195 protein-coding genes, 2 tRNA genes and 2 pseudogenes (2 of these 199 running past the window's edge) are annotated in these 230,686 nt (G+C 60.4%); 95 read left to right on the forward strand and 104 right to left on the reverse strand.

Annotated elements, in window-relative coordinates; genetic code table 11:
* On the forward strand, positions 1-2,022 hold the 3' portion of the coding sequence (locus VCK47_RS06360) for a ligase-associated DNA damage response DEXH box helicase (protein ID WP_322889869.1). 396 nt of this gene lie to the left of the window's left edge; only the last 2,022 of its 2,418 coding nucleotides appear in the window; its start codon lies beyond the left edge, outside the window; it ends in the stop codon at positions 2,020-2,022.
* A gap of 38 nt (positions 2,023-2,060) precedes the next feature.
* On the forward strand, positions 2,061-2,705 hold the full coding sequence (pdeM, locus tag VCK47_RS06365) for a ligase-associated DNA damage response endonuclease PdeM (RefSeq protein WP_322889870.1): 645 nt from the start codon (positions 2,061-2,063) through the stop codon (positions 2,703-2,705).
* 61 nt (positions 2,706-2,766) lie between these two features.
* On the opposite strand, the gene folD is transcribed toward pdeM, so the two are convergent.
* From folD to ruvC, 17 genes are all read right to left on the reverse strand, one after another.
* Positions 2,767-3,660, reverse strand: a complete 894-nt coding sequence (gene folD, locus VCK47_RS06370; RefSeq protein WP_322889871.1) for a bifunctional methylenetetrahydrofolate dehydrogenase/methenyltetrahydrofolate cyclohydrolase FolD — start codon at positions 3,658-3,660, stop codon at positions 2,767-2,769.
* Positions 3,657-3,974: a chorismate mutase gene (locus VCK47_RS06375; RefSeq protein ID WP_322889872.1), complete on the reverse strand. Its 318-nt coding sequence runs from the start codon at positions 3,972-3,974 to the stop codon at positions 3,657-3,659. Before VCK47_RS06375 ends, folD begins: the two co-directional genes overlap by 4 nt.
* A gap of 74 nt (positions 3,975-4,048) precedes the next feature.
* Entirely contained in the window at positions 4,049-5,725 is a 1,677-nt protein-coding gene (locus VCK47_RS06380) for a formate--tetrahydrofolate ligase (RefSeq protein WP_322889873.1), read from the reverse strand.
* 99 nt (positions 5,726-5,824) lie between these two features.
* Positions 5,825-6,403: an MOSC domain-containing protein gene (locus VCK47_RS06385; RefSeq protein ID WP_322889874.1), complete on the reverse strand. Its 579-nt coding sequence runs from the start codon at positions 6,401-6,403 to the stop codon at positions 5,825-5,827.
* A gap of 130 nt (positions 6,404-6,533) precedes the next feature.
* On the reverse strand, positions 6,534-8,429 hold the full coding sequence (ftsH, locus tag VCK47_RS06390; protein ID WP_322890038.1) for an ATP-dependent zinc metalloprotease FtsH: 1,896 nt from the start codon (positions 8,427-8,429) through the stop codon (positions 6,534-6,536).
* 126 nt (positions 8,430-8,555) lie between these two features.
* Positions 8,556-9,758, reverse strand: a complete 1,203-nt coding sequence (gene tilS, locus VCK47_RS06395; RefSeq protein ID WP_322889875.1) for a tRNA lysidine(34) synthetase TilS — start codon at positions 9,756-9,758, stop codon at positions 8,556-8,558.
* Complete coding sequence (ybgF, locus tag VCK47_RS06400) at positions 9,749-10,570, reverse strand: tol-pal system protein YbgF (protein WP_322889876.1); 822 nt, start codon at positions 10,568-10,570, stop codon at positions 9,749-9,751. Before ybgF ends, tilS begins: the two co-directional genes overlap by 10 nt.
* A 16-nt stretch (positions 10,571-10,586) precedes the next feature.
* The gene (gene pal / locus VCK47_RS06405; protein WP_322889877.1) at positions 10,587-11,129 is read right to left on the reverse strand and encodes a peptidoglycan-associated lipoprotein Pal; all 543 of its coding nucleotides are present in this window, start codon (positions 11,127-11,129) and stop codon (positions 10,587-10,589) included.
* 78 nt (positions 11,130-11,207) lie between these two features.
* Complete coding sequence (gene tolB, locus VCK47_RS06410; protein ID WP_322889878.1) at positions 11,208-12,521, reverse strand: Tol-Pal system beta propeller repeat protein TolB; 1,314 nt, start codon at positions 12,519-12,521, stop codon at positions 11,208-11,210.
* Positions 12,522-12,624: 103 nt separating this feature from the next.
* On the reverse strand, positions 12,625-13,755 hold the full coding sequence (locus VCK47_RS06415; protein WP_322889879.1) for an energy transducer TonB: 1,131 nt from the start codon (positions 13,753-13,755) through the stop codon (positions 12,625-12,627).
* A gap of 1 nt (position 13,756) precedes the next feature.
* Positions 13,757-14,236, reverse strand: a complete 480-nt coding sequence (locus VCK47_RS06420; RefSeq protein WP_322889880.1) for an ExbD/TolR family protein — start codon at positions 14,234-14,236, stop codon at positions 13,757-13,759.
* Position 14,237: 1 nt separating this feature from the next.
* Complete coding sequence (tolQ, locus tag VCK47_RS06425; protein ID WP_322889881.1) at positions 14,238-14,912, reverse strand: protein TolQ; 675 nt, start codon at positions 14,910-14,912, stop codon at positions 14,238-14,240.
* A gap of 111 nt (positions 14,913-15,023) precedes the next feature.
* Positions 15,024-15,407: a tol-pal system-associated acyl-CoA thioesterase gene (gene ybgC / locus VCK47_RS06430; RefSeq protein ID WP_416236650.1), complete on the reverse strand. Its 384-nt coding sequence runs from the start codon at positions 15,405-15,407 to the stop codon at positions 15,024-15,026.
* A complete protein-coding gene (locus VCK47_RS06435) occupies positions 15,407-16,024 on the reverse strand; it encodes a hypothetical protein (protein WP_322889882.1) in 618 nt (205 codons plus the stop codon). Before VCK47_RS06435 ends, ybgC begins: the two co-directional genes overlap by 1 nt.
* The gene (gene ruvB, locus VCK47_RS06440) at positions 16,025-17,044 is read right to left on the reverse strand and encodes a Holliday junction branch migration DNA helicase RuvB (RefSeq protein WP_322889883.1); all 1,020 of its coding nucleotides are present in this window, start codon (positions 17,042-17,044) and stop codon (positions 16,025-16,027) included.
* An 8-nt stretch (positions 17,045-17,052) separates the two neighbouring features.
* A complete protein-coding gene (gene ruvA, locus VCK47_RS06445) occupies positions 17,053-17,709 on the reverse strand; it encodes a Holliday junction branch migration protein RuvA (protein WP_322889884.1) in 657 nt (218 codons plus the stop codon).
* Entirely contained in the window at positions 17,706-18,212 is a 507-nt protein-coding gene (gene ruvC, locus VCK47_RS06450; protein WP_322889885.1) for a crossover junction endodeoxyribonuclease RuvC, read from the reverse strand. Before ruvC ends, ruvA begins: the two co-directional genes overlap by 4 nt.
* A gap of 283 nt (positions 18,213-18,495) precedes the next feature.
* Between ruvC and VCK47_RS06455 the strand changes: the two genes are divergently transcribed.
* Positions 18,496-18,705, forward strand: a complete 210-nt coding sequence (locus VCK47_RS06455) for a DUF1127 domain-containing protein (protein WP_322889886.1) — start codon at positions 18,496-18,498, stop codon at positions 18,703-18,705.
* Between the two features lie 68 nt (positions 18,706-18,773).
* Here VCK47_RS06455 and VCK47_RS06460 read toward each other — a convergent pair whose 3' ends face one another.
* The 4 genes from VCK47_RS06460 to VCK47_RS06475 all read right to left on the reverse strand — a co-directional run bounded on the left by VCK47_RS06460 (position 18,774) and on the right by VCK47_RS06475 (position 22,077).
* Entirely contained in the window at positions 18,774-19,118 is a 345-nt protein-coding gene (locus tag VCK47_RS06460; protein WP_322889887.1) for a hypothetical protein, read from the reverse strand.
* Positions 19,119-19,216: 98 nt separating this feature from the next.
* Positions 19,217-20,095 carry a 50S ribosomal protein L11 methyltransferase gene (locus VCK47_RS06465; protein ID WP_322889888.1) on the reverse strand — a complete coding sequence of 293 codons (879 nt, stop codon included), beginning with the start codon at positions 20,093-20,095 and terminating at the stop codon, positions 19,217-19,219.
* A gap of 52 nt (positions 20,096-20,147) precedes the next feature.
* Positions 20,148-20,798 carry a peptide-methionine (S)-S-oxide reductase MsrA gene (gene msrA / locus VCK47_RS06470; protein ID WP_322889889.1) on the reverse strand — a complete coding sequence of 217 codons (651 nt, stop codon included), beginning with the start codon at positions 20,796-20,798 and terminating at the stop codon, positions 20,148-20,150.
* A 49-nt stretch (positions 20,799-20,847) separates the two neighbouring features.
* Entirely contained in the window at positions 20,848-22,077 is a 1,230-nt protein-coding gene (locus tag VCK47_RS06475) for an MFS transporter (RefSeq protein ID WP_322889890.1), read from the reverse strand.
* Between the two features lie 123 nt (positions 22,078-22,200).
* Here VCK47_RS06475 and ccoG point away from each other — a divergent pair, with 123 nt between their 5' ends.
* From ccoG to ccoS, 4 genes are read left to right on the forward strand one after another with little or no spacing between them, the layout of a single operon-like run.
* Positions 22,201-23,616 (forward strand): cytochrome c oxidase accessory protein CcoG, encoded by a 1,416-nt coding sequence (gene ccoG, locus VCK47_RS06480; RefSeq protein WP_322889891.1) that lies wholly within the window; start codon positions 22,201-22,203, stop codon positions 23,614-23,616.
* Positions 23,613-24,083 (forward strand): FixH family protein, encoded by a 471-nt coding sequence (locus VCK47_RS06485; RefSeq protein WP_322889892.1) that lies wholly within the window; start codon positions 23,613-23,615, stop codon positions 24,081-24,083. Before ccoG ends, VCK47_RS06485 begins: the two co-directional genes overlap by 4 nt.
* The gene (locus VCK47_RS06490) at positions 24,080-26,227 is read left to right on the forward strand and encodes a heavy metal translocating P-type ATPase (protein WP_322889893.1); all 2,148 of its coding nucleotides are present in this window, start codon (positions 24,080-24,082) and stop codon (positions 26,225-26,227) included. Before VCK47_RS06485 ends, VCK47_RS06490 begins: the two co-directional genes overlap by 4 nt.
* Positions 26,224-26,379 (forward strand): cbb3-type cytochrome oxidase assembly protein CcoS, encoded by a 156-nt coding sequence (gene ccoS, locus VCK47_RS06495; protein WP_322889894.1) that lies wholly within the window; start codon positions 26,224-26,226, stop codon positions 26,377-26,379. The genes VCK47_RS06490 and ccoS overlap by 4 nt, the downstream gene beginning before the upstream one ends.
* A 2-nt stretch (positions 26,380-26,381) precedes the next feature.
* Here the strand turns inward: ccoS and VCK47_RS06500 are convergent, their stop codons facing one another.
* Both VCK47_RS06500 and hmgA read right to left on the reverse strand, forming a co-directional pair.
* On the reverse strand, positions 26,382-27,338 hold the full coding sequence (locus VCK47_RS06500; protein ID WP_322889895.1) for a fumarylacetoacetate hydrolase family protein: 957 nt from the start codon (positions 27,336-27,338) through the stop codon (positions 26,382-26,384).
* Positions 27,335-28,675, reverse strand: coding sequence for a homogentisate 1,2-dioxygenase (gene hmgA, locus VCK47_RS06505; protein WP_416236663.1), 1,341 nt, complete (start codon positions 28,673-28,675; stop codon positions 27,335-27,337). The genes VCK47_RS06500 and hmgA overlap by 4 nt, the downstream gene beginning before the upstream one ends.
* 40 nt (positions 28,676-28,715) lie before the next feature.
* Here hmgA and VCK47_RS06510 point away from each other — a divergent pair, with 40 nt between their 5' ends.
* The 5 genes from VCK47_RS06510 to VCK47_RS06530 all read left to right on the forward strand — a co-directional run bounded on the left by VCK47_RS06510 (position 28,716) and on the right by VCK47_RS06530 (position 33,053).
* On the forward strand, positions 28,716-29,150 hold the full coding sequence (locus VCK47_RS06510) for a MarR family winged helix-turn-helix transcriptional regulator (RefSeq protein WP_322889897.1): 435 nt from the start codon (positions 28,716-28,718) through the stop codon (positions 29,148-29,150).
* A 131-nt stretch (positions 29,151-29,281) separates the two neighbouring features.
* Positions 29,282-29,566, forward strand: a complete 285-nt coding sequence (locus VCK47_RS06515) for a co-chaperone GroES (protein WP_322889898.1) — start codon at positions 29,282-29,284, stop codon at positions 29,564-29,566.
* A gap of 51 nt (positions 29,567-29,617) precedes the next feature.
* On the forward strand, positions 29,618-31,267 hold the full coding sequence (gene groL / locus VCK47_RS06520; RefSeq protein ID WP_322889899.1) for a chaperonin GroEL: 1,650 nt from the start codon (positions 29,618-29,620) through the stop codon (positions 31,265-31,267).
* Between the two features lie 139 nt (positions 31,268-31,406).
* Positions 31,407-32,321, forward strand: coding sequence for a DMT family transporter (locus VCK47_RS06525; RefSeq protein ID WP_322889900.1), 915 nt, complete (start codon positions 31,407-31,409; stop codon positions 32,319-32,321).
* A gap of 6 nt (positions 32,322-32,327) precedes the next feature.
* Entirely contained in the window at positions 32,328-33,053 is a 726-nt protein-coding gene (locus VCK47_RS06530) for an alpha/beta fold hydrolase (RefSeq protein WP_322889901.1), read from the forward strand.
* Between the two features lie 44 nt (positions 33,054-33,097).
* On the opposite strand, the gene VCK47_RS06535 is transcribed toward VCK47_RS06530, so the two are convergent.
* The 3 genes from VCK47_RS06535 to VCK47_RS06545 all read right to left on the reverse strand — a co-directional run bounded on the left by VCK47_RS06535 (position 33,098) and on the right by VCK47_RS06545 (position 34,932).
* Positions 33,098-34,165 carry a 5-(carboxyamino)imidazole ribonucleotide synthase gene (locus VCK47_RS06535; RefSeq protein ID WP_322889902.1) on the reverse strand — a complete coding sequence of 356 codons (1,068 nt, stop codon included), beginning with the start codon at positions 34,163-34,165 and terminating at the stop codon, positions 33,098-33,100.
* Positions 34,158-34,646, reverse strand: a complete 489-nt coding sequence (gene purE, locus VCK47_RS06540; RefSeq protein ID WP_322889903.1) for a 5-(carboxyamino)imidazole ribonucleotide mutase — start codon at positions 34,644-34,646, stop codon at positions 34,158-34,160. The genes VCK47_RS06535 and purE overlap by 8 nt, the downstream gene beginning before the upstream one ends.
* A 67-nt stretch (positions 34,647-34,713) precedes the next feature.
* On the reverse strand, positions 34,714-34,932 hold the full coding sequence (locus VCK47_RS06545; RefSeq protein ID WP_322889904.1) for a YdcH family protein: 219 nt from the start codon (positions 34,930-34,932) through the stop codon (positions 34,714-34,716).
* 159 nt (positions 34,933-35,091) lie between these two features.
* Between VCK47_RS06545 and VCK47_RS06550 the strand changes: the two genes are divergently transcribed.
* Positions 35,092-35,505, forward strand: coding sequence for an Hsp20 family protein (locus tag VCK47_RS06550; protein ID WP_213395162.1), 414 nt, complete (start codon positions 35,092-35,094; stop codon positions 35,503-35,505).
* Between the two features lie 3 nt (positions 35,506-35,508).
* Positions 35,509-35,733 (forward strand): DUF1150 family protein, encoded by a 225-nt coding sequence (locus VCK47_RS06555; RefSeq protein ID WP_007205693.1) that lies wholly within the window; start codon positions 35,509-35,511, stop codon positions 35,731-35,733.
* Here VCK47_RS06555 and VCK47_RS06560 read toward each other — a convergent pair.
* The 3 genes from VCK47_RS06560 to trxB form a co-directional block, all read right to left on the reverse strand.
* On the reverse strand, positions 35,730-36,557 hold the full coding sequence (locus VCK47_RS06560; protein WP_322889905.1) for a glycosyltransferase family A protein: 828 nt from the start codon (positions 36,555-36,557) through the stop codon (positions 35,730-35,732). The two genes, VCK47_RS06555 and VCK47_RS06560, sit on opposite strands and share 4 nt — an antisense overlap.
* A 6-nt stretch (positions 36,558-36,563) precedes the next feature.
* Positions 36,564-38,288: a bifunctional sulfate adenylyltransferase/adenylylsulfate kinase gene (locus VCK47_RS06565; protein ID WP_322889906.1), complete on the reverse strand. Its 1,725-nt coding sequence runs from the start codon at positions 38,286-38,288 to the stop codon at positions 36,564-36,566.
* Between the two features lie 139 nt (positions 38,289-38,427).
* Positions 38,428-39,396: a thioredoxin-disulfide reductase gene (trxB, locus tag VCK47_RS06570; protein ID WP_322890040.1), complete on the reverse strand. Its 969-nt coding sequence runs from the start codon at positions 39,394-39,396 to the stop codon at positions 38,428-38,430.
* A 153-nt stretch (positions 39,397-39,549) separates the two neighbouring features.
* Here trxB and VCK47_RS06575 point away from each other — a divergent pair, with 153 nt between their 5' ends.
* Entirely contained in the window at positions 39,550-40,050 is a 501-nt protein-coding gene (locus VCK47_RS06575; RefSeq protein WP_026352364.1) for an Lrp/AsnC family transcriptional regulator, read from the forward strand.
* A 141-nt stretch (positions 40,051-40,191) separates the two neighbouring features.
* Here the strand turns inward: VCK47_RS06575 and ccoP are convergent, their stop codons facing one another.
* From ccoP to ccoN, 4 genes are read right to left on the reverse strand one after another with little or no spacing between them, the layout of a single operon-like run.
* Positions 40,192-41,064 carry a cytochrome-c oxidase, cbb3-type subunit III gene (gene ccoP / locus VCK47_RS06580; protein WP_322889907.1) on the reverse strand — a complete coding sequence of 291 codons (873 nt, stop codon included), beginning with the start codon at positions 41,062-41,064 and terminating at the stop codon, positions 40,192-40,194.
* The gene (locus VCK47_RS06585) at positions 41,061-41,276 is read right to left on the reverse strand and encodes a cbb3-type cytochrome c oxidase subunit 3 (protein ID WP_322889908.1); all 216 of its coding nucleotides are present in this window, start codon (positions 41,274-41,276) and stop codon (positions 41,061-41,063) included. Before VCK47_RS06585 ends, ccoP begins: the two co-directional genes overlap by 4 nt.
* A gap of 11 nt (positions 41,277-41,287) precedes the next feature.
* Complete coding sequence (ccoO, locus tag VCK47_RS06590) at positions 41,288-42,055, reverse strand: cytochrome-c oxidase, cbb3-type subunit II (RefSeq protein WP_322889909.1); 768 nt, start codon at positions 42,053-42,055, stop codon at positions 41,288-41,290.
* Between the two features lie 12 nt (positions 42,056-42,067).
* Positions 42,068-43,663: a cytochrome-c oxidase, cbb3-type subunit I gene (ccoN, locus tag VCK47_RS06595; protein WP_322889910.1), complete on the reverse strand. Its 1,596-nt coding sequence runs from the start codon at positions 43,661-43,663 to the stop codon at positions 42,068-42,070.
* A gap of 217 nt (positions 43,664-43,880) precedes the next feature.
* Between ccoN and VCK47_RS06600 the strand changes: the two genes are divergently transcribed.
* On the forward strand, positions 43,881-44,714 hold the full coding sequence (locus tag VCK47_RS06600) for a universal stress protein (RefSeq protein WP_322889911.1): 834 nt from the start codon (positions 43,881-43,883) through the stop codon (positions 44,712-44,714).
* Between the two features lie 62 nt (positions 44,715-44,776).
* Here VCK47_RS06600 and fnrL read toward each other — a convergent pair whose 3' ends face one another.
* From fnrL to VCK47_RS06615, 3 genes are all read right to left on the reverse strand, one after another.
* Positions 44,777-45,502, reverse strand: a complete 726-nt coding sequence (gene fnrL / locus VCK47_RS06605) for a transcriptional regulator FnrL (protein WP_322889912.1) — start codon at positions 45,500-45,502, stop codon at positions 44,777-44,779.
* A 112-nt stretch (positions 45,503-45,614) separates the two neighbouring features.
* Positions 45,615-46,496, reverse strand: a complete 882-nt coding sequence (locus VCK47_RS06610) for a lysophospholipid acyltransferase family protein (RefSeq protein ID WP_322889913.1) — start codon at positions 46,494-46,496, stop codon at positions 45,615-45,617.
* A gap of 87 nt (positions 46,497-46,583) precedes the next feature.
* A complete protein-coding gene (locus VCK47_RS06615) occupies positions 46,584-46,967 on the reverse strand; it encodes a rhodanese-like domain-containing protein (protein ID WP_322890041.1) in 384 nt (127 codons plus the stop codon).
* Positions 46,968-47,375: 408 nt separating this feature from the next.
* Here VCK47_RS06615 and VCK47_RS06620 point away from each other — a divergent pair, with 408 nt between their 5' ends.
* Together VCK47_RS06620 and VCK47_RS06625 are read left to right on the forward strand one after the other, a co-directional pair.
* Positions 47,376-48,095 (forward strand): hypothetical protein, encoded by a 720-nt coding sequence (locus VCK47_RS06620; RefSeq protein WP_322889914.1) that lies wholly within the window; start codon positions 47,376-47,378, stop codon positions 48,093-48,095.
* 349 nt (positions 48,096-48,444) lie between these two features.
* A complete protein-coding gene (locus tag VCK47_RS06625; protein WP_322889915.1) occupies positions 48,445-48,831 on the forward strand; it encodes a hypothetical protein in 387 nt (128 codons plus the stop codon).
* A gap of 67 nt (positions 48,832-48,898) precedes the next feature.
* Here the strand turns inward: VCK47_RS06625 and VCK47_RS06630 are convergent, their stop codons facing one another.
* From VCK47_RS06630 to VCK47_RS06645, 4 genes are all read right to left on the reverse strand, one after another.
* A complete protein-coding gene (locus VCK47_RS06630; RefSeq protein ID WP_322889916.1) occupies positions 48,899-49,861 on the reverse strand; it encodes an ATP-binding protein in 963 nt (320 codons plus the stop codon).
* A complete protein-coding gene (locus VCK47_RS06635; RefSeq protein ID WP_322889917.1) occupies positions 49,858-52,020 on the reverse strand; it encodes a transposase family protein in 2,163 nt (720 codons plus the stop codon). The genes VCK47_RS06630 and VCK47_RS06635 overlap by 4 nt, the downstream gene beginning before the upstream one ends.
* Positions 52,017-52,754: a hypothetical protein gene (locus tag VCK47_RS06640; protein WP_322889918.1), complete on the reverse strand. Its 738-nt coding sequence runs from the start codon at positions 52,752-52,754 to the stop codon at positions 52,017-52,019. Before VCK47_RS06640 ends, VCK47_RS06635 begins: the two co-directional genes overlap by 4 nt.
* Positions 52,755-53,750: 996 nt before the next feature.
* Entirely contained in the window at positions 53,751-54,758 is a 1,008-nt protein-coding gene (locus VCK47_RS06645; RefSeq protein ID WP_322889919.1) for a hypothetical protein, read from the reverse strand.
* 717 nt (positions 54,759-55,475) lie between these two features.
* On the opposite strand from VCK47_RS06645, the gene VCK47_RS06650 reads away from it, so the two are divergent.
* Positions 55,476-55,886 carry a hypothetical protein gene (locus VCK47_RS06650; RefSeq protein WP_322889920.1) on the forward strand — a complete coding sequence of 137 codons (411 nt, stop codon included), beginning with the start codon at positions 55,476-55,478 and terminating at the stop codon, positions 55,884-55,886.
* A 375-nt stretch (positions 55,887-56,261) separates the two neighbouring features.
* Here the strand turns inward: VCK47_RS06650 and VCK47_RS06655 are convergent, their stop codons facing one another.
* The 8 genes from VCK47_RS06655 to VCK47_RS06690 form a co-directional block, all read right to left on the reverse strand.
* On the reverse strand, positions 56,262-57,020 hold the full coding sequence (locus tag VCK47_RS06655) for an SDR family oxidoreductase (protein ID WP_322889921.1): 759 nt from the start codon (positions 57,018-57,020) through the stop codon (positions 56,262-56,264).
* Positions 57,017-58,045 carry a zinc-dependent alcohol dehydrogenase gene (locus VCK47_RS06660; RefSeq protein ID WP_322889922.1) on the reverse strand — a complete coding sequence of 343 codons (1,029 nt, stop codon included), beginning with the start codon at positions 58,043-58,045 and terminating at the stop codon, positions 57,017-57,019. Before VCK47_RS06660 ends, VCK47_RS06655 begins: the two co-directional genes overlap by 4 nt.
* A 12-nt stretch (positions 58,046-58,057) precedes the next feature.
* Positions 58,058-59,152 carry a mandelate racemase/muconate lactonizing enzyme family protein gene (locus VCK47_RS06665; protein WP_322889923.1) on the reverse strand — a complete coding sequence of 365 codons (1,095 nt, stop codon included), beginning with the start codon at positions 59,150-59,152 and terminating at the stop codon, positions 58,058-58,060.
* 3 nt (positions 59,153-59,155) lie between these two features.
* The gene (locus VCK47_RS06670) at positions 59,156-60,121 is read right to left on the reverse strand and encodes an ABC transporter permease (RefSeq protein ID WP_322889924.1); all 966 of its coding nucleotides are present in this window, start codon (positions 60,119-60,121) and stop codon (positions 59,156-59,158) included.
* A complete protein-coding gene (locus tag VCK47_RS06675; RefSeq protein WP_322889925.1) occupies positions 60,121-61,071 on the reverse strand; it encodes an ABC transporter permease in 951 nt (316 codons plus the stop codon). The genes VCK47_RS06670 and VCK47_RS06675 overlap by 1 nt, the downstream gene beginning before the upstream one ends.
* Positions 61,068-62,588, reverse strand: coding sequence for a sugar ABC transporter ATP-binding protein (locus tag VCK47_RS06680; protein WP_322889926.1), 1,521 nt, complete (start codon positions 62,586-62,588; stop codon positions 61,068-61,070). The genes VCK47_RS06675 and VCK47_RS06680 overlap by 4 nt, the downstream gene beginning before the upstream one ends.
* Positions 62,589-62,669: 81 nt before the next feature.
* Entirely contained in the window at positions 62,670-63,644 is a 975-nt protein-coding gene (locus VCK47_RS06685; protein WP_322889927.1) for an ABC transporter substrate-binding protein, read from the reverse strand.
* A gap of 53 nt (positions 63,645-63,697) precedes the next feature.
* A complete protein-coding gene (locus VCK47_RS06690; RefSeq protein WP_322889928.1) occupies positions 63,698-65,155 on the reverse strand; it encodes an aldehyde dehydrogenase family protein in 1,458 nt (485 codons plus the stop codon).
* Positions 65,156-65,406: 251 nt separating this feature from the next.
* Here VCK47_RS06690 and VCK47_RS06695 point away from each other — a divergent pair, with 251 nt between their 5' ends.
* Genes VCK47_RS06695 through VCK47_RS06705 form a run of 3 tightly spaced genes read left to right on the forward strand, consistent with a single transcriptional unit; the run spans position 65,407 to position 68,737 of the window.
* A complete protein-coding gene (locus VCK47_RS06695) occupies positions 65,407-66,126 on the forward strand; it encodes an FCD domain-containing protein (protein WP_322889929.1) in 720 nt (239 codons plus the stop codon).
* A 53-nt stretch (positions 66,127-66,179) separates the two neighbouring features.
* The gene (locus tag VCK47_RS06700; protein ID WP_322889930.1) at positions 66,180-67,805 is read left to right on the forward strand and encodes a GMC family oxidoreductase; all 1,626 of its coding nucleotides are present in this window, start codon (positions 66,180-66,182) and stop codon (positions 67,803-67,805) included.
* Positions 67,802-68,737 (forward strand): sugar kinase, encoded by a 936-nt coding sequence (locus tag VCK47_RS06705; protein ID WP_322889931.1) that lies wholly within the window; start codon positions 67,802-67,804, stop codon positions 68,735-68,737. The genes VCK47_RS06700 and VCK47_RS06705 overlap by 4 nt, the downstream gene beginning before the upstream one ends.
* A gap of 197 nt (positions 68,738-68,934) precedes the next feature.
* Here the strand turns inward: VCK47_RS06705 and VCK47_RS06710 are convergent, their stop codons facing one another.
* The 7 genes from VCK47_RS06710 to VCK47_RS06735 all read right to left on the reverse strand — a co-directional run bounded on the left by VCK47_RS06710 (position 68,935) and on the right by VCK47_RS06735 (position 88,116).
* Positions 68,935-70,065, reverse strand: coding sequence for a hypothetical protein (locus VCK47_RS06710; RefSeq protein WP_322889932.1), 1,131 nt, complete (start codon positions 70,063-70,065; stop codon positions 68,935-68,937).
* A gap of 125 nt (positions 70,066-70,190) precedes the next feature.
* Positions 70,191-70,895, reverse strand: coding sequence for a transposase (locus VCK47_RS17980; protein WP_416236652.1), 705 nt, complete (start codon positions 70,893-70,895; stop codon positions 70,191-70,193).
* Positions 70,847-73,030: a UvrD-helicase domain-containing protein gene (locus VCK47_RS06715; RefSeq protein WP_322889933.1), complete on the reverse strand. Its 2,184-nt coding sequence runs from the start codon at positions 73,028-73,030 to the stop codon at positions 70,847-70,849. Before VCK47_RS06715 ends, VCK47_RS17980 begins: the two co-directional genes overlap by 49 nt.
* Positions 73,027-79,428, reverse strand: a complete 6,402-nt coding sequence (locus VCK47_RS06720; RefSeq protein WP_322889934.1) for a DEAD/DEAH box helicase — start codon at positions 79,426-79,428, stop codon at positions 73,027-73,029. The genes VCK47_RS06715 and VCK47_RS06720 overlap by 4 nt, the downstream gene beginning before the upstream one ends.
* Positions 79,429-79,449: 21 nt before the next feature.
* A complete protein-coding gene (locus VCK47_RS06725) occupies positions 79,450-80,307 on the reverse strand; it encodes a hypothetical protein (protein WP_322889935.1) in 858 nt (285 codons plus the stop codon).
* The gene (locus VCK47_RS06730; RefSeq protein ID WP_322889936.1) at positions 80,304-85,268 is read right to left on the reverse strand and encodes an Eco57I restriction-modification methylase domain-containing protein; all 4,965 of its coding nucleotides are present in this window, start codon (positions 85,266-85,268) and stop codon (positions 80,304-80,306) included. Before VCK47_RS06730 ends, VCK47_RS06725 begins: the two co-directional genes overlap by 4 nt.
* Before the next feature lie 4 nt (positions 85,269-85,272).
* Positions 85,273-88,116, reverse strand: coding sequence for a DEAD/DEAH box helicase (locus VCK47_RS06735; protein WP_322889937.1), 2,844 nt, complete (start codon positions 88,114-88,116; stop codon positions 85,273-85,275).
* Between the two features lie 455 nt (positions 88,117-88,571).
* Between VCK47_RS06735 and VCK47_RS06740 the strand changes: the two genes are divergently transcribed.
* Positions 88,572-90,419, forward strand: a complete 1,848-nt coding sequence (locus VCK47_RS06740) for a TniQ family protein (RefSeq protein WP_322889938.1) — start codon at positions 88,572-88,574, stop codon at positions 90,417-90,419.
* Positions 90,420-90,611: 192 nt separating this feature from the next.
* On the opposite strand, the gene VCK47_RS06745 is transcribed toward VCK47_RS06740, so the two are convergent.
* On the reverse strand, positions 90,612-94,217 hold the full coding sequence (locus tag VCK47_RS06745) for an ATP-binding protein (RefSeq protein WP_322889939.1): 3,606 nt from the start codon (positions 94,215-94,217) through the stop codon (positions 90,612-90,614).
* A gap of 433 nt (positions 94,218-94,650) precedes the next feature.
* The gene (locus VCK47_RS06750) at positions 94,651-96,960 is read right to left on the reverse strand and encodes an adenosylcobalamin-dependent ribonucleoside-diphosphate reductase (protein WP_322889940.1); all 2,310 of its coding nucleotides are present in this window, start codon (positions 96,958-96,960) and stop codon (positions 94,651-94,653) included.
* Positions 96,961-97,154: 194 nt separating this feature from the next.
* Here VCK47_RS06750 and VCK47_RS06755 point away from each other — a divergent pair, with 194 nt between their 5' ends.
* The 3 genes from VCK47_RS06755 (at position 97,155) to VCK47_RS06765 (ending at position 100,524) form a co-directional block, all read left to right on the forward strand.
* Entirely contained in the window at positions 97,155-97,586 is a 432-nt protein-coding gene (locus VCK47_RS06755; protein ID WP_322889941.1) for a DUF1489 domain-containing protein, read from the forward strand.
* Between the two features lie 74 nt (positions 97,587-97,660).
* A complete protein-coding gene (locus tag VCK47_RS06760; RefSeq protein WP_322889942.1) occupies positions 97,661-99,199 on the forward strand; it encodes an AMP-binding protein in 1,539 nt (512 codons plus the stop codon).
* Positions 99,200-99,303: 104 nt separating this feature from the next.
* On the forward strand, positions 99,304-100,524 hold the full coding sequence (locus VCK47_RS06765; RefSeq protein ID WP_322889943.1) for an MFS transporter: 1,221 nt from the start codon (positions 99,304-99,306) through the stop codon (positions 100,522-100,524).
* Here VCK47_RS06765 and hisG read toward each other — a convergent pair whose 3' ends face one another.
* Genes hisG through VCK47_RS06785 form a run of 4 tightly spaced genes read right to left on the reverse strand, consistent with a single transcriptional unit; the run spans position 100,525 to position 104,266 of the window.
* Positions 100,525-101,214, reverse strand: a complete 690-nt coding sequence (hisG, locus tag VCK47_RS06770) for an ATP phosphoribosyltransferase (protein ID WP_322889944.1) — start codon at positions 101,212-101,214, stop codon at positions 100,525-100,527.
* Complete coding sequence (locus VCK47_RS06775; protein WP_322889945.1) at positions 101,208-102,287, reverse strand: ATP phosphoribosyltransferase regulatory subunit; 1,080 nt, start codon at positions 102,285-102,287, stop codon at positions 101,208-101,210. The genes hisG and VCK47_RS06775 overlap by 7 nt, the downstream gene beginning before the upstream one ends.
* Positions 102,287-103,765 carry a histidine--tRNA ligase gene (hisS, locus tag VCK47_RS06780; protein ID WP_322889946.1) on the reverse strand — a complete coding sequence of 493 codons (1,479 nt, stop codon included), beginning with the start codon at positions 103,763-103,765 and terminating at the stop codon, positions 102,287-102,289. The genes VCK47_RS06775 and hisS overlap by 1 nt, the downstream gene beginning before the upstream one ends.
* A 42-nt stretch (positions 103,766-103,807) precedes the next feature.
* Complete coding sequence (locus tag VCK47_RS06785) at positions 103,808-104,266, reverse strand: Lrp/AsnC family transcriptional regulator (protein WP_322889947.1); 459 nt, start codon at positions 104,264-104,266, stop codon at positions 103,808-103,810.
* 107 nt (positions 104,267-104,373) lie between these two features.
* On the opposite strand from VCK47_RS06785, the gene phhA reads away from it, so the two are divergent.
* From phhA to VCK47_RS06805, 3 genes are all read left to right on the forward strand, one after another.
* A complete protein-coding gene (phhA, locus tag VCK47_RS06790; RefSeq protein WP_322889948.1) occupies positions 104,374-105,165 on the forward strand; it encodes a phenylalanine 4-monooxygenase in 792 nt (263 codons plus the stop codon).
* A 9-nt stretch (positions 105,166-105,174) separates the two neighbouring features.
* Positions 105,175-105,378, forward strand: a complete 204-nt coding sequence (locus VCK47_RS06795) for a SlyX family protein (protein ID WP_322889949.1) — start codon at positions 105,175-105,177, stop codon at positions 105,376-105,378.
* A 416-nt stretch (positions 105,379-105,794) separates the two neighbouring features.
* On the forward strand, positions 105,795-106,337 hold the full coding sequence (locus VCK47_RS06805) for a hypothetical protein (RefSeq protein WP_322889950.1): 543 nt from the start codon (positions 105,795-105,797) through the stop codon (positions 106,335-106,337).
* Positions 106,338-106,591: 254 nt separating this feature from the next.
* Here VCK47_RS06805 and dnaE read toward each other — a convergent pair whose 3' ends face one another.
* Positions 106,592-110,161 carry a DNA polymerase III subunit alpha gene (gene dnaE, locus VCK47_RS06810; protein ID WP_322889951.1) on the reverse strand — a complete coding sequence of 1,190 codons (3,570 nt, stop codon included), beginning with the start codon at positions 110,159-110,161 and terminating at the stop codon, positions 106,592-106,594.
* A 36-nt stretch (positions 110,162-110,197) separates the two neighbouring features.
* Between dnaE and VCK47_RS06815 the strand changes: the two genes are divergently transcribed.
* The 9 genes from VCK47_RS06815 (at position 110,198) to VCK47_RS06855 (ending at position 120,774) form a co-directional block, all read left to right on the forward strand.
* Positions 110,198-111,157 carry a glycoside hydrolase family 5 protein gene (locus VCK47_RS06815; RefSeq protein WP_322889952.1) on the forward strand — a complete coding sequence of 320 codons (960 nt, stop codon included), beginning with the start codon at positions 110,198-110,200 and terminating at the stop codon, positions 111,155-111,157.
* 31 nt (positions 111,158-111,188) lie between these two features.
* The gene (locus tag VCK47_RS06820) at positions 111,189-111,485 is read left to right on the forward strand and encodes a metalloregulator ArsR/SmtB family transcription factor (RefSeq protein ID WP_322889953.1); all 297 of its coding nucleotides are present in this window, start codon (positions 111,189-111,191) and stop codon (positions 111,483-111,485) included.
* Between the two features lie 166 nt (positions 111,486-111,651).
* Positions 111,652-113,007: a xanthine dehydrogenase small subunit gene (locus VCK47_RS06825; RefSeq protein ID WP_322889954.1), complete on the forward strand. Its 1,356-nt coding sequence runs from the start codon at positions 111,652-111,654 to the stop codon at positions 113,005-113,007.
* Complete coding sequence (gene xdhB / locus VCK47_RS06830; protein ID WP_322889955.1) at positions 113,004-115,376, forward strand: xanthine dehydrogenase molybdopterin binding subunit; 2,373 nt, start codon at positions 113,004-113,006, stop codon at positions 115,374-115,376. Before VCK47_RS06825 ends, xdhB begins: the two co-directional genes overlap by 4 nt.
* Entirely contained in the window at positions 115,373-116,110 is a 738-nt protein-coding gene (gene xdhC, locus VCK47_RS06835; protein WP_322889956.1) for a xanthine dehydrogenase accessory protein XdhC, read from the forward strand. Before xdhB ends, xdhC begins: the two co-directional genes overlap by 4 nt.
* On the forward strand, positions 116,107-117,630 hold the full coding sequence (locus VCK47_RS06840) for an ABC transporter ATP-binding protein (protein WP_322889957.1): 1,524 nt from the start codon (positions 116,107-116,109) through the stop codon (positions 117,628-117,630). The genes xdhC and VCK47_RS06840 overlap by 4 nt, the downstream gene beginning before the upstream one ends.
* A 51-nt stretch (positions 117,631-117,681) precedes the next feature.
* Complete coding sequence (locus VCK47_RS06845) at positions 117,682-118,761, forward strand: ABC transporter permease (RefSeq protein ID WP_322889958.1); 1,080 nt, start codon at positions 117,682-117,684, stop codon at positions 118,759-118,761.
* On the forward strand, positions 118,761-119,675 hold the full coding sequence (locus VCK47_RS06850) for an ABC transporter permease (RefSeq protein ID WP_322890042.1): 915 nt from the start codon (positions 118,761-118,763) through the stop codon (positions 119,673-119,675). Before VCK47_RS06845 ends, VCK47_RS06850 begins: the two co-directional genes overlap by 1 nt.
* 25 nt (positions 119,676-119,700) lie before the next feature.
* On the forward strand, positions 119,701-120,774 hold the full coding sequence (locus tag VCK47_RS06855) for a BMP family ABC transporter substrate-binding protein (protein ID WP_322889959.1): 1,074 nt from the start codon (positions 119,701-119,703) through the stop codon (positions 120,772-120,774).
* Positions 120,775-120,823: 49 nt separating this feature from the next.
* Here the strand turns inward: VCK47_RS06855 and VCK47_RS06860 are convergent, their stop codons facing one another.
* Complete coding sequence (locus VCK47_RS06860; protein WP_322889960.1) at positions 120,824-122,389, reverse strand: alanine/glycine:cation symporter family protein; 1,566 nt, start codon at positions 122,387-122,389, stop codon at positions 120,824-120,826.
* Entirely contained in the window at positions 122,386-122,826 is a 441-nt protein-coding gene (locus VCK47_RS06865; protein ID WP_322889961.1) for a universal stress protein, read from the reverse strand. The genes VCK47_RS06860 and VCK47_RS06865 overlap by 4 nt, the downstream gene beginning before the upstream one ends.
* A gap of 316 nt (positions 122,827-123,142) precedes the next feature.
* Here VCK47_RS06865 and ettA point away from each other — a divergent pair, with 316 nt between their 5' ends.
* The 5 genes from ettA to VCK47_RS06890 all read left to right on the forward strand — a co-directional run bounded on the left by ettA (position 123,143) and on the right by VCK47_RS06890 (position 126,987).
* Positions 123,143-124,798, forward strand: a complete 1,656-nt coding sequence (ettA, locus tag VCK47_RS06870) for an energy-dependent translational throttle protein EttA (RefSeq protein ID WP_322889962.1) — start codon at positions 123,143-123,145, stop codon at positions 124,796-124,798.
* 83 nt (positions 124,799-124,881) lie between these two features.
* The gene (locus tag VCK47_RS06875) at positions 124,882-125,424 is read left to right on the forward strand and encodes a DUF7002 family protein (protein WP_322889963.1); all 543 of its coding nucleotides are present in this window, start codon (positions 124,882-124,884) and stop codon (positions 125,422-125,424) included.
* Positions 125,414-126,076, forward strand: coding sequence for a DarT1-associated NADAR antitoxin family protein (locus tag VCK47_RS06880; RefSeq protein WP_322889964.1), 663 nt, complete (start codon positions 125,414-125,416; stop codon positions 126,074-126,076). Before VCK47_RS06875 ends, VCK47_RS06880 begins: the two co-directional genes overlap by 11 nt.
* Positions 126,077-126,338: 262 nt before the next feature.
* Positions 126,339-126,545, forward strand: a complete 207-nt coding sequence (locus tag VCK47_RS06885; protein WP_007205742.1) for a cold-shock protein — start codon at positions 126,339-126,341, stop codon at positions 126,543-126,545.
* A gap of 232 nt (positions 126,546-126,777) precedes the next feature.
* On the forward strand, positions 126,778-126,987 hold the full coding sequence (locus tag VCK47_RS06890; RefSeq protein WP_026352368.1) for a cold-shock protein: 210 nt from the start codon (positions 126,778-126,780) through the stop codon (positions 126,985-126,987).
* 54 nt (positions 126,988-127,041) lie between these two features.
* Here VCK47_RS06890 and VCK47_RS06895 read toward each other — a convergent pair whose 3' ends face one another.
* On the reverse strand, positions 127,042-127,728 hold the full coding sequence (locus VCK47_RS06895; protein ID WP_322889965.1) for an arylesterase: 687 nt from the start codon (positions 127,726-127,728) through the stop codon (positions 127,042-127,044).
* Here VCK47_RS06895 and VCK47_RS06900 point away from each other — a divergent pair.
* Together VCK47_RS06900 and VCK47_RS06905 are read left to right on the forward strand one after the other, a co-directional pair.
* Positions 127,727-128,416 carry an ABC transporter ATP-binding protein gene (locus tag VCK47_RS06900; protein WP_322889966.1) on the forward strand — a complete coding sequence of 230 codons (690 nt, stop codon included), beginning with the start codon at positions 127,727-127,729 and terminating at the stop codon, positions 128,414-128,416. The genes VCK47_RS06895 and VCK47_RS06900 overlap by 2 nt on opposite strands.
* The gene (locus tag VCK47_RS06905; protein ID WP_322889967.1) at positions 128,413-130,929 is read left to right on the forward strand and encodes an ABC transporter permease; all 2,517 of its coding nucleotides are present in this window, start codon (positions 128,413-128,415) and stop codon (positions 130,927-130,929) included. Before VCK47_RS06900 ends, VCK47_RS06905 begins: the two co-directional genes overlap by 4 nt.
* 2 nt (positions 130,930-130,931) lie before the next feature.
* Here the strand turns inward: VCK47_RS06905 and gltX are convergent, their stop codons facing one another.
* Entirely contained in the window at positions 130,932-132,251 is a 1,320-nt protein-coding gene (gene gltX / locus VCK47_RS06910) for a glutamate--tRNA ligase (protein ID WP_322889968.1), read from the reverse strand.
* A gap of 141 nt (positions 132,252-132,392) precedes the next feature.
* Between gltX and VCK47_RS06915 the strand changes: the two genes are divergently transcribed.
* A complete protein-coding gene (locus VCK47_RS06915; protein WP_322889969.1) occupies positions 132,393-133,304 on the forward strand; it encodes an MBL fold metallo-hydrolase in 912 nt (303 codons plus the stop codon).
* On the opposite strand, the gene VCK47_RS06920 is transcribed toward VCK47_RS06915, so the two are convergent.
* Entirely contained in the window at positions 133,305-134,966 is a 1,662-nt protein-coding gene (locus tag VCK47_RS06920; RefSeq protein WP_322889970.1) for an NAD+ synthase, read from the reverse strand.
* Positions 134,967-135,142: 176 nt separating this feature from the next.
* Here VCK47_RS06920 and VCK47_RS06925 point away from each other — a divergent pair, with 176 nt between their 5' ends.
* Entirely contained in the window at positions 135,143-136,522 is a 1,380-nt protein-coding gene (locus VCK47_RS06925) for a 2-isopropylmalate synthase (RefSeq protein ID WP_322890043.1), read from the forward strand.
* Positions 136,523-136,736: 214 nt separating this feature from the next.
* On the forward strand, positions 136,737-137,147 hold the full coding sequence (locus tag VCK47_RS06930; RefSeq protein ID WP_322889971.1) for a hypothetical protein: 411 nt from the start codon (positions 136,737-136,739) through the stop codon (positions 137,145-137,147).
* Positions 137,148-137,277: 130 nt separating this feature from the next.
* Here VCK47_RS06930 and VCK47_RS06935 read toward each other — a convergent pair whose 3' ends face one another.
* Both VCK47_RS06935 and VCK47_RS06940 read right to left on the reverse strand, forming a co-directional pair.
* Positions 137,278-138,801, reverse strand: a complete 1,524-nt coding sequence (locus VCK47_RS06935) for a cryptochrome/photolyase family protein (protein ID WP_322889972.1) — start codon at positions 138,799-138,801, stop codon at positions 137,278-137,280.
* Positions 138,798-139,463 carry an SDR family NAD(P)-dependent oxidoreductase gene (locus VCK47_RS06940; protein WP_322889973.1) on the reverse strand — a complete coding sequence of 222 codons (666 nt, stop codon included), beginning with the start codon at positions 139,461-139,463 and terminating at the stop codon, positions 138,798-138,800. Before VCK47_RS06940 ends, VCK47_RS06935 begins: the two co-directional genes overlap by 4 nt.
* 234 nt (positions 139,464-139,697) lie before the next feature.
* Between VCK47_RS06940 and VCK47_RS06945 the strand changes: the two genes are divergently transcribed.
* The 7 genes from VCK47_RS06945 (at position 139,698) to VCK47_RS06975 (ending at position 148,076) form a co-directional block, all read left to right on the forward strand.
* The gene (locus VCK47_RS06945; RefSeq protein ID WP_322889974.1) at positions 139,698-141,254 is read left to right on the forward strand and encodes a 2-isopropylmalate synthase; all 1,557 of its coding nucleotides are present in this window, start codon (positions 139,698-139,700) and stop codon (positions 141,252-141,254) included.
* Between the two features lie 290 nt (positions 141,255-141,544).
* Positions 141,545-142,582 carry a rod shape-determining protein gene (locus VCK47_RS06950; protein WP_019954858.1) on the forward strand — a complete coding sequence of 346 codons (1,038 nt, stop codon included), beginning with the start codon at positions 141,545-141,547 and terminating at the stop codon, positions 142,580-142,582.
* 24 nt (positions 142,583-142,606) lie between these two features.
* The gene (gene mreC / locus VCK47_RS06955; RefSeq protein WP_322889975.1) at positions 142,607-143,539 is read left to right on the forward strand and encodes a rod shape-determining protein MreC; all 933 of its coding nucleotides are present in this window, start codon (positions 142,607-142,609) and stop codon (positions 143,537-143,539) included.
* Entirely contained in the window at positions 143,532-144,071 is a 540-nt protein-coding gene (locus VCK47_RS06960; protein WP_322889976.1) for a rod shape-determining protein MreD, read from the forward strand. Before mreC ends, VCK47_RS06960 begins: the two co-directional genes overlap by 8 nt.
* Entirely contained in the window at positions 144,068-146,008 is a 1,941-nt protein-coding gene (mrdA, locus tag VCK47_RS06965; protein WP_322889977.1) for a penicillin-binding protein 2, read from the forward strand. Before VCK47_RS06960 ends, mrdA begins: the two co-directional genes overlap by 4 nt.
* A complete protein-coding gene (rodA, locus tag VCK47_RS06970) occupies positions 146,005-147,144 on the forward strand; it encodes a rod shape-determining protein RodA (protein WP_322889978.1) in 1,140 nt (379 codons plus the stop codon). The genes mrdA and rodA overlap by 4 nt, the downstream gene beginning before the upstream one ends.
* On the forward strand, positions 147,144-148,076 hold the full coding sequence (locus tag VCK47_RS06975; protein ID WP_322889979.1) for a glyoxylate/hydroxypyruvate reductase A: 933 nt from the start codon (positions 147,144-147,146) through the stop codon (positions 148,074-148,076). The genes rodA and VCK47_RS06975 overlap by 1 nt, the downstream gene beginning before the upstream one ends.
* 65 nt (positions 148,077-148,141) lie before the next feature.
* On the opposite strand, the gene VCK47_RS06980 is transcribed toward VCK47_RS06975, so the two are convergent.
* Entirely contained in the window at positions 148,142-148,924 is a 783-nt protein-coding gene (locus VCK47_RS06980; RefSeq protein ID WP_322889980.1) for an SseB family protein, read from the reverse strand.
* A gap of 4 nt (positions 148,925-148,928) precedes the next feature.
* Positions 148,929-149,798 carry an NAD(P)-dependent oxidoreductase gene (locus VCK47_RS06985; protein ID WP_322889981.1) on the reverse strand — a complete coding sequence of 290 codons (870 nt, stop codon included), beginning with the start codon at positions 149,796-149,798 and terminating at the stop codon, positions 148,929-148,931.
* A 273-nt stretch (positions 149,799-150,071) separates the two neighbouring features.
* Here VCK47_RS06985 and VCK47_RS06990 point away from each other — a divergent pair, with 273 nt between their 5' ends.
* The 5 genes from VCK47_RS06990 (at position 150,072) to VCK47_RS07010 (ending at position 154,564) form a co-directional block, all read left to right on the forward strand.
* Complete coding sequence (locus tag VCK47_RS06990; RefSeq protein WP_322889982.1) at positions 150,072-150,725, forward strand: ABC transporter ATP-binding protein; 654 nt, start codon at positions 150,072-150,074, stop codon at positions 150,723-150,725.
* Complete coding sequence (locus tag VCK47_RS06995; protein ID WP_322889983.1) at positions 150,709-152,244, forward strand: capsule biosynthesis protein; 1,536 nt, start codon at positions 150,709-150,711, stop codon at positions 152,242-152,244. The genes VCK47_RS06990 and VCK47_RS06995 overlap by 17 nt, the downstream gene beginning before the upstream one ends.
* Complete coding sequence (kdsA, locus tag VCK47_RS07000) at positions 152,244-153,077, forward strand: 3-deoxy-8-phosphooctulonate synthase (protein ID WP_322889984.1); 834 nt, start codon at positions 152,244-152,246, stop codon at positions 153,075-153,077. The genes VCK47_RS06995 and kdsA overlap by 1 nt, the downstream gene beginning before the upstream one ends.
* A gap of 61 nt (positions 153,078-153,138) precedes the next feature.
* Positions 153,139-154,425, forward strand: coding sequence for a mechanosensitive ion channel domain-containing protein (locus tag VCK47_RS07005; protein WP_322892272.1), 1,287 nt, complete (start codon positions 153,139-153,141; stop codon positions 154,423-154,425).
* A gap of 64 nt (positions 154,426-154,489) precedes the next feature.
* Positions 154,490-154,564 (forward strand) — tRNA-Gln (locus tag VCK47_RS07010).
* Between the two features lie 128 nt (positions 154,565-154,692).
* Here the strand turns inward: VCK47_RS07010 and VCK47_RS07015 are convergent.
* The 3 genes from VCK47_RS07015 to VCK47_RS07025 all read right to left on the reverse strand — a co-directional run bounded on the left by VCK47_RS07015 (position 154,693) and on the right by VCK47_RS07025 (position 157,547).
* On the reverse strand, positions 154,693-154,881 hold the full coding sequence (locus VCK47_RS07015) for a hypothetical protein (RefSeq protein ID WP_322889986.1): 189 nt from the start codon (positions 154,879-154,881) through the stop codon (positions 154,693-154,695).
* 439 nt (positions 154,882-155,320) lie between these two features.
* Positions 155,321-156,244 (reverse strand): DUF4435 domain-containing protein, encoded by a 924-nt coding sequence (locus VCK47_RS07020; protein WP_322889987.1) that lies wholly within the window; start codon positions 156,242-156,244, stop codon positions 155,321-155,323.
* A gap of 10 nt (positions 156,245-156,254) precedes the next feature.
* On the reverse strand, positions 156,255-157,547 hold the full coding sequence (locus VCK47_RS07025) for an AAA family ATPase (RefSeq protein ID WP_322889988.1): 1,293 nt from the start codon (positions 157,545-157,547) through the stop codon (positions 156,255-156,257).
* Between the two features lie 437 nt (positions 157,548-157,984).
* Here VCK47_RS07025 and VCK47_RS07030 point away from each other — a divergent pair, with 437 nt between their 5' ends.
* From VCK47_RS07030 to VCK47_RS07040, 3 genes are all read left to right on the forward strand, one after another.
* The gene (locus VCK47_RS07030) at positions 157,985-159,481 is read left to right on the forward strand and encodes an RNA-directed DNA polymerase (RefSeq protein ID WP_322889989.1); all 1,497 of its coding nucleotides are present in this window, start codon (positions 157,985-157,987) and stop codon (positions 159,479-159,481) included.
* 357 nt (positions 159,482-159,838) lie between these two features.
* Positions 159,839-161,209, forward strand: coding sequence for a primase-helicase family protein (locus VCK47_RS07035; protein ID WP_322889990.1), 1,371 nt, complete (start codon positions 159,839-159,841; stop codon positions 161,207-161,209).
* The gene (locus VCK47_RS07040) at positions 161,209-161,580 is read left to right on the forward strand and encodes an HNH endonuclease (RefSeq protein ID WP_322889991.1); all 372 of its coding nucleotides are present in this window, start codon (positions 161,209-161,211) and stop codon (positions 161,578-161,580) included. Before VCK47_RS07035 ends, VCK47_RS07040 begins: the two co-directional genes overlap by 1 nt.
* A gap of 280 nt (positions 161,581-161,860) precedes the next feature.
* Here VCK47_RS07040 and VCK47_RS07045 read toward each other — a convergent pair whose 3' ends face one another.
* The 7 genes from VCK47_RS07045 to VCK47_RS07075 all read right to left on the reverse strand — a co-directional run bounded on the left by VCK47_RS07045 (position 161,861) and on the right by VCK47_RS07075 (position 166,908).
* Positions 161,861-162,571 (reverse strand): hypothetical protein, encoded by a 711-nt coding sequence (locus tag VCK47_RS07045; RefSeq protein ID WP_322889992.1) that lies wholly within the window; start codon positions 162,569-162,571, stop codon positions 161,861-161,863.
* A 302-nt stretch (positions 162,572-162,873) separates the two neighbouring features.
* Complete coding sequence (locus VCK47_RS07050; RefSeq protein ID WP_322889993.1) at positions 162,874-163,047, reverse strand: hypothetical protein; 174 nt, start codon at positions 163,045-163,047, stop codon at positions 162,874-162,876.
* Complete coding sequence (locus tag VCK47_RS07055; RefSeq protein WP_322889994.1) at positions 163,041-164,246, reverse strand: DUF6538 domain-containing protein; 1,206 nt, start codon at positions 164,244-164,246, stop codon at positions 163,041-163,043. Before VCK47_RS07055 ends, VCK47_RS07050 begins: the two co-directional genes overlap by 7 nt.
* 60 nt (positions 164,247-164,306) lie before the next feature.
* Positions 164,307-164,504, reverse strand: coding sequence for a hypothetical protein (locus VCK47_RS07060; RefSeq protein ID WP_322889995.1), 198 nt, complete (start codon positions 164,502-164,504; stop codon positions 164,307-164,309).
* 308 nt (positions 164,505-164,812) lie between these two features.
* A complete protein-coding gene (locus VCK47_RS07065; RefSeq protein WP_322889996.1) occupies positions 164,813-165,355 on the reverse strand; it encodes a hypothetical protein in 543 nt (180 codons plus the stop codon).
* Positions 165,312-165,800 carry a hypothetical protein gene (locus tag VCK47_RS07070; protein WP_322889997.1) on the reverse strand — a complete coding sequence of 163 codons (489 nt, stop codon included), beginning with the start codon at positions 165,798-165,800 and terminating at the stop codon, positions 165,312-165,314. The genes VCK47_RS07065 and VCK47_RS07070 overlap by 44 nt, the downstream gene beginning before the upstream one ends.
* Before the next feature lie 151 nt (positions 165,801-165,951).
* Entirely contained in the window at positions 165,952-166,908 is a 957-nt protein-coding gene (locus VCK47_RS07075; RefSeq protein ID WP_322889998.1) for a hypothetical protein, read from the reverse strand.
* 248 nt (positions 166,909-167,156) lie between these two features.
* On the opposite strand from VCK47_RS07075, the gene VCK47_RS07080 reads away from it, so the two are divergent.
* The 3 genes from VCK47_RS07080 to VCK47_RS07090 all read left to right on the forward strand — a co-directional run bounded on the left by VCK47_RS07080 (position 167,157) and on the right by VCK47_RS07090 (position 171,887).
* A tRNA-Gln gene (locus tag VCK47_RS07080) sits at positions 167,157-167,231 on the forward strand.
* Between the two features lie 398 nt (positions 167,232-167,629).
* Entirely contained in the window at positions 167,630-168,412 is a 783-nt protein-coding gene (locus VCK47_RS07085; protein ID WP_322891707.1) for a transglutaminase family protein, read from the forward strand.
* Between the two features lie 1,168 nt (positions 168,413-169,580).
* Complete coding sequence (locus tag VCK47_RS07090; protein ID WP_322891708.1) at positions 169,581-171,887, forward strand: Ig-like domain-containing protein; 2,307 nt, start codon at positions 169,581-169,583, stop codon at positions 171,885-171,887.
* A gap of 21 nt (positions 171,888-171,908) precedes the next feature.
* Here VCK47_RS07090 and VCK47_RS07095 read toward each other — a convergent pair whose 3' ends face one another.
* The 8 genes from VCK47_RS07095 to VCK47_RS07130 form a co-directional block, all read right to left on the reverse strand.
* Positions 171,909-172,199 (reverse strand): helix-turn-helix domain-containing protein, encoded by a 291-nt coding sequence (locus VCK47_RS07095; RefSeq protein ID WP_322891709.1) that lies wholly within the window; start codon positions 172,197-172,199, stop codon positions 171,909-171,911.
* A gap of 302 nt (positions 172,200-172,501) precedes the next feature.
* Positions 172,502-173,647 carry an iron-containing alcohol dehydrogenase gene (locus tag VCK47_RS07100; RefSeq protein WP_322891710.1) on the reverse strand — a complete coding sequence of 382 codons (1,146 nt, stop codon included), beginning with the start codon at positions 173,645-173,647 and terminating at the stop codon, positions 172,502-172,504.
* Positions 173,648-173,650: 3 nt separating this feature from the next.
* Positions 173,651-175,030 (reverse strand): aldehyde dehydrogenase family protein, encoded by a 1,380-nt coding sequence (locus VCK47_RS07105; protein ID WP_416236653.1) that lies wholly within the window; start codon positions 175,028-175,030, stop codon positions 173,651-173,653.
* Positions 175,031-175,059: 29 nt separating this feature from the next.
* Positions 175,060-176,427 carry a glutamine synthetase family protein gene (locus VCK47_RS07110; protein ID WP_322891712.1) on the reverse strand — a complete coding sequence of 456 codons (1,368 nt, stop codon included), beginning with the start codon at positions 176,425-176,427 and terminating at the stop codon, positions 175,060-175,062.
* 67 nt (positions 176,428-176,494) lie between these two features.
* Complete coding sequence (locus VCK47_RS07115) at positions 176,495-177,532, reverse strand: TRAP transporter substrate-binding protein (RefSeq protein ID WP_322891713.1); 1,038 nt, start codon at positions 177,530-177,532, stop codon at positions 176,495-176,497.
* Positions 177,533-177,589: 57 nt separating this feature from the next.
* Entirely contained in the window at positions 177,590-178,915 is a 1,326-nt protein-coding gene (locus VCK47_RS07120; RefSeq protein ID WP_322891714.1) for a TRAP transporter large permease, read from the reverse strand.
* Positions 178,905-179,435, reverse strand: coding sequence for a TRAP transporter small permease subunit (locus VCK47_RS07125; RefSeq protein WP_322891715.1), 531 nt, complete (start codon positions 179,433-179,435; stop codon positions 178,905-178,907). Before VCK47_RS07125 ends, VCK47_RS07120 begins: the two co-directional genes overlap by 11 nt.
* Entirely contained in the window at positions 179,420-180,286 is an 867-nt protein-coding gene (locus VCK47_RS07130; protein WP_322891716.1) for an N-formylglutamate amidohydrolase, read from the reverse strand. The genes VCK47_RS07125 and VCK47_RS07130 overlap by 16 nt, the downstream gene beginning before the upstream one ends.
* A 65-nt stretch (positions 180,287-180,351) precedes the next feature.
* Here VCK47_RS07130 and VCK47_RS07135 point away from each other — a divergent pair, with 65 nt between their 5' ends.
* On the forward strand, positions 180,352-181,221 hold the full coding sequence (locus tag VCK47_RS07135) for a MurR/RpiR family transcriptional regulator (RefSeq protein ID WP_322891717.1): 870 nt from the start codon (positions 180,352-180,354) through the stop codon (positions 181,219-181,221).
* Between the two features lie 420 nt (positions 181,222-181,641).
* Entirely contained in the window at positions 181,642-183,147 is a 1,506-nt protein-coding gene (locus VCK47_RS07140) for a cation:proton antiporter (protein ID WP_322891718.1), read from the forward strand.
* 179 nt (positions 183,148-183,326) lie between these two features.
* On the opposite strand, the gene VCK47_RS07145 is transcribed toward VCK47_RS07140, so the two are convergent.
* Entirely contained in the window at positions 183,327-183,641 is a 315-nt protein-coding gene (locus tag VCK47_RS07145; protein WP_322891719.1) for a hypothetical protein, read from the reverse strand.
* Positions 183,642-183,814: 173 nt separating this feature from the next.
* Here VCK47_RS07145 and VCK47_RS07150 point away from each other — a divergent pair, with 173 nt between their 5' ends.
* On the forward strand, positions 183,815-184,477 hold the full coding sequence (locus VCK47_RS07150) for a TrkA family potassium uptake protein (protein ID WP_322891720.1): 663 nt from the start codon (positions 183,815-183,817) through the stop codon (positions 184,475-184,477).
* An 18-nt stretch (positions 184,478-184,495) separates the two neighbouring features.
* A pseudogene (locus tag VCK47_RS07155) lies at positions 184,496-185,839 on the forward strand (TrkH family potassium uptake protein).
* An 88-nt stretch (positions 185,840-185,927) separates the two neighbouring features.
* On the opposite strand, the pseudogene VCK47_RS07160 reads toward VCK47_RS07155, so the two are convergent.
* The 3 genes and pseudogenes from VCK47_RS07160 to VCK47_RS07170 form a co-directional block, all read right to left on the reverse strand.
* Positions 185,928-186,495: pseudogene (locus VCK47_RS07160) on the reverse strand (IS5 family transposase).
* A 26-nt stretch (positions 186,496-186,521) separates the two neighbouring features.
* Complete coding sequence (locus VCK47_RS07165) at positions 186,522-189,212, reverse strand: HAD-IC family P-type ATPase (protein ID WP_322891721.1); 2,691 nt, start codon at positions 189,210-189,212, stop codon at positions 186,522-186,524.
* Positions 189,209-189,961 (reverse strand): glucose 1-dehydrogenase, encoded by a 753-nt coding sequence (locus VCK47_RS07170; protein WP_322891722.1) that lies wholly within the window; start codon positions 189,959-189,961, stop codon positions 189,209-189,211. The genes VCK47_RS07165 and VCK47_RS07170 overlap by 4 nt, the downstream gene beginning before the upstream one ends.
* 527 nt (positions 189,962-190,488) lie before the next feature.
* On the opposite strand from VCK47_RS07170, the gene VCK47_RS07175 reads away from it, so the two are divergent.
* Positions 190,489-192,207, forward strand: coding sequence for a cation:proton antiporter (locus tag VCK47_RS07175; RefSeq protein ID WP_322891723.1), 1,719 nt, complete (start codon positions 190,489-190,491; stop codon positions 192,205-192,207).
* A 105-nt stretch (positions 192,208-192,312) separates the two neighbouring features.
* Here the strand turns inward: VCK47_RS07175 and VCK47_RS07180 are convergent, their stop codons facing one another.
* Positions 192,313-194,196: a heavy metal translocating P-type ATPase gene (locus tag VCK47_RS07180; protein ID WP_322892017.1), complete on the reverse strand. Its 1,884-nt coding sequence runs from the start codon at positions 194,194-194,196 to the stop codon at positions 192,313-192,315.
* Positions 194,197-194,512: 316 nt separating this feature from the next.
* Between VCK47_RS07180 and VCK47_RS07185 the strand changes: the two genes are divergently transcribed.
* Positions 194,513-196,876 carry a choice-of-anchor F family protein gene (locus tag VCK47_RS07185; RefSeq protein WP_322891724.1) on the forward strand — a complete coding sequence of 788 codons (2,364 nt, stop codon included), beginning with the start codon at positions 194,513-194,515 and terminating at the stop codon, positions 196,874-196,876.
* A 113-nt stretch (positions 196,877-196,989) separates the two neighbouring features.
* Here VCK47_RS07185 and VCK47_RS07190 read toward each other — a convergent pair whose 3' ends face one another.
* The gene (locus tag VCK47_RS07190) at positions 196,990-197,625 is read right to left on the reverse strand and encodes an SOS response-associated peptidase (protein ID WP_322891725.1); all 636 of its coding nucleotides are present in this window, start codon (positions 197,623-197,625) and stop codon (positions 196,990-196,992) included.
* A 311-nt stretch (positions 197,626-197,936) separates the two neighbouring features.
* On the opposite strand from VCK47_RS07190, the gene VCK47_RS07195 reads away from it, so the two are divergent.
* Positions 197,937-199,043, forward strand: coding sequence for an AI-2E family transporter (locus tag VCK47_RS07195; protein ID WP_322891726.1), 1,107 nt, complete (start codon positions 197,937-197,939; stop codon positions 199,041-199,043).
* A gap of 15 nt (positions 199,044-199,058) precedes the next feature.
* On the forward strand, positions 199,059-199,631 hold the full coding sequence (locus VCK47_RS07200; RefSeq protein WP_322891727.1) for a DNA-3-methyladenine glycosylase: 573 nt from the start codon (positions 199,059-199,061) through the stop codon (positions 199,629-199,631).
* On the opposite strand, the gene VCK47_RS07205 is transcribed toward VCK47_RS07200, so the two are convergent.
* Together VCK47_RS07205 and VCK47_RS07210 are read right to left on the reverse strand one after the other, a co-directional pair.
* Complete coding sequence (locus tag VCK47_RS07205) at positions 199,600-201,999, reverse strand: DUF2309 domain-containing protein (RefSeq protein ID WP_322891728.1); 2,400 nt, start codon at positions 201,997-201,999, stop codon at positions 199,600-199,602. The genes VCK47_RS07200 and VCK47_RS07205 overlap by 32 nt on opposite strands.
* Before the next feature lie 19 nt (positions 202,000-202,018).
* Positions 202,019-203,572 (reverse strand): proton-conducting transporter membrane subunit, encoded by a 1,554-nt coding sequence (locus VCK47_RS07210; protein WP_322891729.1) that lies wholly within the window; start codon positions 203,570-203,572, stop codon positions 202,019-202,021.
* A 98-nt stretch (positions 203,573-203,670) separates the two neighbouring features.
* Here VCK47_RS07210 and VCK47_RS07215 point away from each other — a divergent pair, with 98 nt between their 5' ends.
* The 10 genes from VCK47_RS07215 to VCK47_RS07260 all read left to right on the forward strand — a co-directional run bounded on the left by VCK47_RS07215 (position 203,671) and on the right by VCK47_RS07260 (position 212,812).
* Positions 203,671-204,564: a LysR family transcriptional regulator gene (locus tag VCK47_RS07215; RefSeq protein ID WP_322891730.1), complete on the forward strand. Its 894-nt coding sequence runs from the start codon at positions 203,671-203,673 to the stop codon at positions 204,562-204,564.
* Between the two features lie 120 nt (positions 204,565-204,684).
* Positions 204,685-205,668 (forward strand): TAXI family TRAP transporter solute-binding subunit, encoded by a 984-nt coding sequence (locus VCK47_RS07220; RefSeq protein ID WP_322891731.1) that lies wholly within the window; start codon positions 204,685-204,687, stop codon positions 205,666-205,668.
* Entirely contained in the window at positions 205,665-206,141 is a 477-nt protein-coding gene (locus tag VCK47_RS07225) for a DUF1850 domain-containing protein (RefSeq protein ID WP_322891732.1), read from the forward strand. Before VCK47_RS07220 ends, VCK47_RS07225 begins: the two co-directional genes overlap by 4 nt.
* Positions 206,142-206,171: 30 nt before the next feature.
* Positions 206,172-208,220, forward strand: a complete 2,049-nt coding sequence (locus VCK47_RS07230; protein WP_322891733.1) for a TRAP transporter permease — start codon at positions 206,172-206,174, stop codon at positions 208,218-208,220.
* 85 nt (positions 208,221-208,305) lie between these two features.
* Positions 208,306-208,848, forward strand: a complete 543-nt coding sequence (locus VCK47_RS07235; RefSeq protein WP_322891734.1) for a sigma-70 family RNA polymerase sigma factor — start codon at positions 208,306-208,308, stop codon at positions 208,846-208,848.
* Positions 208,845-209,531 carry an anti-sigma factor domain-containing protein gene (locus tag VCK47_RS07240; protein ID WP_322891735.1) on the forward strand — a complete coding sequence of 229 codons (687 nt, stop codon included), beginning with the start codon at positions 208,845-208,847 and terminating at the stop codon, positions 209,529-209,531. The genes VCK47_RS07235 and VCK47_RS07240 overlap by 4 nt, the downstream gene beginning before the upstream one ends.
* Positions 209,532-209,673: 142 nt before the next feature.
* Positions 209,674-210,234, forward strand: a complete 561-nt coding sequence (locus VCK47_RS07245; RefSeq protein ID WP_322891736.1) for a fasciclin domain-containing protein — start codon at positions 209,674-209,676, stop codon at positions 210,232-210,234.
* Positions 210,235-210,428: 194 nt separating this feature from the next.
* Positions 210,429-211,280 carry a hypothetical protein gene (locus tag VCK47_RS07250; protein ID WP_322891737.1) on the forward strand — a complete coding sequence of 284 codons (852 nt, stop codon included), beginning with the start codon at positions 210,429-210,431 and terminating at the stop codon, positions 211,278-211,280.
* A 30-nt stretch (positions 211,281-211,310) separates the two neighbouring features.
* Positions 211,311-211,745, forward strand: a complete 435-nt coding sequence (locus tag VCK47_RS07255) for an OmpA family protein (RefSeq protein ID WP_322891738.1) — start codon at positions 211,311-211,313, stop codon at positions 211,743-211,745.
* Positions 211,745-212,812, forward strand: a complete 1,068-nt coding sequence (locus tag VCK47_RS07260; RefSeq protein WP_322891739.1) for a tetratricopeptide repeat protein — start codon at positions 211,745-211,747, stop codon at positions 212,810-212,812. Before VCK47_RS07255 ends, VCK47_RS07260 begins: the two co-directional genes overlap by 1 nt.
* Here VCK47_RS07260 and doeB read toward each other — a convergent pair.
* Both doeB and VCK47_RS07270 read right to left on the reverse strand, forming a co-directional pair.
* Positions 212,790-213,782 carry a N(2)-acetyl-L-2,4-diaminobutanoate deacetylase DoeB gene (gene doeB, locus VCK47_RS07265; protein ID WP_322891740.1) on the reverse strand — a complete coding sequence of 331 codons (993 nt, stop codon included), beginning with the start codon at positions 213,780-213,782 and terminating at the stop codon, positions 212,790-212,792. The genes VCK47_RS07260 and doeB overlap by 23 nt on opposite strands.
* Positions 213,779-214,963: a M24 family metallopeptidase gene (locus VCK47_RS07270; RefSeq protein WP_322891741.1), complete on the reverse strand. Its 1,185-nt coding sequence runs from the start codon at positions 214,961-214,963 to the stop codon at positions 213,779-213,781. The genes doeB and VCK47_RS07270 overlap by 4 nt, the downstream gene beginning before the upstream one ends.
* A 168-nt stretch (positions 214,964-215,131) precedes the next feature.
* Between VCK47_RS07270 and VCK47_RS07275 the strand changes: the two genes are divergently transcribed.
* Complete coding sequence (locus VCK47_RS07275) at positions 215,132-216,511, forward strand: aspartate aminotransferase family protein (RefSeq protein WP_322891742.1); 1,380 nt, start codon at positions 215,132-215,134, stop codon at positions 216,509-216,511.
* A 90-nt stretch (positions 216,512-216,601) separates the two neighbouring features.
* On the forward strand, positions 216,602-217,915 hold the full coding sequence (gene gabT / locus VCK47_RS07280; RefSeq protein WP_322892018.1) for a 4-aminobutyrate--2-oxoglutarate transaminase: 1,314 nt from the start codon (positions 216,602-216,604) through the stop codon (positions 217,913-217,915).
* Positions 217,916-217,942: 27 nt separating this feature from the next.
* Here the strand turns inward: gabT and VCK47_RS07285 are convergent, their stop codons facing one another.
* The 3 genes from VCK47_RS07285 to VCK47_RS07295 all read right to left on the reverse strand — a co-directional run bounded on the left by VCK47_RS07285 (position 217,943) and on the right by VCK47_RS07295 (position 223,091).
* On the reverse strand, positions 217,943-220,234 hold the full coding sequence (locus VCK47_RS07285) for an arginine/lysine/ornithine decarboxylase (protein ID WP_322891743.1): 2,292 nt from the start codon (positions 220,232-220,234) through the stop codon (positions 217,943-217,945).
* A gap of 150 nt (positions 220,235-220,384) precedes the next feature.
* A complete protein-coding gene (gene cueR, locus VCK47_RS07290; protein WP_322891744.1) occupies positions 220,385-220,780 on the reverse strand; it encodes a Cu(I)-responsive transcriptional regulator in 396 nt (131 codons plus the stop codon).
* Positions 220,781-220,790: 10 nt separating this feature from the next.
* Complete coding sequence (locus VCK47_RS07295; RefSeq protein ID WP_322891745.1) at positions 220,791-223,091, reverse strand: heavy metal translocating P-type ATPase; 2,301 nt, start codon at positions 223,089-223,091, stop codon at positions 220,791-220,793.
* A gap of 141 nt (positions 223,092-223,232) precedes the next feature.
* Here VCK47_RS07295 and VCK47_RS07300 point away from each other — a divergent pair, with 141 nt between their 5' ends.
* Positions 223,233-223,427 (forward strand): heavy-metal-associated domain-containing protein, encoded by a 195-nt coding sequence (locus VCK47_RS07300; RefSeq protein ID WP_322891746.1) that lies wholly within the window; start codon positions 223,233-223,235, stop codon positions 223,425-223,427.
* Between the two features lie 4 nt (positions 223,428-223,431).
* On the opposite strand, the gene VCK47_RS07305 is transcribed toward VCK47_RS07300, so the two are convergent.
* Positions 223,432-224,157: a DsbA family protein gene (locus VCK47_RS07305; RefSeq protein ID WP_322891747.1), complete on the reverse strand. Its 726-nt coding sequence runs from the start codon at positions 224,155-224,157 to the stop codon at positions 223,432-223,434.
* A 34-nt stretch (positions 224,158-224,191) separates the two neighbouring features.
* Positions 224,192-224,764, reverse strand: a complete 573-nt coding sequence (locus VCK47_RS07310; protein WP_322891748.1) for a L,D-transpeptidase — start codon at positions 224,762-224,764, stop codon at positions 224,192-224,194.
* Positions 224,765-224,992: 228 nt separating this feature from the next.
* Here VCK47_RS07310 and VCK47_RS07315 point away from each other — a divergent pair, with 228 nt between their 5' ends.
* The 8 genes from VCK47_RS07315 to VCK47_RS07350 form a co-directional block, all read left to right on the forward strand.
* Positions 224,993-225,277, forward strand: coding sequence for a hypothetical protein (locus tag VCK47_RS07315; RefSeq protein WP_322891749.1), 285 nt, complete (start codon positions 224,993-224,995; stop codon positions 225,275-225,277).
* Positions 225,277-225,651, forward strand: coding sequence for a response regulator (locus tag VCK47_RS07320; protein WP_322891750.1), 375 nt, complete (start codon positions 225,277-225,279; stop codon positions 225,649-225,651). The genes VCK47_RS07315 and VCK47_RS07320 overlap by 1 nt, the downstream gene beginning before the upstream one ends.
* Before the next feature lie 14 nt (positions 225,652-225,665).
* Positions 225,666-227,744: a chemotaxis protein CheA gene (locus VCK47_RS07325; RefSeq protein ID WP_322892019.1), complete on the forward strand. Its 2,079-nt coding sequence runs from the start codon at positions 225,666-225,668 to the stop codon at positions 227,742-227,744.
* The gene (locus VCK47_RS07330; RefSeq protein ID WP_322891751.1) at positions 227,728-228,195 is read left to right on the forward strand and encodes a chemotaxis protein CheW; all 468 of its coding nucleotides are present in this window, start codon (positions 227,728-227,730) and stop codon (positions 228,193-228,195) included. The genes VCK47_RS07325 and VCK47_RS07330 overlap by 17 nt, the downstream gene beginning before the upstream one ends.
* A complete protein-coding gene (locus VCK47_RS07335; RefSeq protein ID WP_322891752.1) occupies positions 228,192-229,094 on the forward strand; it encodes a protein-glutamate O-methyltransferase in 903 nt (300 codons plus the stop codon). The genes VCK47_RS07330 and VCK47_RS07335 overlap by 4 nt, the downstream gene beginning before the upstream one ends.
* A gap of 3 nt (positions 229,095-229,097) precedes the next feature.
* Complete coding sequence (locus VCK47_RS07340; RefSeq protein WP_322891753.1) at positions 229,098-229,484, forward strand: response regulator; 387 nt, start codon at positions 229,098-229,100, stop codon at positions 229,482-229,484.
* 32 nt (positions 229,485-229,516) lie between these two features.
* On the forward strand, positions 229,517-229,840 hold the full coding sequence (locus VCK47_RS07345; protein WP_322891754.1) for a chemotaxis protein: 324 nt from the start codon (positions 229,517-229,519) through the stop codon (positions 229,838-229,840).
* A 127-nt stretch (positions 229,841-229,967) separates the two neighbouring features.
* On the forward strand, positions 229,968-230,686 hold the 5' portion of the coding sequence (locus VCK47_RS07350) for a CheB methylesterase domain-containing protein (RefSeq protein ID WP_322891755.1). Its footprint extends 268 nt past the window's final position; 719 of the gene's 987 nt are visible here — the first part of the coding sequence; it begins with the start codon at positions 229,968-229,970; its stop codon lies off the right edge, out of view.

Here is a 230,686-nt window from a genome sequence, read left to right on the forward strand (position 1 = left end):
CTGCTCATCAGCTACGAGGATGCGCCGCGCATATTTGCCGGGTTGCAGCGTGTGATCGTCGATGAAATCCACGCACTCGCCGAAAGCAAACGGGGCGATCAGCTGATGCTGGCGCTAAGCCGCTTGCAAACCCTTGCCCCCGGCCTGCGTCGTGTCGGTCTGTCCGCCACGGTCGAGGACCCGCCCGCCATCGCCCGCATGTTGGCGCGCCACCCCGACCCCTGTCCGATCCTGCTGGCCGATCCCGGCCCTGCCCCCGATATCGCCATGCTGCAAACCGATGCGCCACCACCGTGGGCGGGCGGCGGTGCCACCTACGCCATCCCCGCCGTGCTGGAGGCCGTGAAACAGCACAAAACCACGCTGATCTTTCACAACACCCGCGCGCAGGCCGAGATTTTCTTTCACAACCTGTGGCTCGCCAATACCGATGATCTGCCGATCGGCATCCACCACGGCAGCCTTGCCCGCGAACAGCGCGAACGCGTGGAATCCGCGATGGTTGCAGGCCAGCTGCGCGCCATCGTCTGCACCGGCAGTCTGGACCTTGGCATCGACTGGGGCGATGTCGATCTGGTCATTCAGGTCGGCGCGCCCAAGAACGTCAAACGTCTGGTGCAGCGGATCGGGCGGGCCAACCACCGCTACAACGCGCCGTCCAAGGCTCTGCTGGTGCCCGCCAACCGGTTCGAGGTGGTCGAATGTGTCGCGGCATTGGAGGCCGTGCAAGCCCACGACCTTGACGGCGACCCCAAAGGTGCTGGCCCGCGCGACGTGCTCTGCCAGCATATCCTGATCAGGGCCTGCGCAGGGCCGTTCCACGCCGATGACCTGTTCGCCGAAGTATGCAGCGTGGGGGCCTATGCCGGGCTGACCCGGGCTGATTTCGACGCCTGCCTCGATTTCTGCGCCACGGGCGGCTATGCCCTGCGCGCCAATGACCGCTGGAAACGCCTGCTGCAGACCGCGGACGGCAAATGGCAGTTGCGCGACCCGCGCGCTGCCCTGCGCATCCGCATGAACATCGGCACGATACAGGACACCGACACGCTGAAAGTCAGGCTAAAGGGCAATTTCAAACCCTTGGGCGAGGTCGAGGAAGCCTTTGCCGCCACCCTGACCCAAGGCGACACCTTCCTGATCGGCGGCCAGATCGTGCGCTATGACGGGTTGCGCGAGATGACAGTCGAAGTGACGCGCGATGCCAGCAAGACCCCCAAGATCGCGACCTTCATGGGCACGAAATTCGCCAATTCCACGCAACTGTCGCAACGCATCCTGCGGATGTTCACCCAAGACGACTGGCCGCAACTGCCCGCCCACACCGCCGCGTGGCTGGGCCTGCAACGGCAGGTGTCCAAACTGCCCGAGGCGGACCGGATACTCGTCGAAAGTTTCCCCCATGACGGCCGCCAGCATATCTGCGTCTACGGCTTTGCGGGGCGCAACGCGATGCAGACGCTGGGCATGCTGCTGACCCAGCGGATGGAGGAACTGGATCTGCACCCTTTGGGTTTCGTCGCCACCGATTACGCGGTGCTGATCTGGGGGCTTGATGCCGTGACTGACGCAGAACCCTTGTTCCGCGCCCCTGATCTGCGGGCAGGGTTCGAGGATTGGCTGTCCGGCAATGCCGTCATGAAACGCACGTTCCGGGGGGCCGCGACCATCGCGGGCCTGATCGAACGCAACCTGCCGCAGGCCCGTAAATCGGGGCGGCAGGCGACGTTTTCGTCCGACATCCTCTATGACACGCTGGCGAAATACGACCCCGACCACCTGATGCTGCAGATCACCCGTGAAGAGGCTTTGCGCGGTCTGGTCGATTTCGGCCGGATCGAGGAGATGCTCGCCCGCACCGCAGGCCGCGTCGATCATGTCGTGCTCGACCGTGTCACACCGCTGGCGATGCCGCTTTTCCTTGAACAGGGGCGCATCGCGCTGGCCGGTGCCGGCCGCGAACGGCTGATGGAGGATCAGGCCGCAGCCCTGATGGCCAAGGTCGGATTGCCAGCGGATTGAACCTTGCGCAGACAGGGTAAATCGGCAAAGAACATTGCATGAACAGCTATACTTTCACCTTTTGCGGCACGCTTTGTCGGGCCCTGCCCACCGGCGCGCTCTGGCTGCCCGAGGCTGGCACGCTCTGCGTCTCCGACCTGCACTTAGGCAAATCCGACCGGATCGCGCGGCGCAGCGGCGTGATGTTGCCACCCTACGAGGTGCAGGAAACGCTGGACAAGCTGGCAGGCGATATCGGTGCAACCGCTCCGGCACAGGTCATCTGCCTTGGCGACAGTTTCGACGATCTGGCCGCGGTGGACAGTCTGGACGATGCGATGCGCCTGCGCCTGACCAGCCTGCAGGCGGGGCGCAAATGGGTCTGGATCGAAGGCAACCATGACCCCGGCCCCGTCGATCTGGGCGGCAGCCATCTGGCGCAATTGCAGGTGGGCGCGCTGACCTTCCGCCATATCGCAACCAGCGCCGCTGCCGAGGTGTCAGGCCATTACCACCCCAAGCACCGGCTGGCAGGGCGCAGCCGTCCCGCCTTTGTCGTCGATGCCGCGCGGCTCGTCATGCCCGCCTACGGCGCCTATACCGGCGGGCTTGATTGCATGTCGCCCGTGATCCGCCAGTTGTTCGGCCCGCGCGCCTTTGCGATCCTGACAGGCCACAAGGCACTGGCCGTCCCATTGGCATGACCATCCCCATCGTTCGAGCCCAAATATCCCCGCCGGAGGCTCCGTCTGCGCAGCAGGCGGATCAGACGGTCAGCCCCTCAGGCTCAGCCAGCCCGTTGGCACGGCAACAGGCGGTGACCGTATTGGCCAGCAGACAGGCAATCGTCATCGGCCCCACCCCGCCCGGCACCGGCGTGATCGCCCCGGCCACGGCGGCGCAAGCCGCGTAATCCACATCACCTACCAACCGCGTGCCACCATCATCACTAGCAATCCGGTTGATGCCCACGTCGATCACCGTCGCCCCCGGCTTGATCCAATCGCCCTGCACCATACGCGCGCGGCCCACAGCGGCCACGACGATATCCGCCTGCCGGACCATCGCGGGCAGGTCAGCCGTGCGGCTATGCGCGATCGTAACGGTGCAGCTGTCGCCCAGCAGCAACTGCGCCATCGGCTTGCCCACGATATTGGACCGCCCGATCACCACCGCATGTTTGCCCGAAAGCGACCCGTGATGATCGCGCAGCAACATCAGGCAGCCCAAAGGCGTGCAAGGCACCATCGCCTTTTGCCCCGTGCCCAACAGCCCCACGTTCGAGATATGGAACCCGTCCACATCCTTGGCCGGATCGATGCTGTTGATGACCAAATCGCTGTTCAGATGCTTGGGCAACGGCAGTTGCACAAGGATACCATGCACCGCCGGATCAGCGTTCAGCTTGGCGATCAGCGCCAGCAGATCGGCCTCAGACGTGGTGTCAGGCAGGCGGTGCTCAAAGCTGCGCATCCCCACCTCGACCGTCATCTTGCCTTTACTGCGGACATAGACCTGACTTGCGGGATCTTCGCCCACCAGTACAACGGCCAGCCCCGGCACGATGCCATGACCCTCTTTCAAGCCCGCTACGTGACCCGCGATAGTCACCCGCAGCTTGGCCGCAAAAGCCTTGCCGTCCAGAACTTGTGCCGTCATTGGATATCTTTCCTGTCGCTGTCCGGCCCAAGCCGGGTTTCCTCGCGCGCGATCGACCAGTCGATCAACTGCCGCCAAAGCACCTCAACCAGATCAGGCGACAGGCCCTGCGCCGCCGCATGACCGCGCACATTGGCCACCACCTCTTCCACGCGGGGGGTGATCCGGGCGGGCAGACCTGCCACAGCCTTGATCGCCGCCGCGCGGTCGATATAGGCAGCGCGTTCGGCCAGTATCCGCACGAGGTCGGCGTCGATCCGGTCGATTTCGGCCCGGATATCGGCCATATCGTTGCAATCCTGCGGTATCTTCACATCCGGTCCTTTTTGCTTGGGGCCGCTTGCCGGATACGCCCTCGGGCGCGCGATGACAACAGCGACAAGCCGCCTCAGAACAACCCTTCGATCTGACCGTCCGCATTGAGCATGATGGTTTCTGCCGATGGCACGCGCGGCAGGCCCGGCATGGTCATGATCTCGCCGCAGATGGCGACGATGAAACCGGCACCGGCACTCAGCCTTACCTCGCGCACAGGAATGGTGAACCCCGTAGGCGCGCCGCGACGTTCGGGATCTGTGGTAAAGCTGTATTGTGTCTTTGCCATACAGACCGGCAGATGGCCGTATCCCTGATCTTCCCATTGCTTGAGTTGGTCGCGGATCTTGCCATCCACGATCACCCCGTCCGCGCGATAGATCTTTTGGGCAATGGTCTCTATCTTCTCGAACAGGCCCATCTCGTCAGGATAGATCGGGGCAAAGTTCGCCGCATCCTTATCCGCGATATCGGCAACCAGCGTCGCAAGATCGGCGATCCCTGCCGACCCATGCGCCCAATGCTTGCACAAGACGGCTTGCGAGCCTTGCGTGGCGACATAGGCCTTTACAGCATCCACCTCTGCATTGGTGTCCGTCACAAAATGGTTGATCGCGACGACAACCGGCACGCCAAAGGATTTCACGTTCTCGATATGGCGACCCAGATTGGCGCAACCGGCCTGCACGGCATCGACATTCTCGGCCCCGAGATCGGCTTTGGCCACGCCGCCGTTCATCTTCATCGCGCGCACCGTGGCCACGACGACAACGCAGGACGGCGCAATGCCCGCCTTGCGGCATTTGATATTCATGAACTTTTCGGCGCCCAGATCGGCGCCGAAACCGGCCTCGGTCACGACATAATCAGCCAGCTTCAGCGCGGTCGTCGTCGCCGTCACCGAATTGCACCCATGCGCGATATTGGCAAAGGGGCCACCATGCACAAAGGCGGGGTTGTTTTCCAGCGTTTGCACAAGGTTCGGCTGCAGCGCATCCTTGAGCAGGACCGTCATCGCGCCATCCGCCTTGAGATCGCGGCAATAGACGGGCGATTTGTCGCGGCGATAGGCGACGATGATATCGCCCAGCCGCTTTTGCAGATCGGCCAGATTGCGGGCCAGACACAGGATCGCCATGACCTCGGAGGCGACAGTGATATCGAACCCCGCCTCGCGCGGGTAACCGTTGGCCACCCCGCCCAGTGACGCGGTGATCTGGCGCAAGGCGCGGTCGTTCATATCCATGACCCGCCGCCAGACGACACGGCGGATGTCGATATCGAGGCTGTTGCCCCAATAGACATGGTTGTCGATCATCGCGGCCAGCAGATTGTGGGCAGATGTGATGGCATGGAAATCGCCGGTGAAATGCAGGTTCATATCCTCCATCGGGATCACCTGCGCATAGCCGCCGCCTGCCGCACCGCCTTTCATCCCGAAACAGGGCCCGAGCGAGGCTTCGCGGATACAGACCACCGCCTTCTTGCCGATGGCGTTCAACCCGTCCCCAAGACCCACGGTCGTCGTGGTCTTGCCTTCGCCCGCTGGCGTGGGGTTGATCGCGGTCACAAGGATCAGCTTGCCATCGGGGCGATCCTGCACGGCGTCGATCAGGCGCTGGCTGACCTTGGCCTTGTCATGGCCGTAAGGCACGAGGTCGTCGACCTGAATGCCGAGCTTTGCGCCGATCTCTTGAATGGGGCGCTTGGTCGCGGCGCGGGCGATCTCGATATCGGATTTAATTGCCATGTGATCTTTCCTGTGTCTGGCCATGTCCTCTTTTCTAAAGAGGCGCTTGCACCCGCCGTCCCTTGATTGCGACGCAATCCGCCCCGCCAGCGGCGGGGGTCAGGCGCGCCAAGCCCGCTGGCCCGGCACATGCAGCGTCACGGCATCGCCCACACGCACATGGCCTTCGCGTTCGACCCATGCGGTGACGCCGCGCTTGTCCTTGGCCGCCGCCTTGAACCGGTCGCCCGCGCCCGGATGGTCGGCGTTGATCGCCTTGGCGGGCAGATGGCAGGGCTGGTTTTCCATATCGACGACAATGGCCGACCCGTCGGGAAACTGGAGCCGCGACGAGGGCGGCAGATGCGTGAAATCCGGAATGCCGCGCACCACCAGCGACGCGCCCGCATAGGCCGGATCAAGATCGTCCAGCCCGCAATCGGCGGCGATCTGCGCCAGTTCCTCGGCGGACATCACGCAAAGCTGGCGCACGTTGCGGATTTCCGTGCCGCGCGGATGCTGGCTGACCACACGCGAACAGGACGGGCGTGTCAGGCCGCCATGCGCCTCGCCGGGAATGCCCGCATAGGTCAGCTGCGCCTCTTGCACCGCGACCGAGGTCAGCGCGGCCTCACGGTCGGGCACCAGACCCAACCAGACAACTTCGCCGATGATCTCTGTCTTCTTCAACGCGGGCATGGCCGACCTCCTGCTACTGCGCGCAACATTGGCCGCGCGCGGCGCAAAAAGACAAGTCATCTTCCGAGAAAAAAAGTCCGCACCGGAGCTGCAACGCAAAACGCCGCCCCGCGGGGCGGCGTTTGATCGGTCAGACCGAAGGTTCCGGCTCCAGCCCGCCATCGGGCGCGCGGGGCTTTTTGGGCTTGGTCTTGGGGATCGCCGTCACCGAAGACCCCGCAGACGGCGGCGTGCCGCCCTTGTCGTCAGTCGCATGGGGCAGCTCTCCCGCAATCACGCGCTTGATCTCGTCACCTGTCAGGGTTTCGTATTCCAGAAGACCCTGCGCCAGACGTTCGAACTCTTCCTTCTTTTCGGTGATGATCTTGTAAGCAAGCTCATAGCCGTCCTGAATGAAGCGGCGGACCTCTTCCTCGATCATGACCTTGGTATCGGCGGACACCGACAGACCGGCGGTGTTGCCCTGATAGCCTTCATGCGCTTCGGCATAGTCGATATTGCCGATCTTGTCGGACATCCCCCAACGCAGCACCATCGCACGGGCCAGCTGGCTGGCCTGCTGGATGTCACCCGCAGGGCCGTTGCTGACGGAATCGGGGCCGTATTTGATGATCTCGGCAGCCTTGCCCGCCATCGTCATCGCAAGACGCTGGTGGCATTCGTCCTTGAACATGTTCAGACGGTCGATTTCCGGCAGGCTCATCACCATGCCCAATGCACCGCCGCGCGGAATGATCGTCGCCTTATAGACGGGGTCGCACTTGGGCAGCGTGATGCCGACGATTGCGTGCCCAGCCTCGTGATAGGCGGTCATTTCCTTTTGCTCGGCGGTCATCACCATCGACCGGCGTTCAGCGCCCATCATCACCTTGTCCTTGGCCGATTCGAAATCGACCATGGTCACGAAACGGCGTCCCACACGGGCAGCCATCAGAGCGGCCTCGTTCACAAGGTTCGCCAGATCTGCCCCCGAAAACCCGGGCGAGCCGCGTGCGATGATCCGCAGATCGACATCGGGACCCAATGGAACCTTGCGCGCATGCACGCCCAAAATCTTTTCGCGGCCCTTGATATCGGGGTTGGGCACGGTGACCTGACGGTCAAAACGACCGGGGCGCAGCAAGGCGGGGTCCAGCACGTCGCGCCGGTTGGTGGCCGCAACGATGATGACGCCTTCGTTGGCTTCGAACCCGTCCATTTCGACCAGAAGCTGGTTCAGCGTCTGTTCGCGTTCGTCATTGCCACCGCCCATGCCGACACCACGCGCACGGCCCACGGCGTCGATTTCGTCGATAAACACGATACAGGGCGCGTTCTTTTTGGCCTGTTCGAACATGTCGCGCACACGGGATGCACCCACACCGACAAACATTTCCACAAAGTCAGAGCCCGAGATGGTAAAGAACGGCACGCCCGCCTCGCCCGCGATGGCACGCGCCAGCAAAGTCTTACCAGTCCCGGGAGGGCCGACAAGCAGCGCGCCTTTGGGGATTTTACCACCAAGACGGCTGAATTTCTGCGGGTTGCGCAGGAATTCGACGATCTCTTCCAGTTCTTCCTTGGCCTCGTCGATGCCCGCGACATCGTCAAACGTCACGCGACCCGATTTCTCGGTCAACAGCTTGGCCTTGGATTTGCCGAACCCCATCGCCCCGCCTTTGCCGCCGCCTTGCATCCGGTTCATGAAATAGATCCAGACGCCGATCAGCAGAAGGAACGGCAGCAAGCTGACAAGGAACGACTGGAACACCGACGTTTCCTGGCTGCGCGCCTCGAACGGGACATTGGCCCCGATCAGCAGATTGGTGATCTCGGCATCTGACGGCGCGATGGTCGTGTAGTTCCGCCCGCCTTCGGAATAGCGGACACGTTCGCCGTCGATCACAGCATCGGTCACGCGGCCGGATTGCACGGCTTCGACAAATGTCGAAAAGCTGCGCGCATCGCCGCCGGTCGTGCTGGCGGGGCTGCTGAACAGGTTGAATAAGGCCAGGACCATCAAGAACATGACGACCCAAAAGACCATGTTGCGTGCGTTACCCAAGGGGGACTCCTATCACATCGTCATACAGGCGACAGACTCGTGCCTGTGTGGTTGTTATTAGAATAGGGACAAACCGCCGATCTTCAATGCGCAAAGCCGTGCGCAGGGCTATTCCGCGACAATCTGCGCGGACCAATCTGCACCAAATCCTGCCAAAGGTGCGGAAACCAGCATATCTCCGCGCCAGACCGCGGGTGTTGCCTGCAAGGACCGGCGCGGCAACCCGCTGTGCCGCCAGTCGGGGCAAAGGTCGATCCCCGCGCCAAGCGCCCGCACGGCAAGGTCAGCGGCATGCGGCCCCGACAGCCGCCAGCGCCCGTCCCATAGCGCGGTCGTCGGCGCCTTGAGGTCCGCGACAGCCTTGGGTTCGCGGCCCACGCGCAGCACCGGCCCTTCGAAGCTCATCAGGCACCCGCCCAGCGTCGCCCCTTGCCCGTCAAACAAGGATTGCATCAGGCGCAACTGTTCGTCGCGGCGGGGCGCAGCCAGATGCCGGTTCACCTGCCCCATTGCAGCCAGCACCAGACGGCGGGCCTGTTCCTGCGACAGCGTCCGCAACGGCAGCGTGACCAGCACATCGCCTTTCTGGTGCAGCAGACAGGCGCGGGCCAGATCGACAGTCTGGTCGTCCAGCGCCGCCGCAGCAGCAGCCATGTTCTGGGCAACCTGCCCCAAAGCTTGCGGCGTCAGCCCCAGTTCCGCGAGCAGACCCGCCGCCTGCCTGATCCTGATCCGCGTATAAGCCGGGTCATCATTGGACGGATCTTCGTACCAGACGTGCCCCCGCGTGCTCAGGTCGTCGCGCAGCGCGGATCGCGTGACGTGCAGCAAAGGCCGGTGATACCGCAGGCCGTCGCGCAGAGTGACAGGGGCCATACCAGCCAAGCCGTCCACCCCCGCGCCGCGCGCCAGCGCCATGATGATCGTTTCCACCTGATCGTCAGCAGTATGGCCAAGCGCGATATCAGTAATCCTTTGAGCCTGCGCCCAACCAGCCAAGAGATGATATCGCGCCTGACGCGCCTGATCCTGCAGGTTGCCCCGCCCGTCCCAGCCCGTCCATTTCAGGGTCTGGTGCGCAAAGCCATAGCCCCTGCAAATACCCGCAACCATCGCACATTCTATAGCACTTTCAGGCCGCAGGCCGTGATCGACAGATGCAACACTGATCCTGCCACCATACGCAGCGGCCAGATGCAGCAGTGCAAGGGAATCTCCCCCGCCGGAAACGGCAAAACCGACGGGACAGCCGCTTTGCAACAGCGCGATGAAGGCGGGCGCAAGTCGCGGTGGCTGCGAGGTTACTGGCATCCCAGGTTTTGCATCGCCATCCGCGCATCATTCACCGCGGGGCTGCCGGGAAAACGCACGTTGACCTCAGCCAAGGTCAGACAGGCATCCTGTGTCTGCCCGATGGCACCCAAGGCTGCGCCAAGCCGGAACAGCGATTGCGGGGCGCGCTGGCCCACGGGATCTGCGGAAAAGGATTCCAGAAAGGCGCGGGCGGCACTGGTATTCTCGCCCAGCCCTTCCAGCGCCTGACCGCGGATGAACGCTGCCTCGGGCGCTAGCGGGCTTCCCGGATAGGTCGTGGCAAAGGCCGATAGCTGGTCCACGGCGCCGCGAAAGTCACCCGAGGCGAGCGCCTCCTGCGCCCGCCGGATGTCGTCTTGTTCGCCGATTGCTACTGCAGGGCCGCCGGTCACTGGCGGCAGGTTGGCGACGGGCACGCCCGCCGAATTATCGACACCGCCCAAGGACGGCGTGTCCCCAAGGTTCGCGATATCGCAGTTTGGTTCCAGTTCGCACAGGCGGAATTCCAGATCACCGATCCGGTTTGTCCCGTCTACGGTGATGCGGTTGACGCGGAATTCCAGTTCTTCCGCTTTGGAGGTCAGCCGCTGCAGTTCCGCCTCGATCGCGTTGAGCCGGTCAAGCGGCGTCGCCCCAGCAATACCCGTGGACAAAGCGCCAGTCGTGGAAAGTTCCGAGCGCAGCCGCTGCACATCGACATAAAGCGCGGTCAGCTGCTGGCGGATGTCCGCCAGCGTCTGATCCTGTGCTGCGGCGGGCAAAGGGGCCAACAGAACGGCACAAACGGCAAGAATACGGTGCAGCATCATTGGCCCCCGGTCTGGATCAGCTGGTCATCGCCGAGAAGGACAAGACCGTCACGGCCCTGCGGTTCTTGGAATAGCAGGCCTCGTTGGAGCAGATCTCCACCGGGCGTTCCTTGCCATAGCTCGTGACTTCCAGACGCGACGACGGCACACCGCGCGACACAAGGTATTCGCGCACCGCATTGGCGCGGCGGAACCCGAGAGCGAGGTTGTATTCGCGTGTGCCCTGTTCGTCGGCATGGCCTTCGATGACAGCGCGGTAATCGGTGTTGGTCAACAGCCACTGGGCCTGTCCGTCAAGAATGGTCCGTCCTTCAGGGGTGATCGTGGACTGGTCAACCGCGAACAAGACGCGGTCACCGATGGTCTGGTTGAAGAACATCGGGCTGCGCGGATCGCTGGCCGAGCCCGCCATACCGGCATTCATGCCGAACCCGTCAGCACCACCGGCACCACCGGCACCGCCTGCGCCACCGGCACCCGCGCCAAAACGGTTTGGATTGGTACAGGCCGCAGTGGCCAGCACCAAAAGCAAGACTGTCGCCTTTGTCATCATTTTCATGGGTTGATCCTGTTTATCTGCTCATTTTCATCAGTATAGCATGGCAATCGGGGTCTGGGAACGGCTTGTGCCGCCCGGTCAGGGCTGCAATGGCCCCCAGGACGCATCCGAGGCGGCACCTTGGATCGGGACAGCCCGCAGGTTGCGCCCCGAAATATCGACCGAGTAGAGCGCGCTGGCCCCGTCGGCACCTTGGGTTTCGCGGGTGAACATGATCACGCGGCCATTGGGCGACCAAGTCGGGCCTTCATCAAGGAAGGACGATGTCAGCAACCGCTCCTCGGACCCGTCGGTGCGCATCACGCCGATATGGAAACGCCCCGCGTTCATCTTGGTAAAGGCCACGAGATCACCGCGCGGCGACCAAACGGGGGTGGAATAGCGCCCTTCGCCAAAGGAAATCCGGCGCGCGTCCCCGCCCGAGGATGACATGATATACAGCTGTTGGCTGCCCGAACGGTCGCTTTCAAACACAATCTGCGATCCGTCGGGCGACAGGCTGGGTGCCGTGTCGATCGACGGCGTCGCCGTCAGCCGCACATGCTGGCCCGTGTCCAGATCGGTGCGGTAGATATCGGTGGTGCCACCGTTGGACAGGCTGTAGATCACCTGCCGCCCGTCACGCGAAAACCGCGGGCTGAACGACATCTCGCCGGGGGCTGTGGCGATCTGGCGGCGGCCGACGTTGGAGACATCCAGCAGGTTGATCCGCGGGAAACCGGACTCAAAGCTGGTATAAAGCACCTGATCTCCGCGTGGCGAGAAACGCGGCGCCAGCACAATGCTGCTGCTATCGGTCAGGAACTGGACGTTGGCACCATCGTAATCCATGATCGCCAAACGCTTCAGCCGGTTGTCCTTGGGGCCGCTTTCAGCCACGAACACCACGCGGCTGTCGAAATAGCCGCCCTCGCCCGTGATCCGGCTATAGACGGCATCGGACACCTTATGCCCCATGCGCCGCCAGCCAGCGGTGGTTCCGGCAAACTGCAGCCCGCTGCCCAGTTCCTGCCCCGAGAAGATATCGAACAGACGGAATTTGACATTGACCTGATCGCCGTTGACGCTGACCGCACCCACAACAAGCGCCTGTGCGTTCACCGCCCGCCAGTCAGCGAAAGCCACCGGCTGCGCGAAAGAATTGACCTGAGAGATGAAGGCATTGGCGGGCACTTCGCGGAAAAGGCCCGTGCCGGACAGGTTCTGTGCGACAAGCCGTGTCAGTTCGTTGGCAAGCTGGCCCGCCTGCGGATTTTCCGCCTCGAAGGTCGGCACCGCAAAGGTGATCGGTTCGATCACACCATCCGTGATCGTCAGACGCAAGGGCCCGCCCTGCGCCAAGGCAGGACCGGCCAGCATCAATGCGATCAACAAGGTCAAAATTCTTTTCATCTTCTCTGCCTCATGCGCTGCGGGGCATCGGCCCTGTCAGCATCGTTTTTGCGTCATTGCGGGGCCTATACACGCAGGGCGGCCCGGCTGCACCTGTCTTTCTTTATCTCAATCGCATACCGCTGGGGTCAAATGTAATCACAACTTCGCGCCACTGGTCATATTTGTCAGCCGGTAGCTGATATCCGCCACGTTGGCAGCGCAGGATCGCGCGGCGGGCCGCCTCGAATGCCGTGTTGATGGCCGATTGGTCGCCGCTAGACGATAACAAGCGCGGTTCGCCGTCCACTGTTCCGTCGCGGTTCAGGGTAAACCCGACCTCGACCGTCACGCGCGCGGCCACCGATCCGGGGTCCACGTTCCAGCAGCTGTTGACCGCGATGCGGAAACTGTCGCGTTCGGACCCAGTCATAGGCGGGCCGGCCGGCACGGCGGGGGCGGAACTGCTTGCGACAGCGGCGGCAAGCGCGTCGGCCACGGCATCGCTGGTATCAGGGACGGGGACGGGTGTCGGCGCAGGTGTCGGCGTAGGTTCTGCGGTTGCGGTCTCTTGTTGCGGCGCGGGCACAGGCGGGACAGGTCGCGCAGGCCGCGCGACCGGGCGCAGCGAGGTGTCGACGGCACCGCGCGGGCGTTCGTCGGCGATCACGATCTCGGTCGCGGTCTGTTCGGGGGCGGTCGCCTGCTGTTCGGGAACGACAACCTCGGCCGAGGTGCTTTCGTCGGGCACAACAGCCTCGCGCGCGATGTCGGAAATCTGCGCATCCTGCGGCGGCGGTGCCGTCGGGGTCGAGGCGACCCGGTTCGCAGGCGCCTCGGTCGGATCATCGCTTGGCGGCAGGTCGGGCGCAGGCGCCGGAGCAGCAGGTGGTTCCGGGGCAACAGGAGCCGTATCGGGCACATCGGCGGGCGGCGTTTCCGGCACAGGCGGCGGTGGCGTCTCGACCACGGGCGGCTCTACCGGCGCAGGCTGCGGCGCGGGTTCCGGCGGGGTTTCCACGACCGGCGGCGGCGGCGTTTCTTCGATAACAGGCTGAACCGGGGCGGTTGGCGGTGCATCCCCCGGCTCTGGCGTGCGGGCCGCCATCATCTGTTCGAATTCTTCACCCGACATGATGGACACATCCATGACTTGCACAGGCAGGGGCGTCGACTGCATGCCCCACCCAAGCAGAAGCCAGCCGATCAACCCCACATGGCCGACCGCAGAGATATACGTGCCCGGCGTCTGCATATTATCCGTCGGCACCATCAAAGGTGGGGCCGCCAATATCCGTCACAAGGCCGATGTCGGAAAATCCGCCCGCGTTCAGCGCGCCCATCACCTCGGCCACGCGGTTCCATGCGTTGGTTCCATCGGCGCGCAGGAAGATCTTGTTGCTCGTGCGTTCGGCCGCAATCGCGCGCAGGCGCGTGACCAGCTCGGACGGCGGCACTTCGGTTTCTTGGATCATCACGACGCCTTGGGCGGTGATCGTCACCGTCAATGGTTCCTCTTCATCGCCAGACAGCGCTGTCGCCGCGGTGCGCGGCAATTCCACCGGCACACCGACAACTGACAAGGGCGCGGCCACCATGAAGATGATCAGCAGCACCATCATCACATCGACAAAAGGTGTGACGTTGATTTCCGACATCGGCGGCTGGCCGCCGCGGGTGCTTCTGCGGCCTCTGCCGCCGCCACCACCGCGCGATTTCATGACCCCGGCGCCCATGTCAGCTGTCCAACTGGCGGCTGAGGATCGTCGCGAATTCGTCGGCAAAAGCCTCGTAGCCGGCGACGATCCGGTCGCTGTCGGCGGACAACTTGTTGTAGTAGATCACCGCCGGAATAGCAGCCAGAAGGCCAAGACCGGTGGCCAAAAGCGCCTCGGCGATCCCCGGTGCCACAACGGCAAGGCTGGTGTTCTGCTGTTCGGCGATTTCGATAAAGGCGTTCATGATGCCCCAGACCGTGCCGAACAGACCCACAAACGGCGTCACCGCGCCGACAGTGGCAAGGATGGGCAGGCTTTTCTGCAGATGCGCGGCTTCCTTGGCAATGGCCACATCCATCGACCGGTCGATACGGGCAGCGGCCCCTGCAATCAGCCCGCCATCCTGCCGGTGCGACCGGCGCCATTCGTTCATGCCAGCGGCAAAGACCTTTTCGGACGCGCCTTCGGGATCGGGGCCGATTTGTTCGAACAACTGATCCAAGGGTTCTCCCGACCAGAAGGCGCGGTCAAAGATGTCCGCTTCTGCCCGCGCGGCGCGGAACTGGCGCGACTTGTCGATGATGATCGCCCAGCACCAGACCGATGCGAGGATCAGCATGATCATCACCAGCTGGACGACGATCGTGGCGCGCGCGAACAACGCCCACATTGTGAATTCGTGTGCTACTTCCATGTGCCTGCTCTGCCTGAAGGCCCTGTTCGGGCTCAATTGCGCCCATCATTAGCGCAAAGCATAAGGCAAATCCAACCAATCCGGCATCACAAAGCCGAATTTGGCGCGATTTTATCGCGCAGCTTGGCGGATCGCCGCCGGTAGACGCACAATCGCACCATCGGTGGTCATGCAGATAATGGTCACGGTGGCCGAAAACAGCGTCGCGTCGCCGCGTTTTACATCCTGTTGCATCACCAGCCGTGCTCCCGACCCCGGCAGCATTACCGTCTCGACCCGCAGCACATCGTCATAGCGCGCGGGCGACAGGTAATCCGCCTCGACCCTGCGGACGGCAAAGACCAGCCCTTCGGCCTTCATCTGCGTCTGGTCGATGCCAAGATCGCGCACCCATTCGCTGCGCGCACGTTCGATGAATTTGAGGTAATTGGCGTAATAGACGATCCCCGCCAGATCAGTGTCTTCATAATAGACGCGCAGGTTGAACACATGCATCAGCTTGGCCTTTGTACTCGGGCGGCAAGCCGCAGCGCATGGGACGGATCGCGCGTGGCCACCGGCATGACCCTGTCGTAGGCCGCGCGGATCACATCTGCCACCTCGGGCCGCAGCACCGCCTTGCCCTCGATCAGCGCAAGCGGCGGGGTGTCGGCGAACGCAAGGTCGGACCACAGCAGGATCACCTGCACCGCTTGGCTCAGCGCCAGGGTATCGGCAGGCACCTGTTCCAGATGCGCGTCCAGCCGCAGAAAAATGAAGGCTGCCTTGATCCCGCCTGCGTCATCAAAGCGGAAGATACGGTACTGGTTGGCATCCGCCTGCTGCAAACGCGCCACCAGCGGCGCAAGGTCGGGCACCAGCCGGTCGAGATGCGGGACTTCGGTCAGTTCCGCCCAGTCGCGGCAGAAGAACACCATCAGGTTCGCACCCAGTTCGGTATCGACCCCATCCATCTTGTGGTTCGCCAGCACAACCACCGCCTCGATCGCGCCTTTGAAAACCGCAAGCGTCGCATCATCGACACCAAAGACCACCGGCACGATGGGCCGCCCCCAGCGGGCAAAGACATAGGCACCATCGGAACGGGTAAAATAAGGGGCAAGGTCCGTCATCTATCCAAACAAATCCGATTGCGGCCGTGGCGCGTCCAGCCCCAGATGGGTCCATGCCGCCTGCGCCAGCATCCGCCCGCGCGGGGTGCGCTGGATCAGGCCCTTTTGCAGCAGGTAGGGTTCGATCACATCTTCCAGACTGTCGCGGCTTTCGGACAGGGCGGCGGACAGGGTCTCGATCCCCACAGGCCCGCCCGCATAGCTTTCCGCGATCAGCCGCAGATAGCGCCGGTCGGCCTGATCCAGCCCCAGATCATCGACGCCCAGCCGGTTCAACGCCATATCTGCGATTTCCTGCGTGACGGTGCCGTCGCCTTCGACGATGGCGAAATCGACGACACGGCGCAGCAGCCGTCCCGCGATCCGCGGCGTGCCGCGCGCGCGGCGGGCGATCTCGCGCGCGCCCTCGTCAGCAGCGGGGGCACCCAGCAGGCGGGCGGCGCGGGTGACGATCAGGTGCAATTCGTCCTGCGTGTAGAATTCCAGCCGTGTCGGGATGCCGAACCGGTCGCGCAAAGGCGTGGTCAGCAGGCCCATGCGAGTGGTCGCGCCCACAAGGGTGAAAGGCTGTAGTTCGATCCGCACGGTGCGCGCGGCGGGGCCTTCGCCGATCACCAGATCAAGCGCGAAATCTTCCAGCGCGGGATACAGCACCTCTTCCACGGCGGGGTTCAGCCGGTGGATTTCGTCGATGAACAGCACATCGCGCGCTTCCAGATTGGTCAGGATCGCAGCCAGATCGCCCGCCTTGGCCAGCACCGGTCCCGATGTCATGCGGAACCCTACACCCAGTTCGCGCGCCATGATCTGCGCCAGCGTCGTCTTGCCCAGACCGGGGGGGCCATGAAACAGCGTGTGATCCATCGCCTCGCCCCGACGACGTGCGCTTTCGATAAAGACCTTGAGGTTCGCGCGCGCCTCGCGCTGGCCGATGAATTCGTCCAGCGTCTGCGGCCGCAGGGCGCGGTCGGTATCCTCGGGCTGGCGTTCAGGGCGCAGGGTGGGGTCGGGCTGGGTCATCCGCCCATCTAGCCTTTCGGAGCCAAGAGCTTCAAGGCAGCGCGGATCAGCGCACCGGCATCCGCCTGCGGATCAGCACCCAGCGCCTGCGCCACCGCACTGGCGGCATCACCCGGCGCATAGCCAAGGTTCGCCAGCGCCGACATCGCATCGGCCTGCGCGGTGCTGGCAGGTTGCGGGGTGGCGCGCGGTGCGGGGGATGGGTCGGCCTCGATCACCTCGTCGCCCGTTGCGGCGGTCAGGCCCGCGCCCAGCGCCATGATGCCGGGGGCTTTGTCTTTCAGTTCGATGATCACGCGCTGCGCGGTTTTCGGCCCCACGCCCTTGGCCTTGGCAACGGCGTTCCAGTCACCGAGCGCGATGGCACGGCTGACGCCATCCGCCCCCAGCGCGCCAAGAATGGCAAGCGAGGCTTTCGCCCCAATCCCCTGCACTGACATCAACAGGCGGTGCCATTCCTTTTCCACCAACGTCGTGAAACCGAAAAGCTGCATCAGGTCTTCCCGCACGAGCAGGTCAGTATAAAGCGCTACCGCCTCGCCGTTGCGGGGCAGGCTGGCCATGACACGGTCGGACACATAGACCAGATACCCAACCCCGCGCACGTCGATCAGCACATGGTCGGTGCTGCGATATTCCAGCCGTCCAGCGATTTTCCCGATCATGCGCTGGCCTTTGCGAGGGCGGCATTCAGCCGATTGGCCGATTGCAGATGGTGGGCATGGCAAATCGCGATGGCGAGCGCATCGGCGGCGTCAGGCCCCGCCAGTTTCACACCGGGCAGTTGCAGTTTGACCATATGCGCGATCTGCACCTTGTCGGCATGGCCCACGCCAACAACAGCCTTTTTCACTGCATTTGGCGCATATTCTCCGATAGTCAGCCCCGCCTGCGCCGTCACCAACAGCGCAATCCCCCGCGCCTGCCCCAGTTTCAGCGTGCCGACACCGTCCTTGTTGACAAAGGTCTGTTCCACCGCAGCCTCGGTGGGACCATGCAGCGCAATCATCGCGGTCAGCTGGTCATGCAATGACAACAGCCGCATCGCCAGATCGTCACCCGTCGAATGGGCGATGCCATTGGCGACATGGGTGATCCGCGACCCGACCACATCGATCAGCCCCCAGCCCATGTTCCGCAGGCCCGGATCTATCCCCAATACGCGCATTGCTCGCCCCGTTGTTCTTTGTTGGAAGGACGCTAGCACAAAAGGCGAACAAAGACCAAGCGGCTTTGCGGGGACACAGCCAGCGGGCGGCGCTTTGCACGCTGAAAGCGACACCGCGAAGCCCAATGATTAAAGGGGTGTTAGGAAAGTGTTGCACAAATATTAGTCATTCTGAAAACGCATATGACCCATGCAAAAACAACTCTGGTGCGATCGGGCAAAGGCTCCTACATGCCGCCTATCAGTTTTTCGCTGCACAGCAGCATATTCAAGGATCACGGCTATGGCCACTTACGCAACCAATCGCACGACTGCCGGCATGTCTGCCGGACGCATCTCCGGATTATTCGTTTCCATCATTGGCTCTTTCGCCGCATGGAACGACGCCCGTATCACCCGCAACGCGCTGTCCAAGCTGTCGGCACGCGAACTTGACGACATCGGCCTTTGCTATGGTGATATCGACGTGATCGCGACACGCGGCGCGCGCTAACCAGCGCAGACCCAAAAACAAAAGCCGCGCTGGCGACAGCGCGGCTTTTTGCGTTCAGCCCGTCTGTTTTAATTCAGGTAAGGCGACAGGAAATTTGCGATGATCATCGTGGCAGGGTCAATTTGCATGACCCATGCACCTGCCTTGTCCATCACGCTGCCCTGCGACAAGGCGGCGACACGTTCGCCGTAAGCGACCTCGCCCACAGTCGCAAGAAACAGGCCCTTGAACAAAAAGCCCACAACCACAAGCAGTATCATGCCGCGCAACGGGAACTTTGGCCGATAGACGCGCGGCTTGACGACGATCAGGCCATCCGGCGTAACCGTCCGCACGCCGCCCTTTGCAAGCCGCTCGTGCTTGCGCACGATCTGCTTGAGACGTTTGTCGAAAGGAACATTGGCCTGCGCCATGAAGAAGCCACCCAAAGATGAACAAGTTTAACAACGCCAAGATCGCCAAAAACGGCTTCAAAAACAAGCTTTTTGTGATAGGAGCGCGCGCAGAAGGATCATTTTTGGTCGTTTCTCTGCACAATGAGCGTCGCCCAATCACTAATTCGTGATATTTTGCACAAATCGAACCCGTTTCGGGAATAAATCGTGACGACCTCCTCGGCCTGCTCGTTCAGGATACCCGAGAGAATCAGATAACCGCCCGGTTGTGTGTTGGCGCTGATTTCCGGTGCGAGGCTGATCAGCGGACCCTTCAGGATATTCGCGAAAATCAGATCAAACGGTCCGGCCATACGGGCATCGCCGCCACCAAAACCCGCGGCGACAAGGCAATCGACATGCCCGTTCAGGTTGTTCGCCGCCACATTGGCGCGGGCGACTTCGACCGCGGTCGGGTCGATGTCGCTGGCCAGCACCGGACCACCCAGAACCTTGGCTGCGGCCATCGCAAGCACCGCCGTACCGCAGCCAAGGTCGAGAATGCGCCCGCCAGTGAACCCCATGCCCAGTACATCCTCGAAGGCCAGCAAACAGCCCAGCGTCGTGCCGTGGTGGCCGGTGCCAAAGGCCATCGCTGCCTCGATCAGCAGCGGAATGCTGCCGTCTGGCACCTTGTCCGCGTCATGCGATCCGTAAACGAAAAACCGCCCCGCAGGGACAGGTGCCAGATCGCGCTGGACCTTGGACACCCAGTCCTGATCGGGCACTTCGGAAATCATGAAAGGCTTGGCGCCGTGCAGCGCCGCGAGCACGGCGAGCGCTCCAGCATCGGGGTGGGCCTCGGTGTAGGCCGCAACTTCCCACAGGCCCGATCCGTCCTCGATCTCGAACACGCCGGTCCCGATAGGTTCGGGGTCCAACTGTTCCAGCGCTTCGCACAGCGCATAGGCCGCGTCTTCGCCGGGCATGGTGGTCAGGGCGGTATAGGTCGTCATGGCTGTCGCTTTCGCTTAGGATGGTGCGGCTTAGGTCCGCACCACCGCGCCGTCAAGCACCGACACCGATAGGACAGGTCACCCCCGTGCCGCCAATCCCGCAATAGCCGCCGGGGTTCTTGGCCAGATACTGCTGGTGATACTCCTCGGCGAAATAGAAGGTCGGGGCATCCACGATCTCCGTCGTGATTGCGCCATAGCCAGCCTGCGTCAGTCGCGGGGCAAAGGCGTCGCGCGAAGCTTCGGCCGCCTGTTTCTGCGCCGCGTTGAACGCGTAGATGCCGGACCTGTACTGCGTGCCACGGTCATTGCCCTGACGCATGCCTTGGGTCGGGTCGTGGCCTTCCCAGAACACCTGCAGCAGCTTGTCATAGCTGATCACGCTTGGGTCATAGACCACGCGCACCACCTCGTTATGGCCGGTTTTGCCGGTGCAGACCTCTTCATAGGTGGCATTGGGGGTATAGCCGCCCGCATAGCCGACCATCGTCGATTGCACGCCGTCCAGCTTCCAGAACATGCGTTCCACGCCCCAGAAACAGCCCATGCCGAACATGGCGACCTCCATCCCCGCAGGGACATCCGCGCTGATCGGCGTGCCATAGACAAAATGCGTCGCCGCTGTGGGGATGGCATGCGCACGCCCCGGCAAGGCAGCGTCGGGGGAAACCATTTCGATTTTGGCGCTTTTCATGAAAAACATAGCGGGCTCCTGTGTTGTGCCCTGGATATAGGGGCACAATGGATGATTTCTACTCTGCAGCGACCAGCAGACGGCTTTGGAACACTGTCTCGTGACCGGGGCCGGGGTGGCGGGGGATCAGCAGCGACAGACCCAGCGACACCAGCGCCATGCCAGCCGCCAGCATGAACACATAGGCAGGCGAGGTCAGCCAGACATAGCCCAGCAGCGCGGGCAGGAACACCGCCGCGATATGATTGATGGTAAAGGCGACCGCCGCCGTAGGCGCGATATCGGCAGGGTCCGCGATTTTCTGGAAATAGGTCTTCATCGCCAGCGCGAGGCTGAAGAAGATGTGGTTGATAACATAGAGAAACATCGCCAGCGCCACGCCCCAGCCGAAATAGTAAAGCCCGCCATAGGCAAAGAACACAAGGCTCAGCCCGACATATTCAATCACCATCGCGCGCCGTTCCCCGAACACCTGCACCAAGCGCCCCAGAAACGGAGCCGCGAACATATTGACCAACAGCGTCACCATGAACAATCCGGTGATATCGGCCACGGTAAAGCCGAACTTTTCCACCATCATGAAGCCCGCAAAGACGACGAAGATCTGCCGCCGCGCGCCCGACATGAATTGCAGCGCATAATAAAGCCAATAGCGCTGGCGCAGCACCATGCGCTTGTTCTGCGGATGGGGCGATTCAAACTGCGGATAGGCCAGCAGGCAAAAGATCGCGACGGCCGCCGTGAACCCGCCGGACAGCCAGTAGACAAGGCTGAAGCTCAGGCCCAGCCGGTCCCATGTCAGCACGATCAGCAGATAGACGACCAGCGTCGCGGCTGACCCCGCCGACAACAACCAGCCCAGCGTCTGCGGCGCTTTCTTCTTGTCGATCCATTGCAGTTGCAGCGACTGGTTGACGGTCTCGTAGTAATGAAACCCGATGGACGACAGCGTCGTCACCGTCAGGATGCCCGCCATCGACGGAAACTGCGCAGTCACCGCCGTGGCCACGCCCAGCATGACAAGCGCCACCAGCCCCAGCACCTGTTCGCGGATGAACATGATGAGCGCGATCACTCCGATGGCAAAGAAACCCGGAATCTCGCGCACCGAATGCAGCCAGCCGATGTCCGACCCGTCGAACTGCGCCACCTCGATCACGAAATTGTTCAAAAGTGCGGACCATGTCGCAAAAGCCACCGGCATCGCCATCGCCATCACGAACAAAAGCGCGATAGGCCTGCGCCAGAGCGGAAGGGACGGGGTGTTTTCAAGGCGGACAATCTGCATGGACTCTGACTTACGCCCGTTCAAAACCAAAAGCGAGCGGGATGCTTGATCCACATCAAGGATGTTTGCGCCCCAGTCTCTAGAACGGAAGCTGCGAACAGACCCGTTTTGACAAGGTGCCTTATGTCCTCCCAAGAAAGCCAACCGCTTTACGCGCCGCGCGAACCCATATTTCCGCGCCGCGTGAAAGGCTATTACCGCAACCTCAAATGGTGGGTGATGGCGGTGACGCTTGGCATCTATTACCTGACCCCGTGGATCAGATGGGACCGTGGTCCCAACCTGCCCGATCAGGCGGTGCTGATCGACATGGCGCACCGCCGGTTCTATTTCTTCTGGATCGAGATCTGGTCGCATGAATTCTATTTCGTGGCCGGATTGCTCATCATGGCGGGGCTGGGGTTGTTCCTGTTCACCTCCGCTCTGGGGCGCGTCTGGTGCGGTTATACCTGCCCGCAGACGGTCTGGACCGATCTGTTCATCCTTGTCGAGCGCTGGATCGAAGGCGACCGGAACGCCCGTGTCCGGCTGTGGAACGCCAAATGGGACGCGCGCAAGATCCGATTGCGGACCACCAAATGGATTGTCTGGCTGCTGATTGCCGTTGCCACGGGTGGCGCATGGGTTTTCTATTTCGCCGATGCGCCAACGCTGGCGCGGGATCTGGTGACGTTTGACGCGCCATTTGTCGCTTGGGCCACGATCGGAGTGCTGACCGCCACGACATTTGTCTTTGGCGGGTTCATGCGCGAACAGGTCTGCAATTACATGTGCCCCTGGCCGCGCATTCAGGCCGCGATGATGGACCCCGAAACGCTGACCGTCGCCTATCGCGACTGGCGGGGCGAGCCTCGCGGCAAGCAGCGCGTCGAAGGGGCGGGCGATTGCATCGACTGCATGGCCTGCGTCAACGTCTGCCCTGCGGGGATCGACATCCGCGATGGCCAGCAGATGGAATGCATCACCTGCGCGCTTTGTATCGACGCCTGCGACGACGTGATGGACAAGATCGGCAAGCCGCGTGGATTGATCGACTATCTCGCCCTGTCCGACCAAGAGGCCGAAGCGAACGGCAAACCTGCCAAACCGCTCTGGGCGCATGTCCTGCGGTTCCGCACCATGCTCTATACGGTGCTCTGGGCGCTGATTGGCGTGGGGCTGGTCTTTGCGATGTTCATCCGCGCCGATCTGGAAATGACCGTGTCACCGGTGCGCAACCCGACATTCGTCGTGCTCAGCGACGGGACGGTGCGCAATATCTATGACATCCGCCTGCTGAACAAGCTGGGCGAGGATCGGGCCTTCACGCTGTCGCTGGTGTCAGAGGCGGCATTGGACATCACGCTGGAAGGCGCTGAACTGGACATCGTCACCGTGCCTGCGAACGAGACCATGTTGCAGCGCGTCTATGTCTCTGCCGCACCCGGCACACCTGCCGCCAGCGCCGACCGCACCGACCTGCGGTTCTGGGTCGAAGATGCGATCACAGGTGAACGGGCATTCACTGACACCATATTCAACGGAAGGGCCGCGCAATGACCGCAGACATCCAAAAACCCCGTGAATTCACGGGCAAACACATGCTGGCCGTCATGGTCGGCGGGTTCGGGATCATCATCACTGTCAATCTGGGCATGGCTTATATGGCGGTGTCCACCTTCCCCGGCGTCGAGGCGCGCAGCCCCTATGTTGCCAGCCAGACCTTCGAGGTAAACCGCGACGCTCAGGACGCTTTGGGCTGGGATGTGGTGGCGACGCTGGATGACGGGTTGCTGACGCTGGCGATCCGCGACGCGGATGGCGTGGCGGTGCAGCCCGAGGTGCTCAAAGCGATCTTTGGCCGTGCCACCCATACGGGCGAGGATCACACGCCCGATTTCGCATGGAACGGCACAGCGCTAACCGCGGTGGTCCCGTCGCGCGACGGATACTGGAACCTGAGACTGGAGCTGGAAGCAGCGGACGGCACGATTTTCCGCCGCCGTATCCAGTTGCGTGACCGATGAGCGATACAGCCGCCTGCCCCGCCTGCATTGGCATCCCCGAAGGAGCGCTGAAAAAAGCGGCTTCGCGCGGGGTCGAACAGATCATGCTGTCCTTGCCAGCGATCCACTGCGTCGCCTGCATCACCGGCGTCGAACGCGCGCTGGAACGGCTTGACGGTGTTGCAAGCGCCCGCGTCAACCTGTCGATGAAACGCGTGACGGTCGGTCTGGCACGGCCTGTCGCACCCGAAACGCTGATCGACGCGCTGGAACTCGCGGGGTTCGAGGCGCGCAGTCTGGATTCCAGCCTTCTGAGCGCGGAAAAAGACCCTGTCGGCAGCGCCCTGATGACGCGCATCGCGGTGTCAGGCTTTGCCATGATGAACGTGATGCTGATGTCCGTGGCGATCTGGTCGGGGGCTGTGGGGGCGACCCAGCACATGTTCCACCTGATCAGCGCCGCGATTTCCATCCCTGCCGTCGCCTATGCGGGCCAGCCGTTCTTTCAGCATGCATGGTCGGCCTTGCGCGTGCGGCGGCTGAACATGGATGTGCCGATCTCGCTGGCGCTGATCCTGACCACGGGGATGTCGCTGTTCGAAACCGTCTATGGCGGCGAACACGCCTATTTCGAGGCGGCGGTGTCGCTGGTGTTCTTCCTGCTGATCGGCCGCTATCTGGACCACCGCAGCCGCAAGGCCGCCGCATCCGCTGCCGCGCAATTGGCCGCGCTCGAAGTGCCGCGCGTCATGCGCCTGCGTGACGGTGCGCGCGAGATGGTGGATTTTGCCGATCTTGCGGTTGGTGATCTGGTGCTGGTCCTTCCGGGCGGGCGTATCCCTGTGGACGGGACTGTGACCGAAGGTGCCAGCCAGATCGACCGGTCCATGCTGACCGGCGAAAGCCGCCTGCACCATGCCGCCAGCGGCGCGCATGTCACAGCAGGCGAGGTCAACATGACCGGCCCGCTGACGATCCGTGCGGCGACTGTGGGCATGGACACGACCCTGCGCAAGATGGTCACGATGGTCGATGCGGCCGAGGCCGTGCGCAACAAATACACCGCCATCGCCGACCGCGCGGCGGCATTCTATTCGCCGATGGTGCATCTGTTGGCGCTGGTCACCTGCACCGGCTGGATCATCGCAACGGGCGATGTGCGCCTGTCGATCAATATCGCGGTGGCGGTTCTCATCATCACCTGCCCCTGTGCTTTGGGACTGGCCGTGCCTGCGGTGTCGACCATCGCGGCAGGGCGTCTTTTCCGCGCAGGGTTGCTCGTCAAGGACGGCACGGCGCTGGAACGTCTGGCCGAGGTGGATACGGTCGTATTCGACAAGACCGGCACGCTGACGATGCCTGTCGCCGCGCGTGACACGCTGACGGCTAATGAACAGGCCATCGCCCTTGCCATGACGCAGGACGCGACGCATCCGGTCTCGCAGGCCATCGCCGCCGCGTTGGACGGGGTGACACCTGCGCAACTGACCGACCAGAAAGAACATTCGGGCAAAGGGCTAAGTGCGGTCTGGAACGGCCAGACCGTGCGGCTGGGGTCCGGCGCATGGCTCGGGGCGGGTGTCGGCACCTATCTGCAGATCGGCCACAATGCGCCGCGCAAGATCAAGCTGCATGCCGGCCTGCGCGACGGCGCGCAGGAACTGGTTGCCGCTTGGCAGAAACAGGGGTTGGTCGTGCATCTGGTGTCCGGCGACGACCGGAGCGAGACGTCCCGCGTCGCCCGCATGCTGGGCATCGACCGCTGGCAGGCCGAAACCCAGCCCGAGGACAAGATCCACTACATCAACGCCTTGTCCGAGGCTGGCGCCAAGGTGCTGATGGTGGGCGACGGGCTGAACGATACCGGCGCGCTGAGTGCGGCCTATGCATCGCTGTCGCCCGCGACAGCCGCCGATGCATCGCGCGCGGCATCCGATATCGTGTTGCTGAACGACAGCCTTGTGCCGCTGATCGAACTGCCACTGGTCGCGCGTGCGGCCAAGAAACGGATCGTGGAAAACTTCGCGATTTCGGCGGCCTATAACGTCGTCGCCATCCCGATTGCGGTTGCAGGTTTTGCCACACCGCTGCTGGCGGCGATTGCCATGTCCACCTCGTCGATCACCGTTCTGGTGAACGCATTGCGCCTGAAAGGACGGGTATGAACGTTCTTGTGATCCTGATCCCCGTGTCGCTGGTGCTGGGGGCCTTGGGCCTTGTTGCCTTCCTGTGGAGTCTGCGGGCCAACCAATATGAGGACCTCGAAGGCGACGCATGGCGCATCCTGTCGGATGACGACACCCGCCCGCCGGAGTGATCTTAAAGGGCCGCGACCTGCTGGTCGATCATGCCAAAGATCGACTGGCCGTCCGCATCCTCCATCCAGATCTGCACGCGGTCACCCGGTTGCAGGAACGGCGTGACCGGCGCGCCAGTGTCGATCACTTCGATCATACGCTGCTCGGCGATGCAGGCATAGCCCGCGCCAGCTTGGGCCACGGGCTTGCCCGGCCCGCCGCCCAGCTTGTTGGACACGGTGCCTGACCCGATGATCGTGCCGGCGGCGAGAGTGCGCGTCTTGGCCGCATGCACGATCAGGTCGCCAAAATCGAAGGTCATGTCCTGCCCCGCCTCGACCCGCCCGAAAGGCTGGCCGTTGAGGTCGATGTTCAACGTGCCGTGCAGCTTGCCATCCCGCCAGCCGGACAAGGCATCGGGCGTCACCGCGACAGGCGAAAAGGCGCAGGCGGGTTTGGATTGCACAAAGCCGAACCCTTTGGCGAGTTCGGCGGGGATCAGGTGGCGCAGGGATATGTCGTTGCACAGCATCACCAACCGGATCGCGGCCAGTGCCGTGGCGCGGTCCGCCCCCATCGGCACGGGTCCGGTGACGACCGCAACCTCACCCTCGAAATCCATGCCCCAACCGGGGTCGCCTGTGATCGGGGCTGTGGGGGCCAAAAAGCTGTCCGACCCGCCCTGATACATCAGCGGATCGGTCCAGAACGTCGCAGGCATATCCGCCCCCCGCGCGCGGCGCACCAGTTCGACGTGGTTCACATAGGCGGAGCCGTCCAAAAACTGGTAGGCGCGCGGTAAGGGGGACAGGCATTTCGCAGGATCGAAAGGGCCGTAGATATCGGGCTTGGTCGTGGGCTGGCCGTCCAGATAGGCCTGCAGATTTGCAGGGCCTGCGGGGCACATATGCGCCAGATCGTCCGACACCCCGACCAATTCGCCATCAGCTGTCCCGTTCGCAATCGTTGCAAATTTCATTTCACCCCCGGCGTCCCGTCGAACTTCTTGTCGAGATCCGCCCAGCAGTCGATGTAGTCGTCCTGCAACGGCGCCTCGCGCGCGGCAAAGGCGGTCAGGTGCTGGGGAAAGCGGGTTTCGAACATGAAAGACATGGTATCGGCGAGCTTTTCAGGGCGCAGGTCAGCGTTGCTGGCCCCTTCAAAGGCGTTGCGGTCGGGGCCGTGCGGCAGCATCATGTTGTGCAGGCTCATCCCGCCGGGGACAAACCCCTTGGGCTTGGCGTCATAGATGCCGTGGATATTGCCCATCAGTTCGGACATGACGTTCTTGTGGTACCACGGCGGGCGAAAGGTGTTTTCCGCCACCATCCAGCGGTCGCGAAACAGCACAAAGTCGATATTGGCCGTGCCTTCGACGCCGCTGGGGGCCGTCAGAACCGTAAAAATCGACGGATCGGGATGGTCGAACAGCAGCGCGCCCACAGGGCAATAGGTGCGCAGGTCGTATTTGCAGGGCGCGTAATTGCCGTGCCATGCGACCACGTCCAAGGGGCTGTGGCCGATGCGGGTTTCGTGGAACTGGCCCGCCCATTTGATGGTGACGGTCGATGGCGCATCGCGGTCCTCGAAGGCAGCGACGGGTGTCTTGAAATCGCGCCGGTTCGCCATGCAATTGGCCCCGATCGGCCCCCTGCCCGGCAAGTCGAATTTCTGCCCGTAGTTTTCGCAGACAAAACCGCGCGCTGGCCCCTCGACCACCTCGACGCGGTAGACCAATCCGCGCGGCAGGATGGCGATTTCCTGCGGTTCCAGATCAATGACCCCAAGTTCGGTGCAGAACCGCAAGCGGCCTTCCTGTGGCACCACCAGCAATTCGCTGTCGGCGGAATAGAAATAGCTGTCCACCATCGACGCCGTGACCAGATAGATATGCGCGGCCATGCCGACCTGCGTGTTCACATCGCCCGCCGTCGTCATTGTGCGCATGCCCGTCAGCCACGTCAGCGGTGTGTCGGCATGCGGGACAGGGTCCCAGCGGTATTGACCCAAAGACACCACATCAGGGTCGATATGCGGCGCGGATTTCCAGTACGGCAGGTCGATCTTGGTGAAGCGGTGCGTGTGTTTCACCGATGGCCTGATCCGGTAACACCATGTGCGTTCATTCTGGTGGCTGGGCGCGGTAAAGGCGGTCCCGCTGAGCTGTTCACCATAAAGGCCATAGTTGCATTTCTGCGGGCTGTTCATGCCCTGCGGCAAAGCACCGGGCAGCGCCTCGGTTTCGAAATCATTGCCGAAACCGGACATATAGAGTGGCTGGTTGGTCATCTGGTCATCCTCCGATGCATCCGGCATATTGGTTGAAAATGTAACCAACAAGCCCAGAGCCTGCCCGATGGCCGATGATTTCGATATCCAGACCTTTCTGCCCTACCTTCTCAACCGGGCGGCGGAAACGGCGGGTCAGGCGTTCCAGCAGCATTACAAGGCGCGGTATGGCATGTTGCGCACCGAATGGCGGGTACTGTTCCATCTGGGCCGCTATGGTGCGCTGACCGCCACGGACATCGGCACGCGGGCAGGTATCCACAAGACCAAGATTAGCCGCGCAGTCGCGGCGCTGGCCGCCAAACGCTATCTTGTGCGCGTCACCCGCGACAGCGACCGCAGGCAGGAAGAACTGCGCCTGACGCCCGCAGGCAAGGCGGTGTTCGACGATCTGTGCAAGGCCGCTGCCGCCTTTGATGCGAAACTCGCAGCGCGGTTTTCACCCGAAGATACCGCCACCCTGCGCCGTTGCCTGAGCGTGATTGCAGCACCTGTGGAATAAGGCCGGAAATCTGTGGGGCAATCGCTACGCGACTGTTGACAGCGCCGTGATCGGTTCATATCTACCCGGTGTTGGCACTCGGGGTCGCTGAGTGCTAACACCAAGGATAACCGAACTGGAGAAGTTCTGAAATGGCATTTAAACCACTTCACGACCGCGTATTGGTCCGCCGTATCGAAAGCGATACGAAGACCAAAGGCGGTCTGCTGATTCCCGACACCGCCAAGGAAAAGCCCGCAGAGGGTGAGATCGTCAGCGTGGGCGAAGGCGCGCGCAAGGACAGCGGCGAGCTGATCCCGATGGCCGTCAAGGCAGGCGACAAAGTGCTGTTTGGCAAATGGTCCGGCACCGAAGTCCGCATCGACGGCGAAGAGCTGTTGATCATGAAGGAAAGCGACATCCTCGGGATCATGTGATCCCGGCGACAGCGCCTTTCCCCTTTCAAATAATTCAAGGAGCACATGAAAATGGCTGCTAAAGAAGTCAAGTTCAGCACCGACGCGCGCAACCGGATGCTCAAGGGTGTGAACATCCTTGCCGACGCCGTCAAAGTGACCCTCGGCCCCAAAGGCCGCAACGTGGTCATCGACAAGTCCTTTGGCGCACCGCGCATCACAAAGGACGGTGTGTCTGTCGCCAAGGAAATCGAACTGGAAGACAAGTTCGAGAACATGGGCGCGCAGATGGTCAAAGAAGTGGCCAACCGCACCAATGACGAAGCCGGTGACGGCACCACGACTGCGACCGTTCTGGCACAGGCGATTGTCCGCGAAGGCATGAAATCGGTCGCCGCCGGCATGAACCCGATGGACCTCAAGCGCGGCATCGACCTCGCGACCTCCAAAGTCGTCGAAGCGATCAAGGCTGCTGCCCGTCCCGTGAACGACAGCGACGAAGTCGCACAGGTCGGCACGATTTCTGCCAACGGCGAATCCGAAATCGGCCGCCAGATCGCTGACGCGATGCAGAAAGTCGGCAACGAAGGCGTGATCACTGTCGAAGAAAACAAAGGTCTGGAAACAGAAACCGTTGTCGTCGAAGGCATGCAGTTCGACCGCGGCTACCTGTCGCCATACTTTGTGACCAACCCAGAGAAAATGACAGTCGAGCTGGAGGATGCGATCATCCTGCTGCACGAAAAGAAACTGTCCTCGCTGCAGCCAATGGTGCCTCTGCTGGAATCCGTCATCCAGTCCGGCAAGCCATTGCTGATCATCTCTGAAGATGTCGAAGGCGAAGCACTGGCGACACTCGTCGTCAACAAGCTGCGCGGCGGTCTGAAGATCGCAGCGGTCAAGGCCCCCGGCTTTGGCGATCGTCGCAAGGCGATGCTGCAGGATATCGCCATTCTGACCGGTGGTCAGGTTATCTCCGAAGACCTCGGCATGAAGCTGGAAAACGTCACCATCGACATGCTGGGTTCGGCCAAGCGTATCTCGATCACCAAGGACGAAACCACCATCGTCGACGGTGCTGGCGACAAGTCCGAGATCGAAGCGCGCGTCGCCCAGATCCGTGGCCAGATCGAGGATACATCCTCTGACTACGACCGCGAAAAGCTGCAGGAACGTGTGGCGAAGCTCGCTGGCGGTGTGGCCGTCATCCGCGTCGGCGGCATGTCCGAAGTCGAAGTGAAAGAGCGCAAAGACCGCGTTGACGATGCGCTGAACGCGACACGTGCCGCTGTTCAGGAAGGCGTCGTCGTCGGTGGCGGTGTTGCCCTGATCCAGGCCGGCAAGGTTCTGGAAGGTCTCAAGGGTGCAAACTCTGACCAGGACGTGGGTATCGCGATCATCCGCAAGGCGATCGAGGCACCTCTGCGCCAGATCGCGGAAAACTCGGGCGTCGACGGTTCGGTCGTGGCTGGCAAGATCCGCGAAAGCAACGACAAAAACTACGGCTTCAACGCGCAGACCGAAGAATATGGCGACATGTTCAAGTTCGGCGTCATTGACCCCGCCAAGGTTGTCCGCACAGCCCTGCAGGACGCGGCATCCGTCGCCGGTCTGCTGATCACCACCGAAGCCATGATCGCCGACAAGCCGTCGAAAGACAGCGGCAATGGCGGCGGCATGGGTGACATGGGCGGCATGGGCGGTATGGGCGGCATGATGTAAGTCAAATCCGCAAGGATTTGACTGGCAGGTGACAGGTGTTTGCCTGCAAACACCGAGAACCTGCTGAGTGCTGCGACAATGCTACGAAGGGCGGTCCCACAGGGGCCGCCCTTTTCTTTTGTGCCAATCCGGTATCAAGATGGCCCGTCATCTGGAAAGGCCGCACGTGTTCAAGATTTCCCTATTGCTGGCCCTGACGATGGCCGCCTTTGCCGCCAATTCGGTCCTGAACCGGCTGGGTGTCGCGCGCTACGGCATGGACCCGATGGATTTTGCCGCGATCCGCGTGGCGGCGGGGGGCCTGATGCTCTGGGCGCTTGTCATGCTGCGCGGGGCGGCGCGCCCGCCGCTATTGTCCGCGCGTAGGATCGGCGGGGCGGTTGCGCTGACGGGCTATATGGTCGGATTTTCTTGGGCTTACCTCAGCCTTGATGCAGGGATCGGTGCACTGATCCTGTTCGGTGTCATTCAGGTTGCAATATTCGGCTGGTCCGTCGCCGAACGGCAGGTGATTCTGCCACGACGCTGGCTTGGGGCGGCGGTCGCCTTTGGCGGGCTTTGCGTATTGCTCTGGCCGACGGGGGCACAGGCTCTGCCCTTGGGCGGGGCGCTTGCCATGACCGTCGCGGGCATCGCTTGGGCAAGTTACACCCTGCTGGGGCGCGGCGAGCCTGATGCGCTGGGGTCGAGTGCCGCGAATTTCCTGCTGTGCCTGCCGCTGGTGCTGTTGGCCTTGCCGTTCTCCAACGCGGGCCATGTGTCCGCCCCGGGTGTCGTGACGGCGGCCATCGCGGGGGCAATCACTTCGGGCCTTGGCTACGCCTTGTGGTATCGCATCCTGCCGCAGATTGCCTCGACCACGGCAGGCGTCGCGCAACTGAGCGTGCCGGTCCTGACCGTCGCCGCTGGTGTCCTGCTGCTGGCAGAGCCTTTGTCGGCGCGTTTGATCGTGGCCGGGGTGCTGGTTCTGGGGGGCATCGCGATCGCCCTGCCCGCACGACGTCAGGTTCCGGTCCGTTTTGGGGTTCCCCACCGGCCGGACGATGCTACTTAACAGGTCATGAAAAACTTTGTCGCTTCCCTGATACTGGCCACGACGGCCGCCCCCGCAGTCGCGCAGGAATGTGTCGTCATGCTGCACGGCCTTGCCCGGACCGAGATTTCGATGACGGCGATGGCGCTTGTCCTCGAAGGCGAAGGCTATACCGTCATCAACCGTGGTTATCCGTCGACCGAAAGCACGATCCCGAACCTTGTCGCGGATTACGTGGCCGAGGATGTGGCCGCTTGCGGCGACAGGCGGGTCAATTTCGTAACCCATTCGATGGGCGGTATCCTTGTGCGGGCCTGGCTGACCAACAACCGGCCCGAGGACATGGGCCGCGTCGTCATGCTGGGGCCCCCGAACGGCGGGTCGGAGCTGGTGGACATTTTCGGCGATTTCGAGCCGTTCCAATGGGTCAACGGACCTGCGGGTCTTCAGCTTGGTACGGAAGCTGACAGTTTTCCCAACACGCTTGACTATCTGCCGTTCGAGATTGGCGTGATCGCGGGCAACCGGACCCTGAACCCTGTCTATTCGACGCTGATCGAAGGCCCCGATGACGGTAAGGTCTCGGTTGCGTCCACGCGGCTGGACGGGATGACCGACCATATTATTCTGCCGGTCACACATACGTTCATGATGAACAATCCGGTGGTGATCAGCCAGGTCATCGAATTCCTGCGCAATGGCCGGTTCGACCCCGACCTGACGATGACGGATGTGATCCTCGGGACAGAGTGAGGTTTTGCCGCCCCTGCGGGGCGACAAGCCTCCGGCGGGGATATTTAGGCTCGAACGATGCGGTTGATATGGCCCATCTTGCGGCCCGGTTTCACCTCGGCCTTGCCGTAAAGGTGGATGGCCGCATCGGTTTTCGCGTAATCCGCCAGTTTGTCCATGTCGTCACCGATCAGGTTTTCCATGGTGACATCCGAATGGCGTGACCCGTCGCCCAAGGGCCAGCCCGCCACGGCGCGGATATGCTGTTCGAACTGGCAAATGGTGCAGCCGTTCTGGGTCCAGTGGCCGGAATTATGCACGCGCGGAGCGATTTCGTTCACGATCAATCCTTGTGGCGTGACGAACAGCTCCACCCCCATGACGCCCACATAATCCAGCGCGTTCAGGATGCGCGCCGCGATCAGCACGGCATCGGTGCGCTGGCTGGCGGTCAGTCTGGCGGGAACAGTCGTGGTGCGCAGGATGCCATCCTCGTGCACATTCTCGCCCGGATCGTAGCAGGCGACCGACCCGTCCTGCCCGCGCGCGCCGATCACCGACACCTCGTGGCTGAAGTCGACGAAGCCTTCAAGGATCGCGGGCGCGCCTGCCATCTCGGCGAAAGCACGCGGCGCATCGTCGGCCGTCCTGATCCGCGCCTGCCCTTTGCCGTCATAGCCCATGCGCCGCGTCTTGAGGATCGCGGGCGCGCCGATGGTCGCAAGCGCGGCCTCCAGTGCTGCCATATCGGGCACATCCGCAAAGGGGGCGGTCTGCAGCCCCAGCCCTTGCAGAAAGGTCTTTTCGGTCAGTCGGTCCTGGCTGGTCGCCAGCGCCTGCCGTCCGGGGTGGATCGGGGCCAGCGTTTCCAGAAGGTCGAGCGCCGCCGTGGGGATGTTTTCGAACTCATAGGTGATGACATCGACGGACTGGCCGAAGGCGGTCAGTGCGGCATGGTCGTCATAGCTGGCTGTCGTCACGCTGTGTGCTACGTCGCCAGCGGGCGGGTTCGCGCCCGGCTCGAAGATATGGACCTTCAACCCTAGCCGCGATGCCGCCACCGCCAGCATCCGCCCCAATTGCCCGCCACCGAGGATTCCGATGGTGGCCCCGACAGGCAAGGCATTATTCATCGACAGGTTCTTCCGGGATCGAGGCAGACAGGGCGTCACGCCATGCATCCAGACGTGCGGCAAGGGCTGCATCCTGCAGGGCAAGAATACCGGCGGCCATCAGCCCCGCATTCGCCGCCCCTGCGGCACCGATGGCCATCGTCGCCACGGGAAAGCCGCGCGGCATTTGCAGGATGGAATAAAGGCTGTCCACGCCGCCCAGCGCCTTGGTCTGGACCGGCACGCCGATCACCGGCACGCGGGTTTTCGACGCCATCATGCCGGGCAGATGTGCCGCGCCTCCTGCCCCTGCGATGATGACCTGCAAACCGCGCTGCGCGGCGGTTTTGCCATAATCCCACAGCCGGTCGGGTGTCCGGTGGGCGGAAACGATGCGTTTTTCATAGACCACGCCAAGCTGGTCAAGCATCTCTGCCGCCTCGCGCATGGTGGGCCAGTCGGACTGGCTGCCCATGATGATCCCGACCAAAGGCTGTGTCATATCCTGCGTCCCGTGAAAAATCCTGAAGCGGCACTATAGCCAAGCGCGAGGGCACCGCAACGGGCGATCAGGCGATGATATCGGGGTGAATGCGGTCTTCGAGCACGACGATCTGGTCCTTCAGTGCCAGTTTCTGCTTTTTCAGCCGCTTGATCGTCAGCATGTCGGTCGAGGCGCGGTCGTGCAGGGCCTCGATCGCGGAATCAAGGTCGCGGTGCTGGCTCTTGAGCATTTCCAGCTTGACGCGCAGCACGTCGATTTCATCCATTTTGGCAAAGGTCGTCATTGGTCCGCATTATCCCGCAGCTGATCCGCCATAGATAAACAATGTCGCGCCAACATCCTAATACTTCCTCTTGATCGGGGGCGGTTTGGCACCCATATTTTGATCAGGCCGCCGCGAACGGGGCCGCACCGACAGTCGCTTGAACGAAGGGCATGTCTTATGACGAAAATGGCTTTGGGAACCCATCCGTTCCTTTTGGGGTTCGAACAGCTTGAACGGCTGGTCGAACGCACCGCGAAGACCGGCAATGACGGTTATCCGCCCTATAACATCGAACAGACCTCTGCCACGTCCTACCGGATCACGCTGGCCGTCGCCGGTTTCGCCGAAAGCGATCTGGCCATCACGGTCGAGGATAATTCGCTCGTGATCCGCGGCCGCCAGCGCGACGACAGCGAAGGGCGCATCTACCTGCACCGCGGGATCGCCGCGCGGCAGTTCCAGCGGTCATTCGTGCTGGCCGACGGAGTCGATGTCGGCGAAGCGGTAATGGAAAACGGCCTGCTGCATGTCGATCTGACACGGTCGGTCCCCGACCGCGTGGTGCAGACGATCAAGATCAGGAAAGGGTAAGCCATGAACATGAAATACGATCTCAAGACGCTGGGGCAGGACATCGTCTATGTCAAACCCGTGTTGACAGCCGACCTGCCCGACGAGGTGCGCGCCGAAATCGGTGATCTGCGCGAGGTGTTCGCCGTCCACAACACCAAGGGCGAGCAACTGGCGCTGGTCGCGGACCGCAAGCTTGCTTTCCATCTGGCGCGCGAAAACCACATGCATCCGGTGACGGTACACTAACGCCAGATGCCGTAGGTATCCTGCATGTAGCGCACGCAGGCGCGATTGGCGTCATGCCGCCCCAAGCCCTCGATCACGGCGAGGTAGAGGGGTTCGACATCATTCGCGCCGTCATGCTGCGGCACAACGAAGTTGGCGGGTGTCCAGATCGGAACGCCCATCCGCTCCATCTGGCCGGAAAGCCAGATATCGTCCACCGTCCAGACGACTGGGGGGATGTTGAACGTGTCATCGCCCAGATAGTCCGGCCGGATCAACACCGCGCCGCAGCCCTCGGCAAAGGCGGCATATCCGCCAGCTATGAATCTGTGCCGGAAGGGCTTGGCAAGCGCGCGGCCCGTGACAAGCGACCGCAATTGCTGTTTGACCCGACGAAACCTGTATTCCAGATCCTTGCGCGACCGGCGCACACGCGGTTGGCGCAAGGACGGCGTGGGCAGGCCCATGTCGGCAAACTCGAGGCTGAGCGGGGCGATACAATGCCCCGGACGTTGCAGGCTTTCCGCGATCATCCGGGCAAACCGATCCGGTTCGTAAATCCGGTCGTCGTCGCAGTAGATGATCGTCGTATCGGTCCCCCGCAGGTCATCGACCGCGAAAAGCACCTTGCTGGCGGGACCGAGATCATCAGAAGGCCGGATGATCCGGACGCCCTCGGGGACGTCCGGCAAGCTGCCGTCGTAATCGGGAAATCGGCGATATTTGCGCGGAATATAGAGCCGGATCTCGTCGATCGGCGCTGTCTGCGCAATCAGTGAAGCAAGGGTTGCCCCGATATGGGCAAAGCGGGGCGGGATCGTCGACAGTGAAACAACCAGCCCCAATTCAAGTCAGCCCTTGATCAGCCCGAGGCTTTCGAGCTTCAGGATCACCTGATGCGCGCAAGCGTCAACGCTTTGGTTTTCGGTATCAAGCCGCAGTTCGGGATGTTCGGGCACATCGTAAGGGTCCGAAATCCCCGTGAATTCCGCGATCTTGCCCGCGCGTGCAAGCTTGTACAGACCCTTGCGGTCACGGCGTTCGCATTCCTCGATGGATGTGGCGACATGAACTTCGACGAAGGCCCCGAATTGTTCGACATCCTCGCGCACCGCGCGCCGTGTCGTGGCGTAGGGGGCAATGGGCGCGCAGATGGCGATGCCGCCGTTCTTGGTGATCTCGGAGGCGACATAGCCGATGCGCCGAATGTTCAGATCGCGGTGTTCCTTGCTGAACCCCAGTTCCGACGACAGGTTCTTGCGCACGATATCCCCGTCAAGCAAGGTCACAGGCCGCCCGCCCATTTCCATCAGCTTGACCATCAGCGCATTGGCGATGGTGGATTTGCCCGACCCCGAAAAGCCGGTGAAGAACACGGTGAAACCCTGTTTCGCCCGCGCGGGGCGGCTTTTGCGCAGCTCTTCCACGACCTGCGGAAAGCTGAACCATTCGGGGATTTCCAGACCTTCGGCCAGACGGCGGCGCAGTTCGGTGCCGGAGATATCGAGGATCGTCACCTTGTCTTTGTCGGTGATCTCGTCCGCAGGTTCGTATTGGGCGCGGTCCTGCACATAGACCATCTGTTTGAAATCGACCATTTCGATGCCCATTTCCGCCTGATGTTCGCGGAACAGGTCCTGCGCGTCATAGGGGCCATAGAAATCCTGACCGGCGGAATTCTTGCCCGGCCCGGCATGGTCGCGGCCGACGATGAAATGGGTGCAGCCATGGTTTTTGCGGATCAGTCCGTGCCAGACTGCTTCACGCGGGCCAGCCATGCGCATGGCAAGGTTCAGCAGGCTCATCGTGGTGGTGGCAGAGGGGTACTGGTCCAGCACCGCCTCGTAACAGCGCACGCGGGTGAAATGGTCGATGTCACCCGGTTTGGTCATGCCGACGACAGGATGGATCAGCAGGTTTGCCTGTGCTTCACGCGCGGCGCGGAAGGTCAGTTCCTGATGCGCGCGGTGCAAGGGGTTGCGGGTCTGAAAGGCCACGACCTTGCGCCAGCCCAGTTTGCGGAACAGCGCACGCAATTCGTTGGGCGTGTCGCGGCGACCGCGGAAATCGTAATGCACGGGCTGCTGGATGCCGGTGACAGGGCCGCCCAGATACACGCTGCCTGCCGTGTTGTGCAGATAGTTCACCGCCGGATGCGCGCTATCGTCGGCACCATAGACCTTTTCGGCCTCGTGCGCTTTGTTCGGCACCCATTTGTCGGTGACGGTCATCGTGGCAAGGATCACGCCTTCCTGATCGCGCAGCGCGATGTCCTGCCCGACGGTGACCTTGTCGGCAAAGCCTTCGCTGACATCCAGCGTGATCGGCATCGGCCAGAGCGCACCATCGGCAAGGCGCATGTTGTCCACGACGCTGTTGTAATCGGCCTCGGACAGAAACCCTTTCAACGGGTTGAACCCGCCGTTCATCAAGAGTTCCAGATCGCAGATCTGGCGCGGCGTCAGGTCGTGGCTGACCAGATCGCCCGCCTCTGCCTTCAGTTTCTGGGCGCTCTCGTAAGAGACGTAGAGTTCCGGGATCGGGGCCAAGTCCTGAGGCATGATTTTCACTGACATCTATGGTTGCGTTGGCAGAGCCATAGCCCCCAGCCTGCGCGCTTGTCCAGCACGCAGCCGCAAAAAGAACAGGGCCTTGGCGCGCAGCACTATCGTGGAACAGGTATTCCCCAAAAGGGGGCGACCCGCGCGCGCTGTCCTATTCCGCCGCCTTGACGACCTGCTGATCGTGCTGTGCCGCCAGAAAGCGTTCCGCGTCCAGCGCCGCCATGCAGCCCATGCCCGCACTTGTGACCGCTTGGCGGTAGACATGGTCGGTCAGATCGCCCGCAGCAAAGACACCGGGGATCGCGGTGCGCGTGGTGCCGGGTTCGACCACGACATAACCGCCGTTGTGCAGTTCAAGCTGGCCTTGCACCAATTCGGACGCGGGCGCATGGCCGATGGCGATGAACACGCCTTTGGCCGCGATTTCGGTCACAGCGCCACTGCGCACGTCACGCACACGGATGCCCTCGACGCCCAAGGGGCTGTCGGTGCCGAACACCTCTTCGACCTCGTGGAACCAGAGCGTTTCGATCTTGGGGTTGTTCTGCAATCGCTGCTGCAGGATCTTTTCGGCGCGCAATTCGTCGCGGCGGTGGATCAGCGTCACCTTGGAGGCGAAATTGGTCAGGAACAGCGCCTCTTCCACGGCGGTATTGCCGCCGCCGACGACGACGATCTCCTGCCCGCGATAAAAGAACCCGTCACAAGTCGCACAGGCGCTGACGCCGAAACCCTTGAACTTGTCCTCGGTCGGCAGGCCCAGCCATTTGGCGCGCGCGCCTGTGGACAGGATCACAGCATCGGCGGTATAGACCGTGCCGCTGTCGGACATGGCGGTAAACGGGCGGTTTTGCAGATCAAGCGATGTGATGATGTCCTGCACGATCTCGCAGCCCATGGCGCGCGCATGGGCTTCCATGCGCAGCATCAGGTCGGGGCCCTGCACTTCGGTGTCGCCGGGCCAGTTTTCGACCTCGGTCGTGGTGGTCAATTGCCCGCCCGGTTCCATGCCCTGCACCAGGAGGGGTTCAAGCATTGCGCGCGCGGCATAGACGCCAGCGGTATAGCCCGCAGGGCCGGAACCAATGATCAGAACGCGGGTGTGGCGGGTATCGGGCATAACGGACCTCATCAGGAATACATTCCCGATATAACCCTCGAAGGCATCGGTTGGAAGGGTTAGACACTACGTTAGATTGTTGCGGAAATGTGAAACAATATTGCGTATCCGCCGCGGAAAACGTAGTATTCGGAAAAACAGATGGGGAACCCGATGCCAGGCACGAAACTCGACGAAATTGACCGGATGATTCTGGCCGAACTGCAGGCCGATGGCCGCATGACCAATGTCGAACTTGCCAGCCGCGTCGGCATATCCGCGCCCCCTTGCCTGCGCCGCGTGCGCACGTTGGAGGAGCAAGGCTTCATCACGGGATATCATGCGGATGTCAACGCCCGCGAATTGGGGTTCGAGGTGCAGGTTTTCGCCATGGTCGGGCTGGTCAGTCAGGCCGAGGCGGACCTGTCCGCGTTCGAGCGCAAATGCATCAGCTGGCCGCTTGTGCGCGAATGCCACATGCTGAACGGCGAGGTGGATTTCATTCTCAAATGCGTGGCCCCTGATCTGCGCACGTTCCAGCGCTTCCTGACCGAAGAACTGACCAGCGCCGACAATGTGGCCTCGGTCAAAACATCGCTGGTCATCCGGGGAGCCAAGGATGAACCCGGCGTACCGTTCGACGTGCTGGAGGCGCGACTGGCCCAGCAGGCCTGACAGACAGCGCGACATTTTGTGCCATGTGCGCGGGTGTCGCTTGTGGTCAAGATGAAAGAAAGGCGCCCGGATAACCGGACGCCCTTCCCTTCACGGTGGGTTTCGCCGATGCGCGAACAGGTGGCGAAACCCGGGTGAACCTTATTCGCCGCCGCCCAGTTGGTGGACATAGGCGGTGACGGCACGGATTTCCGCTTCTGACAAACGAGTGCCCCACGGCGGCATGACACCAAAGCGCGCATAGCGGATGGTTTCTTCGAGCGTTGCCGCATCACCACCGTAAAGCCACAGGTTGTTGGCCAGATTGGGGGCGCCGAGATCGCGGTTGCCCAGACCTTCGTCACCATGACAGGCGGCACAATTGTCCAGATAGATTTCGGACCCCGCCAGTGCCAGCGTCGCATCATGCGTCTGGCCGGAGATGGCCAGCACATGCTGCACCACCGCATCGATTTCGCCGTTCGACAGGATATCGTCAAAGGCAGTCATGACGGAATAGCGCGCGTCCCAGTCTTCTTCGTTGCGGATACCGTGGCGGATCGTATAGGCGATGTTTTCGAAATCACCGCCCCACAGCCAGTCGTCGTCCAGAAGGTTGGGATAGCCCACCGCACCTGCGGCACCGGACCCGTGGCACTGCGAACAATTGTTGCGGAAAACCGCCGCCCCTGCCGATGTCGCAAAGCGCATCAGTTCGGGGTTCTGGTCCAGCGTCTCCAGATCGGCGACGGCAAGCTCGGCCATGATATCTGCATTGGCATCCTGAAAGCGGGCGATTTCTTGCGCGACTTCACCGCGCGTCGAATAGCCCAGCAGACCCGAGGTGGCGCTGCTGACCAGCGGCCAGGCGGGATAGGCGATGGTATAGCCGATCCCCCAGACGATGGTGATATAGAACGTCCACAGCCACCAGCGCGGCAACGGGTTGTTCAACTCCTTGATGCCGTCCCAGACATGGCCCGTTGTGTCGGTGCCAGTGACATCATCAATGTCTTTCTTGTCCTTGCTGCTCATGATTGCAGCTCCTTGGCTTTCAGGGCCTTGTCGGTGTCGTCGCGGACACCGGCTGGCTTGTCCTCGTTACGGAAAGGGATGTTGGCTGTATCGGCATATTGTTTGCGGCTACCCGGGCGCATGACCCAGAGGATCACCAGCAAAAAGAACGTGCCCATCCAGACCAGCAGCCAGTTGTCGGCGATCTGCTGCCAAAGCGATTGGATTTCCATTATCGGTCTCCTCAGCGGCTGGCGTCGGGTGTGAAGGTCGAGAAATCGACCGTCGTTCCGAGCATTTGCAGATAGGCGATCAGCGCATCCATTTCCGACACACCGGGGCGGCCGTCGAAATTGCGGATCTGTGCGCCCGGATAGCGTTCGAGCAGATCGTCATAGGCGTCGGTATCAGGGTCTGCCTGCGCCAGCACATCGGCGGCCGCGACCGCGATCATCTCTTCGGTATAGGGCACGCCCACGATGCGATGCGTGCGCACCAGATCGGCGGTGTGGCTGGCGTTGACATAGCTGTCCAGCAGAAAGGCGTAGCCCGGCATGATCGATTCCGGCACGACGGATTGTGGCGCGATCAGGTGATCCAGATGCCAGGCATCCGAATACTTGCCGCCCACCCGCGCCAGATCGGGGCCGGTACGTTTCGACCCCCACTGGAACGGATGGTCATACATCGATTCCGCCGCCAGCGAATAATGGCCATAGCGTTCGACCTCGTCGCGCATCGGGCGGATCATCTGGCTGTGGCAGACATAGCAGCCTTCGCGGATATAGATGTCGCGCCCCGCCAGTTCGAGCGGTGAATAGGGCCGCACCCCGTCCACCTTTTCGATCGTGTTCTCGAGGTAGAACAGAGGCACGATTTCCACCAGCCCGCCGACCGCCACCACCACAAGGGAGGTGACAAGCAGCAATGTGGGCGAGCGTTCGAGGATCGCATGTTTCGACAGGAAACCCTTGGCGGGTGCCGGTGCGGATGTGTTTGGTGTCTCGGTCATTTCTTAGGCCTCCTATTCAGCCGGCACGCCGACCGGGGCGGTGACTTTGACGCCACCCCGGATCGTCATGAAGATGTTCCAGGCCATGATGATCCCACCTGCGAGGTACAGAACCCCGCCCAGACCGCGGACCACATACATCGGGAACTTGGCGGACACGGTGTCGGCAAAGCTGTTCACGAGGAACCCGTTGGCATCGACTTCGCGCCACATCAGGCCTTCCATGATGCCGGTGACCCACATCGAGGCGGCGTAGAGGATGATGCCGATCGTGGCCAACCAGAAGTGCCAGTTGATCGCGGACATGGAATACATCTGCGCACGCCCCCAGAGTTTCGGTGTCAGGAAGTAGAGAGCGGCAAAGGTAATCATGCCGTTCCAGCCAAGCGCGCCGGAATGCACATGCCCGATGGTCCAGTCGGTGTAATGCGACAGGCTGTTGACCGCACGGATCGACATCATCGGCCCCTCGAATGTGGACATGCCGTAGAAGGCAAGGCTGATGACCATCATGCGGATGATCGGATCGGTGCGCAGCTTGTCCCATGCCCCTTGCAGGGTCATCAGACCGTTGATCATGCCACCCCAGCTTGGCATCCACAGGATGATCGAGAACACCATGCCCAGCGTCGAGGCCCAGTCAGGCAGCGCGGTGTAGTGCAAATGGTGCGGACCCGCCCAGATATAAAGAAAGATCAGCGCCCAGAAGTGGATGATCGACAGTTTGTAGCTGAACACCGGACGGCCGGCCTGTTTGGGGACGAAGTAATACATCATCCCCAGGAACCCGGCGGTCAGGAAAAAGCCCACGGCGTTGTGGCCATACCACCACTGCACCATCGCATCCTGCACACCCGAGAAGATCTGCACGGATTTGCTGCCCCAGATGCTGACGGGGATGCTCAGGTTGTTGACGATATGCAGCATCGCCACGGTGACGATGAAGGCCAGCAGGAACCAGTTGGCGACATAGATGTGCCGCTCCTGCCGTTTGAACAACGTGCCAAGGAAAACAGCCAGAAACGCGACCCAGACCACGGTCAGCCAGATATCGACGTACCATTCAGGCTCTGCATATTCCTTGGACTGTGTCGCGCCGAGCAGATAGCCGGTCGCCGCCAGAACGATGAACAGGTTGTAGCCCCAGAACACGAACCACCCAAGGTTCCCGCCCCAAAGCCGCGCGCCGCAGGTGCGTTGCACGATATAGAAGGACGACATGATCAGAGCATTGCCGCCAAATGCGAAAATCACCGCAGAGGTGTGCAGCGGGCGCAGGCGGCCGAAGTTGGCATAGGGTTGCAGCACTTCGAAATTGAGCTGCGGAAAGGCGAGCTGGAACGCGATGACGACGCCCACCAGAAAGCCCACGACGCCCCAGAATGTCGTGGCGATGACCCCGGCGCGGACAACATCGTCCATGTAGCCCGTGGGCGTGGCCATGGCCGGCTGTTCCATCTGGCGAAGCACGCGGATGAACATGAAACCGGATACGCCCAGAATGATGATGGCATGGACAATATAGGCGGTATCACGCCCCCAATTGGCCGCCATTGCTGCAAAAAGGGCAGTCACCCCCAATGCCGCGAGCTTGAAATAATTCCCCATGGAATTCCCCTTATCCATCGCGCCACAACACGGCCCGATCCTTTGTCGATGATGGGGTTATGCGGTTGTCCGCCGATGCGGTCGTTGATGTGGATCAACCGGTCGCTTGACATGGATCAATACAAACGCCCGCGCCACGCGGCATAGAGAGAGTGAGGAGCGGTTTGCGCGAACGATCGCCCCCTGACAATGCTTGTGACGGGGAAGGGCCAGAGTAATGGCATACAAGATCATTTCGACCGTTTTGACGGATAGCGACGCATCAACCGAAGGGCTCGACGCCGCGATCACGCTGGCCGCGCGGATGGATACGCATCTGGAAATCTTCGTGGTCACCATCTGCCACAGCGAAACGAACAGCTACTACATGGGCGGCGAGGCGCTGACCATCGAACGCCAGACACGCGACGCCATGGCGGAACGTGAAAAGCTGGACGCTTGGGTCAATCAGCGGATGCAGGGCGAACCCGTCCGCTGGGCGCTGCAATCGGCGACCGTGCAAGGGCCTGCGCTGACGGCCTATCTGGCACGCAAGCTGCGGTTTTGCGATCTGGTGGTGCTGCCGCGCCCCTATCAGGACAATCCCGATGCCGCCGTTCTGGTCGAAGCCTGCCTTTTCGCCGCCGAACGCCCCGTGTTGATGATTCCCAAAGGCTGCAAGGCCCCCGAAGCGGGCGGGCATATCCTGATGGGCTGGAACGACGGGGCCGAAGCGTTGGCTGCCGCGCGTGCCGCCCTGCCCTTGCTGCAACAGGCCGATGTCGCCGATATCTGCATCATCGACCCGCCGATGCATGCCGCTGACCGCTCCGATCCGGGTGGTGCGATGGCGCAATATCTGATGCGCCACGGCACGCGGTCCGAGGTCGCAGTGCTCGCCAAGACCGAACCGCATGTGGGTGACATCCTGCTACGCCGCGCACGCGAGGTCGGCGCACATCTGATCGTCAGCGGCGCCTACGGCCATTCCCGCCTGCGCGAAGCGGTCTTTGGCGGGGCGACCCGCAGCCTGCTGGAACAGGCAGACCGCCCGATCCTGATGTCACGGTAAGGCGGGGTTCACCCTGTCGCCTCTCATGGCTAAGAAGGTCGAGAAAACCCCGACCTACGGAGTTACGAATACACATCCTCGCCGGTTTCGGCTTTCAGCGCGTCGAGGTCGGGCACCTTGATGTCGCGGCGGTCGTCGAAGGCGATGATGCCGTCTTTCTTGAGCGCGGTCATCTGGCGGCTGACGGTCTCGATCGTCAGGCCAAGGTAATTCGCCATCGTCTCGCGCGTGATGGGCAGGATAAACGAGATTTTCTCGGTCGCGCCGGGCTTGAGCTTCACCATCCGGGTGGCGATCATATAGAGCAGCGAGGCGATCTTTTCGCGCGCGGTCTTGCGGCCAAGGACCAGCATCCATTCGCGCGCGGCGTCCAGTTCGTCCAGCGTCATTTCCAAGAGGCGCTGGCCGACATGCGGGGTCTGTTCGATCAGTTTCTCGAATGGCTTGCGCCGGAAACAGCACAGCATCAGGTCGGTTTCGGCAACGATGTCGTTGTCGATGGTATCGCGGTTGGGGCGACCCATGAAATCTGCTGGCAACAGCAGGCCCACCATCTGCACCCGTCCGTCGGGCATGGTGCGCGTCAGGCTGGCGACACCCGACACGATCGATCCGACAAATTCCAGCGGATCGCCTGCAAAGAATACGGTCTGCCCCGCAGCATAGGACCGATAATACTTGATCTGTTCCAAGAGGTCGATTTCATCGGGTTCGCATTTGGAACAGACCGCGTTGTACCGGATCGGGCAATCCGTACATGATTTCATGTTCGGGACGGCGAGCGTCATTTTATAAGTTCCTGGTCGGTCTGGCTGGGGGGATGATGCATGAAAAACGCAGGTTTAGCCATGATCAATTTGAAGATGCGCATATGACCGGTCGCGCTGCCCCAAAGCAGCGCTATCCGCGCGGTACATCCCACCGGCGCAGCATCCAGTACCATTGGTCCGGATGGGCGAGGATTCGCGCCGACAGGCTGTCGTTGAACGCCTGCGTCATCGTCACCGGATCGCTGTGCGCGATAGGCTCTTCGAAGATCACATCGAAACTTTCGCCATCCGCGCGGCGCAAACCGTAAGCAGGCACCATTGGCAAATCATATTTGAGCGCAAGCTCTGCCGCCGCAAGCGAGGTCATCGCCGGATGCCCCAGAAACGGTAGCGGCGTGCCATCGGCATGTTTCTCATCGAGCAGGATCGCCATGAACCCACCGGTACGCAGATGCCGGATCAGAGATTTTGTGCCCGCACGTCCGGTTTCAAGGATCGGCATGCCGCCCGCTTCGATCCCTGCGCGCAGGCGGCGCTGGTAGTGCGGGTTGGGCTGGCGGCGGTAAATCGCGCCGGTTTCCATCCCGCGCGATTTCAACACCGCGCGCACGGCTTCCCATTGCCCGAAATGGCCCGAGACAATAAGCGCGCCCTTGCCCGCATCGCGCGCCGCGACAAGGGCTGCAAGGCCCGGGCCTTCGGGGTGAAACTTGTCCTGACGCGACTGGAATTCGGCACAATGGTAAATCTCGAACAGGGTCTGTCCCATCGCATGGCCCATCGCCTGCCCAAGCTGCGCGCGCGCCTTGCGGTCCATGGTTGGAAACACCCGCAGCACCTGACGGTCGAACCGCCAGCGGGCGGGCGGAAACCAGCGCATCACAAAACCGATGGCCGCACCCAGCGCATGAGAGCGTTTGTCGAACCGGCGCGCACGCGACCACGTCAGAACGGACAGCAACGGCACATAGCGGAACTGGTTCCACGCGTATCGGAAAGGGCGATGCATCATGGCTGTCGTTTGACCGCTTGGGCCGGTCTTGCCAAGTGGCAAACCGCAACGGGCGCGGCAACTGGCCGACACCGTGGCAGCGCTGCGTCAGCAGATGGTGCAGCCTTGTGCTGCCGTGGGGGTAACAGGCGTGTAGCCTTCGCCCAGAACCCGTAGCATCCCGCCCGCGATATCGATGACCGGCACGTCACTGATTGCGGCGATCTGCCGCGCCGCACGCGAGGTGCGGTTACCGGACCGACAGATCAGCGCGATGCTTTGCCCGTCCTGCAACAGCGGGCCGACTGTGGCAAGGAAACTGTCCGCATCACGGTAACTGACCAGCAGCGCGCCTGCGATGACGCCGGTTTGCTGCCATTCCTCGGGTTCGCGGATATCGACCAGCAGGACATTCGGATCGCTGGCCAGAACCTGCCCCGACGGTGCCGCGGTGAACAGGTTGTCCTGTGCCGCCGCCGGACCCTGCGCCAGCGCTGCGGCAAGGACCGAGAGAAACCATAATAGTACGCAAACTGTATTGGCGCGATCCGAATCGAGAAAAAAATCTGAAGCGCATCAGTGCCTTAAAGGTTCGTTCAGCGAGGAGGAAAGCGTAAGCCTACGCACAACAGCATAAGCGTGCGCAAAGTTGTCTCTGGGCCGCGATCTATGTGATAACCTGCTGAAAGACTGAAAAAAACCGCGCAGCAGCCGGGTTCGTTCTGGTAAATGATTTAAACGAGCGAAACTGAGGCTCGGTGCTCAACATCCGCTCTAAGCCCGACGTCCCTGATGCTGCATCGGCCTCAGTTGTCTGTTATCACCAAGGCAAAACGAGGGTGCGTCGAACAAGTTGCGTAGCCTAAATAGAGTTTGATCGGATTAAGAGGGGCGAGACAAGTGCTACACCAAGACACCCTTACCGCTTTCATGAATACTTTTATGGGATATGGTGATTTCGACGCTGAGACTTGGTTCATAGGAATGGAGGAAGCAGGCGGCAACACCCTCCAAGATGTCCAGATCCGAATTGGCACATGGGAGGAACGTGGTCGACGTACTCTTGAAGACTGCGCCGAATATCATCAAGCGATTGGTGTCGCTCATTTGTTCACCTCTCCGGTGCGGGCCGCGCAGCCCACATGGGATTGGCTTATGCGAGCACAACTCAAATCCGAGGGCAAGGCGCATGACAAGACCGCGTCAAAAGCAATGCAGGTTCAGCGTTGGTTGCGCAGCGGTTCCAGAACCTGCGCAATTGAACTGTTGCCGCTTCCGTCACCTGATGCGACCATCTGGCATTATGATCGGTTCTCGAACGATCCCATCTTGCGGAATAGATCCACTTATAGTGAATCGATGCTACCAACGCGGATCACAGCTATCAAGAATGCTATTAACAAACACAAGCCGCGTAATATAGTTTTTTATAGCAAAAAATATCTAGCGCACTGGCAAAATATTTCAGGTGTGAGTTTTGTTGAAGTCGACGGCCTTCATATTGCTCAGGTAGGCGACACGTCCTTTATATGCACCATTCATCCAACAATGAGGATAAAAGGTGAGGGCAGAAAGCTCGCTTACTGGGAAAACGTTGGTGCGCAGTTGGCGAACAAATAATTTTAAGTTTGTTTCCGTAGATGGCTTTCAAACCTACGTTTTCCTGAACGGTACGCCAAACCGGACTTTTGCGCATCCGCAGCGAGTTGCAGAAAAGTCCGCACAGCAGACGTCCAATTTTCAGAGGGCTCGAAGATTTCTTCAGCGTCTTTGTTTGACATGACCTCAGGGCGCAAAATGCTTGCACACAAGTGTGCTCTATTTCACACGAAGCGTTCGTTCTGGAGCCCCTTGAAGTCGCGGTATATATACCTCGCTCCGACCTTTTCCACGCCACTTAACCACATCATATGTCATAATTCTTCCACAATGTGCTGACAGAGCAGCTATAAACAAAAAAGGAGTTACAATGCTGAAGAGATCATTTCTGACGCTCTGGATTATGATTTCTGTGATCAAACCTGGACTCACACAAGCTGATGAACCGTTTATGCCCTATATGAATCCTGAGGGCCCAGCCCCTCGAGAAATTCAATGCCGTATCGCGGACAATGGTACCATCTACCACAATGGTGCATGCTACTTTCAAGCAGATGTCGATGGTTCCTTCACGGTTGTAACCGGGAACGCCAAATACGCGGCAGCGGTATGGATGATAGGTGACGGCCACGCAGAGGGCATGTGGACTGAAGAGGCTTATGCAAGCCATATGCATGGCCAACCTCATAATTTAAGTCGTTCTACCCAAGACTCGGCCTGCTGGGAAAACGACGAGCTTTCGATTTGCGCTTGGTGAGTTGCAGTCTTTCCAGGACGTGGCTACCGGAGACCGATTGTGTGTCTAGAACTGGTTGATCAGAGCGTCACGAGATGAACGCCTGAAACGGTTTGTCTGGGCGGAACATGGTCTCGTAACCAACATAAGTGAAAGGCGTCGCCACGACGTTCACGTTGGCCTTTGCTGCCCAGAAGTTGACGTAGTGCTCGCGGGTCAAGATCGTCGAGCCTGAGTCTCGCGCACCTGCGATAGATGCGATCGTCATCTTGATAAGTGTGCCCCACCTCATGGCAGACGCGACCGCGAGGCGGCGGTAAAAATCCTCGACCATGAGGTCCTCGTCGACGTCCAAGCCGTTTTTGAGCGCGAAGCTCCCGACGATTTCGTGGATTACCTCCATATCCACAGACAGGTCGATCCCTTCGAAATGGACATGGGTTCCCTTGGTTTGGGTCTGGTCGAGAGACCGCACATGACCCGCGAGTTCAGGAACGCCGGACATGATCAACATTAAGGGCCATCCCCGTGTTTTGATAAGGCCCTTAAAGTTGTCGAGGATCATCTCGCGGTCATTCTCGGACTTCCCGGCGAAAATATGCTGGGCCTCATCGAAATGAATCCCGATGATGCCCTGTGCTTGAGCCTGATGGGCGACCCGCGCCCAGATTTCGGTTTGGGTCAGGCGCGCATTATCAGAAATGTGGTAATCCATCGCCTTCAAGGTTCTCCGTCCCAGATCTTTCCACCCCCCTACCCGGCTCAAGTCGCACTGGACGATGCGCGCTGCGGCACCGTTGGACAGCAGGACCTGTTCTGCGTGGAGCAGCTTCAGGACCTCGTTTGTTTCGCGGGTCTTGCCGGACTCGCTCAGACCAGTGACCAGAAGCACTTCCCCTTCGAACCACTGTCCGCTCTTCAGGTTTCCCATGTGGCGGCTGAAAACTTCGCTGAACGCAGTCCGAAGCTTTTCGCCGCGAGCAAGTGGGAAATATCGGCCGATATTCTGGGCCGCCGTATCGGCGATCTCTTCATTATAAATGGATTTCATAGTTTGCTATCCTTGATGGGTGAGAAGGTCTTTCCAGGAGGCCGAGGTTTTTGGTCGGTCGTCGGCAATGTCGCGGCAGCGTCGACGGAACGCTTCTGAACCTTGAACACCGCAGTGCCGCCACTGCGGTCCGTGACGTGAGCTGGCCGCGCGGTCGGACCGGTCACACCCGCCGGGCGCACTGAAACCTCTGCGAGCCGCTCTGCTCGCTTCATGAGATCGTTCATGTTCCGGTAGTTGGACGGGTCGCGCGTATCGGGCAAATACCCGGATTCCCGGGCCCGACGCGCCCGTACTTCTTTCAGGTGGGCGTCATGAAGTTCCTGCGCCTTTGGGTCGCGCCGAGACGCCTCCTCCATCAAGCTGATTGCCTCTTCCAAGGTCAGGTCGGAGAAGGCCGTCATAGACAGGTGAACCTCGATTACATCGTCGTGTCCCCGCGCCGTCACGTAGGCTTTCCGTAGATCATCCGGATCCAGGTGGATGTCTACATTGCATGAAGCACCGCCGGCGAACATCTGAAGCGCAGTCGAGTTAAAGGGTATATTGAAGGCCTTTACGCCTTCCGATGTCGTACTTGCGTTCGCTTTGACACCAAGATGCAGGCAACGGTCCCGTTGCGAGGGCGGCTCGATCGCACGGTAGGTTGTCACGACCTCCTGCAGCTTTTCCCAAGGCGTTGCCTTCGACATGCCGGTCCCCCGGTGGGGTTTATGCGAGTATTCGTCAACGAGGTATCTGGTGATGGTTCCATAAATCTGGTCGTGAGTGAGCTCAGCAGAGCCCTTTGGATCATAATCCTTCAGCTCCCCCGGGGCGCTTCCTGTGTAGCCAGGCAGGAAATTCAGAACGTCCCACTGCATGGTCCCAAACAGAGTCTCAATGTGCGGCTTGTCTGCCGCGTGATAGGCGCGCCCCGGTATGACGGTCATCCCCAAACCGAGTTGTGAGGCGTATGTCGGTCCGTTCTTGGTAGCCCCGCCGTTATCGGCCTCAAACTTTCTGATCCGGACGGGAGGCGCCGGGTCCTTCTTGCATTCGTAGCGCACCTTCTCATAAACCTTATCGCGCGTGGCCATCCGCAGGAGGGCAGCCGTGTGATCGCCATCGGCGGATGCAGCAATAATCCAGGCAAGCGGAAGTCGCGTCGCGACATCAATCATGACGTGGAGCCACAAGCGACGGATTTCTTGCTGCTCCAGTTCCTTGGGCACGGACTTGGGGTCAATGCGTTTCGCCCGGATTACGCCGTTGGTGTCCACGAAAATCGACAGGTAGACCTGATCGACCATTCCGTCCTCACCATAATCGATCGCACGGAGGTCGGTGGATCCAGCGCCCTTGCGGTTTCGGGCATGGATCCACCCATTGCGCCCGCCCTCCTTGACGAAGTCCGACAGCACCTTGATCCGTGTCCGGATAGTGGTGATCGATGGAAACTTGAAACCGGCTGCGATTTCGTGCGGCGGGACATGGAACTCAGCTTCGGCCAGTCTGAGGAACGGCGCCAACTTTGGTTTTCGTCTATCGTGCCAGACAGTTATTACATGGTCGGTATAGATCTCCTCGAAAGCGCTCATCCGAAGCGACCGGTTTCCTTTCATATGATCACGGTCCATCAGAACGATGGGGTTGTCACCGAATTCATGAAAGGTGGCCTGATAATTGGCGAGGGTCTTCCCCTGGGGTACATTGAAGGTGAGTTTAACCCGTCCTCCTCGCGAGGGGCCAGAGAAGTCTCCTCCCTTGTGAATTTCCGCGGCCCTCCTCAGCAGAGTGCTCCGATACGCGCCACCTGTGTTGATTTTCCGATGGGTGATCTTCATGCCTTCCGCCTCCATAGCATCCATCGCGAGTACGATGGAGAGACGGAAGCGAATGGTATTTCGCTGTTCCTCGGACAACTGCTCAAGCAGCTCCCGGCCGCCAGTATAGCGAAGTAGCATGGCCCGCTTTTCCGCGTCCTTGGGCTTGATCACCTCACAGCTTCGCTCCTTGATCGCCCGATCGACGCGTTCAAACGTAAGCGACAGGCAATCACCGGTTTCGACCCCCTCTACGGCATAGCCGCGTTCCTCCCGCGCCGTGACCAGCCAGTCGCACCCGTCGAGGACGAGGCGCGATCCAGTCGGAACACTGTAGAGGGGGGCGGTATTCATTCTGGGAGCGTCACTCGTGAATGCATCCAGATGACCGAGTACCAGTCGACAGCGATGCCGCCGCGACCCATCATGCGCAGGGCAGCACCAAACGCCCTTGGAGACGGAAGGTTCGTGTGCTGGATCAGGTCTTTGAGAAACCAATAATTTTTTGTAAACGCTGCCTTCTCTATCGCTTCGTCAGCCTCGATGTCGGTGGTCTGACAGGCCTCGTAGACACGAAAGAGGTTGTCACGATACTGACGCGTGTACTGGTCTCCGTTCACGACCACAGCCTCGTCGGCGAAATCTTCCGGGATCGCGTCGAAAATGGCATCGATCTCATCCTGGGTTTTGCGCTTTTTCAGGCTTGACCCGTTCCGAACGAAGACCGCGCGGCGGAGCCCATCCTCGAAGGTGATACGCAAGTCGAAATGATGCGCACGCAGTTTCGTCCGGGTACCGCAACGATACATAACCGGGGGAAGCTGGACCTCAATGCCGTAGACGGTGGGGTCCAGAAGCACGTCGAGTGTGGTGGCGTATTCGGCGAGGCTCTCGAAGTGGTATACCTCAGGGATGCAGCTCGTAGCCCGTAGTGCGAAAGTGGTGGAAACGCGGCGGGCGATCTGACTGCGGGTCAAGGGATTCCGGTGGCCGGAATAGGGCCGGACTCCGAAAATCTCCGGAATCTTCAGCGCAGGCTGCTTGCCCGTCGGACTGCGCCCGAATTCTTCTTCAATGAAAATCGACATAACTTTCTCCTGTCCGGAAAGCTGTGCTTTCCAGAGTGTTTGTGTTTCGTTCAGGAGCCTTATGATCGCTCTTGCCTGGACCATTGATGGTCTCTACTCTGACAAGTGTATCGGGCCGATCAGGCTCCCACTTTATCGGGCGCGCCTATGGCGCGCCCTTTTTTCAGGTCTGTCTGTTTCGCGTGGCATCCCTTCTGTCGCCGATCTTCAAATTATTCGTCACCGCGTCACTCATGACCAGCAACTCGACGGAACTATCCGCTCGAACGAAAAAGAGTCAACATATTGTTTTTGTTGAAAAAATATCATTTTTGTTTTTTCGCATCCTCCTCGAATTGGGAACAACACAGACTTTTCGTAAACACCACCGATCCAACAAATCTATGCCGGAAACCGGCTTCGGGGAACGGCTGCACGGCTGATAGTCGTGGACAACCTGTATCGTTAAGTCATCAAGCGTTCATCAGGTGGCCTTGAATGAATGAAAGGCTTATGTGGATTCCACGGATCAACCTTGTAAACGGGTGTATGGACGCAGGATCGACGTGCCGGTGGCATCGGAAGTTTCCTGAAGCTGATGTTCCTGCCGTCCAGCGCGTGCAAACGAAGATTTCATGGTGACGCAGGACAAACATCCGGATGATGCCCATAACGTTAACGTCCATGACACTGGGAAGGAATCAAGTCATTCGTGGTGAATGATACAATTTGCAGGGCCTGGATTTTCGGTGAAGGATTCTAAAATGCGAAAACCTCACGGATAAATCTTCGGCACCTTCATCACGAGATGCATCGAACCATGTGCGAGACGCACGACTACCTTGACTGCTATGCCTTCAATAGCCGCAACCAACCCAAGGCGGACCCATGTCTGGCAACTTGCCGCGCCCGATGTCTCCTACACATCGGGCGGAGTGCAGACCCTCGAGGCATCGCATCAGGTTGCTGCGATAAGCACAAAGTGGACATTATTAAGTGCTGATGGTTGCACGAACTTTAACGTTCAAAATATCGTCGCCAAACCGAAGAAATAAAGCCAATAACACTGCGCCCTTCAGATGAAGTTTCATGCTCATCTACTCCACGAGCGCTTACGTATTTTCCTAACGGTTCCTTCGGTAAAGCGTTCTCACCCCGCTCAGCGACTGTTCCATCTGAATGACGCGACACTACTCGCCATGACATAGCAAGTGTCCCACCGTCAGTAAGCGTTCCGTCTATAGACATTCTCATAAACTCAGCAGCAACGGTTTGATTGCGCAATGAATAGACTTCCATTGCGCATTCAGCGTAACGCTTCGCTACAGGCTTCAAAATCAACAAATGATCCAAGCCAAGCATTCCCTCCCACTCCACTTGTTGTGCTTGCACATTTAATTCATTTGCACGCGCACGCAAAACTTTAAGGACATTATCGAAGTCCTCAATAAACCCAGTGATATCAGAGGCGCACACTGCTTCCTCATGGGTTATGTTGGGTTTAATAATTTCGGGAGTTGGATTATAGAAAACCGACTTTTTATACCCATGATCAGACGCCTGAAGTATTTGAAAGTAAAACTCAAAAATCGGCTTCCTGAGGTCATCTTTCCATGCCAAATATGCGACGTGTTGATCTTGCTTCTCCAGGTTACGCTTTAGCATTGCCCTTAGATTGTTCATGAGCGTGCTTAAATAGTCTTGCCGAGACTCTTGAAGTTCCCGAAGGTGTCGAATGGCTTCGATCTTTGTCGCAGCCTGCAAAGCTTCACTCTGAATAATATTAGCTCTTTTTGTTTCTTCAATATCTTTTCGCTGAGCAGATAGTTCCCGCTGTTGGGTTACTGCTGAAAGCACAAGCCAGATTACAGCAATGGCAGATACTACCCCTGCAACAAGATCTCCAAATTCGTTAAGCTTCAGGTTTTCTGTTTCAAAAATGTCAAAATATACTACAGCGATAATTGAAAAAAAAACGAGTGCGGATAGAAAAATTGCAAGGCGTATCATGAAATTCTCACGCATTCTTAATGATGTCAGTTGTAGCGACGACTACTGGGAGTAGACGAGCTTGACTGCATGTAATGAAAATCCAATGCGTGTAAAGCAAATCATCGCTTGGCGCTGAGATCTGAGTTGGTCAGCAATTTTTGACTGCACCGCGAACGGCTGTTTCGAAGACACCGCACCGTAGCGGCCGGATCATAGCTGACAGACAGCAGATGGCCGGTTGCGACTTGAAGGGTGAGTACTGTTCGAAGTTGCAAACAGGCCCGCACCGTCGACTGCTTATCCGAGCAGCGGATTGGGGTCCCTTGCTTGACTGTTGTCGAAATAAAATGCAATTGCCCCGGTGCGAAAAATTCGCTCGAAATCAGGTAACCCCTGAAATCCATACAGGAATTCCGCAATTACGCCCTTGCGAAAAACAGAAAATAAAACTGTTTGTTTTCAGATGTTTAGGGATTTACACGCATACCATCGATAGCTACATTTTGAGCAACAATCCGAACAATACTGCAACGACACGCCGTAACCATACATGCACAACAATCCACGCGTGATCCCTTTCCCAGACACTGCGATCGCTGCAGCCGTCATAGCGATTCCAGAACACCGAAGACGCCAGCTTTCGCCGCGGTGCTGATAAGGTGATCTGCATCCTCATCCCAGTAGGCCAACAGATCATGGGATCAGTGGCTTGAACCATGATTTCCAAACAAGAGGCAGAAGGAGCACGACATGAGGGATCGGGAAAACTCTATCGACGCTGAAGCGATGGATATCATGAAACGCTATCCTGACATCTTCAGGACAGTCAGTGCGCCCATGCGCGACGGTTTCTTGTGCGGCCCGGGCTGGTATCCACTCCTTGATCGGCTGTTCAGCGATATCGACACCATCCGTCGCGGAGACGCCCTGACTGGCATCAGAGTTTCACAGGTCAAGCAGAAGCTCGGTGAGCTTCGGGTGTATGTGCAGGGCGGAAATGACCTGGTCACCGATCGGATCCGGCAGGCAGAAGCAGAGGCTGCTGCGTCATGCGAAGGCTGCGGTGGGCCATCACCCGGGATCCGGAGTATTGGCGGGTACGTCACAAACGCCTGTGATCTCTGCCTCGACAAGAGAAAGAGGGATTTGTTGGCACGGTAGTATGCGATTTGGTGATCACTATCCAATACGCGGGGAGTGATCGTCCAGCCGCTATCGTCGAAACCGACATTTCCTTCAAAGATTGTCGCGATAGGGTATGCACCGACCTTTTTAGCTTGGCGGCGTCCCATATATGCCGCGGTGCAGCTTCCCTGAATTGGTCACTCGTGGATCGCCCAGCATTTTTTGCTACCGACTTTCAATGAGGCGGGACCTTTCTGCCGTTTGCTGCATCTACGAAAAAACCGTTCGCTATCGCAGTATCATATACACCGAGGGTGGAATAACGACTGTTACCTTGCGGCTTTGCTTTTGCAGCATCCCACGAAAGCTATACTGTGGTGCTACAAAAAACCTTCCAATGTGGTCTACAAGTCACCGGCCCATCCAGCCACCGTCCACGGTCAGGATCGTTCCTGAGACATAGTCTGAAGCTGCGCTTGCCAAGAAGATAATTGGCCCCCCGAAATCATCGGGCTGCCCCCATCTTCCAGCGGGAATGCGATCGAGGATTGCCGAGGCGCGGTTTGGATCGTTTCGCAAGGTTTCGGTGTTGTCGGTCGCGATATAGCCGGGTGCGATGGCGTTGACCTGAATCCCCTTTGCAGCCCATTCATTCGCGAAGGCCATAGTCAGTTGGCCGATTCCGCCTTTGGACGCCGCATAGCCCGGAACATTCACGCCTCCCTGAAACGTCAGCAGCGAAGCGGTAAAGATGATCTTACCCTTTTGCTGCCGCGCGATCATCCCGCGTCCGACGCGTTGCGTCAGGAGGAACTGTGCGGACAGATTGGTCTCGATCACCTCGTCCCACCAGTCTTCAGGGTGGTCGGCGGCGGGCGTGCGTTTAATCGTACCGGCGTTGTTGACCAAGATGTCGATGGGGGCCTTTTCCATCTCTGCCGCGAAGATCTTGAGTGCCGGGCGGTCGGAAAAATCGACTGCGTGGCCTTTGAAGGTCCGCCCCAAGGCATGGATTTGTGCGCCGATATCGCCGCCGTCAGGCGTCATCTGGGCAGAAACGCCAATGATGTCGGCTCCGGCCTCTGCCAGAGCAAGCGCCATCCCCGCGCCGATCCCGCGTCGGGCACCAGTCACAAGGGCAGTCTTGCCAGAAAGATCAAAGCGGTTCATGTGTTGCCTCCAATTTCGATGAGTGATTTCATCGCGCTTTGGTTGCCGTCAAGCGCATCAAAGGCCGCTTGCACCTCGGACAGGGGATGACGGTCGGTGATCAGTTTCACGACGGGCAGACCTTCGGCGATCATGCTGATGGCTCGGTCATAATCCTCGGGTTCGTAGACGCGTGCGCCCAGCATCTCGATCTCGCGCCAGAAAAAGCGAAACAGGTCCACCTGCTGCTTTTGCGCATGGATGGCGACCATCACAATGCGCCCGCGCGCCCGTACGACTTCCGTCATCAGATCAACGCCGGGCTGGGTTCCTGACACCTCAAACACCACATCCGCCCCTGCACCGCCGGTGCGCGCCATCACGGCCTCGGTCACGTTCTGCGTCTTGGGATTGACGACCTCGAACCCCATCGCCGTGGCCATCGCAAGGCGGTTTTCGTTTATTTCGGACAGGATCACATGCGCCCCTTGCGCATGTGCAACCATCGCAATCAGCATCCCGATGGGTCCGCCGCCGATCACCAGCGCGGTTTCCCCTGCCTGAAGTCTTGCGCGACGCACGTCGTGGACTGCAACGGCCAAAGGTTCGACCAAGGCGGCACTGTCCAGCCCCACATCCTGCGGCAGCTGGTGAAGTGTGAACGCCGGCACGATCCAGCGGCCCTGCATCGCACCGTCGGTATCGAGGCCTAGGAATTTCAGGTTGTAGCAGATGTGCGACAATCCGGCTGCGCAAGCCGGGCATGCCCCGCAAGGATGCAGCGGACGTACCACGACACGGTCTCCTGCGGCAAAGTTGGCTACATCGGGGCCAACGTTGCTGACAAGCCCGGACATCTCGTGTCCAATGATCCGGTTCAGCCCGACGCGGGCGTCCATATTGCCGTGGAAAACATGAAGATCAGTCCCGCAGATCCCAACGTAGGCGACATCGACGGCGACCTCTCCGGGACCGGGTTCGCGGACGGGGACCGCTTCGACAGCAAACGCTTTGCCGCCGCGATAGAATGCAGCAAGATGAGTCATGATTTCAGCCTTTCAGGAATGGACGGCAAAGGGGGCAAGACGCGCCCAGTCGAATTCAACCCCGGTGCCGGGGATATCGGGTGCAACGCAGTGCGAGCCTTCAAGGACCAGGGGGCGCGTCGTATATTGATCGATCGGAAAGGAATGCACCTCGACCCAACCGGCACAGGGTTGTGCGCCGACAAGGCTGACATGCAGTTCCTGCATTCCGTGCGAACAGACGGGGATGTTTCTGGCGGCACAAAGCTCTGCCACTCGCAACCAGCCCGTGATGCCGCCGCAGTTAGACGCATCGGGTTGCAGATATGAACAGGATGACTGTGCCAGCGCATATTCGAATTCGTGGATTGTATGCAGGTTCTCACCCATGGCGAGCGGCATCCCAGTGGCTTCGTGGATACGGGCGTAGCCGTCATAGTCGTCGGGGATCGTCGGCTCTTCGAACCACAAAAGGTCCAGTGGTTTAAACCCCTTGGCCGCGACGATTGCCTGATCCACGGACCAACTGTAGTTCGCATCCACCATAAAATCCCTGTCGGGGCCCAGCAGCGCGCGCACAGCCTCGGCACGGCGGAAATCGTCGTCCATGTTGGGCTGGCCGACCTTGATCTTCACCGCGGTATAACCCTCGTCGATGAACCCCTGCACGTTGGCAAGCAGGCGTTCGAGCGAAAGATTGAGATCAATCGCCCCACGATAGGCCCGGCTGCGATTAGACTCCCCGCCCGCCATACGCCATAGCGGTTGTTCCTCGCGGCGACCCCGCAAGTCCCAAAGCGCGATATCGATGGCTGAAATGGCGAAGGACGCGACGCCGCCGCGCGCGACATAGTGGACGTGCCACTGCATCTTTTCGTTCAGGGCTTCGACTTGCGTTGCATCCTTGGCCAGCAGGATGGTGCGCAGATCGTGTTGGATCATGGCGACAATCGCCCTACCCCCGACACCGCCCGTATAGGTATATCCGGTGCCGGAAAGGCCATCATCGGTCGTGATCGTCACCGTCACGAGTTCGAAATGCGTATGATCTCCGTGCTTGGCATCCGACATCACCTCTGGAAGAGGGACGCGGAACAGCCGGACCTGCAGGTCAGTGATACGGGACATTGATTATCGCCTCATGTTCGCCGGCCTCGCGAGCCGGGCTTGGAGAAGGATGACGATGAGCAGGAACAGACCGCGGATAACCGACTGCCAGTGCGCCGACAGGCTGATCGTGCCCTGCCCGTTTTCGAAGTTCAAAAGATTGAAGACCAGCCCGAACAGCAGCGCGCCCGCGACGGTCGCCGTCACAGACCCCATGCCACCCGTCAAAAGCGTGCCACCGACCACCACTGCGGCAATGGCTGCAAGTTCCCAGCCTGCGCCTTCGAGCGGCTGACCTGCGCCATAGCCGGATGCCAGAAACACGCCCGCCATTCCGGCACAGGCACCAGAGAACACATAGACAAAGATCTCGGCGCGGCGGGTTTTCAAACCCATCAGATGTGCGGCCTCGGCATTGCCACCGATCGCAAGGATCGTGCGGCCCAACGATGTGCGGTCCACAATGACCCAAGCCAGAACCACGACAAGAAAGGCGACCACGATTGTCCAAGGCAAGATATTGGCGATCTTGTTCATACCCAGACTTGTGAAATTGCTGGACCAGTCGACAGGCACCGTGCGGTTGTTCGCCAGCCACAGCGCCGCGCCCTTCGCCGCAAGCATGGTCGCAAGCGTCGCCATGAAAGGCGGCAGCCGCAATCCCGCAATCATGATCGCGTTGATCGAGCCGGCCAGCATGCCAGCAAGAACGCCGCCCGGCAGCGCGATGATCAACCCCAACGGGGACAGGATGGCAGCAACGACGCTGGAAAACGCTGCTACCGATCCCACGGACAGGTCAATACCACCGGTCATAATGACAAGACACATCCCGACCGAAATCAGTACGAACATAGAATTGTAGCCAAGAAACGACGACAGGTTATAGGCGGTCGGGAAATTGTCGTACCGCAGCACGCCGAACATCAACAACGCCAAAAGTGCGACCCAGACCGCGACATGCACGTTTTGAGGGAGAAGGGCTTTCATCAGTGCCTCCGGCCGTGTTGTAACCAGACTGCCACTGCGATGATCGCAGCCGTCACGATAAGAGTCTTTTCGTCGGACACGCCGTTTGCGATCAGGGTGTAGCCCATCAGTTGAATGAAAGTTGCACCCAGCAAGGCACCCAGGATCGGTGCGCGCCCGCCTGAAAGAGCGGCACCCCCCACGACAGCGGCGGCAATTGCATCAAGCTCCATCAATTGTCCGATACGTGCGGCATCGGATGCAGAATTGATCGCGACCACAATTAGACCGGCCAGACCTGCAAGGGTCGAAGCAATGACGTAGGTTACTATCTTGACCGGAACGACGGGCACACCGGCAAGCACCGCTGCGCGCTCGTTCCCGCCCACGGCCAGCAGATAGCGCCCGTAGATGGTGCGCCGGACCACCCAGGCCAGACACAGCGCCAGGGCAAGTGCGATCCAGCCCTGTGCGGGAAGGCCCAGAATGCGCCCGGTGCCAAGCCAGCTAAACGACGGGTTGTTGAAGGTCTGCAGATTTCCGTTCGTCATCAGCTGCGCGATCCCGCGACCCGAGATGAACAGGATCAGGGTCGCTATGATCGGCTGCACACCCCAAAGGCTTATTAAGACCCCGTTGAACAGCCCGCACATCGCGGCCAGCAGCATCGGCACGACGATGGCGGCGGCAAGGCCGATACCGGGATTGGCTAAGGCCCAATCGGACAGGAAAATCAGCGGCGCCAGCGCGCCTGCGATCGCCATGACCGAACCGACCGACAAGTCGATGCCGCCCGAGGCGATCACAAGCGTCATGCCCAGCGCCACAATCGCAATTGTCGCGACCTGGCTGACGTTGACCGCCAGCGACCGCATGTTAAGAAAGTTGTCGGTTATGACGATGTTGATGCAGATCAGCACCGCAAGCGCTACGATCAAGCCGACCAACCGCCGATCAAGATGACGGATCATACTTCACCTCCGACCGCCATGGCATGGATCAGTTGGTCTTCCGTCACGCCGGGGTTTTTCAACCGCGATACACTGCGCCCTTCGTGCATGACGATGATGTCATGCGCGCCTTCGATCAGTTCCTCGAATTCGGAGGAAATCAGCAGCACAGCACAGCCTTGTTCGACCTTTTGCCGGATGATGGCTTGAATCTCGAGTTTGGCCCCAACATCGACACCACGTGTCGGCTCGTCCAGGATCAGTAGGCGCGGGTCGGTTGCGAGCCAGCGGCCAAGCAATACCTTTTGCTGGTTGCCGCCGGAAAGTTCACGGATCGGCTGTTCCATATCCGCAACCTTGATGCCGAGAGCCTTGATGAACCCTTCGACGATACTGCGCTCTCGGGCCTCGTTGATGATGCCCATGCGCGTCAGCTTGGGCAACAGGGCGAGGGTCAGATTCTCGCGCACCGACAGATCGGGAATGATGCCTTCAGTTTTTCGGTCCTCGGTCAGAAAGGCCATCCCTGCTGCGATGGCCCCGCGGGGCGACGATATCGCGGCAAGGGCGCCGTCCACGATGATTTCACCAGCGCTAAGTTGGTCCATGCCGAAAATGGCGCGAGCAGCTTCGGTGCGGCCCGATCCCAGCAAGCCGGCCAGACCCACGATCTCGCCCGAGCGGATCGTCAGGTCAAGCTTGCGCAGCCGTCTGTTGGTGGCGATGCCCTTGGCCTCGACGATTTTCGGGCCATCCGATGGCGCATTACTGCCAGCCAGTTCGGTCATGCCCGCATTGCGGATGTCTTCGGCGCTGCGCCCCAGCATTCCGGCTATCAGATCGAGTTTCGTCAGGTCGTTCATCTGCGCGGTGCTGACAGTGCGCCCGTCGCGCAGGATCGTCATTGAATCGCAGATATCAAACAACTCGTCGAGGAAATGGCTGACGTAAATGACAGATGTGCCCTGCGCCTTGAGTTGCCGGATCACGCCGAACAGGCCCTTCACCTCGCGTTCGTCGAGTGACGATGTCGGCTCATCCATGATGAGCAGTTTCGCATCCATCGACGCGGCACGCCCGATTGCGACAAGCTGCTGGATCGCGGTGGGGTAACTACCCAGCGCACGATGCGGATCGATATCAATTCCGAACCGCGACAGGACGCCTTTCGCTCGCCGCTCTGCTTCGCGCCAGTCGATCATGCCGAACCGCGTGCGTGGCTCATAGCCGAGAATAATATTCTCTATGACGGTGCGCTGCGGCACCAGCGTCAGTTCCTGATAAATGGTTGCGATGCCCGCTTCCTGCGCGTCGCGGGGCGAACGCAGATCGACCTCGCGCCCTTGCCAGCGCACGGTGCCGCCGTCCCGCCTGTAAACGCCGGTCAGGATCTTGATCAGCGTGGATTTTCCAGCACCATTCTGACCGACCAGGGCGTGAACCTCGCCCGGCGCGATGGACAGGTTGCCCTCGGCCAATGCGACCACGCCGCCGAAGGATTTGGTGATCTCGGTCATCTGCAAAAGAGGTTCAGTCATTGGGCCGCCTTGCCGTGAAAAATACCGGGTGCAGAGGGCCGCCGTGACGGCCCCCGGCTTTCTCTTGGAGGAACAAGTTGATCAGTAAGCTTCGTCGATGTGATCGGCTGCGTTTTCAGCATTAAAGATGCGGTCTTCGACCTTGACCCAAGGTTCGATTGTCTCACCCGCAGCGAACTGGGTCATGACTTCACATGCCAGCGGGCCAAAGAATGGTGAGCTTTCCACTGTAACGCCCATCTTGCCATCAATGATGGCCTGCAAAGCGTCGCGTGTTCCGTCGATCGACACAACAAGCACATCCGCACCCGGCACTCGGCCCGCAGCCTCAAGGGCTTGAATGGCTCCGATCGCCATTTCATCGTTGTGCGCATAGACGACGTTCACGTCGGGATGGGCCTGCAGCAGGGTTTCCATCACGCGCCGCCCTTCGTTGCGGGCAAAGTCGCCCGAACGGCTTGCGACAATCGTGAAGCGGTCATCGCCTGCAATGGCTTCGTCAAAACCTTGCTTGCGGTCGTTGGCAGGCGAGGACCCTGTCGTGCCTTCGAGCTGGATGATGATGCCTTGCTCGCCTTCGAAGTTTTCCATCAGCCACTCGGCTGCACGGCCACCCTGCTCGATGAAGTCCGAACCAAGGAACGACACGTAATCGCGCCCAGCCTGCGCGACGTTAGGATCAACCGAGCGGTCGACCAGGAACGTCGGGATGCCAGCTGCCTTGGCACGCATCACGGCTGGGATCAGCGGGCTTTCTTCGCGTGGTGGCAGGAACAGGACGTCAATGCCTTGCGCGATCATGCTGTCCACGTCCGACACCTGCTTTGCAGCAGACCCATCGGCATCCGTGATGATCAGATCCCAGCCGCAGGTGGCGGCGGTATCACGGAAGCTTTGTGTCTGCGCAATGCGCCAAGGATTGTTGCTCTCCGTTTGTGCGAAACCCACGCTGTAACGCTCTTTCTGCTCGAGCGGAGGCAGGTCTTGGGCCATGCCCAATCCGGCCGACAATACGAGCGACACAGTCGCTGCGCCGATTAAAATCCGTCTTTTCATTTCATCCTCCCTTGGTGTGCGGCCAGTCGCGGCCCGCACTTTTTCAGGCCCATTCAGGCCCAGTTCAGGTACATCGTCTTTTTCTTGAGGTACCCGTCGAACCCGTGCTTCCCATCCTCGCCGCCAAGGCCCGAACGGCCCCAGCCGGAATGGAAGCCCTGCACCTGTTCGCCATTGGCGCGGTTGCAGTAAATCTCACCACAATTCAGTCGCGCAGCGACCGCCATCAGACGGCGCTGGTCGCGCGTCCAGATATAGGCGGACAGACCGAAATCGCTGTCATTTGCATAAGTCATCGCCTGCTCGAAATCGTCGACGATCAGGGCAGCGATCACCGGACCGAAGATCTCTTCGCGCATTGCGGGTAGGTCATTGTTCTGAGCCAGCAGAACCGTTGGCGCGATCCAGTGTCCCTTTGCGAATGCCCCCTCTTTTAGCGGCCCACCGCGCAGCAAGGCTTCTGCGCCCGCTGCGATTGAGGCCACGGTGATCGCCTCGACCTTTTCCAGTTCGCCCTTGCTTACCTTCGGGCCGATGTCGGGGTCGGTCAGCGGCTGGCCAATCGTCAGGGCGGCAGCCTTGGCGGTGAATTTCGCAAGAAACTCATCGGCAATCGCGCGGTGCAGATACATGCGTTCATTGCATGTACAGATCTGACCATTGTTGGTGAACCGCGCAAGGATTGCGGCCTCGACAGCACGGTCGATATCGGCATCTTCCATGACGATGAACGGCGCCTTGCCACCCAGCTCCAGCCGCAGCACCTTGATGTCTTCGGCACCTGCGCTGTAAATTTCCCGCCCCGCGCGGGTCGAACCAGTCATAGTCACCAAATCCGCCCGGTCAACCAAAGCCCGCCCAAACGTGCGGCCATCGCCAGTCACGACATTGAACAGCCCTGCAGGAAGCCCAGCCTTTTCGGCCAACCCCGCAAGAGCCAGCCCCGATAGCGGCGTATATTCGTGCGCTTTCAGAATGAACGCATTGCCCGCAACCAAAGCTGGCCCCAACTTGCGCGCAGCCAAGGCCAATGGGTAATTCCACGCCGTCAGACCGACGACGACACCGTAAGGCAAGCGGCGGATCTGGATTTCCTCATTGCGGTTGTCGGACGGCACGATCTCGCCCTCAATCCGGCGGGCGTTTTCGGCGGCAAAGCGCAGGAAGGATTCGGTCGCATGCACCTCGCCCCGCGCTTGACTGATCGGCTTGCCCTGTTCGGCGACCACGATCTGCGCCAGAAGTTCGGCATTTGCGCACACCTCATTGGCCAAGGCAATCACTGCGCGTCCACGCTCCACCGCTGGCACCTGCGCCCAGAGACGCTGTGCCTTTCGGGCGGCCTGCACAGCTTCTTCTGCCACGTCAGTGCCACCGATGGATGTCGTGGCAATCACAGCTTCCGTGGCGGGGTTTTCGACCGCGCTCCCGTCAACATCAGCCGCAGTCCAGCGCCCGTCGATGAACATGCCCGCCCGAAGCGGAACATCGTCCTGTATCATTTTAGACATATCTATAAGCACTGACTTGGCCTTTTTAGTATTATCAAACTTGACCAACTCTGTCGCCGATTCAAGCCGTCGTCAACGTAGAATTTTGCAATCTGCCATTTTTTTGGGGTAAATTTTTGAAAATTTCAGTATTTATTAGCCAAAACTACCCGATGTAAATATATCAACTATTTTTTGGTCTGACAAAAACAACAAACTTGCGTCACTCGAAAGACTATATATGATCATACCAAACTCAGATGGAGCAACGCATGGACGTGAGCAATCAGTTGAAGGGTTCAGACTATCGCGCAGCCGACTCGGTCGTACGTGCGTTGGAGGCCCGGATCGCAGCGGGGGATCTGGTCGACGGGGATGCTCTTCCTTCGGAACGCGATCTGATCGAGACTTTTGGCGTCAGCCGCACCGTGGTGCGGGAGGCGGTTGCCGCGCTGGCCAGCCGCGGCCTTGTCGAAAGCCGCCCTCGCTTTCGCCCCGTCATACGCCGCCCGGGCTATGACGCCGCCCTTGCTGCAGCAGATGGTGTGGTCGGGCACCTTCTGGCGCGGTCGGGCGGCGTGAAGAACCTTTACGACACCCGCGTCTTTCTGGAAGCGGGTCTTGTCAGGCAAGCCGCCCTTTCTGCCAGAAAAGAACACATCGACGCACTGGAACTGGCGCTGCGCGCGAATGAAAACGCCATTCCCGACAGTGAAGAGTTCTACAAGACCGATGTCGCCTTCCATGCTGTCTTGTACGAAATCCCGCGAAACCCGGTTTTTCCAGCGATTCATAAGGCTTTTACAGCCTGGCTGGCCCCCCATTGGGTCAAGATGCCAAGGTCGCCCGAACGCAACCGCGTGAACTTTCAGCGCCATTCCGACATTTTCACTGCCATCCGCGATCGCGACCCCGACGCAGCAGAGGCCGCATTGCAGGCTCACCTCAGCTCTGCGTGGGAATATGTGCGCGGCACTTTCAACGAAGTTTAGCCGCGACGTCCCGCAAGGGACACAGCGCAGATGCAACAAAAGGGACGTACGTCATGGCGCGCGAAGAATTCGATCATATCGTCGTGGGCGGCGGTTCTGCGGGATGTGTCGCGGCGGCGCGGCTGGTCAGCGACGGTGGCAACCGGGTGTTGGTGCTCGAGGGTGGTCATTCCAACCGTCACCCGCTGCTTGATATGCCGCCGGGCATCTTCAAGATGATTAACGGTTCCAAGTTCATGAACTACCATACGACCGTCCCGCAGGCGCATCTGGGCGGACGCAAGCATGATATCCCACAAGCGAACGTGCTGGGCGGCGGGTCATCGGTCAACGCACAGGTCTATATGCGCGGGCGACCATCGGATTACGACAGCTGGGACGCCGAACTGCGCGGCAATAATGACGGCGCGGACTGGTCATGGAACGCGGCACTGAAACACTTCCGCGGAATGGAAGACAACAACCGCCTCAACAACGAATTGCACGGCGTCGGCGGGCAGATGCAGGTGTCGGACCCCGGCCATATCGACCAGACCTCGCGCTGGTTCGTGCAGGCGGTGCAAGCCCTGGGAGAGCCGTACAACGCGGATTTCAATGGCACTGCGCAGCGAGGTGTCGGGTTTTACCAGTTCATGAACCGGCATGGCCGGCGCTCTTCGGCGGCCTATGCATTTCTGTCGCCGCTGGAAGGTGATCCGCGGCTGACCGTGCGGCTGCAAGCGCGGGTCGAGCGTATCCTGATCGAGAACGGACGCGCCGTCGGCGTGTCATGGCGCGACAAGTCGGGGGCATTGCGCGAAAGCTATGCCAAGGGCGAAATCATCCTGACAGCTGGGGCGCTGATCACCCCGAAACTGCTGATGCTGTCAGGCATCGGACCAGCCGACCATCTGCGCCACCATCAGTTGCCTGTCGTAGCCGACCTGCGAGGTGTCGGCCAAAACTTGATCGATCATCCCGAAGTCCCCGTCATCGCGACCGCCAACGGCCCCTACGGATATTTCCGTCAAGGCGACGGGTGGCGGATGCTGTGGAATGGTTTCCAGTTCAAGGTATTCGGGATGGGGCGTATATTGTCCGCAGGTGTCGAGGCTGGCGCCTTCGTCAACCCACTCGACCCGACGGCTGAACCGACAATTCAGGCGTTCTGCGTGCCGACGGTCTATCTGGACAGGGATGCGCTGGATCTGGTCGAGAATACCTATGGTATGACCGTCACGACAGTTGTCGTGAAACCCAAGTCGCGCGGCGAGGTGCGCCTGCGGTCGGGCGATCCGGCCGACATGCCGCTGGTAAACCCCAACCTGCTCAGCCATCCCGACGATATGGCGGACATGATTGCTGGGCAGCGCTTCTTTATCCGTGCTTTCCAGAGCGAGCCTTTGGCCAAGCACATCAAACAGGTTGCCATCCCTGACCCTGCGAACCTGGATGACGCCTCTTTGGCCAATCATTGCCGGCGGTTCGTCAAGACCAACTACCACCCCGCTTCTACTGCGCGCATGGGGGCTGATGGTGACCCTATGGCGGTTCTAGACGCGAAACTGCGCGTACGCGGGATCGACGGGCTGCGGGTCGCAGACATGTCTGCTGTGCCGGACATCAACGCCGGCAATACCAATGCGCCTGCCATGATGCTGGGTGACCGCTGTGCCGGTTTCATCATGGGGCAGCCGTGACCGAGGTTCTTTGCATCGGCGAAATGATGATTGAGCTTGCTCAGGCATCAGAAGGTGCGGTGCGCAGCGGTTTCGGCGGTGATACGTTCAACACTGCTGTCTATCTGTCACGGCTGGGGCAGCCTACCGGCTATCTAACCGCCTTCGGGGATGATCCGTGGTCGACGGATGCGCGGGCCGCTCTGCGCAGCGAGGGCGTAGACGACGGCGTTTGCCCGACCGCCTCCGGCCGGACCATGGGGTTATATGCGATCCGCACGGCAAAGGATGGCGAACGCAGTTTCACTTATTGGCGTGATCGTTCCCCCGCACGAGACGTGTTCGGCGCGCTGTTTTCGCCTGATGTTCAGACGGCGATAATGGAGGCACGGTTGATCTATCTTTCAGGGATCAGCCTTTGGCTTTACGATGTGACCAGTCTTGACCGGTTGTTCGGACTGCTTCACGAGGCGCGCAAAGCGGGGACACTGGTCGCGTTCGACGGGAACTATCGTTCGCGTCTTTGGGGACCGAACCGTGAACACGCACGGGCGACCTACAGCAGGATGCTGGATCTGACAGATATCTGCCTTGCTACCGCGGAGGACGAAGTCCTGCTCTGGGATGACGTCGACACAAACTCCAGCCACGCGCGTCTGGCCGCACATGGCATCGCTGAAATCGTGCTTAAATGCGGATCGCAGGGCGCTTTGATTGCACCAGACATGCATGTCCCGACAAAACCAGACCCGCACCCAGTAGACACGACTGCCGCAGGTGACAGCTTCAACGCAGCGTATCTTGCCGCGCGGCTTGCTGGCCGCACCACTGAGGTCGCCGCCTCGAAAGGCAACCAGTTGGCAGGGCTTGTTATTCGCCATGCAGGGGCAATTTTACCTATTGGTAAAATGCATGAGGGCGACACCGGCACCGGTCCCGTCGACAACTGTTGACGCATTGTCTGCTACGGCACGTGCCGTATGTACTGACATATACACCCAGAAGAAGGGACAACGGTTAAGGCGAAAATCAGAAAGGTCGGAAGCTCTGCGGTCATGAATATGACGGCCAAAATCCTGACAATCCTAGACGCCAAGGAGGTGACTTGGCGTCTGCGACACCCGATATGGTGCACGAGATTTCGACCATGTCAGGATCTACCCAAACGGCCGAACATCAATCTGGCCTCGTCGATATCGTTTGGCGGATCAAAGTCTGTGCAACCAATCGCACTTGACGACATCCAGACGTTACGGGCCTTGACCTCGCAAAAGATGTCGTGTTCGTTCACCCGCCCGCCATTGTTCCGGCAAAGCATACAGGATTTGACCGACCGGCCATGCTCGAATGCTTGTCGGATCATGAAGTCGTTTAGATGCTCCTCGATAGTTTTCCATGGCCTTGTTAAAGGTCCGAGCTGAACATCAACGATCTCGGACGTCACCAAGCGAAAATCGGACAAAATCTCCTTCTCGCTATGATTTCCAACCACCAATTCCGAATACCATGCCTTCCCGCTTTCATAGAGAAGAACCGCCAAACCCGTCGCCGGGCATGGCGTTGTGCACAAATGCGGTGCCGCATCCGGGCTTGGGATGTTGTGATACAGATTAGATCTCGATGCAGCGTCGATGCCTTCCCACAAACCGATGGCCGCGTCCTCGTTCCAGATTTCTATTTCTATAATCGGAAGGCCACTTGCGATCTTGGTCTCTTCGCAAGGATGCGTCACGGCAATCTCAAGGAGCAGACGCGCATCGGACCTGCTCGAGGACAGCAAGATATCGGCCACAAAGCCATCAACTCCGACCTCCATTTCGGCACGATCGAACATTGCCGCAAGGTCAGTTCTATATGGCGCACTCTGCGTCGTGCAGGAAATTCCGAACTTTTCTTGGTAGTAGGAACACACGACAGGACGGTCCCGAGTCAACCAATATGGCTGGCCAGTCTGGATGGCGTCACTCAGGGCCGCGAACAGGACCATCTTGGCAAGCTGATGCAGGTAGGTCTCGTTGTGGCAGTTAACCGGACGACCCGCCTTATGCTTAAAATGATGTTTCCGGATCCGCCCGAGCGCAGGTACCATAAGTTGGCCACAGGCCAGGCAAGAATAAGGCCCACGTGCATAACGGTCATCCGGGCTGACACCGGAGACGTCAATTAGATCACCTTGGCCGTTCCGCACGAATTGACTTGCGTCATACACCTGCGATCGCGTCAAAGAGCTTTCGCCCGTGCCGCGTGAGGCTTCGATGTCGGCATGGCCACGATTGTGCATCTGTTGCTCCTCAATTTAATCCGGCGCCAATGTTGGTCACACTGTACCGGAGCGAACCAGTAATCGGACAGCATATGCTTGCCGGCTTTCAATGTTCGAGCGCATGACCCACCTTCGCAACATAATCAGTTCCGTTGGCTCAGACCCTGATCCGACTCGTCCAAGGGTGTCAAAGTTGGACCCCGATGGGGCGTCCGTCTTACGCGCCCACTGTCATACATTGCCGCCGATAGGATGCGGTCCCATTCTTCTGGAGAGAGGTTCGGTAGTCGCAAGACGGGTAGCGCGCACAAGCAGACGCACGCGCCGAACAACCCGCCACTGGGATCGGCGAGACTGTTCGTCAGAGTGGTTTTCAACCGATGAGTCGCGGAATATGAAATCCCGTATCGATGCGCCATGGATTGTCCGACGAGGCGGTAATGCCCGGCTTCTTCTGCGTACGCCGTGATGATCTCTTCAGCCGCGATGAACCACATTCGAAGATCCAGCCGGGAGCGGTGGGCTTCAGTGCCGGCAGTAACTGAAAACTGCCTTCGGCACGATCGGCACTGATAGAGCGCCCGGTTTTTGATGTAGCCGACATCGTGCATGTCACAGGACAGACATTGGACGCTCTGCGGCCAGCGCACCGCGGCAAGTCTTGCTTCGCAGCTCTCGGTGTTGGGGAATGTCGCTCTGACGCCTTCTTCAGGCAGCATGAGGTACATTTCCTTCCAAGGTATCGTCCCGAACGGGTTCTCGCATTTTTTCAAAAGCCACGTTACAGGTGACCTTCTGGTCATTTTCGGGCGTCGTCGCCGACGAGTCCGGTCAGCGTCCCGGACCATGAAACCCGCAGCGCTTTCTTCGCGCGGGTCGCCGCGACATGAAGGAGCGACCTGTACTGATTGACAACATCCTCCTTGTCCGCCCCGTCCACGGCGGCGCGAAGTGCTCCCTGCGGGGGGAAGGCGGTATCGGACAAGAACGGGATCGCCACCGCGAAGAATTCCAGCCCTTTCGCCCGATGCATCGTCGTGACACGCACACCTGGCACTGACCGGTCGTCCGCACCCGACTGGAGCATCACCGTTTCTAGACCGGCGGCGCGCAACCTCGCGTGAACACGGTCTGCATCCGCTCGTCGCGTGCAGAGTACGCCGATATCGGAGAGCCGGATTTGATCCTGAGGCAGCGAGCGTACCCACGCCACCAGCCCGTCCAACTCCTCTGCTTCGGAATTACACGCGACCAATTCAGGAGCAACCCCTTGCATCAAGCTGACATAGCCGCGCAAAGTGTCAGTCCCTTCATCGAGGTCGTCTACAGCGACCCCCTCGAGAATGGATACTGCCCAGGCACGTATCTCTTGCGTTGTTCGATAGTTAAGCCTCAGCCGTTTCGAGCGACCACGAATGTTGATCCCACATGCCGACATTGCGGCCCGGCGCCCATAAATCCGTTGATGCGCATCCCCCACGATGAAAAGAGAATTCCGATCCCCTGAAGGGGCCTCCGGGACAATGGCCCGGATCAGCCGGAAGGCCTGTTCTCCCATATCCTGGGCCTCATCCACGATCACCGCCGCATATGGCAGGTTTGGCGCCTCGGCAGACAGTATCTCGCTGGCCTCCCGGTAGGCATCATCGGGCTCGGCAATCCCTTCACTGATCAGGCGGGCCCGGTAATCGGCGAAGATCTCCCACATTGCCGCCCTCTTCTTGCGGTCCAGTGGGGTACCACGCCCGGCCCGGGACGCTTTCAAATATGCCCTCTGGTCGGTCAACCCCTTGGCCTGCACGATCTGCGCCCATTCCGCCCGGACAAACGGCTCCGACAATCCAACGGGCAGCTCATGATCGTCGAATACCTCCCGCCAGACCAGATCAAGCCGGTCTCGCGCTTCCCCGAAGAAGGCGACTTCACGGGCAAAACTCTTGCGCTTGAGAAACTGGGACACCCACCGGTCCAAGTTTATGACCTCAATCCGAGGTGGTCGCGCGTCCAGATGTGCAGGGCAAAGGGTCCTCAGGTTTGCCTCGATGTCATGCGCAAGGCTGGTGGTGAAGGTGGTCACCAAGACCCGCTGGCCCGCTCGGGTGGTGTCTTTTTCGATCTGGTCCGCCAGGTGTTTGGCCCTGTGCATCGCCACGACGGTCTTCCCCGTCCCGGCGCCGCCGCGGACCAGAGCTGGCCCGTTGTAGTCTCGATAGGCGAGCTTGCGCTGGTCCGGGTGCAGAAATACCCGCCACCCCTCAAGGCCTTCTTCGAAGACGCGGCGCAGTTCTTCCTGACTCTCTGGTATGAAGATGGTCTGACGGCTTTGCTCCGTCTCGATCAACTGGGCGAAGGTAGGCTCAGCACTGGACGCCTTTGGCTCTGCCTCCGTCTCACCGCCGACCCCGGTCAATGCCCTGATTTCCTCGTCATCATATCCGGCCACGACGGCGTAAAGGATCTGATAGGTGAGCGGGTCGAACCGATCCTCTGTCTCCTCAAGCGCGTCAATTGTGGGCACGAGATGCACCGCTGCCAGTTCTTCCTCCGAAACGCCGAGCGCGCGTAAACGTCCGTCTGCCACCTCGTCAAAGAGACGAGGCGCCGACGGGGCCGGTATCGCGACCTCCTCCACCTCCACGTCCAGCTCCTCGAATACCCGGATCCGGTTGGTTTCCGGGTCGAGCTTGACCCGCCGTCCGGCCGCCCATCGGTAGGCCTTGTCATGCTCGTTCACGTGGACGAACATGATGTCGCGACCCACCTCGAACGCGATCGCCCGGTAGCCTTGATCTACCCGCAGAGATTTGATGGAGCTGTCCTTCGACCCTTCCACGGTTTCGAGATTCAAGCCATTCGCGGTTGGATCGGACATGTAGCGCGTCATCATGTCCATGAATTTCAGCGCGACCCGGTCCGGAAGCTTCCGTAGGCTCTTCATGCAGCCAATGTCATAGGAAACCCGCTTGTTCATCGTGTTCGTCATGTTCTTACCTCCTGAAGGGCGGTTTCAAGCCTGCTGACTGTCTCCCCGACGGTGTCAGTCTCGGGATCAAACCGGATCAGGGTCCAACCGACCCCTTCGTAGATGTTCTCGACAAGTGCGACGCGCGCATCCGTCCATCCAAATTCCATTGCGCCGACCACACGCCCGTTGACGACAAGGTCGTCGCCGAAGTGATCGGGTCCTGGCATTTCGGCCGCAATCAATCCGTCGATCAACGGATGGAACACCTCGTCGCATAGGGCGCGGGCCTCTTCCCAAGCCGCTACCTCGAGCCCATGACCGACTTTTTCAATTGGTTCGGACATATCCGGCGGCGCCAGCGTATCGAGCCCGTCAAGTTCGACGTGAAGCCCGCGAGCTCCTTGGAACAGGTTGACGAGCCGCCAGAGGCCGCGCCAGGCCTCGGTATAGAGCGTCTTTGCGGCTGACAGCTGGCCGGGGTCCGGAAGGGCGGCGCGCAAAAGGATCCGGACGTCGCTGTCAGACTGGGCCCATTCCGTGGGGGTGATCTTCCGGCAAGCCAGATAAAGATCCAGCGCCCCGGCCCCGACATGTTCCGCCATTTCAGACGAGGCAAGGAATGCCCCACCGTCCTCGGAAAGGGCAGTGTGGCGCGGCAATTGATCAAGCGGACGGCCGGTCTTCACAAGCCCCCGAACGAAGACAGATCTGACCGAATATTCATCATCCGTGTCTCCATCCAGGAGCTGCCGAAATGCTTCGAGCGTGCTCGCGGACTGAAGCCTGCGCACTGCGACTGCATGCGGGGCAAGAGACGGGCTTGCGAGCGCCCGCCCCAAGGGGCCGGTCATCTGCGGGCCGAGTGAAGCCTCCGACAATGGGTTCAGGTAGCCCTTGTCCTCTGGGTCGAGATCCCGCCAAGACAGAGTCCAGACGCGTACTTGCCCCGACCGGATCATAAGCATCCGGTCCAAAAGATCCTGCGCTACCGTCGACGCATGGTATTCAATCCCATCCATCTCGATGACGACCGGAAGCCCACTGTTGCGCCCGACCGGCGTCAGCAAGAAGTCGACCCGTTTGCGGGGCAATCCCCGGAAACGAGCATCGATCTGCACCTGCGGCTCAATCGTCCAAAGGCGCGGCGCGTCCGGCAGCCCGGCACGGATCACAAAACCACGCCGGCCACCCGGCAGCACCTGAGGGGTAAGCGCCCCATCTCCGTAAAAGGCCGAGAGGGCTCCAAGCAGCCGCTTCTCCAGAGCGCTTTCGACGAGCGCGTCCCGGATAGAGGCATCAATCCCGGTCTCTGCGCGGGTCAGGCTGTCCCATTTCTCGAGAATTGCCTCCATGAGTTGGCGCGCGCGATCACGATCGGGCTCGCCCGGCCCGAACTGGGACCGGTAAGGTTTTACGCAGCGGAAACAACCGTTCCGACCCGGCTCTTGATTACAGGGGCAGTCGCGCAACGCTTCAGCCGCACGGCTGATCACAAGGCGCATCGTATCTGGATGCTCCCCGATCTGGCGCAGGTAACCTGATCCGCCCGGGACTGAATCGTAGAGGTAGAGGCTGCGGACGGTAGTCATTCCATTGAGTTGCGCCTCGAAGATGGTTGATCGAATATGGTCAACCTTCCCGGCAAAATGGCGCCGCATACCGAGGTTGATCGCCGCCACGAAGCTCTTCAAGTCGTCATTATCCGCGTCTCCGACCACCGGGATCACGATCCGGATCGCCTCCGTGTCGAACTTGCGCATCAGGAAAACTCCGGTCTCCCACCGGTCACGGGGCAAGTCCTGATCCCGCATCACGAGACAGTTCGGCGGATGCGTACCCCGGTCATCCTCACCTCTGGGCGGCCCCTGCAAAGAACCGCAATGCCGACATATCCGGAACGGCTGCGCCGGACGGCGCTCTCCGGCGATCCTCGGCCCCGGGAGTGTTGATTTCGGACCGAAGTTAAAGTCCCGGAACGTACAATGCGGTAGAAACTCAAATCCGAACGGAGCACCCGTCTCCCGGTTGGTGAACCATGAGGCTGCGATATCCTGCGGCCCATGGAACGGCATGAGGACCCGGTCGAACTGACGCTGGTCCCGCTGATCCCCGTCCCGGATCGCCGCCTTCTCCTCGCTGTCGATCGCAATGACGGACTTGAGCTGAACCACATCATGCTCCGAGCCGCTATCCGACCACATCTCGTCACCGCATTGCGGGCACGTGCGACTCTCGGCCCCCTCAATCCGGTGCGCGACATGGGAACAGGCAGGACAGAAAGTCCAGCGATCAAGATCCTCCTTACCGATGTCGATCCGGTCGATCTGCACCTGACGTCCGTTGGCGTAAAAAAATTGGCCGGGAGCAAACTCCGACAGGGCAGAACTGGCCGGACGAGAATACTCCACATGCAGAAGCCCGTCTTCATCGCGCGGGACTGCGCCATCGTTCCGGCGAGACAGGATCGAGGTCAGCTTGACCCCCTCTTCCGGAAAGGCGTAATTTGGCAGGACTCCGTTGTCTGTGAGGAACTTGATCATCGGCACGTCGTCGATCCCACTCCGGATCATCCGGTTGATCTCGGTCCTGTCACGATTGATGTCCTGCTCGCGGCGCAGAAATTCTTCTTCAGTCAACTCCGCGCGTCGTTTCTGGAGGCGCTTGAGCTCCTTGGTTGCCTCCTCCCGCTTCTCTACAAGCCGCGCTCGATCCGTGGCAGCCGCATCAAGCGCCGCACCCACACGCCACCCGATCGAGGCGGCGTCCATTCCGGTCAAGAAGGACCTGATCCTATTCGCCAGATCCGTCCGGTCCTGGACCTCCTGTGGCAGTCCGGACAGGAACTGTTCCGCCAATTCTGACCCGCGGTGCCGAACCATATCCAGCCATTCGACAGGAAACCCGTCGAGCGCCCCGGATCCCCGACGCTTCAATACGTCTCGGACCTTTCCGTAGTCTCCGCTCTCCGTTGAGGCGCAGACATAGGCATCAAGTGTGAAGGCCGTCACTTGGCGCAATAGAACTTCCTCGGCGGCCAAGAACACACCCGGCGGGCGAACCTGCCCCGCCAGCATTGGCGTCGGATCTTCCCAGAACTGGAGGTCATGCGGGCGGGCGTTGGCAAGGACCATGTTCAGCGCGTTCCCGTCACGCCGACCACTTCGCCCCATCCGCTGGACGTAATTCGCCTCCTCCGGCGGGACGGAACTCAGGAGCAAGGTAGACAGATCCCCGATGTCGATCCCCATTTCGAGGGTCGGGGAGGCAGAAATCAGGTTCGGGGCCCAGCGGGTCTCCCCTTTGATAAATCCCGTCTCGACCAGCAGCCGCTCGTTCGTCTCAAGAATTCCAGTATGTTCGCGCGCGACGACCCTGTGATTTCGATCCGAAAGGAGGGACCGACGCAGAGCAGGCCGATCCGGCCGATCCGCGGCGGTGAGGTGCCCGTCGCAGCCGATCCGCGTACATCGTGAGCCAACGACGGTCGGCGCATTTTCGGCAAGCCCTATCTCACGCCGACCGCAGCGATCACAGGTGAGCCCAATCGTGGAAGTGGAGACGGTGACCCTCTCTGGTACCAAGAGCCAGGCGTGGCGGTTCTGCCCCTCTGGTCCGTTGACGCACCGAACGATATCGTCAGCCTCGAGTCGGCGAAGCACCATTGGATAAATTGTATCTGGGTCGGTTCCGTAGCGGAGGTCGGACGGCCCGATCATCCGGAATAGCCAGTCGCGATACCAGCTCGCCGTGCCAGAGCGTGTGATCCGTTCGAACCCAGTTGGCGCGTGGCCGAGCGTCACGGGGATCGGTGCCAGACCCCTCCGACCATCTGGATTGGGCAGAGAGCCAGATCTTCCGACGCCCACATGAATGGCGGCTGCAAACCAGTTCAGCCCGTAGTTCCCTCTCGCGGTCGCGACCGCGCTCTCAAGATAAGGGTGCGCGACGGACCCTTGCCGTCGCATCCGTTGCACCACTCCAGCAAGGAACCGGGTCAAAAGCACCGGGTCGAATTCCGGCGCACCTGGCAAGTCGTTACGAAGCTCGCGAGCCAGCCGCTCCGTGGAGACCCGCAACAGGTCTGCCGGAACCTCTGCGACCGCAACCCCGTTTACCTCGAGCGTATGGTTGAAATGAGCCCGGTAGCTGAGGTCGACGAAATACTCCCAACCGAGGCGAAGCCGAATGTGTTCGAGAAAGATCGGGTCAGAAATCGTCGTCCCGTTCTCTATCAGATCGCGGTACCGGCGGCGCCAAGTCAGTTCCTTCGGGATGAATACTGCGGTGAACGCGTCCGGGCCGAGTTCGGCAAGCTGGGCCTTCGGCACATCGTCGATGACCTCGCGCAGACTCATTGCACCCGGCTCGGCGCTGCAGAGCGCGGTGTAGAGGGCCTTTTGATAGACGGATAGGGCGTTTCGGGTTTCGGCGACCGCAGCGCGATGCGCCGCGTCTTGGACCGAGTCCGAGAACATGAGAAAGCGCGGTTTCGCGTCAGCTCGCTCCTCGTTCTGCTCCGAGGTGTAAAGCGTCCCGGTTATCCCGGTCGTCAGACGCGCCGCCCGCATCCCGAACAGCAAAAGCCCACGCGCTTGTCCGCAAGCGGGGCAAGTCCGGTCGATCCTCCCATTTGGGTCAGTCGGGTTGTAAACCCAGACCGGCGAGGCCGATCCCGGCTCCACTCCATTATGGTCAGCGGGGGTGAATTCGACGCTCTCGGCATCAAGGAGCCCCTTCACGATTTGGCCACCGCTCCCGCTGGCCTGAACCATTCTGTCGATGGAGTCGTGGTAGATGAGCCGGATTCGGTCTGCCCCATTCTCGTCGAAGAACTCCTGATAGAGTTGTTCCAGGTCGGCATGCAGCGACTTCGATTTGGAATCCTGGCGCCCCAGATGAGCGGTTGCCCCACAACGATTACAGTTCACAACCGGCAGGGTTTGGCGAAGCATCTGTCGGTCCAGATCCATGGCGTGAAAAAGGTCCAGTTCTGAGCGGGCCCCGCTTGGTTCAAAACGCGGCAAGGTCGTGACCATCCGTGACATTTCGCGGATCCAGAGCTGGAGCCGGATATTGAAAAGTGGACGCGGACTTTCAGGCGAGCCCGATCTGGCCCACGCGGCCAGGGCCACCACCAGCTCGGCAAGGGCACAATGGTCCTGATGGCTCCAATCCCGGATGATCTTGACTTGTGCGAGCCCTGTCGCAACCGCTTCAAGAGATGCTGGCCCTTCATGCAGCGCAACAATCTTGAGGGTCCGTTGAACCAGAACGTGATCCTTGAGCCGTTCTCCAAGGAGGATCCGCCAAGTGAGATCTGCTGGGTCCCCTGCGTCCACGAAGGCGAGATCCGGGTCGTCCCGGTCTGGAAAGAGACATGAGGCCAGTCGCCCGGCAGCCGACGACTGATCCATTTCAACTGCATCACGCAGGGCTATGTGAATGCCAGCGGGGTCGGGTAGGCTGAAATACTCGGGATCATCGAACACTTCATCTGGCTTCTTCCGTGTCTCCCGGACCAGGGCACCGGCGTCAAACGGCTCCCCGAAGATCGTTTCGGCATATTGCCTGAGCTCCGTCTCTGCCTCGTCTCCGGAGCCGAGCGTAGCAGAGGAGCCGACGCAGACCAGGTGTCCTTTCGGAGTGTTCAACCGATATTTCAAGCGTCGCAGGAGGAGGGCGAGATCCGCCCCCTGCGCCCCGTCGAACGTGTGCATTTCATCGACCACGAGGAACTGGAGCGTTTCAGGATCGTTCCGCGCCCACAATGGCTTATCCCGACCGCGCAGGAGGAGGTAGTCGAGCATCTTGTAATTTGTCAGTAGGATGTCGGGCGGGTTCTTCCGCATCGTCTCGCGATGCGTGATGACGCTGTCCGAGGTCACCTCATGTGCCGGGTCCTGTGGTTCTGCATCCGCGTAGATTCCAGCGCGTATCCCGTTCAGTGACGAGATCCCGGAAATGGCCGCCGCGATCCGACGCGCCTGATCAGTCGCCAGCGCATTCATCGGATAAATCAGGATCGCCTTTATCCCGGGCTTCCCCTTGTTCCGCCGACAGTGGTCCAGGATCGGCCAGAGGTAGGATTCCGTCTTCCCCGACCCGGTTCCGGTTGCCACCAACGTCGATTGCAGTGTCGCCCCGCTCAGCCGCGCGAAGGCGTCCGTCTGGTGCTGATAAGGGGCGAAGCGCAGCGGCACCTCCGGGAAAGGCTGTTCCCATGTGCCGTCCGCAGCTCCGTCGATCTGCCGGAACGGCATGTCCACCGAGATCCATGGGCCCTTCAGGAAGTTGCCGGGCTCGGCAATGAAACGGTCGACAACCCCCTCGAAGGCGGGGCTGGTGCTGTTCAGCGTCGTGTGAACCAGTTCGCGCAGACTGTCCTGCACATGACGGGCGAGAAGTACCGGATTCATTCAATTAGACCTATCAGAACATTACCGCGCATGCTGTTCAATCCGTCCTGCCGCCCTAGCGATTGTTGAAAAGCTGACATGTTCAAGCGTGTTTTCTTTTACATATGCGTTCAAATATTCCGCCGAATTCGTGTGCAGCCCGAAACGGCGCCCGACTATAAACGACACTGCCTCTGCCTCAAATTCTCGAGCATCGAGTCCTTCTGGTCGGCGATGCGGCCATTTTTTTCCATTTCCGCCCTGATGCCCAAGGTAAATGTGCGCAAGCTCATGAACCAAGATACGAAAACTTGCCGCCTGATTAAGATCGGAATTGATACGGACCAGCCACCGTGCAGCAGTCGACGTTCCTTTTGCTCCCGTTGAATTCGGAACAGCCCGAGCATCGCCACCACGGCCAGATGCCATTTTAACGAAAGAGGTCGAAATTTGGTCTTCCTTCTCAGCACGACGTGCAAGCTTTTCAGACATACCCGCCTTGATCTCATGCGGTTCGCCGAACACCCGGTCTAAAACCGCATCCTCTTCTTTGGGTCCCGTGGTGTCAGCCAGTTCATAAGCACACCTGACAGGACAGAAAGGCCACAGTACGACGATGGGAACAGAGCCCGGCTTTACCTCGCGACCGATTTCCCGCCATTTGTCGGGGAAAGCCACGTAGCGAGCACCCGGCCGCTGAATGTCTGCCAGCATCAGATTAAACGGGGCCATGTGGGTATGTCCCGAAATTCGGTTGAACAGACTGGCCCACGGCGGTGTCGCGCCCGGTTCTTTGGCGGCGCGGTAAAGTTCATCGATGCGATCCGCAGTTTCCGCAAGCACGGCGTCGATCCCGGTCGGTCCAGGTTCCAAAAACAGATCTCCCTGCACGCCCGTCATTCAGCGGCCTCCGCTGTTTTCAGCCGCTCGAAATGGGCCCAGGCGCGGCGGTAGTCTTCGATCCGGTCGCATTGGGTGAAAGGGCCGACGAAGTGGCGGGTGACGGTGCGGGGGCCGCCGGGCATCGTGTCGTCGATGGCGGTGCAGGTCAGTTCGGGCGGGTTGTCGGCGAGGATACGCTCCCAGGCGGCGCGGCCGGGGCTTTTGCCGCGGTCGTCGAGCCAGCCGACGCCGGGCAGCCCCTTGGAGCAGGTCCAGACGATCCGGCCGTTCTGGTCGTACCAGGTGCCCGCCTCATTCTCCTGAAGGACCGGGAAGTAGATCCGGTAGATTTCGATCAACTGGTCGAGGGTCAGGCCAAGCGCCTGCGCCACCAGCACGTCGATCTCGACCAGTGCCATGCGGCGAGCGAATTCGGTCCGGAGGCCTGCGGTCCGGTCCCACGTGGCCGGACCTTCGACCGGGCCTTCCAGCTGGAGTCGGGGGTCAGGGGAGGACCACGGGAGCGCATTGAACGTGGGTACGTGCCGGTTCCAGAGATCGGCGTAAGCCGAGGTGATACAGGCGAGTCGCAGGGAGCGGTGCTGGGCCGTTTCCTCAAGATCTGGGAACGGCCACCGACCTATGTCAGAAGCGAAAAGGTCACCGCGTCCGTTTGCCTTTACCAAATAGTCGAACGGGATCGAACAAGCGAATGAGTGTATCGTCAGAGAAGCTGAGACATCCGCACAAGCGATGCTTTCAACCTTGTGTATGTGCGTCGCGCCCGGCGGAATCATCGCACCGATCAAGCTGCGCTCTCCATTCAGAGCGATCATGTTCCGAAACGCGACGCGATAGAAATCGGCATGGCCCTTGGTAGCGTCCCAGCGGCACTGGGTCATCCGGTTCCGGTAGTCGGTCATCTCCAGTGCCGGACCATAATTCGTACGTGGCAGATAGTCTTCAGGCGAGGTGGTCAGGTCGATAACGAGGTAATCCGCATTGGTGCGCGAGATCGCCTTGGGCGTTTTGTAAAGCGGGTTCCCAACGTGAAACAGTGGCCCTTGCAGGATCATCTGATCCGCCGGGCGGAACCCTGTCTCGCGCCGGATCGTCCCGTCCTTTTGGGCGGCCGTTTCGTGCCAGTGGGGTGACTGTTGCCACAGCGGAATTTCAATTGTCCGCTCTCCTGTCGCCGTGCTTACGGTCCGCTCGATCTTCGGGATTGCCGCGTCCAGTTTCGGGAACCGTGCCATCTGGCGAAACACGTCGAGGGTTCTTGCCGAATAGGGTTGAATGAACCGGGCTTCTTCAACGGGGACAGTCTCCTCCTCGGCGAGAGCATGGATCACCGAGAGCGCTTGGCGGTCGATACGCATGACTCGATCACGATGACCGCGTGTGTCCCAGTTTCCATCGGAATTCTTGATGCTGGGGACCGGGCCGATGCCGTCCTGATCCGCATACGAGTCCTCAATCTGTGCCGCAGTGAAGGCATATGTGAATTTTTCGAAATCTGGAGCGCGTTGCTCACCACGGTAGATGTTCAGGCTGAACCTGACGTTATGATCAACCTCCATAAAGTTCCGAGATTTCATTCGGTTGATGAATTCGAAATGCTTCGCGATCCGCGCATACCAGTGCCGCCGGAACGCCCCCGACTTCGGGTCGCCCAGATGCCCGTCCTGATGGATCAGCGCGGCATAGCCCTGCGGCGCGACCAGCCGGAACGACAGGTCGATGAAGCAACGATAAAGGTTGTTCGACCCGCCCCCGGCGAAGGGGTTCATCACCTCGGACGAGGTCACCTCCATAGCCCCCCGGGTCGAGACGAAGTCCTGCAGGAAAGCCTCGACCGCCGGAACCGTCCGCCCCTCACGCCGCACGGGCGGCGCCTTCGGCAGCGCCTCGCCAAGTACCTTCTTCGCGTCCGACGCCGACAGACCCGCATAAAGCGGATCGATATCCGCCAGCACCAGCCCCTCGTTCCACGAGGGCTTGGCCCAAGGCGGGTTCCCGACGATCACGTCGAAACCGCCGCGCGCGCGCATCACGTCGGCAAAGATCAGGTCGAAATGCACGAAGCGCTCGCGTTCGGCCACCGCGACCGCGACGCCGAGCCAGTCGAAGGTCTCGATCAGCGCCTCGACATTGGTTTCCCGGAACAGGGTATCCTGATCCTTGGTCTGCCGCTTGGCGGCGGCCCCAAACAGGTCACGCGCCGGGGCGTCAGGCTCCAACTGGTCGAAGAAGTCGGGGGACGGGTCCTTGATGTCTGCGGTGGATTCCATCGCAAGCGACCCGTCGGCAGAGAACCCGCCATCAAGGATCAGGCGCATGCCTTCCAGAAACTCGCGCCGGTTGGGCAGCAGATGCGCCATGTCGAGCGGCCAGAGCCAGAGCGCACACCACGCGTCCATCGCGGTCTTGAGCCGCTTATAAGGGAGCGTGTTCGTCGCGTGATCCGCGCCGATCAGGTGGGCGTTCAGCTGTTCCTTCTGGTGGAAATCCATCTGGCTGTTGCCCGGGATCTCTTTGTCCGGCCACAGCGTGATCGCATCGTTCGCCGCTGCACGGGTCTTGGCGAGGTCATCGGCCACCCGGTCGAACAAGGCCTCGGCGACACGGCTGAGTTTCTGGACAAGCATCACCTCGTGGCGTTCAAGTTCCTTGAAGAAACCGGCCTTGCGCCATGCCTTGATGTGATCCTGCGCGGGCTTGGCGAAAGGGGCGATCGACTTGTCCTTGTCGAAGTTCGCCATGTCCTTGGCCGGGAGGAGCCACTGCCAGATATGGCCGTCGGGCAGGCGTTTGCGCCAGCCGATTTCGTCCGGTTTCCCGTTGAGCCAGAGGTCCGCCTGTTTCTTGGCGGTGAGGAGCAACGGGGAATAGGACGCGCGACGCGCCCCAATCAAGGAGTTCCCGGCATGAAGCTGGTCTCCGAACCAGGGCGAGAATTCGCTGCCATGCAGGCTGTTAAGCCAGAGCGAAATCGCACCCAGTTCCACTGCGATCGGGTTAAGATCGACGCCGAAGCAGTTCCGGTCCGCGATATAGGCCCGGACCCTCTGCTTTTCGATGACGATGTCCTCTTGGGGGATGGTTTGGCCCGTCTCCTTTTGCTTGCGTTCGAGATAGAGGTCGGCGAGTTGGTTCGTGGTCTCTACAAGAAATGCGGCGGACCCCATCGCGGGTTCGAGGATTTTCAGTTCAAGAAGCTGGTCTGCCGTCAGATCGCGGCATCGCTCCATCAGCGCGTGTTTGACAAGGAGCCGCGCGAGCGGTTCAGGCGTGTAGTAGGAGGCGGACTTTTCCCGGTCCCGACCAGCGAGCCGATAGATGAAGGTCCCCTTGGGGTAGACCAGCGCCTCAGAGCCGTTGAACACGATTTCGTCCGGGGCGAACTCCCCTATCCGGTTCCGTGGGACGAACCAGCTCGGGGCCAGCTTGTCGATCGGATCGCGGCGGAATGCCTCTACCTGTTCGGTTTCATCGTCGCTATACAGTTCCTCTTCGACTTCATCGTCCGGTTCGGATGCCTCCAATTCCTCCCCATCTTCGGGCGCGTCATTCGACCGGCCCTTGCGGGGCTTCAGCTCGATAAGGTCCGCCTTTGCCACAACTCCAGTGAAAGAGATGAGGGTTTCATAGACTGCACCCAGTTGACCGATCCCGAGTTTGGCGTAGGAGATCCGGCCCGTGCTTTTTCCGGTAGAGCGGAGGGATAGGAGCCTGATTACCTGCTGGATCGCCTCATTGCGCAGCCGGAGACTGTTCAGGAGCGGAGTGCTGTCCGGGTCGAGGAGGGACACTTTCACTGCGGGAAGTCGCAGCCCGTTCCCATTCTCCTCATCCGCGAGGTCGAGGCCGGAGTAAAGCAAGTTCAAAGTCCGCTGAAGGCTCTCCCAGAGGAAGCTTCCATCTCGGTCAGCCATGGTCCGAAGCGGGACGGACTCGAGCTCGCGCAGCGCCTCGAGCGAATACCCTGTAGCGTAGATCGGGTTACGCATGTCGAGAAGTTTCAGGCGCGGGTTTGCCTCGGCGTAAAACAGGAACAAGAGCCGATACATGTAGCGCAGACACTCGCGAGAGAGCTCTGGCCCGTCAATCCAGACACCACGTCGAGATTGGTCAGGAAAGGTTGACGGATATTTGCCGTCGGTCACTGCGATGACCTCCTGACCGAGAAGCTCGATCGCGTCCCGGACAGTCCGCTTCAGGGAGGTTGTTACAGCGTTGGCGTTTCGCTGTGCCTCTTCCTCGAGCCGGTCCGAAATCGGCGCACCCTGATCAGGCACACGCGCCTCACGCGATATCAGGCAAGCCATGACCGTCAGTGTGTCTTGGTCCGCGCGGGTGAATATCTCCTGAAGGTCGAACCGCAGGACCGATCGGGCGGGCCACTTCCGCTTGTCGATCAGAACAAGCTGGGACAGGCCCAACACCAGAACGTGGCGCGGCCCGTCAGACAGCTCGAACACCCCTTCTGCAAGGATGGACTCGATAGTTCGGTCAAGAAGAGCCGCCTCTCGTAGGTCCAGAGGCACTTGATCAGCTGCAAAGCAGGAGCCAAGCGGGTCTGAGGCCTCGTCATCAGGCGCCGGGACCGGCGCTTCGATTACCCAGAGCGCGTCACGCCCGGTCGCGTCAGCAGCTCGGGAAACGAGCGGGATCACAGGTGCCCCGTCCAGCGCCGAAAAAGCCCCCTCACGCCGCCACGTATAGCCGAGGGAGGATAGCAGGGCGTGATGGGCGTCCAAAACCAGCTCTACGCGCCGGGACTGGTCAGAGCTATTACGGACCTGCCGCAGCGCCTCCATGGTTGGGCCGGCGATGGCCATCAACCGTTCAACCGGGTGCGCGCTACGGTTCAGACCGGCCCAGCGGGAGGTGATGTCCTGAAGTTCATCCTTCAGAACGTCTGACAGGGTCCCTGATGGGAAGAACTCAGCCTCGTTTTCGATCCCGATCAGGTCCATCAAGTCATCCTACAAACACAGCTTTGACATCCACATGCGGGTTCGGGTCGGTCACCATCTTCCGCGTACGCGCAAACCACTCGGTCCAGTCATGAAACAGCTTGTCGATTTCCTGTTCACGCTTGCGGCGGATCGTGAGACGCCTCTTCTCGGTCGGGCTCATCTCAGCATCGCTCGTTGGCACGTCGCCGAGGTTGAGCGTGAGTTGCGCGCGGAACCGTGTTTCAAGGGCAGCAAGCCGGTTGAGGACCACGTCCAGATCCAGCTGAATGTCCGCCTCCCTCGCTCGTCTCAGTTCTACGAGGTGGGTCTGGAACCGATCTACGGCGATCGAGATCGCAGCTTTTGCAAAGGAGAGATCTTCGAGGGGCCGACTGGGCGTATCCTCCGCAAGCTGGGTCCGGGAAAGGAACGTGCTCATATCCTCTATCCGGACCGTACCTTCAGGGGATTGGACAACTGCAGCCCAAAGGTCGACGACCGGGGCCCCGTTCGCGTTTGGGATGGCCCCATGCAGGATAACGGCAACTTCTCCTGGGGCGAGCCTTCCGACAAGCGGCGCCACCGGTGCCGAATGCTCCGGAAAAAATGTGCTGGCTCGGTCAGCAAACCACTCTAGGATCGGATGCCCGTCCCACAGGAACTGAACGGTCGGCCAAGCGCGTTCCTGCGCCTTGGCGTCGTTGATGGCCTTGTTGATCACCGCCGCCTGATCAGTAAGCTCAATACGGTTCCCAGGGCCAACCGCCTCTTCCGGCATGAATCGGCCGTCTACTGCGCCATCACTCGCGTAGCCAAACCCGTCTCGGGACCGCATGTCGGCAGGAATGGAGAGTCTTATGAGGCGATCGTTAGGAAATATCCCTGGCATTTCAGGAAATGCGTTCTCTTCAGGACGGGAGAGCCGCTCGACCATCACTGTCGCATAGGTGAAAGTGTCTTTGAAAAGCCGCGGTGGGCCGTCATCGACAGATGCCCCGTTCAGAGCAGCTGCTGGGGCAGGATCCGCATAGTCTCCGAAGAGGGCAGCATATTCGTCGTCGACTGACATATGGATAACTGTCTCGGCCGCGCGCTCGTCCATCTGACGCTCAAACGCCTCCGCGCCTATCCCGGATGCGATCACCTCCGCAACGACTGCCTCTTCTCCCTCAGCGTTCCCCGCCCCAAGAAATACGGCCGGGTCCCCTACACCTGCTTGGGCAGCCTCGTCCTTCGCGACAAGCTTCTCAAGCACCCACATCTGCCGTACTTTCGGGTGCGTGCTCTCCCCCACGAAGTAGCTGATCTGCGGCGGTCGGTCCTGACCATATCTGTCGATCCGCCCGTTGCGCTGTTGGAACCTCAGAAGGGACCAAGGCAGATCGAAATGAATGAGCCGATGGCATTGGAAATGCAGGTTCAATCCCTCGGATGCCATGTCTGAGGCGATCAGGATCCGGATCGGGGACCGCTCCTGGCCAAACGCCTCGATCACCTCTTGGGTCCGGACGTCTGCCTCGACACTGCCCCCGTCGACCCGCGCCACTTGGTCTGCCGCGAGATTCAAATCCTCGCGCAAACGCCCGGCAAGCCAGGCGACGGTCGCAATCCGTTCCGAGAAGATCACCAGGCGGTCACGCGTCGATTTTCCGGTCCAGGACAGTTCACGCAGAAGCTGCAGCAGCTCCTGATATTTGCTGAAGGCACCAGTGTCGATCGCCGCGACTTGGTCAGCCAAAGCCCGCAACCGGTCCCGATCTGCCTCGGTGCCGCGGGCCGCGCCATTTTCTATTCCTCGAATCCGCCGCTCCAACGTCTCATGGCAAGCCGCCGGACTGGAGAATATCGCCTTGGCGATCGTAGTCCGGAACAGATCGATAGCGCGTCCCTTGGTTCCATCCGTATCCAGATCGAGATGAAGTTCCGCAATCGACTGATAGGCCACCTCTTCCTCTGGGCTGATCGGAAAACGGCGCGGGAACAGCTCTCGCTTGGGAACCTCCCTTCCGATATCGACGACCACCTCCGGCGAAGAGCGAAAACGCCGCACGACAAGATCCTCTATATCGGATCGGTGCAGCCGCGTCGGGTCCGGAACCCGGGTCGGGTCTAACATCGTGATCAGGCTCGCGAAACTCTCCTGTGACCCGTCATGTGGGGTCGCGGTCAGGAGGAGTAGCGAGTCCGTCCGCTGAGAAAGGAGCTGCGCCAGCTCCGCCCGTTGCGAGTTCGACCCGGCCGCCGCTTTTCGAGCTGCCGCGTTGTGCGCCTCATCAATGATGATCAGGTCCCAGTAGGAATGTTTCAGCGCGTCCCGGATCTGGGTGTCCCGCTTCAATGTATCAATTGATACGATGGATCGGTCGAACTGGTCGAAAACATTGTAGTGTGCCGGGATCCGGTTCCGCATCCTGCGGATTGCGGCGCTATCAAGCCTCGCGAGCGGGATCGAGAACCGAGTCCAGAATTCCTTCTGGAATTGGGTCAGCATTGCACGTGTGGTAATCACAAGTATCCTATTCGCCCGGCCTCGGAGTGCCAACTCCGAGGTGATCAAACCCGCTTCGAGTGTCTTTCCGAGACCCACATCATCCGCGATCAGGAGCCGGACCCTGTCTTGGGCCAAGGCACGTTGCACCGGTAGGTGCTGGAACGTCAGATCATCGATAGCGGCCTTGCCAAGAGTGAGGGGCCGCCGCGTCGTGGTGGGCGTCGCTCGGAACGCGGCTGCGAGGTGCAGCTTCGTGTCAATCAATCCTGGGGACGCATCAGGGACCAGATTGATTGCCGCTGGATCCAAGATGCGCGCGCCCTTCTCGAGATCCCAAACAAACCGGGCTTCCTTGTCGCGCACCAGTCCTGTCATGCCGCGACAACGGACCTCCCGGAACCCTCGCTTCAAGATCGAGGTGCCGAGCACTTTCCAAGTAGCCGAGCGGAGGCTGATGACGGCGCCAGGGGTAGGATATTCTGAAGTCATAAACGATCGGTATCCTGTATTCGCCGTGTAGAACTTCGATTCGAGTACCGAGAAGCAGCGCACTCGGTTTTCAAAATCAGTTATGTCGGAGCGTCAGGACCGAGCAATCATCCCCACCTACACTTCCCCGTGCAACCAAATGCCATTTTCTTCTGTCATTCAACCCAGTTAAGGACAATATCGGCAACGACGGATTGAACAGTCACTACAACCCTGAGAAATTGGACAGTGTTCTTAAATGACATGATCGCATCCTGCTCAGCTTGGGCAAATCAATTGTCAGAACGAACAGGAACCACCTCCAGCGAAAAAATGGGCAGAACCTAAAAACGGATACCCTGATGGCCAAAACGCTGCCCTTGAATATCGAACTCCTTTGGAGAGAAACCGCGACATCTTTTACGTCGCGTTTGGCTGCGCGGAATGGGTTGTCCGCACCTGTTTTCTGTCGGGATTTCGGTGTTCCGTTCCGAGACATTGTCGATGGGCACCCAAGTGCGTTGCGCGTAATTGCAGAACTCGGTGGCATTCATCCGGATGAACTCGCTGCCTGGTCGCCAGTATCTCTCGGTGCGGGGCACTTCAACTTCCGAGGACACGTCTTCCATGGAATGACCTTAAGAAATCCAGATATCCGTGGATGTCCTATATGCTTGCGGGAGGATGCGCAGCAGTCCGACCTGCCGCCGGAACAGGCGATGGGCATTCGAGGACACTGGAGTATTCCCTATGTTTCAACCTGTGTACGACATGATCACCCGCTGATTTCGCTCTACCGTGAACCCCACGCAACCGTGCGGTACGACAATGCGCAGCACCTGGCAGCGGTCAGCACCGCAATCCTGCGTGGGGAAATGGACAATCCCGAAGAACATTTGACATCTTTCGAAGACTGGCTTGAAGATCGGCTTTCTGATGGTCCGGGTCCGGACTGGCTGTCCAGTCATCCGCTGCACGCCGCATCAGTTTTTTGTCGTCTTCTCGGGATCTCCCTCCTGCGGCTGGACGGGCTCAGGCTCGATCACATCGCGGCGGATTCGCGACACGCCCTTTACGCTCAAGGCTTTGAAATCGCGCAGGGCGGAGAAGCAGAAGTCCGCAACGCACTTTTTCGACTTCAAGAGCTGATCGAAACTCCGCAGGACGGCCCGAAGAAGATCTTCCCGGCCCTCTATGATCGCCTGTCCCATGATTACTTCGACAACCCGGACTATACTGCGTTCCGGCGCATCCTTCGGGATCATATGGCGGCGACCTGGCCGCTTGGACCCGGCGATGAATTGCTGGGTGAGCCGGTTCACGAGCGACGCCTGCATTCCGTTACGACGGCGTCCCAAGAGACAGGCATCGATCCCCGACGTTTGCGGAAGTTGCTGGTCGCTTCAGGCATTCTGGCGGAGGACTGTGATCTGCCGGACTCCTGGGCAGTCTTCGAAGCGGCTGCAGCGTCGCCCATCCTGGACGACCTGACAGTCCTGGTTCCCGCCACGGAGTTCCGTGACATCATAAGCGCGACCCGGTCGCAGTTCGACCTTCTCGTCGCAGATGATGTCCTCAAGCCAGCTCTGGAAACAATGGACACGAAATCAGTCTGGGATCCTCGGACTGGAACCGCGTTTACGACTGCGCTGTTGCGGGGCGCAGTTCAGCTCCGGCAGCCACAACATAGCTGGGAACACATCTCGAAATCCGCACAACGACTCAAGATTGGCCCCGGTGTCATCATCCGCGCCATCATGGACGGGCGGCTGCATCGGATCGGGAACTTGGAGGGCCGAACAGGATACTCCGCTGTATATGTAGACCATGACGAGGTCGCCCGGCTGTTTGGAAATGAAGCTCCGCCGGGGCACAGCATCGAGACCTTCGCGAGATCTGTAGGTGCAGGTTCGCCAGTGGGCTTGCGCCGGCTTATCCTCGATGGGCACACACCCGCGACCACGGCAATCAATCCAAGGACGAACGCGGAACAGTTCTACATTACCACAGACGATGCAGAGGCGTTTCATGCCCAGTTTTTCACGCCACGGACAATGGCGAACGCGTATCGCAGGAGTTGGCAGAGCCTACTCGCGGAACTGGATCGCCAATGCGTGAAGCCATTTACGCAGGACGGCCGGGAGTACGGTCGGGTCTTTTTGCGAAGCACCATGATCAACCTCCTTGGTCAACCGTGTCTGCACGATTGAAAGGTAAAGAGGGCTGACGTTGAATTCGGATCATACCGGGGATAGCTTGGTGTGACCAGCCCAAGGCCGCCCTCCGCCCCCAATTCCCATGCTGCCTCACAGCTACGCCAGACCGGCTGTTGGTCAATCATGCAGCAATTTGAGATCAGGAGTAGCGGCTGTACGGACGAGTCAAAGGCGTAAGTTATCGTCTCATGATCGATATAAATTAACCATGATATCGTTTGACCAGAACGGCGTCCCTACCGAAGAGATGATATCGCGCGCCTCCAACCAGCTGACAAGTTCGCTATTTTCATATGTCCTCTTGAGTACCGGACGTGCATATCCGATTTGGATCTTTGAGTATGGGTCAGAAAGCTGTCCAAGGACCTCACGAACTTCGTTTTTATCGAGGGTTTCGTGTAGCAGATTGAGCAGCTGGATCTGTATGCCTACTGGCTTGGCATTCACGACGATTGCTTTGATGATATCTGACGTGAGGTGAGGTAGCGCGCCATTTGTCTGCAGAAGTATCGGCCCAACGATGCCAGCACGTTCGGGTAGACTTGGAAGACCGCTCAAGTCCATTAAACCAATTACAGCACGCTTCTGGTCGCTCGTGATTTCAGCGGCCAGCAATCGCTCGCGGAGGTTGTCATCGATCGAAAAAGAGCTGGGGTCATCAAGATATGTGGCGATGTTCTGAGCAACGAATGCCGTTTGAAGATCGACGTTGCCGTCAAGTTCAGCCAAAGTCTTGGCATCGAAAGTAATGCGCCGCTCATCAATCAGTATCCGGCGCTTTTGGGCACTTACAGATTCGGGAAATTTCTTGAATTCGTTTGGTAGCGCTCGGACATATGCGCGATATGCCTCATCTCCGAGATCCTCAGCACTGATCAGGAACTGATGGAAAGGAAACACTTCCTTGGCTTCCGGAAGCGGAGTTTCCAGCAGAATTGCGCGGACCTCCTCATTGTCAAGGAAGGTGATGAGAGCGCCGCTCTCGAATGTCTCTGACCCAAGGTAAGCCATGCAATTGGACCAGGTCGGAGCAATCCGGGCCCTGCGCACAACAATGCTCCGATATCGCTCGGGGACTTCTTTGAGTAATGGCAGAAGTTTCGTTTGGCGCAGGACAAAGGTTTCTATCTCTTGGGTATCGAGCTCATCGTGGGACATCACAGCCAGTATCGCGTCGATATCCTCCTCATCGTCGTCATCCATACCCAGCAGTACGTTCCCAAAGTACGCTGCGAAGTCTCTCTCCACCCGGGCAAGCAGGGGCTCGGCTCCGGAGTTTCGGACCCTTGAATAATGCCGCTTACGCAAGGCCGGGCCGACTTCTTCTCCGAGGATCGTGCCGAAAATGTAATCGAAATTTGCGTTGCTCAGGAGGTAATGGCCGAATTCATACAGTTTGCGAGCGACGTTTGGATATCCGTTGATCGCATCAAGGTCATTTGTCTCAATCCGTAACTCTTCGAGCTTGCCCGGATCTACTCCCTCCAAGCGGCCGAGAATGTCCGGCAGGTTGTCGGCCACGAACGCCTTAAGCTCTGGGTGCTCCTCCCGCTCGCGAGCAAGCATGGCGGGCGGAAGATGCTCGATGAGGCGCGCGACATGAAAGGTTGCGGAGGCTCCCCCAATTGCCGCGGGTACGAAACCCCGCCAAGCATCGACAAGAAGCCTCAAGAACTCGGCAACATGCGATCCCATCGCGTAGTAGGCTTCGAAGAATTCCTGCTGGTTCGGAAACTCGTTCGAAAGATATGTAAAGACTTTTGCAAGTCGCTCCTTATGCTCTTCACTTTCCAATAGAGCATCTATAATCCGGACGTTCAGTGCGTAATCGAGGCCAAAATCGTCCTCCCTCATTCCCGCTATCACTTCATTTGTGTTGTCGATTGGGAAATAAGGGTCAGGTGTGTGGAACGATCTAATCTGAATAAGGAACTTGTTGTCATTTGGTGAAAGCCGTCCTGTGTGAAACAAGGAGGTGTACTGATAGTAGCTATCGTCGAGATATCCCTCAAGCAGCAGGAAACGAGCAAGGTTACCGCCGTCCTTGAACTCCTCAAAAAGGTTTTCGACTTCCTCGGTATTGGATCGCAGCAAAACATTAAACTTACAGGTCCGGATAGATTTAATCTCGTTTCTCAAGTTGATGATTTTCAGATGCGCAGCCTTTTTAAGTGCATGTCCCTTATGTTCGACGCTTCGAACCTGTTCAACATAGCCCTCCTCTGGGTTGACTATTTTTTGCAGGTTAGAATTGTTGTGCTGAGCCGGATAACCATTAGCATGACGATAAAAAAGTGTTGGTGCCACTATAAGTTCGTCGAAGTGTTCATGATCAGACAAGGTATTGAACGCAATGCTCTCTTGTGAATTTCTGCCCACTGCAAATGTATTGGCTGGCAGCGACTCGAAAAGAAACATCGCGTAAATTCGTCTGAGTTCGCGCAGATCTTTCGGGACCTTTTGTTGCGCCATTTCAATATTGCGTTCAAGTACGGCAATCTCGGACCGGTAGCGCTGTTCACGCATTGCAATGAGCTCTTCTTTTCGCCCCAAAATCCCAGCGAGATGCCCTTTACCGCGATGCAGTTGTTCAAAATCCCGTGGGTAGACATTTTTATAGATCAGCACCGCGAGAAGCTTGGTGGGATCTAGAGCATATTCTCCATCGGTCTCCAAGCTGGCGACATAGATCGCGTACTCGTTAAAGATGTTATGGATCAGTCGGAGATCGCTCAGGTAGCGGGACACTTCGCGCAGAAACTGCTGATCAAGCTTTCCGTCCAATTCAAGCCGCTTGCCTTGCGCGAGCACCATGTCAATCGAATTTGAGCTGTTGATAATCGGAATGACAGGAATAATGAATTCGAAGAATTTGGTTCGGTCGGTGTTAACGAACATGTCGTCGCGCAGCGCGTAGAGGAATCGGACTCGGCGTCTCACGCCCACGTTGCCGTTGACAAGGCTATTGATCTCGCGAAGGGTGACAAAGATATCGGAATCCTCGAACCGGTCGAGATCCTCAACAACCACTAGATCATAGCGCGTTGACTGGAAAAAGTAAACGATTTCGTCCAAATGACGGTTAAGGATCGAATCCTGGTCATCAGAAGACGGCCGCATCTCAATGTCTTTCAGCGAAATGCTTTTTAGCGACACCCCGAAACTTATGACGTACAAGTGATGAATTGCAGACCAAAGAAAGGCCAGCGCGAAAGCGGCGATGGAGATATCGAGCCAGTTTGTTACATCAAAGGGTTCGAAATAAGATCCCTCTATAATCGATGCGCGTTTATGGAACACATGCCAGAGTGCAAGCAACCCTGCAAGAATGGACAGTGATCGAAAGATCGCCCAGAACCCTGGCGATTGGATCCGCTTGAAACGCGAGAGCGGCAGTTTATCCGCATCAGCGCCATAGAGCAGTTGCTGGAGGATACTTCGCTCAACTTCCTGTTTGGTAACTGTGCGTCGTTCAGCGCCGGCTTCTGGTAAGAAGGCGGCCAAAGAAATGTGCAGGGCTTGACGGGGATAGGACTTCAAGAACGATCGGATGATACTGCTTTTGCCAGAGCCATAAGGTCCTGTAAGTGCAATGTTTGAGACGTTGGGACTGTTGGTCGCGAACTTCAATGCAGCCGAGTACACCCCTTCTTGGTCAGCCTCATCAGTTGGGGCGAGATCAACGAATTTTGCTGGCCCCGACGATGACGTCGATCGTATGCGCAGCGCTTCAGCTATCTTGATGAGTTGATGGGAGATCCAAAGGCCAATCTTGGAAAGACTATTGTTCATAAGGAAATGCCTACCATGATCGAAACACTATCCTAGGCGTATTAAAGACGGAAGTCTCACTGTTATGTCGACTGTTTACTTTTGGCGTGGGTCACAATTCTAAATTCTTAAATAGCCAATGGCCACGACACCATCAAATACTCGATTTCTGCTCGACGTACAGGAAGTCTCTGTAAGGTTTGGGCTGCCCGCAGCCATGCGCTGTTAAGTTCGGGAGCCTGTATTGTACATGTGGCAGCGACACCGTCCGCACCGGATGTTGACGCTGCGCCCATCAAGTTAACTATAATTACTTATGGTTAAGGAAGCCGCCCAGCTGGGCAGCTTACTTGACTACTACTTCTGGCAAACGCCTCTTGACACCCCTTGCGCAGCGTTATGGTTTCGTTTGCGCACTGTTATGGTTTCTCTCGGTCAAGGCAGAATGCCGCGATCAACCGCATTTGGAAAACCCGCAGGAGGCGCAGGTCATGCAGCCTTCGACCATGCGCAGGTCATAGGACCCGCAGGACGAACAGGCCTTGCCGCGCTTGCCACCATTTAGCGTAACCACATCGGCTGTCGGGTCGGTCTTGAGGCCCAGACCTTCGCCCGCCAGGAACCCGATCGAGACCATGTGCCGCTCGATGACGCCGCCGATTGCTGCCAGGATCGACGGCACATATTTGCCCTGCATCCATGCGCCCCCGCGCGGGTCGAACACGGCTTTGAGTTCTTCCACCACAAAGGTCACGTCACCGCCGCGCCGGAACACCGCCGAGATCATCCGCGTCAGCGCCACGGTCCAGGCGAAATGTTCCATGTTCTTGGAATTGATGAAAATCTCAAACGGGCGGCGGTGCCCCGCCACGATCAGGTCGTTGATCGTGATGTAGATCGCATGTTCGCTGTCGGGCCATTTGAGCTTGTAGGTTGCCCCTTCCAGTTCCTGCGGCCGGTCCAGCGGTTCCGACATATAGATCACTTCGCCGCCAGGGGTGGTGACATCAGACCCTGCCGGGTCGCCTCCGGCGGGAGTATTTTCGGAAAAAAGAAGTTGGGGTTTTTCTTCCGACACGGACAGCACCGAGCCGGTCACGTCATTGGGCCGGTAGGTCGTGCAGCCTTTGCAGCCTTGGTCCCAGGCGGCCATGTAGACTTCCTTGAAGGCATCAAAGCTGATGTCCTCGGGGCAGTTGATGGTTTTGGAAATGCTGCTGTCGATCCATTTCTGCGCGGCCGCCTGCATGCGGACGTGATCGAGCGGGGCGAGGGTTTGCGCATTGACGAAATAGTCTGGCAGGGCTGCGTCGCCTTTCAGATCGCGCCACATCTGGACGGCGTAATCGACGACTTCTTCCTCGGTCTTGCTGCCATCTTTTTGCAGGACTTTGCGAGTATAGGCATAGGCAAAGACCGGTTCGATCCCGGACGAGACGTTCCCCGCGTAAAGGCTGATCGTGCCGGTGGGCGCGATGGAGGTCAGCAATGCGTTGCGGATGCCGTGGGTGCGGATCGCGTCGCGCACATCGGTGTCCATCTGCTGCATGGCACCACTGGCGAGGTATTTGTCGGCGTCGAACAGCGGAAACGCGCCTTTTTCTTTGGCGAGCTCCACCGAGGCCAGATAGGCCGCGCGTGCGATGGCATGCATCCAGGCGTCGGTCTGTGCTGCGGCCTCTTCGGAGCCATAGCGCAGCCCGACCATCAGCAAGGCATCGGCAAGGCCGGTGACGCCCAGCCCGATCCGGCGCTTGTTCATCGCCTCCTGCTGTTGGGCAGGTAGCGGAAAGCGCGAGGCATCCACGACATTGTCCATCATCCGCACGGCGGTGGCGACCAGATCGGTCAGGGCGTCCGCGTCCAGTTTCGCGCTCTCGCTAAACGGATCACTGACCAGCCGCGCCATGTTGATCGATCCCAACAGGCAGGCGCCATAGGGCGGCAATGGCTGTTCGCCGCAGGGGTTCGTCGCGGCGATGGTTTCGCAGTAGTTCAGATTGTTCATCTGGTTGATGCGGTCGATGAAGATCACGCCGGGTTCGGCGTAATCATAGGTCGATTGCATGATCGTATCCCACAGATCGCGCGCTTTGAGGGTCTTGTAGACCTGCCCGTCGAACACGAGATCCCAGTCGCCGCCCGCCTTGACCGACGCCATGAACGGATCGGTGATCAGCACCGACATGTTGAACATCCGCAGGCGCGCGGCGTCGGATTTGGCAGTGATGAAGGCTTCGATATCGGGGTGGTCGCAGCGCATCGTGGCCATCATCGCGCCACGGCGAGACCCTGCCGACATGATTGTGCGGCACATGGCATCCCAGACATCCATGAAGGACAATGGGCCCGAGGCATCGGCGGCGACACCGAGCACCGACGCTCCCTTGGGCCGGATGGTAGAGAAATCATAACCGATGCCACCGCCCTGCTGCATGGTCAGCGCAGCCTCTTTGAGCATGTCGAAGATGCCGCCCATGCTGTCGGGCACGGTGCCCATCACAAAGCAGTTGAACAATGTCACTGACCGCGCGGTGCCCGCCCCCGCCGTAATCCGGCCTGCGGGCAGGTATTTGAAATCGGCCAGCGCATCGTAGAATTTCGGCTCCCACGCCTGCGGGTCGGCCTCTACCGCGGCAAGCGATCTGGCGATCCGGTGCCATGTATCCTCGACCGTCGTGTCGATCGGCGTACCGTCGGCCTGTTTGAAACGGTATTTCATGTCCCAGATCTGTTCGGCGATGGGGGCTGCGAAATGGGACATGGGTTTTGCTTTCATGCTGGCGGCCATGGCGAAGACACGCCATGTTAAGTCAGTTGCGGGGATTCTGGAACGGTCTTGTAGACCGCCATATCTTGTGGTTTCAACCTGCATCGACGGTTCTGGATCGTATATTTTGTCGCAGCCTTGCTTTTCGATCCTGCCGCCTTAATTCACGCTGATCCCGGGGGGGATAGATGACCAGTACAGTCCACCTGCTCAAGCTTTCGGTCGGCACGGATGACGTGGCCGATCTTGCCGCGTGGCAGGCTGACAGGCGCGCGCAGACCGAGGACGGGCTGCCGCGCCACATCACCCGGATGTGGCCCAAGCGCGAGGATGAAATCCTGAACGGCGGGTCGATCTTTTGGGTGATCAAGGGTGTGATCCTGTGCCGCCAGCCTATCCTGCGGCTTGATGAATATATCGGCGGCGACGACATCCGCCGCTGCGCCATCGTGTGTAAACCCGGCCTGATCCGTGTCGCGGCAACGCCAAAGCGCGCTTTTCAGGGCTGGCGTTATCTGCCCGTGGCGGATGCGCCCGCCGATCTGCCCGCAGGTCGCCAGCATGAAGAGGCGCTGCCCCCCGAATTGTCCAAGGCGCTGGCGGCCATCGGGGTGCGCTGATCCGCCCCGACTTGTGACTGGCTTTCGCGCAGCGTCTGACGCATCCTGACCCCAGCATTTCTGGGGAGGAACGCATGTCAATCTACCACACGCCTTTTGCCGATGTGCCGTTGCGCGATCAATCCATCACCGAACGGGTGTTTGATGGGCTGGCGGACCGCCCCAACGATGTGGTGCTGATCGACGGCCCATCGGGGCGCAGCCTGACGGCGGCGGATTTCATGGATCAGGTCAAGCGGTTGGCGGGGGGCTTGACGGCGGCGGGACTGGGGCAAGGCAAGGTCGTGGCATTGATGGCGCCCAATATGCCCGAGTATTGCGTGATCTTTCATGCCGTCGCTTGGGCCGGTGGCACGATCACGACGCTGAACCCGACCTATACCGCGACCGAGATCCGCCACCAGCTTGCGGATTCGCGTGCCGATGTGCTGATCACCATCCCCGATTTTCTGGCCACCGCACGGGATGGTGCGGGCGATCTGGACGTGATCGCCATCGGCACCGATGCCTACACGGCGCTGATGGGTGATCCTTTGCCCGCGCAGGTGCCAGTCGATATCGTGGCGCATACGGTCGTGCTGCCTTATTCGTCGGGGACCACGGGCCTGCCCAAAGGCGTGATGCTGTCGCATCGCAATCTTGTCGTGAACGTCGACCAGATCATCGCCGCCGCCGATTTCCGCAAGGGCGAGGTTGCGGCGGGGTTCCTTCCGTTCTTTCATATCTACGGCATGACCGTGCTGATGAATGTCCATCTGGCAGGCGGCGGTGCGGTTGTGACGATGCCGCGTTTCGATCTTCCGCTGTTCTTGCAGATCAGTCAGGACCACAAGGCGCGGCGCATGTGGATCGTCCCTCCGGTGGCGCTGGCACTGGCCAAGCATCCGCTGGTGGACCAGTATGATCTGTCCAGCATCGAACAGGTGTTTTCGGGTGCCGCACCGATGGGGGCGGAATTGTCCAATGCCGTGGGCAAGCGGCTGGATTGCATCTCCCTGCAAGGCTACGGGATGACCGAGCTTGCCCCCGTGTCCCATGTCACGCCTGCCAAGGCGGCCGTCGCGGGTGCCTCCGGTCAGTCGGTGCCGAACACGTCCTGCCGCATCGTCGATATCGAAACGGGGGCGGACTTGCCAGCAGGACAGGACGGCGAATTGTGGATCAAGGGGCCGCAGGTGATGCAGGGGTATCTGAACAACCCTACGGCCACTGCCGCCACGATCACGGATGACGGGTGGCTGCGCACGGGCGACATCGCGCGGATCGACGAACAGGGTTATATGTTTATCGTCGACCGGTTGAAGGAACTCATCAAATACAAAGGCTTTCAGGTCGCCCCCGCCGAGCTTGAGGCCGCACTTGTCGCACTTGACGGGATCACCGACGCCGCCGTGATCGGCCTGCCGGATGCCGAGGCGGGCGAGTTGCCGATTGCCTTTATCGTGGCGCGGGACGGGGTCGCCGACACCGACGCGATCATGGCGCATCTGCGCCGGACGCTAGCGCATTACAAGCAGTTGCACCAGATCCATGTCGTGCCGGAAATCCCCAAATCGGCCTCGGGCAAGATCTTGCGGCGGGTCTTGCGCGACAGGATCGCAGCGCAGGGATAATGACGCCATCCGGCGTCGGGACAAAAACGCCACGCGGCGTCGTATTGTGACAAGTCTGGGCGCGCGATGCGCCTAGGGTGGCAGCAATTGAAGAAAGCCGTCCCATGCACGAACGCCGAATCCCCGAATGGTTGCGCCATGCTCCGGCGCCCGGCGTGCGGGGGTTCGCGACCCTTGCAGGCACCGAAGCTGTTGCCCGCGGCATCCTGATCTCGGTCTTTCCGCTGGCGATGTATAACGCGCTGCAGGACGCGCAGCTGATCTCCGAGGCTTATTTTCTGGTCGGCGTGCTGTCGCTGGCGGTCGGATTGATGGTGCCGTTCACGACACGCTATCTGCCGCGCCGCTGGGTCTATGTGATCGGGGCGAGCCTGTTCGTGGCAGGCTCGCTTCTGGCCGCGACGGGGGGGCCGCTCGCGGTTGTCGTCGGCCTTGGGTTGAACACGATATCCACCGTCATCACCTTCGTCTGCTTCAACGCCTATGTGATGGATTACATCGCAAAACTATCTCTGGGCCGTCTGGAAACGTCCCGCCTGTTTTACAGTGCGCTGGGCTGGACGATTGGTCCGGCACTTGGCGTGTTCCTTTATAGCTGGTGGCCGCCTGTCCCGTTCTTCATCGCCGCGTGCGCCGCATTCTCGATGATGAGCCTGTTTTTGTGGATGCGCCTTGGCAATGGCAAGCTGATCACCAAGGCGACACGACCACCTGCGAACCCGCTCGCCTATCTGCCGCGCTTTGCAGGGCAACCAAGGCTGATCGCGGGGTGGATTTTCGCGGTGATCCGGTCGGCGGGCTGGTGGGTCTATATCGTCTATCTGCCGATCTACGCGATTGAAAACGGGCTGGGCGACAGGATCGCGGGGATCGTTTTGTCGCTGTCGAATGCGGCGCTGTTCGTCACGCCGCTGATGCTGCGCTGGATGCAGAAACGCTCGATCCGCTATGCTGTGCGCACGGGGTTCGTCATGGCCGGATGTTTGTTTAGCATCGCAGGGCTGGCCGCTGGCTGGCCTTGGGTCACGGTGCTGGCGCTGGTCGGCGGGTCGTTTTTCCTGATCCTGCTGGATGTGTCGGGGGGGTTGCCTTTCCTGCTGGCGGTCAAACCATCCGAGCGGACGGAAATGGCCGCCGTCTATGCCAGTTTCCGCGATGTGTCGGGTATCCTGACCCCCGGCACGGCATGGCTGGTCTTGTTGTTCGCACCGGTCGCGGGCGTCTTTGTTGCCTCGGGCGCAAGCCTTCTGGCGGCATGGGCGCTGTCGTCAAAGCTGCATCCGCGCCTTGGACGGGCGCGGATCAGGATCGCACCCGCAGAATGATTAAAGGTCGAGGACCAGTTCCAGCGCCTTGAGGATCTTGCGCTGCTCGGGCGTCCAGTTGGCACGGCTGCCGCGAAACAGCGTCGCCTGACTGGCGTGGATCAGCCCGTCGGACAGGATTTTCAGCCCGTTGGCGCGCAGCGTCTCGCCGGTCGAGGTGATATCGGCAATCGCTTCGGCGGTTTCGTTCTTGACGGTGCCTTCGGTGGCCCCCTGACTGTCAATCAACTGGTAATCGGCCACGCCATTGTCACGCAGGAATTCGCGCACCAGCCGGTGGTATTTGGTGGCGATCCGCAGGCGGAACCCGTGCTGCGCACGAAACGCTGCCGCCGCCGCATCAAGATCATCGAGCGTATCCACATCGACCCACCCCTGCGGCACCGCGATCACCAGATCGGCCCCGCCAAAGCCCATCAGCGCCATTTCCCGCACACGCCGGTCCCAGTTCACCAGCTTTTCGCGCACCAGATCCGACCCGGTCACCCCCAGATGGATATTGCCCAGCGCCAGTTCGCGCGGGATTTCGCCCGCCGACAACAGCACCAGTTCAAGGCCCGCGATCCCGTCCACGGCACCGGCATATTCACGCTCCGACCCCGACTTGCGCAAGGTCACACCGCGCGCGCCGAACCAGTCGAAGGTCTTTTCCATCAGCCGCCCCTTGGACGGCACGCCAAGCTTCAGCATTTGCCCACCTCCAGCGCCAGATCAGGGCGGATCACACCGCCCACCGCAGGCACCGCACGCCCCTGCCCCAACCGCGCGGTCAGCGCGTCATAGCGGCCGCCCGTGGCGATGGGCGGCAATTCGGGGCGGTCGCTGGCGTAAAAGCCAAAGACGAAGCCGTCGTAATATTCCAGCGAGGTCCGCCCATAGCTGCCTTCAAAGTCGAGCGTATCTACGTCGATCCCGCGCGCGGCCATCGCGGAGAGACGCGCCTCCATCCGGCGCACGGCGCTGCCTATGCTGGGCATGTCCACGGCGATATCGCGCAACACGCTCAGCGCATCGGTGCTGGTGGCGCGCAGGCCAAGGATCGCGTCGATCAGCGCGGTCTCGTCCGATGACAAAGGCGCGGCAGCGGCATCCACACGCAAGGCGGCGATACGGGCGGCAACCTCCGCCCGACTGCGCAGGCCGATATCGGGACCGGCAGCGGCAAAAGGATCATCCGCCGCCAGCAAGGCCGCGCGCAAAGGCGGCACCTCGCCCGACCCGTAACGGCGCAAGAGCGCGCGAAACCGGCCCGGCCGCCAGATATGGCGCAGCAACGCCGCCTTGCGGTCGTCGGTCGTGCGCAAGCCGCGTACCGCAGCCATCAGCACGCCGATATCGCCCGTCGCCGCGCGCAGCGGCAGACCGGCCAGCCCAGCGGCGATCACGGCAAAGACTTCGGCATCGGCCGCGGCAGGGTTCTGGCCGTCGAACACCTCGTATCCCACCTGCACATATTCGTTGGCGCGGGTCTCGTCGGTTTCCTGCTTGCGGAACACCTTGCCCGAATAGGTATAGCGCGCGGGATCGGCATAGGTTTCCATATGCATCTGCACGACCGGCACGGTGAAATCGGGCCGCAGCACCTTTTCGCCGCGCAACGGATCGGCCGTTAGATAGGCGCGCGCGCGGATATCCTCGCCGTAAAGGTCCAGCAGCAGATCGGCGGGTTGCAGCACATCCGCCTTGACCACGATTGCGCCCTGCGCTGCGAAATGGTCCCGCAGGCGGCGCGCTTCGGTCAGGGTCGCGGGCGAAGTCGGCATCAGCCCTGCCCGTCCAGAATGGCGCGCACCTTTGCGACCATCTGGTCGCGCGGCACTTCGGACTGGCTGGGGCGGTCTTTCCATTCTTCCAGCGTCGCATTCTTGGCGATTTCCGCGCCAAGGATCAGATCCTTGATCTGCACGACACCTTTGGCGAATTCGTCGCCCCCAGCGATGATCGCGACCGGTGACGCGCGTTTGTCGGCATATTTCAACTGGTTGCCGAAATTCTTGGGATTGCCGAGGTACACTTCCGACCTGATCCCCGCCTTGCGCAGTTCGGCGACCATCGTCTGGTAATCGGCCATATGCGCGCGATCCATGACGGTGACGATCACGGGACCGGTGGCTTCAGACGTGATCCGCCCCGTCGCGCGGAGGGCCGCGAGCAATCGGTCCACACCGATGGAAACACCCGTCGCCGGCACCTCTTGCCCGGTAAAGCGCTTGACCAGATCGTCATAGCGCCCGCCCCCCGCGACCGAGCCGAAATTGCGCGGACGGCCCTTTTCGTCGGTGACCTCGAAAGTCAGTTCCGCCTCGTAGACAGGCCCGGTGTAATAGCCCAGACCGCGCACGACGGACGGGTCGATTATAATGCGGTCGGGGCCGTAGCCTTGGGCAGACAGCAGCCCTGCGATCTCTTCCAGTTCCGCGACACCCGCCACGCCGATCTGCGAGTCTGCGACCAGTTCCGCCAGCCGGGCAACCGTGGCGGCACCGGTGTCGCGCTTGGCCTCCATGAACCCGATCACGACATCCGCCTGCGCATCGCTTAGCCCTGCGCCCTTGGTGAAATCGCCGCTCTCGTCCTTGCGCCCCTCGCCCAGCAGCGCGCGCACGCCCGCCATGCCCAGCCGGTCCAGCTTGTCGATGGCACGCAGCACGATCCCGCGCTCGGCCTCCTTGTCATCGCCCGACAGCCCAGCCACTTCCAGCACACCGTTTAGCACCTTGCGGTTATTCACACGGATCACATAGTCACCGCGCGCGATGCCCACTTCTTCCAGACAATCCGCCAGCATCGCGCAGATCTCGGCATCTGCGGCGACACTGGCCGCGCCCACCGTATCGGCATCGCATTGGTAAAACTGCCGGAACCGCCCCGGCCCCGGCTTTTCGTTGCGCCAGACCGGCCCCATCGCATAGCGGCGGTAAGGCGAGGGCAGATCGTTGCGATATTGCGCCGCTACCCGGGCGAGCGGTGCCGTCAGATCATAGCGCAGCGCCAGCCAGTCGGCATCCTCCTGCCATGCAAACACCCCTTCGTTCGGGCGGTCCACATCTGGCAGGAACTTGCCCAAAGCCTCGACCGTTTCGACCGCGGATGTCTCCAGCGCGTCGAACCCGTAGCGATGATAGACCGCCGCGATCTTGGCCAGCATCGCGGCCCGTTCGGTCACATCCGCGCCGAAATAGTCCTGAAACCCCTTGGGTGTCACAGCCTTAGGGCGGGGGGTTTTCTTGTCATTGGCCATCGCGCTGTTCCTCTTGATCCCGCGCCGTTTACCGCGCCAATGTCACAGGGGCAATGCGGTCGTATATTTCAGCTCTTTGAGACTGAAGGACGACACGACCGATTTCACGAAAGGCTGGCGCAACAGCGCATGGGTCATGAAGGCCTCGTAGGCCTCGACATCGTGACAGCGGATTTTCAGGATGTAATCGGCGGTGCCCGACACGGCATGCGCCTCCATGATCTCGGGATGGGCGCGGATCACGGCGGCAAAGCCTGCAATCGCGGCCTCGCCATGGTCCGACAGCCGGACAGTGGCAAACACACAAAGCGCGACCTCGGCCTTGCGCGGATCGAGCAAGGCAACACGGCCTTTCAGCAGACCCAAAGCCTCGAACTCCTGCACCTTGCGCCAGACGGTCGATGTGGCCATGCCCGTCTGCGTGGCCATCTCGGCAAGCGACAGCGCCGCATTGCCTTGCAGAACCCGCAGCAAGGCTCGCTCCTGATCGGAAAATTTCATCTAGGCGCGCCTTTTGACTTCTTTTTTCCAAAAATACTCATTTCATTGCCTGAAAGGCAAGAAATTCCACCGCAACCGGATCACTCTGTTCCCTAGGAGGATCCCACATGCCCAAAGATACAAGTTACGCCTCGCTCTTGCCCGATGCCCAAGGGCGCTATCCCTACACGCCCGAGGATGACGCCGTCTGGGGCGATCTGTTCACCCGCCAGATGGCCTTCCTGCCCGGCAAGGTCGCGCCGGAGTACCTCGATGGTGTTGCAAAGCTGGGGCTGAACGCCGCCGAGACTCCGCAAGTGCGCGACATCGACGCCCGCCTACAGGCGCTCACAGGCGCAGGCGCGCATGGTGTCCCCGCGATCATCCCTCCATCGCAATTCTTCGACCTGCTGGCACAGCGCAAGTTTCCCGTCGCCACCTTCCTGCGGCGGCGCGAGCATATGGACTATATCGAGGAACCGGACCTCTTTCACGAGGTGTTCGGCCACTGCCCGTTGCTGACCAACGCGTCCTACGTCGATTTCATCGCAGGGTTCGGCCAGAAGGCGCTGGCCATGGAAAAGGCCGACCGCTGGTTCATGTTCCGCCTGTTCTGGTTCACCGTGGAATTCGGGATGATCCGCACGACTGACGGTTTGCGCGCCTATGGAGCGGGGATCGTGTCATCCCCCGCCGAGGCCGCGCATGCGTTGTCGGGTGATGCGCTGATGCAGGATTTCGATCTGCTGACGGTGTTCCGCACGCCCTACCGGATCGACATCGTGCAGCCGACCTATTTCGTGATCGACGGGTTCGACCAGTTGGCAGGCTTGCTCGACAGCGATTTCGCTGCGGTGATCGCGCAGGCGCGCGCCATGGGCGACCTGCCTGCCCTTTTCGAAGGCAAGAAGTCCGTGTAAGTGTCGGGCATGACCGACATCATCCAACTTGAAGAAAAGATCGCCCATCTGACACGCACGGTGGATGATTTGTCCGATATCGTCGCGCGTCAGGAAAAGGAACTGGCGCTGCTGACCCGCCGCGTTGCCATGCTGATGGAACGCGAGGCCACGCGCGAGATGGACACCGGCGGGTCGATCCCCTTGGGCGACCAGCGCCCGCCGCATTGGTAGGCGCTAGTCGTTTGATCCGATGGTTCGATGGTGCGATCCCGTCTCGGGAGTGGAGGGACGCATTATCGGCCAAGTTCGACACTAGAGCGTCACGACCGCACTCACCGCCACAGCAGCCTATAACAAACGCAAACTTCGCTTGCGACGCCGGGCGGGGATCTCGGCATTAACCCGATGACGGTTGCGAAGTGGCGCAAACGTCAGACGGACGGGGGCGCCCAGACAGGGGTGAAGGAGCCACGTTCAACGATCGTGACCGAGGCGCAGGAGGCGACTATTGTTGTTTTCAGGCGGCATACCCCAGCAAAGGCTGTAGAGATCGTCTATGCATAGCGCGACGTGTTCGATACGGTAGCCTGAAACGAAGCGACAGGTCTGCGATGGAACCGGAGAGTTTCACGAGAGAGGGCTAAACGATGCGTGAGCTGCGAAAAAGGGAAACCGGAGCAGTTGATCCGGAAACGGGATCGGTCTTGACTTATGACCGTTCCTATACTGACAGAGAGGGAGGGTTCCAATACATACTCGCGTTCCGGCTGGCTGCTGGAACCGACCCTATCCGCTTCCGGTTGATGGCTTTGGACAATACCTCTTTGGAGGCGACGGTGGATCGCCGAAATAAAAACATCCCTCCCCCTAATACCGGGGAAGAAATGGATCGAATTCTTTCTGATTTTCTGGAGGCTAATGGACGTTCTCTGATAGTGTACGAGCTGGACCTCCTCGATTTTTCTGAATGGGCGATCGAGCCAATGCTGCCAGAAACCAACAGCTTTGATGTGAAATGGAACGAATTCTCCGATGAGTTCATGAAAACCCTTGTCGCGACAATCGCGCGACTGGTTTTCAGAATATACTCGTTGGATCCGCAAGGTGGTTTCTACCCCGATCACCTTTCGATTTCGCCCTATGGTTTCCGTGGAAAATACGCAAGACGCTATGGGGCGCGCGAGATATAGCCCGGTGTCCGGCACGCGACCTCACAACGCAGGACGTTTTCGGACACATTGAGGTGTTCGGCAATTCCAAACGCAAGCACACGAACAACGGGATGCTTTCATCCGTCGCATGCGAGATCAGACAGCACAAACAGAACCGGGCAGGTGCGGCAGAACATAGACCGCTTATGGTTAGAGCGGCAGGTCATCATGGGACAGGCGCGGGATGGACACTGGCGGGTCCATCCCCTGGGGGCCCACCGCATTGGTAGACCTCAGGCGTCCTCAACCTCGATCACCCCGCCAAGGCTGCGCAGGGCGCCCTTGATCTGCGGATTAATCGGGAAAGGCTCGCCCAGATCCAGCTCGACCTCGCCGGGTAGATCGTTGTCCATCAGACAGACATAGACCGAGCCGCGTGCCGCACGCACACCGTCGCGGGCGGCATTGGCCAGAATGCTGGCAATCGTGTCGATGGCGCTGGGGCTGTCGATGAACACGCGCAGCCCCGCCGACCCCGCATCCGCCACAACGCTGTCGATGGGCGACACCGACCGGCCCAAGAGCTTGAGCTGGTCCGCCTCCATCGTCGCCTCGCATTGCAGGACGATCTGCGATCCGGTTTCCAGATGGGCGCGCGCAGTTTCCAGCGTATCGGAAAACATCGTGACCTCGTATTGCCCCGTCGGATCGGACAATTGCACAAAGGCGAAACGGTTGCCGCGCGCCGATTTGCGTTCCTGCCGCCCCGACACGGTGCCCGCCATCTTGACGATGGCAGGCCCGCGTTCGGCGCGTGCGATCACCTCGTCCAGCGTCAGCACCTGTTTGCGCTTGAGCGCCCCCATGTAATCGTCAAGCGGGTGACCCGAGAGATAGAAGCCGATGGCCTTGAATTCCTCGGCCAGCCGTTCGGCGGGCAGCCAGTCGTCGCCGAAGGCAAGGCGCGGTTCAGGCAGATCCTCGCCCGCGTCCCCGAACAGCGACACCTGATTGGATGATTTCTGGTCATGGATCGCCGCCGAATAGGCGGTCAGCGCATCAAGGCTGTCCATCACGCGCCGCCGGTTCCGGTCGAGCACATCGAAGGTCCCCGCGCGCGCGAGCATCTCCAGCGACCGTTTGCCGATGCGTTTGAGATCGCAGCGCCGCGCGAAATCGAACAGGTTCACAAACGGTTTCGACGTTGCCGCCCCGGACCCCGATCCGGGGCCTCCGGCAGAGTGAGATCCCGGGTCAAGCCCGGGATCACCCTCGCGGCCCGCGACGATCAGTTTCATCGCCTCGACACCCACGTTTTTCAGCGCACCCAGCGCATAAACCAGCTTGCCGTCCTGCACCTCAAAGGTCGCACCCGAGCGGTTCACGCAAGGCGGGATATAATCAATCCCCAGCCCCTTCTTCACCTCTTGGAAATACACCCCCAGCTTGTCGGTCAGGTGGATATCGCAATTCATCACACCGGCCATGAATTCGACCGGATGGTTCGCCTTGAGCCATGCCGTCTGATAGCTGACCACGGCATAGGCGGCAGCATGGGATTTGTTGAACCCGTAATTGGCGAATTTTTCCAGAAGGTCGAAGACCTCGCGCGCCTTTTTCGGCTCGACACCATTGGCCTTGGCGCCCGCCTCGAACTTGGGACGCTCTTTCGCCATTTCCTCGGCGATTTTCTTGCCCATCGCGCGGCGCAACAGGTCGGCCCCGCCAAGGCTGTAGCCCGCCATGACCTGCGCGATTTCCATCACCTGTTCTTGATAAACGATGATGCCTTGGGTTTCCGCCAGAATATGGTCAATCGACGGGTGGATCGATTCCAGCTCCTTAATCCCGTTTTTCACCTCGCAATAGGTGGGGATATTCTCCATCGGGCCGGGCCGATACAGCGCCACAAGCGCCACGATATCCTCAATACAAGTCGGCTTCATGCGCTTGAGCGCATCCATCATGCCAGAGCTTTCCACCTGAAACACTGCGATGGTTTTCGCGGAGGCGTAAAGCGCGTAGGATTTGGGATCGTCTAGCGGGATCGCCCCGATGTCGTATTCGAACCCGACGGGCGGCTGGTAGAGCACATCGCCATCCGCCGTGACATTCAGGCTGCGCCCCGCCTTGCGGATCAGTTCCACGGCGTTCTGGATCACCGTCAGGGTCTTCAGCCCCAGAAAGTCGAATTTCACCAGCCCCGCCTGTTCGACCCATTTCATGTTGAACTGGGTCGCAGGCATGTCCGAGCGCGGGTCCTGATACAGCGGGACAAGTTCGTCCAGCGGACGGTCCCCGATCACCACACCGGCGGCATGGGTGGATGCGTTGCGCAGCAGCCCTTCGACCTGTTGGGCATAGGTCAGAAGGCGTTGGACGACCTCTTCGTTCTTGGCCTCTTCGCGCAGGCGGGGTTCGTCCGCCAGCGCCTTTTCGATGCTGACGGGCTTGACGCCTTCGACGGGGATCATCTTGGACAGGCGGTCCACCTGCCCATAAGGCATCTGCAACACACGCCCCACGTCGCGCACGGCGGCCTTGGACAGAAGCGCGCCGAAGGTGATGATCTGCCCCACACGGTCGCGGCCGTATTTGTCCTGCACATAGCGGATCACCTCTTCGCGGCGGTCCATGCAAAAGTCGATGTCGAAGTCGGGCATCGACACACGTTCGGGGTTCAGGAAGCGTTCAAACAGCAGGCTATAGCGCAAAGGGTCCAGATCGGTGATCAACAGCGCATAGGCGACGAGCGAGCCTGCCCCCGACCCCCGCCCCGGCCCCACGGGAATCCCGTTGTCCTTGGCCCATTTGATGAAATCGGCCACGATCAGGAAATAGCCGGGAAAGCCCATGCCTTCGATAATGCCGAGCTCGAAATCGAGCCGCTTTTCATACTCCTCGACCGGGGCCGCATGGGGGATCACGGCAAGGCGCGCACGCAGCCCTTCCTGTGCCTGACGGCGCAGTTCGGCCACCTCGTCATCGGCGAATTTGGGCAGGATCGGCGCGCGTTTATAGGCTTTGAATGCGCAACGTTGCGCGATCTCGATGGTGTTTTCCAGCGCTTCGGGCAGGTCTGCGAACAAGGTGGCCATTTCGCGCGGCGTCTTGAAATAATGCTGCGGCGTCAGACGGCGGCGCGGTTCCTGCTGGTCGACATAGGCCCCGCCCGCGATGCAGATCAGCGCATCATGGGCTTCGTAAAAGCTGGATTTCGGGAAGTAGACATCATTGGTGGCGACCAGCGGCAGGCCCTTGGCATAGGCCATTTCGATATGGCCGCGCTCGGACAGCCGTTCCGCCTCGGGCAGGCCACCGTCGACGGGGTGCCGCTGCAATTCGACATAAAGGCGCTGGGGATAGATCGCCGCCAACTGGTCGAGCAGCAGATCGGCCTTGGCCCCCTGCCCGTGCCGCAACAGCCGCCCCAAAGGGCCGTCAGGGCCACCCGTCAGGCAGATCAGGCCCGCGCTATACTGTGCCAGCTCATCGACCGTGACCTGGGGCAATTCCCCCGCAGCATCAAGATAGGCGCAGGAATTGAGCTTCATCAGGTTCAGATAGCCCGCCTCGTTCTGTGCGAGCAGCACGACGGGCGCGGGTTCCTCTGGCCGCTTGCCCGGTTCGGGGGTGGCATAGGCCAGATCAAGCTGGCAACCGATGATGGGCTGCACGCCTGCCTTGGTCGCGTATTCGGAAAACTCCAGCGCGCAGAACATGTTGTTGGTATCGGTCACAGCGACCGCGGGCATCCCCATGCCCGCAGCCAAGGGTGCCAGCGATTTGACCGGTACCGCCCCTTCCAGCAAAGAATATTCGGTATGGGTGCGCAGGTGGATGAATCGGGGCTGATCTGTCATGCTTGTTCTTAACCCGCCGCATCAAAGGGCGAAACCGTGAAACATCTGATCCCTGCTCTGGCCTTGTCGCTTCTTCCGCTCGGCGCGGCGGCTTTGCCGGTCACGCGCTGCGTCAATCTGGGTGATGCGCTGGATTCACCCAGCATTGAGGGCGAATGGACCTATGTCATCGAACAGCGCGACATTGCGTTGGTCGCGCAGGCAGGTTTCGACACCATCCGCCTGCCGGTGCGGTTTTCCACCCGCTGGGACGGCGAACGGATTGATCCGGCGTTTCTGGCGCGCGTGGACGCCGTGATCGGCATGGCGCTGGATGCGGGGTTGAACGTGATCCTTGATCTGCACCATTTCGAGGACCTGATGACCAATCCGGACAAGCTTAGCCCCGCCTTCACGGCGATCTGGGCTGCTCTTGGCGATCATTACGCAGGCTGGCCGGACGGGCTGATCTTTGAATTGCTGAACGAACCAATCGAGGCGATGACCACGGCCCGCGTTGTCCCGCTGTATCAGGCGATCATCGCGGATCTGCGCCCCGCACATCCCGAACGCTGGATCATCGTCGAAGGCAGCGATGCGGCCAGCCTTGCGCAGATGCGGCACCTGCCCGATTTCGGGCCGTTTACCGCCCATAGTTTCCATTACTACGACCCATTTGAATTCACCCACCAGCAATTGTGGTATGACAACCCGCCGCTGCCTGCGCGTGGGTGGACCGCTGCCACGGAACGCGCGGCCATCATCCGCGATTTTGCCACCGTGCCGGTGGATGGCCCGCCGATCCTGCTGGGGGAATTCGGCACCTATCGCGACATCGACCCCGCCAGCCGCGCCAATTGGCTCAAGGCTGTGCGCCATGCCTCCGAGGACCGCGGGATCGGCTGGTGCGTCTGGTCCTTTGCCAGCAATTTCAGCATCGTGACCGATGACAAATCGGGCTGGTTGCCGGGCATCCTGCCAGCCCTTGGGCTGGAGTCCGCGCAGACCGCGCCTTGACACATTCCGCGCCGCCCGAAAGGTAAGCGGGATGACTGACAAACTCGATTCCTTCTTTGGGGCGATGTCCGACCCGACCCGCCGCGCGGTGCTGGAACGGCTGGCCGCTGGCCCTGCCAGTGTGGGCGAGCTGCACAAGCCGCACAAGATGGCGCTGCCGACTTTCATGCGGCATCTCAAGGTGCTGGAGGACAGCGGCGTTGTGCGGTCGATCAAGAAAGGGCGCGTGCGCACTTGCCAGCTGGAAACCGCGCCCCTGATCGAGGTACAGGGATGGCTGGCCTGGCAGCGCGCGATCTGGGAAAACCGCGATACGGGCCGGTCCTGACAGGCGCCTGATTTTTCAGCAAAGGCAGCGCAACAGGGCGATGCGCGGCGAAAACCCTTGCAAACGGGCGGTCAGGCCGGTTTGATACGCTGTGACAACGGGCAGATGTCTACGCCGCATCGACATCTGCATCCTTTTGATCTGGTAAGGCGGCAGGTCTACACCAATGGAAATCACGTTTCTTCTCAACGGGGAAACCATGCGCGTCACGGCGCAGCCCACAGTGACGTTGCTGGACTGGCTGCGCAACGACCGCGGGCTTTGCGGCACCAAGGAAGGCTGCAACGAAGGCGATTGCGGGGCCTGCACCGTGATGGTGACGGACGACAGTGGTGCCAAATCGCTGAACGCCTGCATCCTGTTTCTGCCGCAACTGCATGGCAAGGCCGTGCGCACCGTCGAAGGGATCGCAGCACCCGATGGCACCCTGCACCCTGTCCAGCAGGCGATGATCGACCATCACGGGTCGCAATGCGGCTTTTGCACCCCCGGTTTCATCGCTGCGATGGCGACCGCCCATCTGGCGGGCCGGACCGATCATGACGATGTGCTGGCAGGCAATCTGTGCCGCTGCACCGGCTACGCCCCGATCATCCGCGCGGCCAAGGCGGCAGAGGCGCAGCCCAGCCCCGCTTGGGTCAAGGATACGCCGCCTGCGGTAGACGCCGCCCCCTATGCGCCCGAAACGCTGGATGAACTCGCCGCCTATTATGCCGCCAACCCCGATGCGACGATTGTCGCGGGGGCGACCGACGTGGGGCTGTGGGTCACCAAGCAATTGCGCGAGTTGCAAAAGCTCGTGTTCCTGCACCGTTGTGTGGACTTGCAGCAGATGACAGTGACGGATGCCACCATCCACATCGGTGCGGGTGTGACGATGGCAGGGGTTTTGGGCAAGATGGGTGAATATCACCCATCCTACGCGGAACTGATCCGGCGCTACGGGTCCGATCAGGTGCGCAACGCCGCGACCATCGGCGGCAATATCGCGAATGGCTCGCCCATCGGGGACAATCCGCCTGCGCTGATCGCGCTTGGCGCGACGCTGCATCTGCGGCAGGGGGATGACATGCGGCAGATGCCGATCGAGGATTTTTTCCTCAATTACGGCAAGCAGGACCGCAAGCCCGGCGAATTGGTGACAGGTGTCACCCTGCCGCGCCATGCCCCTGACCTGCGCTGCTACAAGATCTCCAAGCGCTTCGATCAGGACATTTCCGCTGTCTGTGGCTGTTTCAATATTGGCGTTGTGGATGGCGTGGTCACATCCGCCCGGATCGCCTTTGGCGGGATGGCGGGTGTGCCGAAACGCGCCGCAGCGGTCGAGGCGGCCTTGATCGGGCAGCCTTGGACGCAGGACACGGTCACGGTGGCCGCCCGCGCCTTTGGGAAAGATTTCACGCCCCTGTCGGACATGCGCGCCAGTGCGGATTACCGGCTGGAGGTCGCGCAGAACCTGCTGCACCGCTATTTTGCGCAAAGCACGGGCCAGGCCGCCAATGTGCTGGAGGTCTCGGCATGAGCGTCGCAAAACCCCTGCCGCATGATGCCGCCCATCTGCATGTGACGGGTCAGGCGCGGTATATCGACGATATCCCGACGCCCGCGGGCACGCTGCATCTGGCCTTTGGCCTGTCGGACGTGGCCAAGGGGGCGATCACCGCAATGGACCTTGCCGCCGTGCGCGCAGCCCCCGGTGTCGTCGCGGTGCTGGTGGCGCAGGATCTACCTTTTGCCAATGATGTCTCGCCTTCGGTGCATGACGAACCGCTGCTCGCCACAGGCGAGGTGCATTATCTGGGCCAGCCCCTGTTTCTGGTCGTAGCCGACAGCCACCTTGCCGCGCGCAAGGCGGCACGGCTGGGCAAGATCAGCATCACGCCAGAGACACCGATCCTGACGATCGAGGAGGCTTTGGCTGCGGGCAGCCGGTTCGAGGATGGCCCGCGCATCTGGACCAAGGGCGATGTCGACGCCGCACTCGCCACAGCACCCCGCCGCATCACCGGCCGGATCGACATGGGCGGACAGGAGCATTTCTATCTGGAAGGCCAAGCCGCGCTCGCCCTGCCGCAGGAAGGCGGGGATATGGTCGTGCAAAGCTCGACCCAGCACCCCACGGAAATCCAGCACAAGGTCGCGGATGCCTTGGGTCTGCCGATGCATGCCGTGCGCTGCGAGGTACGCCGGATGGGCGGCGGATTCGGCGGCAAGGAGAGCCAGGGCAATGCGCTGGCGGTGGCTTGTGCGGTGGCGGCGCGGTTGACGGGCAAGCCGTGCAAGATGCGGTACGACCGCGACGACGACATGATGATTACGGGCAAACGGCATGATTTCCGCATCACCTATGATGTGGGTGTGGATGCGGATGGCCGCTTGCTGGGGATCGATTTTGTTCAGATGACGCGGTGCGGCTGGGCGCTCGACCTGTCGCTGCCGGTCGCGGACCGCGCGATGCTGCATGCGGACAATGCCTATCATCTGCCCGCCGCGCGGATCACCTCGCACAGGCTGAAAACCAATACTCAATCGGCCACCGCGTTTCGCGGTTTCGGCGGGCCACAGGGGGTGTTGGGCATCGAGCGGGTGATGGACCATGTCGCCGCGGAACTGGGGCTTGACCCGCTGGTCGTGCGGCAACGCAATTTCTATGCGCCGATGGCAGGGGCCGAAGCTGCGCCTGCGGCGCATGGGGGGCTGTCTGCCCCCCACGGTGCTGCGCACCTGCCCCCCGAGGATATTTCCGCTCGGAAGATGGAAGCGCAGACCACGCCTTATCAAATGCCGGTCACGGATTTCATCCTGCACGGGTTGGCAGAGCGGTTGTTGGAAACCTCCGACTATCAGGCGCGGCGCGCGGCGATTGCGCGCTGGAACGCGCTCCAGCCGGTGTTGAAACGCGGGATCGCGTTCAGTCCGGTGAAGTTCGGGATTTCCTTCACGCTGAGCCATCTCAATCAGGCCGGTGCGCTGGTGCATGTGTATCAGGACGGGTCGGTCCATATGAACCATGGCGGCACCGAGATGGGGCAAGGCCTGTTCCAGAAAGTGGCGCAGGTGGCAGCAAGCCGTTTCGGGATCGACGTGGCGGCGGTCAAGATCACGGCGACGGATACCGGCAAGGTGCCGAATACATCGGCGACGGCGGCATCGTCGGGGTCGGACCTGAACGGGATGGCGGTGGCCAATGCGTGCGATACGATCCGCGACCGGATCGCGGCCTGTCTTGCGCAACTGCATCAGGCGCGGATCGAGGATGTGCATTTTGCGGATGGCCATGTGCATGTCGGCGGCGATGTGATGACCTTTGCCAAGGCCGCGCAGACCGCCTATTTCCAGCGCGTCAGCCTGTCGGCGACGGGGTTCTACAAAACGCCGGGGCTGAGCTGGGACCGCATCAAGGGCGAAGGCACGCCGTTTTTCTATTTCGCGCAAGGGGCGGCGGTGACCGAGGTGGTGATTGACACGCTGACCGGCGAGAACCGGATTTTGCGCGCGGACCTGCTCCATGATGCTGGCGCGTCGCTGAACCCGGCGCTCGATATCGGGCAGGTCGAAGGGGCCTATGTGCAAGGCGCAGGCTGGCTGACCACCGAGGAACTGGTCTGGGACGCCAAAGGCCGGCTGCGCACCCATGCGCCGGCGACCTACAAGATCCCCGCCTGTTCGGACCGGCCGGACATCTTCAATGTGGCGCTGTGGGACCAGCCCAATCCGGCGCAGACGATCTATCGGTCCAAGGCCGTGGGGGAGCCGCCGTTCATGCTGGGGATTTCCGCGTTTCTGGCTTTGTCGGCGGCGGTGCAGGCCTGCGGGCCGCACTACCCCGATTTGCAGGCGCCTGCCACAGCGGAAGAAGTGCTGCGCGCTGTCCACAGGGCGCGCGGATGACGGGAATCCGCATCACTGTCGCAGGCACGGCGGGATCGGCCCCGCGCGAGGCGGGGGCGCAGATGATGGTCTGGGCCGACCGCACGGAAGGGACGATTGGCGGTGGTGCGCTGGAATGGGACGCCATGGCCGAAGCGCGCCGGATGCTGGCCGAAGGCCGGACGCAGCATCGCGCGACGATCCCGCTGGGGCCTGCCTTGGGCCAATGCTGCGGCGGGTCGGTCACGCTGGTCTGGGAGGTGGCGGAGGCGCTGGACGAACAGCCGCGCCGTCCGTTGTGGATTTACGGGGCGGGCCATGTCGGCCGCGCCATCGTGCATGTGATGCAGCCGTTGCCCGATTTCGCGATCACCTGGGTCGATGTGGCCGCTGACCGGTTTCCGCAAACGGATGTCACCACGCTGGTCGCCGTTGATCCCGCGCAGGTGGTGCGCCATGCGCCGGATGAGGCCGCGCATCTGATCCTGACCTATAGCCATGCGCTCGATCTGGCGCTCTGCCATGCGATCCTGTCGCGCCCGTTCGCCAGCGTGGGGCTGATCGGGTCGGCGACGAAACGGGCGCGGTTTCGCAAAAGACTGGGTGATCTGGGTCACAGTGCAGCACAAATTGACCGCATCGCCTGCCCCATCGGGGATCCGGCACTGGGGAAACATCCTGCAGCCCTTGCGCTTGGCGTCGCAACCGCCATGATCCGCACCGATACGCGCCAGAGCAGGGAACGCCGGGCATGACCACACCATTGCTGCGCCTGCGCGGCCTGACCAAAGCCTATCCCGGGGTCGTGGCCAATCAGGACGTATCCTTTGACGTGCAGCCGGGCGAAATTCACGCGCTTTTGGGCGAGAATGGTGCGGGCAAATCGACCTTGGTCAAGACGATCTACGGTCTGGTCAAACCCGATGCGGGGCTGATGGAATTGAAAGGCGCGCCCTTCGCGCCTGCCGAACCGCGTGCGGCGCGCGCGGCGGGTGTGGCGATGGTGTTCCAGCATTTCTCGCTCTTCGATGCGATGAACGTGGCTGAAAACATCGCGCTGGGCATGGAAAACCCGCCGCCCCAGCGCGAGATCGCGGCGCGGGTGCGGCAGGTGTCGGACCAATACGGTCTGCCACTGGACCCGACACGGATCGTGGGCGAGTTGTCGGCAGGCGAACGCCAGCGGGTCGAGATCGTGCGGTGCCTGTTGCAGGACCCCAAGCTGTTGATCATGGACGAGCCGACATCGGTGCTGACCCCGCAAGAGGTTGCGATCCTGTTCGAGACCCTGCGCCGGTTGCGCGCGGCGGGCACGGCGATCCTTTACATCTCGCACAAGCTCGAGGAAATCCGCGCGCTCTGCGATGCGGCCACGGTGCTGCGGCTGGGCCGCGTGGTGGGCACCTGCGATCCGCGCGCCACCTCCGCGCGCGAGATGGCCGAATTGATGGTCGGCAGCAGCCTGCATGTGCCGCACAAGGCCGCACGCCCCGAGGGGGATGTGATCCTGACCTTGCAGGGGTTGAGCGCGAAGGCCCCGCACCGCTTTGGCACCGCGCTGCGTGACATCGACCTGACGGTCCGGCGCGGCGAGATTCTGGGTATCGGCGGCGTTGCGGGCAACGGGCAGGACGAGCTGGTCGCGGCCTTGTCGGGGGAAATCCGCACGGCGCGCGACATGGTGCAGTTCGACGGCCAAGGTATCGGGCATCTGGCCCCGAATGCGCGACGCCATTTGGGGTTGCTGGCCGCACCAGAGGAACGGATGGGCCATGCCGCCGCCCCCGATATGAGCCTGACCGAAAACGCGCTGCTCACTGCCGCTGTCCGGCAGGACCTGACCGCGCGCGGGTTTGTGCGCTGGGGCAAGGCACGCGCATTCGCAGGCAGTGTCATCGCGGCTTTTGACGTGCGCACGCCGGGGGCGGGCAATACCGCGCGGTCGCTGTCAGGGGGCAACCTGCAGAAATTCGTGATCGGGCGCGAGATCATGCAGGCTCCTGCCATGCTTGTCGTGAACCAGCCGACCTGGGGCGTCGATGCCTCCGCTGCGGCGGCGATCCGGCAGGCGCTACTGGATCTGGCGGACAAGGGGGCGGCGGTGATCTGCATCAGTCAGGATCTGGACGAGCTGATGGAAATCTCGGACCGCTTTGCAGCCCTCAATGGCGGGCGGTTGTCGGCACCCCGCCCCGCGCAGGGGCTGAGCGTCGAGCAGATCGGCCTGATGTTGGGCGGTGCGCATGACATGGAGGTGGCGCATGTGGATGCCTGACTTTGATGCCTCCGGCGGGGATATTTTTACTCTGACGATGAAGGGGCGGGCATGATCCGGCTTGAGAAACGCACGGCGCCGTCGCGGTTCTGGACTTATGCCGCCCCCGTGCTGGCAGTAGTGCTGACCATGGTCTGCGGTGCTTTGTTGTTTGCCGCCTTGGGCAATGATCCTTTTGTGACGATCCGCACGATTTTCTTGGACCCGCTGTTTTCGGAGTTTTCGTGGTATTACCGCCCGCAGCTTTTGATCAAGGCAGCCCCGCTGGTGCTGATCGCCATCGGGCTGTCTTTCGGGTTTCGCGCGGGTGTGTGGAATATCGGGGCGGAAGGCCAGTATATTCTGGGCGCGATCTGCGGGGCGGCGGTGGGCCTTGCGTTTTACCCCACCGAAAGCGCGTTCATCTTTCCGCTGATGGTAATGGCGGGCGCGCTAGGTGGCTGGGCATGGGCGATGATCCCGGGGTTTTTGCGGGTCAAGTTTGGCACCAATGAAATCCTTGTCTCGCTGATGCTGGTCTATGTGGCGCAGAACCTGCTGGCCTCGATGGCATTAGGCGCGTTGCGCAACCCCGATGCCAGCGGGTTTCCGGGCAGCCGGAACCTTGCACGCTATCCGTCCGCCACAAGCTGGATCAATGAAAGCGCGGGGCTGCATTGGGGTGTCGTCTTTGCCTTCATCGCGGTGATTTTCGCCTATATCACGCTGTCGCGGCATATCTTCGGGTTCCATGTACGCCTGTCGGGGCAAAGCCCGCGGGCGGCGCGGTTTGCAGGCGTAAACCCCGGCCTGCTGGTGTTGATCTGCATGGGGATTTCAGGCGCCTTGGCAGGGCTCGCGGGGTTGTTCGAGGTGGCGGGACCATCGGGGTTGATCAGCATCGACTTCAACGCGGGTTACGGTTTCACCGCGATCATCGTGGCCTTTCTGGGCCGGTTGCACCCCGTGGGTATCCTGCTGGCTGCGGGGCTGATGGCGCTGACCTATATCGGCGGCGAGATCGCGCAGTCCAACCTGCGCCTGCCTGCGGCGGCGATCCAGCTGTTGCAGGGGATGCTGTTGTTCTTCCTACTGGCGGTGGATGTGCTGACGCATTACCGCGTCCGGTTCACCTCGCGGAGGGTTGCGTGATGGATCTGTCGGCGATCAACCCGATCCTGCTGCTCGCCTCGCTGATGGTAGCGGCGACCCCGATCCTGCTGGCCGCCATCGGCGAGTTGGTGGTCGAACGCTCGGGCGTGCTGAACCTTGGCGTCGAGGGGATGATGATCACCGGCGCTGTCTGCGGGTTCATCGCGACAATCACGCTGGGGTCGTCGGTTCTGGGCTTTGCAGGTGCGGCCCTTGGCGGGGCATTGCTCGGGCTGGTCTTTGGGCTGCTGACGCAGGTTCTGCTGTCCAATCAGGTGGCGACCGGTCTGGCGCTGACGCTGTTCGGCCTCGGGCTCGCCGCGCTGCTGGGGCAAAGTTATATCGGGATCAAGGCACCCGTCATTCCCAAATGGCCGGTGCCGCTGCTGAGCGATATTCCGGTGATCGGGCCGATCCTGTTCAACCATGATCCTGTCGTCTATCTGGGCATCCTGATCGTCGCGGCGGTGTGGTTTTTCCTGACTTTCACCCGTGCAGGGCTGATCCTGCGGGCAGTGGGCGAAAACCACGAAGCGGCGCATGCGCTGGGCTATCATGTGATCCGCGTCCGCTTGCTGGCGATCATGTTTGGCGGGGCCTGCGCAGGGCTTGGCGGGGCTTATCTCAGCCTTGTGCGCGTGCCGCAATGGACCGAAGGACTGACCGCCGGTGCAGGCTGGATCGCGCTGGCGATTGTCGTTTTTGCCAGCTGGCGGCCATGGCGACTTTTGCTGGGTGCTTATTTGTTTGGCGGCGTGACCGTCTTGCAGCTTAATCTACAGGCGGCGGGCATGGCGATCCCGGTGGCTTATCTTTCCATGGCACCATATCTGGCAACTATTGTGGTTCTGGTTATGATGCGGGCAGGACGGGCGCCGGGGTCGCTGGCCCAACCTTTCCACGCCTCGCGTTGAGGCTTTGACCACCAAGGGGATGAACATGACTATCAAGAACTTACTGGCCGGGACGGGCGTTGCCCTTGCCTTGGCGACAGGCGCTTTTGCGCAGGACACGACGACCGTCGGTTTCGTCTACGTGGGCCCCGTCGGTGATGGCGGCTGGACCTATGAACATGACAAGGGCCGTCAAGCCGTCGAAGCCCATTTCGGCGACGCAGTCGAGACGATTTTCGTCGAAAGCGTGCCAGAGGGCCCCGACGCAGAGCGCGTCATGACGCAGATGGCGCTGCAGGGTGCCGACCTGATCTTTACCACATCCTTTGGCTACATGGATGCGACGATCAACGTGGCCGAGCGTTTCCCGGACGTGAAATTCGAACATGCGACCGGCTACAAGATGGCGGACAACGTGGCGATCTATAACGCGCGCTTCTACGAAGGCCGCGCCATTCAGGGCCATATCGCGGGCCAGATGACCGAAAGCAACATCATCGGCTACATCGGGTCCTATCCGATCCCCGAAGTGATCCAGGGCATCAACTCTGCCTTCATCCACGCGCGTGAGGTGAACCCCGATGTCGAATTCCGGGTCGTCTGGGCCTATACATGGTTCGACCCCGCGAAAGAGGCAGAAGCCGCGACCGTGCTGATCGAACAGGGTGCCGACGTGATCCTGCAGCACACCGATTCGACCGCGCCGCAGGCTGCCGCTCAGGCCGCTGGCAACGTGGTCACCTTCGGCCAGGCCTCCGACATGGCGGAATTTGCGCCGTTCCCGCGCGTGTCCTCCATCATCGATGACTGGGCGCCGTATTACATCGCCCGCACGCAGGCCGTGATCGACGGGACTTGGGAAAGCACCGACACATGGGACGGTATCCCCGAAGGCATGGTCGCGATCGGTGAGATCACCGATGCCGTACCAGCCGAAGTGAAAGCCTCTGCCGAGGCGATGATCGAGGCGATCCGCAACCGCGAATACCATCCGTTCACAGGACCGCTGAACCGTCAGGACGGGTCAGTCTGGCTGGCCGAAGGTGAAACCGCCAGCGACGAAGACCTGCTGGGCATGAACTTCTACCTTGAAGGTCTGACAGGCGAAATTCCGCAATAAGCGGGCTGAACGAATTGAAAGGCCCCGCCACTGGCGAGGCCTTTTGCGTTCATTTGGTCTGCTTGACGATCTCGCCCGACCGCAGGCGGCTGCGATAGCTGTGCAGCTCGCGTTTGACGATGGGCATCAGGAAATACAGCGCGATGATGTTCACGATCGCCATGGAAAACAGCATGGCATCCGAAAAGTCGATCACCGGCCCCAAGCTCGCCGCAGCGCCGATCACGATGAAGAGGCAGAAGATGATCTTGAAGATCAGCTCTTTCATAGCGCCTTCGCCGAAGAGGTAGGTCCAGGCCTTCAGCCCGTAATAGGACCAGCTGATCATCGTGGAAAAGGCGAACAGCACCACGGCGATCATCAACAGCACCGGAAACCACGAAAACGCGGTCGCATAGGCCGCCGAGGTCAGCGCCACTCCGCCCACATCGCCTTCCGTCGTGATCCGGCCCAGTTCGGCGTTCCAGATATAGAGGCCCGTCGCGGGGTCCTGCGCCAGCACGCCGCTGATCACGATCACAAGGGCGGTCATCGTGCAGATCACGACCGTGTCGATGAAGGGTTCCAGCAGGGCGACATAGCCTTCGGTCACGGGTTCCTTGGTGCGCACCGCCGAATGGGCGATGGCGGCAGAGCCGATGCCTGCCTCGTTGGAAAAGGCCGCGCGCCGGAAGCCCTGGATCAGCGCGCCGGTAAAGCCGCCGACGACACCAAGGCCGGTGAAGGCACCCTCGATGATTTGGCCAAAGGCCCAGAGGATCTGGTCATAGTTGATCAGCAGGATCAGCAGCGAGACCAGCACATAGAAAATCCCCATGAAAGGCACGATCTTTTCGGTGACGCGGGCGATGGATTTCAGACCCCCTGCGATGACCGCAAAGGTCAGGATCGCCAGCACGATCCCGGTGATCCAGCCCGGATAATCGCCAACCACGGTCGAGATTTGCGCATGGGCCTGATTGGCTTGGAACATGTTCCCGCCACCCAAGGCACCCAAGATGGTGAAAACCGAAAACAGCACTGCCATCGCGCCGCCCAAAGGCAGGCCGCGTTCCTGAAAGCCCTTCACCATATAATACATCGGCCCGCCGGACACCGACCCGTCGGGATATTCGTTGCGGTATTTGACGCCCAAGGTGCATTCGGTGAACTTCGTGGCCATGCCGAACAGGCCCGCCACGATCATCCAGAACGTGGCCCCTGCCCCGCCGATACTGACCGCGACAGCGACACCCGCGATATTGCCAAGGCCCACCGTGCCCGACAGCGCCGTGGCCAGCGCTTGAAAGTGGCTGACCTCGCCCGCGTCATTGGGGTCGGAATAGTCGCCTTTGACCAGCCGGATCGAATGGGCGAAACCGCTGAACTGGATCGCGCCGAAATAGACGGTGAAAACCACCGCCCCCACAACCAGCCACAAGGCGATCCATGAAAAATCCGTGCCGGGCAGCGGCGCGAAGATGAAGCCGACATACCAGCCGGTGTAATCGGCAAAAATCGCATTGATCCGCTCGTCAAGGCTGACAGCCTCTTGTGCGGCGGCAAGACTGGGCAGCAATGACGCGATCAAAGCAGCCATGATGTGATGCAGTTTCAACATGATAAGGCCTTTCATGGAATGATCGTGACCGGCACGCTGGCCGTTGCGGCAAGCCGCCCTGCCACGCCGCCAAACAGCCGCGATTTCAGCCCGCGCGCCCCAATGCGCCCGACGATGATCTGCTTGGCCCCGCGTTCGCGGGCAAGCCCGTCAAGGATTTCGGCCGCATCGCCGTGGCGCACGATGCCTTCGATGTCGAACCCTTCGGCGCGGGTCATGCTCAGCGCGGGATCAAGCACGCGTTCATGCGCCATTGCGATCTCGGCCTCGCGGCGTTTGTGGCGTTCGCGGTTTTCCTCGGCTGTCTGAAAGGTGAATGGCGACCATTCGATCACGTAACAGATGACGATGGCGCAATCGCCGATGGCTTTGGCGCGATCCTTTGCGAAGGCCAACGCACGCGCCCCCGTTTCGGACCCGTCAAGGCCGACGATGAACGTCGTTTTTTCCATGATGATACCCCCGTTGGTTGATGTTCCAGTGTGGTTTGCAGGACAAGCGTCTCGCGGGCAGGTTCGGGTGCCTGCCTGCCACAACCTTAGGGACTACATCCGGCTTTTGGGAAAAAATCTGGCCTGTGAAGTATTTTCAGGAGAAAAGGCTACGTAGGGTAAAGCTGATAATCCGAAACGGTGGCAATTTATCACTCTGACAGTCCAAACGCTTTGCCCCTCTTCCAGCAGTCCTGTCCTGCAAGACCGATTGCCCCCCGCGCGGGCTTGCGTTATCGACAAGGCTGATCCTGATCAGAACAGCGGAGCAGCGCCAATGGCAGCCTATCAATTCGTCTATTTCATGGACGGCGTGTCCAAGACATATCCCGGCGGCAAAAAGGTGTTCGAGAACATCCGCCTGAACTTTCTGCCCGGCGTGAAAATCGGCGTGGTCGGCGTCAACGGCACGGGTAAATCCACGCTGATGCGGATCATGGCGGGTCAGGACAAGGATTTCGTGGGCGAAGCCTGGGCTGCCGAAGGCGCGCGTGTAGGGTACCTGCCGCAGGAACCCGAACTCGACCCCAACTTGACCGTGCGTGAAAACGTCATGCTTGGTGTGGCAGGCAAAAAGGCCATTCTGGATCGCTACAACGAAGTGGCGATGAACTATTCCGAAGAAACCGCCGACGAGATGGCGCAGCTTCAGGACGAGATCGACGCGCAGAACCTGTGGGATCTGGATGCGCAAATCGACATCAGCATGGAGGCGCTGCGCTGCCCCCCTGACGATGCCGATGTGACAACGCTGTCGGGCGGTGAAAAGCGCCGCGTCGCTTTGTGCAAACTGCTGCTCGAAGCCCCCGACATGCTGCTGTTGGACGAACCGACCAACCATTTGGACGCCGAAACCATCGCCTGGCTGCAACAGCATTTGATCGACTACAAAGGCACGATCCTGATCGTGACGCACGACCGTTATTTCCTTGATGCGATCACGGGCTGGATCCTGGAACTCGACCGTGGGTCGGGCATCCCACATGAAGGCAATTATTCCAGCTGGCTGGAAGCCAAAGCCAAGCGGCTGGAACGCGAAGCCAAGGAAGACAAATCCAAACAGCGCACGCTGGAACGCGAGTTGGAATGGATGCGGCAGGGTGCCAAGGCACGGCAGGCCAAATCCAAGGCGCGGATCAGCGCCTATAACGATCTGGCCAATCAGTCCGAACGCGAAAAGATGGGCCGCGCGCAGATCATCATCCCCAACGGTCCCCGTCTGGGCAGCAAGGTGATCGAGGTCGAAGGCCTGAAAAAGGCGATGGGCGACAAGCTGTTGATCGAGGATCTGACCTTTGATCTTCCGCCCGGCGGGATCGTCGGCGTGATCGGGCCGAACGGTGCGGGGAAATCCACGCTGTTTTCGATGCTGACAGGCCAGACGCAGCCTGACGAAGGCACGGTCACCTATGGCGATACGGTCAAGCTGTCCTACGTCGACCAGTCGCGCGACGCGCTGAGCCCTGACGCCACCGTCTGGGAAGAAATCACCGGCGGTGCCGAAATCATCGTGCTGGGTGACGCGCAGATGAACAGCCGCGCCTATTGCTCGGCCTTCAACTTCAAAGGCGGCGACCAACAGAAAAAGGTTGGCCTGCTGTCGGGCGGTGAACGTAACCGCGTGCATATGGCCAAGCTCTTGAAATCCGGCGGCAACGTGCTGCTGCTGGACGAGCCGACCAACGACTTGGACGTCGAGACCCTGCGCGCGCTCGAAGATGCGCTTGTCGATTTCGCAGGCTGCGCCGTGGTCATCAGCCACGACCGCTTCTTCCTCGACCGGATCTGCACGCATATTCTGGCCTTCGAAGGCGACGCCCATGTCGAATGGTTCCAGGGCGGGTTCACCGATTACGAAGAAGACAAGAAGGCGCGTCTGGGGGCCGATGCGCTGGAACCCAAGCGGATGAAGCACAAGAAATTCGTGCGGTGAACAAAACCACCTATGCGCGTAAAAATGTTGCATGATTAACCTTGAGGTGCAAAATCGACAGATTGCACCTCAAGGAGTAACCGATGAACATTGCAGAACTAATCACAGCGATAAAAAATGGCCGGCGGTGGAAAAGTCTTTATCATTTCACAGACACCACCAATTTAGACAGTATTCGCAAACATGGGCTGCTTTCGAAGGCTGAGCTTGTCGCAAGAAATTTGACAGCAACAAGGCCGGGTGGAAACGATGTAAGCCGCACACTCGACGAACAACGCGGCATTTATGATGATGTCTCACTCAGCTTCACCGACCAACACCCAATGGCCCACGAATGCCGGAAGGACGATCGTCACACTGACCAAGTGGTACTTTGGATTAACCCATCAATTCTCTTAGTAGAAGGAGTTAGACTGTCACTTGGGATCGCAAATGCACACAACGCGGTAGTTAGACCGATAAGCGAAGCTATAGATGACATGGACATTGGCATTTTATATTCATGGGCAGACTGGAGGGATCCTGTCATTCGTGAACGGCTAACCCCTGTTCATAGGTATGAGTTACTGGTGCCAAAACGTGTGCCGAAAGATTTTATTATTGGAAAGAGCAAGCTTGGCGACTAGACCAATCTTCGTGCCGCGAACCGAGCGCGGACCCTTGGTAGAGGTCGTTCCTATCGAAATCCGTTGGCATGGCGGGTTTGCTCTATCTCAAAAGCAGAAAAATATTGCCGCCTTGCATGCTGAAGCGAAAAGGCTCGGAATCCATCCTGTGCTGGAAATCTCCACCAAGTCTCCCGACGAAGTTGGGCGCAGGCTATCCGCGTTCAACTTAAAAATTGCAGTCAGTGGTGTCATGAAGCCACTGGAAAGCGTGTACCAAAGCGCCAAGGTATTTGCCCAGTCAGGACAGCACAAAATGTTGATGGACGTAGATCCATTCGAAGCAAAACGAGCTATCAGAAGCCTTGGTAGAGGCGAGATTATCGCGTTCAATTTCGAGAACATTGACTACCCAACTGAGCCGAAAAACGCTTTTTATGACTGGCTCTATCTTCGCGCGATCGCGCCGCACGAAGGATGGATAAGAAAAAATTTGGACTATGCAGCCTACTCTGACATTGAGTTCACGCCCGACAAGTCGATCAACTGTCAAGGTCGAGCCGTGGCAGAATTTCATGCACTCTCCGCGCGCAACGTCGCAAGCGATTGTGTTGAGGACTTCAAAAAATTTCAGAATATGCTGGAGATGTCGCAGCGCGAGGACGGCCTCTAGTGCATACCTTGGTCTGGCAATCCGTCCAGCCTCAGCCGCAAAAACCTCAGAGGAAGTAGCGCTCTTTAGCCCATCCCCCCGCCGCGCAAAACGCATGGTTGCAAAGTTTTCCTTGCTTTATCGCGGGGCAGGCCCCATGTAGGGCCTGCAAACGTTATTCTTTTCGACCCACTGTTCTCCTTTCGGCCACAGTCACTCGATCAAGTTCTGACTAAGCCGCGCTGTCGCAATCTCGCGGGCAGCACAAAAAAGGAATAATACGATGGCCAATGGCACCGTAAAGTGGTTCAACGCAACAAAAGGCTTCGGCTTTATCGCTCCTGAAGGCGGATCCAAGGACGTGTTCGTCCACATCTCCGCTGTCGAGCGTTCCGGCCTGACCGGCCTGAAAGATGACCAGAAGGTCACTTTCGACATCGAATCCGGCCGTGATGGCCGCGAATCCGCGATCAACCTCGCGCTCGCATAAGCTTTCGATTTTGAAACGGCGCGCATATCTGCGCGCCGTTTTTTTCGGCAATGGCCAGCCGTGAATGGCCAAATTTCCAAATTGTGTTGATTTTGCGGCAGATCATGGCAACATGATACCGCGACGTTAATAAATCGACCACTGTCTCCTTTCGGCCCAGTCCATCGATCTTACGTTGACCGAGCCGGTCCGCTGCACAATGCGAGCGGAAAAACATAAGGAAGACAAGGACATGGCTTCAGGCACTGTCAAATGGTTTAACACCACCAAAGGCTATGGTTTCATCGCACCCGACGGTGGATCAAAAGACGTATTCGTTCATATTTCTGCTGTCGAACGGTCCGGGCTGACCGGATTGAAGGACAACCAGAAGGTCAACTTCGACATCGAAGCCAGCCGTGACGGTCGCGAAAGCGCTGTCAACCTGACGCTGGCCGACTAAGCCAGGCATTCTCGCCGCGCGATCAGGCTTCCGGTTGGTAACATCCGGTGGCCGTTATTGCGGCAGGTCCGCGACCAGCTCCAGCACCGCCGGGCCGATATCCGCGACAATCAGCGCCACCCCCGCGGCGCTGGGGTGGATGCCGTCGCTTTGCATAAAGGCGCGCACGTCGCTTTCATTTGTTGCGGCGGCCCGCATACCTGCAAACATGTCCGGATAAAGCAGGACACCATAGCTGGTTGCAAGCTCTACATAGTTCGCCTCGAAATCCCGCTTGAAGTCCGGTCCGTAGTTCGTACCGACCTCCAGCCCGACCAGCAACATGGCGACCCCCGCCTCTTGCCCCGCAGCAAGAACCGCATCCAGGTTGGCGCGGCTGACAGCGGGGTCCAACCCGCGCAGATAGTCGTTGCCGCCCAAGGCAACAATCATCGCATCTACATCCGGAGTCAGGGTCCACCCAACCCGCGCGAGGCCGCCTGCGGTCGTATCACCCGACACGCCTGCGTTGATAATGGTCACATCCGCCCCCTGATCGCGCAGCCATTGCTCAAGCTGCGGCACGAAGCCCTGCCCCTGATCCAGCCCGTAACCGGCGGTCAGGCTGTCACCCAAGGCCGCGATCGTCACCGTTTCGGCATGGGCCGCCGTCATTGTCAGCAAAACCGCGCCGCTCAGGTTGCGCAGGGCGTGGATTGCCCCATATCCAGATTTAACCCCGTGACCAAAGGCTTGCCGCATGACCGACCCCGTTCTGACCATCACCGACGCCAACCTGTCGCTCGACGGCAATGCGGGGCGGGTCGATATCCTGCACGACATATCGCTGACGGTCAGGCAGGGGGAAACTTTGGGTCTGGTCGGGCCTAGTGGGTCGGGCAAGTCGTCGCTCCTCATGTTGATGGGCGGGCTGGAACAGGCGACATCGGGGCGGATCATGGCGCTTGGCCAGGACCTGACAGCGATGAACGAGGACCAGTTAGCCCGCTTTCGTAGAGACAATATGGGGGTGGTGTTCCAGTCTTTCCACCTGATCCCGACAATGACCGCGCTGGAAAACGTCGCGACACCGCTGGAACTGGCGGGCGTGCGCGATGCCTTTGCCCGCGCCGAGGCCGAATTGCGCGCCGTGGGCCTTGGCGACCGGATCAACCACTACCCCAGCCAGATGTCGGGTGGCGAACAGCAGCGGGTGGCCTTGGCGCGCGCCTCTGCGCCACGACCCAAGATCTTGCTCGCGGATGAACCGACAGGTAACCTCGATGCCACCAACGGGGCGGCAATCATCGACCTGCTGTTCGACCTGCGCGACCGGCATGGCGCGACGCTCATCATGGTGACGCATGCCAATGAACTGGCTGCGCGCTGCGACCGCGTGGTGAACCTGCGCGACGGCCGGATCGACACGCTGGCAAAGGCCGCCGAATGACCTTGCGCATCGCGTCACGTTTCGCTTTGCGCGAACTGCGCGGTGGTTTGCGCGGCTTTCGCGTGTTTCTGGCCTGTCTTGCCTTGGGTGTCGCGGCGATTGCCGCCGTCGGCACGGTGCGCGCAGGGATCGAGGCGGGGCTGGTCCGCGATGGGGCCGCCCTTCTGGGCGGCGATGCCGAGGTCGAATTCACCTACCGCTTTGCCCGCGAGGAAGAACTGGCCTTTCTGAACGGTATCGCGGACCGGATTTCCGAAACCGTCGATTTCCGCTCGATGGCGGTAGTGGACCGTGACGGCACGACCGAGCGCGGACTGACACAGATCCGCGCGGTCGATAATGTCTATCCGCTGGTCGGTGCGGTGCAGCTGGACCCTGCCATGCCGCTGGATCAGGCGCTGGCCGATCAGGGCGGGGTGATGGAACGGGTGCTGGCCGACAGGCTGGGGCTGGTGCCGGGCGATACCTTCCGGCTGGGCGAGGCGGAGTTTACCCTGCGCGCGATCCTTGAGCGGTTCCCGGACAATGCCGCCGCAGGCTTTGGTCTTGGACCGCGCACCATTGTGCTGACAGACAGTCTGGATGGGTCCGGTCTGATCGTGGAAGGCACGCTCTTTTCCACGCAATACCGGTTGGACCTGCCCGAAGGTGCCGATCTGGCGGCACTGGAACAGCAGGCCGAGGATCAATTCCGCGACGCAGGCCTGCGCTGGCGCGACAGCAGGCGCGGTGCGGGCGGGGCCGCACAATTCGTGGACCGGATCGGGGCGTTCCTGATCCTTGTCGGCCTGTCGGGGCTGGCGGTGGGCGGTGTCGGCGTGTCCGCGGCGGTGCGGGCCTATCTCGCGGGCAAGACCAGCGTGATTGCCACGCTCAAAACGCTCGGGGCGACGCGGTCAACGATTTTCCTGACCTATTTCATCCAGATCGGCGTGCTGACGCTGGCAGGCGTGACGCTGGGCCTGATCCTTGGGGCGGGTCTGCCGGTGCTGTTCGCGCCGCTGATCGAAGCGCGCCTGCCGGTGCCTGCGGTCTTCACCATCTATGCCGCACCTTTAGTTGAGGCAGCAGTTTACGGGGTACTGGCGGCGCTGATCTTCACCCTCTGGCCCTTGGCCAAGACCGAGGATATCCGCGCCGCGACCCTGTTCCGCGATGCGTTCGGCGCGTCACGCGCCCTGCCGCGCGCGGCCTATCTGGTGGTGATCGCAGGGCTTGTGGCGCTGCTGATCGGGGCGGCTGTCTGGTTCTCCGGTACGGTTTTCCTGACGCTCTGGACCGCAGGCGGGATCACCGGATCGCTGCTGATCCTGATCCTCGCCGCCGCCCTGATCCGCTGGTTCGCGCGCAAATCGCGGCTGGCGGCACGGGGCAACACAGCGCTGCGCATGGCGCTGGGGTCAATCGGGGCGCGCGGGGGGGAATCCACCTCTGTCGTGCTATCGCTAGGCTTGGGGCTGACGGTGCTGGCGGCTGTCGGGCAGATCGACGGCAACCTGCGCTCGGCCTTTGCCGATGACCTGCCTGCGGTGGCTCCGAGCTATTTCTTCGTCGACATACAGCCCGACCAGATCGGCGGGTTCCGCGACAGGCTGGATCAGGACGAAGCCGTCAGCCGCTATGACACAGCACCCATGCTGCGTGGCATCATCACCCAGATCAACGGCATCCCCGCGACCGAATTCGCGGGCGGTCATTGGGTCGTGCGCGGTGATCGCGGCGTGACCTATGCCGATGCACAGCCGTCGGGAACCGAGATTACCGCAGGTGAATGGTGGCCCGAAGGCTATGACGGCCCGCCCCAGATCAGTTTCGCCGCCGAGGAAGCTGCCGAGATCGGCCTGCAACTGGGCGATACGATGACGATCAACATCCTTGGGCGCGACATCACCGGCGAAGTCACCAGTTTCCGCAATGTCAGCTGGGAAGATGCGGGCATCGGATTCGTGCTGGCGATGAACCAAGGCGCGTTGCAAGGCGCGCCGCACAGCTGGATTTCCACCGTCTATGCCACGCCCGAGGCCGAGGCTGCGATCCTGCGGGATCTCGCCACCGCCTATCCCAATATCACCGCGATCCGCGTGCGCGATGCGATCGACCAAGTGATCGCGCTTGTCGGCGGGCTGTCGGCGGCGACGCGCTATGGCGCGCTGATCACGCTGGTCACGGGCTTTCTGGTGCTGATCGGCGCGGCAGCGGCGGGCGAACGCACGCGCACCTATGAAGCCGCCGTGCTGAAAACGCTGGGCGCGTCGCGGCGCAGTATCCTTGCCAGCTTTGCACTGCGGTCTGCCTTACTGGGGCTGGCGGCGGGGGTGGTCGCACTTGGCGCGGGGATTCTGGGGGGCTGGGCCGTGGCTACGTTTATCATGGACACGAGCTATACGGTGATCTGGGCCAATGCCCTGCTGATTATCGGGGGCGGGATCATGGCGTCACTGCTGGCGGGGCTGGCGTTTGCCCTGCGCCCCTTGGCGGCGAAACCCGCACGCGTGCTCCGCGCGCGGGAATAGCGTCAGAGCTTGGGTTTGACCTGCAGCAACGGCATCACGTCGGCCATTTCCGGCCCGCGTTCAAGGCCCGTGACCGCCTTGCGCAAAGGCATGAACAGGCCCTTGCCCTTGCGGCCAGTCTCGTCTTTGACGAGCGCGGTCCAGTTCGCCCAAGTGTCCGCTGTGTAGGGCGGGTTATCGAGCAGGAACAACGCCTTGGCGATGAAATCGCGGTCTTCCTCGCCTACCAGCGGCGTCGCCCCGTCGCGGAACATCGCCCACCAGCCGGCCACGTCGTCCAGCGTCGCGATGTTGTCGCGCACCAGCGTCCAGAACGGCACGCGCAGGTCGGACGGCACGCCAGCCGATGTCAGGACATCGGCCACATCATCCGCCGACAGCGTGGCCAGATAGCGCGCGGTCAGCGGGCCAAGGTCGTCGGCGTCGAACTTTGTCGGGGCAGATCCGAATTTCGACAGATCGAAACCGGCCACAACCTCGGCCACATTGGCGCGCAATTCGACGGGATCGGAAGAGCCAAGCCGCGCCATCAGCGAGAGGATCGCCTGCGGTGCGATGCCTTGGGCGCGCAGATCGCGCAGGGACAGGGTGCCAAGGCGTTTTGACAGCGCCTCGCCCTTGGGTCCGGTCAGCAGGGAATGGTGCGCAAAGCGGGGCACGGTGCCGCCCAGCGCCTGAATGATCTGGATCTGCGTCGCGGTGTTGGTCACATGGTCCGATCCGCGCACGATATCGGTGATGCCCATTTCCACGTCATCGACCACCGAGGCGAGTGTATACAGGATCTGCCCGTCATTCTTGAACAGGACCGGATCACTGACCGAAGCCGCGTCGATGGAAATGTCACCGATGATCCCGTCCGTCCATTCGATCCGATGCTGGTCCAGCTTGAACCGCCAATGCGATCCGCGTTCGGCACGCAGAGTGTTCTTTTCATCCTCGGACAGGGCCAGCGCTGCGCGGTCATAGACCGGCGGCTTGCCCATGTTCAGCTGCTTTTTGCGCTTGAGGTCGAGTTCCACAGGCGTCTCGAAGCATTCATATAGTCGGCCCATGTCGATCAGCCGCTGCTTGGCTTCGGCGTAGCGGTCCATGCGGCGCGACTGGTATTCCATCCGGTCCCATGTCAGGCCTAGCCATGTCAGATCGGCCTTGATGCCTTCGACGTATTCATCCTTGGACCGTTCGGGGTCGGTGTCGTCGATCCGCAAAACGAAGGTGCCGCCGTTCTGCCGTGCAATCGCATAGTTGAACAAAGCCGCGCGCAGGTTGCCGATATGCAGCCAGCCGGTAGGGGATGGGGCGAATCTTGTCGTGGTCATGCGATATACTCCTGTTGCGGCACGCTTTGTCATGTCGGGGGCGTTTTGTCCATGCAAGGCAGGGCGATCACAAAACCGTTGGTTGCTGGCAGGGGCGCGGGGGCTAACTCTGCGTCACCTTAACCAATGAAGGATATCGTCATGCTGATTTCCCGTCGTCAGGCCCTGTTGTCAGGGGCCGCCCTGCCGCTGGCCGCCACTGCCCCATCGCTGGTGCAGGCACAGGCCGCCACTGCCACCCTGCCCACGCACCGCGATTTCACCTTGGGCGATTTCCGGGTGACCACCCTTTTGTCCGGCAGCCGCCGCGTTGAAAACCCGCAAGAGATTTTCGGCATGAATGTCGATGCCGATACTTTTGCCGAAGTCAGCGCGGAAAACTTCATCCCGACCGATGCGGCGCAGTTCTTTTTTACGCCGACCGTGCTGAACACCGGATCGGAAGTCATCCTGTTCGACACCGGCAACGATGCCGCAGGGATCATCGCGGCACTGGCCGGTGCCGGCTACACCCCCGACCAGATCACCCATGTCGTCATCACCCATATGCACGGCGACCACATCGGCGGTCTGACCGATGAGGCCGGTGCCGAAACCTTTGCCAATGCCGCCTATCTGACCGGTCAGGCCGAGTTCGACCATTGGGCCGCCGCCGGAAACGACGGGTTCGAGGCCAAGGTCCGTCCACTAGCCGAAAAAATGAGCTTCCTTGGTGACGGCGATGCCGTGCGCGGTGGCGTGACCGCGATGGCGGCCTTTGGCCATACGCCCGGCCACATGGGCTATATGCTGGAAAGCAACGGGTCGCAGTTGTTCCTGATGGCCGATACCGCCAACCATTATGTCTGGTCCGTGGCGTATCCCGATTGGGAAGTCCGCTTCGATATGGACAAGGCCGCCGCCGCCGCGACCCGCCGCCGCATCATGGGCATGGCCGCTGCCGACCGGATCCCGCTGATCGGCTATCACATGCCGTTCCCGGGGCTTGGCTTTATCGACACCCGCGCGGACGACACGTTCCATTTCGTGCCGCATTCCTATCAGCTGATCTGATCAGCTTGGATCGCGCCAGCGGTTGACGATCGGGTAACGCCGGTCAAGCCAGAAGGCGCGATCCGACAGCCGCACACCGGGGGCGGCCTGAAAGCGTTTGTATTCGCTGATATAGACCAGATGTTCGATCTTTTTGACCGTCTCGCGGTCATAGCCCGCCGCGACACACTCAGCGACGGACGCATCACCATCCACCAACATCGCAAGGATACCGTCCAGCACGTCATAGGGCGGCAGGCTGTCCTCGTCCTTTTGATCGGGGCGCAGTTCGGCTGATGGCGGCTTGTCGATGATCGCGACAGGGATCACTTCGCCCGCAGGCCCCTGCATCCAGTCACGGTGGTTGGCGTTGCGCCAGCGGCAGGTTGCGAAAACGCGGGTTTTGTACATGTCCTTGATGGGGTTATAGCCGCCCGCCATGTCGCCATAGATCGTGGCATAGCCCACCGCGACCTCGGATTTGTTGCCGGTGGTCAGCAGCATTTCCCCGAATTTGTTGGATTGCGCCATGAGCAGCAGGCCACGGATGCGCGACTGGATATTCTCCTCGGTCAGATCGGCGGGCCGGTCGCCAAACAGGGGCGCCAGCGCTTCGGTCACGGCGCCACGCGGTCCTGCGATGCTGACAGTGTCATAGCGGCAGCCCAAGGCTCGCGCCGCAGCGGCGGCATCATCCAGCGACGCCTGCGAGGTGTATTCCGACGGCAGCATCACGCAGCGCACATTGTCCGCGCCCAGCGCATCAACCGCGATGGTCGCGACGATAGCCGAATCGATCCCGCCCGACAGACCCAGCAGCACCTTCTTGAAACCGGTCTTGCGCATGTAGTCGCGCAAGGCCTCGACCATGGCGCGGTAATCCTGTTCCAGACTGTCGGGCAACAGCGCCTTGGGGCCGTCAAGGGCGACCCAGCCGTCTCCGGTGTCCTCGAAATCCACATGGGTGATCGCGGCGTCATAGACCGGCAGCTGCACAGCGAGCTTGCCACCGCGGTTGAGCACGAAAGACCCGCCGTCGAACATCTGGTCGTCCTGCCCGCCGATCATGTTGAGATAGACCAGCGGCACGTCGTTCTCGACCACGCGCGCAATCATCGTCTGCAACCGGATCTGGTACTTGTCGCGGAAATAGGGCGACCCGTTGGGCACGACCAGTATCTGCGCCCCGCTTTCGACCATGGTTTCGCAGACATCGGGGTACCATGCATCCTCGCAGATGGGGGTGCCGATACGCGGGCCATCCGCCAGCGTGACGGGGCCAGAGATATCGGCGCTTTTGAACAGGCGGACCTCGTCGAAGACGTTGAAATTGGGCAGGAAATGCTTGCGAAAACGTGCGCCGATTTTGCCGTCGGCCAGATAGACATAGCAGTTGTAAAGCCTGTCGCCCTCGAACATCGGCAAACCGATGCCCAGAACAGGCCCATCTGCGCAAGCCAGCGCCAGCGCATCAAGATGGCGCGCGGCATCGTCCACAAAGGCCGGTTTGCGCACCAGATCCTGTGTCTGATACCCGGTCAGGAACATTTCCGGCAAAACCACCAGATCGGCACCCGCCGCCTTGCCTGCCGCCCAAGCCTCGGCCGCAAGGGCCGCATTGCCTGCCAGATCGCCGACCGTCGGATTGAGCTGTGCCATGGTCAGGCGAAAGGTGCGTGTCATAGTTTTGTCCCATTGCGATGACAGTCATGTAGCAGAACAGACCGCGGGGGAAAGAACAATGGCGACATTTGCCGCCTTTGCCTTGTTAACCGTTGTCAGGTGGCGGTGCCTCTTTTAAGCTGCGCCAACCTCAGGGATCGGAGACGAGAATGAAGACGTTTGGTTTACCACAAAGCATGGTCATGACCCTGTTGGTGGCAGGGTTTGCCGTCAGCGCGCAGGCGCAGGAGGTCCAGACAAAGCAATATGACGATGGCGGCATCTATGAAGGCACTTTCGTCGATGGCCTGCAAGACGGGACCGGGACCTACCGGTTGCCCAACGGCTATGAATACACCGGCGAATGGGTCGCAGGCGAAATCCGCGGCCAGGGTGTCGCGCGTTTTCCCAACGGATCGGTCTATGAAGGCAGCTTTGTCGCAGGCAAACCCGAAGGTCAGGGCAAGATCACATTCGCCGATGGCGGCACGTTCGAAGGCGACTGGGTCGATGGCAACATCACCGGCAACGGCGTGGCCGAATATGCCAATGGCGTCGTCTATCAGGGGGAATTCCGCAATGCGATGCACCACGGCATCGGCATCATGACCAGCCCCGGCGGCTATTCCTACGAGGGCGAATGGGTCAACGGTGTCAAGGAAGGCGAAGGCCGCATCACCTATCCCGATGGCGCGCTTTATCAGGGCACGCTGCGCGCGGGTGAACGCGATGGCACCGGCACGCTGACTATGGCGGACGGTCTTGTCTATACCGGCGAATGGGTCGCTGGCCAGATCGAGGGGACAGGCACGCTGACCCAGCCCAATGGCGATGTCTATGAGGGCACGCTTGTCGCTGGCCGCCGCGAAGGTCAGGGCCGGATCACCTATGCCAATGGCGACACCTATGAGGGCAGCTTTGTCAACGACCGCCGCGAAGGCACCGGCACATTCCGTGGCGCGGATGGCTATGTCTATGTGGGTGAATGGGCCGGCGGCCAGATTTCTGGCACGGGCGAGGTGACCTATCCCGACGGGTCGGTCTATGTCGGGACTTTCGCGAATGACCTGGCGGACGGCACCGGCAAGATCACCTATCCCGACGGATCGACCTATGAAGGGGAATGGGTCGCCGGCGTGATCAGCGGCACAGGTGTTGCGACCTACGCAAACGGGCTGGTCTATGAAGGTGAATTCCTGAACGCCAAGAACCACGGCCAAGGCAAGATGACTTATTCCGACGGCTACGTCTATGAGGGCGAATGGGCCGACGGCCAGCGCAACGGCCAAGGCCGCGCCACCTATGCCGATGGCACGGTCTATGTCGGCGAATTCGTCAACGGCCAGCGCAGCGGCCAAGGCGAAATCACCCTTCCCGACGGGTTCACCTATGCCGGCGCATGGCAGGACGGCGAGATCAGCGGCTACGGCATCGCGACCTATGCCAACGGCGACGTCTACGAAGGCAACTTCGTGCGCGGCCGCCGCGAAGGCGAAGGCACAATGCGCTATGCGACAGGACAGGAAGCCACCGGAATGTGGTCGGACGGGGCCTTTGTGTCGGAAACGACAGAGTAATCCCGCCACAAGACAAACAAAAGGCCCGGTCGATGACCGGGCCTTTTGTCGTATGGTGAGGATGCGTTTTTTGGCGGTGGGAGAGGCGAGGGCAGCTTTGAGCCCTACTTGCCGGATGCTGCGGCTTGCATGAATGGCAGCAATGCGAGCTTGTTGCAGTTTGAGCGGTCCGCTACGCTAACTCTAAGATCGACTGTGGCTTCGCGAGGAATACATGGAGGGCATACCGCCAAAAGAGTCCTTTCCTCTAATTGGAACGGTTGAAAATCCAGCCTTGTTCAGTGACGGTCGTGACCTTCTGCTATGTTACGAAATTGCGCCGGCGGCAGGCGGCGGCATTGCTATTCTTAGATTTTCTGACGTGGTCCACTTCGAACAAAATCCCATTAATGTTGAAGGGTTGAGGGACGCAGAATATCCTACCAAGGCATGGGACTTCACAGAAGTCTTCGGCAGTGAGCGCACAATTAGATGGACAGCCCTGCAACTTCGTTTTTGGACGATCTCATTCAATGATGTGACAGTTGAGGTTGTCTTTTCAGGTGTTCAGAAAGCTCACGAAACACGCGAAGTGATTGGACCGCCCGAGGCGCTAGCGGATTTCCTGAGGCTCAGTGCGTCTTAGAAACTTTCGACCGAAAGCTAGTCGGAAAGGACATTCCATGCAGTTGATCAAAGGCCCACTCCGCCCTGCATAGCCAACATCTCTGCCGCGTCAAAACATACACTGATTAAGATGCCAGACCTTCCCGCCCTCAAACGCGCTCGCCCGCGTCCATCTGCGACAGGAACTCCGCCGCCTCTGATAGCACCTGATCGCGGCGGGCGGGGTCCATCTTGTCCCAGACGCTGTACATATTGCCCATCCGCGGATTGCCTTTGAACCGGTCGCGGTGCCGGTCGAGGAAATGCCAGTAAAGCAGGTTGAACGGACAGGCATCCGCACCCGTCTTGTCCTGCACGCGATAGGCGCAGGTGCCACAGTAATCCGACATCTTATGGATGTAGTTGCCAGACGAGATATAGGGTTTGGATGCGATGATCCCGTCATCGGCGAAAAGGCTCATCCCGATGACGTTCGGCGCCTCGACCCATTCATAGGCGTCGGCGTAGACCGCCAGATACCATTCATGCACCTCGGCAGGGTCGATCCCCGCCAGCAGCGCGAAATTGCCGGTGACCATCAGGCGCTGGATATGGTGGGCATAGGCCTCGGTCTTGGTCTGGTCCACGGCCTTGGAGATGCAGTTCATCTTCGTCGGCGCACCCCAATACATCGCGGGCAGTTTGCGGTTGTGGCCCAGCGCGTTGCGGCTGACGTAATCAGGCCCTTCGCGGAAATAGATGCCGCGCACATATTCGCGCCAGCCGATGATCTGTCGGATGAAGCCTTCCACCGCATTCAGCGGCGCGTGGCCGTCGCGATAGGCAGCCTCGGCAGCCTGACAGACCTCCAGCGGGTCCAAGAGGCCTGCGTTGAGGTAGAGCCCGACAATCCCGTGATAGAGAAACTTGTGATCGTTCAGCATCGCATCTTGATAATCGCCGAACTTGGGCAACCCGCCCTTGATCCAATGCGCCAGATGCTGGCGGGCTTGGCCTGTATCAGTGGCAAACCAGAACGGGCGCAGATCGCCGAAATTGTTGCCGAAACGGCGCGCGACAAGTTCGAGCACCTCCTCGACCGTGTCATCGGGGGTGAACTGCATCGGCCCTGCGTAATCCACGCTGTCGGGAGCCGGTTTGCGGTTGTCGTGGTCGTAATTCCACTTGCCGCCCTCGGGCTGGTCGCCATCCATCAAGAGGCCCGTCTTGCGGCGCATGTCGCGGTAGAAATATTCCATCCGCAGCTGTTTGCGCCCCTCGGCCCAAGCGTCGAAATCGGCATGGGACGCGATGAATCGGCCATCGGGCAAGCTATGGGATTTGATCGGCATATCCCCCAGCGCCGCAATCAACCGCCATTCGCCGGGTTCGGTATAGACGACACCCGCCGCCTTGTATTCGCTGGAACGCCGGATCAGCTCGCCCGTGATTGATCCGGTGTTGGCGGGATCATCCAGCCGCGTATAGGCGACCTGCCAGCCGTCGCGGCGCAGATGGTCCGCGAATTTGCGCATCGCGGCGAAGAGGAACGCGATCTTCTTGGGGTGGTGCGGGACATAAGACGCCTCGTCACCGACTTCGGCCATGACGACCACATCGTTGGCCTTGTCGCATTTGCGCAAAGCCGACAGGTTGGGCGACAGCTGGTCGCCCAGCACCAGAACCAGCCTCACCACGGGACCTCTACGCCTGCATAATCGTAAAACCGGCCTGTCTGCGCGGGTGTCAGCCCGTCGATCACCGCCAGCAGATGCGCCGCCGCTTCGGGTGCGGGCATGGTTTTGTGGCGGCCTGCATAATTGGCGGTGAAAGGCGTCTCCACCGTGCCGGGGTGCAGCGCCACGCAAGCGGCCTGTTTATGCGACCGCCCAAGCTCGATCGCGGCCCCGCGGATGATCTGGTTCAGCGCCGACTTGGACGCGCGATAGGCGTGCCAGCCGCCGATCTGGTTGTCACCGATGGACCCGACGCGCGCGGACAGGATGGCTGTCACAGCAGGCCCGTCCTTCGCCAGCAAGCGCGGCACATGCCGCAGGATCAGCGCAGGGCCGATGGTATTGACCGCCAAGACCTGCGCCATCGTGCCCGCGTCGATGGCCGCCAGCGCCTTTTCCGGCCCGCTGCCTTCAGGCGCAAGAATACCGACCGCGACAAAGATCAGATCGAACGGCCTCTCCAGCGCGCCAAGATGCCGCTCGACGGAGGCCGGATCGGTTACGTCGAACCCGTCCTTGCGGCGCGACAGCGGCGTCACCGCAACCCCTCGCGCGTCCAGTTCCTGCGCGACAGCCGCGCCTATGCCGCCCGAGGCGCCGATGATCAATGCGTTCTTCATGCGCTGAGAGTAGGCCGCGGGCCCCGCGCGACCAGCCCCGCCCGCCGCTTTGAGGCAACAAAGCGCTTTTCATCGCGGATCAGATTTGTATAGTCCACCCCATGATCACGATGGCACAGACATCCGGCACTGCCCCCGCCCTGCTAATTCTTAGCAGCGCCTGAGCGTGCCTGTCGGCGCGACCGCTCGGATGGGACAGCGCCGATACCTGCCAAAGATCAAAGGAATAGTGACATGACCAAAGACAAAGTGTTGATTTTCGACACGACCCTGCGCGACGGCGAACAAAGCCCCGGTGCGACAATGACCCACGCCGAAAAGCTGGAAATCGCGGAACTGCTCGACGATATGGGCGTCGATATCATCGAGGCCGGTTTCCCCATCGCCTCCGAAGGTGATTTCAATGCGGTCAGCGAGATCGCCAAACGTGCCAAACGCGCCACGATCTGCGGGCTGGCGCGGGCGAATTACAAGGATATCGACCGCTGCTGGGAGGCGGTGAAACACGCCTCATCCCCGCGCATCCACACCTTCATCGGCACCTCGCCGTTGCACCGTGCGATTCCGAACCTCGACATGGACCAGATGGCCGAACGCATCCACGACACCGTGACCCATGCGCGCAACCTGTGCGACGACGTGCAATGGTCGCCGATGGATGCGACGCGCACGGAATGGGATTACCTGTGCCGCGTCGTGGAAATCGCGATCAAGGCGGGGGCAACGACGATCAACATCCCCGACACCGTGGGCTATACCGCCCCTGCGGAAAGTGCGGACCTGATCCGGCGGCTGATCGCGACCGTTCCGGGTGCGGATGACGTGATTTTCGCCACGCATTGCCACAATGACCTTGGCATGGCGACGGCCAATTCGCTGGCCGCTGTCATCGGCGGCGCGCGCCAGATCGAATGCACGATCAACGGTCTGGGCGAACGCGCGGGCAACACGGCCTTGGAAGAGGTCGTGATGGCCCTGAAAATCCGTGGCGACATCATGCCATTCGAGACGGGCATCGACACGCGCAAGATCATGAACATCTCGCGCCGGGTCGCCACCGTGTCGGGCTTTGCCGTGCAGTTCAACAAGGCGATCGTAGGCAAGAACGCCTTTGCCCATGAAAGCGGCATCCATCAGGACGGGATGCTCAAGAACGCCGAGACGTTCGAGATCATGCGCCCAGAGGATGTAGGCCTGTCGGGCACCAGCCTGCCTTTGGGCAAGCATTCGGGCCGTGCCGCCCTGCGCGCCAAGCTGGCAGAGCTTGGCTTCGATCTGGCCGATAACCAGCTGAACGATGTGTTCGTGCGGTTCAAGGATCTGGCCGACCGCAAAAAGGAAGTGTTTGACGACGACCTGATGGCGCTCGTCTATCAGAACGACAGCGGCGATGACCGGATCAAGCTGAAATCCCTGCGTGTTGTCTGTGGCACCGAAGGGCCACAGCAGGCGGATATGGTGCTCGATATCGACGGCACCGATGCCAAGACAACGGCCACGGGCGACGGGCCGGTGGACGCGACCTTCAACGCGGTCAAGGCGCTGTTCCCGCATGGCGCGCGGTTGCAGCTGTATCAGGTTCAGGCCGTCACCGAAGGCACCGACGCGCAGGCCACCGTGATGGTGCGCATGGAAGAGGACGGGCGCATCGCGACCGGCCAGTCCGCCGATACCGATACCGTCGTGGCCAGCGCGAAGGCCTATATCAACGCGCTCAACCGTCTGCTGGTGCGTCGCGCGCATTCGCAGCCGGGCTATGACACCAAGGGTGTGAGCTACAAGGACAGCTGAGCCAAACGACTCGGATGACAGACACAGGCGGCCCCCGCAACGGGGCCGCCTGTTGCGTTTGTGCTATCCGGCGGGACGGCACAAATTTGGGAATGTCGGAAAAGTCTGGTTATTCCGCTCAAATCCCCGTCAGTTCGGCTCTCAGGATTGCATTTGTGCAACCGGCACAATGCTGCCGGCTTGTCGGAAACGAGGGGCTTCTATCCCTGCCCCGCAGTCTTTATAACATCGTCCAACCGGGCGCAGCGGGACGGCGCGGGATCTTTGAATTTGAATAGGAAGGCCACATCATGTTTGGCTTCGGCGGGATATTTTCCTCGGACATGGCGATCGATTTGGGCACGGCCAACACGTTGGTCTATGTCAAAGGCAGGGGCATCATCCTGTCAGAACCCTCGGTCGTGGCCTATCAGGTCAAGAACGGCGTGCGCAAAGTGCTGGCCGTGGGCGAGGATGCGAAACTGATGCTGGGCCGCACCCCCGGCAGCATCGAGGCGATCCGCCCGATGCGCGACGGTGTGATCGCGGATTTCGACACCGCTGAGGAAATGATCAAGCATTTCATCCGCAAGGTCCACAAACGGTCCACCTTCCGCAAACCCAAGATCATCGTCTGCGTGCCGCACGGAGCGACACCTGTCGAAAAGCGTGCGATCCGGCAGTCGGTTCTGTCGGCAGGCGCGCGCCGTGCGGGGCTGATCGCGGAACCCATCGCCGCGGCCATCGGCGCGGGCATGCCGATCACCGACCCGACCGGCAACATGGTCGTCGATATCGGTGGTGGTACGACCGAAGTGGCGGTTCTGTCGCTTGGTGACATCGTTTATGCGCGGTCCGTGCGCGTCGGCGGCGACCGGATGGACGAGGCGATCATCAACTACCTGCGTCGCCAGCATAACCTGTTGATCGGGGAATCCACCGCCGAACGGATCAAGACCAGCATCGGCACCGCGCGGATGCCCGACGACGGGCGCGGCCAGTCGATGATGATCCGCGGCCGTGACCTGCTGAACGGTGTGCCGAAAGAAACCGAGATCAATCAGGCGCAAGTGGCGGAAGCCTTGGCCGAACCTGTCCAGCAGATCTGCGAGGCGGTGATGACCGCGCTGGAAGCAACCCCACCCGATCTGGCCGCCGATATCGTCGACCGTGGCGTGATGCTGACGGGGGGCGGTGCGCTGCTGGGCCAGCTTGATCTGGCGCTGCGCGAACAGACCGGCCTTGCGATTTCGGTCGCGGACGAGTCGCTAAATTGCGTGGCGCTGGGGACCGGGCGCGCGCTGGAATACGAAAAGCAACTGCGTCATGTGATCGACTACGACAGCTAACCACGGCCTGAGGATATCCACCCCTTGGCACGCGACAAAGCCAGCGAAAACTACATCGCTCCCGTCCGCAATCTGCTGGTGGGGGTGTTGGTGCTTGCGCTTCTGGGGGTGTTCGCCGTTTGGCGTATCGACAGCCCGCGGGTGGAACGGCTGCGCATGGCGGTAATCGACCGTGTGCTGCCATCCTTTGACTGGGTCATGGCGCCGGTCAGTGCCGCCGCCGACCTGATCGCGGATTTCCAAAGCTATCAGCGGCTCGCTGCCCAGAACCAGGATCTGCGCCGCGAATTGCAGCAGATGAAGGCTTGGCGCGAGGCCGCGCTCCAGCTGGAACAGGAAAACGCCAAGCTGCTCGATCTCAACAATGTGCGGATCGACCCCAAACTGACCTTCGTGACCGGGGTTGTGATGACAGACAGCGGATCGCCCTTTCGCCAGTCGGTGCTGCTGAACGTCGGCGCGCGCGACGGAATCATCGATGGCTGGCCAACGATGGACGGGATCGGGCTCGCGGGCCGGATCGCCGGTGTGGGCCGCGAAACCAGCCGCGTGCTGCTACTGACAGACACCTCCAGCCGTATCCCGATCACGATCCTGCCGTCGGGGCAACGCGCAATCCTTGCGGGCGACAGCACCCAGAACCCGCTGATCGAGTTTCTCGAGGACCGCGCCGTCGTGCGGCCGGGCGACAGGGTCGTGTCCTCGGGTGATGGCGGCGTCTTTCCGGCCGACCTGCTGGTCGGACAGGTGGCACTCGGCACCGACAACCGACTGCGGGTGCGGCTGGCTGCCGATTACCAGCGGCTGGAATTCCTGCGCGTCCTGCGTGCCCGCCCGCACGAGGTGATCAACGATCCAGGCCGCCTGCTGACCCCGATGCCAGAGGTCTACGGGCCGTCCGCCCTCAATCCCGCTACCCTTCCAACGGCAGAGGCCGCCGAGGCTGCCGATGGCTGAGGTCGCAGATTCTGCGACATGGGCACGACGCGTGGTGTTCGTCCTGCTCGCCTGCATGATCGCGGTCGCGCAGCTTGTGCCGCTGAACCTTGAACCTGCGACATGGGCGGCGCCTGATCTGCTGCTGGCCATGACCTGCGTCTGGGTGGCGCGCAGGCCCGACTATCTGCCTGTCTATATCGTGGCCGCGGTGTTCTTTATGACCGATCTGCTGTTTCAGCGGCCCCCCGGCCTTTGGGCGGCGCTTGTCATCATGCTGACCGAGGCGATCCGCACAAGGCACCGTGAATTGCGCAACATGTCCTTTGTCGCGGAATGGGCCTTTGTCGGGCTGGGGCTTGTCGCGATCACATTGGCGAACCGGATCGTTCTTGCTATCGTGATGACACCGCAAGCACCTTTCGGGCTGACAGTGATGCAGTTGGGTGGCACGGTCGCGATCTACCCGCTGGTCGCACTGGTGGCGTACTACCTGTTCGGCGTGTCGCATCCGGCACCCGGCGATATGCGAAAGATAGGACAAAGACCATGAAACGGTCCCCCAAGGACGTGATCAACAGCTCTCGGATCATCGGACGGCGTGCGCTGGTCGTGGGTGGTCTGCAGCTTGGCATCATGGGGGCGATCGGGTTCCGTTTGCGCGACATGCAGGTCGAACAGGCCGACCAGTACCGGATGCTGGCCGAAGAGAACCGGATCAGCATGCGGCTTTTGCCACCCGCGCGCGGCATGATCTTTGACCGCAACGGGATTGCCATCGCCGCCAACGAACAGAACTATCGCGTCGTGATGGTGCGCGAGGATGCGGGCGATATCGAACAGGTGCTGGCGCGCCTGACCGAGATCATCGACATCCCCCCCGATGCCTTGACCCGCGCGATCGAGGAAATGCGCCGCCGTGCGCCCTTTGTCCCTGTCACTATTCTGGAACGGGTGTCGTGGGATGATGTCGCGCAGATCAACCTTAATACGCCCGTTCTGCCGGGTGTGCAGGCCGAGGTCGGCCTCAGCCGCTATTATCCGATGGGCGAAGACATGGCCCATGTCGTGGGCTATGTCGGCCCCGTCAGCGATTACGACCTGAGCCAGATCGAAAATCCTGATCCGCTGCTGCAGATCCCCAAGTTCGAATACGGCAAGACCGGTGCCGAGAACCGCCTGGAGGAAGACCTGCGCGGCAAGGCCGGCACCCGCAGGATCGAGATCAGCGCCGCAGGCCGAATCATGCGCGAGCTTGACCGGCAGGAAGGCATCCCCGGCAAGGACGTGCAACTGACCATCGACGCGCGGCTGCAGTCCTATGTGCAGGCGCGGCTGGACGGCGAATCCGCCAGCGCCGTGGTGATCGACCTTGAAAACGGCGATCTGCGCGCGGTCGTCTCCTCGCCGTCCTTCGATCCGAACATGTTTGTGCGCGGCATTTCGGTTGCGGACTGGCAATCCTTGATGGAAAACAAATACCGCCCGATGGCGGCCAAGGCGGTGCAAGGCACCTATCCGCCCGGATCGACCTTCAAGATGGTCACGCTGCTGGCTGCGATGGAGGCGGGCGTGATCGGCCCCGAGGATACCGTGTTCTGCCCCGGCCACGCCGATATCAGCGGCATCCGTTTCCACTGCTGGAAACGCGGTGGCCACGGCAACATGAACCTTCACGAATCCATGAAGCAAAGCTGCGACGTCTATTACTATGACGTGGCCCAGCGCGTGGGCATCGACAAGATGGCGGAAATGGCGCGCAAGCTGGGGCTTGGCGTGCGCCACGACCTGCCCTTGTCCGCAGTGGCGACAGGGATCGCGCCTGACCGCGAATGGAAGTCAACCGTGCGCGGCGAAAACTGGCGGATCGGCGATACCGTCAATGCCTCGATCGGGCAGGGCTATGTTCTGACATCGCCGATGCAATTGGCGGTCATGACAGCGCGGCTTGCCACCGGACACGAGATTAAACCGCGCCTGATCCGGCTGATCGACGGGGTCGAGCAACCCGGCGGGATCGGGCCAAGTCTTGGCCTGAACGAGAACACCTTGCGGCGGGTCCGCGCGTCAATGGACGCTGTCTGCAATCACAACCGCGGCACAGCCTATGGATCGCGGATCGTCGCAGAGGACCGCAAGATGGCGGGCAAGACCGGCACCAGCCAGGTGCGGCGCATCACCCTTGAAGAACGGGCCGCAGGCGTGATCCGCAACGAGGACCTGCCGTGGGAACGCCGTGACCATGCGCTTTTCGTGGGCTACGCACCGCTCGACAATCCGCGCTATGCTGTGTCGGTTGTGGTGGAACACGGCGGCGGCGGATCATCGGCAGCCGCCCCTGTGGCGCGCGACATCCTGTTGCAGGCGCAATATGGCGGCCCACCCCCGCTGGAGGCCTATCCCAGCAATCTGCGTGACCAGATCGCCGAACAGCAGCGCCGGATCGCGGACCGTATCCCCGCAGGCACCCGCAGCCAGGGCCGCGCATGAGCTATCTTGAATACAACACCAAGTCGGTGCCGGTCGGCCTGCGCAAGCTGTTGTATCTCAACTGGCCGCTGGTTTTGCTGCTGATCGCGGTCGCCTGTGCGGGTTTCCTGATGCTTTATTCGGTGGGCGGCGGATCGATCAACCCTTGGGTAGAGCCGCAGATGAAACGCTTTGCGCTGGGGCTGATGGTTATGATCGTGGTCGCGATGGTGCCGATCTGGTTCTGGCGGAATATGTCCTTTGTCGCCTTTGGCATGTCGATCCTGCTGCTGATCGGCGTGGAACTCTTTGGCGAGGTCCGCATGGGCGCGCAGCGCTGGATCGATCTTGGGTTTATGCGCCTGCAACCGTCCGAGCTGACCAAGATCACATTGGTGATGTTTCTGGCCGCCTATTACGACTGGCTGCCGCTGGACCGTAAATCGCACCCGTTCTGGGTGATGGTGCCGGTGATCGTGATCCTTGTGCCGGTGGCGCTGGTGCTGCAACAGCCCGATCTTGGCACGGCCTTGCTGTTGTTGATTGGCGGCGGGGCGATCATGTTTCTGGCAGGCGTGCATTGGGCCTATTTCGCAACCGTCGTCACCGCAGGTGTCGGCCTGATCGTCGCAGTCCTGCAAAGCCGTGGGACGGCATGGCAGCTTTTGCAGGATTACCAGTTTCGCCGGATCGATACATTCCTTGACCCGACCAACGACCCGCTTGGTGCGGGGTATAACATCACACAGGCCAAGATCGCGTTAGGCTCGGGCGGATGGACAGGGCGCGGTTTCATGCAGGGAACGCAGTCGCAACTGAACTTTCTGCCCGAAAAGCACACCGATTTCATCTTTACCACTTTGGCCGAAGAATTCGGTTTTGTTGGCGCGATCACGCTCTTGGTGCTTTACACCTTGATCATCCTGTTTTGCATCGCCTCTGCGCTGTCCAACAAGGACCGGTTCGGGGCCTTGCTGACGCTGGGGATCGCGGTGACGTTCTTTTTGTTCTTCGCTGTGAACATGGCGATGGTGACGGGATTAGCCCCCGTCGTCGGTGTGCCGTTGCCACTGGTGAGTTATGGCGGATCGGCGATGCTGGTGCTGATGGGCGCCTTTGGGCTGGTGCAAAGCGCCCATGTCCATAGGCCACGCTGATGCTGAAGGTTCTTTTCGCAGCCAAACCGCAGGCCTGGGACGATTATGAACGCCCGCTGTCAGAGGCTTTTGCCGAGGTCGGGCTGGAGGTAGATCTCGGGCGCGATCACGCCCCCGAGCAGGCCGATTACATCGTTTTTGCACCAAACGGCCCGCTGCGCGATTTCGCGCCCTATGTGAAGGCCAAGGCGGTGCTGAGCCTTTGGGCGGGTGTCGAGACCATCGTGGACAACCCAACGCTGACCCAGCCTTTGTGCAGGCTCGTCGATCCGGGCCTGACGCGCGGCATGGTGGAATGGGTGACAGGCCATGTGTTGCGCCATCATCTGGGGATGGACGCGCATATCCTTGGGCAGGACGGCATCTGGCGTGACGGGATCAGCCCGCCGCTGGCCGCCGAACGCCCTGTCACGATCCTTGGCATCGGCGCGCTGGGGGCGGCTTGCGGACAGGCGCTGGCGGGCTTGGGTTTTCTGGTGACAGGCTGGAGCAGGTCCCCCAAAGATGTGCCCCATCTGCGCTGCCTGCATGGCGCGGATGGCCTGCAAGAGGCGCTGCGCGGTGCCCAGATCGTCGTGACGCTATTGCCGCAGACGGCGGACACGCAGAACATCCTGAATGCGCAGACTTTGGCGCTGCTGGCGAAAGGTGCCTTCGTGATCAACCCCGGTCGTGGCCCGCTGATCGACGACGACGCGCTGTTGGCCGCGCTGGACAGCGGGCAGGTTGCACATGCGACGCTTGATGTTTTCCGCCGCGAACCCTTACCCGCGGATCATCCGTTCTGGACGCATCCCCGCGTCACCGTTACCCCCCATATCGCAGCCACTACACGGCCCGATACTGCCGCGAAGATTATCGCCGACAACATCCGGCGTGGCGAGGCGGGTCTGCCGTTTATGAACGTCGTGGATCGCGGGCTGGGGTATTAGGGTCGCATTCCTGCGGAATACGAGGCCTCCGGCGGGGATATTTTTACTCGGAAGATGAGAATGTCTCAGCGCAGTTTGGGCGGCCTTGTCGGGTCCATGCCGGGGGCGGCAGGAGCGGCGGCGGCGGCAGCAGCGGGTTCGGGCAGATCGAAGCGCAGGCCGACCTTTGCCAAGCGTGCGGCCAGCGGGTCGCTGGCGCGGACGAACAGCACATCCATCATCCCGGCCTCGATGCCTGAAAAGGTCAGCGCCTCGCCTGCCGCAGAGGCCAGCGCCTTTTCGGCACCTTCGACCGCATCGACAAAAGCCAGCACATGGCCTTTGGCGCCGGTGTCATAGGTGACTTCGGCCAGATAGGCCGCCCGTGCGAGACCCGCCGCGATGGCGAGTTTGCGGTCAAGTCCCGTGATTACGCTTTGCGGCAGGTGGCGCGGCGCGGCGATGGCCGTCAGCCGCGCCTCGGTTTCCAATGGGGCATGCAACAGGGTCTGGGCCAGCCAGTCCACCGCATCCGCAGGGATCAGCATGGCCGAGGGTGCGACCTCGAGGTTCAGGCCCAGCCCGACCCCCTGCCCTGCCAGCATCTGCACCAGCGCCCGTCCCGGCAAGGCGGCGTAGGGGGCGATCCGGCCCACGAAATCAGACAGCCGTTCTTCGCGGTCGAAGATCAGCGCATATTGTCCGTCTTCCACATCGAACAGCGCGGGAGTGATCTGGTCCCCCTCCGCCTCGCCGCCCAAGAGAAGATAGATTTCGCTGTCGGCCAGCCGTTCGTAGAACCGCAGACGCGCGGCATCGTCGTCGGGTGCAGCCTCCATCGCCGCATGGGCGGTGTCGAGATCGGTCATCCGCTCAGAGCGCCTGCAACCGCTTGAACAGCGCAGACGTGTCCCAGCGCCCGCCACCCATTTTCTGTACATCCTTGTAGAACTGGTCCACAAGGGCGGTCACTGGCAGGCTCGCGCCGTTTTCATTGGCGGTATCAAGGCAGATGCCCAGATCCTTGCGCATCCAGTCCACGGCAAAACCGTGGGTGAAATGATCGTCCAGCATGGTCTTGTAGCGGTTGTTCATCTGCCAACTACCCGCGGCCCCCTGGCTGATCACCTCGATGACGGCATGCCCGTCAAGGCCGGCCTTGTCGGCGAAATGCAGCGCCTCGGACAGACCCTGCACCAGCCCTGCGATGGCGATCTGGTTGCACATCTTGGTCATCTGGCCTGCGCCGCAGTCGCCGATCCGGCGGGCAAGCTTGGCATAGACCGCGATCACCGCGCTGATCGTGTCGTAATCGGCCTGATCGCCGCCGCACATGATCGACAGTTGCGCGTTCTCCGCGCCGGCCTGTCCGCCCGAGATCGGCGCATCGACAAAGCCGAGACCTTTATCCTTGGCGGCGGCGTAAAGCTCGCGCGTGACCTTGGCGGAAACCGTGGTGTGATCGACAAAGATCGCCCCCTTGCCCATCGTGGAAAACGCGCCGTCAGGCCCGGTGCAGACAGCGCGCAGGTCGTCATCATTGCCCACGCAGGCCAGCACGATATCGGCCCCTTGGGCGGCGGCGGCGGGTGTATCGGCGGCGCTGCCACCATGTTTGGCGACCCAGGCATCCGCCTTGGCGCGGGTGCGGTTATAGACCGTTACGTCGTGCCCCGCGGCGGCCAGATGCCCTGCCATGGGAAAGCCCATCACCCCGAGGCCGAGAAAAGCGAGTTTTGTCATGATCCGATGTCCTGTTCAGTTGTGGCAAGGATAGGCCGTCACACGCAGGGTCAAGCCCCGCCCCGGTCAAAGCTGCCCGCGCATCATGTCAGACCGCACAGGAAGGGCAAGCCCGCCCAAGCCATGCGGCTTTTGGGCGATCACGGCTTTGTCGTTGTATTAGGGCCGCATTTCGCGGATATCTTTGCTAAATATGCGCATCATCAGGGCATGTTAATGTCTGGCCCGCAAACCTGCCCCAGACTGTTTTGACAGGCCTTTTACAGGAACCCCATGCTGGAATTCGCGAATGTCAGCAAATCCTTCTGGACCGGCACCCAGCGCAAGGTGATCCTTGACCGGGTGTCGTTTCGCGTGGAACTGGGCAATTCGCTGGGCATCCTTGCGCCCAACGGCACCGGCAAGACAACGCTGATCAACATGATGGCGGGCCTTGAAAAACCCGACGAAGGCACGATCACGCGGACCTGCCGGATTTCTTTTCCATTGGGCTTCATGGGCGGTGTGATCAACAAGCTCAGCGCGATGGAAAACAGCCGCTATATCGCGCGGATCTACGGGCTCGACCCCGATTATGTCGAAGCTTTCTGTCGCTGGCTTTGCGGGATCGCGGAATATTTTGATATGCCCGTCGGCACCTATTCCAGCGGGATGAAACAGCGGTTCACCTTTGCGCTGATGCTGGCGCTGGAATTCGACATCTACCTGATCGACGAAGGCATGCCGAGCGCCACCGACGCGGAATTCAACCGCAAGGCGGGTGATATCTTGCGCGAGCGTCTGGAAAGCACGACCATCATCATCGTGTCGCATCAGGCCGCGACCCTGGAACGGTTCGCACGCTCTGCCGCTGTGCTGCGCAACGGGCAGCTTTATATGTTCGATACCCTCGAAGAGGCAAAGGCGCTGTATGACTATCAAACCTAGGGTCCAGAAGTTCCGTATCCGACGTGATGCACCCGCTGCACCGCAGGCCGAAGCCGTGCCGCCAGCGCCCGTCACAGAACCAGCCCAGACCATGCAGGACCAGCTTGACGCCATCGCGCAAGAAGGGCTGACCGGCCGCCAGTTGCGCATGGCGCGTCGTGTGGCCCAGAAACAGGGCCTGATCGTCGGGTCGGATTATGACGCCGTCCGGCAGTTGCGTCTGGCGGGGATCGACCCGTTCCAGCGGCAATCGGTTCTGGAACTGGTGCAGCCCAAACCCGCCAACCCCGCGCGCGTCCAGCTGCCCGAGACAATCGCCAAGGGCAACACGCTGCCAGATGCGCGCGCGATACAGCGCGCCAACAAGAACGCGTCAGAGATCATCAAGATCCAGCGCGATATCGCCCGCCGCAGGCGCCGCAAGCTGGTGCTGCTGACGACCCGTCTGGCGGTGTTCATCTTTCTGCCGACCTTTCTGGTGGGGTGGTATTTCTACAATATCGCCACCCCCATGTATGCCACCAATTCCGAAATCGTCATCCAACAGGCGCAACCCGCCCAAGGCGGCGCGGGCGGTTTTTCGAACCTGTTTCAAGGCACGTCGATGGCGACCCAGCAGGACAGTATCGCGGTGCAGTCTTATCTTGCCTCGCGCGAGGCGATGCTGCGGCTGGATGCCGACCACGGGTTCAAGGCGCATTTCAGCGACCCTGCCATCGACGCGATCCAGCGGCTGGACGCGGACGCCACCAATGAAGAGGCGTTCAAACTGTTCAAACGCCACGTCGTCATCAGCTATGACCCGACCGAGGGGCTGATCAGGATGGAGGTCATCGCGGCCTCGCCGGAAAAGGCGTTTGAATTCTCGCAGGCTTTGATCGGCTACGCCGAGGAACAGGTCGATCAGTTGACCAGCCGGCTGCGCGCCGACCAGATGCAAGGCGCGCAGGAAAGCTATGAGGCCGCGGAACGTCGCCGGTCCGAGGCGCTGGCGGCTTGGCTTGCGATCCAGCAGGAGGTCCAGCAGATCGACCCCGTCAGCGAATCCGCGACCCGGCTTGGCCAGATCGCCACGCTGGAAGGAGAACGCCAAAGGCTGGAACTGGTCTTGCAATCGCGCCTGAACGTCGAGCGCCCCAGCGAAGTGCAGGTGCAGGCGCTGCGTGACCAAATCGCCAATATCGACGGGTTGATCGTGAACCTGCGCGCCGACCTGATCGGCGGGACCAACGATCAAGGGTCGCTCGCCGCGCGCAACACAGAGCTGTTGACAGCCGAAGAAAACTACACGTTCCAGACGCTCATGGTCCAGCAGGCCTTGACCCAGATGGAAACCGCGCGGATCGAGGCGAACCGGCAGGTGCGCTATCTGTCCGAAAGCGTGCGTCCGGTGCTGCCGGATCAGGCGACCTATCCGCGCGCCTTTGAGAATACTATCCTGGCGTTTTTGATTTTCTCGGGCATTTACCTGATGATCTCTCTTACCGCCTCCATCCTACGTGAACAGGTCAGCTCTTGATGCATATTGTCGAAATCGGAAAACTGAAGGTCGGCAACGATCTGCCCCTCACGCTGATCGCTGGCCCCTGCCAGCTGGAAAGCGCGGATCACGCCCAGATGATCGCAGGCCGCATGACCGAAATCTGCGCCGCACATGGCGCGCAATTCGTCTTCAAGGGCAGTTTCGACAAGGCCAACCGCACGTCACTGGGCGGCAAGCGCGGGCTTGGCATCGACGGCGGGCTGAAGGTCATGCAATCGGTCAAGGACAGTATCGGCTGCCCCGTGCTGACCGATATCCACACCGCCGACCAATGCGCGCCCGTGGCTGCGGTCTGCGATGTGCTGCAAATCCCTGCATTTCTGTGCCGGCAGACCGACCTTTTGATCGCTGCAGGTGAAACGGGGGCCGTCATCAACGTCAAGAAAGGGCAGTTCCTTGCCCCTTGGGACATGCCAAATGTCGTGGCCAAGATCGAAAGCACCGGCAACCGGCGCATCCTTGTCACCGATCGCGGCACGTCATTCGGGTATAACACGCTGGTCGCGGATATGCGGGCGCTGCCGACGATGGCGCGCATGGGCTATCCGGTGGTGATGGACGCGACCCATTCGGTCCAGCAACCGGGGGGGCAAGGCGGATCATCCGGCGGGCAGCGCGAATTCGCCCCCGTGATGGCGCGGGCGGCGGTGTCGCTCGGGATTGCGGCGGTGTTCATCGAAACCCACGAAGACCCCGACACCGCGCCCTCTGACGGGCCCAACATGATCCCGCTCGGGCAGATGGATTCGCTGGTCAAAAGCCTGATGCAGTTTGATGCTTTGGCAAAGGCGGACCCGATCCGCGTCTAGCGATCGGGCTTTCCTCCAAGGCGGGAACGACGCTTGGCCGCTGCCAGAAAGGACCAAAATGATGCGCGCATATTTGTTGATCCTGCTGCTCCTGGCCGCTGCCCCTGCTGGTTTCGCACAAGACGCCACAGGCACGATCGCCACCGAAAACAGCGCTGTGCAGGATGTCGCCATCGCCACCCGCATGCGCGAGATCATGAACGAGTTGGGCGATTACGCCGATGTCACCGTGACGGTGAACGAAGGGGTCGTCACCCTGCGCGGCACCACCAATTCGACGGTCGAGGCGCTGGCCCTGCAACCGCTTGCTTCCCGTATCGAAGGGGTCGTTGCCGTGCGCAACGAGGTGACCGAAACCACCGACATCGCGCGGCGGCTGAACCCGGCTGTGGACCGGTTCGCAGCACGGCTCGAACAGCTGGTGATCTTCCTGCCGCTCGCGCTGATTGCGGCGCTGGCCTTAGGGCTGGTCGTCATGGTGGGCTATGCCCTCGCACGGATGAAACAGCCGTGGGACCGGCTGGCGCCCAACAGCTTTGTCGCCGATATCTACCGGCAGTTGTTGCGGGTGGCCTTCATCGTGATCGGGATGGTCGTCGCTCTCGACATCATGAACGCGACCGCCCTGCTCAGCACGATTCTGGGGGCGGCGGGGATCATCGGCCTCGCCTTCGGGTTTGCTGTCCGCGACACGGTCGAGAACTTCATCGCCTCGGTCATGTTGTCGTTCAGGCAACCCTTCAGCCCCAATGACGTGGTCGAAATCAACGGCGACGTGGGCAAGGTGATCCGCCTGACCAGCCGCGCGACGATCCTTCTGTCGCTGGACGGCAATCACATCCGCATCCCCAACGCGACCGTCTTCAAAAGCCGGATCGTCAATTTCACCCAGAACGCCGAACGGCAGTTCCGTTTCGCGGTCCATGTCGATCAGGATGCCGACCTGCATGAAACGCTTGCACAGGTGAACCGGACCATGAAGGCGTTGCCTTTTGTGCTGAAAGATCCCAGCCCGCAGGCCTGGATCGAGACACTGCATCAGGGGTCGGTCGAATTGCAGGTGACCGGATGGATCAACCAGCACGACACATCTTTTGCGCTGGCACGCGGAGAGGCATTGCGCCAGGTCAAGCTGGCCCTCTGGACCGAACGCGATGCGATTGCCGAAAGCACACAGCACGTCGAACCGGCTGTCAGGGACCGCGACGTTGTTCCAAAGCCCAAGGAAACAACGCAGATTGAAGATGTCGAGCCGTCCCAAGATGCCGCCCTGACCCGCATCGTAGATACCGAACGCAGCCTTGGCAGCACCGAAGATCTGTTGCGCTCCGACCGCCCGAAGGAATAGTCCGCTTTTTGACAAAACGGGGCTTGAACCGCCCCCCGCTTCGCAGTATCCAGCGCCACGCTGATGGGATGTAGCCAAGTGGTAAGGCATCGGTTTTTGGTACCGTGTATCGTAGGTTCGAATCCTACCATCCCAGCCAGCTTACTCTCCATGAAGTAAAGTTGATGAACACATGACCGCTTTAGCGGGTCCGTGCTGGCTGTTTTGCCCCAGATGCTGCCCCAGTGTGACCGGGCCATGACAGCCCAGTCATCATTATTTTCATTGTCATCGTGCTGCCGTGTGGACCCTCAGGATCAGGCCATACCCCGGCTCTCCATAGACCCCCTCCAGCGGCCCTGTGATTGAGTAACCGCCCACGCAGTCGTCGAACACCTCATGGACCTCGAACAGATGCTCTGGCCAGCCGTCGAAGGCCTTGATGACCACAATGTCTCCTTCCCGTATGTCAGTCATGGGGTTTCCTCCAAGCCGCTAGGACAGCGAGGGTGAAGACGAGGGTGACCACTGGGTGTGATCGGCCTGCCAGCCAGAACAGTGTGGACAGCACGACCTTGGGTGGTGGTGACAAAAGAAAACCCCCGGCGAGAACGCCGAGGGCTGATATGATACGCATTGGATGACCTCCTGTTGTTGGTATCATTTCAGATACGGAGGCTTGCGCGGTTTTCTGATGACATCGTGTAGGAGTTGGCAACGGATCAAGGCTTCGTTCAGAATTCTTGCAATATCTAGTAGAGCTTTATTCGCACTTCCGGATGAAGTGGACAGTGCGATATGGCCGGAGTAGCACATAGACGCGACTGAACGGCCCTTCGCAATGTCCTTGGACGGTTGGAGGTTCCATGGTGTTGGCCGAAATGAACATCCTCAGATTTGCAAGCTACTTGCCAGATCAATTCGAGATGAAGTCCAGAGCGCGCTGAAGTGACGATGGAATTTCAGATAAGCCAGCAAGATACTCCCGAAAGGACGCTTCCCTTGCCTCAGCTCCTTCATGTGCAAATTGATTTACGACGGGAATAGTGACGCCCATGTCAGCCAATTTAGAAGCGATAACGCATCGTATGACCTCACATCCAATATGCCCATGAATGTAGAGTGGAATAGGGAAACTATTTGATGCCTTAGGCACTTTCGCATATGTAGTGTTAATTTTTGTCAGTAGCGCGCTAGGGTCTTTTACTCCCCTCTGCAGAAGTCGCGTGGCAATATCCCCATCTATCCTCAGGGCTACATCACCTTCGACAGTCCAAGCAAAATCATTATAGGTAAACACTGATGATGCCCTTGTTATCAGCCTCTCCTCTGCAATAACTTTTGACGCTGCGAGGGCCATCACTAAAGACTTCTCGAAACACTTTTGCACCAAACTTAGGCTATCCTGACTTAAGCCATCATAGCATCTGGACAAAACAATCTGCACAAAGTGTGGCTCCTGAAAGCCATAGTTTTCAATAGAATGACCAAGAGTGAAGTACTTTCGCTCGGTATCATCAGGTTTCTTAAATTTCAGCCATGACCCGTCATCCGCGATTAATCCATCCCACTCCCTATCAACCAACACGGCGAACTTCTCGCTCTGCTTCAATTTCTCGAATGTATGAAGGACCTTCCCTCTATTACCAATCTCATCCAACTCTTCGGGTGCTTTAAGGGTTTGCGCTGTATCGATGACGAAGTTCTCTGGTTTACATCCCGGACAGTTCGCCGCTAGTCGCCTAAGTATTCTTCTGTCACTATTACCTTCGACTAACAGTGTCTTCTTTTTCCGAATGTCTACTGAGATGACGTAGCCATTGACCGTCTGTTGTGCCATTGACTAATCCTCACTCGTTCTTTCCAAAACGAGATATACGCTCAAACACTTGGTAACCTTCCTCAATATCAGCAGCGACTTCAGGAGCATGCGTGCAGGCGATGATCTGTTGCTTACTCTGCTTATGCATTTCAGTAAGGATCTGCCTTTGCCAATCAATGTGCAGTGATATTTCTGGCTCGTCGACCAGCATTAGATTCGATTCACCTGGTTGGGTCCAGGCTGAGTAGAGAAGCGTAAGGAGTTGACGTTCGCCTGACGAAAGGCCACCCACACCATATCCTGGTCTATCACTATTTCTGAAGTTTATTCTTGGTTTACCCTTGCCTGAATATTCTCCTGATACCTGGAATTCACGCGATGGCAGTAAGAACTCATTCATTGATTCGACAAACCTATTAGCCTTATAAAAAAGACTTTTTTGCTTCGCCTGGGCCTTAATTAAAGCATCAATATATATGGCAGCAAGAGAGTTTGGATCTATTTCTTTACTGCTATTCTTTCTCCCCGCATTGGCAATTGCACGCGAAAAATCCTCTGCCATATACTCCTTTTCTGTCAGATGATCCGGTGCACTCTGGAGAATGCGTTCTATCAAATTTTTCATCGATTCAGGTTCTGAACCAAGAAGATCGGCAAGTATTTTGTTTGTTGCCTCGCTTATCATTTTGGATTCTTCCCTGCGCGCTGCTGAATCAGCACGAGACCAGTAAGTCTCGAGTTCCTGTTCGACCTCTTCAACACTCGGAAATCGAATGGTCGGTACAAAGTCACCAAACCAGCTTCTACATTGTGCTGTTTTCGCGTCAACGGTCTGTTCGCCATCACTCCTCGCCCCTAATCCTCGAATCAGATTAAGGTCGACTAATGCATTCCACCTGCCGCTACTTCTTTCATCTATTTTTTGCAGTACGTTTCTGAATGCTGGAATGTATACCGGACTCTTTCCAAATAATTGACTAAAAAGCTCTCGCTCAACTTCTGAGCCTCTTGGTGAGTCATCTGAGACGGATAATCGTCTCTGGTTTACCATTACCTGAGGAACACTTGAACCATCTCGTTTTAGCAGGTCAATTCTATCACCATTACTCATTGTAAAAGAAATAAATGAAAACTTCAAATAATTGAATCTTTCGAAGTCAAAATTTGCAATGTTAGAAATAATGTGAAGCAGAGTAGTTTTACCTACACCGTTGTCTCCATAGATAATGTTTATCCCCGGATTGAACGAGACATCGATATCGATGCTTCCATGCAGCCCATCGACATAAACATGTTCAAGCCAGTTAGTTAGTCCAAGCATATTCTAACCCCATCTATAGCCAGAGACAATTTTGCCGAGCGCGCTAGTTTACACATTTGTTTACCTTTGCCTGCAAGCTGTTCATATCACTTCTTAACCACTCGGCAAGTTGGTGGTGGTCGAAAAAATAGCTGCGTGAGCCGGAGTGTCGTAGCGAAACGCCCGTGCCATCAACGGCATAGCAAAAAACCCGACCCTCGTGACAGCTCGAACGCGGGGGAATATTGGGCTTACTTCAGCAGTGTTGTTGCGCCGTGAACATACTCTACTTCGCCGATCCCAACTTCCTTCAGGTCGCTTGAGCACTCAGTGCCACTAGTAAGGGACAGCTTTACGCCATACGGCTTAGTGGTATCCACAGAATGTGGCCACACTCCTCTGTTGCAATCATCACTCGGTCGGATATCGTCCGACTGGTAGATTGGAGCTGATTTATTTTGAAAAAGTTGATCAATCTCAGTGCCGAAGAAGCCAAGGTGCACTTCCTCAAGGGCAGCAGCTACTTCAACGGAGACTTCCCAGACTACATCAGCTTCGAGCCCATCCTGAACGATGTCGCGGAGGTCTTAGGGGGTGGCTTTTTCACCGAGCATAAACTCAGCAAACCTGACCTGCTGTCCGGTGTGAACTACAGCTTCGTTGCCAACAAAGATGGTCGCTTCGCATGGCGTCCTTACGAGCTGATGCATCCAGCGATTTATGTCTCACTAGTGAACCTGCTCTGCACGCCAGAGAACTGGTCGCTCGTAACCAAACGGCTGGTGGACTTCGAAAAGGGGATCGTCACCTGCTGCAGTAGTCCTGTTTACTCCGTCGATCACCAGACTGATGTGGCAGCACAGGTCAGCCATTGGTGGCAGGCCGTCGAACAGCGATCTTTGGAGCTGTCGCTTGAATTCAGCCATCTGCTGCATACCGATGTCACCGACTGCTACGGGTCGATTTATACGCACGCCATCGCTTGGGCTCTGCACGGTCGCGACACTGCCAAACAGGCAAGAGGCAAGGACGGCCTGCTGGGCGACAAGATAGATAGCTTCATTCGTGCAGGGCGTTACGGGCAGACGAATGGCATTTCGCAGGGCTCTGTTCTCATGGACTTCATAGCGGAGCTGGTCCTTGGCTACGTTGATGAGACGATCAGCGATGAGCTGGGCGAGGCGAAAGATTTCCGCATTCTTCGTTACAAGGACGACTATCGAATATTTGCCAACAACGATGATCGAGCAGAAGAAATTCTGAAGGTGATCAGTGACAAGTTGCGAACTGTGGGTATGAAGCTAGGCGTCGATAAGACTTACGTCTCGACCAACGTAATTGAAGGATCAATTAAGCCCGACAAACTGGCAGGGATCGACCTGCAAGACCTCGGTGAATCCAATGCACAAACCCTGCAGAAGCAGCTCCTTCGCCTGCACACCTTCGGCAGGCTCCACCCGAATAGTGGTGCGCTGAGGCGGCTGGTGGGCGAGCTTCACACCAAGATTATTAAGCAAGAAGTACAACCCAAAGACCTTGAGGTTCAGGTGGCTATCGCGACAGACATTGCTGTCGTGTCACCACTCGCATTCCCAGCCATCGCAGGCATCCTCAGTCACATGATATCGCTGGCTCCGGGCGACCAGAAATCAGTCCTGTGGAACAAGGTTTACAAGAAAATGAGCAAGGTCCCGAACAACGGGTATCTTGAAGTATGGCTACAGCGCGTCACCAAACCGAGGGCCGTGGGTATTGAATACACAAGCGACGAGTTCCTCTGCCGGATCGTGAATGGTGGCGAGGTCGATCTCTGGAACAACGACTGGATTTCCGGCAAAGCCCTGATCGAAGCATTGAGCGCGTCAAAAATCGTCGTCAGGGATGCTGCGGACGCTCCTGAGGTCATGACGCCGGAAGAAGTCGAGCTATTTAAGCAGAATGCGTGGCTATACTGAGGCGCTTGAGGCCTAGTTTTCCGGTGCGAAAGCGTCCTGCTAGCTAGGGGCCACCTTCCAGGGGACTGTAAAGGTAGAGATACAGCAGAAAAACCGCAGTCAATGCTTCGGCGGCTGCCACATGATACCCGCGTGCGATCAAGCCAATGCCAATCATGCGAGTCGATCGGCTCGCTTTTTCTGCGGGTGTCACGGGAGCCTAGAAACCGGCTCTGACAAGGCAGTAACACCTTCATGCTTGGCACGGATCGATATGACTATCGACGACCACGCGGCATCTCTACCTGCCGAGTTCATTGGCCAAACTTCAACAAAATGGGGGCCTACATCACGTATAGCCTATCGGAACATCAATGAATGAATTCCACGAATACACTAACCAATCTGACGCCAGAGCAAGACCGACTTACAAGGCTGCTGGCGGCGCGGTACCTTAGGCAGGAAAACCGCTTCTATCATATCGACCAGCCCACTCAGGCCTTGTCACGCCGGGACGTCGAGCAGACATTCATGAACATGGTTGGCAGGGAACTGCCGGACATTGCCTTGACCGTGGAGACGATGAAAACCGTCTTCAGGGTCGGGATCGAACTCCAACATACTGATCAGAACCGCAGCATCCCGGTGTGGGGTGGCCAGCTACGGAGCTATCCCGGCGAGGCGGCTCGTCTTGTCTGGAACCCGAACGGTACGGTGGCAATCAACACATGGCGCAAGCCAGAGTATCGCCAGCGAGGTGTGAACCGAGCGAGATACGGTCACTTCGGGCCACTGTTTCGGACCCTGTTCCCGAATCCCAAGGAACGGCGGCAGGTCTTGGACTGGGTGGCTTGGACCTTGCAGAACGAAAATGACCGGCCAAGCTGGTCTTTGCTGCTTTACTCCAAGGCAAAGGGCACCGGGAAAAGCACCTTCTGCGACGTGTTAAAGCAGCTGCATGGCATCGAAAACAGCACCACGCAGAACAACGTCGACAGTCTCGTCGCTCGGTTCAACGCGCAGGTTCTCACGAGCCGGTTGGTGGTGTGCGAAGAGCTATCGCTGCGATCAGAGTCAAAGCAGGCCAACGCTCTCAAGACCTACATCACGGACACGGAGACGCTGACAGAACGGAAGGGGCGAGAGGCTGAAAGTACGCCCCTGATCTCCTGCTTCGTGTTTACCACCAACCACCTGCCGACGTGGATGGAGAGTGGGGAACGGCGATACTTCGTCGTTCAGACTGACCATGATGGCCATTCCTCAGGACCAAGGGCTGCCGACTTCTCTGCAGTGGTAGCGGGGGTATACGAGGCACTGGCTAACCCCGACGAGGTAGCGGCCCTATTTAACGCACTCATGCACCGTCGGGTCAGCGTTACCTTCAACCCGAAGAGTCTGAACACCGAGCGGGACGGCACGGCTATCATGCGCCAGCTACTGGGAACGTCTGGCGAGACTATCCTAGACCAGCTGAGTGAGTATCTGGCGGACCTTGGGCTACATGTTGTCCCCCAAGCCACTGTTCAGGAGTACATCACCAAGGACCTGCGACAAAACGGCAATCGTACCCGCCACATGATGCAGGAGCTTGGCTGGACCCAGACACAGGTGAAGTGGGGTGGAAAGGACTATGCGCGCGCCCTCTGGATGAAACCGGGCTTCCATGTCGCTGACGGTAACATCGTCAGGCCGGACGGAACGGCGGAAGCTATCGCGGCTCACCTGTCGAAGGAGGACTTTAACTGATGACCCAGCATTTCATGTTCCTCGATGACTCCGAGCAGCGCTGGATGCACATCCATGAAAACCATTCCGCCGAAGCTGAAGCGTTGGCCAACCGCCTCGTGAGGGATGGAAGACGGACAGAGGAAGGCTGCATCGTCACCAACACCAACACAGTCAGGAAGGTACGGTTTCAAGGGCAACAGTACGCAGCCTACCGCTTTATCTATTGCGCATTAAATCAGGAGGTGCCCAGCTATCACGATGTAATTCGCCACCGATGCCATAATCGCCTGTGCATTAATCCCGACCACCTGCAGAAGGGGACGCGGGCCGATAACCAGCGCGACGACTGGGATCACTGGGCCAACGGGATAGACCACCGATACCTCTAGCTGTTCCAATGCCCTGCACGAGTGAAAAAGGACACACCCGTCACACCCTCAGGGGAGGCCTTCGGGCCTCTTCCCATCACCACGTCAGTTCACCTCAAAAGTCATCGGCTGCAGTGGGCTCCTCCGCCGTGCGAGAAGACCCTAAACAGCCATCTGGGTAAAATCAGGCAGGGATCCGGCTCCTGTTTCCAAGAGTAGCTACTGGGTGGCGGCGGCCTGCCAAAGTCAGTGCCAAACCTGCTTCCGAAGCAAAGACATCCTGCATATCAGGATGCCTGTTCTACAGTTGGATTGACCTTCCCCGTTTTCGCGGCGGCGCATCTTTGTGCCTAGGGGTTCCAAGAACCTTTATTGCAGCATTCGCATCCAAGCTAGCGCGGAGATCTTTAAGGGAACGGCGGGTCGTTGTACGCAGCCTTTGGTCGCCGATCCAGCAAATGGCGAAGTCGTAATACAGGATTTCTAAGTCGTAGGTTGGTAACGCCCAAAGGTCCTGGTTCAATGCTGCTGTTACGGCATTAGCTGATACGACGGTCACGCCGGTGGTGCTGTAGAGAAACACGTAGCTCGCCGAGGTGACGTTCAGCATATCGCCGCACTGTTTACGGAGGTCATTGTAGGCATCGGTGCTCAGGTATTTTCCCGGCTCCAGCCGCTTCGCTTGTGCCAGGAAGCCCTTCTTCACCTCATATCCAGCACCAGCGACATCAATCACCATAATTAAGTCAGCGCCGAAGAATGGCTCTTCAGAGACTTTACTCAGCGTCCTAGCCTTAAAAGTACCCCTGCCAGTTCCAGCTTCGTCCGTCTCGACCTGCCAAACTATCGTTTCCGTCTGAAAACTGTCGAGCGTCTCCTTCAAGCGACCGCAGAGTTGGCTTGAAAAGTCCTCTTCGCCCCCGATGTCTTCCTCTTCGTAATCTCTTTCAACGCGTTTAGTCGCCTCGGCAAGTTTCTCCGCAAGCTCTCGTGCGTCAGCTTCAGTAATCATAGCCATCTCCCAGCACTGCTTTGACCTCAATAAATTGAAGTCACTGGCCAATTCAACAGCCACATTGAATGAGTATCCGCTCTGAAATGTGACATAGATCGCTGCGGTCGCCAAAGACCGTAATGGGTGAGCGCAAACACCGACGGCGAAATAGACGACCGTCTGTTAAGGGTTTGAAGCTGCCTTTCGCCGCTCCTCCGGGCTACCGATGCAGCTTTGCCTCCTCCACATGGGTGAATCTGCCGGTTAGAAGAAAAAAGAAAAGTGGAGCACCCCGGCAGCCGTAGCCGCCGAGGTGTCTTTCATTTCAGCCTCCGGTGGACGACATAATCCGCCAGCACCTGCCAATAGTGCTCAGCGTCCCGAAAGCCTTGTTCCTGTGCTGCTAGGTCTTCGGCAACAGGTCGGCGTAGTTGGCCCTCGTACTGCATGATTGCCGCCCGCTCCTCGAAGGCGTCGATGTCAGGGATCAGCATGGCAGCCGTATCCCGTCCACGATAGCCCGCTTCTGCTCGTCACTGATGCCAGCCGAATAGATGCCGTAGGTCAGCCGGTTCTCCGACCGAGCAGACTGATGACCAACCAAGGACGCAGTGAAGTGTTCGGGCACCCCTGTCCGCTCGCACTGGGTGATGAACCACTTCCGGGTCGAGTGGAACACCAGCCCCGGACGATCTATCTCCAGCTCCGCTCGGAACTTGGCGAACGCCTTGGTGACCACCGATACCGTCAGATCAGGAAACAGCCGATCGTCTGGCATCGACGGCAGCAGGTCAGCCAGCACCCCGTGAAGAGGCACCACCCGTTCCGCTGCGTCGGTCTTAAGTAGCCGGACCCGGTTTGGTCGGACCTGCGCGAACCAACCCAGATTGCCCTTCCACACCAAGTCCTCCCGGAGCAGGCCAGTCGCTTCCCCGGACCGCATTCCTGTCAGCAGGCAGAACAGCAGGACGCGCCCTATGACAGGGTTGGCGGCCCCCAACATTCGATCGACCTCCTCGTCCGTCGGGACAGCGTAGGAGGCCACCCTGCCCTTCTGGTCCACCCTGACAGCCGAGAAGTCCAGTTGAGGGCTGTGGCCATGGTGGTAGGCCCAGTCGAGGAAGTGGTAGACCTGCGAGAGAATGCGCTTCTGGGTCTGCGCCGTGATCTTCACCCCGTCAGACTTGGCAATAAGCTGTTCCAGACCAAGTGACCGGTTCCGAAACGACTTGCCAACGTGCGGTGAAAGCTGCGCCACCAATGACGCGAACCTCCGACCGTCCTCTCTGGACAGTGACCCAATCTGCCGTGTCCCATAGAGCGACATGATCAAGCCAATCGAAAACCGGACCGACTTGAAGCCACCGGGACGCAGCTCACCAGACCGACGCCGCAGGTACTCAGCAGCAAGCTCCTTGACCGTCTTCCGACCGATGATCGGGTTCGACGGAGCAAAGACCGGGGCAGCCACCTTGATCGGCTGGGAACGCTCCAGCACGATGCCTTCTCGAGCCTTGGCCACGATCTCCTCGAACTTCGAGTTGACCTCTGCCGCCCGCATCTTCGCTGTCTTGGTATCCCCGGTCTTCAGGGACTGTTTCAGCGCCTGCCCCAGCATCGGCTGCAGGTCACGTGGGTAGTTCCGACGATACAGCCACGTCTGCTGTTTCAGATACGCGTAAGGAATACGCATGACTCCTCCTTTGGGGCATCCGCCCCAGCTTGATTGGTGATTTGAATTTTCTGATTGGGTTCAGCGGCTTTGATGGTCTGGAGAGATCCCAGCCACTAAGGAGAGGTCAGGTTCGCCATACTCTCCCGCCAGCGGCCCCGTGAGGGCCACTCCGGTCACGCAGTCGTTCAGCACCTCGTCCACGCGGAACAGGTGTTCTGGCACGTCATCGAAGGCCGAAATGGTCACGATATCACCGGGACGGATTTTCATGGTCATCGCCTGCCCCCCGTTGCGACCAGAACGAGTAGCACCAGCGCACCTACGGCTGGATGGGATCGGCAGGCAGTCCATAGGACTATGGCGATTACTGCTTTTGGAAAGGGCACAAAAAGAAATCCCCCGGCGAGAACGCCGAGGGTTGCAAGGGTCTTCATAGCTAAGCTCCTGTGATTGCTTCTATTCTAGATACAGGAGGTTTCACGGTTTTCTCGCCTTTGAATCCCTGAATAAGGAAGAAAAAGAAAGAATATCCGCAAGAACTGAACAAGAGTCACAAGTGGATTTCTCTCTTAAGTTGTCTTTATCTACTCCGGTGGGCTGGGATTCGGGGGAGTGCAACGTATGAATGGCGGAAGGCATAACTCTTGTGAGCCGTCTACTTCGCGGAAGTTAGAGATCGCATCCGGACCTTCGATGATCGACCTCGAGAGTACCCAGTAAAGCAAAGCATCGTCCCGAGGAATCATACCGATCGAGGATCCTTCGTTCGACGCTTGTTGGTAAACTTGGTTGAACGCAGCAATCGCAGCATTGTCAGTATATAGCCTCATGGCGCTCTCATTTTTGGCCAAGGCAGTAATGCTTTGGTTCAAACGAGCACTATCGCCAACTGCTAACGCTTGATACTCACTGGGCATGACGACAAAGCCTTTATCATGCAACGCGGAAGCCTGCATGTCCCACTCCATAGCAAAAGGCAGTAGCACCGAAGTAGAATCTTCTATCATCGCAGGAACTGCCAATTGCAAATCTTCTATAAGGGCCATAGCATCTTGTGCGTAAGTAAATGGCACTGATATGAAGCTAAGTAATGTTTGAAGGCTCAAAATCGTTTGAATTCGTGTCATTTTTCTTTGGGCTCCCTAGCCAGATGTTCCATGCAAACCATGCGACCATCATAAGTACTCCAAAAGCCCCACTACAAAGTTGACTCAACATCATCCAGTGAAAGATTGCTTCGTAGGATTCGAAATAGTAGAGGCGGTTGTCCTCAATTTTTGCTCCACTCGTTACGTTGATACCCCTAGCAACTTCCGAATAGTAACCTGTCATAAGTGATCCTGCGAGATATCCAATCACGATTGCTGAAACTAGTAAGAGTGCCGGAAATAATAAAAATCCAGATTTACGAAATCCTGAGAAATCCGCATCGTTAAAAATTTGAAGAACTCGCCCCCAAGTAAAAATTATTGCGCCCAGCCCAAGAGACGATAGCGTCGATACTATATCAATTTGTGCCCTGATTGCATTCAGCAGGACCACTATAGCCTCTGGAGGTGAATACTCGCTCATATCAACTACTACATTTTATAACCAAGGATGAATCGGCCATCACAGTAATACAGTGCCTCCATTTAAATACGAACCCTTCTGAGCTTCTGATAGCCTCACACCTTCAATTACAAAATCATAAATTCTTGACCATGTACTAGTCTACACCACCCTACACTTCTTCAAGTAAAGGAACTCCATGGAACACATTTGAGCCTAGCCCAGTGACAGTTTCAGCTGCACGACCACCGACAAAGCTCCAGTAGCCAGCCAATCTATTATATTCATCGCTCTTGACAGTAATTAATGCGGGTGTACCACGAGGGACAAAGTACACCCCCTCTGCAGGATTACACAAAATATCAACATTCCCGACAACAAATCCGTACTCATCACCCTGAACTATTGAGTTCGTCTCTGAACTTTTCACAGTCTTCTCGATTTCCTCTCGGATTTCGCGCGTCGTAGTCCGCTGATCGGTAAATGTAAGGCTGCGAGTAGCAGAAACACCTTTTACAATCTCGGCCGTGATTGATTGTTTTAATTCAATCGTTTGTTGTCTTTGAAGAATCGTTTTCCAAGCATCAAGCCTCCGAATTTCTTCGCTCACTACAGACTGATACATCTGCCGAGGTGAAACCAGTGAAAATATCGCTGGGGCAGTATGCAAAAGCTGAGATTGATAATATGGCTTTACGTACTCTACAGTTAGGCTAGTGATCCTTAGCGAGTTGCTACTCCCCCCCCTACCAACTCCAACCTTGAACTTATATGCGTTTACATCCTCAAGTAATGACCGCTTACCCCCTCCACCACCACCTCCGACGAATAGGCCTGATTTGGTTTCAAACCGAACTGCATCAAGGCGCGCTCCGTGCCGAGCGATTATCGTGGATATGTAATCATCGCCAGACATCACATATCCATCGTGCGGACCTCCACCACCCCCGCCGAAACGCTTCCCATCGAAAATGATGGCATCCACATTTCGGCCAGTGCGCAGACTAATTTCTCGAGGTGAAACAACAATATGTTGCTCTTGTTCTCTTTCACCACGACCAAAAGTTGTAGTGCGAATCTCTGAAGCCGGTAGGTCCGGATCAACGTCACATTGAAACTTATTGTTCATTATTGCTACTCCCCCAGCCAGAGAAAGTTATCAATCCGTCCAGTAAATTTGAATATTACATAAGAAGCTTGCCCAGTTGCGATAACGCGGTCAAGAAAAAAATGGCTCCGTCAAAACAAGCACTTTGACATTGGAACAACCTATAGTGAGCTTCTGATTTGGGTCACCGCCCCAAGCGCTGCCCCAAGCAACGACTTGGCCCCCACTTTGAACCGCCCCCCGCTTCGCAGTATCCAGCGCCACGCTGATGGGATGTAGCCAAGTGGTAAGGCATCGGTTTTTGGTACCGTGTATCGTAGGTTCGAATCCTACCATCCCAGCCAGCTTTCACTTAAAGCACTGATTTATATAGGCCCGTTTGTTGCGGCTGCGGTGGTTTCACCCCACTGCATCACATCCCTGCATCACAGCAGCAGATGTGAAGCTCCCGCCTCAGGGTCTGTCAGTGAAATCTTTCGCTCTCGCCTTACCGGGAGTCGTCATGTGCATCACCTATCCGTCAACGCGGTCGCATTGTTCAGTCCGGACAGACTTGGGTCGTCATCACGTTGACCCGTGCAGCAATGCAAGCTTTGCCGCGACCGGCCCATTGCCGTCGTTCCGCGCCAATGGCATACCGTCGGTCTGCATCATTGAAGCAGCCGTTCATTCCAGCCGCGGTCGACTTTTTGGCCGCTCGGCATGACGATATCACCCCAAGGCTACAGCAGGCGTACATCCTATGAGATTGGCTATCGACGTGGACATGAACTACGCGCTTGAGGGCGACGATCCGGCTTTGTTGATCATCACCGTGGCGCAGACGACCGGACAGACCGTGCTGTCGAGCGATCTTGATATCGAGAATTCAACTCTGCGCTGGATCGATGGAGAAGGTAATGTCGGCCAGAAGGTCCGGGCAATTACCAAGGGCGGCAATCTCAGGCTGCGCTATAGTGCAAAGGTCGACGTAATCAGACCCGATGTTGACCTGCCGAGCCTTGCGGCCACACCTTTACATGCGCTGCCAAAAGACGTGGCGACTTATCTCAGGCCGTCCCGCCTCTGTCCGTCGGATATGCTGCGCCCCTTTGCTGACGCGCGGTTCGGTCATCTGGAGGGCGGCGCAAAGATCGCCGCGATCCACGACTGGACATCATCGTCGCTTGCTTATGTTCCGGGCAGCTCGTGTGGCACCACGACTGCTTATGATACCTTCGTCATGCGCCAAGGGGTCTGTCGGGACTACGCCCAGCTGGTCTGCGGCCTCGCGCGCGCGGCAAATATCCCCGCCCGCTATGTGACAGGTTATGGGGCCGATGTTGATCCTGCTGATTTCCATGCTGTTGCAGAGGTCTGGCTGGACGGGGCATGGCACCTTGTCGATGCAACCGGCATGAGTACGGCAAGCGGTCTGGCAATCATCGGAACTGGACGGGATGCCGCAGATGTCTCGTTCATGGAGACCGAAAAGGAGGCGACACTGATCCACCAACGCATTCGTGTGTCAGTAGATGCGGAGTAGTAATCTGTCATTTGCATTGAAATGCTGATCAAGGTTGCCCAGCAATCCGACGCCGCAAACGGCCCAAAGCGGGCCTTCGTGGTGAGCACAGCGACGGACGGCTCTTGCCGAAAGCTGCCGATCCCTCTGGGCGAAATGGTAAGGATCACCCGTGCTGACCGCGATGAAATCCTGCATCACACGTCGCAAGAAACGTACTGGCTGAATTCGCATTAAAAAACCGAGCAAATGTGCCTGCACGCCCAACACGATATTAGTGCTGGCCTGGTCCGCCAGAGTCTGTAGCGCAGTGTTTGGCAAGGCCACCCTAAACCTGCGTTGACGCGAGTTGTGACCAAGACGTTTGCAATGCTTGGCCAGCGCCCGACGCCAATCAACAAGTTCACCTGGCAGGACATCCGGATGTGGGGGTCTACGAATACCGGGCACGGGAGAACGGTTTCCTACCCGATCTATCAGACCAGTTACAGGGCCAGCCCACAACCCAGAGGACCAAAGGCGGTGAGCCAATCGATCGTCACGCCGCCAGATTCATGGGGGTCACCCGTTTGGTCTTTCGCCGACTTGTGTTGCGGCACAGCAACAGCATGAAGAATATACCCCAATATCTCGTTGAAACAGTTACCTTTCAGGCGGCGGCTGGGACAGCTTTACCTCGTTGAATTGCGATTACGATTTCGGCTTTTTACCGTTTCGCGGACTTCTGAACAGGCAACACCGCTGGGGCGTCTATGTCATCATGTGTCCGCCGCCGCTTTGGGGTGTGCGCCCTGCGACGCAGACGACAGGGCGGCTTTATCTCGGTACCTTCGCGGCGGGGGTTTGGTTGGCTAGGGTCCTCGGGCGTGTCGCAGCTACTGAAGGCGCCTTTGGCCCATTTTTGAAGGAACGAGCGATGCGGGTGTGTCTGGCCAAATATTTCGGAGCACAACTTGGTCAGTTGTCTGGTGCAGCGGTGCGCAGCATGGGCGTTGTAGGCTTCAGTTTTCTGATACTGCCCGCTCCTGCCGCGGCATTCAACATGAGCACTCCAGGTCCAAACGCATCTGTGGCCGTTGGATCCTGCTCGCTGGTCGCCGACAAACAATTTGAACCTACCGGCGATGGATATGCTTTGTCTATTTCGGGTCCCGCTGGCGCCCGCCAACTTTTCGTAAATGAAAATGAGTTGATCATTGTCGAAACTTTCACCGACGAATGGATCTCCACGACCTGCGGTGTCTCTGGCGTCCAAAACCTTGAGGTGGTTGCACCGGTGGCGGGTTTGCCATTTTCGCAACAATCCCTGATGGCCATTTCATTCAACTACACCGATCCCGACGATGGATTGGTCTACTTTGCCTCGGGTCGCGTGGAGGGAGCCAGCGTCACGACCAGAACGGCGATGAAGATGCTCGAACCTGCTGCCGTGCTTGACCCGCCCATCGCAGCGTTCACCGTTTTCGGCGGCGGGGATTATACAGGCGTTCCAGTAACCGTCTTTTTCACCAATACCTCCACCGTCGATCCCGCCGCGACCGTTGTGACCTATGCTTGGGATTTCGGAAACGGCGGGTCCAGCACGGCGCGAAATCCTATCTACTCTTACACTGCGCCTGGCGACTACATGGTATCGCTGACGGTCTGCGACAGAACGCTGTGCGATACGACCACGCAAAACATTACCGTGCGCGGCGGTGCGTCATTCGCCACTGCGCTGTCAGGCCTGCCTGCCAACTTGAACGGGATCACGCAAGGAACGGTAACCTTTGCCAATGCCATCTCCCCCGCAGCCGCGACGGGCGCGCTTGAGTTGGCGGATTTCACGGTCAGTGGAGCAACGCTGGCGAACCTTTCTGCTGGGTCGGGGACTGGCCCGCAAACCTACACTTTCGATGTGATCCCCACCGGCGCCACAACGATCGAGATCAGACTGCTTGAAGACCGCGTTCGCGACGGAAATAATACCGGGAACGCTGCATCGAATACTTTGATTGCCACCTTCGATAATACTCCACCCACCGTCTCCATTTCCGGCACGCACGGCTTTCCCGGTGATCCGGTCGCCATCGAGATCGTGTTCGACGAGCCAGTGAGCGGCTTCGTCGCTGGCGACATCGAGGTCGCGGGTGGTGTGGTGTCGGCCTTCGTTAACACTTGCGGCAGTAACCCCTGCGCGCGCTTCACTGCCACCCTGACCGCCGAGGCGGGGCAGGAGTTCAGCTACAGCGCCCGCGTCCCGGCCAGTGTCGCGACCGATGCCGCGGGCAACCCGAACGAGGCCTCAGCGGCGTTCACGCCTCCGGCGCCCGACGGCAGCGCACCTGTGCTGACCATCACCGGCGTGCCCGACGGGTTCGTCGGGTCGCAGACCGTCGCGATCACGTTTGACTTCGGCGAGGATGTCTTCGGCTTCGAGGACAGCGACATTTCTGTCACCGGAGGCACGCTCGGCCCGATCAGCGGCGGGCGGCAGAGCTGGACGGCGGAACTGACCCTCGTGGGCACAGAGACGGTGACCATCAGCGTGGCCGCAGGTGCGGTGCAGGACGCGACCGGCACGCCAAGCCTGGCGGCCAGCGCCACAGGCCGTATCGCCAGCGACGAGGTCGCATCACGGTTGATCGGCGAGTTCATGGCCAGCCGTGCCTCGGCCCTGTTGGCGGCGCAGCCGAGGCTGTCGCGGTTTCTGACCAATTCCGGCGATCCGACAGGCAGCGTAAGCGTGACCCGCGGGGCGGGCGACATCCAGCTGTCCACGGGCATGCGCGGACCGATCTGGGTTGCGCTTGATGCACAATGGGGCGAGGCAGGCGAGGCCGAGACCAGTTACACACATCTCACCGTCGGTAGCCATGCGCCCCTTGGCGAGGCCACCATCCTGGGTGTCATGCTTCAGCTCGACCACGCCACCTCGCGCGAGGGTGTGGCCGAGATCGAAGGGACAGGTTGGCTGGTCGGCCCCTACTTCGCCACAGCGCTTGGTCAGGGGCCGCTTTACCTCGACGGGCGTGTGCTCTGGGGCGTGACCGATAACGAGATCAGCCCGCTCGGCACCTACACCGACAGCTTTGATACCGAACGCTGGCTTGCGACGCTGGCCCTTGCGGGTCGGATCGAGACGGCACGCGCCACGCTTCTGCCGCAGCTGCAATACGCTTATACCGAAGACCGGCAGGAGGCCTATCTGGACGGTCTGTCGAACCCGGTGGCGGCGCAGACCATCAGCCAGGGCGAGCTCAGCGCCAGCCTGGGATGGGAGGTGCCAGTCGGCGACCTGGGCCTCACACTGTTCACCGGCGAGGTGTCCGGAATCTGGGGCGTACAGGACGGCGGCGGGTCAGACTTCGACGGCAGCCGGGGACGGTTGGACCTGGGGCTCAGCCACCACACCGCAACCGGCCTGCAGATGACGGTAGGAGGCTATCTCGACGGGATCGGAAACGCCGCACTCACGCGCCATGGAGTGGAGTTGTCGCTGGACTGGCGGTTCTGACGGCATAGAAAATGCCAGAGGTCACGCCGGCAGGCCATGGAACATGGCAGGTTCATCTGATGGCTTGTCCGTAAGCGTTCGCTGGAGAGCACTAGCGTTGCAGATCGGCATGCATCCGCTTCGCCGTCCGGTGCTTCTTGGGTGATTTGCGCTGATCAGTTGTCGGCCATGCTGTAAGATGCTTGGCGTAAGGGCCCAGCTTGCTGGGACGATCCGGCGCCTGAAACGCAGGCTTAACACTCCCCCCTGCAGATACTTTTTGATCGTGCTGCGAGACACGCCTGTCCGCCGCGCGATCTCACGAATGGGCATCGTCTCTCGCAGCGCCTATCGCCGAATAACTTTCAAAAGTCCCGTTTCTATCACGCCATGCGCCACCATTTGCTTCAAGCAGGGGAAAGGTTGCACATGGGTCCATTCTCAATGACATTTTTACGGGCGCGGCGTCAGTTCTCAGTGACAATCAACAGAGACGGCGCATGGGGGGGCGTATCACCCACAGCCCCCATCTTTGCCTTTGTACCCTGCCCGTCACCGCTGGCCTGTTCTTGGCGGTTTGCGGGCGGTCGCATTCAGCGACCGCCGCGCTACCCGAGGATTTCGGTGACTTTTGCCTACATGCAGGCCGCGAACAGGGCGCGGGTATTGTCGCGAGTCATTTCGACCGGATTGCCGCCGCAGGACGGATCAAGCAGCGCCATCTCGGTCAGCTCGTCCAGCCGGTCGGCCTGCACGCCAAGTGCTGTCAGGTTGGCAGGGATCGACAGGCTGGCGCGCAGGTCCATCACATGGGCGTAAAACCCGTCAAAGCCGCCCGCGATGCCCAGATAGGCGGCGGCGCGGTTGATCTTGTCCTCGATCACGGGACGGTTGAAATCCAGCACCATCGGCATGACCACAGCATTCGTCGTGCCGTGGTGGGTGTTGTAGACCGCCCCAATCGGATGGCTCAGACTGTGGATCGCGCCCAGCCCTTTCTGGAAGGCAACAGCACCCATCGCCGCCGCTGACATCATGTTGGCGCGTGCCTCCAGATCATCGGGGGTGGCATAGGCGCGCGGCAGGTTTTCGATCACCAGCCGCATGCCTTCCAATGCGATACCCTGGCTCATCGGGTGGTAATGGGGACTGCAATAGGCCTCCAGACAATGGGCGAGCGCGTCCATGCCGGTGCCTGCGGTGATAAAGGCAGGCATGCCGACGGTCAGGGCGGGATCGCACAGGGTCACGGTGGGCATCAGCTTGGGATGAAAGATGATCTTTTTGCGGTGTGTGGCGCTGTCGGTCAGCACACCGGCGCGCCCGACTTCGGACCCTGTGCCGGCAGTCGTGGGCACGGCGATGATCGGCGCGATGGTGGCGGGGTTGGCGCGGGTCCACCAGTCGCCGATATCCTCCAGATCCCAGATGCCGACGGGCTGATCCACCATCAGCGCGATCAGCTTGCCAAGGTCGAGGGCGGAGCCACCGCCAAAGGCGATCACCCCGTCATGCCCGCCGTCGCGGTAGACCGCGAGACCCGCATCTAGGTTCGCCTCGGTCGGGTTCGCGTCGACTTGCGAAAACACCGCGCGGCCAAGGCCTGCGGCCTCCAGCAGGTCCAGCGCCTGCGCCGTGATCGGCAGGCTGGCCAGCGCCTTGTCGGTGACCAGCAGGGGCCGCATGATGCCTGCCCCCTTGCACAGATCAGGCAGTTCGGAAATCCGGCCCACCCCGAATTTGATGGCGGTCGGATAGCTCCAGTTAGCAGTGAATGTCATGTCTCAGGCCTTTTTGAGGTGATAGGATTTGGCACGCGTCAGCGCCAGATAGCCAAGTTCGGATAGGGCGGCACCGCGCCCGGTATCCTTGCAGCCGGTCCAGCAGAGCGCGGGGTCCAGATAATCGCAGCGGTTCATCAGCACGGTGCCGGTCTGGATTTGACCGCCGATCTGCCGCGCGGCGGCCGTGTCGCGGGTCCAGATGGATGCGGTCAGGCCATAGGCGCAATCGTTCATCAGGCGGATCGCCTCGGCATCGTCCTTGACGGGCATGATGCCGACGACGGGGCCAAAACTTTCCTCGCGCATCACGCGCATGTCGTGGGTAACATGGGTCAGGATTTGTGGGGCGAGATAGGCACCGCCGTCGTCCGCGGGGAACTCGGACACATCAATCAGCGCATGTGCGCCTTGGGCGACAGCCTCGGCCACCTGTTCGCGCACGATGGCGGCAAAGCGTTTATGCGCCATCGGGCCCATCGTCGTATCCTGATCCAGCGGATTGCCAAGGCGCTGGGCGCGCACCCATGCGACGGCCTTTTCGACGAAAGCATCGTACAGGCTTTCATGCACATAGATCCGTTCGATCCCGCAGCAGCATTGGCCGGAATTGAACATCGCGCCATCCATCAATCCATCGACAGCGGCGTCCAGATCGGCGTCGGACCGGACATAGCCGGGGTCCTTGCCGCCCAGTTCCAGCCCTGTGCCGCTGAACGTGCCAGCGGCGGCCTTTTCAATTGCACGGCCGCCACCGACCGATCCGGTGAAGTTAATGAAATCGAAAGACCGATCCGCGATCAGCGCTTCGGTCGTGGCATGGTCGAGCACGACGTTCTGGAACACATCCTGCGGCACGCCTGCGGCATGGAATGCCTGCGCGAGACGTTCGCCCGCAAGCAAGGTCTGGCTGGCATGTTTCAGCACCACGGCATTGCCCGCGATCAGGGCGGGAACGATGGTGTTGACCGCCGTCAGGAACGGATAGTTCCACGGCGCGATGACAAACACCAATCCTTGCGCTTCGCGCGCGATCAGGCGGGTGAATTTGGCGCTATCCTCGACCACTTCATCGGCCAGCACATCGGCGGCGATGCTGGCCATGTAGTTGGACCGTTCGCGCACACCGCCGAATTCGCCGCCATAGCGCACAGGGCGGCCCATCTGCCATGCCAGTTCCGGCACAATCTCTGCGGCCATACCTTCGAGTGCGGTGATCCCCGCCAGCACTGTGGCAATCCGCGCATCAAGCGGCTGTGCGGCCCATGCGGTTTGGGCCTTGCGCGCGCGGGCGACAGCGGCCTGCGCATCGGCCAATGGCAGTGCCGTGCGTTCGGCATAAACCGACCCGTCCACGGGTGAAATCAAACTGATCGTTGTCATCAAAGCTCCTGTAGTGCTGTGGTCCGGGCCTAGCCCCGTTCCAGCAACCGCTGCCGTTCAAAATCGGTGACGACGCGGTCATGTTCTTCAATCTCCCACCTTGCGGCGCGGGTGTAATGATCCACCACATCATCGCCCAAGGCTGCGCGCAGCATGGCGGACCCTTCCAGCAAGTCCGCAGATTCGCGCAAGGTTTTCGGTATCTCGCGCGCAGTCGCATTGCTATAGTTGTCGCCCTGCATTTCGGGTTCGAGCTCCATCTTGCCTTCGATCCCCGCCAGACCTGCCGCCAGCAAGGCCGCACAGGCGAGATAGGGGTTCAGGTCCGCGCCACCGATCCGGCATTCCACGCGCACAGCCTTTGTGCCATCGCCACAAACACGGAAACCGGCGGTGCGGTTATCCAGCGACCAGACCGCTTTGGTCGGGGCGAACATGCCGACACAGAACCGTTTGTAGCTGTTCACATAAGGCGCCAGCAGCGCCGTGATTTCACGCGCATGGGCCAGTTGGCCTGCCATATACTGCCGCATCAGCGCGGACATGCCATGTTCTGCGTCCTTGTCCAAAAACGCAGGCTGGCCATCCATCGTCCAGAGCGATTGATGCACATGGCTGGACGATCCCGCGCGGCGGTGGTCATATTTCGCCATGAAGGTTACGGATTTGCCAAGGCTATGCGCGATTTCCTTGGTCGCCTGTTTGGTGATGACATGGAAATCCGCTGTCGTGACCATCTGGTCATAGCGGATGTTGATTTCTTCCTGTCCGGCCTCTGCCTCGCCTTTGGAATTCTCCACGGGGATGCCCGCACCGTAAAGCCCGTTGCGCAGGGCGCGCATCAGCGGTTCTTCCTTGGTGGTCTGGAACAGATGGTAATCTTCGTTATAGGCCGACACGGGCGTCAGATGATCGGTGCCGCCATCGCGCAGGGCGTCATAGCTTTGCTCGAAAATGTAGAATTCCAGTTCCGTCGCGGCCATCGGTTGATAGCCCAGCGCCTGTGCGCGGGCGACCTGCCGTTTCAGGATCGCGCGGGGGGAAATGGCGATTTCCTGATGCGTGTGATGGTCCAGCATATCGCAGAGCACCAGCGCCGTGCCGGGCAGCCATGGCACACGGCGCAGGGTGGCTAGGTCGGGTTTCATCGTGTAATCGCCATACCCCTTCGCCCAAGAGGTCGAGGCATAGCCCGCGACCGTCACCATCTCCATATCCGTGGCGAAAAGGTAGTTGCAGCAATGCGTTTCCTTGTAGCCGGACTCCAGAAAATGCGCGGCATGGAACCGTTTGCCGACCAAGCGGCCCTGCATGTCGGGCGCGGCGACCAGCACGGTGTCGATTTCGCCCGCGTCAAAAGCGGCGCGCAATTCATCCAAAGTCATCAGTCCCGGCATGGTCATTGCCCCTTTATTTCTGTCTTTGCGTCAGTGGAGGATGGGGGCGAACCCCCATCCCATTGGATTACGAATACCGATACGGCCGTCCGGCCTTATCCATCGCGGCGTTATAGTTGCGGAAAATCTCGACCACCTTGGCTTTGGTTTCAGATTCTGCTGCGATTTCTTCCCAGAATGCGCGCGCTGCAGTTTCGACTGTGGCCCATTCAGCGTCAGGGATCGATGTCAGTTCCAGCTTTTCGCTTTCGGTGCGCAAGCGCGCTTCGCCCGCCCAATACCAATGCTGACGGTAGTAATGCGATTGTTCAAAACAGGTGGTCATCAGCGCCTGCAAATGCGGCGGCAATTCATTCCAGCGGTCCATGTTGGAAAAGAAATGCCCGATCCACGCGCCGGAAATGTTGTTGGTCAGGAAATGCGACGTGATATCGGCCCAGCCAACCTCGTGCGCCTCGGTGATTCCGCACCATGCCACACCGTCGATTTCGCGGGTCTGCAGGGCAATTTCAACGTCTTCCCACGGCACGGTGACCGGCACGACGCCGAATTGCGACAGGAACCGACCGGCGGTGGGGAAGGTGAATACCCGCTTGCCCTGCAGATCGGCCAGCGACGTGATCGGGGACGATGTGATGAAATGGCAAGGGTCCCATGATCCGGCAGAGATGTGTTTCACGCCGACCTTGGCATATTCTTCGGCCCAGATTTCATTCAGGCCCCAATTGTTGAACAAGGCCGGCACGTCCAGACTGTAGCGGCTGGCAAACGGGAAGTAGCCGCCGAACACAGTGACTTCGGTAGGCGAAGCCATGCTGTCGTCGTCCGATTGCACGGCGTCGATGGTGCCGCGCTGCATCGCCTGAAACAGCTCTCCGGTTGGGACAAGCTGGTCGGCGTAGAACAAGTCGATCTGCATTTCATCGCCCGCGATGGCGTTGAACATGTCAATCGCGGGTTTTGCCACCTGCGCGCCCAGCGAGGCACCGGCATAGGTTTGCATCCGCCAGCGGATGGTGGATTGCGCGTGAACCGCAGGGGCGGCTAACGCAGCGGCACCGCCAAGGGCGCCGGTGGTCAGGAACTTGCGTCTTGTCGTGGTCATGATCTTTCCTTCCGGTTGGTTGAAAATAAGGCGGGTTCACCCGCTCTTCGTCGTAATTCAGGGAAACAGAACGCCGGGCAGCCAGAGCGCGATCTGCGGAAACGCCATCACAAGGCCCAGCCCGATGATCATCACCCCCACGAACGGGATGATGGACCGATAAATCTCGGCCAAGGTGACCTCTTTAGGGGCCATGGCGCGCATCAAAAACAGGTTATAGCCAAAAGGTGGTGTCATATAGGCAATCTGGCAGGTGATCGTGTAAAGCACGCCATACCAGATCAGGTTGAATTCCAGCATCTGCACGATCGGCACGTAAAGCGGCGCGACAATCACCAGCATCGCGGTATCGTCCAGAAACATGCCCATCAGCAGGAAAGACACCTGCATCAGGATCAGGATTTCCCAGCGGCCAAGGCCCAGATTGTCCATGAACAGCGCCCGCACGAAATCCACCGCGCGCAGCCCGTCAAAGACAGCGCCAAAGGCCAGTGCGGCAAGGATGATCCACAAAAACATGCACGAAATCGCCAAGGTTTTCTTTGTGCAGGTTTCCAGTATCGCCCAAGTCATCCGCCCCTTGGCAACGCTGACGATCAAGGCGGAAATCGCGCCAACAACAGCACTTTCAACCAGTCGGGTATAGCCCAGCAGAAACGGCACCATCATCACCGCGAAAATGCCCAAAGGCATCAGCCCCGCCAACAACAGCATATATTTTTCGCGCTTGGTGACCTGCGCCAGTTCGTCGGGGTCGATCACCGGGCCAAGGGACGGGTTCATCCGGCACCGCAGCCAGATATAGATGATGAACAACACCGCCAGCATTAGCCCCGGGATCAGTCCCGCCGCCCACAGATGCGTCACGGGCTGGCGGGCGATCATCGCGTAAAGCACCAGCACGACGGATGGCGGCACAAGGATGCCAAGCGACGATCCCGCCTGAATGACGCCTGTCACCATCAGCTTGTCATAATTCCGCTTGAGCAGTTCCGGCAGCGCAATCGTGGCCCCAATCGCCATGCCCGCGACGCTAAGCCCGTTCATCGCAGAGATCAGCACCATCAGCAGGATCGTCCCGATGGCCAGCCCGCCGGGGACAGGGCCAAACCAGACGTGAAACATCCGGTAAAGATCATCCGCGAGTTTGCTTTCCGACAGCACATAGCCCATGAAAATGAACATCGGCAGCGTCATCAGCGGGAACCAGTTCATCAGCTTGATGGTCTGGGCAAAAGCCAGATCATGCCCGCCGCGATCCCCCCAAAGCCAGACCGCCGCGACGACAGCGACAAAGCCGATGACACCGAACATCCGCTGACCGGTCAGCATCACGGCCAGCATCGACCCGAACATCAATGCGGCGATCATTTCATAGGGCATTGGTGTCACGCTCCGCGATTTTGATGCCCCGCAGGGTGGCGATATCCCGGATCAGAAAGGCGCTGCATTGCAGGATCATCAGGAGGATGCCGATACACATGACGATCTTGATCGGCGCCATGTAAGGCTGCCAAAGGCCGCGCCGCCGTTCGCCGTATTCGAGCGCGAATTGCGTGCTTTCGATCCCGCCCCACAAAAGGACGCCAAGGTAGACGATCAAGGTGAAAATCGTAATGCAATCTACCGCCGCCTTGGTCTTGTCCGACCAGCGGTCATACAGCAGGTCCATGCGCACAGCCGAACCCATCTGCAAGGAATACGCCCCGCCCAGCATGAAATAGCCCACCAGCAGAAACTGTGCCATTTCATCGGTCCAGATCTGCGGCGAGAATCCCGCACGCGCCACAGCGCCCCAAGCAAGGATGCCCATCAGCGCAAACAAGCTCCACATGGCGAGCCGCCCGACGCGGTAATTCACCGCCTCCACGAAATGCAGATAGGCCATCACAGGGCGGGGCATGGCACCTCCACCGTCTGGGCAATTGCGCGGGTGAGCACGGGGGCAAGGCGGGATGCAATGGCCGATTGCGCCTCTGGCGTGGCGATCAGATCATTGCGGATTTCAAGCATCGCATTGTCCAACCCGTAAGGCAGGGCATGCAGGCGCAGGGTGTGGGTGACATGATCCGCCGCCGAATAAGGCGCGTTCAGTTCGGTCCGCAGGCCCAGATCACCTGCTTCTGCCACGATGCGCTGCGCCAATGCGGGCAGGTTGTCATGGATCACGCCGCATTCGACGCTGCGGGGGATGCCATGCCATGTCGGTGAGAACGAATGAACGGTCAGCACAACAGGCCGCTGGCCCAACGCCAGCGCACGGGCAATGCGGGCGCGGACAAGGTTATGGAACGGCAGATACAGCCTTTCCATCCGCGCCAGCCGATCGGCCATGCTGATGCCAGCATTCATCGGCACCGGATAAAGCTCTGACTGGGTTGGGCAGGCATCGGGGCGGTCGGGGCTGCGGTTCAGATCATAGATCAGCCGCGACAAGGGCGCATGGATCAGCTCTGCCCCGCCATGTTGCTGCGCCAAAAGCGGGCCAAGCGCGCGGGCCAGACCCAAAGCGCCCGGATCGCTGGCCGCATGGGATGCCAGCAGGTCGGGGGCGGCATCTGTCCAAGGCGGGGTGACATCGTTCGAAGCATGTTCGCAGATCAGGATCACGCCGGGCGCCGTTTCACCCGGATCACCCAAGTGAGTCCAGCCGATCACGCCGCCTGCCCAATCTGACCCTGTCATGATCTGCATCCCCGGCAGGTTGAAGGTGAACTTGGGTGAAGGCTGCACCGGCTTCCAATTTTGTGTCAAGTATATTTCCTTTCTTTCTTTTCTGAAACACTTGTTACAGAATGGCACACAAACAGGATGGACCGATGACCCAGTTTCAAGCTCTCGAAGACCGGTTGCGCGCTGCCATGCCCCAAATGACCCGCGCAGAAAGGCAACTGGCCAGCCATATGCTGGGGAACTTTCCGCTGTCGGTGCTGGGCAGTGTGGCGGATATTGCGCAGGATGCGGGTGTGTCCGCCCCCACTGTCGTGCGGTTCGTGCGCAAGATCGGGTTCAGCGGCTACCCCGAATTTCGCGCGCAACTGCACGAGGAAATGGGCGAGCGGCTCGCCTCGCCCATCGCAAAGCATGAAAAATGGGCGGATATGTCAGAAATTGACCATCCGCTGAACCGCTTTGCCCTGCGGGTGATCGAGAATCTGAATCAGACGTTAAGTCAGCAAGACCTGCGCGCATTCGATGCGGTGCGTGACCTGCTGGCAGACAAGTCGCGGTCGGTTTACCTGATCGGCGGGCGGCTGACACGGTCGATTGCCGAATATTTCACCACTGCCCTGCATGTGATGCGATCCGATGTCACGCTGCTGTCCAGCCTGCCCAACACATGGCCACCTGCCTTGCTGGATATGTCAGAAGGCGATGTGCTGGTCGTGTTCGATATCCGCAGATACGAGCCATCCATGCAGCAATTCGCGGAATTGGCCCGCGCGCAAGGGGTCGAGGTGGTTCTGCTGACCGACCGCTGGGTATCGCCCAGCGCGGGGGTAGCGCAGCATATCCTGACAAGCCAGATCGAGGTGCCATCGGCGTGGGACACCATCGTCCCGCTGGTCGCATTGGTCGAGGCGTTGTTATCGGCCATTCAGGACACGAACTGGCGCGACACCCGCGAACGCATGGAACGGATGGAACGGTTCTACGAAGAAATGCTGCTGTTCAAAAGGATGCGTTGACCTGCCAGACATCGAAATCAGTTGCAACGCAGGTTCCGACAGTCCCGTCGCGATGGCATGCCTGGGTGCAGTCGGTTTTGTCAGCCGCAGTATCCCCTGTGAGGATCCGCTAGCGGTGGTTTGCCCCCACGGACGTGGTCCACTGACTGGGATTGTATTGTCCCGTTTCAGGAGGACCAAAGATGGCTGAAAAGAGAGACAAACCCGCCGTTCGGGTTTTTGCGCCAGCAACCGATGTTGCAGGTTTCAGCCTACGTAGCTTCTGCTGTTTCATGTCTTCAACGATCAAGGTCGATTGAGGCGGTTTGCCAAAGCCGTTACAGCTTTTTTGCAGCAACTATGTTGGGGACGCAGCATGTTCGAAGTCATCTGTATCTCTTTTGCGTTATTTTTTTCGGGCTTGCGGTAAGGCAGGTTGGCTTGCCACCGCTGGTTGGCTTTCTTGCCGCCGGTTTTGCAGTGAATGCGGTTGGGCCAAGCCTTGGCTTGCCTGCGGAAACCGGCGAGATCCTGAAATATGTCGCGCATCTGGGCGTGCTTCTCTTGTTGTTTGCGGTGGGCCTCAAGCTGCAGCTGGAACAGGTGGTGCAGCCGCAGGTGCTGGGCGGGTCGCTGATCCATTTCGCGATCACAGCAACCGTATTCACCTTGGGCCTTGCCCTTTTCCTGCAGCTTGACTGGAACACGGCCTTGCTACTGGCCATTGCCTTGTCGTTTTCATCGACAGTGTTTTCGGCAAAGATCCTCGAGGCAAAGCGTGATCTTGGGTCGTTTTACGGCCGCACCGCGATTGGCATCCTGATCGTGCAGGACATTGTCGCGCTGGTGGTGCTGGGCATCTGGGGCGGGCAGACGCCGACCATTTGGGCGCTGGCTGTCTTTGCCATTCCGCTGCTGCGCCCTGTTCTGCACTGGCTGCTGGATTTCACCGGCCATGACGAGCTTTTGGTCCTGATGGGGATGCTGCTGGCGCTGGTCGTGGGCGGCATGGGGTTCGAAAGCGTGGGGCTCAGTTCCGAAATCGGCGCGCTGGTCATGGGGCTTTTGCTGTCGACGCATCGCCGTGCAAAAGAGCTTTCTGACGCGCTTTGGGCTTTGAAAGAGGTATTCCTTGTAGGGTTCTTCCTGCAAATCGGAATGTCGGGTTTGCCCGATCTCGGGGACATGATCTTTGCGGTGGTTTTCGCGCTCATCCTGCCGCTCAAAGGGGTGCTGTTCTTTTTCCTGTTGATGCTGTTTCGCATGCGCGCACGCACGTCGTTTATGGCCGCTGCAAGCCTGACCGCCTATAGCGAGTTCGGCCTGATCGTGGCGGCGGGTGTCCTGACCGAATGGCTGGTGCCGCTGGCGGTTGCGGTCAGCCTGTCGTTTGTGGTGTCTGCGCCGCTGAACCGGCTGGCGCAGCGGTTGTTTGAACGCCACGAAACGCGCCTGCAGCGGTTCGAGGCGTCACGTGTGCATGTGGACGAATTGCCGACCGATCTTGGTGATGCGCGCATTCTGATACTTGGCATGGGGCGCACCGGCTCGGCGGCCTATGATCATCTCAGCCCCACCTGCGACAAGATCGTGGCGATTGATGCCGATACCTACAAGACGCAGGCACATTGCGACGCTGGCCGGAACGTGCTTTTTGCGGATGTCGAGGATGCAAGTTTCTGGCGCGGACTTGATGTCTCAAAGCTGGAAGCGGTGATCCTTGCCATGGACAGTGTCGAGGCAAAGGAATGTTCCGCGCGCGCCCTGCGCAGAAACGGCTTTGCGGGGCCGATCGTGTCGCATGCCCTGTATGAAGACCATATCGACCGCCTGAAATCGGCGGGCGCGACGCATACCTATCTGACGATGAACCAGGCCGTTATGGGTCTTGCCGATCGTGCCGCGCGCGCGATCAATCTGGGCACGCTCGCCGATGAAAGCGCATGATTTTGGCAATAGCGTTTTTGCCTGTCTGATGCCGCCCGATTTAGACAGGAACGTTATCTGTCGCGTTCGGGATGCCAGTAGCGTTGCATCATCAGATAGGTGAAGGATGCCGACCACGTAATCAGAAGAAACCCGTTCAACGCCTCTATCCCGACAAGAACCCTGATCGGACCTTTGGGTTAGACATCGCCGATCCCCAGCGTTGTGTAGCTGGTCAGCGAGAAGTAGAAAAAGTCGAGCGTTGTCGCCCCGAAATCGCCCTGAATGCTGCCGAAACCGGCCCTGTCATGCAGCGCGGCAAAAGCCACAGCATAAAGCGAGATTTCAACCAGATGGGCCGCGAAACACATCGCGATCACCACCAGCACGCGCTGGCGTGGCTTGATCCGCAACCGCGGCAGAAGGCGGCCTGTGAAGCGCAGTGCCTCGTAATGGACAAGGACGGTGGCAGCGATCAGCAGCCCCGCAGTGGCAAAGATGATGGCTGTGGTCATATGCTTGGTGCATTCCTGTCGTGCCTATACCTCGCCATATAGCGACTGGCGGCCGTCATGTCGCGCGCATGTTGACCGGCGGCACTTTGCCCTTGCCGGGGTTTTGCCATCGACAACAAAAGTGCCGCACCGCAGCGTCGGGGGTCCGGATAGCAGTCTGACAGGGTCGTCTTATGGCAAAAGAAACACGCAGCTTCGCCGTAATCGGATTGGGGGCGTTCGGCTCGGCCGTGGCGTCCGAACTCGCACGGTTCGGCAATCAGGTCATGGGCGTCGATCTGGACGAACGGCGCGTCGGGCAGATGGCAAACACGCTGGACAGCTGCGTCATCCTTGACACAACCGATGATGTCGCCCTGCGCGAAGCGGGGGTTGATCAATATGATGTCGCGCTTGTCGCGATCGGGCGCGATATTCAGGCCAGCATCCTGACGACCATGAACATGAAGATGCTGGGCGTCGAGACGATCTGGGTCAAAGCATCCAACAAGACCCATCACCGTATCCTGTCGAAACTGAGCGCGGACCGCGTGATCCTGCCGGAACAGGAAATGGGACGCCATGTGGCACAGATGCTCAACAACCCTGTGGTTCAGGATTACGTCGGTCTGGGCAACGGCTATAGCGTCGTGAACATCGTCATTCCCGAACGGCTGCAGGGCAAACCGCTCAAGGCGCTGGGCATCGGTGAAAAGTTCGATCTGCGCCCGCTTGGTCTGATGCGCGGGACAGAATATCACGCCTGCGAGGGGCTGGATCTGGTGCTGGAGGAATCCGACAAGCTGATCGTTCTGGGCAAACGGCCAGAGCTGCGGCGCTTTGGCGATGCGCTTTGACGCGGCAAGGGTGACCCCGTGATATCCCCCGCGACACGCTTTTTCCGCAAGATCGGCAACCTGCCGCCACCGCTGATCCTGTCATTGCTCTATGCGGTTCTGATCGCCTTTGGCGCGCTGCTGCTGATGTTGCCCGTTGCGCGGACGGTGCCGATCACGTGGTCGGACGCGATATTCACCTCGGCATCCGCTGTCACGGTGACCGGCCTTGTCGTGATCGACACCGGGGCCGACCTGACGGTGTTCGGTCAGGCTGTTGTAGCCTTCCTGATCCAGATGGGCGGTCTGGGGCTAATGACATTCGCGGTTCTGATCCTTGGCGCACTGGGGATGCAGGTGGGGATCACTGGCAAGATCTTCCTGCGCGACGACCTGAACCAAAGCTCTGTCAGCCAGTTGTCGCAGCTGGTGCTGACGATCTTCAAAGTGGTCGTGGTCTGCGAACTGGTGGGCGCGGTGCTGCTGGCTTTTGTATTCGTGCCGGAATTCGGTCTGTGGAAAGGGCTGTGGGAATCGGTTTTCCATTCCATATCCGCCTTCAACAACGCGGGCTTTTCGACCTTTCCCGACGGGCTGGTCCCCTATGCCACGAATGTCGTCGTCAATATCGTGATCCCCGCGCTCTTTATCATCGGGGGGATCGGCTATGTCGTGCTGCACGATATCTTTTCGCAAAAGCGCTGGCGGGCATAGTCGCTGCACACCAAGATCATGCTGGTGGGCACGGCGATCCTGATCCCGTGGTCGGTGGGCATGTTCGCGCTGCTGGAATGGACCAATCCGGGCACCCTTGGCCAGTTCGACAGCACCGCTGCCAAGCTGACGGTCAGCTGGTTTCAAGGAGTGACAACCCGCACCGCCGGTTTCAACACAACCGATATCGGCGCGCTGCATGACAGCACGTCGATGATGTTCATCTCGCTCATGCTGATCGGCGGCGGGCCTGCATCGACGGCAGGGGGCATCAAGGTGACGACCTTTGTGGTGATGATCATCGCGACGGTCGCTTTTTTCAGGCGGCAACAGCAGCTGCACGCATTCGGGCGCAGCATCGCGCTGGATCAGGTGCTCAAGGTCATGGCACTGACGGCAATCAGTCTTGTGCTTGTTTTCGTCGGAATATTCCTGCTGACCGCCTCGCATGACGGCCATTTCCTTGACATCAGTTTCGAGGTGGCAAGCGCCTTCGGCACTGTCGGCCTGTCGCGCGGCTATACGGGTGAACTGAATGATTTCGGTCGTGCTGTGATCGTAGCGATCATGTTTCTGGGGCGCGTCGGCCCGCTGACGCTGGGGTTTTTCCTTGCCACCCGCGTTGTGCCGCGTGTGCGCTATCCCGAAGGACGGGTCTATCTTGGGTGAGCTTTTGCCGAGGATTGACTTGGTGATGCTATCAGAGTTCAGAATCGGATTGGCGGGGCAATGTACATGCCTCCGCTAGGGTCAGAACTCATAGCCAATAGATGACTGTTGCCGCGAGAGCGATGGTGGAGAAAAAGGTCATTGGGCATCGGTCGTATCCGGTTGCGACACGTCGCCAATTCTTGTGCCTGCCCAACATGATCTCGATGCGGCTGCGTCGCCTGTAGCGGCGCTTGTCATACGTCACCGGTGACTTACGCTGCTTTCGTCCGGGGATGCGGGCGCGTATCCCCTTGTCTTGCAACGCGTCTCTGAACCAATCAGCGTCGTAACCCCAGTGCAGCCAGTCCGTATCCGTCAGGCTGAAGAGCAGTGCCCGTGCCCCGATGCAATCGCTGACCCGTCCGGCAGAGACACAGACGTTGATCGGACGGCCCTTGCTGTCGCAGATGGCATGTGGCTTGGCGTTCATCCCGCCTTTGGTGCGGCCGATCAGGCGGCCACGCCCCCCTTTTTCCGCGCCCAGACTGGACGCTGTGCGCCGTGCCTTCAGGTAGGTTGCGTCGATCATCAACGCGAGGCGCACCATGAGAGTTCGGAAAGCAAGGCACCAATCGCGCAATCTGCGCTTCGGTCAGCCAGAAGAGATCAGACATGTCACCACCACGCAAAAGACCTCAAATCAATGGGTCCTGAGCCTACTCCCCCGGCCCTTCGACAAGGTCTTCCATCCTTCTGCCGCTTGTTTATCCGCTTCCAGCAGGACCAGAAGAATGACACCCGCTGCGGCACATTGTGCAAGCTGCACCGGACCAAGCGCGACCGTGCCAAACAAGGATTGCATGACAGGCAGATAGGTAAAAACCGCTTGGAGTACGACGACCAATGCGACCGCCAAAAGCACGGCGGGGGTTCCTTTGAACCCTTGCCATGTCAGTGACCAACCGTGGCGATACCGCACCGAGAACAGGTAGAAAACCTCCATCGCCACCAGCGTGTTCACCGCCATTGTACGGGCTTCGTCCAGACCTGCACCTTGTGCCTGTGCAAGTGTAAACTGGCCAAAGATGCCGATCGCAAACAGGATCGAGACGACAAACACGCGCCACAGGATAAATCGCGACAGGATGGGCGCGTCTGCGCGGCGTGGGGGCTGAAGCATGATTGTGGCCTCCGGGCGCTCGAAGGCCAGCGACATGGCCAAGGCGACAGAACTGATCATGTTCACCCAAAGGATCTGGAGCGGCGAAATGGGCAGCACCAGACCAAACAGGATGGCGATAATCAACGAGATGGATTCCCCCCCGTTGACCGGCAACAGGAAGGTGATGACCTTTTTGAGATTGGCATAGACCGTGCGGCCTTGTTTGACTGCCTCTGCGATGGACGCGAAGTTATCATCGGCCAGCACGAAATCCGATGCCTCGCGCGCGGCCTCTGACCCTTTCAGTCCCATGGCGATCCCGGCATCTGCGCGTTTGAGCGCGGGCGCATCGTTCACCCCATCGCCGGTCATCGCCACGACCTGCCCGCGCGCCTGCAAAGCCTGCACGAGGCGCAGTTTGTGCTCGGGGCTGGTGCGCGCGAAGATATCTGTCCTGTCCATGGCGCTTTCGAGAGCCGCGTCATCCATCTGGTCGATCTCTGCCCCGGTCAGGGGCTGGTCGGTCCGGTGCAGACCGATCTGTCGCCCGATTGCGGCGGCCGTGCCCGCATGGTCGCCCGTGATCATTTTCACCGATATACCGGCGGCATGACATTCGGCCACGGCAGCGATGGCCTCATCGCGGGGGGGATCTATCAGGCCCACAAGGCCCAGCAGGGTCAATCCCCGCCCAAAGGTGTCGTGGTCCAGCCCGGCACCCCGATGTTCCATCTGCGCAAGCGCCAGAACACGTTGACCCTGTCGGGCGATATCCGCGCTCTTTTGGTCCCAATAGGCGGGGTCGAGTGGCGCTGGTCCGTCAGCGGTCATTTGAAAGCGGCACTGCGCCAGCACCTGCTCCGGCGCGCCTTTGAGAAGAACCAGCCCATCATACAGCACCGCCATGTAGCGATAGCGCGCATCGAAAGGAATAGTGGCATCAGCACGCGGACGATCGAGGACAGGCGCATCCAGCTTGCCTGCGAAAGCCAAAAGCGCGCCCTCCATCGGGTCACCTTCAACACGCCATCCCTGCGCGTCCTGCACCAACACCGCGCCATTGCACAAGGCGGCGACGCGCGCCATGGCCACAAGCGTGGGGTGGTCGCCACCGTCAACAGCGCCCTCTGGCGCGTATCCCTGGCCCGACACGTGCGCTGTGCCGGACGCCATCACGGCGCTTGCGACAATCATTTCATTGCGGGTCAGCGTGCCGGTCTTGTCCGAGCAAATGGTCGACACGGCACCGAGGGTTTCAATAATTGGCAGTCGCCGGATGATTGCATTGCGCCGCGCCATTGATTGAACGCCAATGGCCAATGTCACCGTCAGGACCGCAGGCAAGCCTTCGGGGATCGCGGCGACGAAAAAGCCCACCACAATCATGAAGGCTTCCGCGAACGGTGTGTCGCGCACAGCAACCGTAAAGCCCAGAATGCCTGCCGCAACCGCCATGACAAAGCCAGTCAGATAGCGCGCGAAGACTTCCATCTGATGGACCAGCGGGGTCTTGATGGTCTGCACATCTGCCATCATGCGGCTGATACGCCCGATTTCTGTGGCCTGCCCTGTCGCGGTTACCACGCCAAGCCCTGTGCCTTCGCTGATCATCGTTCCACTGAAGGCCATCGAGCGCCTATCCCCCAACGACACGACTGCGGCGACCGGTGCTGTGTCTTTTCGCACGGGTACAGATTCACCCGTCAACATGGCCTCTTCTATCCGCAGGCCCGCTACATCGATCAGGCGCAGATCGGCGGGAACCTTGTCGCCGGCTTCCAGCAACACAAGGTCTCCGGGGACCAGATCGGTGCCAGCGATGGCCATGCGTCTGCCCGCGCGCAGCACGTTGGCACGCGGTGCCAGCATGTTTCGCAGCGCATCAAGGGCGGCTTCGGCGCGTCCTTCCTGCACAAAGCCGATAACGGCGTTGATAACAACGACGGTCAGGATCACGCCTGTGTCTATCCAATGCCCCAACAGCGCCGTGATCAAAGCCGCAAAGATCAGGACGAGGATCAGTAGGTTGTTGAATTGTCGTGCGAAACGGGCCAACGGACTGGCGCGTGGCGCGGCTGGCAACCGGTTCGGGCCGACCTGATCCAGCCGCGCTGCCGCCTCGCCCGGCGCAAGCCCGCACCCGGAGGACCCGAGGTCGGTCAACACGTCATCGACAGAACGGGCCCAAGGGGACGCGGTTTCGCGCATATTGCCTGTCGGCGAACTCATGGTGCCGTGTAGCCGCCATCAACCAGATGATAGCTTCCGGTGATAAAGCTAGCGCGCGCGGAAAGCAGGAAACAGGTCAGTGCGGACACTTCCTGCGGTGTGCCGATCCGCCCCATCGGATGCAAACCCGCTAGCCCATCAAGCATGTCCTGGCTGAGGTTGTCCGTCAAAAGCGGGGTCTGGATAAAGGCTGGACCAACGGCGTTGATACGAATGCCCTTGCGTGCGTATTCGATGGCTGCGGTTTTGGTCAGTCCCAACAGCGCATGTTTGCTGGCAACATAGGCAGAGGAATTGGCGAACCCGACACTGCCGAGAATGGACGCCATATTCACGATGGCCCCACCACCGGCGCGCTCCATCGCCGGAATCTGATAGCGCATCCCGTAAAACACGCCGTTCAGATTGACACCGATGACCTGATCCCAAGCGTCCGTCGGATACTCTCCCACGGGGGCTTGCGCGCCACCAATGCCGGCATTGTTCACCGCCAGATGCAACGCGCCCGTCTGTGTCTCGGCAAAGGTGACAAGCGCTTTCATCGCTTCGGCATCAGACACATCTGCCGCAAATGGCAACGCTTTTTCCCCGCGATCGCGAATTTCGGCCACGACGAGGTCGCATCCCGGTTGGTCCCGGTCAGAGACGATGACGGTTGCGCCGCGTGCGGCCAGTTCCAAAGCAATTGCCTTGCCGATCCCAGAGGCGGCCCCTGTCACCAGTGCGGTCTGTCCTGCGAAGTCCTGCATTGTTGTCCGTTCCTTCCATCAAAAGTCAAAATCGACATCGTGACGTTGAGACTACCTGACTTCGGCAGCGGCGTATTTGAGCTAGCGCAAGGTCTGCGGTCAAACTTGCGGCATACTGTCAGGTTCGGGGGTGCGCGTGACCCGCGTTTCGCAATTTTCGCCGTCGATGTCTCAAAGAGGTTCTCCCACATGACGCAAATGCCTGAAGGCCCTGTTTTGAGCGTCCAGACGGGGGAAACCCTGTCTGGGACAGTGATTTTTCGTCAGAGTGCGATCAGGGATAACCGTTGTGTTGAAAACGCCTTCAGCATCCAGCAAGGTCATGTCCAGACAGCAAGGGACAGGGCCGACCTGCCAATGACCCGTGACGTTACGCAAGACCGGGGTAGCAAGGGCGACGGACTTCACTTAATCGGCAAAGGTAACAGGGATCATCGCGACGCCATTCGCAAAGATCGCGGGACACGCCCAGCAACAGCAGCCGCCAACAATCCTTGCCACGATAACAAGAGGGAGCAGACACATTGATGGAGGTGATCGTTCAGTCACCGTTCGCCGAGATCGCCGCACTTTTGGTGATGGCGGCGGCGGTCGGATTTATCGGCATCATGCTGCGGCAGCCGCTGATCGTCAGCTTCATCGCTGTCGGACTGATCGCAGGGCCTTCGGCAATGGACGTCGTACGCTCGGATGCGCAGATCAGCCTGTTGTCTCAACTCGGCATTGCCGTGCTGCTTTTTCTCGTCGGCATCAAGCTCGACGTGAAACTGATCCGGTCGCTCGGGTCTGTCTCGCTTCTGACGGGTCTCGGACAGGTCGCATTCACGTCGACCTTCGGGTATCTGATCGGTCTGGCCTTGGGGCTGGGCGCGGTCACCAGCCTATATGTCGCGGTCGCTCTGACGTTTTCGTCCACCATCATCATCGTCAAGCTATTGTCCGACAAGCGGGAGATCGACAGCCTGCACGGGCAGATCGCACTGGGGTTTCTGATCGTGCAGGATCTTGTCGTCGTGCTTGCGATGATTGTGCTGTCTGCCATCGGTATCGGTGCGGCAGGCGACGGGCATGGCGGCGGGTCGGTGACGATGGTCCTGTCGTCGGGTGTCGCGATGGTGGCGCTTGTCGTGCTGTTTGTGCGCTATATCGCCAACCCATTGACAGAGCGTCTGGCAAGCGCGCCCGAACTTCTGGTGATCTTCGCGATCGCGATGGCCGCGATGTTCGCCGCCGCAGGCGAGATCGTCGGGCTGGGCAAGGAGGTCGGTGGCCTACTCGCCGGTGTAGCGCTTGCGTCGACGCCTTACCGCGAAACCATTGCAGCACGCCTTGCCCCGCTGCGTGATTTCCTGCTGCTGTTCTTCTTCATCGCGCTTGGTTCTGCACTGGATTTGTCGCTTTTGGGCACGCATGTGATTGGGGCAATCGTCTTCTCGCTGTTCGTTCTGATCGGCAACCCGTTGATCGTGCTGCTGATCATGGGGGCTTTGGGCTATCGCAAGCGGACCGGCTTTCTGGCAGGATTGACGGTTGCACAGATCAGCGAATTCTCGTTGATTTTCGTAGCGATGGGTGTCTCGATCGGGCATGTGCAGGAAGATGCACTTGGCCTTGTGACCATGGTCGGGCTCGTGACAATCGCGGCCTCTACCTATATGATTACCTATTCGCACCAGCTTTACGCTGTGTTCGAGCGGTTTCTGGGCGTGTTCGAGCGTCGCGGCACTCCGCGTGAACCCGTTGAGGCTGGCGCACACCGTCTTGACGGTCCCAAAGTGATCATTTTCGGGCTGGGGCGTTTCGGCACGGCTATCGGGCTGCGCTTGCAAAAGCGGGGGATCACGGTGCTTGGGGTCGATTTCAACCCGCTTGCGATCAAGCGCTGGCGCGAACTTGGGCTGGCCACCGAATTCGGCGATGCGACCGACCCCGAATTCGTCACCGAACTGCCCCTACCGCATGCGGAATGGATCGTCTCCACGGTGCCGATCCACCCAACGGGGCTGAGCCATGAGGACACACGCACCACGCTGATCCAGCTGTCACGCACTGCAGGGTTCCTTGGGCGGATCGCTGTTGCCTCACACCACTTGCGCGATACAGAGCTGCTTTTCGCCTCTGGTGCCGATGTGGTGCTGGAGCCTTTCCAGGATGCCGCCGACCGTGCGGTCGAACTGCTTTGCGGTGCGGCGCCAGAAGAGCGCACCGAGATCCCTTCGATCATGTCCGAAGAACAGCAGACCTAGGTATTCGATCGGACGGCTGATCGAGCGATCCTGCGGGCTAAGGCAACACGGGGTATGTCACCCAGCCGTCCGACTTGCACCGCGCGGGGCAGGTCGGGACCCGCATCATGACGCTGTTGCCGTCTGTTGTGATGTTTTCAGAGCGTCGATACCTGCGGGAGAAATGCGCAGCGCGCGCAGGGCGTTCAGGATGACGGCCACGTCGATCACCTCTTGGAGTAGTGCGCCTTGCACGGGCGTCAGATAGCCAAAGGCAGCGGCGATCATCCCGAGGACCGACAGGCCGATCCCCACAACGACGCTTTGCAGCGCGATCTGGCGGGCGCGGCGGGCAATCTCGATTCCGGGGGCGATCCGGTCAACGCGGTCGACCAGCAACACGACATCGGCCGCTTCTGCGCTGGCGGCGGCGCCGCGTGCGCCCATCGCGACACCGACATCGGCAACGGCCAGCGCGGGGGCATCGTTCACCCCGTCGCCGACCATCATGACAGGGCCGGTCTTGCGCTCTGCCAGAACCAGATCGACCTTGCCGTCCGGGGTCAGTCCGGCGTGAGTTCCGTCAAGCCCTAGACCCTGCGTGATGCGCTGCGCCACCGCGACCCTGTCACCTGTCGCCAGCAAGATGCGGCTGATCCCCTGCGCGCGCAGCCGTGCCAGCATGTCACCAGCCCCGTCGCGCAAGGGGTCAGCCATGACAAGATAGCCCGCCAGACGGCCATCAATCGCCACCGCAACCATCAGCGCGCCCGCAGCCAGTTCCGGATGCGCCCCTGACGCCTGGCCCACCTGCCGTGTCACAAACCCGTCGCCGCCGACAATGACCTGCCGCGCGTCGATAGATCCGATCACCCCCTCACCGGGCATTTCCGCAACATCGACAGGCACCGGCAGGACCAGCCCCCGCTCTTTGGCAGCAGCGACAATCGCCTGTGCTACCGGGTGCTTGGATGCCTGATCCAGCGCGGCTGCAAAACGCAGGATGTCATCGGGTGCCATCCCGCCCGCGCTGTCGATCGACACGATCTGCGGCCGCCCGTCGGTCAGGGTGCCTGTCTTGTCGAGGATCAGCGTATGGATGCGGGCCATCGCCTCTAGCGGTTTTGCGCCTTTCACCAGAATGCCGAAATGCGCCGCGCGTGACAGGCCCGCCACCAAGGCGACAGGCACGGCAAGGATCAGCGGGCAAGGTGTGGCGACAACCAGCACGGCCACTGCACGGATCGGATCGCCGGTGAACCACCATGCCGCAAAAGCGATCGTGACAGTGACCGCCAGAAACCCCAGCGACCAGCGATCCGCCAGCCGCGCCATCGGTGCCTTTGACCGCTGCGCCTCTTCGACGAGCCTGACGATACCGGCATAGGTGCTGTCTTTTGCTTCATGCGTGGCTGTCAGGTCAAAGGCATCGCCTGCGTTTGTGGACCCGCTCATCGCATCCCCGCCGCGTTCCAGCCGCACGGGCAGCGATTCACCGGTCAGCGCCGAAGTGTCCAGAAACGCCGTGGCCGAGGCGACTTGCCCATCGACCGGCACCACATCGCCCTGCCGGATCAGCAGCCGGTCACCCGGCACGATCTTGTCCAGCGGCACCTCTTCCAGCCCGCCGTCCAGATGGCGGGTTGCGGTACGCGGCACGCGGGACAACAGGTTGCGCATCTCGGCGCGTGCGCGCCCTTCGGCGAAGTTTTCCAGAAAGGTGCCGCCCGAATACATGACCGCGACCACCGCCGCTGCCAGCGTTTCGCCAAAGGTCAACGCCGCCGCCATTGACAAAGCGGCGACGATATCCAGCCCCACATCCCCGCGCATCAGGCTGCGCGCGATCTCGACCACCAGTGCCACCAGCACGGGCGCAACGCCTGCAAACCACAATGTCGCGGCCAGATCGGGCCTGCCGCCGACATGTAACGCCAGCCCCCCGATCAGGCCCGTCAAGGCAAGAACCAAAAGCAGCGTCTTGAGGCGGTCTGACTTGGTTTGGTCCATGACGGTCCCCTGCATGCCGTGGTCATTCCTGCGGCTGTGCTCCGAAAAAGCTGACCACCTTATCGGGCCGCATACCACCGATAACATCATTCACGACAAACATGGCGTGAAGCTTGGGCCCTGCCGCCCTGCGGCGTGCAAGCCACCTGCCGGAACCTTGGGCGACTTGGGCAGCAAACCGACCTGAACGACGTCCAAAGTTGATACACATCAAAGAAATGAAATGTATTAACGCCTAAGATTCAAGGATTGGCGGGCGTCTACTGAAGGTCAGCGACCCCTTTCCAATCATCTATATTATTAAAGGATGACCATTATGGTTACGAATTTGCGTGTTTTGACGTCACCCCCTGTCCGTACACAGCTTTTGGGATGCGCTGCAGCCCTTCCGCTGCTTCTGGCCGCGGGACTTGGTGCTACACCCGCCAAGGCGGACGTTCTGGCCGAAAATATGTTGATCGGCACGTCAGGCGGTGGCTTGATCTTCAACGATCCTGAAGAGGGCGTATTACCGCCGGGGATCAAGAGCGTCACGTTCACTTCGACACGGGATCCGGATATTTCAGGGGTCTTTCTGCCACCTTACGAAAACATCATCTTCGACTTTGCGGATGTGCTTGCCGATGGCGACCTCACCGACGATCCGCTGGAATCGCGTGGTGGTGTGCCCAATTGCATGATGGCCAACAACCCCGAAGTATATTGCGATTCAGCCTCGGGGTCCGGCAAGCGGATCAAGACTTGGCTGACCGGACGGGATGCGTTCGACATGCTGATCCGGACCAGCCCGACCTTCACCAACAACGCAGGCGAATCCGTCGATGTATCCTCGGTCGATTATTTCAATTTCGGCAAGATTTCGAACTTTACCGGCGCGCGCATTACCGGGCTGAGTATCGAACTGCTGACAGCCGATGGCACGCCGATGGGCACGCTGGACCCAGCAAGTGCCGTGCTGTTCAACCTTGATCCCGATGTGATGGCAAACCTTGGCAATGGCGCACGTCTGGTGGACGGGCTGTTCGGCGGGGGCGGTCAGGAAGGGGACATCGGGTTCTTCTCTGACGCGCGGGCGGGCTTCAGCCTTGTGCGTAGCGACGACACGCTGGACTTCGGTGGCGCAGCGGATTTGCTCGGCAACGGCTTCTATGTGGTCAACTTCGGCACCGCAATGCTGGACAATTCCATGATCCCCGATGGTCTGTTCTGGGACGACAACGCCGATCCGTCCGACGAATCCGCGCTGGTTGCATGGAACAACATGGCAGGCGGCGGCTGGACCTATGGCAACCTTGAACTGCCAGAAGCGCTCGACGCCCGTCTGGAAGATCTTGCCGCAGCCCTTGGGGTCAGCGTTGGTGATCTTGCCTACACGCCGGGTGGGTTGGTCCCCACAGGGATCGTCGCGGCGGCAGAAGCCAATGGCCTGTTCGCCATCGGCAAGATCGAGGATCTGCGCAATGCAAACGTGAACTACACGATCACGGTTGGCACGGTTGACGGAAACACATTCATCATCCGGACAGCCCCGCGGTTTGCACCGGTTGTCGAAACCTCGGGCAGCGATAGCCAGTTCCGCGTGGCAGCATCGCTTGATGCGGCCAACGTGCCCTATCTTGCGGCAGATGCGGGCTATCTGGCGATCATCGACAGCGTGATGGCCCTGCCTACCGTGGCCGAACGTCAGCAGGCGCTGGCGGGGCTTGGCTTTACCTCGGGTGCCGGTATCTTTGGATCGGCCTATGCGATGGGCACGGAACAGTTCTTTGCCCTGCCCGGTGGTGATGCCGGTCCGGACGACGGAACATCGGTTTCAAGCAGGGGTGCCAACTGGACATTGGGCGATGGCACGCGCGGCTTTGTCTCGCTGGGTGGTCGTGTGTCCGAAACGGATGCGACTTCCAACAATCCGGGCTTCGAGACTGAAGCCGCCAGTGTCTGGGCCGGGATCGAGCGGAACTTGAACCCCGGCACATGGCTGGGCGTGATGATCGGCGGCGGTCAGGCCAATGCCAACATGGATGGGGGCGCAGGCTCTGTCGATGTCGATGCGCTGGGTCTGGGCGTTTATGCCCGCGGATCGATGGGTGGCAACGGGCGCTACAAGGCGCTTGTCGGGTATCAAAGCCTGTCGTTCGACACCGCGCGCAACATCGGGGTGCTTGAGGCGACTGCCGCTGGCACCACCGACGGCACAATGTTCGTGGCCGGGGTCGAAGCTGACTGGCTCAAGCCCGCGAACACATTGCGCTGGGGTCCGACCGCATCGCTGCAATATGTGAACCTGTCGGTTGACGGCTACAGCGAAACCGGTGCGGGGCTTGGCAATCTGACCGTGGGCGACCAAAGCACCAACTACCTGCTTGCCAGTGCCGGTCTGCGCGCCGAGGCTGACTATCAGGTTGGCGGCGGGGTGGTGAACCCCTTTGCCTATGCCGCGGTCACAGCGCAGTCGGGGGGCGATGCCGCGATCAGCACCAGCTTTGCCGGTCTGCCCGGTTTCGAGACACCGGTTGACGCGCAGGACGACACCTGGGTCGATTTCGGGTTTGGCCTTTCGACCACCTTGTCGCAGTCCGGCAGGTCGGAAACCACGCTGGGCGCGGAGTATAAGGGGGCATTCTTCGGTGACGGGTTCGAAAGCCACGCTGTCCGAGTGTCGCTGAACATCAGCTTCTGAGAAAGGTTCGAGGTACAGCTCTGCCCGATGCCGACTTGCTGGCGGGCGCGTATCAAGCGCGCCCGCCAATGCCATTTCGTGGCTTTCGCCTGTATCCTCGGCGTTCCCGCGCGTTACGGTATCACTCCGCTTTCTTCCTGCGCAAGCAGCGCTTCTGGCAGTGGTCGCTGCAGCCTTTTCGCGTCTGGCCAAGGCGCGGATAGCCACGTTTCAAGATCGGACGCGCGCGTCAGGATGACAGGCATCGCCTTTGGATGGATGGGTGCGACGATGTCATTGGGTTCACAGGTCAGAAACGCAAAAAGGTCATCGGTCGTCTCGCCATCCTTGAGCTTGCGGATACTGCGCCAGTCAGGCACCCAGATCCCGGCGAAAAAGGCGGGCTGGCCGGTCGTCAGTTTGAACCATGCATTGCCTGCACCTTTGCCTGCGCGCGGTTCTGCAAATTGCGCAAAAGGCACCAGACAGCGGTTCTGCGGCCCGATCCATCGCCGCCAATGCGGGGACGCGGTGTTGCGCACATTCGTGACGCCTCTGTCGATCCCGCTTTTGCTGTGAAATTGCGGCGGGGACGGCAGACCCCAGCGGGCGCGGCGCAGGACATGCGCACCACCGTCCTGCGTGATCACCGGCGCAAGACGATCGGGATAAATCTCGCCCGTCTCGACATTGCCGGCCCGATTGTCGAGGCTCGCGAAGATCTGGCGCATCGCCTCTACGGCGGTGGTGTGTCTGTAAAGATTGCACATCGCGCTGCCCCATGACCTCGCGCGGCCGGTGCAGGTCCTGACACCAGCTCGGACGCGTCTGTCAGGGTGATCCCCGAAAACCGCACAATGACGCAAGCTTTGATTTGCTGCCTGCGGGTCTCCCCCATGATGCATGGTTGAAACCAAAGCGGCACGCGCCTGCGTAAAATCGGCGCATGGCGGGAACTTTCCGGGCCAAGCGGCGTTGCGAGACTTAGGCTCAGAAAGTCCGCTGTCCGGTATCCGCCCGGAACAGCGCGTCTTTGCACGGGCGTGGGACCTGTCGCGGTGGCAGGGCAAAGTGGGCATGCATGGACAATTTCGACAATATTCGCACGACAAACAGGTTGCTTGCCGCGATCGTCACCCTGATGACGCTGGCGGCGCTTTACTTCGCCAAGGATGTCGTACTGCCGGTTGTGCTGGGGGTCTTGCTGGCGCTGACGCTGGGGCCTTGGGTCAGGTGGCTGTCGCAACGCGGCGTTCCATCGGCTTTGGCTGCATCGGTGACGCTCATCGGGCTGGTCGCAGCGATCGGGGCCGTCGTTGTGGTGCTTGGCGGGTCCGTCGTCAGCTGGTTCGATGACATCCCGCGCATCAGCTTCGAATTGCGCACCAAGCTGCGCGGCGTCATCGAATCCATGTCGGCCTTTCAGGACGCAACCAAACAGGTCGGCGAGATCGCCCAAGGCGGCGCGGATGATATCGATACCGTCGTCATGCAGCAGCCCGGCCTTTTGACCACCGCTGTCAGCAACATGACCAGCTTCGTCACGTCGCTGGTCGTCGGGCTGATCCTTGCGCTGTTCCTGCTGGCGGCGGGCAACATGTTCTACGTCAAGGTCGTCGAATCCTTCTCGCGGTTCGGCGACAAGAAACGCGCGCTGACGGTGATCCATGAAATCGAGCGGCGAATGTCGCGCTATCTTGTCGCCATTACCTTCATCAACGCGGGGCTTGGGGTGGCGGTCGCCTGCGTGCTCTACCTGCTGGAAATGCCCTATCCATTTGTCTGGGGGGTCGCGGCCTTCTGCCTGAACTACCTGCCGTTTCTGGGGGGCATCATCGGCACACTGGGTGTGGGTGCCTTTGCCATCGTCCATTTCGACAGCATCTATTATGCTTTGCTCGCGCCCTTGGCCTATCAGGCGCTGACCGCGATCGAAGGCCAGTTCGTCACACCGTGGTTTCTGGGCGTCCGGTTGCAGCTCAATATCGTGGCGGTGTTCCTGTCGGTGATCTTCTGGACATGGCTTTGGGGGATTCCGGGCGCGCTGCTGGCGGTGCCGATCCTTGTTTTGATCAAGGTGGTCTGCGATCATGTGCCGACACTTGCGACATTCGGCAATTTCCTGAGCGGGCGCACGGTCGAGACGACAACCAACGAGACAACGACCAAGGACCCAACCTTGGCATGATAGCTTGGGCCCTGAATGCAAACGGCGTTTCAACAACAGATCATAGGGCTGGACGCCCCCGCGCTGGCCCGCCGCCTGATTGGCGCGCAACTGGTTGTGCGCGGCACCGGCGGCACCGTGATCGAGACCGAAGCCTATACAAGCGACGATCCTGCATCGCATAGTTTCCGCGGGCCCACACCGCGCAATGCGGCGATGTTCGGCCCTGCGGGGCATGCCTATGTCTACCGGTCCTACGGCATCCATCTATGCCTGAACGTCGTGGCCAACCCCGGCGAGGCGGTGCTGATCCGTGCCATCGCCCCCGAAACCGGTCTGGACATCATGCACGAAAGACGCGGCACGCCCCATTTGTGCAACGGTCCCGGTCGGCTGGCGGCGGCTCTTGGCATCAGGCCAGCCGACGACGGCGCGCCGTTTGACGGGGGTGATCTGGCGATCACCCTGCCCGTCTGCACGCCGCCGCTGCTGGTCGGGCCGCGCATAGGGATCACCAAGGCGCGTGACGTCCCTTGGCGGTTCGGTCTTGCCGGTGCGCGCGGGCTGAGCCGCCCGTTCACGCCGCCTGCTGGCGATCGCGCGCCCTGACCTCACCGTCCGCTGCGCAGTCGGCCCAAACCAGCCCCGGCCGATACCGTGCCGCCATCCGCCCACTGTCCAGCGCGAAAAGATGCAGCCAGCCATTGTCGAAGAGCGCGCGCACCTGCGGATGCTTTTCCAGCACCGCGCTGATCGCCTCTTGCGGCGCTTCGATCAGGACCGACAGGCGCAACGGATCATGCGCGAGCTTGTCGCCATCATGCACTGTCTGCCACGGCAGGCCGGGGCGCAAGACGCCGCCATTGCCCTGCACGACGCCGATCCCGCCGACGACATTATGGATCAGTTTGTTGCCACCACCGAACAATGCAGGCGCGACGGTCGATCCATAGTATTGCAGGCTGATCCAGCTTGCCACGACGACGGGCGCCGTGATGATCAGTTCGAGGGTCGCGAAATCCGCGTCCGCGCGCCAGTCATAACTGTGCAGAAAGGCCCGCCCGCCCAGATCGACACCCGCCGTGGCATTGCGCGGTGCCGCGACAAAGGCCGCACAGCCCGCAAGGCCCCATTCGGGGCGCACCTCGGCCCAGTTGACGGCGCGGGCCATGATGCTGTCGGCCTTGGCACCGGGCAGGCGCAAGGCGCGTTCGGCCCGCGCGATCCGGCCCGCCGCTGCCAGAGAGGCCCGCGCCTGCGCGATGTCGGCGGCATGGTCGGGTGCCTCTGCATCGGTATAAAGCGTGACCCTATCGGTTGTCGTGTCGTGCAATCCTGCAACGAACAGCACGTCTTCGGCCAGCGCAATCCCCTGCGCAGGCAGGCCCGCCCGCGTTTCAGGGTCGTTGAGGATACCCGCCAGCACGCGCGCCGACACCTCGCCGGTCTGTCCGGCACAGGCCCCGCAACGATACGCACTTTCATGCGGGTTGTTCGCGACCTTCGCGCCATGCCCCAAAAGCAGCACCAGACGCGCGTGGCCTTCCGTCAGGCTCATCGCGCGCAGCACGGCCGCCGCGGTCGCAACCTTTTGCGTGGCTGTCAGCGGAACCTCCAGCCGGGGTGCGGGGTCTGCTGCCGTCTTGCCCGCCCCCAGCGCCAACGCATCCTTGACGAGCTTTGCGCCATAGGCGGGACCTGCCGCCTCGACAAAGGCAAAGGACGACACCGCCGCCTGCCGGAACCGGCCCCAAGCCCGCACCGCCCGCGCGGCGATGCGCCCCGCCTCTTCGTGCGGCGCATCATGGCTGCACGAGGTCATGGCCGGTTGCAACAGCACCGGCAGATGCGCCTGTGCCAGATCGGTGCCGCGCGGCTTATGCGCAAGCGGCAGCCCGAAGAACCCGGCGAAACCGATGGTTTCAATATCCCCGCCCTGCGCCTCGAGCGCGCGGCGGAACACTTCGGAGCGTACGTCGATACAGAACGCGGCCTGCAGCGCCGGACGCGCCCCTGTCTTTTTTGCGCCGGTCAAGGCAGCCGACAGCCTGCGCTGATAGGCGCGCTCTACCGCCATCTGGAGCACGGCGTCGGTCATGTCGTCAGGCGATGGCGTGACAGGTGCGGCATGTGTCGCCACAACCTTGGCCCAATCCGCGCCGATCTGCGGGGCATGGGCCAGCAGCGCCTCTTCCCAGATCAGCCGGATCGCCAGCAGGTCGGTCAGCGTCGCGTCGGTCCCGCCCGCCAGTTCCGCCTGCCACAGCAGCCAGCGCGCGTGTTGCGCCCAGCCGCCAAGGTCCAGCAGCTGCCGATGGAACGCCGTCGGCACGGCCGCGTCGCTCAGCCCAAGCGCCTCGGTCGCGCGCAGGATCGCGCGTTCGGCGGTGTCGGGGGCGGCAGCGACATGCGCGCAGAACCCTGTCAGGCCCGCGATTTCGGGGGTCAGGTCATGGCTGGCCCACGCGCGCCATGCCGCAAACGCCCCCATCCCCGGCGCAGGCGTCCAAAGCGCCTGCCCCCGGTCAAAATGCCCAGCCGCCCAAAGCCCGAAGGCACGAGCGATCACGGCAGGCCAGTCGGTGCCGGTCGCGGCGGCGGCCAAATCGGCCACGGTCGGTGCGGCCTGCGGCGCTGGCGTGTCGGACACCAACGCGGCCTTCAGTTGCGCAAGTGCCGCATCGTCACCGGGCAGACCCAGCGCCGCCAATGCGGCGACAAGGTCGTCGTCGCTGATCGCACCGGTGCCGATCTGTGCCGCATAGTCGCTGCGCGACCGCGTGATCCGGACACCCGCCACCCGTGCCAGTCGGGCGGCGGCGTGGGGCAGGTCTTCGCCGGTCTGCCCCAGAAACGGGTTCACCGCGACGGTCGCATCCAGCGGAAAGGCAGGCGGGATGGCGCGTGCGGCCGCTTCGGCCAGTGACAGGAGGGTGGGCAGCCGGTCAGCTGCGATCGTTGATGGATCGTGGAACATGATGCTGAACTCCGCTGGATCAGGTTGTCTTGGTGGTTTTCAGGCCACCGATCAGGCGGTCGAGGACCGCATTGAGATAAAAGCCGTTGGCGACATGGACCCGCAGGCCGGCCGCCGCAGGGTGATGCGCCCAGAGCGGGAACAGCGCCTGCGCGATGGCGATCAGGCCGAAAGACCCCACCGCCAGCACGATCAGCGCCCATTCCAGCGCCGTGGGCACGGGTGCGGCGGGCAGTGACGTGCCCCAGAGCAGGCCTGCAACAGTGTGAAACCCGAAATAGGCAATCGCAGCCCCCAGCGACGCCCCCGCCGTGCGCAATGTCAGCGCGCGCGGTGCCGCATCGGCCAGCCCTTGCGCCACCAGATAGGCCACGCCGAAGATCAGGATCGCGCCCAACGCCAGCGCCTGTGCCGACTTGGCCCCCGCGATCTGGCCAAAGCCCGCGGCGATGCCTGCATAGATTACCAGCGCGATGACAAAGGCCTGCGCGACCGCCCGCATGTGCGGCACCGCGACCGGACCCGGCTTGCGCGCCTCACGCACGGCGGCGACAGCGCCGCCTGATGCGAGGAAAGCATGCGCCTTGTACAGCGCATGGGCCACGATATGCAGCAGCGCCAGGGCCCAGAGCCCCAGACCGCATTGCAGCAGCAAAAAGCCCATCTGCCCGACCGTGGACCATGCCAGCGCAGTCTTGACCGCGCTTTGCGCCAGCATGACGATTGCGCCGAACAGCGCGGTGAACCCGCCGACCATGACCAGTGCCGCCATCGCACCGGGGCTGGCTTGCACCAGTCCCGCAAGCGCGATCAGCAGCACGCCGCCTGCGTTGATGATGCCTGGATGCAGCAGCGCGGAGACGGGTGTGGGCGCCTCCATCACCTCGGTCAGCCAACCGTGCAGCGGGAAGGTCGCGGTTTTGATCATGGCCCCCAACACTACAAGCGCTGTGGCGATCTGCGCGGGTCCGGTCAGGCCGGTTGCCGCGGCGATGTTCAAGGCATCGAACGCCAATGTGCCGTAGCTGTGCCAAAGCAGCCCTGCCGCTACGATCAGCACCAGATCGCCCAAGCCCCAGACCAGCGTGAACTTGGTTGCCGCGCGCCGAGCCTCTGGGCGGTCGGCGTAGAACAGCAGCAACTGCCGCAAAGCCACGCCCGTGGCGATGAACGCCGCAATCGCAACCAGCATCGTGCCCGCCTGCACAAGCACAAGCACCGCCGCCAAGGCCGCCAGCATCCAGCCGTGAAACGCGCCTTCGCGGGCCTCGCCGTCCAGATAGCTGCGGGTATAGCGCAGGATGACCCACCCCAGAAAGGTGACAAGCAGGCTCAGCGTGGCGCTGACTGCATCCATGCGCAGGCCGATCAACCCATCCACAAACATTGCCTGCGCGGGGCCAGACAGCAGCAGCTGCACCAGCCCACCCACGGCAAGCGCGAAGGCCGAGAGCGTGGCGCCTTGGGCCAGTTGCAGCAGACCACCGGGGCGTCGCCCGGGCCGTGCGGCAAAAGCAAGTGCAGCAATGGCCAGCACCAGCGGGGCGAACAGGGCAAAAAGGGGTAAGGGCATGGTCCGTCTCCAGTGATTGCGGTGACGGCGGGAATACTGCTTGCCATTCATCAATAAAATTACATATTTTATCGGGTATACATCCAGAAAACAGAACAATGTCACACCTGAACCTGCATCACCTCCGGCTGTTTCGGGCCGTGGCGCGCGATGGCACGCTGACCGGTGCGGCCCGCAGCCTGAACCTGTCGCAATCGGCACTGTCCACGCAGCTGCGCACGCTGGAGGCCGCATTGGGCCATGATCTGTTTGAACGCCGTGGGCGCGGGCTGGTCCTGACCGAGGCGGGGCGGATTGCGCTGGATCATGCCGAAGCGATCTTTCGCACGGCAGACGATCTGGCCGCGACGCTGGCGCAGGCACCGGGGTCGCGGCGGGTGTTGCGGGTGGGGGCGCTGTCGACGCTATCGCGCAACTTCCAGATCGGGTTCGTGGCGCCCCTTGTCGGGCGCGCCGATGTCGAATTAGTGCTGCGGTCAGGGGGGCAGGCCGACCTGTTGCGCGGTTTGCAGGCGATGGCGCTGGATATCGTGCTGACCAACCTTGTGCCTGCGCGCGATGCGGCAAGCCCCTATCTGGTGCAGGCGCTGTCCGAACAGCCTGTCAGCCTTGTGGGGCCACCCCGCCCCGCCCGTGTCGACCGGACGCTGGCCGATATTCTGGCGACCGAGGCACTGATCCTGCCCACACCGGAATCGGCCTTGCGCGCGGCGTTCGATGCGCTGGCCGACAGGCTCGGGATCGTGCCGCGCATCGCGGCCGAGGCCGACGACATGGCGATGCTGCGCCTTCTGGCACGCGCGCATGCGGGCTTTGCCGTATTGCCGCCGGTCGTTGTGCAGGACGAACTGGCCGCGGGCACACTGGTCGAATATGCGCGGTTGGACGGGATCACTGAACGGTTCGTGGCGGTCACTTTGCGCCGGCGGTTCCCCAATCCGCTGGTGGCAGAGCTATTGAACCGGACGCAGGCCACTGACCCTCTGGGTTGAAAATTGCCCGCGCCGGGTCGAAAAAACTGTTCTCAGGGTCGTGTATCCGTTACCCGTTTCATACCCCGGACGAAAAGCCGGGTCAGGGAGGGCATCACGCCCGAAAATGGAGGAGACATCATGACGACTTATCTTGGTCGCGGGCTGAAGGCGCTTGTCGCACCAGCAGCCGTTCTGGCATTCGGGATCGGTTCAGCCGCACAAGCGCAGGAACTGTCCATCGCGACAGGCGGCACAGGCGGCGTTTACTATCCCTATGGCGGTGGTCTTGCGGAGGTGATCAACAACCATGTGGACGGCTACAGCGCCAGCGTCGAAGTCACCGGCGCATCGGTCGAGAACATGGCGCTGATCCAGCGCGGCGACAGCGACATCGCGATTGCCTTGGCCGATACGGTCTATCAGGCCTATACTGGCACCGGCGCTTTCGACGGCCGCCAGATCGGCGAAGCGCGTGCCTTGGCGTCGATCTATCCCAACGCCGTGCAACTTGTCGCACTGGCCGATAGCGGGATCACCAGCATCGAAGACCTGCGCGGACAGCGCGTGTCAGTTGGCGCACCGGGATCGGGCACCGAACTTAGCGCGCAGATGATCCTCGAGGCGAACGGCATCACCTATGATGATTTCGACCCGCAGCGCCTGAACTTCAACGAAACCGCCGATGCGATCCGCGACGGTGACATCGTCGCCGGTTTCTGGAGCGTGGGGCCACCCACATCGTCGATCATGAACCTTGCCGCAACGCGCGCCATTTCCGTCATCCCCTTCACCGAGGAGCAGATCGCGGCATCGCAAGGCGTTGAGCCGACTTTCGCCCCTTTCACGCTGGTGGCGGGTCTTTATGACGGCATGGCCGAGGATGTGCTGACCATGTCCACACCCAACGTGCTGATCGTGCATGCCGATATGGACGAGGAACTGGCCTATAACATCACCAAGGCGATGTATGAAAATGTGGCCGAACTGATCGCGATCCATCCGGCCGCGAACGACACCACGATCGAGTTCTCGGTCGCCTCGACACCGATCCCGTTCCACCCCGGCGCGTTGCGTTATCTCGAAGAGGTGGGTGCCGCGGTGCAGGATCACCAGCGCCCATGATGGCGATACCTGTGGGGCAGTCCTTCGGGGCTGCCCTTCTTTCTGCCGCAGTATGCGCGGGCGGGCCTGTCATGGCGCAGCCCGTGCTGGCGGTGGAGACTGCGGGCGCGCCGCTGGGTGAACTGGCATTCCAACCGGGCACGGAAATCTGCCTGCGCTGGAACCATTCCGTCACCGGCGGCGCCGTCGCCGATTGTTTCGAGAATATCGCAGGCCAGTTGACCCTGACACGGTCCTACCTGCACGATTTCGCCGCAGGATTGGGCGAGGTCGCAGGCCGCGGCCAGATCACGCCGGCCGCCACGGGCGGTTACTGGATCACCGGCATTGCCGAAAGGATCCCCGACAATTCACTGGCCCTGCGGGTCGGTCCCGCTGCGGTCGATCATACCCTGACCGGCACGGATCATTCCCTGCCACTCAGCCGGATCGCCCCCGATACCGCCGTGCGCCTGACCCTGCGCCCCGACTGACCGCCGCCATCCGCACCGACAGGACAAACCATGAGCAGCCAGACAACCGACACCCCCCGCGAGGATCAAGACCTGACCGACCTGCCACCTGCCCTGCGCTCGGCGGATGCGATCCAGCCGCGCCCGATCCTGTGGACGATCACGCTTGTCGCGATCACCATGTCGCTGTTCCAGATGTATACCGCAGGCATCGAGCCGATGGGGCTGTTCTATCAACGCTCGGCGCATCTGGGGTTCATCCTGTTTCTGGCGTTCCTGATCTTTCCGGTCACAGGCCCGAGCCGTCCGCGCGGCAGCATCGGCTGGATCATCGACGCCGCCTGCCTGACCGCCGCCTTCCTGAGCGGATTCTATATCTTCTATTTCCTTGACGAGATCATCAACCGCGCGGGCTGGTGGTCGCGCACGGATATCGTCATGGGCATCATCGCCACGCTGGCCGTGCTGGAGGCCAGCCGCCGTGTCGTGGGCCTTGGCATGACCATCATCGGCATGATCGCCATCGCCTATGCGCTGGCCGGACCGCGCGGCGCGCTGCCGTGGCTGGGCGAATGGATGCCCGGTATCCTGTCGCATCGCGGGGCAAGCGTGGAACGTCTGGTGGGCCAGCTTTATCTGGGACAGGAAGGGATTTTCGGCCTGCCTTTGGGGGTCGCTGCGACCTATGTTTTCATGTTCGTGCTGTTCGGCGCGTTTCTGGAAGTCACCGGTGCGGGCAAGTTCTTTATCGACCTTGCCTTTGCCGCGACAGGGCGCAAGGCGGGAGGCCCCGCCAAGGCGGCAGTTGTCGCCTCCGCAGGCATGGGGTCGATCTCGGGGTCGGCCATCGCCAATGTCGTTACGACAGGGGCCTTCACGATTCCGCTGATGAAAAAACTGGGCTACAAACCCAAAGAGGCGGGCGGGATCGAGGCGGCAGCCTCTACCGGCGGTCAGATCACGCCGCCCTTGATGGGCGCGGGGGCGTTCCTGATCTCGGAGTATACCAATGTGCCTTATATCGACATTGTCATGGTCTCGATCTTTCCGGCGATCCTCTATCTGGGCACGGTCTATCTGTTCGTGCATCTGGTCGCGATGAAGGCAGGCATGACCGGCCTGTCCGCCGCAGACCTGCCCGTCGTGCGTCATGTGCTGGCGGCGGGGTGGCAGTTTATCGTGCCGCTGGTCGTGCTGATCTATCTGCTGGTCAACAACATCTCGCCCACCCGCGTGGGGTTCTGGGCGATCCTGTCGGTCATCGCGGTGACGGCCCTGCGCGCGGGGTTCACGCTGGTCGTGCTTGATCCGCAGAACGGCAAGCCGCTGACAGCCGCGCGGATCAAGGCGTCGCTGCTGAGCGGTCTGGCGCTGATGGCAAAGGCGCTGGAGCTGGGCGCGCGAAATGCCGTCGCGGTCAGCGTCGCCTGTGCCGTCGCGGGCATCATCGTCGGTGTTGTCGGGCTGACGGGTCTGGGGCTGAAATTCTCGTCCATGATGATCTCGCTTTCGGGGGGCAGCCTGCCGCTTGCGCTGATCTTCGTGCTGCTGGCCAGCCTGATCCTTGGCATGGGCCTGCCGGTGACGGCGGCCTATATCGTGCTGATCGTGCTGGTCGGCCCCGCGCTGCACAACGATTTCGGCGTGCCGCTGCTGATCGCGCATCTGGTGGTGTTCTGGTATTCACAGGACAGCAACGTGACCCCGCCCATCGCCCTTGCGGGCTTTGCGGGGGCGGCGATTGCGGGGTCCAAACCGATGGAAACCAGCATGCAGGCGTGGAAATACGCCAAGGGCCTCTATCTGATCCCCGCCTTCATGGTCTTCAACCCCGAGATCATCATGGGAGGCGAGACATGGTATGTGATCTGGACCGGCATCATCATCGTGATCGGCCTCGTGGGCTTTGCCGCCGCGATCGAAGGCTATCTGTTCACATGGATGGACAATCTGTCCCGCCTGTTGGTGGTGCCCGGTGTCATTGCGATCTTCAACCCCGACGAGATGATCGAGGCGGCAGGCGCGCTGGTGGTTCTGGGTTTGCTGGTCTGGAACTGGCTGAAATCGCGCAGGGCGCAAGGTGTCGCACGGGCAGGCTAAAGCCTGCGGCATTCTATCCCGCCTGCCCGCTTTCGCAGCGCGCTATCTTCTGTTAGACGCTGCCTGTGCCAGAAAAAGTGACTCCATGACCACCCGCGAAGACGTTGAAAACCTGATCCAGAGGGTCGGCCTTGGTGACAGGGCCGCGTTTTCGGCGCTTTATGATGCGACCTCTGCGAAACTCTTTGGCGTTTGCCTGCGTATCTTGAATGATCGGGCCGAAGCCGAGGACGCATTGCAGGATGCATTTGTCAGGATCTGGCAGAAAGCGGGCAGCTATGCCGTCAACGGCTACAGTCCGATGACTTGGTTGATCACGCTGACGCGCAACCTCGCCATCGACCGGCTGCGCGCCCGCAAGGGCGGTGCCGTGGATATAGACGAGGTGCACGACCTCAAAGACACCGGTCCCACGCCCGAAGCGGCGGCGGTGGCGGCGTCCGAACGGTCACGGTTGGATGGCTGCCTGAACGAACTCGACGCGGACCGGGCTGATGCTGTTCGCGGGGCCTATCTTGAAGGCTACAGCTATGACGAATTGGCGGCACGGTTTGACGTGCCGCTCAACACGATGCGGACATGGTTGCGGCGCAGCCTGATCAAACTGAAAGAGTGCCTGAGCGCATGACACAAGAGGACGACACCAACGACGATGTCACCCTTGCCGGTGAATATGCGTTGCATCTGATGGATGCAGCGCAGCGTCGTGCGTTCCAGGCGCGGCTGGATGCCGAACCCGCCTTGCGTCGGCTTGTCGTGGAATGGGACGAACAGCTTGTGCCCCTGGCCGACAATTTCGCTGATGTGCGCCCGCCCAAGGCGGTCAAGTCCCGCATCGACGCGGTCCTGTTTCCGGCAGCGGCCAAACAGTCATGGTCGCTCTGGCGTGTCTTGGCCGGATCGGCAGCGGCGGCGGTGATCGCTGTCGCCGTGCTGGTCACGATCCCGCAGGACGAGGCACCCCTGCCCTTTACCCCAAGCCTTGCAGCCGAGATCGTGGCCGAAGATCAGTCGCTTGTCGTGCTGGCCAGCTATGCGCCCGAAACGGGTATCCTGCGCGTCGACCGGCAGGCCGGTGCCGCGCCATCGGGGCGCGTGCTGGAACTGTGGCTGATTGCCGAAGGCGCGCCTGCGCCTGTATCGCTGGGCGTGCTGCCCGAAGATGCGGTGACCGACATCACCTTGCCCGCCGACCTGATCGCCGCCATCGCGGGCGGCACCCTTGCGATCAGCGAAGAACCCTTCGGCGGGTCGCCGACCGGCACGCCGACCGGAACCGTGCTGGCCGTGGGTGCTGTCACCGCGATCTGATCTGCGTTGCTGCTTTTTTTGTGCAGCGCAGACAGGTATTTCGCAAAAACTTGCTGTGCTGTGAAACTAATCCGCACCGCCCCTCGTGGTTCTTTGTATCTCCGGTCAGACGACCGGGTCACTCAAACAAGGAACCCGTATCATGTTGAAGACGTCTTTTGCTGCCCTGACCATCGCTTTCGCCGCCAGCGCCGCTTTTTCGGCTGGCCATTCCGTTGAAAACCCGATGGTCGGCGGTGCCGCCATGTTCGCCGACAAGAACATCGTTGAAAACGCCGTGAACTCTGCCGATCACACCACGCTGGTCGCTGCCGTGGGCGCCGCCGGTCTGGTCGAGACGCTGCAGTCCGAAGGTCCGTTCACCGTTTTCGCCCCCACGAATGACGCGTTCGCTGCCCTGCCCGAAGGCACCGTGGATTCGCTGCTGCTGCCCGAGAACAAGGACCTGCTGACCACGATCCTGACCTGCCATGTGGTCGGTGCAAACGCGATGTCCGATGCCATCGCGGGCATGATCGCTGACAGCAACGGCACCCATGCCGTCGAAACACTGGGCGGCTGCACGCTGCAGGCGACGATGACCGATGACATGATCCAGCTGACGGACGAGAACGGCACCGTCGCGACCGTGGCTATCGCCGATGTCGTCCAGTCCAACGGCGTCATCCACGTGATCGACGCGGTCCTGACCCCCGCGATGTAAGGTTTCCCGCTTTCTAACGAGTACCGTTTTGCGAGTTTTTAACCAGTAGCATGGTAAAAAGTGGCGGCTCTTCCGGCGCAAGTCGGGGGGGCCGTTTCCGTTTATGAAGAATTCTTCTGAGCGGCTGAAACTTATCCTTGGCTGCCGCCGTGGCTTTGACATCGAAGCCGAACCACCTTTCAAAGGAAACCCCGATGGCCCGCGCAGAGGCATCCTGCATCATCCAAGCCGCGATCTCGCGGACGCAAGCCGTGCAGGCGCCGGTCTGGCCACGGATCGCGCCGGACCAGCCGATCCGGCATCCGGCAAGGCAGCGCCAGCCTTATCGGCCGCGCGGCGTGCTGCGCGCCGAAAGCCTTGCATTGTGGGGCGTGCAGGACGCAAGCATACCCCAACAGGTCTTTGTGGCGGCACCGCCGCCCGCTTTCCGGCGCAAACGACTGGCCGTCGCCGGTGTCGCCTCGGCCGTGGCCGGAACCTGCCTCTTTGCCTTGACGACGATCGAGGGAACGCGCCCACCGGTTGCCTCGCAATCCCCCGCGATGATCGCATCCGCCTTGCCTGTGGCGCGCAACGCAGTCGCGCCTGTGCCTCGCGTTCAGGATGCGGCGCCGACCCTTGTGGCCCAACCACCCAAGATCGGCCCGGCGCTGGCCCCCAGCATCGCCATGCCCGCCCGTCCTTTGACCGCCAGCCCGACAATTGCCGCACCCGCCCCGGCGACCGGCGCATTCCAATGCGCCGATTGCACAAGTAGCGTGCTGCGCCTTGACGGGATCACCATCACCTTGCTGGGCGACAGCGCGGCGCAAACCGGTATCGCCGACACCATCGCCGCTATGGGCGCAGAAGTGGTTTTGAACCGCACCAGCACCATCACAGCCGCATCGCCCCAAGTCAGGGTCTACCGCGCGCAGGACATGGCGATGGCACAGGCGCTTGCCGACCGTTTCGGTGCCGTTCTGGTCGATGTCAGTTGGTTGTCAGACGCAGCCCCTGCACGGATCGACCTTTTTCTGGCGCATGACACGCCACTGCCGAATTAACCCCTCAAACCTCAAACAAAGGAAAAAACCATGACATCCCAAACTCTCCGGTCGCTGACCATCGCCATGCTGATGATCGCAGCCCCCGTCGTCGCACAGGAAACGGCCCCCGCCGCGACCGAAGAAACGGCGGAATCGCCTTGGCTCAAGGTCTATTTCGACTCTGGCAGCGCCACGATCAGCCCCGATCAGGCCGCGACGCTGGACCGTGCCGTGCGCACCTTCCGCGAAGGCGACCCGTTCGTCATGGTCGTGGCGGGCGGTGCCGACAAGGTCGGCGATCCAGCGGTGAACCTCGCGATTTCATTGCAGCGCGCCACGGCTGTCGCCACCGCGCTGACCGAACGCGGCATCCCGATCGAACGCCTGCAGGTGCTGGGCCGTGGCAATAGCGAATTGCAGGTGCAAACCCCTGACGGCGTCGCGGAAGAAGCAAACCGCGTCGTCGAAATCAGCTGGCGCTGATGCGGCGCGCGGCGATCATCGCGGGCGTGTTGGCGATCCTGTGTCCAGCCATAGGCTGGGCGCAGGACACCGGCGCGGATGCCTTTGCGCGCAATGATCTTACCACGGCGCGTGCGCTGTGGCAGGACGAAGCCGCCGCCGGATCGGCCGAGGCGATGCTGGGGCTCGGTCTTTTGGCCGACCGCGGTGTCGACGGTGCGCGCGACCCTGCCGCCGCCTTTGACTGGTATGCGCAGGCCGCCGCACTGGGCCTTGCCGAAGCGCAGTTCAACCTTGCGATTATCCATGACGCGGGCACCGACAGGCCGCGCGACGTGGACGCCGCGATCCTGTGGTACACCCGTGCGGCACTGCGCGGCCATGCCCGCGCACAGTTCAATCTGGGTCTGCTGTATGAGGCAGGCGACGGCATCGCCGCCAATCCCGCCCTTGCACAATACTGGTTCGACAAAGCTGCCGTGGCGATCCCCGCCGCCGCGGCCAAGGCCCTGCCCCCACAACCCGCCATCGGCGTGACTGCGCCGGACCTGCTATTCGCCCAAGCGGGCGAGGTTGTGTGGACCATCAACGGCGCATCGTCGCAGAGGTTTCTGGTCGAAGCCCTGCGCCTGCCTGACAGCACAGGGGATTACGCCACGCCAGAGATCACCGTCGTCACAGCGGGGTCGGGGCTGTTGCTGGACGCTGATGCGGATGTTCTGTGGCGGGTCAGCACCCTTGCGCCCGACGGCACGACTTACGCCGCCTCCGGCTGGGCGGGCATGGCGGATATCACGCCACCGGCAGGACGGGTCACGCTGATTGCCGATCCCTCCTCGCCCGCAATGCGGACAGCGGCAGAGGTTTTTGCGACGGATCTGCGGCATGCTGGCTATTGGGTGCGGCTTGATGCGCGCGCACCAGAGGAAAGTGACACTTATATCAGCTTTGGCTACAGCGCCGACAAATCGTTGGCTGCCGATCTGGCCGCTTACCTCCCCACGCTGACAGGCATCACGCCGGTCAAGCAAAGCCTGAACACCACCGCGCCCGGCGAGATCATCGTCAATCTGGCAGCGTTCCGGTAACCACGGCGACCAAGGCGACGAAATCGCCCATCTTGACCAGCCCCGGCACGTGCCGGGCGGTCAGGATACCGGTGCAAGCGGCGTGGCAGGTCACGGGCGGCACGCCGGTCCGGTCGGCAGGCCAGATGCGCGCGATGGGCTGACCCTTTTCGACAGCGTCGCCGAGATCGACCAGATAGTCGATCAGCCCTGCATGATGCGAAAAGACGAAACAAGTGTCGTCGGGCATGTCGAGCTGCAAGGTAGGGTCCACCTGCAAGTCTCCCGCCATGATGCCTGCATGGATCAGCAGATTGCGGATGCCCTTGCGCGCGATGGCGACGCTGCGCGCGGTCGCCGTGCCCGCCCCGCCGAGTTCGGTGGTCACGAATGTCTTACCCTGACGTTCGACCTCGGTGTCGAACATGCCGACCACGTCGATTTCCAGCATCCGCACCGAATAAGGCGCGTTGAAAGCCTGCATCGCGGCCATGCAGGCGGCCTCTTGCGCTTTGTCGGGCAGGATATGGGCGGCAGCGAATGGCAGGAAATCCAGCGTGCGACCACCCGAATGGAAATCCAGCACGATATCGGCCAAAGGCACCAGTTCGGTCGCGATATAGTGGCAGATTTTCTGCGTCACGCTGCCATCGGCACGGCCCGGAAAGCTGCGGTTCATATTCGCCCCGTCGATGGGTGAACAGCGCGTCCCTGCGGCGAAGGCCGGCAGGTTCATCATCGGCAGGATGATGACACGGCCCGTGATCTGATCGGGCTGCAAAGTCGCCGCAAGTTCCTGTAAGGCGACCGGACCTTCGTATTCGTCGCCGTGGTTCGCCCCCGTCAAAAGCGCGGTCGGACCGTTGCCATTCACAATGACAGTGATCGGGGTCATCACAGACCCCCATGCGCTGTCATCGCGGCTGTAGGGCAGTTTCAGGAAACCGTGGTGGACGCCGTGGCGGTCCAGCGGGATGGTCGGGGTAATCATGTTTTGACTACCAGCGCGCGCGGCGTGGTGCAGAAACACTCATAGCCCGTCTCGGTAATCAGGATCGGCTCGGTAATCTCCAACCCGCCGTCATCAAGCCAGAGCGCCGGCATGAAGTGGAACGTCATCCCCGGTTCCAGAATGGTCGTGTCGCCCTTGCGGAACGATATCGTGCGTTCGCCCCAGTCGGGCGGATAGCTGATCCCGATGGCATAGCCGCAGCGGCTGTCCTTGACATAGCCCGCCTTGTTCAGCGCCGCGTTGAAGGCATTGGCGATGTCCTGCGCCTGATTGCCGGGCTTGGCCTGTTCCAGCCCCGCCTCGACCGCGTCGAGCACGGCGGCTTCCGCGTCGCGGTATTTGTCCGGCACCTTGCCAAGGAACAAGGTGCGCGATTGCGGGCATTGATAGCGGCGGTGGGCGCCTGCGATCTCGAAAAACGTGGCCTCGCCGGTTTTCATCGGGCGGTCGTCCCATGTCAGATGCGGGGCGGTAGCATCCATGCCGGACGGGGCCATCGGCACAATCGCGGGGTAGTCACCCCAATGGCCATCCGCACCCCTGATCCCCGCGGCATAGATTTCCGCGATCAGGTCGTTCTTGCGCAGGCCGGGTTCGGCCAGTTCCACGATGCGGGCATGCATGGTTTCGACGATCCGCGCCGCGCGGCGCATGTAGTCGATCTCGCGGTCGGATTTGACGGCGCGCTGCCAGTTCACCAGACCGGTGCAATCGCTGATCCGCGCCTGCGGCAACCCCACGAGCAGCGCGGCATGGGCGGCGGCGGAGTAATAGTAGTTGTCCATCTCCACCCCGATCCGCGCGCTGGCAAGCCCGAGTTCGGCCAGCAGTTTCGCCAGTTCCTGCATCGGGTGCTTATCGGGGTTCTGCACGAAGGTATCGTCATAGCCCCTGATCTGGTCGTCGCTGTCCATGAACACCGTCCGCCGCGCACCCAGAGTATCCATCGCCCGGCCCCACCAGACCGGATCGCCGTCATGGGTCAGAATCACGCCTTGAAAGACGTAGAAGGACCAACCGTCATAGCCTGTCAGCCATGACATGTTCGACGGGTCGGTGACAAAGATCGCATCCAGCCCGCGCAGCTGCATCTCGGCGCGGGTTTTGGTGATCCGGCGCAGATATTCGCTGGTCGGGAAATTCGCCTCGAAAGTGGTCATCATCTGGCCTTTGCTTGGGGTGGTCGTGCCAAGGCTGGGCTGTTTCGCGCCCCCGCTCTATACCCCAACACCGGCAAACCATGTCGCTTTCCGACAAAGAGCGTCCCCCTTGGGCTGGAGACTGCGGGCCATCCCGCCTAGACTGCCCCAAACCTGAGGGAGAATGCGATGACCGACCAGTTTGCCAATGACCAGCTGACCCAATGGGATCACGACCATTTCTTTCACCCGTCCACCCATCTGGGCCAGTTCGCGCGGCGCGACATCGGCAACCGGATCATCCAGTCCGCCAAAGGCGTGCATATCACCGACCGTGAAGGGCGGAGGTCGCTTGATGCATTCGCGGGGCTTTACTGCGTCAACGTCGGCTACGGCCATCCCGAAATCGCCGAGGCGATCGCCAAACAGGCGCATGAACTGGCCTATTACCACGCCTATGTCGGTCACGGCACCGAGGCGTCGATCACCCTGTCGCACATGATCGCCGAACGCGCGCCCGAAGGGATGAACCACGTCTATTATGGCCTCAGCGGGTCGGATGCGAATGAAACCAATGTCAAACTGGTCTGGTATTACAACAACGTGCTGGGCCGGCCGGAGAAGAAAAAGATCATCTCGCGCTGGCGCGGCTATCACGGGTCGGGGCTGGTCACGGGGTCACTGACGGGGCTGGAGCTGTTCCACAAGAAATTCGACTTGCCGCTGACGCAAGTGCTGCATACCGAAGCGCCCTATTTCTACCGCCGCGCGGATCGTGACATGGACGAAGCCGCCTTTAGCGCCCATTGCGCGGAAAAGCTCGAAGAGATGATCCTGCGCGAAGGCCCCGACACCATCGCCGCCTTCATCGGCGAGCCGATGCTGGGCACCGGCGGGATCGTGCCGCCCCCTGCGGGCTATTGGGACGCGATCCAGACGGTGCTGCACAAATACGACATCCTGCTGATCGTGGACGAGGTCGTGACAGGCTTTGGCCGTCTGGGGACGATGATGGGGTCGGACCATTACGGGCTGAAGCCCGACCTCATCACCATCGCCAAGGGACTGACATCGGCCTATGCGCCTTTGTCCGGCTCTATCGTATCGGACCGCATGTGGGAGGTGCTGGAGCGCGGCACCGATGAATTCGGCCCCTTCGGTCATGGCTGGACCTATTCGGCGCATCCGATCTGTGCGGCGGCGGGGGTGGCGAACCTCAAGCTGCTGGACGATCAGAACCTAGTCGCCAATGCGGGCAGCGTCGGGGCCTATCTGAACAAGACGATGGCCGCCGCGATTGGCGGCCATAAACATGTCGGCGATGTGCGCGGTGAAGGCATGTGGTGCGCCGTCGAACTGGTCAAAGACCGCGACGACCGCGTGTTCTTTGACCCCGCCGACAAGACAGCCCCCCGTGTCGTCGCCGCCATGCTGGACCGTGGCGTGATCGCGCGGGCCATGCCGCAGGGGGACATCATCGGCTTTGCCCCGCCTTTCCCGCTGACGCGCGCACAGGCGGACGAGATCGTGACCGTGACAAAAGACGCCGTGGCGCAGGTCTTGGGATAGATTGACAGCCATGGTGCGGATCGGATTAGGATCAGCACATCCATGCAGGCAAAGCCCTGCCAGAAAAGGACCACAGCCGTGAACAAGCCCATGCACACCTCGCCCGTCGCGGCCCAGACCAATGCCAACCTGATCGCGCGCCGCGACGCTGCCGTTGCCCGCGGCGTCGCCTCTGCCGCACCGATCTATGCCAGCCACGCCGAAAACGCCGAGTTGTGGGACGTCGAAGGCCGCCGTTACATCGACTTTGCAGGCGGCATCGCGGTGCTGAACACCGGCCACCGGCATCCTGCGGTGATCGCCGCCGCCAAGGCGCAGGAAGACCATTACACCCACACCAGTTTTCAGGTCGTCCCTTACGAGCCTTACGTCGCGCTGGCCGAAAAGCTGAACGCGCTGGCCCCCGGCGATCATGCGAAAAAATCGCTGCTGGTCACAACCGGCGCCGAGGCGGTGGAAAACGCGGTCAAGATCGCCCGCGCCGCAACAGGCCGTCCCGGTGTGATCGCCTTTACGGGCGGCTATCACGGGCGCACGCTGCTGACCTTGGGCATGACCGGCAAGATCAGCCCTTATAAAAAGGACGTGGGCCCGTTCCCGTCGGACATTTTCCGCGCGCCGTTTCCGAATGCGCGCGACGGGATCACCGTGCAGGATGCGCTGACCGGATTGCAGAACCTGTTCCTGACCGATGCGCAGCCCGACCGGATCGCGGCGATGATCATCGAGCCTGTACTGGGCGAAGGCGGCTACACCCCCGTCCCGTTCGAGATGATGCGCGCCCTGCGCGACATCTGCGACCAGCACGGCATCCTGCTGATCGCGGACGAAATTCAGGCAGGGTTCGGCCGTACCGGCACTTGGTTCGCCATAGAGCATTCGGGCGTTGTCCCTGACCTGATCACCGTCGCGAAATCCATGGCAGGCGGCTATCCCATCGCCGGTGTGATCGGCCGGGCCGAGGTGATGGATGCCGTGATCCCCGGCGGTCTGGGCGGCACCTATGGCGGCAACCCCGTGGCCTGCGCCGCAGCCTTGGCCGCGATCAAGGCGATCGAGGACGAAGGCCTGCTTGCCCGTTCAACCGCGCTTGGCGATCATTTCCGCGCGCGGTTTGCGGATATCGGCGCGCGTACAGCCCCCGACCGCATCTGCGATGTGCGGGGCTTGGGCGCGATGCTGGCCGTGGAATTCGTGACCGATCTGGCCAGCAATGCGCCAGATGCGGCGCTGACCAAATCCGTCGTAGCAAATGCACTGAAACGCGGGCTGATCCTGCTGTCCTGCGGGATGCACGGCAATGCCTTGCGGATCATGGTGCCGCTGACAGCGTCGGACGCGATCATCGACGAAGGGCTTGCGATTTTCGAGGATGCGCTGGCCGCCGCCATCGCCGGACACTAGGTCCGGCGATCACGCGCGTGGCGGTGCTCAGCCCGCCACGCAATCCGCGTAATAGCGTTTCACGCCATCTGCGCCGGTTTCGACGACCAGCCCGTGGATGTCATTCTCGAACCCCGGGCACAGCCGTTCAAACTCGCGATTGAACTTGAGGTATTCCACAATCTTGGTGTTGAACACTTCGCCCGGGATCAAAAGCGGGATGCCCGGCGGATAAGGTGTCACCAGCGATGTGGTGATCCGCCCTTCCAGATCGTCGATGGCCACACGTTCCGTCGTGCGCCGCGCGATGTGCGCATAGGCGTCGTTCGGGGCCATCGCGGGTTGCAGATCGCTCAGATACATTTCCGTCGACAGAATCGCGATGTCGTATTTCGCATAAAGCTGGTGGACGTGCTGGCACAGGTCGCGCAGGCCCATCTTTTCGTAATGCGGATGCTTGGCGATGAACTCCGGCATGACCCGCCACAATGGCTGGTTGCGGCCGTAATCGTCCTTGAACTGCTGCAGCGCCGCCAAAAGCGAATTCCACCGCCCTTTGGTGATCCCGATGGTGAACATGATGAAGAAACTGTAAAGGCCGGTCTTTTCCACGACGACGCCGTTTTCGACCAGGTATTTGGTCACGATAGAGGCGGGAATCCCCATCTCCTCGAACCGGCCGTCAAGGTTCAGGCCGGGTGTGACGATGGTGGTCTTGATCGGGTCCAGCATGTTGAACCCGCGCGCCATATCGCCGAACCCGTGCCACGAATCCTCGCCGTCAGAGGCCTGCACGCCATCGGCATCGGTTTTCTTGAGCACCCAGTCCTTGGGATCGCCGATCCCTTCCTCGACCAATGCATCCGGTCCCCAGACCTGGAACCACCATTCGTCATCCCCGAATTCGGCATCGACCTTGCGCATCGCGCGGCGGAAATCGAGCGCTTCGGCGATGCTTTCCTCGACCAGCGCAACGCCGCCCGGCGGTTCCATCATCGCCGCCGCCACATCGCAGCTTGCGATAATGCTGTATTGCGGACTGGTGCTTGTGTGCATGAGATAGGCTTCATTGAACAGGTGCCGGTCCAGCTTGGTATCTTGTGAATCCTGCACCAGCACATGGCTCGCCTGCGAAATCCCTGCCAGCAGTTTGTGGATGGACTGCGTCGCATAGGTCACGGCATGGCGCGGGCGTTCGCGCTTGCGGCCCATCGAATGGAAATCGCTGTAGAAGGTGTGGAATGCCGCATGCGGCAGCCACGCCTCGTCAAAATGGAAGTTTTCGACATAGCCGTCCAGCAGACCCTTGATGGTTTCGGTGTTGTAAAGCACCCCGTCATAGGTCGATTGCGTCAGCGTCATGATCCGCGGTTTCACCGTATCGGCGTCGACATGGGACAAAAGCGGGTTCGCACGGATTTTCTCCTTGATTGTCTCGATCTCGAACTCGCTTTGCGGGATCGGGCCGATGATGCCGTAATGATTGCGCGTCGGTTTGAGGAAAACCGGAATCGCCCCCGTCATGATGATGCTATGCAGGATCGACTTGTGACAGTTGCGGTCTACGACCACGACATCGCCGGGGGCGACGGTGTGGTGCCAGACCATCTTGTTGCTGGTCGATGTGCCGTTGGTCACAAAGAAGCAATGATCTGCGTTGAATATCCGCGCCGCATTCCGCTCCGACGCACCAATCGCGCCGTTATGGTCCAGAAGCTGGCCCAATTCCTCGACCGAATTGCACACGTCGGCACGCAGCATGTTTTCACCGTAAAACTGGTGATACATCTGTCCAATCGGGCTTTTCAGGAACGCAACGCCGCCGGAATGGCCGGGGCAATGCCAAGAATAGGACCCGTCCTCGGCGTAATCCAGCAGCGCCTTGAAGAACGGCGGCTGGATGCCTTCAAGGTATTTTTTCGCCTCATGCACGATATGACGCGCCACGAATTCCGGCGTATCCTCGAACATATGGATGAATCCGTGCAATTCGCGCAGGATATCGTTGGGCAGATGGCGGCTCGTCTTGGTCTCGCCGTGCAGGTAGATCGGCACATCCTCGTTCTTGCGGCGGACTTCCTGAATGAAATGGCGCAGGTTCAGCACGGCAGGGTCCAGATCGGGACCGGGGCTGAATTCCTCGTCGTCGATGGCCAGCACAAAAGCGCTCGCACGGGACTGTTGCTGCGCGAACTGGGACAGATCACCATAGCTCGTGACGCCGACGACTTCGAAACCTTCATTCTCGATCGCTTCGGCCATGGCGCGGATGCCAAGGCCGGATGAGTTCTCCGACCGGAAATCCTCATCGATGATGAAGATGGGGAATCGAAATTTCATTGTAGTCTCCTGTACAAGGCGGGCCGCTTGCGGCCTACATGACAGAGGTGCCCAAGCGCGTCAAAGCAAGGTTGCGCGACATCCCGCCATCGTTCGAGCCTAAATATCCCCGCGCGGAGCGCCCGTCCCGGGCACCGGGGCGGAAAGGGTCTATCTGTCCTGCGCTGCCGCCAGATCCTTGAGGATCGGGCAATCCGGGCGGCTGTCGCCGTGGCAGGCATCGACGAGATCGGCCAACGTGTCGCGCATCGCCCGCAGCCCCGCGATCTTGGCGTCGATCTGGGTCAGATGATCCTGCGCCAGTGCTTTGACCTGCGCAGAGGCGCGGCTGTCGTCTTCGTAAAGGGCCAGCAGGATGCGGCAATCGTCAATGGAAAACCCCAAGGACCGCGCGCGCGCCAGAAACATCAGCTTGTGCAGTTGCGTCTGCCGGAACACGCGATAGCCGTTGTCGTGCCGTTCCGGCCGGATCAGGCCGATGTCCTCGTAATAGCGGATGGTCTTTGCAGGCAGACCCGACTTGGCGGCGACTTCTCCGATGTTCATGACTCTCCTCCTATTCAGCGGGTTGCGGTGCGGTGCCGAGGGTGACAGGCGTATGCGGCGGCTTTTCGTTCATGACGGGACGCAAACGGCGCAGACGCAGGGCGTTGGACACAACCGACACCGACGACAGCGCCATCGCGGCAGCCGCGAAAACCGGCGAGAGCAGCAGACCAAAGACCGGATAGAGCACACCTGCCGCCACCGGCACCAGCGCGACATTGTAGCCGAATGCCCAGCCAAGGTTCTGGCGGATATTGCGCATCGTCGCCTGCGAGACGGCGACAGCGTTCACGACACCGCGCAGATCGCCCGACATCAGCACCACATCCGCCGTCTCGATGGCGACATCGGTACCGGTGCCGATGGCGATGCCGATATCGGCATGGGCGAGTGCGGGGGCGTCATTGATCCCGTCCCCGACAAAGGCGATCCGGCCCTCTACGCGCAACAGGTCAAGGGCTGCGACCTTGCCATCGGGCAGAACACCCGCGACGACATGGTCGATCCCGATCTCGCGGGCAATTGCTTCTGCGGTCTCGCGCTTGTCGCCGGTAATCATCGCGATTTTCAGATCCATGGCCTTGAGCGCGGCAATCGCCGCCGCCGTTCCGGGCTTGACCGGATCGGCCACCGCGATGACAGCGGCGGCTTGACCGTCGATGGCAACAAAGAGCGCCGTGCGCCCGCGTTCCGCCAGCGCCGTCTCGGTCGCAGCAAGCGCGCCTGTGGCGATCCCGTCCTGCGCCAGCAACCGGTCGGCCCCGATCAGCACGCGCTGCCCGTCGACCAAAGCGGACACTCCGAAACCGGCGATGGCGCGGAAGTCGCTGACCGCCGCCTCGCCCAGACCTTCGGCACGGGCGGCGTTGACGATGGCCGCCCCGATGGGATGTTCGGACTTCGCCTCGACCGCCGCGGCAAGGCGCAGCACATCGGCACGGGTGAACCCGTCGGCCAGCACCAGATCGGTCAGATGCGGCTTGCCTGCGGTCAGGGTGCCGGTCTTGTCGAAGGCGATCACGCTGACATCGGCCAGTTGCTGCAAAGCCGCCCCCTTGCGGAACAGCACGCCCATTTCGGCGGCCCGCCCGCTGCCCACCATGATCGAGGTCGGCACGGCCAGCCCCATCGCACAAGGACAGGCGATAATCAGCACCGACACACCCGCAACCAGCGCTAGCGTCGGATCAGGACCAACGGCGAGCCAGACCGCCACAGTCAACATGGCCAGCGCTAGCACCGCCGGCACGAACCACAGGGTCACACGGTCCACGACATCCTGAATGGGCAGCTTTGCGCCCTGCGCCTCGGTCACCATGCGGATGATTTGCGCAAGCGTCGTATCCTTGCCCACCCGTGTTGCGGCAAAGGTCAGCCCGCCCTGCCCGTTCACCGTGCCGCCGGTCAGCGCGTCGCCGGTGGTCTTGACCACAGGCAGCGGTTCGCCGGTCATCATGCTTTCATCTACAGGGCTGCTCCCGTCGGTCACGGTCCCGTCAACCGGCACCCGTTCGCCCGGGCGCAGGGTGATGACATCACCCACCACCAGCGCATCCACATCGACCGCCACCAGCCTGCCGTCGCGCAGCACGCGGGCTTGCCTGACCTGCAATCCCATCAGCGCCTGAATAGCCGCACCCGTGCGTCCTTTGGCCCGCGCCTCAAGCAAGCGGCCCAGCAGAATCAGCACGACGATCACCGCCGCCGCCTCGAAATAGACGGCGCGCACATCGGCGCGGATAAGCGTGGGCAAGAAGGTCGCAACGACCGAATAGGTCCAGGCCGCCCCCGTGCCCAGCGCCACAAGGCTGTTCATGTCAGGCGCGCCCTTGAACAGCGCTGGCAATCCCTTGGCGAAAAACACGCGGCCCGGGCCGAACAGCACCAGCGTGGTCAGAATGAACTGGATGATCCATGACGTCTGCATCCCGATCGTGTCGGCAATGACATGGTGGAAGGCAGGCACAAGATGCGCGCCCATTTCCATAATAAAAACGGGCAGCGCCAAGACCGCTGCGAACAGGGTGCTGCGCGCCAATGCGTGGGCTTCGTCCGCCTTGCGGGCAGCGTTCACGCTGGTCTGGTCAGGTTCGGCCGGTGCCGCGGGATAGCCCGCCTTTGTGCTGACATCGGCCAGTTGCGCGGCGGTGAGACTGCGATCATCCAGCGTGATCGTCGCAGTTTCCGTTGCAAGGTTCACAGCGACCGACTGCACCCCCGGCACTGCCGCAAGAGCGCGATCGACACGGCCCACGCAGGACGCGCAGGTCATGCCGTCGATCGCAAGGCGGATTGTTGCAGGCTGTGCCATCGGGTTGAACCTTTCTTGATTACCCCCAACATAGGCATTCCAGTCACTGGAAGCTCAAGCGCCTTGTGCAGAAAACCAAAAAAACCCACTTTCACGGTAAGACGGGTCTGCTATGGGACACGCAAAATGATGAGGACCGAAATGAAATTCCATGTTCCGGATATGAGCTGCGGTCACTGCACCGCCGCAATCACCAAAAGCCTGCAGACCGCTGACAAGGATGCGGTGGTCAGAACCGACCTGACCGCACGTGAGGTGTCTGTGAACACCAAGCTTGGTGCCGATACGGTGATTTCGGTCCTGAAAGGCGCAGGTTACTCCGCAACCTCGCGCTGAACGGTCAGTCGGCCGTGCGGGCCGCTGCGACCAGACGCTGCATCTGATCGGCACGGATCAGGCCGGGGGCGAGATTTTGACCGATCACAAAGGACGGTGTCCCTGTAAAGCCCAGTGACCTGCTGAGGCCGCTGGACAGTTGCAGATGTTCTGCGACTTCGGGGGCTTCCATGTCACGGCGCAGCTGGTCGATATCCAGCCCCACGCTTTGCGCGACGCGGATGACGCTTTGCTCCTCGGCGCGCCCTTGCATCGTCATCAGCGCGTTGTGGAATTCCTCGTATTTGCCCTGCTGGCGCGATGCCAGTGCCGCGCGGGCTGCGAAAACCGATCCCTCACCAAGGACGGGCCATTCGCGCAACACGACACGGACGTTGGAATCGGCCGATAGCAAACCGTCAAGCTCTGTCTTGGCGCTCCGGCAATACGGACAATTGTAATCAAAGAACTCGACCACCGTGACATCGCCGTCAGGGTTGCCGATGACAGGCGCGTTGGGGTCATTTTCGAGCAGCGCCCGCTGGTCGGCAAGCGCGACTTGCGCTGCAGCCGCCTGCGCCTCTTGCTGTTCTTGCTCGAGGATCTGCAAGGCTTCGACAACGATCTGCGGATTGGCGCGGATCGTGTCGAGTACCAGATCTCTGACTTGGTCTTCGGTCAGGTTTTGCGCTCCACCGGACACCGGAAGAACGCAGATTGCCGCGATGCCGAAAAGTCTTGCGAAAGTCATGCTGTCCCTTTCAAGGCAGGCGGCGTGTCAAGGATCAGATCAGGCGGACCTTGGTGCCGATCGGGGTACGTTCGTAGACTTCGGCGATCTGTTCGTTGAACAGACCGATACAGCCGTTGGACGACCGGCGCCCGATCTTGCGGGTGTCCTGCGTGCCATGGATCCGGTAGAATTGCCAGGACAGATACAGCGCATGCGATCCCATCGGGTTCATCGGGTCACCGCCTGGAATGAACGCCGGCCATTCGGGGTTGCGCTGCCGCATTGCAGGGGTGGGTGCCCAGCTGGGCGCCACGCGCTTGTCGATCACCTCGGTATAGCCGGTGCGGGTCAGGTCATCGGACAAGGGCACCGATGTGGGATAGATCCGCATGTCGCCATCAGGTGTCCAGTGCTGCATGAACATCGATTTGGTGTCTGCAAGAATCGCGCCAACGCCGATCGAATCGAAATGGTCGCGCCATTCATGCACACGGAAAGCCGCGATATTGCGGTCCACCGGTGCTTGCTGGGTCTGCGCACGCAGAATCGACGGTGCGAATAGCGTCGCCGCCGTTGCCCCAAGAAGCAAAGCGCGGCGTGACTGGGTATTGTTGTTGTTTTTCATTCGTAGCCTCATCCTGAACGATCGTCGTTGACTTTACGCGATCTGCGCTTCTGTGCCTACCGCTATGCAAGTCGCGTGTGAATTACCATAAGATCAGTGCAGATGCGCCACGCCACACGCAGATTTGAAGTGATGTGCGATGTCCGGAAAATAGAGGCGCTGTTTACATGATCTTAAGCCGGAGCGGCACATAAGGGCCTTCGACGTGTAACGAAGGGTCTTGCCATCATGCCGGCTGAAACTGCCACTTTTGTCCTGCCGCCAGTCTTGGCATTCGATGCCTGCGCGGATCTTCATGCCTTTCTGGTCAAGGCGCAAGGCACCGATCTTATTCTGGACGGCCGGCTTGTCAGCCGCGTCGGCGGGCTGGCAGCACAGATCCTCGCCACAGCAACGCAGACCTGGGCGGCTGGCGGCCACAGCCTGACGGTCGTGAACGAATCACAGGAACTGCGCAGCGGGCTCGAAACGCTGGCGCTCTGGCCTTTGCCGCAGCAGCAGGGGGTACAGTAATGGTCACACGCATTCTGGCCATCGACGACTCCCGGACAATCCGCAGCCTTCTGACCCAGACGCTGCAGAACGCGGGATTCGAGGTGTCGACTGCCGTCGATGGCGTCGACGGGATTACCAAATTTCAGGAACAGGACGCCGATCTGGTCATCACCGACGTCAACATGCCCAACAAAGACGGTTTTGGTGTCATCGCCGATATCCGTGGTGGAACCCGCAACCGCACGGTGCCTGTCCTCGTCCTGACAACGGAAAGCGGGGCTGCACTGAAAGAACGTGCGCGGCAGGCCGGTGCCACTGGCTGGATCGTCAAGCCCTTTGACGACGAAGCACTTGTCGCAGTCATCCGCCGTCTGACAGGAGCCGCCCAATGACTGGTGATATGACGATGCGCGATGTTTTTTTCGAGGAATGCGAAGACCTGATCGCTGCCTTGACCGAAGGCCTGACCGCGATGCGCGATGGCAGCACCGACAGCGAAACCGTCAATGCTGTCTTTCGCGCCGTTCATTCCGTGAAAGGCGCGGCTGGCGCCTTCGCGCTCGACGATCTTGTCGGGTTCGCCCACACGTTCGAAACAGTTCTGGACCACGTCAGGTCACAGCGTCTGATGCTCGATGACCGGATATTGCATGTACTACAGCGCTCCGGCGATGTCCTTGCCGATCTCATTGATACCGCGAGAGAGGACTTGCCGACGAACACGGCGCAGGTCGACCCCGTGCTGGCGGACCTGCAATCCTTTCTGGGCGACGCACCGGCCGCCGCCGACGATTTCGTTTTCGAGGCGCTGACGCTCGCTTTTGATGCACCCGCTGATGCGGCCTCGACCCATGTGGTCACGTTTACGCCAAATGCCGCCTTTTACACCAGCGGCAATGATCCGGTCCTTGTTATTGCCGCACTGCAGGCATTGGGTCCGTCCCGTGTGACAGTGGACATGTCTGCGTTGCCGACGCGACTGGACGACCTGAACTGGCAGGCAGGTCTGCTGACGTGGCAGGTAGAGATCGAGGGACTGGGATCGGATTTACCGATCCTTGAAGTCTTTGAATTTGTCGATGACCTTTGCGCCTTGCGGGTCACGTCAAGTGACACGGAGGCTATGGCGCCTGCAGATCAGCTGGCCACATCCTCCGCTCAACTGCCGGAGGACGACACGGCAGAACCCGCTTCGGCCAACCTGCAGGGTGACACGCCCGATCCAAAAGCGCGCAATGCCGCAGATCGGAGCGGCGGTCGCGCTGCAAGCTCGCTCCGCGTCGATCCTGAAAGAGTGGATCGCCTGATCAATGCAGTCGGCGAACTGATTATCAACCAATCGGTCATTTCTCAAAGGTTGCAGCATGCGAACCTGCCCAATGCCGCCGAATTGTTCGCCGATCTCGACGATTACAAGTTGCTGGCGCGCGAAATTCAGGAAGGCGTGATGGCAATTCGTGCACAGCCGGTCAAACCGTTATTCCAGCGCATGTTGCGTATTGCGCGTGAGGCTGCCGATGCTACCGGCAAAATGGTCGAACTGATCACCGAAGGTGAGGGAACGGAAGTCGACAAAACCGTCGTCGAACGGCTGGCCGACCCGCTGACACATATGATCCGTAACGCCATCGACCACGGGATCGAAGCGCCGGACCGCCGGGTCGCTGCCGGAAAGAACCGGCAAGGCAAACTCCGTCTTGCCGCACGGCAAAGATCTGGCAGCATTGTGATCGAAATCGCCGATGACGGCGCCGGTCTCAACCGCCCCAAGATCAGGGAAATCGCCGTCTCGAAGGGGCTGGTCGCCGAGGATGCGCAACTGTCTGAGACGGAGATCGATCACCTGCTCTTCGCTCCGGGGTTTTCCACCGCGAAGGAAGTGACCAACCTGTCCGGTCGGGGCGTTGGGATGGACGTAGTCAAAACGGCAATCACCGCACTTGGTGGGCGCGTGGCGATCAGCAGCCAGTTCGGCCAGGGAACGACTTTCTCGATCACCCTTCCGCTGACACTTGCGGTGATGGACGGGATGATCATTAACCTAGGCGACCAGACCATGGTGGTCCCGATTTCCAGTATCCTCGAAACGGTCAGACCAAAAGCGGCTGACTTGTCCCAGATCGGGCTCAACAACACGTTGCTGCGTATACGTGGCGAGTATGTTCCAATCATCGATCTAGCCGAACGCATGGGTCAGGCGGTGACATCGCGCGACATGACTGACAGGGTACTTTTGCTTATCCAGACAGACAGCATCCCCCAATGCGCCTTGGCCGTCGACGACATCTTCGACCAGAGGCAAGTCGTGGTCAAAAGCATGCAAGGCAACTACGGCGAGATTTCGGGTATCTCGGGCGCGACAATCCTTGGTGACGGCAAAATCGCCCTGATCATCGACCCCGAGGCCGTCGCGCACGGCAACACTGCCTATACAGTCACCAATAGCCACAATGGAAGGGATGCCACTTATGTCACAGCTTGCTGAACTGCAAAAATCCGAACGGCTGGAATTCGTGACACTGGTTGCAGGTGGGCAGAATTTCTGTATTGAAATCAAACAGATCAGAGAAATCCGTCGCTGGACCCCGGTGACGGTGCTACCGCATTCGCCCGACCACGTTCTTGGTGTCATCAACTTGCGCGGTGCGGTCATTCCGATCATCGACCTTGCCGCCAAGCTCGGTTTCGCGAAGATCATGCCCACTGAAAGGCATGTCATCATCATCATCGCGGTCGAAGATCGCATCATCGGACTTTTGGTCGAATCTGTCTCGGAGATCCTTGGTGTAGATGCACATACAGTACGAGAAACACCCCGCGGCCCGGAGGATACAACCACACGTGCCATTCTCGGGATCATACCGCTTGGTGATGACATGACGAAAGTCATCAGCCTGTCAGCATTGCTGAACCCGACAAATCAGGTTGCTGCATGAGCGCACCTGGTCCAGTCTCTGCAAACGAACCGACAGCACGCGAGTATCATTTCACCGATCGTGACTTTCTTACGATTGCAACGCTTGCACATCAAAAATACGGTCTTCATTTGCAACCGTCGAAGAAACCGCTTGTTTACTCGCGGCTCACGAAACGATTGCGGGCGCTCGACCTTCCGGACTTCGAAAGCTACTGCGCCTTGCTGTCCGATCCCAACGCCCACGACGAGCAATCACACCTGCTTTCGGCGCTGACTACAAATGTCACCCATTTCTTTCGCGAGCGGCATCATTTCACTTTTTTGCGTGAAAGGGTCCTTCCCCAACTGATTGAGAAAGCAAAAATGGGCGCCCCTGTCAGGATGTGGTCTTCCGCGTGTTCAGCAGGACAAGAGGCCTATTCCATGGCTGCCATGATCCGTGACGCATGCCCCGATGCATCGCGTCTCGATATCAAATTGCTTGCCACAGATGTTGATCCGCAAATGATCCAGAAAGCCCGACAAGCGCAATATGACCGTGAACAGGCCAACGCGATACCTGACGAATACAAAAAGCTGATGATAGACGATATCGGCGGAGGTCCTCACTTCCGGATCCGGCAGGATCTGATGGCCTTGGTGACATTCGGTGAATTGAACCTGATCTCTGAATGGCCGATGCGGCGCCGCTTCGATGTCGTCTTCTGCCGAAATGCTGCGATCTACTTCGATAAGGAGACGCAAGTCCGGCTTTGGCAACGTTTCGCGGATGTGCTGCACGACGACGGCCATCTGATGATCGGGCATTCGGAGCGGCTGACCGGGCCGGCAGAAAACGAATTCCGCAGTGTGGCCATTACCACGTATCAACGACGGCCTCGCAGCGGGGCATCGATCCGACCTCAAACGAAAGACTAGGCCATGAGCTTGAAAGACACATTGCGCGTGATGATTGTGGACGACATGGGCGTCAGCCGCGGACTTCTCGTGCAGGCCATCGAGGAGATGGGCATCTGGAAAAACCAGGCAGAGAATGACGGCAGAGCGGCGCTGAACAAGCTGATTGCCGACCCGGTTCACCTGGTCCTCTCGGACTATAACATGCCGGGAATGGACGGGCTCGAACTGCTTCGCGCCCTGCGCCAGCATAAAGCGACATCCCGCATCGGTTTCATTCTCGTGACGGGCAATCCGACACCTGATCTGGTCGCCAAGGGTAAGGCGCTTGGTCTGAATAACATTATCAAGAAGCCGTTTTCGACCGCGAGCATGAAGCAATGTATCGAAAGCGTGGTGGGTCGACTGTGAATATGCAATCTGTGCCACATCGGTCCGGGCCAATGCGACCATTGGACAATATCGCAACTGCGCTGCGCGAAATCGCGACCATCGTGACGCGTCTTGAAGACACAGCCCTGAGTATGTGCAGTTGCGAGACCGACTTGTCCCAAAAGACAAAGTCACTGCAGGATTTTGATCTGGTTCTGCAATCGCTTGCTGATCTTGCCAGCTTGTTGGATGCGATGGGTGAACAAACTGAGAATGAAACGACGTCGGACAGCAGTGTGATCATTGCACGCATGCGTCTTGCGTGGCTGCGTGATCTGATCGGCGATGCCACCCCACGGGCCGACCATGATCAGCCACGGATAGCGATCTTCTGATGGCGTGGAATGTCGAAGGACGGCGCGCCCTGATACGCCAGATCACGACCGTCGTCCCGCGTGGGGCAGGTCATGTCGGTCTTTGTGCCACCGGCACTATGGCGCCCGACCAAAAGCGAGGCAATTCATGCGCATACTGATCGCCCATCGATCCGTTATCCTGCTGGGGCAATTGCAGCGTCGTCTGGAACGACTCGCGCTCGACGTCGTTCGCGCAGCGACCGAGCTGACAGAAGTCTATGATTTCACTGAACACAACGAACCCGATTGTGTCTTGCTGACGACCGAAATCGCCGATTGTCCGGAGTTCGAATTGCTTGCAACGCTTTTCAGGATGCTGGGTGTCGGTTGCGTCGTGCTTGGGACCTCGCATCAGCCGCATCTCACCAATGCCGCGCTCAAGGCGAACCCTGCGATACGTGTTTTGCCGGGCAACGTTTCTGACAGCACTCTGCTTGCCGCTCTTGTTCCAAGCGGGCGCCTGAACCGCCCTGCAACACTATGCGCTGTGCCCGCCCCAACCGGCCGGATCGACCCGCGCAAAGCCGTTTTGATCGGATCTTCGACAGGGGGCATCGATGCTTTGATGCAGATCCTGCGTCACTTTCATCCGGCCGCGCCACCAACAGTCATTGTTCAGCATACCGGCGGCAGTTTCGCCGGCAGCCTGATCCGACTGCTCGATGGCGTCACTGCGGCAAAAGTCGTTGCCGCAACACAGGACGCGGCCTTGCAGCCGGGTCACATCTATTTGGCTTCGGGGGACACACACCATGTCCGTCTGACACAGGGGGCCCCTGCTCGGATCAGGCTGGATGAAGCGCCGCGCCAATCAGGGCACCGGCC

Source organism: Yoonia sp. 72 (assembly GCF_034652275.1).
In the GTDB taxonomy this organism is placed as follows: Bacteria; Pseudomonadota; Alphaproteobacteria; order Rhodobacterales; family Rhodobacteraceae; genus Yoonia.

Excerpts from the sequence above, each read along its gene's own strand:
- pdeM (WP_322889870.1), top strand. The coding sequence starts at position 2,061 with ATGAACAGCTATACTTTCACCTTTTGCGGCACGCTTTGTCGGGCCCTG.
- folD (WP_322889871.1), bottom strand. The coding sequence starts at position 3,660 with ATGACGGCACAAGTTCTGGACGGCAAGGCTTTTGCGGCCAAGCTGCGG.
- VCK47_RS06380 (WP_322889873.1), bottom strand. The coding sequence starts at position 5,725 with ATGGCAATTAAATCCGATATCGAGATCGCCCGCGCCGCGACCAAGCGC.
- VCK47_RS06385 (WP_322889874.1), bottom strand. The coding sequence starts at position 6,403 with ATGCCCGCGTTGAAGAAGACAGAGATCATCGGCGAAGTTGTCTGGTTG.
- ftsH (WP_322890038.1), bottom strand. The coding sequence starts at position 8,429 with ATGGTCTTTTGGGTCGTCATGTTCTTGATGGTCCTGGCCTTATTCAAC.
- tilS (WP_322889875.1), bottom strand. The coding sequence starts at position 9,758 with ATGCCAGTAACCTCGCAGCCACCGCGACTTGCGCCCGCCTTCATCGCG.
- ybgF (WP_322889876.1), bottom strand. The coding sequence starts at position 10,570 with ATGATGCTGCACCGTATTCTTGCCGTTTGTGCCGTTCTGTTGGCCCCT.
- pal (WP_322889877.1), bottom strand. The coding sequence starts at position 11,129 with ATGAAAATGATGACAAAGGCGACAGTCTTGCTTTTGGTGCTGGCCACT.
- tolB (WP_322889878.1), bottom strand. The coding sequence starts at position 12,521 with ATGAAAAGAATTTTGACCTTGTTGATCGCATTGATGCTGGCCGGTCCT.
- VCK47_RS06415 (WP_322889879.1), bottom strand. The coding sequence starts at position 13,755 with ATGCAGACGCCGGGCACGTATATCTCTGCGGTCGGCCATGTGGGGTTG.
- VCK47_RS06420 (WP_322889880.1), bottom strand. The coding sequence starts at position 14,236 with ATGGGCGCCGGGGTCATGAAATCGCGCGGTGGTGGCGGCGGCAGAGGC.
- tolQ (WP_322889881.1), bottom strand. The coding sequence starts at position 14,912 with ATGGAAGTAGCACACGAATTCACAATGTGGGCGTTGTTCGCGCGCGCC.
- ybgC (WP_416236650.1), bottom strand. The coding sequence starts at position 15,407 with ATGCATGTGTTCAACCTGCGCGTCTATTATGAAGACACTGATCTGGCG.
- VCK47_RS06435 (WP_322889882.1), bottom strand. The coding sequence starts at position 16,024 with ATGACGGACCTTGCCCCTTATTTTACCCGTTCCGATGGTGCCTATGTC.
- ruvB (WP_322889883.1), bottom strand. The coding sequence starts at position 17,044 with ATGACCCAGCCCGACCCCACCCTGCGCCCTGAACGCCAGCCCGAGGAT.
- ruvA (WP_322889884.1), bottom strand. The coding sequence starts at position 17,709 with ATGATCGGGAAAATCGCTGGACGGCTGGAATATCGCAGCACCGACCAT.
- ruvC (WP_322889885.1), bottom strand. The coding sequence starts at position 18,212 with ATGCGCGTATTGGGGATAGATCCGGGCCTGCGGAACATGGGCTGGGGG.
- VCK47_RS06455 (WP_322889886.1), top strand. The coding sequence starts at position 18,496 with ATGGCCACTTACGCAACCAATCGCACGACTGCCGGCATGTCTGCCGGA.
- VCK47_RS06460 (WP_322889887.1), bottom strand. The coding sequence starts at position 19,118 with ATGGCGCAGGCCAATGTTCCTTTCGACAAACGTCTCAAGCAGATCGTG.
- VCK47_RS06465 (WP_322889888.1), bottom strand. The coding sequence starts at position 20,095 with ATGACGACCTATACCGCCCTGACCACCATGCCCGGCGAAGACGCGGCC.
- msrA (WP_322889889.1), bottom strand. The coding sequence starts at position 20,798 with ATGTTTTTCATGAAAAGCGCCAAAATCGAAATGGTTTCCCCCGACGCT.
- VCK47_RS06475 (WP_322889890.1), bottom strand. The coding sequence starts at position 22,077 with ATGCAGATTGTCCGCCTTGAAAACACCCCGTCCCTTCCGCTCTGGCGC.
- ccoG (WP_322889891.1), top strand. The coding sequence starts at position 22,201 with ATGTCCTCCCAAGAAAGCCAACCGCTTTACGCGCCGCGCGAACCCATA.
- VCK47_RS06485 (WP_322889892.1), top strand. The coding sequence starts at position 23,613 with ATGACCGCAGACATCCAAAAACCCCGTGAATTCACGGGCAAACACATG.
- VCK47_RS06490 (WP_322889893.1), top strand. The coding sequence starts at position 24,080 with ATGAGCGATACAGCCGCCTGCCCCGCCTGCATTGGCATCCCCGAAGGA.
- ccoS (WP_322889894.1), top strand. The coding sequence starts at position 26,224 with ATGAACGTTCTTGTGATCCTGATCCCCGTGTCGCTGGTGCTGGGGGCC.
- VCK47_RS06500 (WP_322889895.1), bottom strand. The coding sequence starts at position 27,338 with ATGAAATTTGCAACGATTGCGAACGGGACAGCTGATGGCGAATTGGTC.
- hmgA (WP_416236663.1), bottom strand. The coding sequence starts at position 28,675 with ATGCCGGATGCATCGGAGGATGACCAGATGACCAACCAGCCACTCTAT.
- VCK47_RS06510 (WP_322889897.1), top strand. The coding sequence starts at position 28,716 with ATGGCCGATGATTTCGATATCCAGACCTTTCTGCCCTACCTTCTCAAC.
- VCK47_RS06515 (WP_322889898.1), top strand. The coding sequence starts at position 29,282 with ATGGCATTTAAACCACTTCACGACCGCGTATTGGTCCGCCGTATCGAA.
- groL (WP_322889899.1), top strand. The coding sequence starts at position 29,618 with ATGGCTGCTAAAGAAGTCAAGTTCAGCACCGACGCGCGCAACCGGATG.
- VCK47_RS06525 (WP_322889900.1), top strand. The coding sequence starts at position 31,407 with ATGGCCCGTCATCTGGAAAGGCCGCACGTGTTCAAGATTTCCCTATTG.
- VCK47_RS06530 (WP_322889901.1), top strand. The coding sequence starts at position 32,328 with ATGAAAAACTTTGTCGCTTCCCTGATACTGGCCACGACGGCCGCCCCC.
- VCK47_RS06535 (WP_322889902.1), bottom strand. The coding sequence starts at position 34,165 with ATGAATAATGCCTTGCCTGTCGGGGCCACCATCGGAATCCTCGGTGGC.
- purE (WP_322889903.1), bottom strand. The coding sequence starts at position 34,646 with ATGACACAGCCTTTGGTCGGGATCATCATGGGCAGCCAGTCCGACTGG.
- VCK47_RS06545 (WP_322889904.1), bottom strand. The coding sequence starts at position 34,932 with ATGACGACCTTTGCCAAAATGGATGAAATCGACGTGCTGCGCGTCAAG.
- VCK47_RS06550 (WP_213395162.1), top strand. The coding sequence starts at position 35,092 with ATGACGAAAATGGCTTTGGGAACCCATCCGTTCCTTTTGGGGTTCGAA.
- VCK47_RS06555 (WP_007205693.1), top strand. The coding sequence starts at position 35,509 with ATGAACATGAAATACGATCTCAAGACGCTGGGGCAGGACATCGTCTAT.
- VCK47_RS06565 (WP_322889906.1), bottom strand. The coding sequence starts at position 38,288 with ATGTCAGTGAAAATCATGCCTCAGGACTTGGCCCCGATCCCGGAACTC.
- trxB (WP_322890040.1), bottom strand. The coding sequence starts at position 39,396 with ATGCCCGATACCCGCCACACCCGCGTTCTGATCATTGGTTCCGGCCCT.
- VCK47_RS06575 (WP_026352364.1), top strand. The coding sequence starts at position 39,550 with ATGCCAGGCACGAAACTCGACGAAATTGACCGGATGATTCTGGCCGAA.
- ccoP (WP_322889907.1), bottom strand. The coding sequence starts at position 41,064 with ATGAGCAGCAAGGACAAGAAAGACATTGATGATGTCACTGGCACCGAC.
- VCK47_RS06585 (WP_322889908.1), bottom strand. The coding sequence starts at position 41,276 with ATGGAAATCCAATCGCTTTGGCAGCAGATCGCCGACAACTGGCTGCTG.
- ccoO (WP_322889909.1), bottom strand. The coding sequence starts at position 42,055 with ATGACCGAGACACCAAACACATCCGCACCGGCACCCGCCAAGGGTTTC.
- ccoN (WP_322889910.1), bottom strand. The coding sequence starts at position 43,663 with ATGGGGAATTATTTCAAGCTCGCGGCATTGGGGGTGACTGCCCTTTTT.
- VCK47_RS06600 (WP_322889911.1), top strand. The coding sequence starts at position 43,881 with ATGGCATACAAGATCATTTCGACCGTTTTGACGGATAGCGACGCATCA.
- fnrL (WP_322889912.1), bottom strand. The coding sequence starts at position 45,502 with ATGACGCTCGCCGTCCCGAACATGAAATCATGTACGGATTGCCCGATC.
- VCK47_RS06610 (WP_322889913.1), bottom strand. The coding sequence starts at position 46,496 with ATGATGCATCGCCCTTTCCGATACGCGTGGAACCAGTTCCGCTATGTG.
- VCK47_RS06625 (WP_322889915.1), top strand. The coding sequence starts at position 48,445 with ATGCTGAAGAGATCATTTCTGACGCTCTGGATTATGATTTCTGTGATC.
- VCK47_RS06630 (WP_322889916.1), bottom strand. The coding sequence starts at position 49,861 with ATGAAATCCATTTATAATGAAGAGATCGCCGATACGGCGGCCCAGAAT.
- VCK47_RS06635 (WP_322889917.1), bottom strand. The coding sequence starts at position 52,020 with ATGAATACCGCCCCCCTCTACAGTGTTCCGACTGGATCGCGCCTCGTC.
- VCK47_RS06640 (WP_322889918.1), bottom strand. The coding sequence starts at position 52,754 with ATGTCGATTTTCATTGAAGAAGAATTCGGGCGCAGTCCGACGGGCAAG.
- VCK47_RS06645 (WP_322889919.1), bottom strand. The coding sequence starts at position 54,758 with ATGCGTGAGAATTTCATGATACGCCTTGCAATTTTTCTATCCGCACTC.
- VCK47_RS06650 (WP_322889920.1), top strand. The coding sequence starts at position 55,476 with ATGAGGGATCGGGAAAACTCTATCGACGCTGAAGCGATGGATATCATG.
- VCK47_RS06655 (WP_322889921.1), bottom strand. The coding sequence starts at position 57,020 with ATGAACCGCTTTGATCTTTCTGGCAAGACTGCCCTTGTGACTGGTGCC.
- VCK47_RS06660 (WP_322889922.1), bottom strand. The coding sequence starts at position 58,045 with ATGACTCATCTTGCTGCATTCTATCGCGGCGGCAAAGCGTTTGCTGTC.
- VCK47_RS06665 (WP_322889923.1), bottom strand. The coding sequence starts at position 59,152 with ATGTCCCGTATCACTGACCTGCAGGTCCGGCTGTTCCGCGTCCCTCTT.
- VCK47_RS06670 (WP_322889924.1), bottom strand. The coding sequence starts at position 60,121 with ATGAAAGCCCTTCTCCCTCAAAACGTGCATGTCGCGGTCTGGGTCGCA.
- VCK47_RS06675 (WP_322889925.1), bottom strand. The coding sequence starts at position 61,071 with ATGATCCGTCATCTTGATCGGCGGTTGGTCGGCTTGATCGTAGCGCTT.
- VCK47_RS06680 (WP_322889926.1), bottom strand. The coding sequence starts at position 62,588 with ATGACTGAACCTCTTTTGCAGATGACCGAGATCACCAAATCCTTCGGC.
- VCK47_RS06685 (WP_322889927.1), bottom strand. The coding sequence starts at position 63,644 with ATGAAAAGACGGATTTTAATCGGCGCAGCGACTGTGTCGCTCGTATTG.
- VCK47_RS06690 (WP_322889928.1), bottom strand. The coding sequence starts at position 65,155 with ATGTCTAAAATGATACAGGACGATGTTCCGCTTCGGGCGGGCATGTTC.
- VCK47_RS06695 (WP_322889929.1), top strand. The coding sequence starts at position 65,407 with ATGGACGTGAGCAATCAGTTGAAGGGTTCAGACTATCGCGCAGCCGAC.
- VCK47_RS06700 (WP_322889930.1), top strand. The coding sequence starts at position 66,180 with ATGGCGCGCGAAGAATTCGATCATATCGTCGTGGGCGGCGGTTCTGCG.
- VCK47_RS06710 (WP_322889932.1), bottom strand. The coding sequence starts at position 70,065 with ATGCACAATCGTGGCCATGCCGACATCGAAGCCTCACGCGGCACGGGC.
- VCK47_RS17980 (WP_416236652.1), bottom strand. The coding sequence starts at position 70,895 with ATGGTCCGGGACGCTGACCGGACTCGTCGGCGACGACGCCCGAAAATG.
- VCK47_RS06715 (WP_322889933.1), bottom strand. The coding sequence starts at position 73,030 with ATGACGAACACGATGAACAAGCGGGTTTCCTATGACATTGGCTGCATG.
- VCK47_RS06720 (WP_322889934.1), bottom strand. The coding sequence starts at position 79,428 with ATGAATCCGGTACTTCTCGCCCGTCATGTGCAGGACAGTCTGCGCGAA.
- VCK47_RS06725 (WP_322889935.1), bottom strand. The coding sequence starts at position 80,307 with ATGACGGGCGTGCAGGGAGATCTGTTTTTGGAACCTGGACCGACCGGG.
- VCK47_RS06730 (WP_322889936.1), bottom strand. The coding sequence starts at position 85,268 with ATGGACCTGATCGGGATCGAAAACGAGGCTGAGTTCTTCCCATCAGGG.
- VCK47_RS06735 (WP_322889937.1), bottom strand. The coding sequence starts at position 88,116 with ATGACAGGACTGGTGCGCGACAAGGAAGCCCGGTTTGTTTGGGATCTC.
- VCK47_RS06740 (WP_322889938.1), top strand. The coding sequence starts at position 88,572 with ATGGCCAAAACGCTGCCCTTGAATATCGAACTCCTTTGGAGAGAAACC.
- VCK47_RS06745 (WP_322889939.1), bottom strand. The coding sequence starts at position 94,217 with ATGAACAATAGTCTTTCCAAGATTGGCCTTTGGATCTCCCATCAACTC.
- VCK47_RS06750 (WP_322889940.1), bottom strand. The coding sequence starts at position 96,960 with ATGTCCCATTTCGCAGCCCCCATCGCCGAACAGATCTGGGACATGAAA.
- VCK47_RS06755 (WP_322889941.1), top strand. The coding sequence starts at position 97,155 with ATGACCAGTACAGTCCACCTGCTCAAGCTTTCGGTCGGCACGGATGAC.
- VCK47_RS06760 (WP_322889942.1), top strand. The coding sequence starts at position 97,661 with ATGTCAATCTACCACACGCCTTTTGCCGATGTGCCGTTGCGCGATCAA.
- VCK47_RS06765 (WP_322889943.1), top strand. The coding sequence starts at position 99,304 with ATGCACGAACGCCGAATCCCCGAATGGTTGCGCCATGCTCCGGCGCCC.
- hisG (WP_322889944.1), bottom strand. The coding sequence starts at position 101,214 with ATGCTGAAGCTTGGCGTGCCGTCCAAGGGGCGGCTGATGGAAAAGACC.
- VCK47_RS06775 (WP_322889945.1), bottom strand. The coding sequence starts at position 102,287 with ATGCCGACTTCGCCCGCGACCCTGACCGAAGCGCGCCGCCTGCGGGAC.
- hisS (WP_322889946.1), bottom strand. The coding sequence starts at position 103,765 with ATGGCCAATGACAAGAAAACCCCCCGCCCTAAGGCTGTGACACCCAAG.
- VCK47_RS06785 (WP_322889947.1), bottom strand. The coding sequence starts at position 104,266 with ATGAAATTTTCCGATCAGGAGCGAGCCTTGCTGCGGGTTCTGCAAGGC.
- phhA (WP_322889948.1), top strand. The coding sequence starts at position 104,374 with ATGCCCAAAGATACAAGTTACGCCTCGCTCTTGCCCGATGCCCAAGGG.
- VCK47_RS06795 (WP_322889949.1), top strand. The coding sequence starts at position 105,175 with ATGACCGACATCATCCAACTTGAAGAAAAGATCGCCCATCTGACACGC.
- VCK47_RS06805 (WP_322889950.1), top strand. The coding sequence starts at position 105,795 with ATGCGTGAGCTGCGAAAAAGGGAAACCGGAGCAGTTGATCCGGAAACG.
- dnaE (WP_322889951.1), bottom strand. The coding sequence starts at position 110,161 with ATGACAGATCAGCCCCGATTCATCCACCTGCGCACCCATACCGAATAT.
- VCK47_RS06820 (WP_322889953.1), top strand. The coding sequence starts at position 111,189 with ATGACTGACAAACTCGATTCCTTCTTTGGGGCGATGTCCGACCCGACC.
- VCK47_RS06825 (WP_322889954.1), top strand. The coding sequence starts at position 111,652 with ATGGAAATCACGTTTCTTCTCAACGGGGAAACCATGCGCGTCACGGCG.
- xdhB (WP_322889955.1), top strand. The coding sequence starts at position 113,004 with ATGAGCGTCGCAAAACCCCTGCCGCATGATGCCGCCCATCTGCATGTG.
- xdhC (WP_322889956.1), top strand. The coding sequence starts at position 115,373 with ATGACGGGAATCCGCATCACTGTCGCAGGCACGGCGGGATCGGCCCCG.
- VCK47_RS06840 (WP_322889957.1), top strand. The coding sequence starts at position 116,107 with ATGACCACACCATTGCTGCGCCTGCGCGGCCTGACCAAAGCCTATCCC.
- VCK47_RS06845 (WP_322889958.1), top strand. The coding sequence starts at position 117,682 with ATGATCCGGCTTGAGAAACGCACGGCGCCGTCGCGGTTCTGGACTTAT.
- VCK47_RS06850 (WP_322890042.1), top strand. The coding sequence starts at position 118,761 with ATGGATCTGTCGGCGATCAACCCGATCCTGCTGCTCGCCTCGCTGATG.
- VCK47_RS06855 (WP_322889959.1), top strand. The coding sequence starts at position 119,701 with ATGACTATCAAGAACTTACTGGCCGGGACGGGCGTTGCCCTTGCCTTG.
- VCK47_RS06860 (WP_322889960.1), bottom strand. The coding sequence starts at position 122,389 with ATGAAAGGCCTTATCATGTTGAAACTGCATCACATCATGGCTGCTTTG.
- VCK47_RS06865 (WP_322889961.1), bottom strand. The coding sequence starts at position 122,826 with ATGGAAAAAACGACGTTCATCGTCGGCCTTGACGGGTCCGAAACGGGG.
- ettA (WP_322889962.1), top strand. The coding sequence starts at position 123,143 with ATGGCAGCCTATCAATTCGTCTATTTCATGGACGGCGTGTCCAAGACA.
- VCK47_RS06875 (WP_322889963.1), top strand. The coding sequence starts at position 124,882 with ATGAACATTGCAGAACTAATCACAGCGATAAAAAATGGCCGGCGGTGG.
- VCK47_RS06885 (WP_007205742.1), top strand. The coding sequence starts at position 126,339 with ATGGCCAATGGCACCGTAAAGTGGTTCAACGCAACAAAAGGCTTCGGC.
- VCK47_RS06890 (WP_026352368.1), top strand. The coding sequence starts at position 126,778 with ATGGCTTCAGGCACTGTCAAATGGTTTAACACCACCAAAGGCTATGGT.
- VCK47_RS06900 (WP_322889966.1), top strand. The coding sequence starts at position 127,727 with ATGACCGACCCCGTTCTGACCATCACCGACGCCAACCTGTCGCTCGAC.
- VCK47_RS06895 (WP_322889965.1), bottom strand. The coding sequence starts at position 127,728 with ATGCGGCAAGCCTTTGGTCACGGGGTTAAATCTGGATATGGGGCAATC.
- VCK47_RS06905 (WP_322889967.1), top strand. The coding sequence starts at position 128,413 with ATGACCTTGCGCATCGCGTCACGTTTCGCTTTGCGCGAACTGCGCGGT.
- gltX (WP_322889968.1), bottom strand. The coding sequence starts at position 132,251 with ATGACCACGACAAGATTCGCCCCATCCCCTACCGGCTGGCTGCATATC.
- VCK47_RS06915 (WP_322889969.1), top strand. The coding sequence starts at position 132,393 with ATGCTGATTTCCCGTCGTCAGGCCCTGTTGTCAGGGGCCGCCCTGCCG.
- VCK47_RS06920 (WP_322889970.1), bottom strand. The coding sequence starts at position 134,966 with ATGACACGCACCTTTCGCCTGACCATGGCACAGCTCAATCCGACGGTC.
- VCK47_RS06925 (WP_322890043.1), top strand. The coding sequence starts at position 135,143 with ATGGTCATGACCCTGTTGGTGGCAGGGTTTGCCGTCAGCGCGCAGGCG.
- VCK47_RS06930 (WP_322889971.1), top strand. The coding sequence starts at position 136,737 with ATGGAGGGCATACCGCCAAAAGAGTCCTTTCCTCTAATTGGAACGGTT.
- VCK47_RS06940 (WP_322889973.1), bottom strand. The coding sequence starts at position 139,463 with ATGAAGAACGCATTGATCATCGGCGCCTCGGGCGGCATAGGCGCGGCT.
- VCK47_RS06945 (WP_322889974.1), top strand. The coding sequence starts at position 139,698 with ATGACCAAAGACAAAGTGTTGATTTTCGACACGACCCTGCGCGACGGC.
- VCK47_RS06950 (WP_019954858.1), top strand. The coding sequence starts at position 141,545 with ATGTTTGGCTTCGGCGGGATATTTTCCTCGGACATGGCGATCGATTTG.
- VCK47_RS06960 (WP_322889976.1), top strand. The coding sequence starts at position 143,532 with ATGGCTGAGGTCGCAGATTCTGCGACATGGGCACGACGCGTGGTGTTC.
- mrdA (WP_322889977.1), top strand. The coding sequence starts at position 144,068 with ATGAAACGGTCCCCCAAGGACGTGATCAACAGCTCTCGGATCATCGGA.
- rodA (WP_322889978.1), top strand. The coding sequence starts at position 146,005 with ATGAGCTATCTTGAATACAACACCAAGTCGGTGCCGGTCGGCCTGCGC.
- VCK47_RS06975 (WP_322889979.1), top strand. The coding sequence starts at position 147,144 with ATGCTGAAGGTTCTTTTCGCAGCCAAACCGCAGGCCTGGGACGATTAT.
- VCK47_RS06980 (WP_322889980.1), bottom strand. The coding sequence starts at position 148,924 with ATGACCGATCTCGACACCGCCCATGCGGCGATGGAGGCTGCACCCGAC.
- VCK47_RS06985 (WP_322889981.1), bottom strand. The coding sequence starts at position 149,798 with ATGACAAAACTCGCTTTTCTCGGCCTCGGGGTGATGGGCTTTCCCATG.
- VCK47_RS06990 (WP_322889982.1), top strand. The coding sequence starts at position 150,072 with ATGCTGGAATTCGCGAATGTCAGCAAATCCTTCTGGACCGGCACCCAG.
- VCK47_RS06995 (WP_322889983.1), top strand. The coding sequence starts at position 150,709 with ATGACTATCAAACCTAGGGTCCAGAAGTTCCGTATCCGACGTGATGCA.
- kdsA (WP_322889984.1), top strand. The coding sequence starts at position 152,244 with ATGCATATTGTCGAAATCGGAAAACTGAAGGTCGGCAACGATCTGCCC.
- VCK47_RS07005 (WP_322892272.1), top strand. The coding sequence starts at position 153,139 with ATGCGCGCATATTTGTTGATCCTGCTGCTCCTGGCCGCTGCCCCTGCT.
- VCK47_RS07015 (WP_322889986.1), bottom strand. The coding sequence starts at position 154,881 with ATGACTGACATACGGGAAGGAGACATTGTGGTCATCAAGGCCTTCGAC.
- VCK47_RS07020 (WP_322889987.1), bottom strand. The coding sequence starts at position 156,244 with ATGGCACAACAGACGGTCAATGGCTACGTCATCTCAGTAGACATTCGG.
- VCK47_RS07025 (WP_322889988.1), bottom strand. The coding sequence starts at position 157,547 with ATGCTTGGACTAACTAACTGGCTTGAACATGTTTATGTCGATGGGCTG.
- VCK47_RS07035 (WP_322889990.1), top strand. The coding sequence starts at position 159,839 with ATGAATTCCACGAATACACTAACCAATCTGACGCCAGAGCAAGACCGA.
- VCK47_RS07040 (WP_322889991.1), top strand. The coding sequence starts at position 161,209 with ATGACCCAGCATTTCATGTTCCTCGATGACTCCGAGCAGCGCTGGATG.
- VCK47_RS07045 (WP_322889992.1), bottom strand. The coding sequence starts at position 162,571 with ATGATTACTGAAGCTGACGCACGAGAGCTTGCGGAGAAACTTGCCGAG.
- VCK47_RS07050 (WP_322889993.1), bottom strand. The coding sequence starts at position 163,047 with ATGCTGATCCCTGACATCGACGCCTTCGAGGAGCGGGCGGCAATCATG.
- VCK47_RS07055 (WP_322889994.1), bottom strand. The coding sequence starts at position 164,246 with ATGCGTATTCCTTACGCGTATCTGAAACAGCAGACGTGGCTGTATCGT.
- VCK47_RS07060 (WP_322889995.1), bottom strand. The coding sequence starts at position 164,504 with ATGACCATGAAAATCCGTCCCGGTGATATCGTGACCATTTCGGCCTTC.
- VCK47_RS07065 (WP_322889996.1), bottom strand. The coding sequence starts at position 165,355 with ATGACACGAATTCAAACGATTTTGAGCCTTCAAACATTACTTAGCTTC.
- VCK47_RS07070 (WP_322889997.1), bottom strand. The coding sequence starts at position 165,800 with ATGAGCGAGTATTCACCTCCAGAGGCTATAGTGGTCCTGCTGAATGCA.
- VCK47_RS07075 (WP_322889998.1), bottom strand. The coding sequence starts at position 166,908 with ATGAACAATAAGTTTCAATGTGACGTTGATCCGGACCTACCGGCTTCA.
- VCK47_RS07085 (WP_322891707.1), top strand. The coding sequence starts at position 167,630 with ATGAGATTGGCTATCGACGTGGACATGAACTACGCGCTTGAGGGCGAC.
- VCK47_RS07095 (WP_322891709.1), bottom strand. The coding sequence starts at position 172,199 with ATGCCCATTCGTGAGATCGCGCGGCGGACAGGCGTGTCTCGCAGCACG.
- VCK47_RS07100 (WP_322891710.1), bottom strand. The coding sequence starts at position 173,647 with ATGACATTCACTGCTAACTGGAGCTATCCGACCGCCATCAAATTCGGG.
- VCK47_RS07105 (WP_416236653.1), bottom strand. The coding sequence starts at position 175,030 with ATGACAACGATCAGTTTGATTTCACCCGTGGACGGGTCGGTTTATGCC.
- VCK47_RS07110 (WP_322891712.1), bottom strand. The coding sequence starts at position 176,427 with ATGCCGGGACTGATGACTTTGGATGAATTGCGCGCCGCTTTTGACGCG.
- VCK47_RS07115 (WP_322891713.1), bottom strand. The coding sequence starts at position 177,532 with ATGACCACGACAAGACGCAAGTTCCTGACCACCGGCGCCCTTGGCGGT.
- VCK47_RS07120 (WP_322891714.1), bottom strand. The coding sequence starts at position 178,915 with ATGCCCTATGAAATGATCGCCGCATTGATGTTCGGGTCGATGCTGGCC.
- VCK47_RS07125 (WP_322891715.1), bottom strand. The coding sequence starts at position 179,435 with ATGCCCCGCCCTGTGATGGCCTATCTGCATTTCGTGGAGGCGGTGAAT.
- VCK47_RS07135 (WP_322891717.1), top strand. The coding sequence starts at position 180,352 with ATGACCCAGTTTCAAGCTCTCGAAGACCGGTTGCGCGCTGCCATGCCC.
- VCK47_RS07145 (WP_322891719.1), bottom strand. The coding sequence starts at position 183,641 with ATGACCACAGCCATCATCTTTGCCACTGCGGGGCTGCTGATCGCTGCC.
- VCK47_RS07150 (WP_322891720.1), top strand. The coding sequence starts at position 183,815 with ATGGCAAAAGAAACACGCAGCTTCGCCGTAATCGGATTGGGGGCGTTC.
- VCK47_RS07165 (WP_322891721.1), bottom strand. The coding sequence starts at position 189,212 with ATGAGTTCGCCGACAGGCAATATGCGCGAAACCGCGTCCCCTTGGGCC.
- VCK47_RS07170 (WP_322891722.1), bottom strand. The coding sequence starts at position 189,961 with ATGCAGGACTTCGCAGGACAGACCGCACTGGTGACAGGGGCCGCCTCT.
- VCK47_RS07175 (WP_322891723.1), top strand. The coding sequence starts at position 190,489 with ATGGAGGTGATCGTTCAGTCACCGTTCGCCGAGATCGCCGCACTTTTG.
- VCK47_RS07180 (WP_322892017.1), bottom strand. The coding sequence starts at position 194,196 with ATGGACCAAACCAAGTCAGACCGCCTCAAGACGCTGCTTTTGGTTCTT.
- VCK47_RS07185 (WP_322891724.1), top strand. The coding sequence starts at position 194,513 with ATGGTTACGAATTTGCGTGTTTTGACGTCACCCCCTGTCCGTACACAG.
- VCK47_RS07190 (WP_322891725.1), bottom strand. The coding sequence starts at position 197,625 with ATGTGCAATCTTTACAGACACACCACCGCCGTAGAGGCGATGCGCCAG.
- VCK47_RS07195 (WP_322891726.1), top strand. The coding sequence starts at position 197,937 with ATGGACAATTTCGACAATATTCGCACGACAAACAGGTTGCTTGCCGCG.
- VCK47_RS07200 (WP_322891727.1), top strand. The coding sequence starts at position 199,059 with ATGCAAACGGCGTTTCAACAACAGATCATAGGGCTGGACGCCCCCGCG.
- VCK47_RS07205 (WP_322891728.1), bottom strand. The coding sequence starts at position 201,999 with ATGTTCCACGATCCATCAACGATCGCAGCTGACCGGCTGCCCACCCTC.
- VCK47_RS07210 (WP_322891729.1), bottom strand. The coding sequence starts at position 203,572 with ATGCCCTTACCCCTTTTTGCCCTGTTCGCCCCGCTGGTGCTGGCCATT.
- VCK47_RS07215 (WP_322891730.1), top strand. The coding sequence starts at position 203,671 with ATGTCACACCTGAACCTGCATCACCTCCGGCTGTTTCGGGCCGTGGCG.
- VCK47_RS07220 (WP_322891731.1), top strand. The coding sequence starts at position 204,685 with ATGACGACTTATCTTGGTCGCGGGCTGAAGGCGCTTGTCGCACCAGCA.
- VCK47_RS07225 (WP_322891732.1), top strand. The coding sequence starts at position 205,665 with ATGATGGCGATACCTGTGGGGCAGTCCTTCGGGGCTGCCCTTCTTTCT.
- VCK47_RS07230 (WP_322891733.1), top strand. The coding sequence starts at position 206,172 with ATGAGCAGCCAGACAACCGACACCCCCCGCGAGGATCAAGACCTGACC.
- VCK47_RS07235 (WP_322891734.1), top strand. The coding sequence starts at position 208,306 with ATGACCACCCGCGAAGACGTTGAAAACCTGATCCAGAGGGTCGGCCTT.
- VCK47_RS07240 (WP_322891735.1), top strand. The coding sequence starts at position 208,845 with ATGACACAAGAGGACGACACCAACGACGATGTCACCCTTGCCGGTGAA.
- VCK47_RS07245 (WP_322891736.1), top strand. The coding sequence starts at position 209,674 with ATGTTGAAGACGTCTTTTGCTGCCCTGACCATCGCTTTCGCCGCCAGC.
- VCK47_RS07250 (WP_322891737.1), top strand. The coding sequence starts at position 210,429 with ATGGCCCGCGCAGAGGCATCCTGCATCATCCAAGCCGCGATCTCGCGG.
- VCK47_RS07255 (WP_322891738.1), top strand. The coding sequence starts at position 211,311 with ATGACATCCCAAACTCTCCGGTCGCTGACCATCGCCATGCTGATGATC.
- VCK47_RS07260 (WP_322891739.1), top strand. The coding sequence starts at position 211,745 with ATGCGGCGCGCGGCGATCATCGCGGGCGTGTTGGCGATCCTGTGTCCA.
- doeB (WP_322891740.1), bottom strand. The coding sequence starts at position 213,782 with ATGATTACCCCGACCATCCCGCTGGACCGCCACGGCGTCCACCACGGT.
- VCK47_RS07270 (WP_322891741.1), bottom strand. The coding sequence starts at position 214,963 with ATGACCACTTTCGAGGCGAATTTCCCGACCAGCGAATATCTGCGCCGG.
- VCK47_RS07275 (WP_322891742.1), top strand. The coding sequence starts at position 215,132 with ATGACCGACCAGTTTGCCAATGACCAGCTGACCCAATGGGATCACGAC.
- gabT (WP_322892018.1), top strand. The coding sequence starts at position 216,602 with ATGCACACCTCGCCCGTCGCGGCCCAGACCAATGCCAACCTGATCGCG.
- VCK47_RS07285 (WP_322891743.1), bottom strand. The coding sequence starts at position 220,234 with ATGAAATTTCGATTCCCCATCTTCATCATCGATGAGGATTTCCGGTCG.
- cueR (WP_322891744.1), bottom strand. The coding sequence starts at position 220,780 with ATGAACATCGGAGAAGTCGCCGCCAAGTCGGGTCTGCCTGCAAAGACC.
- VCK47_RS07295 (WP_322891745.1), bottom strand. The coding sequence starts at position 223,091 with ATGGCACAGCCTGCAACAATCCGCCTTGCGATCGACGGCATGACCTGC.
- VCK47_RS07300 (WP_322891746.1), top strand. The coding sequence starts at position 223,233 with ATGAAATTCCATGTTCCGGATATGAGCTGCGGTCACTGCACCGCCGCA.
- VCK47_RS07305 (WP_322891747.1), bottom strand. The coding sequence starts at position 224,157 with ATGACTTTCGCAAGACTTTTCGGCATCGCGGCAATCTGCGTTCTTCCG.
- VCK47_RS07310 (WP_322891748.1), bottom strand. The coding sequence starts at position 224,764 with ATGAAAAACAACAACAATACCCAGTCACGCCGCGCTTTGCTTCTTGGG.
- VCK47_RS07315 (WP_322891749.1), top strand. The coding sequence starts at position 224,993 with ATGCCGGCTGAAACTGCCACTTTTGTCCTGCCGCCAGTCTTGGCATTC.
- VCK47_RS07320 (WP_322891750.1), top strand. The coding sequence starts at position 225,277 with ATGGTCACACGCATTCTGGCCATCGACGACTCCCGGACAATCCGCAGC.
- VCK47_RS07325 (WP_322892019.1), top strand. The coding sequence starts at position 225,666 with ATGCGCGATGTTTTTTTCGAGGAATGCGAAGACCTGATCGCTGCCTTG.
- VCK47_RS07330 (WP_322891751.1), top strand. The coding sequence starts at position 227,728 with ATGTCACAGCTTGCTGAACTGCAAAAATCCGAACGGCTGGAATTCGTG.
- VCK47_RS07335 (WP_322891752.1), top strand. The coding sequence starts at position 228,192 with ATGAGCGCACCTGGTCCAGTCTCTGCAAACGAACCGACAGCACGCGAG.
- VCK47_RS07340 (WP_322891753.1), top strand. The coding sequence starts at position 229,098 with ATGAGCTTGAAAGACACATTGCGCGTGATGATTGTGGACGACATGGGC.
- VCK47_RS07345 (WP_322891754.1), top strand. The coding sequence starts at position 229,517 with ATGCGACCATTGGACAATATCGCAACTGCGCTGCGCGAAATCGCGACC.